We start from the raw sequence: 194238 nt of genomic DNA, 5'->3' as shown, positions 1-194238 counted from the left end.
TCAACAAGGGCTTCGACCTCATGCACGAGGGCAAGTCAATCCGATCGGTCGTCGTCTACTGAAACGCCAGGGTTGAACCCCGGCCTGCCGAGGCGAAGCGCGCTATTCGGAAAGGCCGGCAAAGGCGCTATCATGGCCCGAGTCTGGAAAGGCGAATCGGGGAACGGGCGGCGGGGTAAGCGCGTTTCTCGGATCTTCCGTAAGATCAGAGAGCTAGGGGCGGATATGGATCTGACAGTGAAGAGCCAGCAGCGCTGCTTCGAGGGGACGCAGGGCTTCTACAGCCACGAGTCGGCGCTGTGCGGCGGCACCATGAATTTCTCCGTCTACCAGCCGCCCCAATCGAGGGGCGGCAAGAAGGTGCCGCTGGTGACCTATCTTTCCGGGCTCACCTGCACCGAGGCGAACTTCACAGAGAAGGCGGGCGCGCAGCGGGTGGCCGCCGAACTGGGGGTCATGGTGCTGGCGCCGGACACCTCCCCGCGCGGCGCCGGCTATCCCGGCGAAGACGACGCCTACGACTTCGGCAGCGGCGCCGGCTTCTATCTCGACGCCACCCAGAAGCCGTGGTCGCAGCGCTACAACATGTACAGCTACATCACCAAGGAATTGCCGGCGCTGATCGCCGAGCACTTCCCCGCCGACATGGGCCACCAGGGCATCATGGGCCACTCCATGGGTGGCCACGGCGCGCTCACCATCCACCTGAAGAACCCGGGCACCTACAAGTCGGTCTCCGCCTTCGCGCCGATCGTCGCGCCCAGCCAGGTTCCCTGGGGTCAGAAGGCATTCCTCGGCTACCTCGGCAAGGACGAAGAGCTGTGGCGCCAGTACGACGCCTGCGCCCTCATCCGCCGGCAGCCGTCCGACGCGCTGCTGTTCATCGACCAGGGCGTCGAGGATCCCTTCCTCAGCGAGCAGCTGCTGCCGGACCTGCTGGTCGAGGCCTGCGAGGAAGCCGGTCAGCGGTTCGAGCTGCGCATGCAGGCCGACTACGACCACAGCTACTACTTCATCGCCAGCTTCATCGAGGATCACCTGCGCCACCACGCGAAGATCCTCTGCGGATGAGGCGCCATGGACGCAGCGGGCCCAGCGAGCGATAGCATCCGGCGCGATTCCCAGGGCGACCCCCGGAGCACTCCCGGCAAGCTGGCGCTGCGGTCGCTGGCGGCGCGCAGCGACCGCAAAGGCCTCGTCCGCCTGGGCGGGCACCTCGCCATGCTGACGGCGACCGGCTGCCTGCTGCTGTGGAGCCGCGGCACGCTGTGGGTGGTGCCGGCCCTCTTCGCTCACGGCGTCGTCCTGGTGTTCCTTTTCGCCCCGCTGCACGAGACGATCCACCGCACCGCCTTCCGCCGCCGCGCGCTGAACGATGCCGTGGCCCGCGCCGCGGGCTTCCTGCTGCTGCTGCCGGCCGATTACTTCCGGTGCTTCCACCTGGAACACCACCGCTTCACCCAGGACCGCGCGCGCGATCCGGAGCTGGCGGGCCGGCCGCTGACCAGCCGCATCGGCTACCTGCACCACGTTTCGGGACTGCCCTACTGGCGCGAGCGCATCGCCACGACCTGGCGCCATGCGCGGGGAAGCGTGACGGAGCGCTACGTTCCCGCACCGCGGCGCCCGGCCATCGTGCGCGAGGCGCGCTGGCATCTCGCCGGCTATGCGCTCGCCGCCGCCGCCAGCCTGGCGGCCGGCAGCACGCTGCTGCTCTGGCTCTGGGTGATTCCGGCGCTGGTCGGGCAGCCTTTTCTCAGGCTCTATCTGCTGGCCGAACACAGCGGCTGTCCCGAAGTGCCGGACATGCTCGCCAACAGCCGCACCACCCTCAGCAACGCCGCCGTGCGCCTGCTGTGCTGGAACATGAACCTGCACAGCGCGCACCACGCCTATCCGGCACTGCCGTTTCACGCGCTGCCGGCGGCCGACCGCCTGCTGGCGCCACAGATCGCCCTGCGCAGCCGCGGCTATGCCGCAGTGCAGCGGGTGATCTGGGCACGGCTCGGTGCAGAGAGCGCCCGCTAGCGGGCGATCATCTCCCGTTTTCTCTGTTCGAGGTCGGAGTCCGTCTCGGCCTTGGCCCGGCCCTCGGCCTGGGCCTTGCTGACGGCGGCCTTCGCGGCCTCGCGGGCATCCGGCTGGGGCGGCGCCTCTTTGCCGGAGGTTTCCTCCTCCGCCAGCAGGTCGACGTCGCCGCTGAGGCGCCCGCCCTGCTCGATGCGCAGCTCGCCGTAGCGCAGGCTGCCGCTGACCCGCCCGCCGGCGGTCACGGTCAGCAGGCCGCGTACGGTGAGGTCGCCGGTGAACACCCCGCCGATGCGCGCGGATTCGACCACCGCCTTGCCGTCGTAGACACCTCCGTCGCGCACGGCGAGTTCCGCCGCCTCCAGCGACGCCTCGACCCGGCCTTCCACCACCAGGGTGGTGCAGGACTGGATCTCGCCCTTGACGTGGATGCCCTCGCCGACGATCAGCGTGCCCTGGGAGGAGGCTTCCGCCGTTTCAGCCGGCGGCGCCTTGGCTGCCGGTTCAGGTCGGGCGAAGCCGGCGGTGCCGGCGCCGGGGCCGGGACGCGCGCCCAGGCCGGTGTCCGGGCCGCTTTCAGTGGCGGGGGCGACCGGGGAGGTACCCGGTGCGCGGCGCGATGGACTGATGAAACTCATGGTGGGCTCGTTCTCCCTCTCTGGAGGATCAAGGCTTTGGCGGAGACGCCGCCCCGATTCCTGGCGAATGGATTCTGCCGTAGCGGACGGCCGGTCCGACAGAAACTAAAGGACGAGGGAAACACGGTTGTGAGGCAAAAATTAGGCGGTTCCGCGCAATGCCGCCAGAAGCCCACACCCAGGGCCTTAGAACCAAACCCGGGACCTTAGAAACCGAGCGGCGGGTCGTTGGCGGGGCGCGGATAGCTCCAGGGTTCGGCCGTCATTTCGCTGATGCGGTCGCCCAGCATGAAGATCGCGCCGCCCATCAGCACGTCGACGCGCCGGCCGTCGCTCGACAGCGGCAGCAGCAGGCGCTGGGTCTTCCAATGCTCGCGGCCCGACACCAGCACGATCCCCTCGCGGTAGCGCGGCCCAGCCCCGCGGGCCACCTCGATGTGCTGGGCGACCGGGACCGGGGTGCCGGCATCCTTGTGGATGACGGTGATCGACTTGCCGCGCAGGGACATGCTGAAGACGTCCTCGACCAGCGTCCCCGCGAGGCGGAACACGAAATCCTCGGCGTCTCCGACGACGTCGAGCAGGAAGACGTTGGGCAGCAGTTCGGGAATATCGAGCGGATCGATGTCCAGACGCGAGGGATAGCCGCTTTCCCTGCAGCGTGAGCGCCAATAATCGTATAGACGACGCAGCTTGTTATCCGGCAGCGAAGCCGGATCGAAGGCCCGATTCACGGCCTCGCCCCCTGATATACCCCCAATTAAGAGGTAGCATACCATATGTTGTGAAAGTTGCGAGGCGATTTTGGGCAGTCGCCAGCGTCAACGGCAAACCGCCCGGCATCCGTCTCTACCGGCGGCTTAGCACGCCCCGCCGCCAGCACCAGACTGGGAGGATCGGCTGCGATCAGACTCCGCGATCAGACTGGGGGATCAGACTGCAGTGCCGAGCGCCCGCCGCGGCTCGAAGGGCACCGTGTTGCCCATCACGCGCTGGTGCGGGAACACGATGGTTACCTGCGTGCCCTGGCCCATCACGCTCTGCAGGGTCAGCGACCCTTCGTGCAGGTCCACCAGGTGGCGGGTAAGCGGCAGGCCGAGGCCGGTGCCCTCGTACTTGCGGCTCAGCGAAGAGTCGACCTGGCCGAAGGGGGCCATAGCCTTGGCGATGTCGACCTCGGCGATGCCGATGCCGGTATCCTCGACGTGCAACTCCAGGCCGCCGTTCTCGTCGGTGGTGCCGTAGACAACCACGCGGCCGCCCGGGTCCGTGAACTTCACCGCGTTGGACAGCAGGTTCAGCAGGATCTGCTTCACCGCGCGCGGGTCGGCCTTCAGGCGTGGCAGCTGGCGCGGGAAGCTGTGCTGCAGCATGACCCCCGCTTCCTCCGCGCGATCGCGCATGATGCGGAAGCAGGACTTGGTGCAGGCTTCCAGGTCGATGGCTTCTTCGTTCAGCTCGAACTTCCCGGCTTCGATCTTCGAGAGGTCGAGAATGTCGTTGATCAGACTCAGCAGGTGCGTGCCGCTGTCGTGGATGTCGATGGCGTACTCGCGGTAGCGCTGGTTGCCCATCGGCCCGAACAGCTGGTCCTTGATGATCTCCGAAAAGCCGATGATGGCGTTCAGCGGCGTGCGCAGCTCGTGGCTGACGTTGGCCAGGAAGTCGGACTTGGCGCGGCTCGCCAGCTCGGCCTCCTCCTTGGCAAGGCGCAGCTGGCGCTCGGCGCTGTAGCTGCCGGTGACATCGTCGTAGGTCGCCAGCGAGCCGCCGCCGGGCATCGGCCGGTGCACCACGCTGATCACCCGCCCGTTGGACAGGAAGTCCTGCACGGTGGTCTCTTCCAGGCTGGCGGCGGTGGCCAGGCGGCGGTGGCGCAGGGCGCGCGCCTGCTCCGACGACAGATTCTCCATGCGCGCGGTGTAGTCGAGGATCTCGGCCAGCTCGGTCCCCGGCTGCGCCATGCCGCCGGGCAAGTTGTAGAGATCGAGGAAGCGCTGGTTGCAGATGATCATGCGCTGGTTCACGTCGAACATCGCCAGGCCCTGCGCCATGTTGTCGAGGGCGGCGTCGAGCAGCACGTTCTTGTGGCGCAGTTCCTCACCGATGCTGCGCAGTTCGGATTCCCGGCGCCGCAGCTCGGTGATGTTGGTGCTGATCACCACGAAACCGCCGTTGGCGGTGCGGCGCTCGGCGACACGGAACCAGGTGCCGTCGCGCAGTTCGATCTCGAAGGGTCGGCCCGGATTGCGGAAGTGCTGCAACTGCTTGCTGATCCACAGATCGGCGCTGTCGTTGGCCTCCGGGAAGTTGCCCGAGCGCGCCGCCGCGGTGATCAGTTCCTCGAAGCGCATGCCGGGGATCAGCATGTCGCGCACGCCGGCATAGAGATCGCCGTAGCGCCGGTTGCACAGCACCAGCTTCTCGTTGGCATCGAACAGCGCAAAGCCGCCGGCCAGTGATTCGATGGACTCGCGCAGGCGCTGCTGCGCCGCCGCCGCGGCCATTTCGGAGCGGCGCTCGCGGAAGATGAAGGCGACCAGCACGACCGTCAGCGAGGCGACCACGATGACCACCAGGATGAGGGCGCCGCGGAAGCGCTCCAGGCTGCTGGCTTCCTCCTGCAGCATGGCCAGCGCGCTGGCGTTGGCCTCGCCGAACTGTTTGACGATGTCCTGACGCGCCGCCGCGATGCGCTCCGAGGCGAGGTCGAGCACCACGTCGGAATCCGGCGCCAGGCCCTGCACCCCATCCTTCAGCCACAGCTTCAAATCGGCTGCGACCGGGCGCAGGGTGCCGTGCATCGAGGCGATGCCCATCTGGTTGCTGAATGAATAAGCTTCGGTCATGTCGCGCACGCGGCGCTCGATGAGATCGATGCGGTCGACGATTGCCTGGCGGCGCTCGATGCTGGACTGGCCGCGCGCCTCGCGGATCGCCCGCTGCAGGGCGGCGAGGTCGTCGATCATGAAGACGACGTCGCGCTCCTGGCGCAGCACCTCGACGGGCAGCACCTGCTTCAACTTGGACACGCTGGCTTCGACGTAGAGGACGAGCGCCGTCGTGCCGATCAGCACCGCGGCGATGAAGGCCGCCGGCCAACGCGACAGAAGCGGACGCTTGTGGTTGTCCTTCACGCTCATCTCGTTCCACACCGCATCGCAAGACGCTGCTCATAGGCCCGGAGGACGGAGCCCGCCGGCACCGTCCTTGCGCCGTACTCCCCCCTTGCCGAACGGCACCGGGGGGTGCATAGAGCCACAGTTAATGTATCTTCACCTTCGCCCGCCGCCTCCGGGCGGAAAAATCGTCACTCTCGCCGATCGAGCCCGTACAGAGATGCGACAATTTATTATACGAATCAGTTGTTTGACCTGATCTTTTCGCTTGTGCGAAGTCTCGCGCTAACGGTTTATTAATAGGCCCGCGACGTTAACAATTGGTAAAGAGCACGAACCTCCGGCGGAGCGAAAAATGAGGCCGCCCCGCCGGATAACCAGGAGAAATCGTTGGATATCAGCAAAATTCCGGTCGGCAAGAACCCGCCCTGGGACCTTAACGCGATAGTTGAAGTGCCGCTCGGCGCGCACCCTGTGAAGTACGAGATGGACAAGGATTCCGGTGCGATCTTCGTCGACCGCTTCCTGCACACCTCCATGCAGTACCCGCTGAACTACGGCTTCGTCCCCCACACCCTGTCCAACGACGGGGACCCCGTCGACGTGCTGATCGCCAACAACATTCCGGTGATCCCGGGCGCGGTCGTTCGCGTGCGGCCGATCGGCATGCTGGTGATGGAGGACGAGGCCGGCGAGGACGAGAAGGTTCTGACGGTGCCGGTGGACAGCCTGCACCCCTACTACTCCAATGTCTCCTCGTACCGCGGACTGCCGCAGATCCTGCTCGACCAGATCGCCCACTTCTTCGCCCACTACAAGGACCTGGAAGCCGACAAGTGGGTGAAGATCAAGCGCTGGGCCGAGGCCGACGAGGCCTGCCGCATGATCGAAGCCGCGATCCGTGCTGACGCCGAAGCGGTGAAGAAGAAGAAGTGAGCTTCATAGCCTGCTGCGGAAATGCCTGCCTCCCGGCGCGGACGCATTCCGCGTGAAGGGCAAAGCTGCTAGCCTGACATACGACCTTAAGGCGCAGGAGCGAGACTGCACATGACGTTGAGGGGGCAGCGGCCGCTGCGTTTTGCCGTGGCGATGATCATCGGCCCGTCCTTGGCCGCATCTCTGATGGTTGCCCCGGCGGCGGCGACCTCTCTGGAGGAAGAGATGCTGGAGGCGGTGCGCAGCCTGCGCAGCGGCACGCTGTCGCCCGAAGCCACCGCCGAGAACTGCGTCGGGGCCATCGAGGATTCCGACAAGGAAGCCGACTATCGCGCCGTGATGGCGAGCTTCCTGGACGTGCCCCGAAGCGACGCCATTCCGGCCCTCTGCCGGGCCATCATCCGCAGTATCGTCGCCGGCACCCTTACCGAGGACAACCTGGCGCCGGTGCTGAGCGGCACGCCCAAGGACCGCGAGGCCGTGGAGGCCGGCCGCCTGCTGCGCACCGTCTACTTCGCGCATCACCTGGGCAACGCGCCGCCGCAGCGCCCGGAGGCCGGCCAATGAGGCTCTTCGCGGCGGTGGCCGCGCTGCTGGCCGTCACCCTGACGCTGTCGGCCTGCGCCACGCCGGACGGCAGCCCGCGCGAGATCAGAAGCACCCATCTGCCGACGATCCTGGAGCAGGTGCGCGGCCATCCCGAACGGCGCGAGACCGGCGAGGCCGCCTGCGAGCGCTCGCTGACCGCGAACGGCAGCGATCCCTACATCGACAGCTTTCTCGGCGGTCTCTTCGACGTCCCCGCCGAAAGGGCCGCCAGCGAATTCTGCGTCACCCTCGTAGAAGCCGTCATCGCCGGCGACCTCACCCGCACGGACATCGACGCCTTCAAAAAGCCGGCCGCGCTTCGCGGCATGGGTCCCCTGGGCACGCTGATGCGGTCCCTCCTCGCCGCCCAGGAACGCCTCTACGCCCAGCAGGCGCAGAAGCCGCCGCAGGCGCAGTCCTGCGGCTGCGGGCAGTAGGCGCGAGGGCGGCCCCGGCCAGGCACCATGTTCTGGGATCCTCTCCTCGGCGGGATCTGGGCGCCGGCCTTCACGCTGGCCATGCTGCTGCTCGCCATGGCGGCGGACCTCGTCATCGGCGACCCGCGCTGGCTCTACAGCCTCCTCCCCCATCCGGTGGTGCTGATCGGCAGGAGCATCGACCTCCTGACCCGGGCGCTGAACCGCCAGTCCCTCTCCCGCACCGCCCGCATCGGCCTGGGCGCGCTCTGCACCCTGGCGGTCGTCGCCCTGGCCGGCGGCCTCGGCGCCGCGCTGCACGCGCTGCTGTCCGGCCTGCCCTTCGGCTGGATCGCCGAGGGGCTCATCGCCAGCAGCCTGCTGGCCTTCCGCGGGCTCTACGACGCCGTGCGCGCCGTCGCCCGCGGGCTTGCCGAGAGTTTGGAGGCCGGCCGCACCGCCGTCAGCCATATCGTCGGGCGCGACCCCGCCAGCCTGGACCGCGCCGGCGTCGCCCGCGCCGCCGCCGAGTCCGCGGCCGAGAACTTCTCCGACGGCTTCGTGGCGCCGGTGTTCTGGTTCCTGCTGCTCGGCCTGCCGGGCCTCCTCGCCTACAAGGCGATCAATACCCTGGACAGCATGATCGGCCACAGGAACGCGCGCTTCGAGGCCTTCGGCAAGGTGGCCGCGCGGCTCGACGACGGCGTGAACTTCCTGCCCGCGCGTCTCGCCGGGCTGCTCATCGTGCTCGCCGCCCTGGTCCTGCCGGCGGCCTCGGCCGGCGGCGCCTGGCGCGCCATGCTGCGCGATGCGCCCCGGCATCGCTCGCCCAACGCCGGCTGGCAGGAGGCCGCGCTCGCCGGCGCTCTCGGCCTCGCGCTGGCGGGGCCGCGCCGCTACGGCGGCCAGGTGGTGGACGATCACTGGATGGGCGACGGCCGCCGCGAGGTCGGCGCCGAGGACCTCGCGCGGGTGCTCGACCTCTACCTGGCGGCCGGCGGCCTGCTGTTCGCCGCCGTGATGGCCGGGCTGCTGCTCGCCTGAGCGCTCAGGTCGCCGGCTTCCGAGGTTCTTTCAGGATCAGCGGCAGGCCGGCGGCGATGAAGACCACCGACTGCGCCGCCGCCGCCACGGCCTGGTTCAGCCGCCCGGCCTCGTCCCGGAAACGCCGCGCCAGCGCGTTGTCGGGCACGATCCCGAGGCCGACCTCGTTGGACACGAAGACCACCGGACCGGGCAGGCGCGGCAGCGCGGCGACGAGTTGCTCACAATGATTATTCACATCAAGATCGGCGAATAAAACATTGGAAAGCCAAAAAGTAAGGCAGTCCACAAGAATGACGTTGTCGGCTTGCGACTGCGCCAGCAGCGCGCCGGCGAGGTCCAGCGGTTCCTCGTGGGTGCGCCAGCGCGGGCCGCGCCGGGCGCGGTGGTGGGCAATGCGCTCGGCCATCTCGTCGTCGCCGGCGGTTGCCGTCGCGAGATAGACGCAAGGCCTCGGCCAGCTCTCCACCAGAGCCTCGGCATAGGTCGACTTGCCGGACCGGGCGCCGCCGAGGACGAGCGTGACGGGTGGTTGATTTGAAGCGGTCATGGTCTTGCAGCTAGGACTGGAATTGGCGAGAGTGCTGGCGGTCGCGGCGCCGATGCAGCCGTGTGGGCCTGTCGAGTGTGCGTTTCGCCGCGCGGCCTGTCCATAACCGCTGGCCTAGACTCGAGTCCAGGCAGTAGGTCTTTGGGCGTTGAGGAGCCCCCGGGGGGAGGCTATTGATTGCGACAAGAAGAATCAGGGCGGGCGCAGGCGGCGCCCGTCGAATTGGGGACGTTTTTATGATGCGTTTTCGCAAGCGGCGTTGCGACCAGGAGTTCAGGAATCGTCAGGCGGGCAGCGTGACAGGCCGGCCACTGCTGGCGGCGGCGCTGGCGGTGCTGCTGTTGCCCGCTGCGGCGATGGCACAGGACGGGGTCACCTTCTTTACCGGCCCGAACTTCACCGGCGCTTCCAAGACGCTGACGCTGGCGCCCGATCAGCCCTATGCGGCGCTGCCTTATGTCGGCGATGAACTGAACGACAAGATCGCCTCGCTGCGCGCCGATCCCGGCGTCGGCGTCATCCTGTTCCAGCGCCCCCACTTCGCCAGCCGCGACGACGCTTGCGGGCCCAACCTGGGCACGGCGCAGAACCCCGACGCCTGGTGGCTGGGCCTGACGGCCGACTTCGCGCCGATCACGGCGAGCGATGGGCTCTATGAGGCGGCGCAGACCGCGGACGACGATTATTCCTCGGTCATCGCCTACCGGCGCCAGTTCGGACCGCCGCCGGGCTTCCTGCTGCTGGAACGGCGCAGCTACTACAACCGCAGCTGCGACCGGTCCGAAGACCAGAGCTATTTCAACCGCCTGTTCGTGCCGGTCCCCAACCCGCCCCAGCGCGAGGCCTGCACCGACCTGACGACGCCCGCCGCGGCGCCCGGTGCCGGAGCCGATGCGCCGGCCTTCGTGCGCATCAGCGAGGCCTACGCCCTGCTGCCCGAGGCCTTCAGCCGCAGCTACCAGGGCATCGACCACCGCTTCATCCTCACGCTGTTCGACGGGCCGGGCTGCAGCGGCACCTCGATCACGCTGCCCAGCCTGGATAACGGGCGCCCCGCCGGCTACCGCCTGTCGGAATACGATTTCGACCGCAAGGTCCGCTCGGTGATGATCCGCTACCTGCGCGGCCCGCTGGATGCCTACATGCGCGAGGACGCGGCTCCGGCCGCCGCGGCCCTGGCGCCTGCCCCCGCAGCACCCGCGCCCACTGAACCCGCTGTGCAGGCGGCGCCCAGTGCCGCGGCGCAGGCGGCGCCCAGTGCCACGCCACCGTCCGAACCCAGCACGCCGCAGCAGCCGGCACCCCAGACGGCAACACGGGCCCAACCGGCCCCCGTGCCTGCCCCGACCGAGACGCCGGCCCCAGCGGCCACGCCTGCCCCGGTAGCCACGCCTGCCCCGGCGCCCACGCCGCAGCCGGCACCGCAGGCAGCGACGCCCGCGCCTGCCGCCCCCCCAGCTGCCGCAGCTGTGCCTGCCTCACCTGCGCCTGCCTCACCTGCGCCAGTCACACCTGCGCCAGTCACACCTGCGCCTGCCACGCCGGCACCGGTCAGCGGCGGCCTGCAGCCGGCGCCACCTAGCGCACCGGAACCGCAGCAGCAGGTCCTGCAGCCGGCGCCGCAGGTCCCGGTGGTACCGGTACAGCCGGTCCCGGCGCCCTCGCGGCCGGTCGGCCCGCAGCAGGAAACCTTCCGCTTCCCGGTGCACCAGGTCTACCGCCTGAACTTCTGCCTGGCCGACGAGCAGGGCTGCGGGGAGCCCGCCGCCAACGCCTGGTGCGAGACGCGCGGCTTCACCCGTGCCTCGCGCTGGACCCAGGAGGAGAACATCGGCGCCCTCTACCCGACCGTCTTCATCGGCAGCGGTTCAATCTGCGACAAGTTCCTCTGCGACGGCTTCGAGGAGATCACCTGTACCCAATAGGGGACGGCTGACCCTCGCAAGAACCCGCCATAAGAAAAGCCCCGCTCTCGCGAGCGGGGCTTTTTTGTCTTCCGGGCACGCCGCCGGGGATCAGGCGAGGGGGTCGCCGCCCTCGATCACCAGCAGGGTGAGGCTGTAGTCGCCCGGCTGGATCGGATCCCCGATTTCCATCGGGCTCCGTTCGACCGGGGTCCGGTCCACCGGATCGCTCGCCTCGGGATCCAGGCTGGCATCGTCGAGCGCGCCGCTCTGCGGCAGGGCCGTCTCCGGCGTGGCCGCCGGGGCCGGTTCGGTGCCGATCAGGCTGCCCGGTTCGAAGTCGGCCCAGGCCGGCGGCTCCATCAGCCGTTCGGCCGCCGCCAGAATGACGGAATCTTGCGGCCCGCTCGCCTGCGGCGCCGGCTCTGCCGACCGGGCGCCGGACTGCGGCGGATTACCGGCCGTCGGGGCCGGCGGCATGAACAGCGGCGTCGGCGCGCCCTCGGGCGGCGCCGGCGGCAGATCGTCGGGCGCCTTGGCGGCAGCCGGTTCCGCTACGGGATCTTCGCCGGGCGCATCAAGCGGTTCGCGGGCCACCGGCTCGAGCGGCGCGGCATCCGGAACGTTGGCCGGAACGCTGAGCGGCGCGTCCTGCGCGGCAGGGCCGGCCGTGGCCCGGGCCGTATAAGCGGCTTCCAGATTGCGCAGCACCGTGCGCTCGGAGCCCTGGCTGCCCTCGGTGTCGACGGCCAGTTCGGCGAGCACCGCGATGGCCTCGTCACGCTTGCCGTTCAGCGCCAGCGAGAGACCCAGGTTGTTGCGCGCCGAGGTGTTTAGCGGATCCTGCTCCAGCGCCTTGCGGTACAGTGCCTGGGCGGCATCGTGCGCGCCGGCCTGGTCCTGCAGGATGCCGAGGGCGTTGTAGGGCCGCGGGTCCTTCGGATCGCTGGTCATGGCGTGCTCGAACTCGATCGCGGCCAGCGCGACCTCTCCGCTCTCCATGTAGAGCTTGCCGAGGCTGTAGCGTGCCTCGTGATGGCGCGGATGACGCTCCAGCAGTGCGTTATAGGTCTGCACCGCGGCCTGCTGGCGGTTCATCGACGTCAGCAGCGCGGCGATTTTCATGAGCGTCTCCGGATCGTCCGGATCGATCTCGTGTGCCCGGGCACAGAGGCCGAGCGCCGTGACCATCTCGCCCTTCTTGGCCATGCGATCGCAATAGCTGACCAGGCGCTCCGCCCGGCTTCCGGGATCCTTGCCGAAGCCTGCCGGGGCCGAGCCTGTTGGTCCCTGCTGCTGGCCGGCGCAGCCGACGGTGAAGCCCGCCAATGCCAGAACGCCCGCGAGCCGCACAAGGCGGCCGATAGATCCTGTCATCATTCCTGATACTCCGCATCGCATTCGGGGATCGGGCCGTTCGTCTGGGCCCCCGCCTGATCGGCGGCGCGCGGTCCGCAGCGGCCGCGCATCTTCCACCACCCGCAAAGCATAGGGCGCGGAGCTTAAGGGAAGGCTAAGGCATTCAAAACATTTGACAGATGTCTTGCATTTCAAACGCCGGCAAGTTGCCGAAAATGAGAATTACTTTGTGGGAAAACTCATTTTTAATCTGTGCATGCGAACCTAGGCTGCGTGACAAGTAGTCCATCCTGGGTCCATTACGATGCTCGTACGCCTGATCCTCTTCATCTACTTCGCCCTCTGGGGCCTCACCGCCCTGATCGAGGAAGGCCCGCACCTCTCCTGAGGTTTGCCCTGAGAGTTGCCGGGACCGCCCTCGCCGCGAAGCAGCAGCGCTACCCCCTCGCCCATCCGGCCGCGGCGGCGGGTAGCCCTTCTCATCCCCGGAAGAAATTACACCGCGCGCCCGGCCTTTCTTGCTGGCGTGTCCCGGCGCATTTTAAGTAAATGCGTCCGATTATTCCGGTTAACTTGTTCGAGCCTGTGACATCGCTGTGTTCCCTGGCGAATTTGCCTGCACCCCACTTGCGCTTAACTCCACGGTAAGGATCATTACTTACCTTGGGTCTTGTGCGAAGCGGGAATGCCACCTCGGTGGTGCGATGGGAGTCTTGGACAAATGACAACGACAAACACAAAATTGGGACCAGAGCGGGGAACAGCGGCACGGCGGCAGCCGGAGGCGTCGGATGCGGCGCGTGTCGCGAAGCGGAAGGTGCTGGCGCTGCAGAGCGCGCGCATCCTCTCCTGGAAGTCCGTGCTGGTGGAGAGCCTGGGGCGCGAGTTGCATGCCCTTCACATTCAGCAGCAGGAGCGCGCCTTCATGGCGACTTCCCACGGGCTGAACTACGTGGCCCGGCAGCGCGAGACCACCGTGGTTCACTGAGGGCCGCGCCCCTGAGGGGCGACGTCCGGACCGGTGCCCCTGTGGGCCGGCTGGCCGATCCGACCCGAAGCATGAAACGAGAAAGGGCCACCCCGGCGGGCGGCCCTTTTTTCATGGCCGGCACGGGCAGTGCCGATCGGCACCGTCGCGGCCGCAGTTGTCAGGCAGCCTACTGGCAGCCGTAGGCGCTCCACATGGTGTACTTCAGTTCGTAGGCGACGCACTGGCGGATGCCGGCGGCATCGTGATCGTGCTGCTTGTAGCCGCAGGCGGTGTGGACGATCTCCTCGATGCGCCCACAGGCCTGGTGCGAGACGCCGGCATCCGTCGCGCCCGCTCCGCTGGAAGCCAGCGTCACCTCGCCAGCGCCGGAGAGCGCGGCATCCGCCGGCGCGGCGAACCAGCCGCTCGAGATTCCCACGGCCAGCGCGGCGATCGCCAGGCCGCCGGCCAGCGCCAGCGGCAAAGCACGCGGGATGGCGCGCGGCAGCGCGCGCACGCGTTCAACCCAGCCGGGGGACGCCCCGTGGCCGGCTGCGGCGGTCTCGCCCAACCTGTCGTCGATGGATACCATCGTCACTCCGCCTCGCCTCAAAACCTTGCCCATGAACTTGCGGGAACAGTCTACGAAGCGGCTGCTTAGCATTGCGTTAAGTCACGGATTTATGACGAATAATCGGGCCCGCTTCGCGCGCGCCCGACCGGTCAGGGACGTAAATCCGTCAGGTGGCGCAGGACACGGACCTCGCAGCGCCCGGTATCCTGGCCGCGCAGGGCATAGACCAGATTGGGGACCGCCAGGCGCTCCGGGTCATAGAGCCCCCAGAAGCCCCCGATCACCGCGCCGTGGACATAGCCGCCCAGGCGCACGATGAAGAGGTGCTCGCGCTGCTGGCGGAAGCGCCCTTCCCGGCACAGCCGGCTCAGCCCGCGGTCGAGGTCGAAGTCCTCGATCCGCTGGTCGTCCTCGAACAGCAGGTTGGAGGTCTGCTGCGGATTGACCGGCAGGCGCTTGACCTCCGGCACCGGCGGCATGCCGCGGACCTGCGGTTTTTGAGGGCCGACCGGCAGGGTTTCCGCCGCCCGGGCGGCGTTCTGGGCGCCCGCGAGCAGTCCGGCCCCGGCCCAGGCAAGGCCGAGACACAGGAGGCTGAGGCAAAGAGCGGCGAATCGGGCCCGGTTCATGGCCCGGAAGCTAAGCCGAAAGCCTTACCGGAGCGTCAAAGCCGGCAGCAGGGCGGGAATTCCATTCGCCTGCCTCCAGAGATCCGTTGGTCTGGAAACGGCTTTTGCCCGCTCAGCCATGCAGTCAGCGCATGACATTGCTGCATCGCAGCATTTCACTTGCAAGCCGCTCGAATCTCACTAATTTTTAACGGTGCGCTGCAACAGTGCACAGAGTTTAGGGAGGTGCTCCGCATGAAACCTCAAGAGAAGGATGTTTCGACATGCAGCACCAAAGCCAGGACCTCAGCATGGGGCCGACCGCCGGCAAGACCGGCATCCTCGTCAGCGGCACGGTGATCACCGGCGCCGAGATCGAACGTCACATCGCCGAAGGCAAGCGCATGCAGGCCGAGGCCATCGCGGCCTTCCTGACCGCCAGCTACCGCCGTATCGCCGGACTGTTCCACCGGCGCGGTGACAGCGGCGCCCGGACCGCGATGCCGCACCGCGCCTGAACGGGCCCTGCCGCCCAGTAACGCGCCCGCTTTACGGCACCAGTCGTCCAAAGACCGAACCTGCCGCCCCGGCTGCGCTGATGGAAGCGCGGCCGGGCGAGGCCCCTTCTCGGTCCGACGTCGACCCGGCGCCGGCGACCCTGCCGGAGTTTCACCCATGCTCGTCTTCCGCAAGCTGCTTGCGCACGAGACCGCGGTCCTGAAGGACCACTTGCTGCGGCTGGACGACGACGCGCGCCGCCTGCGCTTCGGCCACATCGTCGCGCCGGCGGTGATCCTCGCCTACGTCGATGCCATCCAGTGGGACCAGACCTGGATCGTCGGCGCCTTCGAGGGCAGCGTCCTGCGCGGCGTCGCCGAGCTGCGCGACTGCGGCACGCCGAACCCCTCCCCCAACAATCCGGACAGCCAAAAGACCGGCGAGCTCTCGGTGACGGTCGAGCCGGCGTATCAGAACCACGGCATCGGCACGCGCCTCTTGGAAGAAGCGCTGCTCATCGCGCGCAACCGCGGCTTCACCAGCCTCTTCCTGCTGTGCCTGCCGGAAAACGTGAAGATGCAACACGTCGCGCGCAAGTTCGCCGACCGGCTGACCTTCCAGGACGGCGACGTCGAGGTCCGCATCGTCGCCCCCCAGCCCGACCCCCTCTCCGTCTTCGCCGAGTTCTTCGGCGACGCCATCGCCCTCTGGGAAACGGCGATGGACCGGGTGAGCGCGCAGGTCAGCGGCAAGACCGACAAGACCCTGCCGAAGACGTCGTAACGCGTCTGGCGATGCCGGCGCGCTGAATTCATTTCATGTGAGGAAGTGGCGACCCCAGCGGGATTCGAACCCGCGTCGCCGCCGTGAAAGGGCGGTGTCCTAGGCCTCTAGACGATGGGGTCTTGAGAGCGGAGTGGATTTAGCCGCTCTGCCGCGGGAATGCAAGCCCATCCGGTTGAACGTCGCCGAAATGCCGCGGCAATCCGGGCCGCAACGCCTCACTCCGGCACGACTCCGCGCCGCGGCGGGCGGGGCCCTCCGAGGGCGGTCCGCTCCGCCGCCGCTTCCGGCATTTGGGCCAGCTCGGCGCCCGCTGCCACCGTGCGCCCGCCGGGCGCCCCGGGGGCTCCGGGACCTTCGGCCACCGGCACGCCGCCGATCTCCTTGATCAGCTTTTCCTGGATCGCCAGGGCGAACGACTCGTAGTCGTTGGCGGTCATCACGAAGGCGCCCTCGCCGCCGATCACGTTGGTCTTGTAGTAGTCGGCGACCGAGGTGTCCTCGTTGAGGATGGCCAGGCCGTTCACGGTGACGCCCTGCAGGATGGCCAGGTCGCGCAGGCTGTCCGGCGAGGCGCCCTGGTTGGCGCGGCCGTCGCCGGAGATGTCGATCACCTGGCGGGTGCCCGCGAAGGCGTTGCGGCTGAGTTCGGCGAGGCCGAACTCGATGGCGCCGCTGATCGCGGTGCCGCCGCCGTCGAGGAAGCGCGGTGTGTCGTCGATGGCCTCGGCGAAGGCCAGGATGCTGGCCTCGTCGGTCAGCAGCGCCCAGTCGACCGCCAGCTGCTGGCGGCGGTTGTCGGACCACTGGATCATCGAGACGGCGATGCCGCTGGTCCCGGTGGCGAGGATCGCGGCGATCACCGAGGGGTCCCGGAAGGCACCGGAGAAGCCGTGCATCTGCAGGTCGAACTCTTCGGGCGATACCGAGGAGGAGGTGTCGACCGCCAGCACCAGTTCCAGGCTGACCGGCTGCACCGGCCCCGGCACGATGGGCTCGAACTGGGCGGGCTCGAATTGCGCCCGGCCGGCCCCGGGGGCGAGCGCGGCGAGGAAGAGAAGTCCAGCGAGAACGCGCGCCGCACCGCCTCCCCGTGCCGGGCAGCGGCGGGCGCGAGGCCGGAAAGAAGCGCAGCGCACAGCCATGACCATAAGCCTAACCGTGGCGGCGGCCCCCTGTCTCTAAGAAGAGAGAGGGATAACCGGGGATTTTGTCGGGATTGTGGTGCGCAGGCGGAGGCAGGCGTCGGGATCGACCCCTTCAGGATTCCCCAATCGCACGCGACAGAGGCTCGGCCCCCGCCAAGCCCAAGGTTGTCGTCCCGGGGCTTGACCCCGGGACCCAATGCCCTCGCCGTTCAACGGTCATCGACAAAATTCTTTTCCGTCCTTGCGGCTGGCGTAGACGCATACAGAGGGCTGCTGTGCCGCGTGCTGGTGCCAATGGGCCCCGGGGTCAAGCCCCGGGGCGACAGCGGTGTGTGTGTGTATTGCCGTTGCGTGAATGCCGGCGGATCAGAATGCGGGGCCGCCGGAAACCGGGGCCGCGTCCTCGATGACGAACTGCACGCCCTCGCGGCCGTTCCAGCGGTCGACCTGCAGGCGTCCGGCGACGTGCAGCGGCAGGCCGGCGGTCTGCAGCAGCGCCGGGCCGAGATCGCTGTCGAGGGCGCGGAAGGCGATGCCTTTCAGGCTGCCGCCGCCCGAGCCCGCCGCATCGCCCAGGAAGCAGCGCACGTGGTTCTCGCCCACCACGGAGGCCTTGGAGACCTTGACCGCCGTCAGCGCAAAGCGCGGCTGCACGTTGCCGACGCCGAAGGGGCCGCAACGCTCGAGCTGTTCCAGCAGCTCCAGGGTGGCGCCGCGCGGCTTCAGGGCGCCGTCGATGCCCAGCGACGGGCGGTAGTCGATCTCCGCCAGGCGGCGCGCGAGACGCGTGTCGAGAAAGGCCGTGAGTGCCGCGAGATGCTCCTGCGCGACGGTGAGGCCGGCCGCCATGGCATGGCCGCCGCCGTTCACCAGCAGGCCCTCCTGGCGCGCGGCGATGACCGCGGCGCCGAGATCGACGCCGGGCACCGAGCGCGCCGAGCCCTTGCCGACGCCGTTCTCGAGCGCCACCACCAGGGCCGGCTTGTTGAAGCGCTCCTTCAGGCGGCTGGCGACGATGCCGATGACGCCGGCGTGCCAGCCTTCGGAAGCGGCAAACACCAGTCCTTCACCGGGTCCCGTCTCCTCCACCTGGCGGATCGCCTGGTCGAGCACCTGCACTTCGATCGCCTTGCGCTCGGCGTTGTAGGCGTCGAGCCGGACGGCGATGGCGGCCGCCTCGCCCGGGTCGTCGCAGGTCAAGAGGCGCGCGCCCAGCGGCGCCTCGCCGACGCGTCCGCCGGCGTTCACCCGCGGGCCGAGCAGGAAGCCCGCGTGGTAGGTGCCGGGCTTCTCATCCATGCGCGCGACGTCGCTCAAGGCCACCAGGCCGGCGTTGCGCCGCGCCGCCATGACCTTCAGCCCCTGCGCCACCAGGGCGCGGTTGAGCCCCGTCAGCGGCACCACGTCGCAGACGGTGCCGAGCGCCACGAGGTCGAGCCACTGCAGCAGGTCGGGCTCCGGGCGGCCCGCGCGCCGGTACCAGCCGGCATCGCGCAGCGCGCGGTTCAGCGCCACGACGAGCAGGAAGGCGACGCCGACCGCGGCGAGCTGGCCCAGGCCGGAGCTGTCGTCGAGGCGGTTGGGATTCACCACCGCGGCCGCAGCCGGCAGGCGCGGCTCGGCGGCATGGTGGTCGACGACGATGACCTCCAGGCCCGCCGCCGCCGCCGCGTCCAGCGCATCAAAGGCGGTGATGCCGCAATCGACGGTGATGACCAGGTCGACGCCGGCGGCCTTCAGGCGCTTGAGGGCCGGCGCGTTGGGGCCGTAGCCCTCCGCCAGGCGGTCGGGGATGTAGATCTGCAGCGGCACGCCGAGTGCCGCGAAGAAGCGCCCCAGCACTGCCGAAGAGGTCGCGCCGTCGACGTCGTAGTCGCCGAAGACGGCGACCTTCTCGCCCGCCTCCACCGCGCGGACCAGGCGCTGGGCAGCGCGGTCCATGTCCTGGAACACGGAGGGGTCCGGCAGGTAGGCACGCAGGGTCGGGTTGAGGAAGCGCTCTGCCTCCTCCCCATCGACGCCGCGCGCGGCCAGCACGCGGCCGACGATCTCCGGCAGGCCCAGCTGCTGCGACAGCGCGAGCGCCTGGCGGCCGTCGGCCAGGCGTTCCTCCCAGCGCTTGCCGCAGAGCGAACGTTCGACGCCCAGGAAGCAGCCGCGCCCGTTCATTGCCCCGCTAGCGATCTCTTCGCCTCACACGCCCAGAGAGTCGTACCAGGTCTTGCGCTCGAAGTTGTGGTGCGCCTCGACGTAGCGCACGGTGCCGGACTTGGAGCGCATGACCACGGAATGGGTGGTGGCGCCGCCGTGGAAGCGGCGCACGCCGCGCAGCATGGAACCGTCGGTGACGCCGGTGGCGGCGAACATGACATCGCCGCTGGCCAGCTCTTGCAGGCTGTACTTGCGGTCGTAGTCCTTGATGCCCCACTTGTCGGCCCGCTTGCGCTCGTCGTCGTTGCGGAACACCAGGCGGCCCTGGAACTGGCCGCCGATGCAGCGCAGCGCGGCGGCGGCCAGCACGCCCTCCGGCGCGCCGCCGACGCCCAGGTAGATGTCGACACCGCTGTCCTTGGCGCTGGTCGCCATGACGCCGGAGACGTCGCCGTCGCCGATCAGCATGATGCGCGCCCCGGCGGCGCGCACCTTGGCGATGATGTCGCTGTGGCGCGGGCGGTCGAGGATGCAGGCGACCAGGTCGGAGACGTCGACTTTCTTGGCCTTGGCGAGATTCTTCAGGTTCACCGCCGGCTCCTCGTCGAGGTCGACCAAGTCGTCCGGCAGGCCGCCGCCGACGGCGATCTTGCTCATGTAGGTGTCGGGCGCGTTGAGGAAGTTGCCGGCCTCGGCCATGGCGATGACCGCCAGCGCGTTCTGTCCGCCCTTGGCGGTGATGGTGGTGCCTTCCAGCGGATCCAGGGCGATGTCGATGGCCGGCCCGCCGGAGCCGACCTTCTCGCCGATGTAGAGCATCGGCGCCTCGTCGCGCTCGCCCTCGCCGATCACCACGGTGCCGTCGATCGAGAGGCCGTTGAGCGACTGGCGCATGGCGTTGACGGCGGCCTGGTCGGCGGCCTTCTCGTCGCCGCGGCCCATCAGGCGCGAGGCGGCAAGTGCGGCGGCTTCGGTGACACGCACCGTCTCCAGGGCAAGGTTGCGGTCCATGGCGCTGAGTGGCGAGCTGGCTTTCGGCATCGGGTCCTCTGGGGGCTGTCGGTTAAAGATCTACGATCCGGATCAGCCGCGGCTGTTCGACCACGGCATCCAGCTCGGCGATGCGGGCGAGCGCCCGCTGGATCTGCGCTTCCTGGGTCTCATGAGTCATGATCACCACCGGCACCGCCTCTCCCTCGCCTTCGGCGCGGCCGCGTTGGATCATCGATTCCATGGAGATCGTCTCGTCGCGCAGGGCCGCCGCCACGTCGGCGATGACACCCGGCTTGTCGAGCACCAGAAGTCGCAGATAGTAGGGACAGGCATGTTCGCCCATCGCCAGGTTGGGCAGGCGTGTCAAGCCTGAGGCCGGGATGCCGAAGACCGGCAGCACCATGCCGCGCGCGATGTCGATGAGGTCGGCCACCACGGCCGACGCCGTCGGACCGGCGCCGGCGCCGCGCCCCTCGTACATCGTGGTGTCGACGAAGTCGCCGTCGGCGACCACCGCGTTGAACACGCCCGAGACGCTGGCGATCGGCAGGTCCTTGGCGACCATGCAGGGATGCACGCGCTGCTCCACCGCGCCGTCGACCAGCTGCGCCAGGCCGAGGAGCTTGATGCGATAACCGAGCTCGTCGGCGTAGGCGACGTCGAGTGCCGAGACGTTGCGGATGCCCTCGACGTAGACGTTCTCGAAGTCGACCTCGCAGCCGAAGGCGAGCGCGGTCAGGATCGCCAGCTTGTGGGCGGTATCGATGCCGTCGACGTCGAAGCTGGGATCGGCCTCGGCGTAGCCGAGACGCTGCGCCTCGGCGAGCACCGTGTCGAAGTCCTGGCCCCCCGGTGAATTGCCGGGCGGATTACCGTGAGGATTGTCGCCGTCGCCGGCCATCTGGGTCAGGATGTAGTTGCAGGTGCCGTTGAGGATGCCGTAGACGCGGTTGATGCGGTTGCCCGCCAGGCCCTCGCGCAGGCCCTTGATGATCGGGATGCCGCCGGCCACCGCCGCCTCGTAGCCGAGGCCGCGGCCGACGCTCTCCGCGAGGCCCGCCAGCTCGGTGCCGTGGTGGGCCAGCAGCGCCTTGTTGGCGGTGACCACGTGGCGCCCGGCGCGCAGCGCGGTCTCCACCATCAGCTTGGCAGGGTCTTCCGAGCCGCCGACCAGTTCCACCACCACGTCGGCCTCGGCGTCGCGCGCTAGCGCGATGGGATCGTCGAACCATGCGAGACCGGAGAGATCGACGCCGCGGTCCTTGTTGCGGTCGCGCGCCGACACCGCCGTCACCTGCAGCGGACGCCCGGCACGCGCGGCGATCGCCGCGGCATTCGCCTGCAGCAGGCGCAGGGTGCCCGCGCCGACCGTGCCCAGCCCGGCGATGGCTATGCGAAGAGGTTTACTCAAGAAGCGATGTTCCGAACCTGTGTGCCCTGTTCGTTGATGCCCAGGGACTTGAGGAAGGCCTTGATGTTGCGCACCGCCTGACGGGTGCGGTGCTCGTTCTCGACCAGGCCGAGGCGCACGAAGCCCTCGCCGTACTCGCCGAAGCCGATGCCCGGGGCGACGGCGACCTGCGCCTTCTCCAGCAGCAGCTTGGAGAACTCCAGCGAGCCCATGTCCTTCAGCGGCGCCGGCAGCGGCGCCCAGCAGAACATCGTGGCCGGCGGGCTGGGAACGGCCCAGCCGGCGGCGTTGAGACCGGAGACCAGCACGTCGCGGCGGCGGCGGTAGCGCGCGCGCATCTCGTCGATGCAGTCCTGCGGGCCGTTGAGCGCCGCGGTGGCGGCGACCTGGATCGGTGTGAAGGCGCCGTAGTCGAGGTAGGACTTCACCCGCGCCAGGGCGGCGATGAGACCGGGATTGCCGGCGCAGAAGCCGATGCGCCAGCCGGGCATCGAATAGGTCTTGGAGAGCGAGGTGAACTCGACCGCGATCTCCTTGGCGCCGGGGATCTGCAGGATCGACGGCGGCGGCGGCCCGCCGAAGTAGACCTCGGCATAGGCGAGGTCGGAGATGATGTAGATCCCGTTCTCGCGGCAGAAATCCACGACAGTGGAATAGAAATTAAGATCAACGACTTCTGCCGTCGGGTTCGAGGGATAGTTGAGCACCAGGGCCGAGGGTTTCGGCACCGAGTGGCGCATCGCGCGCTCCAGCTGGTCCATGAAATCGAAGCCCGGCGCGACCGGGATGCTGCGGATCGCCGCGCCGGCGATGATGAAGCCGAAGGCGTGGATCGGATAGCTCGGGTTGGGCGCGAGGATGATGTCGCCCGGGCTGGTGATCGCCTGGGCGAGGTTGGCCAGGCCCTCCTTGGAGCCCAGGGTGACGATGACCTCGCGCTCCGGGTCCAGTTCCACACCGAAACGTCTGAGGTAATAGGCCGCGTGCGCCTTGCGCAGGCCCGGAATGCCGCGCGAGGTGGAGTAGCGGTGCGCCCGCGGGTCGGCCAGGGTCTCGGCGAGCTTGTCGATGACATGCTGCGGCGGCGGCTGGTCGGGGTTGCCCATGCCGAAGTCGATGATGTCCTCGCCGGCCGCCCGCGCCTTGGATTTCAAGGCGTTGACCTCGGCGAAGACATAAGGCGGCAGGCGCTTTATGCGATGGAAATCCTGAGTCATGGTCGTACAGGCGGACCTTCAAACCCGCTAGAGATGCAAACCCGCGAAAAGCCGCTGCAGGCGAGCCGGCGCCCCAAGGATGCCGGCATGATGGCGCCGGCGCGGCTCAGCGGGTTCTTGTAGCGACGGCGGGTCTAGTTTTCCAGGAAGATTTCGACCCGGCGGTTGCCCGCTTCCCCCGACGGCATGAACTCGTGATAGACCGGCTCGGCATCGCCCACCGCCTCGGTCTGCATGACTTCCAACGGCACGCCGAGGTCCACCAGGGCCGCCTGAACCACCTCGGCCCGCTCCAGCGAGGTCTCGAAATTGGCGAGCTGGTGCTCGTCGGGGGGCGCGTTCTGGGTCCGGCTGCTGGCGTGGCCGACGATCCTGAGGCTGCCGCCGCGCTGCCTGTAGAGGGCGGCGACGTCGTTCAGCACGCCGCGGTCGCGGGCATCCAGATCGGCCGCGCCGTGCCCGAAGAAGATGATCGCCGCCAACTGGCCGCCGCCGGCGCCGGTCTGCAGCGGCAGGCCGGAGACCTGGTCGCTGGTGGTCACCGAATCGCCCTCGATGATGAGGCTGGAGGCGAAGGGATCGCGCGGCGCCGCGGTTTCCAGGGGCGGCGCCTCGGTAAAGGTCGCCTGGCTGCGGTCCTCGGCCATCTCGGCCATGACCTTCTCCCGGTCTTCCGGGGCGGTGTAGGGCCGCGGCTCCTTGGGGACCTCGCCGAGGCTCGGAAACGTGTCCTTCGCCCCCTCGGCTCTCACCTGGGCGGGCTGCTCCGCCGCCGCTTCCTCGGGCGTCTTGGTCGCATCCTGCAACGCCGCGCAGCCGCCCAGCGCCAGCGCTGCGGCCGTCAGTGCCGCCAGCGGCCAGCCCCGGCGCCGCCCGGCGGCCGGCCCGCCGTTCTCCCGGGCCAGCGGTATCATCGCCTCCTGCTTGTCGATCATCGCCTCTTCTTCCTTAAGACGGGCGTTTGAATCCGTGTCTCCCTCCGGTCCGGCGCCCCGCAACGCCGCCGAAAACCGAGGTTTTCGGCGTCCCTTGCCGCCGTTACCGCTATTGAAACGGACTCACCCCCCCATTACCTTGAAAACAATTAAGCAAACTCGCGTTTCCATGCCGAGTCCCCGCAGGCCGGCGCCGGGTTGCGGCAACCAGATGCAGGATAAGGAAGCCGCTATGGCGGAGCAACAGCCCCCCGACATCAAACTGCCCGATCCCGTCGAAATCTCGAAGTCCATGGCGGCCATCGCCGAGCGCAGCCAGAAGCTGGTCGCCAACTTCCTGGCCCGGCAGGAGCCGGGCGCCACGCCCAACAACTTCGATCCGCTGAACATCGGCGCCGCCTTCATGGAGATGACCCACCGCATGATGGCCGATCCGGCCAAGCTGGTGCAGGCGCAGATGAACCTGTGGCAGGACTACATGCGGCTGTGGCAGACGACGGCCCAGCGCATGATGGGCCAGGAGCCCGACCCCATCGCGACACCGGAGAAGGGCGACCGCCGCTTCAAGCACCCGGAGTGGGACGAGAACGACCTGTTCGACTTCGTGAAGCAGTCCTACCTGCTGACCGCGCGCTGGATGCAGTCGACCGTGAAGGACGTCGAGGGTCTGGACGACAAGACCGCCCAGAAGGTCGACTTCTATACCCGCCAGTTCGTCGACGCCATGGCGCCCTCCAACTTCGTGATGACGAACCCGGAGGTGCTGCGTGCGACGCTGGAGTCAGGCGGCGAGAACCTGGTGAAGGGGCTGCACAACCTCCTCGACGACCTGGAGCGCGGCAAGGGCCGCCTCAAGATCCGGATGACCGACATCGAGGCCTTCAAGCTGGGCGAGAACATCGGGCTGACGCCGGGCAAGGTGGTCTACCAGAACGACCTCATGCAGCTGATCCAGTACGAGCCGACGACCGCCGAAGTCTTCAAGCGGCCGCTGCTGATCATTCCGCCCTGGATCAACAAGTTCTATATCCTCGACCTGCGGCCGAAAAACTCCTTCATCCGCTGGGCCGTCGAACAGGGCCACACCGTCTTCGTCATCTCCTGGGTCAATCCCAACGAAAAGCTGAAGGCGAAGTCGTTCGAGGACTACATGACCGACGGCCCGCTCACCGCGCTGGACGCCATCGAGCGGGCAACCGGTGAAGAGGATGTCAACGTCATCGGGTATTGTCTCGGCGGCACGCTGCTGGCCTGTACCCTCGCCTACATGGCGGCCCAGAAGGACGACCGGGTGAAATCGGCGACCTTCTTCACCACCATGCTGGACTTCAAGGAGTCCGGCGAGCTCGGCGTCTTCATCGACGAGGTGCAGTTGGCCGCCCTCGAAGAAAAGATGAAGGACAAGGGCTACCTGGAAGGCGCCGACATGGCGACCACCTTCAACATGCTGCGCGCCAACGATCTCATCTGGTCCTTCGTGGTGAACAACTACCTGATGGGCAAGGACCCCTTCCCCTTCGACCTGTTGTACTGGAATTCCGACTCGACGCGGATGCCGGCGGCCATGCACAGCTTCTACCTGCGCCGCATGTACCAGGAGAACAAGCTGGTCGAGCCCGGCGGCATCACCTTGAAGGGCGTGAAGATCGACCTCTCGAAGGTGAAGCAGCCGGCCTGCCTGATCTCGACCCGCGAGGACCACATCGCGCCGTGGAAGGCGACCTACTCGGCCACCCAGCTGCTGGGGGGGCCGGTGAAGTTCATCCTTGCCGGATCCGGCCACATCGCCGGCGTCGTCAATCCGCCCGAAGCACAGAAGTACGGCTACTGGACCAACGACAAGAACCCGAAGGATCCCGACGCCTGGTGCAACAGCGCCGACGAACACCAGGGCTCCTGGTGGCCGGAATGGCAGACGTGGATTGAAACCTTCAGCGACGGCAAGGTGGCGGCGCGCAAGCCGGGCGACGGCAAGCTGAAGGTCCTGGAGGACGCCCCCGGCAGCTACGTGAAGGTCCAAGCCCAGGACAGCGACGAAGCGCCGAAGAACGGCAAGGGCAAGCGCAAGGGTTAGCCAACGCCTGTCAGAACATCGGTGGCGTCGCCTCTACTGCCCGCCCCGCTCCTGGCGTGCGGTCAGGTAGTTGGTCGCCAGCTTGCGGTAATGGCCGGCCTGATATTCAAAGTCGGCCATCTCGGCATCGCGCAGCTCGCGCATGAAGCGGGCCGGGCTGCCGCCCCACAGCTGGCCGCTCAGTACCCGCTTGCCCGGGGTCACCAGCGCGCCGGCCGCCACCATGCCGCGCGATTCCACCACCGCCTTGTCCATCACCACAGCCGCCATGCCGATGAAGGCGCCGTCCTGGATGGTGCAGGCGTGCAGCATGGCCTTGTGGCCGACGACGACGTTGGCGCCGATGATCGTCGGCATGCCGCCGCCGGTCTCGCGGTAGTCGCCGGCGCGGTCGTGGTTGCCGTGCACCATGGTGCCGTCCTGCAGATTGGTCCCCGCCCCGATGCGGATTTTGTTCACGTCCCCGCGCAGCACGCAGCCGAACCAGATCGAGGCGCCGGGGCCGATCTCCACGTCACCGATCACGGCGGCCGTGTCGGCGATGTAGGCGTCGGGATGAATCTTCGGCCACAGGCCGCGGTAGGGGAGGATATGACCGCTCATGAAAAACCTTCTCGCAATGAGAGGAACCACCACGGGGGAACGCCGCGCCCGAGGCACATAGCGGGCAGCGCGGCGAAGGTCAAATCGCCTGAAACGGCGCGCGCAGTACCACGGCGCCAGCGGCGACGGCGTCGAGCGGTTAACTGGCCAGGGAATCAGCGAGATACGGCCCAACCGCACCGGCCGCGCATTTTTGATCTTGCCCCGAATAACTCTATAGTTATCCTAGCGCGAGGTACCACGCTCTCCCGGCGCCCAAGCCGCGCCCTTCCCTAGGCAGGAGTCCCCGCAGCATGTCCGACACGCCGGTCGCAACCGATCTCGTTGGGGCCGTGTGGCCCGCCAGCCATCCCGGCGAGGACCCGATGCTCTACGGGCACGTGGACCTGCAGCCCAAAGGCGCCTTCGAAGCCCGCAGCGTGCAGACCTTCCGGCTGGTCTACACCGTCGGGCGCTACGGCATCGACGACACCGGCGGGATTGCCGTGCTGTTCCGCTTCGTCGGCGACCAGGGCGACCTGCAGACCGACGATCCCACCGGCTACAACTACGTGACCGCGCAGACCAGCACCGGGGCACGCATCCGCCTGCATTACGGCGGCACATCCGGTCACCGCCCCTGGTTCAAGGCGCTGGCCGCCAAGCTGCACGGCGGTTACCTGAGGGAAGGCGACACCATCACCATTGTTTTCGGCGACACCAGCCAGGGCTCGCCGGGTATGAAGCTGCAGACCTTCTGCGAATCAGGCTTCGAGTTCAAGGTGGTGGCCGACGTCTGCGCGGTGGGCCACTATACCCCGCTGCCGGAAACGCCCTCGATCGCCATCGTGCCCGGACCGCCCGCGACTTGGCGCGCCGCCCTGCCGACGCTGCGCCGGCCTGGCGAGACTTTCCAGTTCGGCCTCAAGGCGGAGGACAAGTGGGGCAACCCCTCGCACCTCGCCGAGGGGCGTTTCCGCCTGCAAGCCAGCCTGCCCGTGGATGGCCTGCCGGAACACCTGCACTACAAGAGCGGCCAGCGGGCGGTGACGCTGGAGGGCCTCTCGGTCGCCGAACCGGGCGAGCTGAGCATCAAGGTCTACGACGGCAATGCGCTGATCGCCGAGGCTGGCCCCCTGCTGATCCGCGACGGCACGGTCTCCGGCTACTGGGGCGACCTGCACGGCCAGAGCGGCGAGTCCATCGGCATCGGTGCCTCGCGGGAATACTTCGACTTTGCCCGAAACATGTCGTTCCTCGACGTCACCAGCCACCAGGCCAACGACTTCCAGGTCAACAACGCCTTCTGGAAGCATCTCAACGCCCTCACCGCCGAGTATCACGAGGATAACCGCTTCGTCGTGTTCCCGGGCTACGAGTGGTCGGGCAATACCGCGGTCGGTGGCGATCGCAATGTCTTCTTCCGCACCGAGGGCCGCCAGATTCACCGCTCTTCGCACGCGCTGCTGCCGGATCGCTCCGACCTGGCGACCGACGCGCCGGACGCCCGGCGCCTTTTCGAGATGCTGGAGGGCGAGGACTGCTGCGTCTACGCCCACGTCGGCGGCCGCTACGCCGACATCAAGTTCGCCCACGATCCGCGTTTCGAGACAGCCATGGAGATCCATTCGGCCTGGGGCACCTTCGAGTGGCTGCTGACCGACGGCTTTCCTCTTGGCCACCGCTCCGGCGTGGTGTGCAACAGCGACGGTCACAAGGGCCGCCCGGGCGCCAGCTATCCCGGCGCCGCCAAGTTCGGCGCCTACGGCGGCCTCACCTGCTTCTACGCCGAGGAACTGACCCGCGACGGCATCTTCGATGCCTTGCGCAGGCGCCACCACTACGGCACCACCGGCTGCCGCCTGCATCTCGACGTGCGAGCCGCGCTGCCGGGCGGCGGGCGCCTCTTCGAGCGCGATCCCAACGCCTTCCCGGACGCCGGCAGCCACGACACCGGCGAGGTGATGATGGGCGACATCGTGCAGACCGCCAGCGACCATCTGGAGCTCAGCATCGAGGTCGCCGCCCATGCCCCCATCGAGCGCATCGAGATCCGCAACGGCACCGACGTGGTCGAGCTGTTCCGTCCCTACGGCAAGCAGGACCTCGGCAGCCGCGTGCGCGTGCTGTGGTCCGGCGCCGAGTACCGCGGTCGCGGCCGCCAGAGCACCTGGATCGGCAAGGCCCGTTTCGGCGGCGCGCGAGTGCGCGACATCCGCAAGATCAACGCCTGGAATCACGAGCGCCGCCTGGAACAGACGGGCACCGACATGGTCGAGTGGAACGCGTTGACCACCGGCAACTACGGCGGCTTCGACGCCTGGCTGGAGGAGGAAAACGGCGGCCGCTTCGAGCTGACCTGCAATCACGGCAGCATCCACTGCCAGTTGGACGAGATCGGCCTCGACGACATCGTCATGGAGGCCGGCGGCCTGGAGCGCAGGATCCGCGTCTTCCGGCTGCCCGACGAGAACCCGCACCGCAGCGTCACCCACAAGCTGCGGGTGCCGCTGAAGGCGAGCGGCGACAACCCGATCTGGGTCTGCGTGAATACCGAGGACGGCTTCCAGGCCTGGAGCAGCCCGATCTTCGCGTTCCGCTGACCCCGCCGTCAGCCGAGCAGTTCCAGTTCGTAGGGCGTCTCGGGGATGACGATGCGCTGATAGGACATCGGCGTGTCGCGGAAGCTGTAGCTCAGCGCCTTCATGTTGATGCCGCGGCTGCCCGGCGTCACGCCGATGACCTTGGCGATGTCCTTGGGAATCTCGATCATCGCCAGGCGGTGGATCGCCCGCAGCGTCGGCGCGTTGTAGCGCTCGTGCAGGAAGATGCGCAGGTTCTTGCCGGACAGCACCTCAAGCGGCGTGTCCAGCAAGGGACGGAAGCGCGGCCCTTCCAGGTAGACTTCGGAGTAGACGTTGAACTTCTCGTCGACCCCGATGACGCGGCAGATGCGGATGTAGCTGGGCGCGAAGCCCATGAAGTCCGACCAATCGCCCTGCTCGACAATCTCGTCGACGCTGTGGACGGTGGAAATCCAGGGCAACAGACTCTTGCCCTCGGCATCGCGAAAGCGAAAGTGCCAGATGCTGGAGCCGAGTTCCTTGGCGGCGGCGACGAAGGTACCGGCGCCGCGGCGGCGCTCCAGCAGGCCGCTGGACTGCAGCGGGCGGATCGCCGACTGCACCGTGCCGAGGCTCAGCCCCAGCACGATGCTCAGTTCCTTCTCGCCCGGCAGCTTGTCGCCGGGCCGCCAGAAACCGCGCTCGATGAGGTCGAAGAGGGCGTTCTTGAGGGTCTGCACCTTGGACTCGCCGCGCCCATCGACAGCGCTTTCCAGTTCCTGGCGCAGGATGACGATACGCGAGTCCGCCGCAAGGGCCGCCAGCTCATCGTCTGAGGCCCCCCTGTGCGAAACACCGGCATCAGCCATGGACATCCGTTTCCTCCCGCTTCATCCGCCCCCTTATGCCCTGACGCCCGGGAGGGAGCAACCGAAACGAGAATGCCCGGGCGCTATGCCCCAAAGTCCGCCTAACCCTGCAGGGAAGCGGCCAGGAACTCAACCCAACGGCCGCGCGGCAGGATCAGCTTGAAGCCAAGTTCGAAGACCAGGTAGCTGCCGAAGACGGCGCCGAAGGTGCAGGCCGCCAGCGGCAGCGGTCGGCGGATCCCCATCAGCGCGATCGAAGCACCCACGGCAAGGAGCCCGGCCAGATAGAAGCCGATGAAATAGAGACCGGCCACGTAGAGCCCCCAGATGGCAGCGAGCAGATAGAGCTTCGGCGGTTCCCTGCCCGCTCCCATCTCCAGGAACGGATCGTCCTCCCCAGCCGCGCCCGAGGCGGTGGGGATGCCGTAGGCGGCCAGCACCAGGAGCAGCACTGCCAGGAAGGCGATCAGGATGGCGGCAATTTCCGCCACGATCACATGCTCGCCATGGCCTCCGGCATGATCGGGGATGAGGACGAACCACAAGATGAAGGCGAAGAAAAGAAGCACGACGCCGGCAAGGGCGTCGCGCAGTCTTTCCGGCCGCGTGGCGATCGGCCTCATTCGGCGAGATAGGCCTTCAGTTCCTGGGCCTCTTCGGTCAACCCCGAGAGAAGCTCGAGGTATTCTTCGCCGCCGATCCACTGCGGGATGAGATCGCGCGAGCGGAGCTTCTCCCGCGCAGCCTCGTCGGCGATCGCCTCTTCCATCGCCGCGATGAGGACCTTGGTCTTCTCAGGATCGGTTCCCTTCTTCACCGCGTAGCCGTAGTACATCTGCACCAGGAACTTTGCGCCGACCTCGGAGATGCTGCGCACCCCGGACACGCCCACCTCATCCAGGTTGCCCGGGCTGAGCACGCCCAGCACGTTCAGCTTGCCTTCGCGGGTCGCGCCCAGCCAGGCGCCGGTGCCAACGCCCGTCTCCGCCGTCGCCACGTGGCCGCCGAGGATCGCCGCCGACCCCTCGGCACCGCTCTTGAAGGGCACCAGGCGGAACTTCAGATCGAACTGCTTGGACATCGCTTCGACGACCCGCGACGCCCAGAAGGCGCCGCCGTCGGCGAAGGTCACCGGGTTCTCCTTGGCGTAGGCGATCAGTTCCTCCAGGGTCTTGAAGGGCATGTCCTTGCGCCCGAAGAGCACGCGCTGCTGCACCATGATGCTGCCCAGCGGCGCGAAATCGTCGAGGCCGATCTCGCGGTCGAGCATCAGCGCGGTGACGTAGGCGCTGGAGCCGAAGTCGACCACCGTGTAGCCGTCGGCCGCCCGCTCCTGCAGGGCCTGCCAGGCGAGCACGCCGCCGGCGCCGGGCTTGTGTTCGATAAAGACCTCGACGCCGAGAATCTTCTCCAGCCGCTCGGCGAGGATGCGCGTCGACACATCGGTCATGCCGCCGGGGCCGTAACCGATGATGATGGTAATCGGCTTTTCCGGAAAGGCCGCAACGGCCGTCGTCGGGCCGGCCAGGGTCAGCAGGCCGCCGACCGCTGCCGCACAGATCGCGGCGAAAAACCCGCGAAGTCGCATGATTGCCATGATGAGAAGCGCTCCTGTCGTTTGCTTTGTGAGGTCGTTTACGGGACGGATCGCTGCCTGCCGGATTGCCCGGCCGACCTCTCCCCGTTTTACGGTGCGCGGCGGCTGTCCCCCGCTACGCCGCCGCTTCGCCCACGCCTGCTTATCGCGCAGGCGCAGGGGTGGCGTCCTAAGCCGCGTCCTCGCTACAAATTTTCTTGGTTCCCCAACGGCCGCATGTTCCGGCGGCTCTTGTTTCGAATTACACCATAGTTTTTATGTTTGTCAAGCTGAGGGATTCGCGCTACCAAAGATCGGGGGTCGCCAGGCAGGCTTCGCGGGAGATGGCATCAGAAGCGCCGAGCCGTCGATCTCGGGAACCGGCCGGCAAACAGGGACCTCTGCCATTTTTTTGTTTGAAAACAAACAAATAAGACGATCAAAAGATCGAGACCTGGCGCGGCATGGCGAAGAACGGCACCAGGGTGACGCAAAGACGGGGAAACGCCGCGTGCGGCTTCAGAGCGTGCCAGGGGACCATCTGTGCTGGATAATTTCACGTCAGCTATAGAGTTAGTTTTTACCTTCCAGAACCTGGCCTTCGCCACGCTGGGTATCATCATCGGCTTCGTCTTCGGCGCCCTGCCCGGCATCGGCGGCAACGTGGCCATCGGCCTGCTGATCCCCTTCACCTACTATCTCGATCCGGTCGTCGGCATCGTCTGCCTGCTGGCCATCGGCAAGGGCACCAGCTTCGGCGGCAGCGTGCCGGCCATCCTGCTGAACATGCCCGGCACCTCCCAGGCCAGCTTCACCGCGATCGACGGCTACCAGCTGACCCGGCAGGGCAAGTCGAAGAAGGCGTTGCACACCGCGCTCTATGCCTCGGTCATCGGCGACCTGTTCAGCGACGTGGTGCTGCTGCTGGTGGCGGCGCCGGTCGCCGCTGTGGCTTTGAAGGTCGGCCCGCCGGAATATGCCGCCATCGTGCTCTTTGCGCTGCTGATCATCGGCGCCCTGGTCGGCTCCTCGCCGATCAAGGGCATGGTGTCGACCGCCCTGGGCCTGCTGATCGGCACCGTGGGACGCGACATCTTCACCGCCGAGGCGCGCTTCACGTTCGGCATGGCCAACCTGGAAGACGGCTTCTCCATCGTGCCGATCCTGCTCGGCCTGCTGGTCTTCTCGGAGGCCTTCGTCCAGCTGCGCAAAGAATTCGCGGGGCACCAGGAAGTCCAGCTTCAGGGCCTCGATGCCTTCAAGGGCGCCGAACCTCTCACCTTCCGCGAGCTGCTGACGCTGCTGCCGACCATCCTGAGGTCCGGCGCCATCGGCACCTTCGTCGGCGCAACGCCGGGGCTCGGCGCCACGGTGGGCGCCTTTCTGTCCTACATCACCGCCAAGAAGCTCTCGCGTCCCGCCGACAACATCGGCAAGGGCGGGCTGAAGGGTATCGCCGCGGCGGAGGCGGGCAACAGCGCCGGCACCGGTGCCAACCTCATCCCGCTGGTCACCCTCGGCATTCCCGGCAACATCGAGGCGGCGCTGGTGCTCGGCGCCTTCATGATTCACGGCCTGACGCCGGGGCCCTTCCTGATGGAGCAGCAGGGCCCCCTGCTGTACGGCATCTTCATCAGCCTGATCGTTGCCAACCTGCTGCTGATGTCGATGGGCTTCGCCTTCATCCACGCGGCGCGCTACGCCCTCAGCGTCGACAAGCGCATTCTCTTTCCCATCATCCTGCTGATCGCGACCATCGGCGTCTACGCGACCACACGCCAGCTGTTCGACGTCGTCGTGATGTACGGCTTCGGCGTCATGGGCTACGGCATGCGCCGGCTCGGCTTCTCGCCCCTGCCGATGCTGATCGCCTTCCTGCTCGGCCCCCTGCTGGAGACCGGCGTGCGCCGCGCCATGATCATGTCCGACGGCAGCCCGCTGATTTTCATCGAGCGGCCGATCTCGCTCGCCTTCGTGCTGCTGGCGGTGCTGACCCTGGCCCTGCTGCTGTGGCGCGGCGTGCGGGCGAGGCGCCAGGGCGCCGCCGCTTCCGACCTGACGGCCTGACGCCAATCGACCCAAGAGAGGTAATTCCTTGACCCGCCGGCCCTTCGACTTCCTGCCGTTGCCCGCCGCCCGTTCCGCGGAGAAGCCGCGCCGCACCGGGCTCACCATGATGATCGACATGGGCCTGCCGCCGGCCCTGGTCGCCGACCACCTGCGCGTCGTCGGCCCCTTCGTCGACATCGCCAAGATCTTCGTCGGCTCGGCCCGGCTTTACGAGGAAGCGGTGTTCCGCGAGAAAGCCGCGATCTATGGCGAACACGGCGTCGACCTGTTCATCGGCGGCCAGTTCGCCGAGTATGCCTTCTATCACTCGGGCATGGCCGCGATGCCGCGCTTCTTTCAGGAGGTCGCGCGCCTGGGGGTGAAGGCGGTGGAGGTCTCGGACAACTGCGTGCCGCTCAGCGACGAGGAGCGCCGCAGCCTCATCCGCATGGGCCTCGACGCCGGGCTGGAAGTGCACGGCGAGGTCGGATCGAAGGAGACCAAGGCCGACATCAACGACCTGATCCGCCTGGCGACGCTCTGTCTGCAGGCCGGCTGCGACATGGTGCTGTTCGAGGCTGCCGAGCTGGTCGAGGCCGGCGCCGTCGACAAAGCGACGCTGGAGCGCATCGGCGATGCCCTGGCGCCGGAGCAGGTGATGATCGAACTGCCCGGCCCGTGGATCAAGGACGTCACCCTGAACGACGTCTACGAGATGATGAAGTATGTCGTCGCCACCTTCGGCCCCGACGCCAACCTGGGCAACGTCGCCTGGGACCAGGTGATGAACCTGGAGACCCTGCGCTGTGGCATCGGCATTGCCGGCCCCGGCAAAACGGCCGCGCAGTGAACGGGTTGCCCAAAGAAAAAGGCCCGCACCGAAGTGCGGGCCCCTTCCCGAAAACGTTTGCCTGAAGGCTTAGCGCTTGGAGAACTGGAAGCTCCGGCGCGCCTTGGCCCGGCCGTACTTCTTTCGCTCGACCACGCGGGAGTCGCGGGTGAGGAAGCCGCCGCGCTTGAGCACCGGACGCAGGCCCGGCTCGTAGAGGATCAGCGCCTTGGAGATGCCGTGGCGCACCGCGCCGGCCTGTCCGGAGAGGCCGCCGCCCTTCACCGTGCAGATCACGTCGAACTGGTCGCTGCGGTCGGCCACCAGGAAAGGCTGGGCCAGGATCATGCGCAGCACGGGCCGCGCGAAGTAGACCGACTGGTCCTTGCCGTTCACCGTGATCTTGCCGGAGCCCGGCTTGATCCACACGCGGGCGACGGCGTCCTTGCGCTTGCCGGTCGCGTAGGAGCGGCCCTGCGCATCGCGCTGCGGCTCCGCCGCGGCCGCCTCGGCCTCCGGCGTCATGCCCGTGGCTTCCGCCAGCTGACCCAGATCGCTCAGGGTTTGAGTCTCATCGGCCATGATTACTGGGTCCTCTTGTTCTTCGGATTCATCGCCGCGAGGTCGAGGACCTCCGGCTGCTGAGCCTCATGGGGATGCTCGGCACCGGCATAGACGCGCAGGTTCTTCATCTGCTGGCGGCCGAGGGCGTTGCGGGTGATCATGCGCTCCACCGCCTTGGTGACGACGCGCTCCGGATAGTTGCCTTCCAGGATCTGACCCGCCGTGCGCTCCTTGATGCCGCCCGGGTAGCCGGTGTGCCAGTAGAACTTCTTGTCCTCCAGCTTCTTGCCCGTCAGCTTCACCTTCTCGGCGTTGATGATGATGACGTTGTCGCCGCAGTCCATGTGCGGCGTGAAGCTCGGCTTGTGCTTGCCGCGCAGGATCTTGGCGACCTGCGAGGCGAGGCGGCCAAGGACAACACCGTCGGCATCGATCAGAATCCACTTCTTCTCGATATCCGACGGGGTGGCGGAAAAGGTTTTCATTGTGCCAACCACTTGTCGGTGAATTCGGGATGGAGCCGCCGGCAGCCTGCCCCCCAAAAGGGGCCGCGTCGGGCCGTCGCTCCGAAGGCGCGATTTCTAGGGGGACGGAGGGGAACTGTCAATCCGAAAAAGCGCCTGTTTTTCAGTAAGGTTAGCCCTGCGGTATCAAAATACCGCATCTGTAAGCCCCTCTCAAAAAAGCATTATTTTCCCGCTACTTGGGCACCCCGAGTTCAGCCCTGCGGCGGGATCGAATAGGTCGCCGTGGCGTGGGAGACCGGCTCGGCCGAGCCTTCCGACAGCACCAGGATGTCGCCCACGGCCAGGCGCTTGCCCAGCTTGATGAGGCGGCAGGTGGCCAGAAGGTCGCCGGGGTGCGGGCGCTGCAGGAAGTTGATGTTGAGGCTGGTGGTGACCGCCAGCGGCACCTCGCCGATGGCGCCCAGGAGGGCCGCGTACATGGCGAAGTCGGCCAGCGCCATCTGTGCCGGGCCGCTGAGGGTGCCGCCGGGGCGGATGTGGGCGTCGCCCGCCGGCAGGCGCACGCGTGCGCTGCCGTAGCCGATCTCCTCCGTCACGAAGCCGTAGATCTTCTGGAACGGCGCACTCTCGGCGAGCAGCCGGTTGAAGGCCTCGATGGTGATCTGCGGCGATTTATGGCTGCCATGGTCCATGACGCAAGGGCCCCTCCCAGGGGTCGAACTTTGTCCTGACGGCGTTGGCGCAACGCACTCTCAGGTTGTTTCCCTAGTATTAGGCCTTGAACCGCCCCCAATGAAAGCGCGAAAGTCGCCCTGCTCCCAAAGAACCGCTGCCGAACCAACCTGATCGAGGCTGAGACAGAGGAAGCCATGCCTTCAGAAGCCGCCCTTACCAACGACGCGCCGCTGCTGCTGCGCGAGGACGTGGCCACCGAGATGGGGGGCATCGCCCGCCTGACCCTCAACCGGCCGCGCCAGTACAACGCGCTCTCGGCCGGCCTGATGAGCGCACTGCAGGCGGAAATCGACAGCATCGCCGCCGACCCCTCGGTGCGCGCGGTGATCGTCGAGGGCGCCGGGCGCGGCTTCTGCGCCGGCCACGACCTGAAGGAGCTGCGCGCGCACAGCGGCGACCGCGACTTCTTCCAGGCCATCTTCAAGCAGTGCAGCCGCCTGATGACCTCGATCACCGCCCTGCCCCAGCCGGTCATCGCCAAGGTGCACGGCATCGCCACGGCGGCCGGCTGCCAGCTGGTCGCCACCTGCGACCTGGCCGTGGCCGACGAGGCGGCGCAGTTCGGCACCCCCGGGGTAAACATCGGCCTGTTCTGCTCGACGCCGATGGTCGCGCTGTCGCGCGCCGTGCCGCGCAAGCAGGCGATGGAAATGCTGCTGACCGGCGACATGGTCGACGCGCCGGAGGCACAGCGCCTGGGCCTCATCAACCGCGCCGTTCCCGCCGCGGCGCTGGAAGAAGAAACCCTGGCCCTGGCCCGCAAGGTCGCCGGCAAGTCGCCGCTGACCCTGAAGATCGGCAAAGAAGCCTTCTACCGGCAGGTCGAATACGGCCTGGTCGAAGCCTACGCCTACGCCGCCCAGGTGATGACCACCAACATGCTGGCGCGCGACGCCGAGGAGGGCATCGACGCCTTCATCGAAAAGCGCAAGCCGCAATGGCAGGGCCGCTAGCCGCCCGCTGACACCAAGCTTCGCAGAGAGTCGTTTCCTTGGAAGAGCAGCTGCAAGACATCTGGACCCTGGCGCAGAACGCCTGGACCCGTGAAATCCTCGGCATCGAACTCGGCCGGATCGTGATCGCCCTGGCGATCATCCTCGGCTTCCTGATCCTGCGCCAGGTCTTCACGCGCCTAGTCATCTGGCGGCTGCAGCGCTGGGCCGACCGCTCCGACACCCGCCTCGACCAGGCGACCGTGCGGGCCCTGGCACCGCCGATACGCTTCGTCCCGCTGCTCATCGGCCTCTTCGTCGCGGTAGCCTATCTCGGCATCGAAGGACGCCTGGCCACGATCGCCGACGACATCCTGCGGTCGCTGGTCGTCTTCACGCTGTTCTGGCTGCTCTACGCGGTGATCGGCCGCTTCTCTTTCCTGTTCGGCAGGCTGGAGCACCTGCTCACCGGCCCGATGGTCGACTGGCTGGTCAGGGCCCTGCGCGTCGGCGTCGTCTTCATCGGCGCCGCCATCATCCTCGAGCTCTGGGGCATCCAGGTCGGCCCGCTGCTGGCCGGCCTCGGCCTGTTCGGCGTCGCCGTCGCGCTGGGCGCCCAGGACCTGTTCAAGAACCTCATCGCGGGCATCCTGGTAATCGCCGAGAAGCGCTTCCAGCCCGGCGACTGGATCCACGTCGACGGCGTGGTAGAGGGCACGGTCGAGACCATCGGCTTCCGCTCGACCCTGGTGCGCCGCTTCGACCTCGCGCCGGTCTACGTCCCCAATGCCAAGCTCTCCGACAACTCGGTCACCAACTTCAGCGGCATGACCTACCGCCGCATCTTCTGGATGATCGGCGTCGAGTACCGCACCACGGTTGCCCAGCTGCGCGAGATCCGCGACGGCATCGAAAAGTACATCCTGGAGAACGACGACTTCGTGCCGCCCGAACGGGCCTCGACCTTCGTGCGCATCGACAAGTTCAACGACTCCTCCATCGACATCATGCTCTACTGCTTCACCAGGACGACGGCCTGGGGCGAGTGGCTGGCGATCAAGGAAAAGCTGGCCTACCACATCAAGGATACGGTCGAGGCCGCCGAAACCGGCTTCGCCTTCCCCAGCCAGTCGCTCTATGTGGAAGCCCTGCCGGACGACCGGCCGGAAACCTTCGTGCCGCCGGGGAACGGCGATCGGGACCGGGGCGAAGCGCCTTCCGACCGCGACAGCCACCCGCCGCGCCAGGGCCGCCGGGAAGCCGCCAATGTGAACGACGAAGCCGGACCCGACGCGGACGGCGAATAACGCGAGAGACGACGATGGGCAGCCCCTTCAGCTACAGCAACAGCGAGCTTCTGGCGATCCTGCGCGACACCCGCACCATCGCCATGGTCGGCGCCTCGCCCAAGTGGAACCGGCCCAGTTTCTTCGCCATGAAGTACCTGCAGGAAAAGGGCTACCGCGTCATCCCGGTGAACCCGGGTGTCGCCGGCAACGAGATCCTGGGCGAGAAGGTCTATGCTTCGCTGTCCGAGATCCCCGGCCGTTTCGAAATGGTCGACATCTTTCGCAATTCCGAGGCCGCCGGCCCGATCACCGACGAGGCCATCGCCATCGCCGAGGACAAGGGCATTAAGGTGATCTGGATGCAGCTCGGCGTCATCAACGAGGAAGCCGCCGCCCGCGCCCGCGCCGCCGGTCTCGCGGTGGTGATGGACCGCTGCCCGAAGATCGAGTTCGGCCGCCTCAATGCCGAGCTCTCGTGGGGCGGCTTCAACTCCGGCATCATCTCCGCCAAGCGCCGCAAGCTGCGCCCGACATGAGCGACGCGTCATGAGCGATAAAGAAAACAAGAAGTCCAACCGCGACTACGGCTTCGAGACCCGCATGATCCACGCCGGCAGCCAGCCGGAGCCGGTCACCGGCGCGCGCCAGACACCGATCTTCCAGAACACCTCCTACGTCTTTCACGACGCCGAGCACGCGGCCTCGCTGTTCAACCTGCAGACCTTCGGCTTCATCTATTCGCGCCTCACCAACCCGACGGTGGCGGCCCTGGAGGAGCGCCTGGCCAACCTGGAGGGCGGGCGCGGCGGCACCTGCTGCGCCTCCGGCCATGCCGCCCAGATCCTCGCCTTTTTCGCGCTGTTGGAGCCAGGCGACCGCTTCATCGCCTCGACCCGGCTCTACGGCGGCTCGATCACCCAGTTCGGCAAGACCTTCAAGAAGTTCGACTGGCAGGCCGACTTCGTCGACGTCGACGATCCCGACGCGGTGCGCCGGGCGCTGACGCCCCGGACCAAGGCGATCTTCGTCGAAAGCCTCGCCAACCCGGGCGGCGTGGTCAGCGACCTCGAAGCGCTTTCCGCCGTGGCGCGCGAAGCCGGGATCCCGCTCATCGTCGACAACACCATGGCAACGCCCTACCTCTGCCGCCCCTTCGAATGGGGCGCCGACATCGTGGTGCACTCGACCACCAAATTTCTCTCCGGCAACGGCACCTCGGTGGGCGGCGCGGTGATCGACTCAGGCCGCTTCGACTGGTCGAAGAGCGACAAGTTCCCCGGCCTGGCGGCACCGGAGCCGGCCTATCACGGCCTCAATTTCCACGAGACCTTCGGCGACATGGCCTTCACCATGCAGGCCCATGCCGTCGGCCTGCGCGACCTCGGCGCCACCATGGCGCCGATGAACGCCTTCCAGACGCTGCTCGGCACCGAGACCTTGAGCCTGCGCATGGAGCGCCACTGCGCCAACGCCAAGACCGTCGCCGAACACCTGGAAAGCCATCCCGCGGTCGCCTGGGTTTCCTGCGCCGCGCTGCCGTCCAGCCCCTATCACAAGCTGGCGCGGAAGTACCTGCCGCGAGGCGCCGGCTCGGTCTTCACCATCGGCCTGAAGGGCGGTTACGCCGCCGGCGTGAAGATGGTGGAGGGCTGCGAGCTGCTGTCGCACCTTGCCAACATCGGCGACGTGCGTTCGCTGATCCTGCACCCGGCCTCGACCACCCACCGCCAGCTGAGCGAAGAGCAGCAGGCCGCCGCCGGCGCCGGGCCGGAGGTGGTGCGCCTTTCCATCGGGCTGGAAACCGTCGACGACATCATCGCCGATCTTGACCAGGCATTGGCTGTGGCGGCGAGGAACACGTAAGGCGAGCTCGCGCCGGCGTTGCCGCCCCAAAGCCGTCGTCCCGGCACTTGATGCCGGGACCCATTGGCCTGTCCGCTCGATCCGGCGCCGATGGGGCGCTTCCAACGCCTGCGGCTGGCGGGGAAGCAAACCTCGCAGGAGATCGCCCCGTGCTGGCGCCAATGGGTTCCGGGAACAAGTCCCGGAACGACATCAGTGTATTTGCTGGCGTTTGAGATAGTAGGGCTTGGCCCCGGAACGACATCGGTGCGTGTGCAGGAGCGGTGCAGCGTGCGCACCACCCGCCCTAAACGTAGTTCGCCACTTCGACCAGGTTGCCGTCGGGATCGCGGAAGCAGATCGAGCGGATGGCGCCGTCGGCACCGGTCGCCTCGGCCGGGCCGTGCTCGATGTCGACGCCGCAGTGGCGCAGGTGCTTGATGAAGTCGTCGAGCGGCGTCACCGACACCAGGCAGAACTCCGCTGTGCCGGGAATCGGCACCGCAGGCTTGCGCTCCCGTCCGTTGGGATTGGGATTGATGTCGATCTTCTGGTGGCCGAAGCGCAGCGCGACACGCCCCTCGCCGAACTTCTCCCGTGCCATGCCCAGCACCTTTTCGTAGAAGGCGCAGGTTTCATCGATGTCGCGCACGGTCAGCGCAAAATGATCCAGGCGATCAAGCTCAACGGCATTGTTGCTCATTGCAAAAACAGTGGACCTCTTGTCATGGACTTACTCTGCCGGAACCGCCAGCTGCCCGGCGGGCCGGGCAAAGGGCAGGAAGCTGGCGACCACCGCGGCGACGGCGGCGATGGCAGCCAGGATGAAGAAGAATTCCGTGTACTCGCCGCTGCGCCCCTCGACCCAGGATGCGAGCAGGATGGCCGGATTGGCGATGGAGAAGGCGAGGACGAACTTGACCCCGAAGGCCAGGCTGCGGTGGCGTGACGGCGTATAGCGGGCGAGCAGCATGTTCTCGGCCGGCAAGGCTGCGGAGCTGAGGATCACGGTCATGATCGAGAGCGCGATCAGCGCGGCGTTTCCGGTAGTGGCGATCAGCGCCATGACCGGAACCTGCAGGACGAAGGCAGCGAGATAGATCGGCTTCAAGGGATAGCGGTCGGCCAGCCAGCCGCCGGCCAGCTGCATCAGGCCGCCGGCGGTGTAGACCAGCGCCACCAGCGCGCCGATGCCCAGCGCGCCCTCGCCCGCGATGTCACGCAGGCGCAGATCGAAGACCTTGGGCAGCGACGCCTGGGTGCCATGGAACATCAGCCCCATGACCGCCATGGTCATCAGCAGGATCGCATAAACGCGCACCATGTCGCCGCGCGACGGCGCCGGTTCCGGCGCACGGTCGACGGCGGCCTCCTCCAGCCAGCCGAGACGCAGCGCCACCACCAGCGCGATGCCCGTCACAAGGCAGACCGCGCCCGGCACGATGAAGGCTGCGCGCCACGACACCGCGTCGATGAGGACGCCCGCCACCAGGCCCGCGCTGGCGACGCCGAGGGAACCGAAAATGCCGTTCACCGCGAGCGCCATGCCGCGCGCCTTTGCGCTGCGTACCAGCCAGGCGACCCCCACCGGATGGTAGATGGCGCTGAACAGGCCGACGGCGGCGAGGCCCAGCATCAAGGCGGTGGTGGAGTTCACCAAGCCGCAGACAATGCCGGAAATGCCGAGCCCGATGAAGAAGACCGCCATCATGCCCGGCGCCGACCAGCGGTCGCCGAGCCAGCCGGCCGGCAACGCGGCCAGGCCGACGAGCAGCGAGCCCAGCGCCCACAGCTTCACCAGTTCATGATTGGGGATGTTCCAGGCGGATTCGAGCGACAGCGCGATCACGAAGTAGAATGCCGTGAAGAGGTGCATGTAGGCATGGCCTAAGCACGAGAACAACAGCGCCAGGCGCGCCGAATTGGCCTTCATGGCTTGAATCCTCACTGGCTTCCGCAAGTCCCAGTATAGGTTAACAGGAAAAGAGGCAAGATGGCGAAACGCATAGCTATCTTGAGGAAGCCAACCTCTCGGCCCGCTTACGGCCAGCTTTGCAGCAGCGCACGGCCCCTGTGGCAGCCTGGGTGGCGGCCCGGGTGGCAGCCCGGGTGGCGGGCCCGGTTAGCGGCCCGGGCGCCTGCCCTGATTTCGCCGCAAATTCATCACCCTGCCGCCCCGCGGCCGCCCCGGCCCCGCCGAAGTCCCGCGGCATCCTGCACCCTGGATGAAGAGCCGCAAACCGATGCAGGGAGTGCGACCCATGAACAGAGCTAGCGAGCCCTCCGGCGCGACACCCGAGGCCGGCCCGCCGCCGGCGGATGCCAAGAAGGCGGACCTGGACCTCGACCGTCTGGTGTGGGACCCGGAGTACCGCGACGCGATGCGTGCCGTTATGAAGGTCGGCGCATGAAGCACCGCGCATGAAGCCCGGCGCATGAAGCCCCGCGCATTAAGTCGGGCGGGTAACCCGCCCCGCCGCCGGCTCAACCGGCGGGTTCCTCGGCTGTTTCCTGGCTGATCCAGTCCAGAAAGGCCCGGCTGCCGCCGATGATCGGCAGCACCACCGCGCAGGGACAGTCGTAGCTGTGCATCGCCTCGACCGCTTGGATCAGTTCCGCCACCCGGCTTTCCGTCGTCTTCAGAATCACAACGCTCTCGGCGCCTTCGCCGATCTCGCCCTCCCAGCGAAAGATCGGGACCATCTGGGGAAACACGTTGGCGCAGGCCGCAAGGCGGGCCTCCACCATCGCACGGCCGATCTCCCTGGCCTCCTCGGCGTCCGCGGCGGTCACGTAGACCAGGCAATGGGAGATGTTAAGGGGCATCCTGGCGCCTCTCCCGAGTCGATTTCTGCGTCAAGCTATCGTAGCATGAGCCGGAAAACAGGGAGAGAGAGCATGGACCGATTGTCCCCCACGGCCCAAAAGCCCCCCGAAACCAACGCGCTCGACAGCACCAAGCGCAAAGTCCGCCCCACGGTGACGCAGCTGTCCTGGCTCAGCCGCGGCCTCGAGCAGGCCGGCGGCAAGCTACCGCTGTTCGACCACTTCGGGCAGCGTTACGACAGCCGGACCATCCAGAGCTGCATCGCCCAGGGCTGGGCGGAGCCCTGGTTCAAGAACCCGATCAAGCCGGACTGGCTGGTCTGCCGCCTCACCGCCGAGGGCCGCGCCCTCGCCGAAGCCGGCGAGGCCCTGGCCGAAGAAGGCTCGGAGGACGCGGACGGGCATCAGCAACGCGAAGCCCGCATCAGGGATCTGGTCGACGACATCTTCCGGTGAGAGCCGGGCCGCGGCCCATCCTTCGAGACGGCGCTGACGCGCCTCCTCAGGATGAGGTAGGTGTGTGAGATACTCGACCTCATCCTGAGGAGCGCCGCGCAGCGGCGCGCCTCAAAGGATGGGCCCGGTCACCAGGCCCTTTCCAGAACCAGCTACCGCCGCTGCTTGCGCCAGCGCTCGACGGTCCTGGCGACGAAGTCCTTCTGGCCGCGATCCTCCTGCCATTGGGTGGCGAAGGAAACGGTGTCGCTGTGCGGGCGTTTGGACACCGGCAGATCGTCGAAGCGGATCCGCATCGGCAGCACCACGCCCTCGCCCACCACCACGGCCTGCTGATTGCGCAGCGCGGGCAGCGAATTCAGCATGCCCTCGGCGCTTTCCGGCAACGCGCGGCGCACGAAGTCCTGGTCCTTCTGGTTACCCATGCGCAGCGCGAAGAGCGTGCTGCACTGGGACAGAATGGTTTCCGACAGTTCCGACGGGCGCTGCGAGACGAGGCCCAGGGAAAGGCCGTACTTGCGTCCCTCCTTGGCGATGCGCGCGATGACGCGGCGCGTCGGCTCGAAACTGCGGCCGGCTTCCTCGGGAATATAGCGGTGGGCCTCCTCGCAGATCAGCAGCACCGGCACCGCTTCGTCGCGCGCGCTCCACACCGCGAAGTCGAACAGCGTCCGGCACAGCAGCGACACCACGACGTCGACGATCTCCGACGGCACGCCCGAGAGGTCGAAGATGGTGAGCGGCTTGCCCTCGACGGGCACGCGGATGATGCGCGCCAGGATGTCGGGCAGGGTATCGCGCACCGAAAGGCCGGAGAACATGAAAGCATAGCGCCGGTCGGCCCGCAGGTTCTCGATGCGTGAACGCAGGCGCAGGTAAGGCTTGGCCTGCTCGGCCTTCTGCAGCTGGCCCATGGCCGCTTCGATGTTGTGCAGCAGCGCGCTCAGCGGATAGGGCACCGGCGTGTCGACGGTGACGTGGCGCCGGTCGTCCTCGTTCTCGATCGCCGCGCGCCTGGCGGTGGCGATGGCGTCCTTGAGGATGAAGGCTTCCGACGACCGGTTGTTGTCGTCGCGGCTGCACATCACCTCGACCATCTCTTCGAAGTTCAGCAGCCAGTACGGCAGCTGCAGGTTCTCCGGCGTCACCACCTCGGCAAGGCCGTCGAAGGCGCGGGTGTATTCGTTGTGCGGATCGAGCAACACGACATGGCCGAAAGGATGCGCGCCGAGGATCGCGTGCATCACCGTCGCCAGGGCACAGGACTTGCCCGAGCCGGTGGTGCCGAGGATCGCAAAGTGCTTGCCCAGCAGATCGTCGGTCACCAGGTAGGCCGGCAGGCTCTCGTCCTGATGCAGGGTGCCGATCTTCACGTTGGAGCCCTTCGGCCGCTTGTAGATCTCCTGCAACTCGGCGGCGGTGGTGGCATAGATCGCCTCGCCCAGGCCCGGGTAGTGGGAGACGCCGCGCAGCAGGTCGAAGCCGCCGCCCGGCCCGCCCTCGGGGATCAGGTATTCGCCGAAGAGGTCGATCTCGACCACCCACTGCTCGCCGAGCTCCGGCGACGGCGACGGGTTGCCGGTGGACAGCGAGCAGACGATGCCGAAGGCGACCGACTGGCTGGTCGGCATCTTCACCAGGGCGCCGATCTGGACCGCCTCGTTCAGGCGGCGCATCGAGTCCCCTTCGGGGCCGGCCGACACCAGGGAGCCGGTCACCTTGGAGCCGGTCACCGAAACGATGTGGCCGACCTTCAGGCCGTCGGCCTCCGTCTTCGGAAAGTTTACCTGCTGAACGGTTTGCATCGCTCTACCGCCTTTGCCTTTGCCGTCTTGTCCGGCCCGTCTCATCTCGCGCGGGGAAGCCCTCGAGGGCCGCCAAATCATTGCAGCCAGACGTTAAGTAATGACAAAGGAAGCGGCCTGAAGAACTTGCCTTAAACCTCGGACATTTAAGGATTTTAAACCATAGGTTCCCTAGTCTGTCCGACGCCCGCCGGTTTCGTGACGAACCCGGCCGGCCCCGCTTCGGAAAAAGGCACGGCCATGCCCCGCCCGTACACCAGCCCAGGCAAGCCCTACCGCCGGATCGCGCCGCTGCTGGCCGGCCCGGCGCTGGTCAGTTGCGCGCTGCTGCTGGGCGGCTGCGATGCCATCTACGACGACACCAAGGGCTGGGCCAACCGGCTGGAAGCCTCGATCCTGGACGCCGCCCACAAGATGGGCGAACCCGCCGCGGAGGAAGCGCCCGCGGCCGTGGCCATGCCGGCCTCGGAGACGCCGCCGGCGGTGCCGGTGGAGGCGGTGGACACCGCCACCCTGCCCGCCCCACCTCCAGCGGCCGCCGAGGCCACTGGGGCCGCCGAGGCCACTGGGGCCACTGGGGCCACTGAGGAGCCGCCGGCGCTCTCGGCGCCCGGCGTGGACACCGCTGGCGCGGCTTCCGGCGCGCCGGATGGCCTGATGGCGCAGGCCGCAAAGGACCTCAGCGCGGCGGCGCCGGCGGAGGTCGCCCAGGCGCCCGAGACCGACCCGGCAAAGAGCGCTGCCAAGATGCCGCCCAAGCCGTTGCCGAAGCCCCAGGTCGCGGCGGTAGCAGCGCCAGTTCCCGCGCCGCAGGCTGCGGATGCGGCGGCGGCCGACGCCGCCGTCGCCATGGTTCTCCATCTGTCGTCGCTGCGCAGCGAGGAGGCGGCCAAGCGCGAATGGAGCGATCTGCAGCGCAGCTTCCCGGAGCCGCTCGGCCAGATGCAGGCCGAATTCCGCCGCACGGAACTGGGCGACAAGGGCACCTACTACCGCGTGCTGGCGGGCCCGCTCCCCTCGCGCGACGCCGCGCGCCAGGTCTGCGACGATCTCAAGGCCAAGAAGGCCAAGCAGTATTGCCGCATCGTGCCGTCCCAGCCCCAGTCAGAGCCCCAGTCGCCGCCGCCGTCTTGACGACGAAGGCCTGATCCGCTTCAGCGCGGCGCCGCAAAGAGCTCGGAGCCGTCTCCCGACAGCCAGTAGACCAGCATCCCCAGCCATTCGTGCATGGCGATCCCGGCGAGGCCGAGGGAGCTGCCGATGTCGCGCGGCCACACGAGCTGCGCCGGCGCCGTGCGAAAGTCCACTGGGTAGGGCAGCACGGCCAGGTCCGCGGCCCGGAAGGCGGCGATGGCCCGCGGCAGGTGCCAGGCCGAGGTGATCAGCAGCCAGGGCCGCTCGGCCGCTCCGCCCATGGCGCCGATCATGGCGGCGGTGAGGCGCGCATTCTCCGCCGTGTTGCGGGACTGGTCCTCGAAGCGGACCCGTGCCATGTCGACGCCCTGCTGCTCGAAGAAGCGGGTGGTGATCTCCGCCTCGTTCCACCCCTGCGGCCGCAGCCGTCCGGAGAAGCCGGAGACGATCAGCGTCTTGTCCGCCTGCACCCGGTGCAGTGCGATCGCGGTGGTCAAGCGCTCGGCCGCGCCGTTGAGCACCGCCTGCCCGCGCGCCTCGGCCACCACCCCGTCGTCGGTGGCGCCGCCGAGCACGATGATCCCGCCGATCGCCGCACCGTCCACCGCCGGCTGCGGGAAGCGGTTCTCCAGGGTGCGCACCGCCAGCTCCGGCAGCGGCGTCAGCAGGATCGCGCCGCCATAGAGCAGCAGCAGCGCGAGGGCCAGCCCGGCGAGGCGACGCCACGCGAGACGCCGAAACAGCAGCCAGGCCAGCAGCAGGAAGATCAGGCTGTTCAGCGGCGTCATGAAGAACCAGACAATCTTGGATGCGAAGAAAAACACCGTAGCCATTGATAACGCCCGTTCTTATCGCCCTGAAAAGACATCCGGCCTGAGCCAGCCCGCCATGAAAAAAGCCGCCTCGGCAGGGGCCGAAGCGGCTTTCTCGATGTTTTGGTCGGAGCGGCGGGATTTGAACCCACGACCCCCACACCCCCAGTGTGGTGCGCTACCAGGCTGCGCTACGCTCCGAAAAGAAACCCGGGCCACCCTCGCAAGGACGGAGGCGCCGGTGCGGCCCTGTATAGCCGGGCTTCCAGGTGAAGGCAATGCCCGCCTCGTCCGCTGTACGCGCGCACCCATACGCCCCTCGGCGATGCGGCCGAGAGGCCTCAGGACGCGCCTTTACGGGCCGCCTTCAGCATATCGCGCAGCTCGCTCAGCTCGTCGATCACGGCCTTGATCTCCCGGGCAGCGTCTAGCGGGGCAGTATCGACCGCTGCCGCCTTGACGGGGTCGGCCTTGACGGGGGCCGCCTGCCTGGTGCCGTCTACCTCACCCTCGCCGGCGTCCTTGCCCTTGCCCTCGCGCAGCAGGCGCTGCACGCCCTTGATGGTGTAGCCATCGCTGTAGAGCAGGTCACGGATACGGCGCAGCAGGTCGATGTCTTCGGGCCGGTAGTAGCGGCGCCCGCCGCCGCGCTTCAGCGGCCTGACCTGGCTGAACTTGCCTTCCCAGAACCGAAGAACGTGCTGCGGCACGTCGAGCTCGTCACTGACTTCGCTGATCGTGCGAAAGGCAGCGGCTGATTTTCCGGCGGGTCGGCTTTCAGGCATGATGACCTGTGATCTGTCCAGCTATCCAGTTGCGTACGGCCCGGCGCGCTCGAGGCCGCGGAATGCGCGGCCTTGGGCGCCCAGGCCGGAAGGTGCTAGGCCTGCGCGTCTGCGTCTTCGGTCTCGGAACTGAGGGTCCCGTTGATGCGGTTCTTCAGCACGTGCGAAGCGCGAAACACGAGAACGCGGCGCGGCAGGATCGGCACTTCTTCGCCGGTCTTGGGGTTGCGCCCGATGCGTTCTCCTTTTTCGCGCACCGAAAAGCTGCCGAAGGACGACAGCTTCACCATTTCGCCCCGTACCAGGGCATCGGAAATCTCGTTCAAGACCGACTCGACCAATTCGGCGGATTCATTGCGCGACAAACCGACCTCCTGGTAGACGGCTTCGCTCAGGTCCGCTCTGGTTATCGTCCCACCGGTCATTCCCCCCTCCTCTTGCGTTCGACCAACAGCAGAGCTTAACGCACTGCCGATTAGCGGTCAATTATGCAGGGAATACCGGGGGATGCGACCAATTTTTGACGCAAATTCCGAAGCGTTGCCTAGAACTTGCCCCAGCACGTCAGGAGAGAACAGCGAAGCCCCTGCGAACGCAGCCGTTTCCGGTGCCCGTTCTGCCGGCGGAGCGGCGTGCAGCGGGCGGGGTACCGGCGGCCTTTACCAGCGGAGTCGTTACCGGCGGAACCGTTACCAGCGCACCAGGGCGGAGCCCCAGGTGAAGCCGCCGCCCATGGCCTCCATGAGGACGAGGTCGCCCTGCTGGATGCGGCCGTCACCGACCGCCTCGCTCAACGCCAGCGGGATCGACGCCGCCGAGGTGTTGGCGTGGCGGTCGACGGTGACCACCACCCGGTCACCCGGCAGGTTGAGGCGGCGGCCCATGGATTCGATGATGCGGATGTTGGCCTGGTGCGGCACCAGCCAGTCGACATCGCCCGGCGTCAGGCCGTTGGCGTCCAGCGCCGCGTCGATGGCCTCGGCCATGCGCACCACGGCATGGCGGTAGACCTCCTTGCCCTCCATGCGCAGGTGCCCGACGGTCTTGGTCGAGGACGGGCCGCCGTCGACGTAGAGCGCGTCGTGGTGAGTGCCGTCGGCGTAGAGGTGGGTCGAGAGGACGCCGCGCGCCTTGGCCCCGTTGGTCTTCTCCACCCCGTTGGTGGCCTGCAGCACCACCGCGCCGGCACCGTCGCCGAACAGCACGCAGGTCGAGCGGTCTTCCCAGTCGAGAATGCGCGAAAAGGTCTCGGCGCCGATCACCAGCACCGTCTTGGCCTGGCCGACGCGCACGAAGTTGTCCGCCACCGCCATGCCGTAGACGAAGCCGCTGCACACCGCCTGGACGTCGAAGGCCGCACCCTGACCAACGCCGAGGCGGGTCTGGATGCGGGTCGCTGTGGCGGGGAAGGTCTCGTCCGGAGTCGAGGTCGCGCAGATGATGAGATCGATATCGGCGGGCTTCACGCCGGCCTGCGCCATGGCCTCGCGCGCCGCCGCGCTGCCCAGGTCGGAGGTGAACTCGCCGTCGGCGGCGATGTGACGCTGGCGGATCCCGGTGCGCTGGCGAATCCACTCGTCGGTGGTGTCGATGCGCTTGGCCAGTTCGGCATTTGTGACGATCTGTGACGGCAGGTAGGCCCCACAGCCCGTGACGAGGGAACGGTACATGTTTATACGACTGCCGCCTGAGCGTTGCCTGGGTTGCGGTCCAAGAGGGAGAGATCGGAGCGAATTTTCTCGATGATACCATGGCGATGCATATCGACCGCAACGCCGATCGCATTGGCGAAGCCGAGCGCGTCGGTGCCGCCGTGGCTCTTCACCGCGATGCCGTTGAGCCCCAGGAACATCGCGCCGTTGTAGCCGCGCGGATCGACACGCTCGCGCAGTTTCTTCATCGCCGGGCGCGCCAGCATGTAGCCGAGACCGGCCAGCAGCGACGAGCGGAAGGTGTGGCGCAGGTATTCGTTGATCAGTTTTGCGGTTCCCTCGGCGGTCTTCAGCGCGACGTTGCCGGTGAAGCCGTCGGTCACGATGACGTCGGCGGTGCCCTTGGCGATGTCGTCGCCCTCGACGAAGCCGAGGAACTTGCCGGGCAGGTTGCTGGCGCGCAGGACGGCGCTGGCCTCCTGCAGCGACTCGTGGCCCTTGATCTCTTCCGAGCCAACGTTCAGCAGCGCGTAGGTCGGCTCCTTCAGGCCCAGCACCGAGCGGGCGAAGGCGTTGCCCATCACTGCGAAGTCGACCAGGTTCTCCGCGTCGCAATGCACGTTGGCGCCGAGATCGAGCATGACCGATTCACCGCGCAGGGTCGGAAAGAACGAGGCGATGGCCGGCCGGTTGATGCCCGGCAGGGTCTTCAGGACGAACTTCGCCATGGCCATGAGGGCGCCGGTATTGCCGGCCGAGACGACGCAGTCGGCCTCGCCCCTGTGCACCGCGTCGATGGCAAGGCGCATGCTCGACTGGCGCCCGCCGCGCAGAGCCACCGACGGCTTGGCATCGCTGCTCACCACGTCGTCGGTGTGGTGCAGCGTCGTGGCCTCCAGCAGCCGCTTCTTGCCGTTCAGCAGAGGCGCGATTTCACGCTCCCGCCCGACCATCAGGAAGCGGACCTCTGGAAAACGCTCCAGAGCGATGCCTGCGCCGCGCACCACCATCTTGGGGGCGGCGTCGCCGCCCATGGCATCAAGTGCGATTGTGAGCGCTTTGGCCATCTTTGCCCTCAGGACGAGCCCGCAGCTGCGGCGCGCAGGTGCCGCCGCACGCGGACAGCGACCTAGAGACTCTCGGATTCCATGACTTCCCGGCCGTCATAATGACCGCAAGCCGAGCAGACATGGTGCGGGCGCTTCAACTCGCCACAGTTCGAGCACTCATGATAGCTGTTCGGCGCCAGGGCGTCGTGCGAGCGGCGCATGTTGCGGCGCGACTTGGAGACCTTACTTTTAGGAACTGCCATGATCTTCTTCTCTCATCGTCAGGCGACAACCGCCCTCACTTGCGCCTAATTAGCCAATCCGGGGCCAAGCAGCAAGTAAAGCCGGACTAAAGTCGCGGAAACATTTTAACTACTTATCACCTTTCAGCGCCTTAAGCGCGGCGAAAGGCCCTTCCTTTTCCTCGATCTCCGGGGGCCGGTACTGCGCCGGCACCTCGGCCCCGGGAGCCCGGGGATAGGGGTTGAGCGCCACTGCCAGCTCCTGGACCACCAGTTCCCCCAGGTCGATACCCTCGTCCGGCATGATTTCCGCCGGATCCGCGGCCTCGGGGTCGAACTCCACCTCGTCGTCCGCCGCCGACCGATGGCTCTCCGGCGCCTCGAAAGACGCCTCGAAACCGCCCGTCAGGCTGTCGGGCACCGGCTCCAGCGTCACCACACAGGCCTGCCGGACATCGGCCCGCCACTGCCCGGTGACCCGGAACAGGCCGCTACCCAGGCCCTTCACGCTCGCCTCGGCGCCGAGCCGGTCGACCGCCAGGATGTCGAGGCGCCGCGCCACGGCGTCCCGTTCAGCGGGCGAAGCCTCGATGGATTCGCTCACCTTCGCCCCGCTGAGGCGATCCGGCGTCACCAACCGCGAAAACTCGTTGGGTGCCTTAACGGTTGATCCAGGCACGGCAATCCTCCGATACCGGGGCCGAAAAGCGGCGCACCATAGGGGCTGGGCGAGCGCGGGTCAATCCCCTTGCGCCACCGCTCAGCCGCCGCTCAGCCGGCCCTGGACCAGCCGCCGCCGGACCTGGCTCAACCCCGGATTTCAGCCCTTTTCCGCCCCGACCGGCACGTCTACGAAGGCCACCCGGCCCTGCCGCAGGGCGGCCCCATCCTGGGCCTCCAGCGCGGCCAGCTGGGCCAGCGCATAGGCCGCCAATCCGGCGGCATCGCCCTGGCCTGCCGGCAAGGTGCCGAAGACGTTGCGCTGCAGCACCGCGCGCAGGCCGGCATCGCCACTTACCGGCAGCTTGTCCAAGGCCTCGTCATAGGCGCCAAGCCGTCCCAGGAAACCCTCCGCCATGCGCTTCACCCGCTTGCCGACCCCGAGGTCCCCTGCCCCCATTTCCCTGAGAGAGCGGTCCATATCCTCGAAGAACGCCTCCTGCAGGGCTTCGGCAAGGTCGAGTCCCTCCGGAAAGTCCCGCTTCAGGCGGCGCAGGACCAGCACGACGTGCAGCACGATGGCCTCGAAGCGGCCGTCCACGCTGTCCGGAACGCCGAACTCGCGGTACAACGCCGGAGTCCGGGCCTGGACCAAAATCGCCTCATACAGGGGCCAGGCGTCGGCGTCGCGCGGCCGGGAGCCGAAGAAGCGCTTCCAAAACATCGGCGGATCGCAGAGTCCTTGACGGTAAAGGCAGGCGGCAAAGGCGCCCGCGGCGATTTCGGTCTTGAAATGACATCGGCCACGGGTTTAATCAAGCTATTCGGGGTCAAACGAGAGGATGAACGTGAACGCGACACACGATCGCCGGACCGGCAATCGGCTGCGAGGCCTGGGCCTTTGCCTGCTGGCCGCCTGCGCCGCCGTCGGCCTGTCAGCTTGCGGCAACAACGTTCAACTGCGCGGCAACACGCCGGATCCGGAAGATATCGCCGTCATTCAGCCGGGCGTGCAGAGCCGTCAGGACATCGTCGACCTGCTGGGCTCGCCCTCCACCGTGTCCACCTTCCAGGACCGCAAGTGGTATTACATCGGCCAGAAGACCGAGGAGATCGCCTTCATGAAGCCGTCGGTGATCGATCGCCAGGTGCTGGTCGTCACCTTCGACGAAGGCGGCCTGGTCGAGGGCACTCAGATGTACGGCTTGGATGATGCCCAGGACATCGACCCGGTGGACCGCGAGACCCCCACGGAGGGCCGCGACCTGACCCTGCTGCAGCAGCTGTTCGGCAACATCGGCCAGTTCTCCCAGCCGCTCTGATCCGCCGTCATAGCGCGCGCCAGCCGGCGCACAAAAAAAGAGGCCCTGGAAGCATTCCGCTTCCAGGGCCTTTTCCGTTGCCGCCGCCCCCTCTCCGCAGAGAGAGAGGGGGACAGCCTCGGCCGATCAGTGAGCCAGCGCCGCCAGCAGCAGCAGGGCCACGATGTTGGTGATCTTGATCATCGGGTTCACGGCCGGGCCGGCGGTGTCCTTGTAGGGATCACCCACCGTGTCGCCGGTCACCGCGGCCTTGTGGGCGTCGGAGCCCTTGCCGCCGTGGTTGCCGTCCTCGATGTACTTCTTGGCGTTGTCCCAGGCGCCGCCGCCGGCCGTCATGGAGATGGCCACGAAGATGCCGGTGACGATGACGCCGAGCAGCATGGCGCCGACCGCGCTGAGCGCCGCCGCCTGACCGCCGATCGCCAGGATCACGAAGTAGAGCACGATCGGCGAGAGCACCGGCAGCATCGAGGGGATGATCATCTCCTTGATGGCAGCCTTGGTCAGCAGGTCGACGCAGGTGCCGTACTCCGGCTTGCCGGTGCCTTCCATGATGCCCGGGATTTCCTTGAACTGCCGCCGCACCTCGATCACCACCGCGCCGGCGGCACGGCCGACCGCGGTCATGCCCATGGCGCCGAAGAGGTAGGGCAACAGGCCGCCGATGATGAGGCCGACCACCACGTAAGGACTGGCCAGCGAGAAGTTCACCGAGTCACCCGCCGCGAGCACGATGGCGCCCTCGCTGATGAACAGCTCCAGGTCCGAGGTGTAGGCGGCGAAGAGCACCAGCGCGCCGAGACCGGCCGAGGCGATGGCGTAGCCCTTGGTCACCGCCTTGGTGGTGTTGCCGACGGCGTCCAGCGCGTCGGTGGTCTTGCGCACCTCGGCTTCCAGGTCCGCCATCTCGGCAATGCCGCCGGCGTTGTCGGTCACCGGGCCGTAAGCATCCAGCGCGACGACCATGCCGGCCAGCGCCAGCATGGTGCTGACCGCAATGGCGATGCCCAGCAGACCGGCCAGCAGGAAGGTGATGATGATGCCGGCGCAGATGATGAGCGCCGGAACCGCGGTCGCCTCCATGGAGATCGCCAGGCCCTGGATGACGTTGGTGCCGTGACCCGTGACCGACGCCTTGGCGACCGAGCGCACCGGACGGTACTCGGTGCCGGTGTAGTACTCGGTGATCCAAATGATGGCACCGGTCACCACCAGGCCGACGATGCCGCAGAGGTAGAGGTCGAGGCCGGTAAAGGTGATGCCGCGGGTCGTCATCTGGGTGCCGAAGCCGATGACCCATTCGGTGACCGGCAGCAGCAGCACGGCGGAGAGCACCGCCGAGGCAATGAAGCCCTTGTAGAGAGCGCCCATGATGTTCTGCGAGGCGCCCAGCTTCACGAAGAAGGTGCCGATGATGGAAGCGATGATGCAGGCACCGCCCAGCGCCAGCGGGTAGATCACCACCGCCCGGATGGCGGGGTCGTCGACCGCGAAGATGGTGGCCAGCACCATGGTGGCGACGACGGTGACCACGTAGGTCTCGAAGAGGTCGGCGGCCATGCCGGCGCAGTCGCCGACGTTGTCGCCGACGTTGTCGGCGATCACCGCCGGGTTGCGGGGATCGTCCTCGGGGATGCCGGCCTCGACCTTGCCCACCAGGTCGGCGCCGACGTCGGCGCCCTTGGTGAAGATGCCGCCGCCCAGACGCGCGAAGATGGAGATCAGCGAGGCGCCGAAGCCGAGGGCCACCAGGGCTACCGAGATCTCACGCTCCGGGACGCCCATCTTGACCAGGACGAAGTAGTAGCCGGCGACCGCCAGCAGCGCCAGGCCCGCGACCAGCATGCCGGTGATGGCACCGGCCCGGAAGGCGATGGAGAGACCCTCGGCCAGACCCTTGCGCGAGGCCTCGGCGGTGCGCACGTTGGCGCGCACGGAAACATGCATGCCGACGTAGCCGGCGGCGCCGGAAAGCACGGCACCGATCAGGAAGCCGATGCCGTCCTTTAGCCCCAGGAATACCGCCAGCAGAACGAAGATGACGACGCCAACCATGGCGATGGTCCGGTACTGGCGGTTCAGGTAGGCATTGGCGCCCTCCTGGATCGCGCCGGCGATCTGTTGCATCCGCTCGTTGCCAGCCGGCGCGGCGAGCACGGACCGCGACGCCCAGTAGCCATAGACCAGCGCCAGTACGCCGCAGCCAAGCACCAAGTACAACACCGTATCCATATGGAGTTCCCTCAAGATTGTTAGGCCAGCCAGCCATTTCACTGGCTGTGCGCTCGATTCGCTGCTTGCCGCAGCGCCCCAGAATCGCGCGGAAAATGCCAGAAGCGGTCTGGGATAGCAACCGTTTGCGCTGCAGCGCGAGAGAGAAGCTGACGCTCTGATTAGGCGCGGCGCCGGCGGTGGAGCGCAACGGCGGCCGCGGTGGCGATGACGACCGGAATCACCGTGCCCAGGTTCACCCACTGCCAGCCCAGGGCGCTGAAGATCGCACCGGACGCCAGGGCCGTCACCGCGGTGGTGCCGAAGACCATGAACTCGTTGAAGGCCTGCACCCGCGCCTGCTCCTCGACACGGTAGGTCTCGGTCAGCAGCGAGGTGCCGCCGACGAACATGAAGTTCCAGCCGATGCCGAGCAGCACCAGGGCGGCCCAGAACTGCAGCACCTCGACGCCCGTCAGGTTGATGGCCACGCAGGCCAGGATCATCGCGCCGCCCGCCGCGATGACCCGCGGCGCCCCGAAGCGGTGGATGATATGACCGGTCACGAAAGACGGCGCGTACATGCCGACCACGTGCCACTGGATGACGAAGGCCGCCGTCTCGAAGGGGTGGGCGCAGGCAACCATGGCCAGCGGCGTCGACACCATGATGAGGTTCATGGCGCCGTAGGCGACCATGGCGCAGAGCACCGCGACGACGAGTGCCGGCTGGCGCACGATCTGCGCGAGGGGACGGCCGGCGCTGCGGGCCTTCGGAGACAGCGGCTTGGGCAGCGCAGCGAACTGGATCAGGACCAGGGTCACGAAAGCCAGAACCGCGACGCCCGCATAGCCGCCGGCGAAGAGCACCGGCGCGAACAGCTCCTTGGTCCACTTGGCCAGTTCGGGACCGAGGATCGCCGCCACCACGCCGCCGACCATGACATAGGAAATGGCGCGGCTGCGATAGGCTGCCCCAGCCACGTCGGCGGCGGCGAAGCGGTACAGCGCGACATGTGTGGCAAAGCCGCCGAGAAAGGCGCCGCCCAGGCAGAACAGCCAGAAATCAGCACCGAAGACAGCCAGGCAGGATATCGCGCCGCCGGCGATGCCCATCAGGCTGCCGACGCTGAAGCCGGCCCGGCGGCCGAAGCGGCCCATGAACAGCGAAGCCGGAATCGTCACGCAGGCGCTGGCGACGAACTGCAGGGCCAGCGGCAGCGTCCCCAGAGCGGGGGTCGGCGCCAGGGAACTGCCGACCAGGGCGGTGATGGTGATGGAAAGCGCCATGCAGCTCATGCCGAGCGCCTGGCAGACCGCCAGGATCGCCACGCTGCCCATGCCGGACCTGTCCGGCGCCGCCGCTTCGGCTGCGGCCGCTTCCCGCGCGATGCTGTCCATGCCCGCAATCTACGCGATCGCCGGCGGGATGGCAGTCTGTTTGTGCCCGTGCAAAGCAGCTATGCGCCGGAGGATTCGGCTGCGTTTCAGGGGGGCGGGCGTCAGCCGGAGCGTCAGCTCTGGGACGGCTGGCGACGCTCGACTTCGCGTATCAGGATGTCGCCGACGACGCCCTTGCCGAGCTGGCGATCGCAGACCTCCATCAGGCGCTCCTTCACCAGCGGCGACTCAAAGCCGGCGTTGCGCACCAGCCGCAGCGCGAAGAGGCTATGCAACTCGGTCAGCAGGGCGTCCCGCAACAGCGGCATGCGCTTGGTGGTGACGTCCTCGTCGTAATTGTCGTTCAGCAGCAGGGTGACCTGCATGGTGATGTGGTGGGTCACCTCGCCTTCCTGGATCAGCGAGATGACGAAGGGCGGATTGATGGCAATGAAGACGGGCTCGGGCTTGTTGATCTCGGCGATCAGCTCGCTCGTCTTCTCCGCGCCGGGGCCCATGAGGAACCACCACGCCGCCCCGCCGCCGCCCAGCAGCAGGATCAACGCGACAACGATGAGAATGACGATCCGCACGGCACCCGGTCCTAACGAGAGGGGGCGATTTCCCGTCCCTCTCTTAGGCCTTCAGGGTAAAGATGGCGTTAAGCATGCCATCGAAGGAGTAGATTTAAGCCTCTGTAAAAACGCCTAAAAATGGGTCCAGCCGGGTTTCTCCAGGGCAACCTCGGCACCGTCGGCGCCGCGCACCACGAGGCCGCGCTCCGCCCGCGCCCGGCCGATGCGGGCGATCGGCAGGCCGAGCCGGCGCGACAGCGCCGCCACGGCGTCGCGCCGGTCGGGCGGCGCGGCGAACAGCAGCTCGTAGTCGTCGCCGCCCGACAGCAACGCCTGGGGCGGCAACTGCCGGAGCGCAAGGGCCGCCCGCGCCGCCTCGCCGACCGGTACGGCGGCCAGCTCGATCTCGGCCCCGACGCCGGAGGCTTCCAGCAGGTGGCCGAGGTCGGCGGCGAGACCGTCGGAAACGTCCAGCGCGGAACGGGCGAGGCCCTCGGTCAGGAGGGCGCGGCCGGCGGCCATGCGCGGCTCGGGCAGGCGATAACGCCCGATCAGACTCGCGCGGCTGTCGGCGTCCAGGCCCTCCAGCTCGCCGCGCAGGGCGAGCAGGCCGAGCCAGGCGTCGCCGATGGTCCCGGTCACGTAGAAGTCGTCCCCGGCCGCGACCGAGCCGCGGTCGAGCACGCCCTCCCCCGCCGCCACCTTGCCGAAGGCGGTGAGGCTCAAGGTCATCGGCCCCGGCGTGCCGGTGGTGTCGCCGCCGTAGAGGCCGATACCGTAGATCGCCTGGTCGGCCGCGAGGCCGCGGCTGAATTCAGCGATCCAGTCCTCCTCGATGTCGAGCGGCCAGGCCGAGGCCAGCAGGTAGCCGAAGGGCTCGGCGCCCATCGCCGCGAGGTCGGAGAGGTTCACCCGCAGCAGTTTGCGGGCGACGAGGTCCGGCGGGCAGTCGAGGAAGTGGCGGCCCTGGATCATGGTGTCGACGGTGGCGATCAGCCGCTCGCCGGCGGCAACCGGCAGCACGGCGGCGTCGTTGTGCAGCCCGAAGGTGCCTTCGGCCTGGGCGGCGAGCGGCGCGAAGTAGCGCTCGATGAGCGCGAACTCGCCGGCGCGCTGGCGCTTGGAGGTGTCGCTGCCGGAGCCCAAGGCGGCGCCTCCCCCTTGCTCGCTAACGCAGGTTGGAGAAGTCCGCCGAGTCGCCGAATTCCTCGGCGCGCAGCACATGGGCCAGGCGGTCGAGCAGGCCGTTCACGAAGGCGGTCTCGCGGCCGTCGTAAAAGGCGTTGGCGAGGTCGACGTATTCCGAGATGACCACCCGCGCCGGCACGTCGAGGCGCTCCGACAGCTCGAAGGTGGCCGCCTGCAGCAGCACGTGCAGCAGGATCTCCAGGCGCTCGATGGTCCAGTCCTCGTCGAGCACGGCGGCCAGCATGTCGTCCAGCGTGCCGGCCTCGCGGGCGACGCCCTGGACAAGCTCGGTCAGCAGTTCCCGGTTCACCGCGCCGTGCTTCAGGCCCTCGATGCTTTCCTCGACCCGGTGCTGCAGGAACTCGCGCAGCACCGCCTCGGCGCTCTGCTCGCCGACGACGCGCTGGTACAGCGCCTGCACCGCCAGCAGGCGCGCGGCGCTGAGGCCGGAAGGCCGCCGCAGCTTACCACCAGGAGATTTTTGGCCGGGGGATTTCGGTTTGGGCGTATCGCTCACGCGTTTTGGGTCCGTTCGGCGTTTATGGGTTCAGCGGGCATGGCTTCAACGGGGAAAGAGATGGAAACGGCGCTTCACGTCCAGCATCGCCAGACAAGCCTCCGCCGCGTCCCTGCCCTTGTTCTTCTTGTCGACGGCGGCGCGCACCTGGGCCTGCGCCATGTTTTCGCAGGTCAGGATGCCGTAGCCCAGCGCCAGGGTGTGCTCGCAGGCGAGATCCTGCAGCTTGCGGGCGCTCTCGCTGCAGACATAGTCGTAGTGCGTGGTCTCGCCCCGGATGACGCAGCCGAGCGCGACGTAGCCGTCGAAGCGGCGCCGCCCGGCGAAGAAATCCATCGAGCGCACCGCCATGCGCACCACGGCGGGAATCTCGAAGACGCCGGGTACCGACACGCGCTCGTGGGTGACGCCGGCGGCGTCCAGCGCGGCCGAGGCGCCCTGGTAGAGGGTATCGGCGATGTCCTCGTAGAAGCGCGCTTCGATGACGAGGATATGCGGCGTGATGTGGTTGGCGTCGCTCATGCTTTGCCCACGGCCTCGATCGGGCGCTGACCGACGACGCGCAGGCCGTAGCCCTCCAGGCCGACGATGGTGCGCTTGGTGTTGGACAGCAGGATCATGTCGCTGACGCCGAGGTCCAGGAGGATCTGCGCGCCGACGCCGTAGTCGCGCAGCTGGCCGCCGGCCCTGGGCTCGCCGTCGAGACGCTGCTGCAGGGAGCTGGAGAGCGCATCGGCCGAGGGCTCGCGGATGACCACGACGACGCCGCGCCCGGCCTCGCCGATCATGCGCATGGCCTGCTGCAGGTCGCCGGCCTTGCCGCTGGAACTGTCCCCGAGCACGTCGTCCAGCACGTTGATGGCGTGCATGCGCACCAGCACCGGCTCGCCGCTCCCGATGTCGCCCTGCCACAGCACGACGTGCTCGGCATAGTTCAGCGTGTTCACGTAGATCGCCATTTTGAAGTCGCCGCCGTAGCGGCTGGTGAAACGACTCTCCAGGCGGCGCTCAACGAAGTGGTCGTGGCGCCGGCGGTAGGAAATGAGGTCGGCGATGGTCGCGACCTTGAGGCCATGACGCTGGGCGAAGGCGATGAGGTCGTCGCGCCGCGCCATGGTGCCGTCGTCGTTCATGATCTCGCAGATGACGCCGGAGGGGTTGAGCCCCGCCAGGCGCGCGAGATCGACCGCCGCCTCGGTATGGCCGGTGCGCACCAGCACGCCGCCGTCGCGCGCCACCAGCGGAAAGACGTGGCCCGGCGTGGTGATGTCGGCGGCACCTTTGCTGGGATCGATCGCGGTGGCGACGGTGCGCGCCCGGTCCGGCGCCGAGATGCCGGTGGTGATGCCCTCACGCGCCTCGATGGATACCGTAAAGGCGGTCTGGTGGCGCGACTCGTTCTTGCTCGCCATCAGCGGCAGGCCGAGATCCTCGATGCGCTCGCGGGTCATCGCCAGGCAGATCAGGCCGCGCCCGTAGCGCGCCATGAAGTTGATCGCATCGGGCGTCGCCATCTGCGCGGGGATGACGAGATCGCCCTCGTTCTCGCGCGACTCGTCGTCCACCAGGATGAACATCCGCCCGTTGCGCGCTTCCTCGATGATCTCCTCGATGGGAGAGACCATCTCGCTGAAGCTCAGCCGCCAGGGTTCCTCGGTCTTTGCCATTCAGGCCCTACATTTCGTCTTCTGCTGCCATGAGGCGCTGAACGTAGCGCGCCAGCATGTCGATTTCCAGGTTGACCCGGTCGCCCGGCTGCTTGCCGCCCAGCGTGGTCACCGCGGCCGTATGGGGGATGATGTTGACCTCGAAGACCCTGCCGTCCACCTCGTTGACCGTCAGGGAGACACCGTCTAGCGCCACCGACCCCTTGGAGGCAATAAACTTCGCGAGATCCGCCGGTGCCTCGATGGAAAGGCGCAGTGAGCCCTGCTCCGGCCGTCGCGCGCGGATCACGCCGACGCCGTCGACGTGGCCGGAGACCATGTGGCCGCCCAGCTCGTCGCCCAGCTTCAGGGGCCGCTCGAAGTTCACGGGCGTGCCCGGCGCCCAGTCGCCCAGGGTGGTGCGCGACAGGGTCTCGGCGGAAACGTCGGCGGCGAACCAGCCTTGGCCGGCATCCGTGCCTTTATCGACCAGGGTGAGGCAGGCCCCGGAACAGGCGATCGAGGCGCCCGCGGGGATCGCCATGGTGTCGTAGCCGGTGGCGAAGACGAAGCGGCTGTCGCCCTGCCCGGAAGCGGAGCGCTCGACCGCCTTTACGGCGCCGAGGTCGGTGATAATGCCGGTGAACATGAGGCTAGGCTTAGACGTCTAGGCTGAAGATGTCTATGCGGTCGCGTCCGAGCTGGGTCATCGCGGCCTGCAGGAATTTAGGCGCCTCATCCAGGCGATCAACCCCGAAACCGGAGACCGCAGCGACGCCGTCGCCGCCGATCACCACCGGCGCCTGAAACCAGGCCAGGCGGTCGACCAGCCCGGCCCGCAGCAGGGAGGCCGCCAGGTGGCCGCCGCCCTCGACCAGCAGGCGGGTGATTCCGCGCCCGCCCAGAAGGCTCAGCGTGGCGTCCAGGGAGACGTGGCCGTCGGCGTCGGTTTCCACCTGCACCACCTCGACGCCGGCGTCTTCATAGGCCCTCAGGCGGTCGCCAGGATTGCCGTCGTGGGTCACCAGCAGGGTCGGCACCGCCCCAGCCCGCGCCACCAGATCGTGGGTCAGCGGCAGGCGCAGGCGCCCGTCGACCACGACCCTCAAGGGGCTGCGGTCCTCCAGGCCCGGCAGCCGCACGTCGAGGCGCGGGTTGTCGAACACCGCCGTGCCGCTGCCGACCATGATGGCATCGGCGCGCGAGCGCAGCAGGTGGGCCCGGCGGCGCGCCAGCGGGCCGGTGATCCACTGGCTTTGGCCGCTGTGGGTGGCGATCTTGCCGTCCAGCGAGGTGGCGAGCTTCAACACCACCAGCGGCTGGCCCTTGATGACGCGCTTCAGAAAACCGGCGTTCAACCGCTCGGCCTGGGCCCGGCAGAGGCCGATTTCGGTGGCGATGCCGGCCTGGCGCAGGATCTCCATGCCGCGCCCGGCGACGCGGGTGTCGGGGTCCTCCAGCGCCGCAACGACGCGCGCCACCCCGGCCGCGGCCAGGGCCTCGGCGCAGGGCGGCGTTTTGCCGTGATGGGCGCAGGGCTCCAGCGTCACGTAGACGGTGGCGCCGGCGGCGGCTTTGCCGGCCTGCTTCAGCGCCTCGGTTTCCGCATGCGGGCGGCCGCCCGGCCGGGTCCAGCCGCGACCGACCACGCGGCCGTCCTTCACGATGATGCAGCCGACCGTCGGGTTGGGCGCCACGCGGCCCAACCCCCGCGCCGCCAGCGTGAGGGCCGCGCGCATGTGGTGAAGGTCAGTCGTCCCCGTCACCGAGCTTGCCGATGAACTCTTCGAAATCGCGGGCCTCCCGGAAGTTGCGGTAGACCGAGGCGAAGCGCACGTAGGCCACCTGGTCCAGGGTCGCCAGCGCGTCCATCACCAGCTCGCCGATCAGCTTGGTCGGGATCTCCGACTCGCCGGAGGATTCCAGGCGGCGCACGATGCCGTTGACCACCCGCTCGATGCGCTCCGGATCGACCTGGCGCTTCTGCAGCGCCGTGGTCATGGACCGCAGCAGCTTGTCGCGGTCGAAAGGCTCGCGCTTGCCGGTGGACTTCACCACCGTCAGCTCGCGCAGCTGCACCCGCTCGAAGGTCGTGAAGCGCGCGCCGCAGTTCGGGCACTGGCGGCGGCGCCGGATGGCCGAGTTGTCTTCGGTCGGCCGAGAATCCTTAACCTGCGTGTCCTCGTTACCGCAAAACGGACAGCGCATGGGCCCCCCTTCTTCTTATTCTTAAGCCGCCGCCTGCACCACGGCAGACAGCCCTTACGTTGAAAACCTAGACGCCCATCTCCGGGCCCAGATCCGGATAGATCGGGAAGCGGTGGCACAGCGCCTTCACCTCCGCCCGCACTTCCTGCTCGACCTTGCCGTTGGCCTCGGGGTTCTTCGCGAGGCCGTCCAGCACGCGGCCGATGAAGGCGCCAACCTGCTTGAACTCGGCGGTGCCGAAGCCGCGCGTCGTCGCCGCCGGCGTGCCGAGGCGGATGCCCGAGGTCACCGTCGGCTTTTCCGGATCGAAGGGAATGCCGTTCTTGTTGCAGGTGACGCCGGCACGGTCGAGGCTTTCCTCGGCGATGTTGCCGGTCAGCTTCTTTGGCCTGAGGTCGACCAGCATCAGATGGTTGTCGGTGCCGCCGGTGACGATGGCAAAGCCCTCGTCGACCATCGATTGCGCGAGGGTCTTGGCGTTGTCGACCACCGCCTGGGAGTAAACCTTGAACTCGGGCTTCAGGGCCTCCCCGAAGGCCGCCGCCTTGGAGGCGATGGCGTGCATCAGCGGGCCGCCCTGCAGCCCCGGGAAGGCCGCCGAGTTGATCTTCTTGCCGAGCTCCACGTCGTTCGACAGCACCATGCCGCCGCGGCCGGCGCGCAGGGTCTTGTGGGTCGTCGTGGTGACCACGTGGGCATGCGGCAGCGGGCTGGGGTGGACGCCGGCGGCGACCAGGCCGGCGAAGTGGGCCATGTCCACCATGAAGTAGGCGCCGACCTTGTCGGCGACCGCGCGGAAGCGCGCGAAGTCGATGAAACGCGGATAGGCCGAGCCGCCGGCGATGATGAGCTTGGGCTTGTGCTCCAGGGCGAGCCTCTCCAGCTCGTCGTAGTCGATGCGGCCGTCGTCCTTGCGCACGCCGTACTGCACGGCGTTGAACCACTTGCCCGAGAGGTTGGGCTTGGCGCCGTGGGTCAGGTGGCCGCCGGCCGAGAGTGCCATGCCGAGGATGGTGTCGCCCGGCTGCAGCAGCGCCAGGGCAACGCACTGGTTGGCCTGGGCGCCGGAATGCGGCTGGACGTTCACGAACTCGCAGCCGAACAGCTGCTTGGCGCGGCTGATCGCCAGCTCCTCGACCACGTCGACATACTCGCAGCCGCCGTAGTAGCGCCGGTGCGGATAGCCCTCGGCGTACTTGTTGGTGAGCACCGAGCCCTGGGCCTCCAGCACGGCCAGCGAGACCACGTTTTCCGAGGCGATCAGCTCGATCTGGTCCTGCTGGCGGCGCAGTTCGCCGCGGATGGCATCGGCGAGATCCGGGTCGGTCTCGCGCAGATGAGCGGAAAAGAAGCCGTCCTGCAGGGGGAGCGTCTTGGCGGCATTCGCACCTGTCATCGTCGCATGCAACTCCTTGAAGAAAGGGCGGTCAGCCCAGTTTCTGGACACGGCGGGCGTGGCGGTCGCCCGCAAATTCGGTATCGAGAAAGGTCTTCAGGCAGTCCAGGGCGACCACCTCGCCCACCAGACGCTGACCCAGGGCCAGCACGTTGGCGTCGTTGTGCTCGCGGCACAGGCGGGCGGAGGTCACATCGTGGCAGACCGCGGCACGCACGCCGGGCACGCGGTTGGCGGCGATGGAAATGCCGATGCCGGTGCCGCAGACGACCACGCCGCCGTCGGCCTTGCCGGAGGTCACCGCCTCGGCGACCGCCTTGCCGAAATCGGGATAGTCGACCGAGGTCGTCGCATCCTTGGTGCCGAGATCCAGCACCTCGTATCCGGAAGTACGCAACTCCTCGGCCAGCTTCGCCTTAAGGTCGAAACCAGCGTGATCGGAGCCGATTGCGATCGACTTGAATGCCATGGTCGGGGGAACGCCTGCCTGTCTCGGAAAACCGGCGGACCCTACCATATGTCGCAGAGGCATGAAAAGCCGGCACAAGGTCTCGCGGAGCCGGAATCAAGGCATTCCGTGTCGCCGCGGCGCCAGACCGGCAGTGGGAGCCGCCGGGGACACCGCTGTCAGACGAGTGTCAGGCGATCAGGCCGCCGCGCTGTCCGGCGGCGCGCTTGGCCAGCACGTATTCCAGCTTCTGGGCGGCGAGACGCTCGAGCTGCACCTGGCCGGCCGAGGGCGGGCCGACGATGCTCACCTCGGCAGACGTCAGGGTGTCGACAGCGGAGACTTTCACGTATCCGCCGACGCGCTGGAACTCGAAGATGATTTCTCTGGTCTGTGGCATGGGCCTATTGTCATTCAGCTATGGCAAACAAATCCTTAACAGCACTCCATGGCGAATTGATGACCGCCGGATGACAGCCTCGAGAGACGGCGGAAAGGGCGCAAAAGCGGGACTTTCGCCCCTCCGAGGCGCGGCTTTCGGCCCCCCGGGGATTGCGCTATACCTGGGCTGACTTCGCCAGCAAGGCTGATTTCCGAGAGAGGATCGCAAGCATGTCCCAGGCCAGCGCCGCATCCGGCCCCGCCCCCGCCCCCGCCGCCGGTTCCCCGAAGGCCCGCTTCGTGTGGGAGGACCCGCTGCTGCTGGAAGAGCAGCTAACGGAGGAGGAGCGCATGGTGCGCGACGCCGCGCGCGACTACTGCCAGGACAAGCTGATGCCGCGCATCCTGGAGGCCAACCGCCACGAAATCTTCGACCGGTCGATCATGACGGAGATGGGCGCCCTGGGTTTCCTCGGCTCGACCATCCCGGAGACCTACGGCTGCGCCGGGGTGAACCACGTCTGCTACGGCCTCATCGCCCGCGAGGTCGAGCGCGTCGACTCAGGCTACCGCTCGGCCATGTCGGTGCAGTCCAGCCTGGTCATGCACCCGATCTACAGCTACGGCAGTGAGGAGCAGCGCCAGAAGTACCTGCCGCGTCTGGCCACCGGCGAGCTCGTCGGCTGCTTCGGCCTGACCGAGCCGGACCACGGCTCCGACCCCGGCGGCATGAAGACCCGCGCCAAGAAGGTCGACGGCGGCTACCGCCTGAAAGGCGCCAAGATGTGGATCACCAACGCGCCTATCGCCGACGTCTTCATCGTCTGGGCCAAGGACGACACCGACGTCATCCGCGGCTTCATCCTGGAAAAGGGCATGGAGGGCCTCTCGGCCCCCAAGATCGAGGGCAAGTTCTCGCTGCGCGCCTCGATCACCGGCGAGATCGTCATGGCCGACGTATTCGTGCCCGAGGAGAACCTGCTGCCCAACGTCGAGGGCTTGAAGGGGCCCTTCGGCTGCCTCAACAAGGCACGCTACGGCATCTCGTGGGGCGCGCTGGGCGCCGCCGAGTTCTGCTGGCACGCCGCGCGCAGCTATACGCTGGAGAGGAAGCAGTTCGGCCGTCCGCTGGCGGCCAACCAGCTGATCCAGAAAAAGCTGGCGGACATGCAGACCGAGGTGACCCTGGGCCTGCAGGCCTGCCTGCAGCTCGGCCGCCTGCTCGACGCCGGCAAGGGCGCGCCGGAGGCGATTTCGCTGGCCAAGCGCAACTCCTGCGGCAAGGCCCTCGACATCGCCCGAAACGCCCGCGACATGCACGGCGGCAACGGTGTCGCCGACGAGTACCACGTCATCCGCCACGTCATGAACCTGGAGGCGGTGAACACCTACGAGGGCACCCACGACGTCCATGCCCTGATCCTGGGCCGCGCCCAGACCGGCATCCAGGCGTTCTTCTAGGGTCCGCGACCTGCGCAACCCGGCGCTGGGTACTGACAGGCGGCCGCTGCAGGGCCGGCCAGGGAGATGTCGACGATAAGTCCGCCGGAAGACCACCGCCTCCTGCTCTCGACGCTGCCTGCGGATCGGGCGCAGATGCGGCTGGCCCTTGCCGTGTCGCTGGGGCTGGTGATCGCTCTGGCGGCCGCCGCCCCCTTCGCGCGGCAACCTCTGGACGGCACGGCGGCTCTGCTGCCGGCCTACGCGGCGGCCGTCTTAATCAACGAGCTGATCACCGCGGCGCTGCTCTTTGCCATGTTCTCCGTGCAAGGGTCGCGCGGGCTGCGGCTCCTGGCCGCCGCCTACCTTTTCTCCGCGCTGATGGTGATTCCCTGGGGGCTCACCTTCCCCGGTGTGTTCGCCGAGATCGAGCTGCTGAACGCGAACCTGCAGACAACGGCGACCATCGCGGCGGTCCGCCGCATCGGCTTTCCCCTTCTGCTGCTGGCCTATGCCTTGCTGAGGGACCGGGATGGATCGACCTCCGATACGACCTTCACGCCGCAGCATAGAATCGCCGCAACCGTGGCCGTCGTGATCGCCGCCGTCTGCGCAATCACCCTGCTGGCGATCGTGGAGGACTCCCTGCTGCCGCAGTGGATGGCCGACGAAAGGCGCGTGGCGGCTGCCTGGCAGGTGGTGCCGCCCCTCGCCCTGGCGCTCTGTCTTGGCGCCGCCGCAGCACTGATCCGGGCGCGTCCGCTGTCGCTGCTCGACCTCTGGCTGCTGGTGGTCCTGCTCTCCGCCGTCATCGAGATCCTGCTGCTGGCCTATCTCTCCAGCGGCAACCGCTTCAGCCTCGGATGGTGGGCCGGCCGCGTCTACGGCCTCGTCTCCTCGAGCATCGTCCTCCTGGTGCTGCTATCGGAAACGATGAGCCTCTACGTGCGCCTGGCGCAGTCCCTGATGTCCGAGCGGCGCAGCAGGGAGGCGCGCCTGTCCAGCCTGGAGATGCTGTCCGCCTCCATTGCCCATGAGGTGAACCAGCCGCTGGGCAGCATGGTCACGAACGCCGATGCGGCGCTGCGCTGGCTCGACCGGCCGCAGCCCGACAATGACGAGGCACGCCAGGCGCTCGCCCGCATCGTCAAAGATGGCCATCGTGCCGGCAAGGTCATCGAGAGCGTACGCACCCTGTTCAGGAAGGATCAGCACGAACGCCAGGCCATCGACCTCAACGCGCTGGTCGAAGAGGTGGTCCGGCGCGAAGCCGGCACCATCCGGCCCGAGCGCATGACGCTGCGGCTGGATCTCGCGGCCTCCCTACCAAAGGTCACCGGCGACCGCCTGCAACTCGAACAGGTCGTCTGCAACCTGGCCGCCAACGCCATCGAGGCCATGAGCGGCCCCAGCAACCGTCAGGGCGTGCTCCACGTGGCGACGGAGCTTCTAGGACGGGCGGCCATCCAGGTGACCATCGCCGACAGCGGGCCGGGGCTGAGCGCCGACGCGCGGCGCCACATCTTCGAACCCTTCTACACCACCAAAACCCAGGGGATGGGCATGGGGCTGCCGTTCTGCCGCTCCATCATCGAAGGCCACGGCGGACGTCTTTGGATGGATGACAGCACGGCGGGCGGTGCCATTTTTCGCTTTACCGTCCCGGCCGACGAAGAGAAGCAGCGAGGCGAGCGCGACAGTGGAGAGTGATGCCGCAGTCGAAAAGGCGTTGGTCTTCGTCGTCGACGACGACCTCTCGGTGCGCGAGTCGCTTTTCAGCCTGCTGCGATCAGTCGGCCACGACGTGCAGCTCTTTGACTCGGTGCCGGCGTTTCTCGACCGCAGGGGTTCTGCAGCGGCCGATTGCCTGGTGCTCGACGTCAGGCTGCCCGGCCAGAGCGGCCTGGAGCTGCAGCGCGAGCTGACCGGCGCGGGAAGCGACCTGCCCATCGTCTTCATCACCGGCCACGGCGACGTGCCGATGTCGGTCACGGCGATGAAGGCCGGGGCCATCGAATTCCTGACCAAGCCGTTCCGCGACCAGGATCTCCTGGATGCTGTGCAGCGGGGCATCGACCTGAGCCGCCGGCGCCGCGCGGACACGGCGCATATGGACGACCTGAACCGCCGTTACGAAAGCCTGTCGCCGCGCGAGCGCGAGATCATGGTCCTGGTATGCAGCGGCATGATGAACAAGCAGATCGCCGCCGAGCTGCAGCTCAGCGAGATCACCGTCAAGGTCCACCGCGGCAAGGTGATGCGCAAGATGCAGGTGGAGTCACTGCCCGAACTGGTGCGCCTGTCCGATCGCCTGACTGCAAACGAAGGCAAAGTTTAGTCCGACTATACGCATGTATAATTGCCCTCGAACCGGGCAAGCGCTCATAACTTTACCCGCTGGGTAGCCTACGCGCGAGGAACCGCCTCACCGCGTTGGCCATGCCTTTCTTCATTGCTCTGAAGCGGGCGGGGATGATCGTGAAACATCTGATTGCCGTGGTGGACGACGATGCCTCGGCACGGGAGGCCATTGCCGGCCTGGTCAAGGCCTTCGGCTATATGGTCTGCCTCTTCGAATCGGCTGCCGCTTTTCTGCGCTCTGACCAGAGCCGCAGCAGCGCCTGCCTGATCGCCGACATGCAGATGGCGGAAATGTCCGGGCTGGAGCTCTTCCTCACCCTGGTCGCCACAGGCAACCCGATCCCCGCCATCCTGATCACAGCCTATCCCGATGAAGCGACACGGCGCCGTGCCCTGCAGGCCGGTGTCATCGCTTTCCTCGCCAAGCCGGTCGACAGCGAGACGCTGCTGGCCTGCCTCAGCAAGGCGATCGGCGCACAGCGTAACTGAGGCGTCGTGCGGCCGCCGGCCGCGAACGAAGACGTCAACCAATGCAAGGAAGGTGAGCCATGCCAAGCATCAAGACGAAAGATGGTGTTGATATCTATTTCAAGGACTGGGGCTCCGGGCAACCCATCGTGTTCCACCACGGCTGGCCTCTGAGCGCCGACGATTGGGACGCGCAGATGCTTTACTTCCTGCACAAGGGCTACCGCGTCATCGCCCATGACCGGCGCGGCCACGGCCGCTCCTCCCAGGTCGGCGAGGGACACGACATGGATCACTACGCCGCAGACATCGCGGCCGTGGTGGATCACCTGGGCCTCAAGGACGCCATCCACATCGGCCACTCGACCGGCGGCGGCGAGGCGGCGCACTACACCGCCAAGCACGGCAAGGGACGGGTTGCCAAGCTGGTGCTGATCGGTGCGGTGCCGCCGATCATGGTGAAGACGCCGGCCAACCCCGGCGGTCTGCCGATCGAAGTCTTCGACGGCTTCCGCGAGGCGCTCGCCGCCAACCGCGCGCAGTTCTACCTCGACGTCGCCTCGGGGCCCTTTTACGGCTTCAACCGCGACGGCGCCAAAATCTCCGAAGGTGCCATCCGCAACTGGTGGCGCCAGGGCATGATGGGCGGCGCCAAGGCGCACTACGACGGCATCAAGGCCTTCTCGGAAACCGATTTCACCGGGGATCTCAAGGCCATCGACGTGCCGACCCTGGTGATGCACGGCGACGACGACCAGATCGTACCGATCGCCGACTCCGCCCTGCTCTCGGTGAAACTGCTGAAGAACGGCACCCTCAAGGTCTACGAAGGCCTGCCCCACGGCCTGTGCACGACCCACCCCGACATCGTCAACCCGGATCTGCTCGCCTTCATCGAGGGCTGAGCCCCCCGCTTCGGACCGCAACAGGAGCAAGAACCATGACCAACAAGCCCGAGCTTCTCACTTCCGACAACTGCCAGCTCATCTTCATCGACCACCAGCCGCAGATGGCCTTCGGCGTGCAGTCGATCGACCGCCAGGTGCTGAAGAACAACACCGTGGCGCTGGCGAAGTCGGCCAAGGTCTTCGGCATTCCGACCACCATCACCACCGTGGAAACGACGAGTTTCTCCGGCCATACCTACCCCGAACTGCTGGGTGTCTTCCCCGATCATCCGATCCTCGAGCGGACCTCGATGAACTCCTGGGATGACCAGAAGGTGCGCGACGCCCTTGCCAAGAACGGCCAGAAGAAGGTCGTCGTCTCCGGCCTGTGGACCGAGGTCTGCAACAACACCTTCGCCTTCTCCGCCATGAGCGAAGGCGGTTACGAGATCTACATGGTGGCCGACGCCTCCGGCGGCACGAGCAAGGAGGCTCACGACTATTCCATGCAGCGCATGATCCAGGCCGGTGTGGTGCCGGTCACCTGGCAGCAGGTGCTGCTGGAGTGGCAGCGCGACTGGGCGCGGCGCGGCACCTACGACGCCGTGATGGACATCGTGCGCGAGCATTCCGGTGCCTACGGCATGGGCGTCGATTACGCCTACACCATGGTCCATGGGGCCGAGGAACGGGTGAAGCACGGCAAGCGGCTGGACCCCGTCGCCGCCGGCAAGGTTGCGGCCGAGTAGCCGCAACCCTGCAGACTCCCAGCGCATCTCGGCACCGATGACCGAGATGCGTCAGCAGCATTTTCGGCGTGCGGGAGCTTGCCCAGCCCGTGCAACTCGTCGAGATCACGTTCCGGGCGGTAGTCGACCGACCCGCTGATTGACCGTCAGCAGTCTCGGGAGAGGCCGGCGTTCATCGAAGGCTGATGCTTCATTCACCGGACGAGCCAGGAGGAACTATCATGACCGCAAGACGGACCCTGCCAACGCCTCACACCTGCCAGGAGATCTTCATCGCTCAGCGGCCTCGGACGGCCTGCGCAGGCCAGCACGGCGGCCGCCTGGACCCGGTTGCCGCCGGAAAGGCGGCCGTCGCATGAGCCATGGGAACAACAACCACCCAAACGCCTCGGGCATCGGCCGCCGGCCGGTGCTCGGCGGACTCGCCGCCGCGGCGGCGCTCGGATTGGCCGGCGCCAAGCGAGCAGGAGCGCAAAACATGACCGATCAGCCGGACCTGATTCTCCGCAACGGCAAAGTCACCACCCTCGATCCCGCGCAGCCGGGAGCCACCGCCATAGCGGTGACCGACGGACTGATCACGGCCACCGGCAGCGACCGGGAAGTCATGGCGTTGGCGGGCACGGCGACAAAGATCATCGACCTGGGCGGCCGGCGCGTCATTCCAGGGCTGAACGACAGTCACACCCACCTCATCCGCGGCGGATTGAACTACAATATGGAGCTGCGCTGGGAGAACGTCCCCTCCCTCGCCGATGCGCTCGCTCTGCTGAAGGCCCAGGCCGAGCGCACGCCGGCACCGCAGTGGGTGCGCGTGGTCGGCGGCTGGAACGAGTTCCAGTTCGCCGAACGGCGCTGGCCGACGCTGGACGAGATCAACGCGGCGGCGCCCGACACGCCGGTCTTCATCCTGCACCTCTACAGCCACGCCATGCTGAACGCCGCGGCGCTCAAGGTGCTCGGCATCGGCAAGGACACGCCGAACCCGCCCGGCGGCGTCATCGAGCGCGATGCCAGGGGCGAGCCCACGGGCCTGCTGATTGCCAAGCCCTCGGCGCTGATCCTCTATTCGACCCTGGCGCAGGGCCCCAAGCTGCCGGTCGAAGAGCAGCTCAACTCTACCCGGCACTTCATGCGCGAACTGAACCGCCTGGGCGTGACCAGCGTGATCGATGCTGGCGGCGGCGGGCAGAATTACCCGGACGACTACGACGTGATCGAACGCCTGCACGCCGACGGCCAGCTCACCCTGCGCATCGCCTACAACCTCTTCGCCCAGAAGGCGGGCGAGGAGCTATCCGACTACGAGCGCTGGGTCGCCATGACCGAGCCTGGCGCCGGCGACGCGTTCCTGCGGGTGAACGGCGCCGGCGAGAACCTCGCGTGGTCGGCCGCCGACTTCGAGAACTTCATGGAGCCACGTCCCGACCTGGCACCCTCGATGGAAGCGGAACTGGAGAAGATCGTCGAGCTGCTGGCCACCAACAAATGGCCCTTCCGCATCCACGCCACCTATGACGAGACCATCGACCGCTTCCTCACGGTCATCGAGCGGGTGAACGGCAAGACGCCGCTCGCGGCGCGCTTTACGATCGATCACGCCGAAACGGTCAGCCAGCGCAACATGGAGCGCATCGCCGCGCTGGGCGGCGGGATCGCCACGCAGCACCGCATGGCCTTCCAGGGCGAGTATTTCGTCGACCGCTACGGGGCCAGGGCCGCCGAGGCGACGCCGCCCATCGCCCGCATGCTGGAGATGGGCCTGCCGGTCGGCGCCGGCACCGATGCGACACGTGTTGCATCGTACGACCCCTGGGTCGGGCTCTACTGGATGACGACCGGCAAGACCCTGGGCGGGCTGCGCCTCGCCCCCGAGGCCAACACCTTGGACCGCGAGACCGCGCTTCGCCTCTGGACCGAGGGATCGGCCTGGTTCTCGGGCGAGGAAGGCGCGAAGGGCCGCCTTGCACCGGGACGCTACGCCGACCTCGCGGTGCTCTCGGCCGACTACTTCGCCGTGCCTGCCGCCGAGATCCGCGGCATCACCTCGGTGCTGACGATGGTCGGCGGGCGCATCGTGTACGGCACGGCGGACTTCGCCGATCTGGCGCCGCCGCTGCCACCCGCCAGCCCCGACTGGTCGCCGGTGCGCACCTTCGACAGCCCCGGTCAGCGCACAGCCGCCGTGTCAGCGCCGCCACCGCAGACGCAGCATGCACGCGCCTGCCACGACGGCTGTGCCAGCGCCTGCAGTCTGCACGGCCACGGCCACCAGATCGCCTGGGCGAGCCCGCTGCCTGTCTCCGACAAGCGTGCCTTCTGGGGCGCGCTCGGCTGTTCCTGCTTTGCCGTCTGAGCGCACCAGCGGCGGCGCCCCACCGGAAGCGGCCGCCTCGGCCTGGGCGCCGTTCCGCCATGCCGCCTTCACGGTGCTGTGGACGGCGGCGGTGTTCTCTAACGTCGGCACCTGGATGCACGACGTCGCCGCCGGCTGGCTGATGACATCGCTCGCGCCGACGCCGCTGATGGTCGCCCTGGTCCAGTCGGCGACGACGCTGCCGATGTTCCTCTTCGCGCTACCCGCCGGCACGCTGGCCGACCTCGTGGACCGGCGGCGCCTGTTGATCGGCGTCATGTCGGTGCTGGCGGTCGCGGCAGCGCTTCTCGGGCTGCTCGCGCAGCTTGAGTTGGTGACACCCTGGCTGCTGCTCGCTTTCACCTTCCTCTTCGGCACCGGCGCCGCCTTCGTCGCGCCGGCCTGGCAGGCGATCGTCCCGCAGCTGGTGCCCCGCGCGCAACTGCAGCCCGCCGTCGCGCTGAATTCCATGGGCGTCAACATCAGCCGCGCCATCGGCCCGTCGCTCGCCGGCCTCATCATCGCGGGCTTCGGGATCGCCTGGCCTTTCTTCGCCAATGCGCTCAGCTTCTTCGCCGTCATCGCGGCGCTGCTGTGGTGGCGCCCGCCGCCCGCGCGCAGAAGTCCCCTGCCGGCCGAGCGCTTCTGGACCGGCTTGCGCAGCGGCTTGCGCTTCGCCCGCGCCAGCGGCCCCTTGCGTGCGACCCTCTTGCGCGCCGTCGCCTTCTTCCTCTTTGCCAGCGCCTACTGGGCACTGCTGCCGCTGATTGTGCGCCAGGAGCTGAACGGCGGACCGGCGCTCTATGGCACAATCCTGGGTGCGGTGGGCCTCGGCGCCGTGCTGGGCGCGATAGCGATGCCTCGCGTGAAGCGCTACCTCGGTGCCGACGGCAGCGTGGCCGCCGGCACCGCCGGCACCGCGCTGGTGCTCGTCGTCTTCGCGCTGGTGGGGCTGCCCGAAGCGGCGATCGCCGCCAGCATCGTTGCCGGCGCCTCCTGGATCGCCGTGCTGTCGAGCCTGAATGTCTCGGCCCAGCTTGCGCTGCCCGACTGGGTGCGGGCGCGCGGGCTTTCCGCCTTCATCATGGTATTCTTCGGCGCCATGACCCTGGGCAGCCTGCTGTGGGGGCAGACCGCATCCTTCCTGGGAATTCCAGCGACGCTTCTGATTGCCGCAGGGGGCGCGCTCGCCGCCGCCCTCCTGGTGCGGCCCTTCCGGCTGCAGCAGGGCCAGGGCCTGGATCACACCCCCTCGTCCCACTGGCCCGCACCGGTGACGGCGCGCGACGTCGCCCCCGATCGCGGGCCCGTCATGGTGACCATCGACTACCGCATAGCCGCCCACAACCGCGGCGCATTTCTCGCCGTCATGCGGGATCTGGAAGCGGCACGGCGCCGCGACGGCGCCTTCGCCTGGAATCTTTTCGAGGACGCCGCCCTGCCCGGCCGCTTCCTGGAGTACTTCCTGGAAGAGAACTGGCTGGCGCACTTGCGCCACCACGAGCGGGTGAGCGAGGCCGACCGCGCGCTGCAGGCCCAGGTGCGCGCCTTACACCTGGGGCCGGCCGATCCTGAAATCACGCATTTCACGACGCCCGAGGCCTGACCCGGGGCCCGACCTGAAACCTGGGCCCTGGAACCTGGGACCTGAGACCTCAGCCCTGAATCGAAGCGCCCCGGCCAGTTTCCTGGCCGGGGCTCTCCGGATCGTTTGCGAGGGATGCGTGCTAAGGCGCGTCCGGGCGAACCGGACGCGAGGGGTCAATCCGTTAGGCGGCGGGGCTCAGGTTGCGCGCCATGCTGGCCGGGGTCGACCAGAACTGCTGCACACGGCGCAGCGCATGGTTGGCGGCCTCCAGACCCTCCGGCGACAGCTGGATGTCGCCCAGCTGGGTGGAGTGCTGGTCGAACAGCGCCGACAGATTGCGGTAGACGGCGACGCCCTTGTCCGCGGCGCGGACATGGAAGGACCGACGGTCGTGCGGCGAGCGCTCCTGGATCAGATAGCCGTTCTCGACCATCTTCTTCACGTTGTAGGAAACGTTGGAGCCCAGGTAGTAGCCGCGCTGGGTCAGTTCGCCGATGGAAAGCTCTTCCTCGCCGATGTTGAACAGGATCAGCGCCTGAACGTTGTTCAGATCGCGGATGCCCTGGCGATCGAGATCGGCCTTGATCACTTCAAGGCACTGGCGGTGCAGCCGCTCAATCAGCCCGATCAGTTCGAGATATTTGGACTTCACGTTACCCTCGCATGAATCTTGGTCACAAAACCAATGGCTTTAGTGCAAAGACTAACTGCAAGCCCGTTAAACTTTACTTAATGGATCGCGCTGGCAACTTCTTGTTTTTATTGATTATTTTTCTGGGCGCCGGCAAATGTCACAGCGTGAGCGGCGCCCTTCTGCCCCCTCTTGCCGTCATCCCGGCTCGCGCTCCCTGCGGTCGCTTGTCGGGGGTGACGGTCAGGGCGGCGTGCTGGAGAGGCCCGCTACTCCTTGCCTGCGATCAGCCTGATGATGGCCGAGTAGTCGAGGCCGCCATTGCCGGCATTCACAAACAGCGTGTAGAGCGCCGCCGCTTCGGCCCCCAGCGGCGTCGCCGCCCCGGCATGGTTGGCCGCCGCCTGGGCGAGCTTCAGGTCCTTGTGCATCATCGCCGCGGCGAAGCCGGGCTTGAAGCCGCGGTTGGCCGCCGAGGTCTCGACAATGCCGGCCACCGGCAGGTGGTTCAGCATTGCCCAGCAGGAGCCGGAAGCCTTGGAGCTGATGTCGAAGAACACCTTGGGGTCGAGACCCAGCTTCTCGCCCAGGCTGAAGGCCTCCGACACCGCGATCATCGAAATGCCGAGGATCATGTTGTTGCAGATCTTCGCCGCCTGGCCGTTGCCGGGGCCACCGGCGTGCACGATGTTGCGGCCCATGATCTCAAACAGCGGCTTGCCTTTGGTGAAGGCGGCGTCGGCGCCGCCGACCATGAAGGTGAGCGTGCCGCCCTCCGCCCCGGCGACGCCGCCGGAGACCGGCGCGTCGAGCATAAGTTGGCCGGCTTGCTCCGCCGCCGCATGGACTTCGCGCGAGCTCGCGACATCGATGGTCGAGCAGTCGATGAAGAGCGTACCCTTGGCGGCCTTCGCCAGCAGGCCGTCCGTGCCGAGATAGACGCCGCGCACGTGTTCGCCCGCCGGCAGCATGGTCACCACGGTCTCGGCGCCGTCCAGCACGTTCGCCGCCGCGGCCACCACTTCGATTCCGGCGGCCCGGGCCGCCTGCTGGGCGGCCTGCGCAAGGTCAAAACCAACGACCGTGTGGCCGGCTTTCGCGAGGTTTGCGGCCATCGGCAGTCCCATGTTGCCGAGGCCCAGAAATCCGATGCGCGCCATGCTTTCCTCCCTGCTTTTCACGTGTTTTTGCGTGTCGTTTCTTACGATCTCAGGCGAAGGCCAGATCGCGCTCGCCCAGCGCGCGGAAGTGGCCTTCCACCGCCTCGGCGGTGACCGCCGCAAGATCGTCCGGCGACCACTTGGGCTGATTGTCCTTGTCCACCAGCACCGCGCGGATGCCTTCGTAAAAGTCGCTGCCTGCCATGAAGGCCTGACTCATGCGGTATTCCTGGATCATCGCCTGGTCGAAGTCGAGCGCCGCACCCTTCTCCAGCTGCGCGAAGGTTACCTTCAGGCTGGTCGGCGATTGCCGTCGGATGATGCGGGCCACCTTGGCGCCCCACTCGTCGCCGGACTCGTCCAGCGCGTGCAGGATGGACTCCACCGAGCGTGCCGAGAAGCAGTGATCGATGAGCGGCTGGTGCCCGGCCAGCTCGGCCGGGCCGGGGTCGGCCCTGAATCCGTCGATCACCCGGTCGACCAGCGCCTCGGCGCCGTCCTTGCTCCAGTCGATCGACAGCAGCGCGTCGGTCAGCGCGTCCGTGCGTTCGCTCGGCACGTAGTCGGTCGCCACGCCACAGTGAATGGCGTCGGCCGCATGCAGGCGCCAGCCAGTCAGCGCCAAAAAGAGGCCGAGCCGCCCCGGCAGGCGCGGCAGGAAGTAGGTGCCGCCGACATCGGGGAAGAGCCCGATTCCGACCTCCGGCATGGCCACCAGGGTGCGGTCGCCGGCGACGCGGTGGCTGCCGTGCACGGACAGGCCGACGCCGCCGCCCATGGTGATGCCGTCGATGAGAGCGACATAGGGCTTGGCGAAGACATGGATCAGCCGGTTGATCTGGTATTCTTCGCGGAAGAAGTCCTCGGTCAGGCGGTCGCCCCGGCGCCCCGCCTCCCACACCGCGCGGACGTCGCCGCCGGCGCAGAAGGCGCGTTCGCCGGCACCGCGGATGAGCACCGCCTTGATGCGCGAGTCCTCCTGCCAGGCGGCGAGCTGCGGAGAGATCGCGCGGATCATGTCCAGGGTCAGCGCGTTCAGCGCCTTCGGCCGGTTCAGGGTGATGATCCCGACCCCATGCTTCGCCTCGAAGAGAACGTCCTCGCTATCGCTCATTGCCACTCGCTTGCTGTAGGAAAGAAACCGCGCCCTGCTATTGCGACAGCAGTTTGCGGGCGATGATCACGCGCATGATCTCGTTGGTGCCCTCGAGGATCTGATGCACCCTCAGATCGCGGAAGATGCGCTCGATGGGATATTCCCTGATATAGCCATAACCGCCGTGCAGCTGCAGCGCCTCGTTGCAGACCGCAAAGCCGGCATCGGTGGCGAAGCGCTTGGCCATGGCGCAGTACTGCGTTTTGTCCGCCGCGTTGTCGTCCAGCGCCTGCGCCGCGCGCCACACCATCAGGCGCGCGGCGTCGAGTTCGGTCGCCATGTCCGCCAGCTTGAACTGCAGCGCCTGGAAGTCGGCCAGCGGCCGCCCGAACTGCTGGCGCTGCTTCACGTGGGCCAGCGCCGCCTCCAGGCAGGCGCGCGCGCCGCCCAGGGAGCAGGCCGCGATGTTCACACGGCCGCCGTCGAGCCCCTGCATGGCGAAGCGGAAGCCGGCACCTTCGGCGCCGAGACGGTTCGCCGCCGGCACGCGGGCATCCTCGAAAATCACCGCCGCGGTCGGCTGGCTGTTCCAGCCCAGCTTCTTTTCCTTCTTGCCGAACGAGAGGCCCGGCGTGTCCTTGGGCACCAGGATGGCGGAGATCCCCTCGGCACCCGGCCCGCCGGTGCGGCACATCACCAGGTAAAGATCGCTGGCACCCCCGCCGGAGATGAAAGCCTTGGAGCCGTTGAGCACGTAGTCATCGCCGTCGCGCTCGGCGCGGGTCTTCAGCGAGGCCGCATCGGAACCGGAACCCGGCTCGGTCAGGCAATAGCTGGCGAAGTGCTCCATGCTCAGGAGCTTGGGCAGAAAAGCGGCGCGCTGGGAGTCGTTGCCGAAGCCGTCGATCATCCAGGCGACCATGTTGTGAATGGAAATGTAGGCGGCGGTCGAGGGACAGGCCGCCGCCAGTTCCTCGAAGATCACCGCCGCATCGAAGCGCGTGAGGCCGCTGCCGCCGGAGGACTCGCGCACGTAGATACCGGCCAGGCCGAGAGCCGCCGCCTTGCGCAGCGTCGCGACCGGAAACTCGGTCGCCTCGTCCCAGGCCGCGGCGTGCGGCGCGATCTCGTCGCCGGCGAATTGCCGCGCCATGTCCTGGAAGGCGCGCTGCTCGTCGTTCAGGTGAAAACTCATCAGGAGGACGCCCGCGCGAGCCGTTCTCACGACGGCCCTGGATTGGTGATCCGACAATGAGCGGCGATGATAGTTGGCCCCCCCTTCCTGTCAATCGCAGCCTAACGATCGCCACCTGCCGATCACTGCCCGACCGCCGCAGGAAGTGCCCTACTCGGTAAACCGCAGGCCGCCGAGGACCATGTTGAGCCCCTCGTCCGGCGGCCCGAGCGGCAGCAGCAATCCGTGCAGACGCTTGCGGCTGTCGGAGGTGACCGAGCGATAGCTGAGGTCGATGAACACCGGCGCCTGGGTCTCGGCGACCGCCTGGCCGGCAAGCAGCGCCTTCTGCTGCAGCGCCTGTTCCTGCGCACTGCCGTCAGACATCAGTCCGCGCACGGTCTGCCCCTGCACGTTGCGGCCGGCATGCTCGACGATGTGGCCGCCGACCAGACGGTAACGGAAATCGAGCGGATCGTGCAGCACATCGGCGAGAAACACGTGCTCCAGCAGGGCGGGAATATCGACCGGGTCGATATCCGCGCGCGCCGGATACGCCCGGCCCTGGCAGCGCCTTTGCCAATAGGCATGGAGTTCTGCCAGCACCGCGGGCCAATCTGCGACAAGTCTGCCATCCTGGCTTTTGAATTCACCGTCGTCCAACATGTAGACGGTCAGCTCTGCAAAGCAGCCATCCGATGACATGGGTTATCCATCTGGAGTATGCAGCGGGGTGAAAATTTCCCGCCATACTTGAACAATTAGGTATTTTAAAATCGTGTTAGTTGTCGACGAGATTCGTGTCGAGGTCAATATCGAATCCAGCCACCGATTGCAATTTCAAAACCTTAATCACCCTCCAGAAGATGCTTGACAAGGACCGGTCGTCGGCGCTTTCATCAGGATCTGCGCCGATTTGTTCTCAGCTTGCGGGCGCGTTAAAAATGCGGCTAAACGAGTGGTTCCGAACCGCCCGGCATGCCGTGGCGGTTTTTTTGTTTTGCGGTTTGACCCACCGAAGACGGGTCCGCGGCGATTTGAGGGGTGGCTTGCTCCGCGTCAACAAAAGCTAAGAAACCAGTCCCTGGTGGGGCCCCTCGGGAAAGCGATACTCACGAAACGCACGATCGAAAGGGTCCATGCCGTGACGAAGTCCACCAAGCCGACCACCCATCCCGAGACCCTGGCGCTGCACGCCGGCTTCCGCAGCGATCCGCACACCGGCTCGGTCGCGGTGCCGATCTACCAGACCACCTCGTACGAGTTCCACGATACCGGCCACGCGGCGAACCTCTTCGCGCTGAAGGAACTCGGCAACATCTACACGCGGATCATGAACCCGACCTGCGACGTGCTGGAGCAGCGGATCACGGCACTGGAAGGCGGTGCCGCCGCCCTGGCGGTGTCCTCCGGCCAGGCCGCCTCGGCCATGTCGATCCAGAACATCGCCGGCGCCGGCGACAACATCGTCAGTTCGACCGACCTCTACGGCGGCACCTGGAACCTCTTCGCCAACACCTTCAAGACCTTCGGCATCGAGGTGCGCTTCGTCGACCCGAGCGACCCGGAAAACTTCCGCCGCGCGACCGATGCGCGCACCAAGGCCTACTACGCCGAGACGCTGCCCAATCCGAAGCTGAAGGTCTTCCCGATCGGCGAGGTCGCGGCCATCGGCGAGGAACTGGGCGTCCCTCTCATCGTCGACAACACCGCCGCGCCGGTGCTCTGCCGCCCGCTGCAGCACGGCGCCCACATCGTGGTCTACTCGACCACCAAGTACATCGGCGGCCATGGCACCTCGATCGGCGGCATCATCGTCGACGGCGGCACCTTCGACTGGGCAAAGCACGCCGAGCGCTTCCCCGGCTTGAATCAGCCGGATCCGAGCTACCACGGCGCCGTGTGGACCGAGGCGGTGAAGCCGCTCGGGCCCATCGCCTACATCCTGAAGGCCCGGGTGACGCTGCAGCGCGACCTCGGCTACGCGCTCAGCCCGTTCAATGCCTTCCTCTTCCTGCAGGGCCTGGAGACACTGCCGCTGCGCATGCGCGAGCATTCCCGCAATGCCGCCGAGGTCGCGAAGTTCCTGCAAGGCCATCCCGACGTGACGGCGGTCATCCATCCGTCGCTGCAGGACGGCGAACCGCGGCGGCGGGCCGATGCCTACCTGGCCGGCGGCTACGGCGGGCTGGTCGGCTTCGAACTGGCCGGCGGTCTTGCGGCCGGGCGCCGCTTCATCGATGCCCTGCAGCTGTTCTATCATGTCGCCAACATCGGCGACGCACGCAGCCTGGCGATCCATCCCGCCTCCACCACGCATTCCCAGCTGTCGCCGGATGAGCAGGCGGCAACGGGGGTGACGGACGGCTACGTGCGCCTGTCGATCGGCCTGGAGCATATCGACGACATTCTCGCCGATCTCGACCAGGCGCTGACGGCGTCGCGCGCGGCCGCCGCCGCCGAATGATGGACCGGGATCAGAGGATAGCGGGGGAACTGCCGGAGCGCAGCGCCCTCGCCCTCTCCCGCCGAATTCCGATGGCCAGACAACTCGCAGAGCGCGCCGCGCTCGTCATCGTCGACTTCCAGAAGGCGATCGACGATCCCAAATGGGGCCGCCGCAACAATCCGCGGGCGGAAGCCCAGACCGCCCGGCTGCTGGCGGCCTGGCGGTCGGCGGGCTGGCCGGTGGTCCACGTGCAACACCTTTCCCGCGAGCCCGATTCGCCCTACCGCCCAGGCCAGCCCGGCTGTGACTTCAAGCCGGAACTGACCCCCGGGCCGGGCGAGATCGTGGTGCAGAAGCGTGTGCACAATGCCTTCATAGAGACCGGGCTGGAGGCCGCCCTGCGCGACCGCGGCATCGCCACCCTGGTCGTCGCCGGCGTGCTGCTGCACAACTCCGTCGACGCCACCGTGCGCATGGCCGCCGACCTGGGGTTCGATACCTGGATCGCCGGCGATGCCACCGCCAGCGTCGACATCGTCGACCTGGAGGGACGGCGCTGGCCGGCCGAGGAGGTCCACGCCCTGAGCCTCGCCCAATTGAGCGGAGAGTACGCGCAGATCACCCTCACCGAGGGGCTGCTGCAAGCGGCCCAAGACCTAGCCGGCCAGGGAGCGCGGGATGCCCAGGGTGCCCTTGTTGTCGAGGAAGGCTGCGCCTAAACTCGGCGACCTGATCGCCGGCCGGATAAACCCAGCGCTGAGCCGGGCCCCAAGGAAGCGGGACCCAAGGATGCGAGAGAGACCATGACCGATATGATCCGCAAGGGCGCTGCCCCTCTGCGCCCGGTAGAACCGCGCACGAAGGACGCGCCGTCACAGCGGCCGGAAGCCCAGAGGCCCGGCGCCCTGGGGGCCTTCCCGCAGATTCGCATGCGGCGCAACCGCAGCGCCGCCTGGGTGCGCCGCATGGTGGCGGAAAACCGTCTCGGTGCCGAGGACCTGATCTGGCCGGTCTTCGTTCACGGCGGCGTCGGCCGGCAAGCCATCGAGTCCATGCCCGGCGTCGACCGCCTGGGCCTCGACTGCCTGGTCGACAGCATCGGCATGGCGGCGGAACTGGGCATCGGCGCCATCGCGCTGTTCCCCTACACCGAACAGAGCATCAAGACGCCCGATGCGCGCGAGGCGGCGAACCCGGACAACCTCGTCTGCCGCGCCGTGCGCGAGGTGAAGCGGGCCCTGCCGGACGTGGGTGTTATCTGCGACGTGGCTCTGGATCCCTACAACAGCGACGGCCATGACGGCGTGCTGCGCGACGGCCGCATCGTCAACGACGAGTCGGTCGAACTGTTGTGCCGCCAGGCGCTGGTGCAGGCACAGGCCGGCTGCGACGTCGTGGCGCCCTCCGACATGATGGACGGGCGCATCGGCGCGGTCCGCGAATGCCTGGACAGCGCCGGCTTCGACGACGTGAAGATCATCGCCTATGCGGCGAAGTACGCGAGTTGCTTCTACGGCCCGTTCCGCGAGGCAGTCGGGTCCGGCAGCCGCCTGACCGGCGACAAGAAAACCTACCAGATGGACCCGGCCAACAGCGACGAGGCCCTGCGCGAGGTCGCCCTCGACCTGCACGAGGGCGCCGACATGGTGATGATCAAGCCGGGCATGCCCTATCTCGACATCATCCGGCGGGTGAAGGATGCCTTCGCCGTGCCGACCCTGGCCTACCAGGTGAGCGGCGAGTACGCCATGCTGAAGGCTGCCGCGCTCAACGGCTGGCTCGACAACGACCGCGCCCTGATGGAGAGCCTCTTGGCCTTCAAACGCGCCGGTGCCGACGCCGTGCTGACCTATGCCGCGGTGGAAGCGGCGAGGCTTCTGCGCGCCGACTGAGCGCAGCGACAGAGCTTGCCCCCTCTGCCGCCCTTGCGGCGCCGGCGCGAGCCCCCTAACTCTACAGATAACTACAAATAAGCGAGGAGGACTACACCATGGCGTTACAACTGGGCGATACCGCACCCGACTTCACCGCGGAGTCCACTGCCGGCAAAATTTCGCTGCACGACTACGGCAGCGGCAGCTGGGTGGTGCTGTTCTCGCACCCGAAGGATTTCACGCCGGTCTGCACGACGGAGCTGGGCGCCGTAGCGAAGCTGAAAGCGGAGTTCGACAAGCGCAACGTGAAGGTGCTCGGGCTTTCGGTCGATCCCCTCAAGGACCACAAGGCCTGGGTCGGCGATATCGAGGAGACCCAGGGCTGCGCCCTCAACTTTCCGCTGCTGGCCGACCCGGACCGCAAGGTCGCCAATCTCTACGGCATGATCCACCCCAACGCGAACGACACCCTGACCGTCCGCTCGGTCTTCGTGATCGATCCCAACAAGAAGATCCGCCTGACCCTGACCTATCCCGCGAGCACCGGCCGCAACTTCGAGGAACTGCTGCGCGTGATCGACTCTCTGCAGCTGACCGATAAGCACAAGGTCGCGACCCCGGTGAACTGGCGCCAGGGCGACGACTGCATCATCGTGCCGTCCGTCAGCAACGAGCAGGCCAAGGAGATGTTTCCCGGCGGCTGGAAAGAGCACAAGCCATACCTGCGCGTCGTGAAGCAGCCCCACTAGCCTGCTGACCCGGTTTTCGGGCACAAAAAAAGGGGCCGGCAGCCGAATGGCTGCCGGCCCCTTGCCGTTTGAAACCAGGATTATTCATCGCCCCGGCGAAAGAACGCTTCCGCCGCCCGGTCGTGCCAGGCCGCCACCGATCCCTGTCCGTGAAAGCCGACATGGCCGCCGCTTTCGGTGAGGCACAGCGTCAGCGCCGGATTGCCCGGCCAGTGGAAGCCTTCGTAAGCGGTCGCCGGGATCCAGGGATCGTCCGCGGCCTGCACCAGCAGCGTCGGCGTCTTGATAGACGGGAGAAAACGCAGGCCGGAGCATTGCCGGTAATAGTCGTCGGCACCGGCGAAACCGTTACGCGGCGCGATGACCTGCTCGTCGTAGGCGAAGACGCTGTCCGCACTGACGATGGCGGCGCGCTCAACGGCGGAGAGTTCGCGCGGCGCGGCCAGCGCCTCGGCCCGCATCTGGCTTAGCAGATAGCGGTGATAGAGCCAGTTGCGCGGCCGCATGAGGCAAAGCTGCGCGGCCTTCAGGTCGATCGGGGCCGAGACGCTGACCGCCGCCGTCACCGGGAAATCTACCCCCTCCTCCGCCAGAAAGCGCAACAGCATGTTGGCGCCCAATGAATAGCCCATGAGGTAGAGCCCGCTGGCGAAGTCGACAGCGCCGCTGTCGCGCAGTTCGAGCAAGGCGTCACGCAGGTCGCCGCTGCGCCCGGCGTGGTACTGCTCGCCGCACAGCGGGCGCGAGGGGCCGGCGCCGCGCAGATTGAGGCGGACGACGGTATAGCTGCGCGCCAGCCAGAAGGCCGCCGAAGCCCGCACATAGAGGCTGTCCTCGCTGCCGGTCAGGCCGTGCAGCAGCACCACAACGCCGCGGCCCCCCACCGCCGCCCGGTGCAGGCTGGCGACCAGGCGGTCGCCGCTGCCGTCGCGCAGGGGCAGTTCCAGGCGCTCCGCGGGCCAGGCCGCGAGATCGTGATGGGGCCGCCGCACGAAATTGCGCAGGGTTTGCAGGTCGCCGCCCAGCCAGGGAAAGCGGGGCCGGAACGACCCCGCATCAGGCAGGGCCGGCGGCGGCGCAGTGTTCATCCCGCCAGCCACGCCCGCAGCGGATCGATTTGGCCGGCGTCGAGCAGGGCCGGCGCGTGGCCGCACCCTTCAATCTCGATGACCTCGGCGCAAGGGCCGCGCCGCCGCATCTCGGCGGCCGTCTGCGGCAGCAGAAGATCCGACTCGGCGCCGCGCAGCACGAGTACCGGCCGCTCGATCAGGTCCCACAGGGGCCAGAGGTCGACATCGGCGACGTCGCCCTGACGCAGCGGTTCGGCGATGCGCGGGTCGTAGTGCAGGCGCCAGCCCGCCCCGTCGCGGCGCAGGGAGGTTTCCGTCAGGTGGCGCCACTGGGCGTCACTGAGGGCGCCGAAGCCGCGATAGGTTTTGCGGAAGTAGGCCTCGGCGGCGGCGAGGTCGGCAAAGCGCGGGTCCTTGCCGAAATAGGTAAGGATGCGCTCCAGCGCCGCCTTGGGGATGAACGGGCCGACGTCATTGATGACCAGCCGCCGCACAGGGTTGTCGGGCTGCGCCGCCAACATCATACCGATGAGCCCGCCCATCGAGGTGCCGACGATGTCGACCTGCGCGCTGCCGAGCCGCGCGATGAGGGCCGTCGTGTCGGCGAGATACTGCGGATAGCCGTAGTCCAGCGGATCACGCAGCCGGCCGCTGTCGCCGCGCCCGACCACGTCGGCGGCGATCACCCGGCGGCCGTCGGCGGCCAGCGCCGACGCGAGGCTGTCGAAGTCGCGGGCATTGCGGGCCAGGCCATGCAGGCAGAGCACCGGCACCGGGTCCCCGGCCGGCCACTCGCGGTAGGCCATGCGGTGGAAGCCGGTCCGCGAGAGGCAGACAACGCTGTCGCTGCGCGGCTTGCCCATGGCAGCCTCAAGCCGCCGCGACGGCGGGCGGCGCGTCGAAGACCTGCACGAAGGTTTCGGGATGGAAGCCGTTGAAGCGGGTCGCCAGAGCATTGGAATAGGCACCGACCTGGTCGATCTCGATCCAGTCGCCCTCGCGCACATCGTCCGGCAGCGCAAAGGTACCCGGCAACACGTCCAGGGAATCGCAGGTCGGCCCGTTGAGGGCGAACTCGGCCATCGTCTCGGAAACCGGTCCGTCGAGGCGGATGACCCGCGCCGGCAGGCGGATCGCGACGGTCGCCATTTCCGACAGGCTGCCGTAGATGCCGTCGTTGATGTAGAGGCGGTTGTCCTTGCGCAACTGGACCTGGGTCAGCAGGGAGCAGCCGTGCGCCACCAGCGCGCGCCCGGGCTCGGCAAAGACATCCACCGTCGGCTTCAGCTTCAGACTTTTGAGGCCGCGGCGGATCGCCTCCATGTAGGCCCCCAATTCGGGCACCGGCCGGTCGCCGTAAGCCGCCGGGAAGCCGCCGCCGACATCGATGCAGACCGGATCGACCCCCGCCTGGTCGATGATGCCGCCCAACAGCGCCAGGGCATTGGAATAGGCCTCCGGGCTGCGGCATTGGGAGCCGACGTGGAACGCCAGGCCCACCGCGCAGCCCCGCGCAGCGGCGGCCCGCATCAGCTCCGCGGCGTCGTCCGGTGCGGCCCCGAACTTGGCCGCCAGGTGATAGAGCGTATCGTCGGCGGGCGGTGTGTTCACCCGCACGATGATGGTATTGCCCTGCGTTCCCGCTTCTTCCGCTACCTTGTCCAGTTCGTCCCTGTGGTCGACGACGAAGTGACGCACGCCATAAACCTTGTAGGCCGACTTGATGACCGCCCGCGCTTTCACCGGGTGCATGAAGTAGGTGTGGGCATCCTCGAAGCCGTCGGTGATCTGCGCGATCTCCGGCAAGGAGGCGGTGTCGAAATGGCGGATGCCCCCCTTGTAGAGGGCGGAGAGCACCAGGGGGTGCGGATTGCACTTCACGGCGTAGAGCACCGTGCCGGGAAACTGGCTGATGAAGCGCCGGGCGCTCGCCGCCAGGACGTCGGGGCGCATGCAGTAGACGGGATAGCTCGGCCGCAGCGCCTCGGCCACCGCCGTCACGTCGGAAAATTTTCCCTTGTCGATCGCCACTGCGAGAAACCTATGCCTGTAAGCGATGGCGCCGGGACAACCCGGCCGCCCCCATCTATAGGAAGCTACGGCTGCCGGGACAAGGGTAAGCTTTGCGAGCCGCCTCGGTGCTAGCCGATGCTGAGCAGCCGCCGCCGCGCGCCCGATGCGTCGCGCTGGTTGCGCAGCAGGCCCCGCATTTCCTGTCCCAGCGCGATGTGGCCGTCCTTCATGTAGGCCTCGTGGTTGCCTTCGATTTCGTCCACCACGTAGCGGTAGTTGACCATCAGACCGCAGGACTGGGCCATGCCGTTGGCCGAGGCGTCGCCCAGCCAGTTGAGCCGTTCCAGGCGGGCACCGTTGCGCAGGTGGAACCGCGCCACGGAGTCCAGCGGCTGGCCGTCGCTGCGCTTGGAGACGAGATAGCGGGCGGCCAACGCCTTGAGCGGGCGCCGTAAGGCTGAGGCCACCGCCGCGTCCTTGGCCCAGCCGCCTTTGCTCAACAGTTCGCCCACCATCTGCTTCAGGCCACGTTCCCGGGTCAGGGCCGGCAGTTCGGCGAGGTCGTCCGGCTGGAAGGCTGCCGCCAGCTCCTCCTCCGCCAGGCCGTCCAGCCAGCGACGGTAGCCGGGAATCGGCGACAGGGTGGCGAAGATCTTCAGCTTGGGGAATTCGCGCGACAGCGACTGCACCGCGCGCTTGATGAGGAAATCGCCAAAGGAGATCTGCTTCAATCCTTTTTGCGTGTTCGAGATCGAATAGAAGATCGCCGCGTCGGCCTGGTGGGGATCCATCTTCGGTGCCTTCTCGTCGAGCAGCGCCTGGATCGAACCCGCCATACCCTGCACCAGGGCGACCTCGACAAAAGCCAGCGGCTCCTCGGGCATCCGCGGATGGAACAGCGCATAGCAGCGACGATCCGAATCCAGGCGGTTGCGCAGGTCCTGCCAGGAGGTGATCTGGTGCACGGCCTCGTAGGCGACCAGCTTCTCCAGCAGCGAGGCCGGCGAATCCCAGTCGATCTCGCGCAGGTCGAGGAAACCGGTGTCGAACCACGACAGCAGAAGCTCGCGCAGATCGTTGTCGAGCCCCTGAAGATAAGGGTCGTCGCTGCGCAGGGCGAGCAGATCGGCGCGCAGGTCCACCAGGAACTTCACACCTTCGGGCAAGGCATTGAACTGGGTCAACAGCCGCAGCCGGGGGGGCTGCAGAGCGCGGCGCAGCCGGCCCTCGGCCAGCATCCGCCCGGCATCATCCGTCGCCGCCCGATAGCCGTCGATTGCATCGTCCACCGCGTCGGCCGGGACCGCGAACTCCCGCGCCAGCACGGTCAGGAAGCGGCCGCGCCCCTCCGCGTCCTGCTCGAGATAAATGCGCCCGAGAGCGGCCGCCCGCATGCGCGCCGAAACCTCTCCGCCGCGCGCCTCCAGGCAGTCCTGCATGAGCCGCTTCAGGGACTCCGGCTGGGTCGAGGCCGGCGCCTTGGCGAGACCGACGGTGCGCGCCGCGGACTGGGCGATGTCGCGCCAGGCGGAGGCGAGGTTCGATAGCGTACGCACGACCAGAGTTTCCTGCGGCACCTCGGACATCGGACTTCCTTTCTAAATCCCCGAGCCTAGATTCCTTGGCCCAACATGGCATTCGGCAACCACGTGGCGATGGACGGAAAGATGCACAAGAGGATGATGGCGACCACCATGGCCAGCATGTACGGCAGGGCGCCCTTGAGAATCGTCTGCAGCTTCACGTCCGGGACGATGCCGTTGATGACATAGAGATTTAGGCCCACCGGTGGGGTGATCAAGCCGATCTCCATGTTGATGGTAAAGATCACCGCGAACCAGTAGGGATCGAAACCCGCGGACGTCACGATTGGCAGCAGGATCGGCGCCGTCATGAGGATCACCGCGACCGGCGGCAGGAAGAAGCCGCAGACCAGCAGGAACACGTTGATCATCGCCATCAGCACCCAGCGGTTCACATCGAGCCCGGCTATCCACTCGGCGATCGACTGGGTGACGAAGAGGCTGGAGAGCATGTAGCTGAACAATGCGGAGGAGCCGATGATCATCAGGATCATCACCGACTCGCGCATGGAATCGCCAAGAATGTCCCAGATCCTGAGCGGCGACCAGTTCCGCATGAAAAGGCCGTAGATCACCACCACCAGCAGGATGCAGAACAGCGCGCCGACGCCGGCCGCTTCCGAGGGCGTCGCCACGCCGCCATAGAGGACGTAAAGCACGCCCGCGATGATGAGAAAGAACGGCAGCACCCGCGGCAGCACCACCAGCTTGTCGCGCAGGCTGTAGCTCAAGTCGCCCAGCTTGAAGCGGTAGCCGCCGCGCCAGGCCGCATAGAGCGACCACGCCATGAAAAGGCAGGTCAGCATGAAGCCGGGCACCAGGCCGGCGATGAACAGGCGGCCGATCGAGGTCTCGGTGGAGATGCCGTAGACGATCATGGTGACCGAGGGCGGGATCAGAATGCCGAGGGTGCCGCCGGCGGCGATGGCGCCGGTCGCCAGGCCGTCCGGATAGCCGCGCTTGCGCATTTCCGGGATGCCCATCTTGCCGATGGCCGCGCAGGTCGCCGGCGAGGAGCCAGAAAGCGCAGCAAAGATCGAGCAGGCACCGATGTTGGAGATGATCAGTCCGCCGGGCACCTTGTAGAGCCAGCGCTCCAGCGCCTCGTAGAGGTCCTTGCCGGCCGGCGAGGATGCCACGGCGGCGCCCATGAGGACGAACATCGGGATCGAGACCAGGGTGAAGTCCGCCAAGCCGCCGAAGAATGTGTCGGCGACGATCCCCAGGCTACCCCAACCGTCGATGACGACGAGAAAGGCGAGCGCCACGATGCCCAGGCCGAAAGCGATGGGAATGCCGGTAGAAAGAACGACGATGGTGATGACGCCGATCGCGGCGCCCAGCTCGAGCGGGCTCACGGCCGCGCCTCCGGGTCGAGCCCGAAGGGCATTGCGCGTCCTGTGGCCAGGCACAACAGGTCGGCAAGGTACTGCAGGCAGAGCAGCCCGATGCCGATGGGGATCGGGGCATAGGCGATCCACAGCGGCAGGGCCCAGATGGAACTGGTTTTCCAGCCGCCCTGCCAGGCATCGAGCCACAGCTCGGCGCCGCTGTAGGTCAGCGCCGCGCAGAAGACCAGGGCAGTCAGCGAGGCCACGAAGGCGAGAACGAGACGCCCGCGGTGCGGAAGATAGAGCGGCAGCAGGTCGACGTTCACGTGGCCGCGCTGCAGCAGGACGTAAGGGCTGCCGATGAGCGTGGCGCCGACCAAGCTGTAAACGGCGAACTCGGTCTGCCAGACCGTCGATTCATTCAGCAGGTAGCGCATCACCACCATCTGACAGACGACCAGCACCGCGGCCGCCAGGGTCAGCGCGGAGAGAATGCCGCAGAGCTGGGACAGACGGCGCACGCCAGTGATGAAAAGGTCCAAGGGGGCCTCGCCCATCGTAGAAGGTTCAGAGCCCGGCCAACGCCGGACACGCAGAGACTGAAAGCGGTGGGGGCGCCGGCGACTTGCGGCACCGGCGCCCCCAAATTGCGAGCGGCGCGCGTCAGTCGACGGCCAACGCCTTCTCGATCAGTTCCTTGCCGCCGGGAACCTCCTCGGAGAAGATCTTGTAAGACGTATTCTGCGCGATGGCACGCCAGGCCGCCGCATCCTCGGCGGACATCTTCACAACCTCGACGCCGGCGTTCTTGAAGACGTCGACCATCTTGGTGTCGAGGCCCTTGGCCTGCTCAACCATGTAATCCTCGGCCTTCTTGCCGGCGGCCATCAGAGCCTTCTGCTGTTCCTCGCTGAGCTTGTCCCAGCTGCTCTTCGACATCAGGATCGGCTCGTACATGAACCACAGGGCATGGTCGCCCGGCTCGGTCAGACAGGTTACCTGCTCATACAGACGATAGGACACGAAGCTGCCGGAGCTGGTGTTGGCGGCATCGAGCACACCGGTCTGCATGGCGGTGTAGATTTCCGACGACGGCATGGAGGCGATGGAGGCGCCGGCACCAACCAGCATCTGCTCGAAGGCCGGTCCGGCCGCGCGGGTCACCTGCCCCGTCATGCTGTCGGGGCCCAGGATGCAGTTCTTGGTCGAGGCGAAGCCACCCGCCAGCCAGGCGTCGGCCAGCACGACCACCCCCGCATCGTTGATGATCTGCTTGATGTCGGCCATGAACGGCGAGCTGTTGAGCCGCAGCGCGTGGTCGTGGTTCTTCACCAGGCCCGGCATCAGCGTGGCGCTGAACTGCGGATGGCGACCGCTGGCGTAGTCCAGCGGGAAGGCGGAGATATCCAGCTGCCCCTTCACCATGGCGTTCCACTGCTCGCTCGGCTTGAACAGCGAAGCGCCTGGATAGACCTGGATATCCAGGCCGACGTTCGCCGCCGCGGCTTCGCGCGCGATGATCTGAACCATCTCGTCACGGGCGTCGCCCTTGCCGCCCGGCCACTGGTGCGACGCCTTGAGCTTCATGTCGGCGGCGACGGCCGAGCCGGCCATGGCGAGCGCCACGACCATCGCGGTCGTGGAAACGAGGGCACGCGCCGTCTTTGATTTCGCCGTCTTTGATTCTACTGGGGTCTTGGACATTACTCTGTTCCTCCCGGTTGCTTATTGCCCGGCAAAACGTCCGCACCGCGCGTCGCCTGCCTGTTGTTCTGCATCGAAGAGTAACCCCACCCCCAAGGCCTGTCCAGTGTTGTATACAAAGATTGATGAAGTGCATGCTTGCTGGATTCTTTTGCATGCGCCTATACTCCCCGCATGGCATCCAAACCGGCACCTCTGGCCCAAGACCTGCGCGACCGCCTGGAGGAGGAGATCCTCTCGGGCCAGCGGCCGCCGGGCTCGCGTCTGGACGAAAGCAAGCTGGCGCAGCATTTCGGCGTGTCGCGTACACCGGTGCGCGAGGCGTTGCGGGAACTGGCCGCCGCCGACCTGGTGGTGCTGCGGCCGCGCCAGGGAGCGGTGGTCGCCACGGTGACGGTCACGCAGCTGCTGCACATGTTCGAGGTGATGGCCGAGCTGGAATCGTTCTGCGCCCGGCTGGCGGCGCGGCGGATGTCCGAGGCGGAGCGCCACCACCTGGCTCAGGTCCACGCCGCCTGCCGGCACTTCGCCGAAAAGAGCGAGGCCCACGCCTACTACGACGCCAACCGGCGCTTCCACGAGGTGATCTACGCGGGATCCCACAACACCTATCTGGAAGAAACCACCCGCAACATGCGCAACCGCCTGTCACCCTACCGCCGCTTCCAGCTGCACCATCCCGGGCGTACGATGAAGTCGTGGAAGGAACACCAGGCGGTGGTCGATGCCATCGTCAGCGGCGACGGCGAAGCGGCCGCGGCAGCCATGTCGCACCATGTCACCATCCAGGGCGACGTCTTCACCGACCTGATCTCCGCCCTGCCCGAGTCCTACGTCCACGCGATGACCGCCTAGCAGCCCGAGGCCGCGGCGGCGGATAGACACCATGACCAACCTTTACGACCTGCTGAAACAGAATTTCCCGGCCGACCGCGGCCAGACCGTACTGGAAACCCCGGACGGTCTCACCATGAGCTATGCCGACCTGGAGAGCGGCTCCGGGCGCATTGCGCGGCTGCTGACGGACAAGGGTGTCGGGCCGGGCGACCGCGTCGCCGCGCAGATCGAGAAGTCGCCGCAGGCGATCCTGCTCTACCTCGCGGTGCTGCGCTGCGGCGGCGTTTATCTGCCGCTCAATACCGCCTACAAGGGCGGCGAGGTCGCCTATTTCCTGGAAGACGCCGAGCCGCGCGTGCTGGTCTGCGACCCGGCCGGCGAAGCCGCCCTGCAGGAGATCGCCGGCAAGGCCGGCGTTGGCACGGTGCTGACTCTGGGCGAGGACGGCCAAGGCAGTCTGATCGACCTCAGCCAACGCCTCGATCCCGAGGCCGCCGTGGTGTCCCGGGACGACGACGACCTGGCGGCGATCCTCTATACCAGCGGGACCACCGGTCGCTCCAAGGGCGCCATGCTGAGCCACAAGAACCTCGGTGCCAACACCCTCACCCTGCGCGACACCTGGGGCTTCACCGCCGACGACGTGCTGATCCACGCGCTACCGGTGTTCCACACCCACGGACTTTTCGTCGCCACCCACTGCGTGCTGCTGAGCGGCAGCCGCATGCTGTTCCTCAACCGCTTCGACGCCGATACCGTGCTGGACCTGATGCCGCGCGCGACGGCGATGATGGGGGTGCCCACCTTCTACACCCGTCTGCTGGCGAGCCCGCGGCTGACCAGGGACGCCTGCGCCCACATGCGGCTCTTCGTCTCCGGCTCGGCCCCGCTGCTGCCTGAGACCTTCAAGGAGTTCGAGTCCCGCACCGGCCATCGCATCCTCGAGCGCTACGGCATGACCGAGACGACGATGAACACCTCCAACCCGCTGGACGGCGAGCGCATCGGCGGCACCGTCGGCTTTCCGCTGCCGGGCGTGGAGATCCGTATCGCCGACGACGACGGCAGGCCCCTGCCCCAGGGCGAGGTCGGCGTGCTGGAGGTCAAGGGACCCAACGTCTTCCGCGGCTACTGGCGCCAGCCCGAGAAGACCGCAGCGGAGTTCCGCCAGGACGGCTTCTTCATCACCGGCGACGTGGCGATGATCGACGATCGCGGCTACATCCATATCGTCGGACGCGCCAAGGACCTCATTATCTCCGGCGGCTTCAATGTGTACCCGAAGGAGGTCGAGCTCTGCATCGACCAGATCGATGGCGTCCAGGAATCGGCGGTGATCGGCGTGCCGCACCCGGACTTCGGCGAAGCCGTGGTCGCCGTGGTCAAGCGCCAGGGCGGCGGGCCGGAAGTGAGCGCCGATGCGATCCAGTCGACCGCTAAAGCGGCGCTCGCCAACTTCAAGGTGCCGAAGAAGGTATTCTTCGTGGACGACCTGCCGCGCAACACCATGGGCAAGGTTCAGAAGAACCTGCTGCGCGACCGCTTCAAGGACAGCTTCAGCTCGGCGGCCTAGGAGATCAGGCGGCGGAGCCTTGTGCCGCCGCGCCGGCGAGGCAGGCCTTCACCTCGGTAGCACTGAGGGTTTCGCGCTCTTCGAGGCGCTGCACCAAGCGTTTCATGCCGGCTTCGTTGGCAGCGATGACTTCCTTGGCACGCGCCTCCGCCTCACGCAGCAGGTTGGAGACCGCGGCATCGACATCGTGCGCCGTTGTCTCGCTGAAGCGGCGTGGCTGGGCGATCTCGCGCCCCAGGAAGGGATGGTCTTCGCTCTGGCGCAGATCGACGGGGCCGATCTCCTCCGACATGCCCCAGCGCGCGACCATGGCACGCGCCGTCTGCGTCGCCTGCTTGATGTCGTCGTCGGCGCCCGAGCTGACGTTGCCGAGCAGAACTTTCTCTGCCGTGCGGCCTCCCAGCATCACCGCCAGGCGGTCCTTAAGATAGTCCTCGGGCAGGGTATGGCGCTCCTCTTCCGGCAGCATGTGGGTGCCGCCCAGGGCGCGTCCGCGTGGGATGATGGTCACCTTGTAGACCGGGTCGGCCGTCGGCAGAAAGTGCGCGACGACGGTGTGGCCGGCCTCATGCACCGCCAGGCGATGCTTCTCGTCGGGGCGGATCGCCAGACTGCGCACCGTGCCCATCATCACCTTGTCACGCATTTCATCGAAGTCACGCATCTCGATCGTGGGCCTGTCGGACCGGGCGGCGGCCATCGCCGCCTCGTTCACCAGGTTCTTCAGGTCCGCACCGGAGAAACCCGGCGTGGCGCTGGCCAGGGTGGCGAGGTTCACGTCGCCCGCCAGCGGCATTTTCTTGGTATGCACCTTGAGGATCGCCTCGCGGGCCTCGCGGTCCGGCAGTTCCAGGGTCACATGGCGGTCGAAGCGCCCGGGGCGCAGCAGAGCGGGATCCAGCACATCTGGACGGTTGGTCGCCGCCAGGACGATCACCGCCTCGTGCCCCGAGAAGCCGTCCATTTCCGCCAGGATCTGGTTCAGCGTCTGTTCGCGCTCGTCGTTGCCGCCGCCCATGCCGGTACCGCGCACGCGACCGACAGCGTCGAGCTCGTCGATGAAAATGATGCTGGGCGCGCGCTTCTTGGCTTCCTCGAACATTTTGCGCACACGCGAAGCGCCGACGCCGACGAACATCTCGATGAACTCGGATGCCGAGGTGTGATAGAAGTTCACGTTGGCCTCGCCCGCCAAGGCGCGGGCCAGCAAGGTCTTGCCGGTGCCCGGCGGACCCATCAGCAGCACGCCGCGGGGCGGCTCCGCCCCGAGACGCTGATAGCGCTCCGGATCACGCAGGAAATCGACCAACTCGGCGACCTCGCGCTTGGCGCTCTCCTGCCCAGCGACATCGGCGAAGGTGATCCGCTTCTTGCGCTTGACCTCGCGCTGCGCCGACCCGGCGAGAAACTCGGAAGGATCACGTCCGCCGAAACGGCCCGTGATGTTGCTCTGCATGCGGTTCCAGAACCAGAAGTAGATACCGAGGAAGACCAGCCAGGGCAGCAAGCTGAGCATCCAGTTGCCGCCATCCTCTGCGGAGGCTTCCACCGTCAGCACCGCTCCGCTGGACTCGATCAGCGGCATGAGCTCGGCATCGGTCAGTCCCGGCAGGGTGACCTTGATGCGCTGCAGGTCTGCCGCCGTGCCGCCACCCTCGGGCTTCGCCAGCGCCGTCACCTCGTGCCCGGCCAGGCGGATGTCAGTGACGCGGCGGTCGCGCAGCAGCTGCTTGAATTCGCTGTAGGCCACCTCGGATGCCCGCGGCTCCGGCGTCGTGCCCTCCCGCATGCTGTACAGGAAGGCGAAGAGCACCAGGCCGACCAGCAGAAGGGGCCACCACTTCGACAGTTCTTTCACCAGGCGCCTCCGGCCATAAAAAGCCACCATCCCGAGCGGAAATCCATAGTAGCGAATACCAAGCCCCAAGCGGGATGGGAATGATGCAGCTCAAACCGACGGCGCAGGAATGCCGGTCAGTCGGCGCGGCTGGCCAGGTTGTGGGAGCGCCAGGACTGCGCCTCGATGAACACCCTCTTGACCGCCGAATCGGCCTGCTTAATGCGCATTTCGAGTTCCGAGATCGCTGCCTCGACATCGTTGGCGGAGAGGTTCGGGTGGAAATCGATGCTGATCGTCACCAGCAGGTCCTGGGGCCCCTGATGCAGGGTCAGCAGCTCGTTGATGCGAAAGACGGCCTTGTGGCTCTGGACGATCCCCTTCAGCTGGTTGGCCAGCCAGGGGTCCGCCCCCTCGCCGATCAGCAAGCCCTTGGTCTCGTAGGCCAGCAGGATCGCCGCCAGCGCCAGGATGCCGCCGATGACCATCGAGGCGACGCCGTCCAGTTCCGGCATATCCAACTGCTGGCCGAGGAAGATGCCGAGGAAGGCCACCATCAGGCCCAGCATCGCCGCCGTATCCTCCAGCAGCACGGTGAAGATCGAGGGATCCTTGCTGACCTGGATGGCGCGGAGATAGCCATGGCTGCCCTTGGTGCGCTTGAACTCGCGGAAGGCGACCCACCAGGCGCCCGCCTCGAACACCATAGCGACGCCGAGGACGATATAGTTCACATAGGCGTCGGAGACCGGATGCGGGTCGCCGAGCTTGTGAACCCCCTCGTAGAAGGACACGCCAGAACCCACCGCGAAGATCAGGATGGCGACCACAAAGGCCCAGAAATAGATCTCGCGGCCGTAGCCGAAGGGATGCCGGTCGTCCGCCGGGCGCGCCGCCCGTTTGAGGCCGTACAGCAGCAGCGCCTGATTGCCCGTGTCCACCGCCGAATGGATGCCCTCGGAGAACATGGCTGAACTGCCGGTGAAGGCCGCTGCCGCGAACTTTGTGACCGCGATCATGGAGTTGCCGGCGAGCGCCGCGATGATCACCCTCTTCGATCCGTGTCCGGCCATGCCGTTCCTTCCGTGATTTCCGCCCCGGACTTCGCGCCGAAGCAGCCCGTCGGGCCGCTGTGACAGCAGGCCGCGGGTTCCAGAGCCACTATATCGTCCCCATATCCGGGGAGGAAACCTGCAGTGAAATGATCTATCAAGGATTTCACAGGCATTCTCAGACCGTTGACCACGGGACGCCCCCTGAGAAAGGCCACAAGCTTCCGGGCGGGCAAAGGCGGTATAAGGGAAAGCATGAGAGCGATTCGGCGCGCACTACTGATTGTCCTGGGCGGACTGTTGGTCCTGGTCCTGATTGTCGCCGGCGGCGGATACCTCTGGCTGCGCGGTTCGCTGCCGCAGACTGAGGGCGAGGTACGCATCGCGGCCCTGGAAGCGCCGGTCACGGTGCGCCGCAACAGCGACGGCGTCGTCCGCATCCAGGCGGCCAATGAAAGCGACCTCTATCGCGCCCTCGGCTTCGTCCACGCCCAGGAGCGTCTGTGGCAGATGGATTTCATGCGCCGCACCGCTTCCGGGCGGCTGTCGGAGGTCATGGGCGAGTCGACCCTCGGGCTGGACCGCTTCTTCCGCACCCTCGGATTCCGCCAGCTCGCAGAGGCGAACATCGCCACCCTGTCGGAGCCGACCAAGATGGCGCTGCAGGCCTATGCCGACGGCGTCAATGCCTTCCTGGCCACCCGCTCCGGCCCGCTGCCGCTGGAGTTTCAGATCCTGCGCTACGAGCCCGAACCCTGGAGCCCGACCGACTCGCTGCTGTGGGGTCGCGTCATGGCGCTGCGCCTGTCAGAGAACTGGCGCGACGAGTTGAGCCGAACACGCCTCGCGGGGCGTTTCAGCGCCGAGCAGATCGCCGAGTTGTGGCCGGCCTATCCCGAGGACGCCCCCATCACCATCGCCGGGCTGGACAGCCTCATCGACCAGTCCGTCGCGACCCAGCTCGCCAACCTGCTGCCGCCGTCGCTGCAGCCGACGGGTGCTTCCAACGCCTGGATCGTCGGCGGCAAGCGCACGGTGAGCGGCAGCCCGATCCTCGCCAACGATCCGCACCTGCCCCTCGACGCCCCCGGCACGTGGTTCCTCGCCCGCCTGGAAGCGCCGGGCATCACCCTGGCCGGGGCGACCTCGCCGGGCGTGCCTTTCATCCTGCTCGGCCACAACCAGACCGTCGCCTGGGGTCTCACCACGACCCACAGCGATACGCAGGATTTCTTCATCGAACGCATCTCGCCGGACGATCCAAACCAGTATGAGACGCCGGAGGGCAGCGAGCCCTTCAAGGTGCGCGACGAGTTCATCCGCCTGAGCGGCGGCGAGTCGGTGCGCCTGATCGTGCGGGAGACGCGCCACGGACCCGTGATGAGCGACGTGATCCCGGAAGGCTCGAAAGACAACAACGCCGTCCTCGCCCTTGCCTGGCCCGCCCTACGCGCCGACGACGCCACCGCTGACGCGCTCTACCAGATGAACCATGCGAACAGCTGGGGGGCGTTCCGCGAAGCGCTGCGACAGTTCCATTCGCCGCAGCAGAACATTCTCTTCGCCGACACCGCAGGGAACATCGGCTTCATGGCGCCGGCGCGTGTGCCGGTGCGCCGCACCGGCAACGGCCAACACCCGGTGCCGGGATGGAGCGGCGAGTTCGACTGGATCGGCTTCGTGCCCTTCGAGGAACTGCCCAGCACCAGCAACCCGCGCAGCGACCTCATCATCAACGCCAACAATCGCATCGTGCCGGAGAAGTTTCCCCACCTGATCGCCGTCGACTGGCCGCCACCCTACCGCGCCGAGCGGATCGAATCCGTTCTGGCGGGCACCGAGGGCAACCACCGCGTGACCGATTCCCTGATCCTGCAGCAGGACATCGTCGCCACGGCCGTGGAGCGCATCCTGCCCCGCCTGCTCGCCGTCACGCCGAACGAAGAGCGCTCGCGCGAAGCCGTCAGCCGTCTGCGCGGCTGGGACCGGCAGATGCACCGCAACGCGCCCGAACCGCTGATTCTGCAGGCCTGGATCTGGGCGCTCGGCCAGACCATCTTGGCCGATGAATTGGGACCCAACTATCTCGAGTTCCTGGACGGCGGTATCTACACCGTCGAGCGGCTGATCGACAACGGCAGCAAGTGGTGCGACGACACCACCACCGATGAGACCGAGGACTGCGATACCCAGATCGTCCGTGCGCTGGATGTTGCGCTCGACCATCTGACGGAGCGCTTCGGCAGCGACATGTCCGCCTGGCGCTGGGGCAAGGCGCACGTCGCGCGGTTCAGCCATCCGCTGCTCAGCCGCCTGCCCGTTCTGCGTGAACTCTTCACCTACAGCGTCGAGGCCGATGGCGGCAACGACACCGTCAACCGCGCCTCGCCCCGGCTCGGCGGCAGTCCGGAGACGCTCTTCGAGGACGTCCATGGCGCCGGCTTCCGCGCCGTCTACGACCTGGAAGAACTCGACCGTTCGCGCTTCATGATCGCCACCGGCCAGTCGGGCAATCCTCTTTCCCCCCTCTACGGCAACATGGCGCTGCGCTGGCGCGACGGCCAGTCGGTGTCGCTGGCTCCCGGATCCTGGACGCTGGCAGAACAGCTAAGCTTGCTGCCGTCCCAAAAATAGCCAAGCATTGTGACCGCCGGCGCCGTAACGGATGCCGCACCCCGGGGAGACGGCCTTGACGACCACCATCGACGACATTCGCGCGGCAGCGGAGCGCCTGCAAGGGCAGGTGATCCGCACCCCCCTGATCCCTGCCGCCCGCATGTCGGAGGTCCTGGGCTGCGATCTCTACCTGAAGCTGGAGAACCTGCAGCGCACTGGCTCCTTCAAGGATCGTGGCTCTTATTTCCGGCTGTCCAACCTGACGGCGGACGAAGCCAAGCGCGGCGTCATCGCCATGTCTGCCGGCAATCACGCCCAGGGCGTCGCCTACCACGCGCAGCGCCTCGGCATCCCGGCGACCATCGTCATGCCGGAGTTCGCCCCCTTCTCGAAAGTCGAGCGCACGAGGTCCTTCGGTGCCCGCGTGGTTCTGACCGGCGACACCCTGGACGCCTCGGCCCAGGCCGCCCGGCAGATCGCCGAAGAGGAAAAGCTGACTTTCGTGCATCCCTATGATGATCCGGACGTCATCGCCGGCCAGGGCACCATCGGCTTGGAGATCATGGAGGATCTGCCCGATGTCGACACCCTGGTCGTGCCGATCGGCGGCGGCGGCCTGATTTCCGGCATCGCCACCGCCGCCAAGCACGCCAACCCGGCAATCCGGATGATCGGAGTCGAGACCGAGCTCTATCCCTCCATGGCCAACGCCCTCCAGGGCCGCAGCGAACTGCCCGGCGGCAGCAGCCTGGCCGACGGCATCGCCGTGAAGAACCCCGGGAAGTTGACCAAGGAGATCATCGGCCGCCTCGTCGAGGACATCGCCATCGTCCCCGAGACCATGATCGAGATCGCCATCCACCGGCTTGTCGAGGAACAGAAAATCGTGGCCGAGGGTGCCGGCGCCGCCGGGGTCGCCGCGATCATCAACGATCCGCAGCGCTTTGCCGGTCGCAAGGTTGCCACGGTGGTCTGCGGCGGCAACATCGACGTGCGCCTGCTGTCCGGCGTGCTCGCGCGCGGGCTGGTGCGCGACGGGCGCATGGTACGGCTGCGGATCGGCATCGTCGACCAACCCGGCATCCTGGCCAAGATCGCCGAGATCATCGGCCGCAGCAGCGCCAACATTATCGAGGTGTACCACCAGCGGATGTTCTATGACGTGCCGGCCAAGCGGGCCGACGTCGATGTCGTGCTGGAAACCCGCAATGCCGACCACGTGAAGGAGATCGTCGCGGTGCTCGAAAAGAGCGGTTTCCCCACGCGGGTGCTGTCGGCGCATTCCGCCGTCGGGTCGTGACATGGCCCGCGAAACGGGGCAAGCGTTCCATCCAAAGATTGCACTGGCGGCCCCTATCCCTTAGGGGATAAGCAGAAGAAGTCGCTGCGTATGCACGGAGGAGCACCCCATGGGTCCGACCGGCGCCGTCTTTCACAACGTTCTGGATCGCATCGGCAACACGCCGATGCTGGAGGTCAGCCGCCTCGACACCGGGCCGTGCCGTCTGTTCCTGAAACTTGAGAGCGAAAATCCGGGCGGCTCCATCAAGGACCGCATCGGCAAGTCGATGATCGAAGCGGCTGAGCGGGAGGGCCGGCTGAAGCCCGGCGGGCGGCTGATCGAAGCGACCGCCGGCAATACCGGTCTCGGTCTCGCGCTGGTGGCGGCCCAGAAGGGCTATCGCCTGTCCCTGGTGGTCCCCGACAAGATGGCCAAGGAGAAGATCTTCCACCTGCGCGCCCTCGGCGCCGAGGTCATCCTCACCCGCTCCGACGTCGGCAAGGGCCACCCGGAATACTACCAGGACATCGCCCAGCGCCTCGCCGATGAAACCGGCGCCATCTTCATCAACCAGTTCGGAAATCCGGCCAATCCCCTGGCCCACGAGACGACGACAGGCCCGGAAATCTGGGAGCAGATGGAGCACGATATCGACGCCGTGATCTGCGGCGTCGGCTCCGGCGGCACCATCGCCGGTCTCGCCCGCTACTTCGCCAAGGTCTCCGATAAGACCGAAATGGTGCTGGCAGATCCCGCTGGCTCGATCCTCGCCGAGTACGTCGAGACCGGACACCTCAGCAAGGACGTCGGCAGCTGGATCGTCGAGGGCATCGGCGAGGATTTCCTGCCCGACATCGCCGACCTTTCCAGGGTACGCAAGGCATATGTCATCTCCGACAAGGAAGCGCTGCTGACGGCGCGGGAACTGCTGTTGCGCGAGGGCGTTCTTGCCGGCTCGTCCTCCGGCACCCTGATTGCCGCCGCTTTGCGTTATTGCCGCGAGCAGAGCGAACCCAAGCGGGTCGTGACCCTGGTGTGCGACAGCGGCAACAAGTACCTCTCGAAAATGTTCAATGACTACTGGATGATCGACCAGGGCTTCATCGAACGGGAACGCAAAGGCGATCTGCGCGACCTCATCAGCCGGCGCCACGACGAGCATGGTACCGTCACCGTAGGCGCGGACGACAACCTGCTGATCGCCTACGGCCGCATGAAGCTCTACGACATCTCGCAGCTGCCGGTGCTGGACAAGAGCGGGAAGGTCGCAGGGATCATCGACGAGAGCGACATCCTGCTGAAGGTGTTCAAGGATGACGCGCACTTCAAGGATGCCGTCTCCAGCGCCATGACCGCCAGGTTGGAAACCATCGCGCCGGACGAGCCGATCGACGCCCTGCTGCCGATCTTCGCCAAGGATCACGTTGCCATCGTCTTCGACGGCGATACCTTCCTGGGTCTCATCACCCGCATCGACCTGCTCAATCATCTCCGCCGAAGGATGCGATAGACGCCATGCCCGATACCCCGCGGCCGCGCAACCGGCCCGCCTTCGCCACCCGCGCGATCCATGCCGGCCAGTCCCCCGACCCGACGACCGGCGCCATCATGCCGCCGATCTACACCACCTCGACCTACGTTCAGGAGAGCCCCGGCGTTCACAAAGGCTATGAGTACAGCCGCACGCAGAACCCGACCCGCATGGCCTACGAACGCTGTATCGCCGACTTGGAGAGCGGTGAGCGCGGCTATGCCTTCGCGTCGGGCCTGGCCGCCATTGCGACGCTGCTCGACTGTCTCGACAGCGGCAGCCACGTCATCGCCATGGATGATCTTTATGGCGGCTCCTATCGCCTGTTCGAGGGCGTGCGGCGGCGCTCGGCCGGCCTCGACTTCTCCTTCGTCGATATGTCGGACGTCAGGAAGCTGGAGGCGGCGATCCGACCCGACACCAAGCTGATCTGGGTGGAGACGCCGACCAACCCGCTGTTGAAACTGGTCGATCTGGAGGCGGTCGCTGCCCTCGCCCGCAAGCGCGGCATCCTCTGCGCCTGCGACAACACCTTCGCCACACCCTGGGTACAGCGGCCGCTGGAACTGGGCTTCGACGTGGTGATGCACTCGGCCACCAAGTACCTCAACGGTCACTCCGACATGGTGGGCGGCATCCTTGTCGTCGGCCCCAACAAGGACCTGGCCGACCGTCTGGCTTTCCTCCATAACGCCGTCGGCTCGATCCAGGGCCCCTTCGACAGCTTTCTCGCCCTCAGGGGGCTGAAGACTCTGGCCCTGCGGATGGAGCGCCACTGCAGCAATGCCCAGGCCGTCGCGGCCTACCTGGAGGGCCACCGCAAGATAGAACGGGTGATCTACCCGGGCTTGGCGAGCCACCCCCAGTTTGCCCTCGGGGAGCAGCAGATGGATGCCCCCGGCGGCATGGTCACCGCCTTCCTGAAAGGCGGCCTGGACAACGCCCGGCGGTTTCTGGAGCGGGTCGAGATTTTCGCCCTGGCCGAAAGCCTGGGCGGCGTCGAGAGCCTGATCGAGCATCCGGCCATCATGACCCATGCCTCGATCCCCGCGGAAAAGCGTGCTGCGCTTGGGATCAGCGACGGGCTGGTGCGGCTGTCAGTGGGCGTTGAAGGCGAAGACGACCTCATCGCCGACCTGGAGAACGCCCTGGCCTAGGCCCCTCGGGATCGCCCGCTAGACCCCCGGTCCAATGGTGCGATAGCCGCTCTGGAAGTAGACCAGCGGCGAACCCTCCTCTACCGTCTGCAGCCGCTCGACCCGGCCGACGATGATGAGGTGGTCGCCGCCCTCGTAGAGGCTCTCGCGCCGGCACAGCAGGTTTGCCAGACAGCCCCGCAGGACCGGCACCTCGCCGGGCCAAAGGTCGTAGGCCACCCCATCCCACTTGTCGGCCGCCGCCATGGAGAAGCGCACGGAGAGGCCGTGCTGCTCCTCTCGCAGGACATTGACGGCAAAGCGCTCCGCCATGCTGAGGCAGTCGACGCTGAGCGCGTCCTTGTCCAGACAGAACAGGATCAAGGGCGGGTCGAGCGACACCGAAGAGAAGGAGTTGACCGTGATCCCGCGATTGGTCCCGGCGTCATCCCGGGCAGTCACCACGGTCACACCGGTCGCGAAATTGCCGAGGGCGCGTCGGAAGGTAACGGAATCGAAGGTCATTTGGCTCCAGGTTGCGTCGGGGCGGCTGCTGTGTCTCGGGCTGGCGGGGCGGATCTTAATGCCAGCCAGCGCTCAAAAGCCACTACAAACCAGTTATTTCCGCCCCCTACAGGGTGCAACTAAACCACTTCTTAACTTAAATCGGCCACCTTCAAACGCCGCCTCCCGCAGGCGGCATTCTCAACAGCGACCATCTCGCGGATTGGGGCTCCATGGGGCTTATTGTAGGCATATTGATCGTTATCGGCTGTACCCTCGGCGGGTACATGGCGATGGGCGGCAAGCTCGGCGTTCTCTGGCAGCCCTTTGAGGTCGTCATCATCGTTGGCGCGGCCATCGGCGCCTTCGTGATCGCGAACACCGGCTCCGTCGTCAAAGCGACCGGCAGCGCCATCGGCAAAACTTTCAAAGGCTCCGCCTACAAGAAAGAGAATTATGTCGAGCTGATCTGCCTGCTCTACCAGATCCTCAAGGTCGCCAAGACGAAGGGCAACCTGGGGCTTGAGCAGCATATCGAGAATCCCCAGGATTCGGCCCTCTTTGCGCAATTTCCCGGCGTCATGGCCAATGAAACGGCAATGACCTTCATGTGCGACTACCTGCGCATGCTGACCCTCGGCTCCGAGGACCCCCATGAAATGGAGTCCCTCATGGACGAGGAGATCGAGGTCGTCCATCACGAGCATTCCGAGGTCGCCCACGCGCTGCAGACCATGGCCGACGGCATGCCGGCGCTGGGCATCGTTGCCGCGGTGCTCGGCGTCATCAAGACCATGGGCTCGATCACCGAACCGCCGGAGATCCTCGGCAAGCTGATCGGCGGCGCCCTGGTCGGCACCTTCCTCGGCGTATGGGTGTCCTACGGCTTCCTCGCCCCGATCGCCGGCAAGGCACAGGCGGTGTACAATCTGGAGATCAAGTATCTCCAGTGCATCAAGGCCGCTCTGCTCGCCCATATGCACGGGTCTCCTCCGGCAGTCTCTGTCGAATTCGCGCGCAAAGCGCTGCACTCCCACGACCGCCCGACCTTCTACGAGATTGAAGATGCCGTCGGCGCCTTGCCGCCCCCGGCATAAGGGGCCGACCTCATGGCAGCAGCTAATGACGGCGAAGCGACGATCGTCATCATCAAGAAAGTCAAGAAAGTCGCCGGCGGGCACCACGGCGGCGCCTGGAAGGTTGCCTACGCCGATTTCGTGACCGCAATGATGGCGTTTTTCCTGCTGCTCTGGCTGCTGAACGCCACCACCGAGGAACAGCGTAAGGGCATTGCCGAGTATTTCTCGCCGGTCTCTAGCTTCAACCCGGAGAGCGTCTCAGAAAGCGCCAGCGGCTCGGACGGCGTCATGGGGGGGCGCAGCATGATCACCGACGGCGCCCTGGTGAACGACACCTCGCCGGTCGGCATCACCGTGTCACTGCCGGGCGCCAAGGACGATACCGAGGAACAGGCCGAGGAGCCGGCCGACGACACCCAGTCCGGCCAGCGCCTTGCCAAGGCCGATGAAGATCCAAACCAGGCAGTCGACCGCGCGGAAGTCGACCGCCTGGCGCGCGAGCTGGAAGAGGAGCGCTTTGCCGAGGCTGAGGCGGAACTGCGCCAAGCCATCGAATCCGTCCCCGATCTCAGCGACTTCGCGAAGAACCTTGTTATCGACCAGACGCCGGAAGGCCTGCGCATCCAGATCATCGACCAGGAAGGCAAGTCGATGTTTCCGTCGGGTTCAGCGCAGATGTACCCGCATACCCAGCGGCTGCTCGCCCTGGTCGCGGACGCCATCAAGAATCTCGACAATCCGGTCGCCATCAAGGGGCATACGGACTCGACCCCGTACACCAGCACCAAGGACTATTCCAACTGGGAGCTGTCAACGGACCGCGCCAACTCCAGCCGCCGCGCCCTGCTCGCCGCCGGGCTGCCCGCATCGCGGGTCGCCTCGGTCGTCGGCCGCGCCGACCAGGAGCATTTCGTGCCCTCAGAACCGAATTCGCCGCGCAATCGCCGCATTTCCGTTGTCCTTCTGCGCCAGGCCCCGGAAGGCGAAGTCCCCCGCTACCAGTCCGACAACTGAGCCAGACGCCCCGTGCCGGCCCTTGCGCCCGGCGTCGCAGGCAGCCTAGGCTAGAGGCATGTTCTCGGACGACATGGCCGCTTCGCGGAGGGCGTCGTGGTGGCATGGCGAACCTCCGCTGCCTTCTTCCGCACCACAGCTGTACAGCGGCATCGCGGTCCGCCGGTGCCTCGCCTATCTGATCGACGTTATTATCATCGCCGCCCTGGGCCTCTGCCTCGGCTTCGCCCTCTCGATCGTCGGCGTTCTAAGCTTCGGGCTGTTGAGCCCGCTTGCCGTAATCGTCATGGCGCTCTGGCCCCTGCTCTACCACAGCTTCTTCATCGCCACCCGCGGCGCCACGCCCGGTATGGGTTGCTTTGGACTGGCACTGCGGGACTGGAGCGGCAAGCGGGTGGAACCCGTACAGGCCGTCCTCGTTGTGCTGCTGTTCTACGTCTCCGTCAGCTTGACGGCCTGGCTCGTGCTTCTCCTGGTCCTGTTCAACGACCGCGGGCGCGCCCTGCACGACATCCTGGCGAACACTCTTATGGTGCGGCGGATCGGCTAGCCAATACATGTAATAAAGCAAACAGTTAGGGAGCCTCCAGGCACCTGTGCATTGAATACTGGCCAGGCACCCTCAATCCTTGCCATAATTCCTTTGAGTAAGGTTTACCCAACGAAAACAATAAACTTGGACGCTGGGGATAGCAAAAAACAGGGAGCGTTTCATTTGGCTAGCATGGCCCAGACCATATCGGGGCCCCTTTCCGCTTACGATCCGGATGGCTTTTTCTGCGAGATGCTGGGCGGCAACGGGGACGCGGCCGACCATACCCGTGCCATTCGCGAACGGCTGAACCGCCTCGACCTCGAAGATCTGCGCGGAAGGGCCCGGGACGCGGAACTGGAGCTCTACAGCTTCGGCATCACCTTCACGGTCTACACCCAGAAGGATGTGATCGACCGTATCCTGCCGTTCGACGTTATCCCGCGCGTCATCTCGAAGGACGCCTGGAGCACCATTGAGCGCGGCGTCACACAGCGCGTCACGGCCCTCAATCTCTTCCTCTGGGATATCTACCACGATCAAAAAGTCCTGAAAGACGGGATCATTCCCCGCGACCTTGTGGTCGGCAACAAGAACTACTGCCCCCAGATGGAGGGCGTCGATGTGCCCTTCGGGACATACGTGCACATCAACGGCACCGATCTGGTGCGGGGTGACGATGGCCAGTTCGTCGTCCTGGAAGACAACGCCCGCTGCCCTTCCGGCGTCTCCTATGTGGTCGAGAACCGGCACCTGATGCAGCGCAGCTTCCCGGACCTCATGAGCAATATCGGCATTCGGCCGGTCTCCAACTACGGACAGCGGCTGCACGAAGCGCTGTGTGATACGGCGCCGGCCGGCGTAATGGACCCCCAGGTCGTGCTGCTCTCTCCTGGAACGTATAACTCGGCCTATTTCGAGCACATCTTCCTCGCGCGCGAGATGGGGGTGCCGCTGGTTGAGGGGAGCGACCTGGCGGTCGAAAACGACAAGGTCTACATGAAGACCATCAACGGCCTCGACCCGGTCCATGTGATCTACCGCCGCGTCGGCGACGACTTCCTGGACCCCGAAGCCTTCAATCCACAAAGCGTACTCGGTGCTGCAGGCCTGATGCGGGCCTATGCCAAGGGGAACGTGTCTCTCGCCAATGCGGTCGGCACGGGCGTTGCCGACGACAAGGCGGTCTATGCCTATATGCCGCGCATCATCAAGTACTACCTGGACGAAGAGACGATCCTGCCGAATGTGGATACCCATATCTGCCGGGAGAAAGAAGGCTTGGCCTTTACCCTGGACAACCTCGACAAGCTGGTCGTGAAGCCCGTCGGCGAAGCCGGCGGCTATGGCATCACCATCGGCCCACGGGCGAGCGCGCGCGAGCTGGAAAAATGCCGGGCCGATCTGCTGGCCGATCCGGCCAACTACATCGCCCAGCCGATGGTGAATCTCTCCGTATGCCCGACACTGACGGATGACGGCATCAAGGCCCGCCATGTCGATCTGCGTCCCTTCGCGGTGACCGGCAAGAGCACCTGGGTGCTGCCCGGCGGGCTCTCCCGTGTCGCCCTCACCAAGGGATCGATTATCGTCAACTCCTCCCAAGGCGGAGGTTCGAAGGATACCTGGGTCCTTGCGTAGACTGCTTTCCCGCTATGCCGAGTCGATCTATTGGATGGCGCGCTACGTCGAGCGAGCCGAGAACCTGGCGCGCATCCTGGACGTGAACGAAACCTTCAGCCGCGACAGCCGCGGCTGGCAGAACTGGCGCTCCATCCTTCAGATCAACCGCGACGAAGAACGCTTTTTCGCCGAACATGAAGAAGCCGACGCCGAGAACGTCATCTACTTTTATACGCTGGACCAGCGCAACCCCACATCGATCATCTCGGCCGTCAATCAGGCGCGCAGCAACGCGCGCACCCTGCGCCCGCTGATCTCGACCGAGATGTGGATCCAGCTCAACATGCTCTCGAACAAGCTGAAGAGCATGCCGCGCGAAGAACTGAGTGAGCCGCGTCTTACCCGCTTCTGCACCCAGGTCAAGGAAGCGTGCCAGACGCACACCGGCATCACGGAAGGCACCTTCTATCGGGACGAGAGCTGGTTCTTCTATCAGATCGGCCGGGCCATTGAACGCGCCGATCAGACGACTCGAATGCTCGACGTCAAGTATCATCTCCTGCTTCCCAAGGATGAGGCCGTAGGCTCACCACTCGACGTCAGCCACTGGAACGCGGTGCTGCGCTCGGCGGCCGGCTACCATGCTTTCCGACGCGTGCAGCCGAGCGGAATGGAGCCGGGCGATGTCGCAGGCTTCCTGTTGTTCCACAGCCGCTTTCCGCGCTCGGTGCGCGCCTGCGTCCACGACATTTCCAACCGGCTGTCGCAGCTGCGTTCCTCCTACAGACTGATCGGCGGGACAAAGGCCCTAGAGGAGTTGGACGAACTGCGCAGCGTTCTCGACGACATCACCGTCGATCAGGTGATCAACAAGGGGATGCACGAGTTCATCGACTGGATCCAGATAAAGCTGATTCGCATCCATGGAGAACTGGGCGCTGCCTACTTCGGCTACTCATCCCTGACCGATGTCGCCGAGAGCGCCGAGTAATCTCCTTCCGCCCTTGCCGGCCCCTCGCGGCAGCCGGCCAAGGCGTCAACCTAAGGACTGGACGCCGACGGCCGGGCCGCGCAGATTATTGGCATGAGGGCAGAGCGACCCACCGACCGGATTTTGGCCACGGAGGCCCAGGCAATTGGGCCACTGCAGAACTACTATGTCCTGGAGCCCAACCTCTGCCCCTATCTGCCGGGAAGGACGGAGCGCAAGCTGCTGACCGAGATCGGCGGCGCCGACGCGCAGGAGCGATACGACCTCCTCACCCTGGCAGGCTTTCGCCGCAGCCATCGTTTTGCCTACCGCCCGGCCTGCGCCAATTGCAGCGCCTGCATTCCCGTGCGTGTCGTCGTCGGCCGCTTCGCGCCGGGCCGGTCGCTGCGCCGCATCCAACGCGTCAATGCCGACCTCTCAGTGCGGATGATGCCGGCCCGCGCAACGGCCGAACAGTTCTCCCTCTTCCGCCGCTACATCGGATCCCGCCACGGCGACGGCGAAATGGCGGGGATGGCCGAGCCGGAATATCGCGGCATGGTAGAGGCCAGCGACATCGACACCCGCCTCGCCGAGTTCCGCGATCCCGGCGGAAAACTGCTGGCTGTCTGCCTGCTAGACTGGCTGGCGGACGGGCCCTCCGCCGTTTACAGCTTCTTCGACCCGCAAGAACCCCGCAGATCGCTCGGAACCTACGTGGTGCTGTGGCTCATCGAGGCGGCCCAGCAAGCCGCCGCCAGCCATGTCTATCTCGGATATTGGATCGCCGGCAGCCGGAAGATGGCCTACAAGACCCGTTTTCAACCGCTCGAAGCGCTGGGAGAAGGTGGATGGTTCGATCTGCAGAACTTGTAGCCGCCATCCTTTTCACCGCTGGAAAGGAGCAGCCCGATTGATCGCCTCAGTTGCACGGCCGGCCAGTGGCGCCTATTCTCGCTTCACATCTTTTGGGTTGCTGAAATAGATCTCGAGTCGGGCCGCCAGTCAGGCACCCGAAATAAATAATCGTTGTCTCGTTCACTTCGGGGAGGAATGGAATGAAACGTCGTCAATTTATGAAGCGGGCAGCAACTGCCGCAGCGGCCACCACCGTTGCCGCCTCAAGCTTTCCGGCTCCCGCCATTTCGCAGGGGTTGATGAAATGGCGGATGCAAACGACTTGGCCCAAGAACTTTCCCGGTCTCGGAACCGGGGCCAACAAACTGGCCGAATACATCGGGGCGGCATCCGGCGGCAAACTGACCGTCGAGGTCTACGGCGGCGGTGAGATCGTTCCACCCTTCGAAACCATGGACGCCGTCGCCAGCGGCACCATCGAAATGGGCCACGGCGCGCCCTACTACTGGAAGGGCAAGCTTGCCGCCACCCAGTACATCGCCGCTATGCCCTTCGGCCTTAACGCCCAGGAGCAGAACGCTTGGCTGCAGTTCGGCGGCGGCCAAGAGATCTCGGACAAAGTCTACAAGGAGCTCGGCTGCAAATTCTTCGCGTCCGGCAACACCGGCGTACAGGCCGGCGGCTGGTTCAACAAGGAGATCAACTCCCTGGAGGACTACAAGGGCCTGAAGATGCGCATTCCCGGCCTGGGCGGCGAGGTGGTCAAGGCCGCCGGCGGCAATGTCGTGAACCTGCCGGGCGGCGAAATTCCGCCGGCGCTGCAGTCCGGGGCCATTGACGCCACGGAATGGGTCGGTCCCTACAACGACCTCGCCTTCGGCCTCTACAAGAGCGCAAAGTTCTACTACTACCCAGGCTGGCATGAACCGGCGACCCTGCTCGACAACTTCATCAACCTCAATGCCTGGGAAAAACTGAGCGACGATCTGAAAGCTGTCGTTGCCGCGGCCAACGGCTACACGAACGGCTACGTCCTCAATGAGTTCGTGGCCAAGAATAACGGTGCTCTGAACACCCTGGTCAGTGAGCATGGCGTTATCTTGAAGAAGTTCCCCGACGAGGTGCTGAATGCCCTCGGGACACTCTCGGGAACGGTCATGGGTGACCTCGCCGCGGCAGATTCGCTCAGCCGCGAAGTCATGGATTCCATCGTCGCCTTCCGCAAACAGGCGATCGCCTATGCCAAGGTCTCCGAGCAAGCGTTCTACAATGCCCGCGGCCTGCCCTTCAAATGGGTTGAGTAGACTCAACCGGACAATATGCCGGCCCGAGCTGCAGGCACAAAAAAAAGAGGCCGGCGGGGATAACCCCGCCGGCCTTTTTCATTGTCACTAATGGAATGCCTCGCCGATTGGGACAGCAGGGCAGCTATCTGAAAAGCACTTCCGGCAGATAGGTCGCCAGACCGGGGAACGCCGCGATCAGAATCAGGCCGACAACCTGAATGATCACGAAGGGGATGATGCCCCGGTAAATATCCATCGTCGTCACCGAGGGTGGCGCGACACCGCGGAGATAAAACAGCGCGAAGCCGAAGGGCGGCGTCAGAAATGACGTCTGCAGATTGACGGCGATCATCACGCCGAGCCAGATGGGATCCAGCCCCATGGCCAGCAGCACCGGCCCGACGATTGGCACCACAACGAAGACGATCTCGATGAAGTCGAGGAAGAACCCCATGACGAACATCAGGGCCATCACCACCAGCATGGCGCCGAAGGCACCGCCCGGCATCGACTTCAGGACGTCCTCGACGATCTCATCGCCACCGAGGCCGCGGAACACGAGGGAGAAGACCGAGGCGCCGAGCAGGATGACGAAGACCATCGCCGAGATCTTCACCGTCGCCTGCATGACCTCCGTCAGGATACCACTGCGGTAGACGCGTCCGATGGAAACGGCAACGCCAAAGAGCATCGCCAGGATGCAGAGTCCCGCTACCACGGCGGCCACCATGTCTTGTAACGGCACCTGGTCGCGTTGCATGCGCAGGTCGAAGGTGGTGACCAGAGGAACCAGCGCGACCATACAGCCTGCCGCGACATAAACCGGCCAAGCCTGCCGCTCGTCGTTGACGACGGCCCGGCCCGCCAGCAGGAGCGCGCCGATGCAACCGATCGCCGCCGCCTCGGTCGGGGTCGCAACACCGAAGAGAATCGATCCCAAAACAAGAATGATGAGGGTCGCCGGCGGCACCAGGACCCGCAGCGCGCGCAGGCCAAGGGCCTCCGTGTCCCCGGCGGCCCGCTCGACGGGAGGACAGCTCTTGGGGCTTAGCCAGCCGGTGAGGAGGATCCACAACATGTAAAGGCCAACCAGCATCATTCCCGGCAGAAAGGCGCCGGCGAAGAGATCGATGACCGAGACCGGATCCGGGGCGAAGTTCCCCAATGCCAGCTGTGCTTCAGTATTCGCGCCCTGCAGGATGTCGCCCAACAGAACCAACACGATCGAAGGCGGTATTATTTGCCCCAGCGTGCCTGCGGCGCAGATCGTCCCGCAGGCGATCTTCGGGTCGTAGCCGGCTTTGAGCATCGACGGGAGCGACAGCAGACCCATGGTCACCACCGTGGCACCGACGATTCCCGTCGATGCCGCCAGCAGCATGCCGACAAAGATCACGGAGAGACCAAGGCCGCCGCGCAGCCTGCCGAACATGAAACCCATGGTGTCGAGCAGTGCCTCGGCGATCTTCGATCGCTCCAGCATGACCCCCATGAAAACGAACAAGGGAACGGCGACCAGCAGCTCATTGACCATGACGCCGAAATAGCGGGACGCCAAACCACCCAGGAGCCTCATATCGAAGATGCCCAGGCCCAGCCCGAGGAAGGCGAAGGCCAGGGCAACGCCGCCAAGCGTAAAAGCCACCGGAAATCCCAGCAGCAGGACCGCGCAGGCGGTCGCGAACATGACGAGGGAGAGAACCTCCCCGAGCAGAGCCGGATCCATCGCCTAAATCGGTCCCGTTTCTTCTTCTTCCGGCTGAAACTCCGGGTGACCCGTCAGGACCAGAACGCTCCGCGCGGCCAGCGAGAGCCCCTGAAGGCCAATCAGCAAACAGAACAGCAGGATGATGCTTTTCAGCAGGAACAGCGCAGGAAGGCCGCCGGCTTCTCGCGACTCCTCGAGCCTGAGCCAGGAATCCAGGACATAGTCATAGCTGACGAAGATGACGACACCGACGATGGGCAGCAACAGCAGCAGGGAGCCCAGCAGATCGATGATCGCCTTATAGCGGGCCGTGTTGGGCCGGTAGAAGATGTCCACCCTGACATGCGCGTTGTGCAGCAGAGTGTATCCGGCGCCGACCATGAAGACGATGCCGTGAAGCCAGACGTAGGATTCCTGCAGCCAGACCCAGCCGATGGCATAAACGTATCGCAGGATGACCACCGCGAAGGTGATCAGCACCATCAGCAGCGTCAGCCAGGCGACCCCGCGTCCGATCCGCTCATTCATGCGGTCGACCAAGTTTACGAAGGCGACGAGCCCGTTCACGTCGAAGTCAAATCCCCAATGCAGAGATCCATCACGTCAGCAGCCGCTCCCGCGGTCACGCGCCGATCGAAAGCCGGAAACTTCTAACGTTCCCTCAGAAGTAGTGGTCTTACCGACCCCCACCTGTCCTCTTGCCTGGATACGCCGGCTGTCGGCCGGCCTCCGGCGGTTCCTGTTCAAAGCTTATTGGTTCTCGTTGTTGTCGGGGCTTATAGGCTGCGGCGAGACAGACGACAATGCAGAAATCCCCCAAATCAACCGAATTTGTTGGACCGCGGGAAACCATTCGGGGGCAAACGGCCTGCCTGCGCCCGCTTGCCGAGCCAGTCCCTGAGTTCGGTTTCGATCCGCGTCCGACCGGCGCCAGCAGCCCAGCTCAATCCTTCCTTCCGGTTGAAAGTCTTGGCATCCGACAAACCGCCATCCTTGTACTTCTGCAGAATGACCCCCCTACCACGGGTCATTTCCGGCATCTCATCGATCGAGAAAAGCAACAGCTTCCGGTTGTCGCCGATGACCGCCACATGGTCGCCCTCGACCGGGCGGCAAACGGCCGCTTCGACGCCTTCACCCGGATTCAGCACCTGCTTGCCGTTCTTTGTCTGGGCGATGACTTCGTCCTCCGGCACCACGAAGCCACGGCCCTCCGATGACGCCACCAGCAGTTTCCGGCCAGGCTCGTGCACGAAGACCGATACGATATCCTGGTCATTCGGCAGCCCCATCATGAGCCGCAGCGGCTCGCCGAAGCCGCGCCCCCCCGGCAGCTTGTCCACCCCAAGGGTGTAGAAGCGCCCATTGGTGGCGAAGACTAGAAGTTTGTCGGTGGTCTGAGCGTGAACAACGAAACGCTCCCGATCACCCTCCTTGTACTTGGCGTCGGAAACGTCTTCCTGGTGCCCCTTCAGCGTCCGCACCCATCCCTTTGCGGAGCAGAGCACCGTCACCGGCTCCCGCTCGACGACGGCCTCCAGCGGAATGACCACTTCGGAAGGCGGCGCGCCGACCTCGGTCCGCCGTTTGCCGAGGGGCGTCTTCGCCCCGAAGCGGGCCTTGATATCCTTCACTTGGTCGCCGATCGCGGCCCAGCGCTTGTCCTCGCTCTTCATGAGGCCCTTGAGCTCCTTCTGCTCCTTTGACAAGGCAGAGTGCTCTTCCCGGATGGTGATCTCCTCCAAGCGGCGCAGGGCGCGCAGGCGCATGTTGAGGATCGCCTCGGCCTGGACGTCGCTCAGCTTCCAGCGCTTCATCATCGTTGCCTTGGGATCATCCTCTTCGCGGATGATCCGAATGACCTCGTCGATGTTGAGGTAGGCGATCAGGTAGCCGTCCAGTACCTCCAGACGATGCGCGATCTTGTCCAGCCGGTGCTGCGTCTGCCGCTTCAGGACCTCGTGACGGTGGTCCAGAAAAGCCCGCAGCACTTCGCGCAGGTTCATCACCCGCGGCGTGTTGTCGGCGGCAAGCACGTTCATGTTGAGGCCGAAGCGCGTCTCCAGGTCGGTCTGCCGGAACAGTGATTCCATCAGGACTTCGGGATCGACATTGCGGCTTTTCGGCTCCAGGACCAATCGCACCTCATCGGTCGACTCGTCCCGAACATCACCCAGCATCGCCAGCTTCTTTGCCAGCAGCAGTTCGGCGATCTTCTCGATCAGGCGTGACTTCTGGACCTGGAAGGGGATTTCGGTGACGACGATCTGGAAGCCACCGCCTTTGACCTTCTCCACTTCCCAGCGCGCCCGCAGACGGAAGGATCCCTTGCCCGCCCTGTAGGCTTCGACAATGTTCTCCCGTGATTCCACCAGCACGCCGCCGGTCGGAAAGTCGGGGCCAGGCATCAGGTCGACAAGCTTGTCGACCGTCGCGTTGGGCGCTTTGATGACATGCAGCAGTGCGTCGCAGATTTCACTCACGTTGTGCGGCGGAATCGAAGTCGCCATGCCGACCGCGATGCCCTGCGAGCCATTCGCCAGCAGGTTGGGGAAACCACCCGGTAGCACAACGGGTTCCTCCGCCTCGCCGTCGTAGGTCGGGCGGAAGTCTACGGTATCTTCGTCGATGCCATCCAACAGCGCAGCCGCAACCTCCGTAAGGCGCGCTTCGGTGTAACGCATCGCCGCCGCGTTATCGCCGTCGATGTTGCCAAAGTTGCCTTGACCGTCGATCAGCGGGAAGCGCAGCGAAAAGTCCTGGGCAAGCCGGACGAGGGCGTCGTAAATGGACTGGTCGCCATGCGGGTGGAACTTACCAATGACGTCACCGACGACGCGGGCGGATTTCTTGAAGCCTGTGTTGGGATCGAGCCGGAGCTGGCGCATGGCAAAGAGCAGCCGCCGATGCACCGGCTTCAGGCCATCGCGCACATCCGGCAGGGAGCGCGCCATGATGGTCGACAGCGCATAGGAAAGGTAGCGCTCCGATAGGGCATCGGAGAGCTTTACGTCACGGATTTCACCGGCTGGCAATGCGGCCATGGAAACGATCACGACTCCAGAAAAGACTACCAGATATAGTAGTCATCATCCCCGGATTGGCAACAGATCGCCAAGGAAATCCGCCGTTTTTCAGAAGCGGTCGACCCGGTAGGGGGTCATGTCGATGCCCGGATCCCGTCCGGCGAAGAGATCGTTTACCAGGGCGCCGGTCCGCGCGCCCAGGCTGAGCCCGATATGACCATGGCCGAAAGCGAAAATTGCGTTGCGGTGGTGCGGTGCGCGGCTGATGACCGGAACAGAGTCCGGCATGGACGGGCGATAGCCCATCCAGCGGCTCTCGTCGCGCCGGTCCAGGCCTGGGAACCACCGGCTGGCGTTGCGGTAGAGCACCTCGGCGCGCTGCCAGTTCGGCGCTGCCTCCAGGCCGCCCAGTTCGACCGTGCCGGCAAGCCGCAAGCCCGTCTCGAGCGGCGTACACACGAAGCCGCGCTCGGTCGAGTAGACGGGCAGCCGCAGCTCGACGCCCGGGCTCGGCAGCGTCAGGTGATATCCACGCTCGGTATCCAGCGGCGGCTTGCTTCCCAGCATGGCCGTCAGGGCCTTGGACCATGCACCGGCCGCGATCACAACGCCGCTGCAGGCAATGACGCCTGCGTCTGTCACCACCGCGGTCACCCGCCCCTCGGCCTGCTCGAAGCCAATGACGGCCTGCCGGCCGATCTCGCCGCCGAGGCGGACGAAGGTGGCCGCAAGCTCCTGGACGAAGCGGAAGTTGTTCACCGTCTGCGCGACGTCCGGGTAGAACACACCACGGCGGAAGATCGGTGCCAGGCTCGGCTCCAGCTGGCGGAGTTCCTCTGCCTCCAGCACCTCCAGTTTCACCCCCCGCCGCCGCTGCAATTCCAGCTTCGGCTGATAGCTCTGAAAGCCGGCTTCCGTCTCGTAGACCGAGACCCAGCCGCTGCGCCGGATCATGTCCCGGATCCCTGCTGCCTCGAGAAGGGGATCGTAGGCGGCCATGGCCCCGCGCAGAAGCTGCCGTAGAGCGATGGAGATCTCCTCCACCCGCTCCGGCGAACTGGCCCGCACGAAGTGCAGCAGCCAGGGCGCGATCCTTGGCAGGTAAGACCAGCGGATCGCCAGCGGGCTCAAGGGATCGGCCAGCATGCCCGGCACTTTGCGCGCGATCCCCGGTGTCTGCACCGGCACCACCGCCTCTTCGGTGACGATCGAGCCATTGCCGAAAGACGTCCCCTCCCCCGGCCCGCCCTTGTCGACCAGAAGAACGCGGTGCCCCTCACGCAGCAGGTAGAGGGCGCAGCAAACACCAACTATGCCTGCCCCGATCACGACAACAGGATTCTTCTCGTTCGTCGACATCTCTGGAATCTGGGAATAAGGGTGACGGAATCTTAAGTGATCGAGGTGGTCTCTGGCGCCCCCCCGGACCGGTCAAAGCGCTGCGCCAAGCGCTGCCTTGCGGACGGCAGCGGCTTATCATGAGGATGGAAGAGATGGCGCTCAAGGAAAAAGCCGGTTAGCTCCAGCCCCTCGCCGACGGCGGAGCGGCCGCCTTCTCCCCGTCCAACCAGAAAGCCCGGCAAGGGGAGCAGCTTCTCCTTGTAGGGTATGCCGGCCGAAAGAGAAACAGCCCGTCCGGACCGCGGGCTGACGTAGGCGAGCTGATCGTTGTCGCCGCCAGCCGCGCAAGCGGTGAGGTCCAGGCCGAAGCCTAGCTCCGCCAGGAAAGCGAGCTCCCACCGCACATAGACCTCTGCCCAATGCTCTCCTTCCAGCGCCTCCAACAGCACCAGCAGGCCCTCGAAGCAGGCGGGATGCGGCTCACGCTCCGGCATAGCCCCTTCGCACACGGCAGCCGCCGCGCTCAACGCCGCGAGGCGGTCTGAGTCATCCAGTACGCGGGCGGCATAGGAGCACTCCAGTTCGCATTCCAGCGTGCCGAGGTGCTCGGGCAGCCGTCCGCTCCAGGACGCGACCACCCGATTGCCGGCTTGGTAGACGCCACGCTGGCGGGCACCCTGTCCCCCGCGAACCAGCCCCGCATGGCGGCCGTGCTGGCGGGTCAAAAGCTGGACGATGGTCGCCGCCTCTCCGTGCGGGCGGACTGAGAGGACGACCGCTTCGTCATCCCACTTCATCGCAGGAACGGACTTGCGGCGAAATATCTAGGCATCGAACTCCAGGCCCAGATTGCGGTAGCGCTCGGGATCGTCGATCCAATTCTCCCGCACCTTCACAAAAAGAAACAGGTGCACCGGCTGGCCGAATGCCTCTTCCATCTCCTTCTGCGCCGCTTGCCGCACGAGCCGGATGGTTCTGCCCCCCTTGCCCAGGCACATCGCCTTGTGCTGCTCACGCCCTACGTAAACGGTCTGTTCGATCCGCACCGATCCGTCCTTGAAGTCTTCCCAGCTTTCCGTCTCGACCGTCAGCGCGTAGGGAAGTTCCTGGTGCAGGTTGAGAAACAGCTTCTCGCGGGTAATCTCGGCGGCAAGCATGCGGAGGGAACTGTCCGAGAGCTGATCCTCGGGGAACATCCAAGGTCCCTTCGGCATGCGCGATGCCAGGTACCCGATGAGGTCCTCGACGCCATCGCCGCTCAAGGCGGAGATCATGAACACCTTGGAGAACGTGCCCATGGCGGAAAGCTCCGCCGCCAACTCCAGCAGGCGTTCGCGCTTGACCAAGTCGACCTTATTGAGAACCAGCACCACTTCGCATCGCGCCCTTGCCAGTCCCTCGATTACCTGGCGGCTATCGTCCGAGAGTCGCCTGCGGCTCGCATCGTGGATCATCAGGGTCACGTCGGCGTCCTCGACCCCCGCCCAGGCGGCCTGGACCATGGCCCGCTCGAGACGGCGTTTCGCCGTAAAGATCCCAGGTGTATCGATGAAAACGATTTGGCTGTCACCGCGAACGGTGATCCCCCGTATCCGGGTGCGCGTCGTTTGCACCTTATGGGTGACGATAGAAACTTTGGCCCCGACCAGTTGGTTGACCAAGGTGGATTTGCCGGCGTTGGGGGCGCCGACGACGGCGACGAAGCCGCAGGTCTGGTCGGTCGCGGGCTCTGTCACCGCTTCTGTTCCTTCGCCAGCGCCAGCAGCTGTCCTGCGGCATCCTGCTCCGCCGTGCGTTTCGAGCGTCCTTGACCGGACCGCGGCGGCAGCCCCTCCACCTCGACCCTGATCGTGAAGACCGGGTCATGGGGGGGACCTCGGCGATCGATCTCGCTGTAACGCGGCAATGGCAGGCTCCGCGCCTGCGCCCACTCTTGAAGCTCGGTCTTGGGATCGGATGGCGGCTCACGGTCCTCCTCGATCCTCGCTGTCCAGGCTGCGTCGATAAACTGCTTGGCAGCGGGCAAGCCGCCATCCAGATAGAGCGCAGCGATGACGGCTTCGCAGACGTCCGACAGCAGACCCGGGTTCGTGCGTCCCTGCTGCTCGTCATCGCCCATGGCAAGGCGCATGAAGCTGCCTAGGTCGAGTTCTTCAGCCACCGACGCGAGGCTTTCCTTGGCAACAAGCTTGGCCAAGCGGCGCGCGAGGAGCCCTTCGGCCTCTTGCGGGAAACGCACGAAGAGCATTTCTGCAACGACCAGGCCGAGCACTCGGTCGCCGAGAAACTCCAGGCGCTCGTAGTCACCGCCCCGATAATCACGGTCCGCCGAAACGGAAGGGTGCGTTAGAGCGCGCTCGAGCAATGCCGATTTGGCGAAGCAATGACCCAGACGCTCTTGGAGCTGCAGCAGCGCCCTGTTCCAACCACCCGGATCGGCCCCGGCAGCGGCGCGTGGCTTATTCGATGGCATCGCCAATCCGCCCAAAGCGGATCGCACTCGGCCAGGTCCAGAACTTCCACCACGGGCTGGAGCCGTCGTGCGAGAAGAACAGGATGTCGGCACGGCCGACGAGGTTCTCGAAGGGCACGTAGCCGACGTCGGCGCGACTATCGAGGCTGTTATCCCGGTTATCGCCCATGGCAAAGAAATGGCCTGCCGGCACCAGCTCGGGGCCCCAGTTGTCGAGCGGCTTGCTGTCGTTGACCTCGCGGATCAAATGCCGCCGACCGTTGGGGAGCGTTTCATAATACAACAACCCGCCGGGCGTGTCGTAGCCAAGTGCGGCAACCTCCGAAGCCGAAAGCAGTTCGCGCTTCGCCGCGACATCGTTGATGTAGAGAATGCCGTCACGGACCTCGATCTTGTCTCCAGGCAAACCGACGATCCGTTTGATGTAGTCGGTCTTGTTGTCGCGCGGATAGGCGAATACGGCCACATCGCCTGCCTCAGGTTCGCTAAACAGGATCCGGCCGGAGAACAACGGCAGCCCGAAAGGCAGCGAGTGACGGCTGTAACCGTAAGAAAGCTTGGAAACGAACAGGTAGTCACCGACCAACAGCGTGGGTTCCATGGAACTCGACGGAATGTTGAAGGGCTCGTAGGCGAAGGTCCGTACACCGACCGCGATCAGAACGGCGATGACGATGGTCCGCAGGGTCTCCAGCCAGGCGCTGCCGCCCTGCTCGCTTTCCTTCACAGCACTCTCCTGCGCCTTGTCTTCCGGCTCGACATCCGGCCTGTTTTCAAACATCAGCTTGTCCATTGTTCGATACCAACCGGGCCGCAACCGCCCGACCTGGCACTCACCAGCCCTACCCGGAGGATCTAGCCATCGTCAGGTAGAGCCGAAATGATGACAATAACTTGAGCAAGGGGATAGTCGTCCGTGATGGTGACGTCAATCTGGGCCTTCATACCCGCTGGGGTCATCTCCGCCAAGCGTTCTGCTGCTCCCCGGGTCAGGGCCATGGTCGGCTTGCCGCTGGGGAGGTTGACCACTCCCAGGTCCTGCCAGTGTACCCCGCGCCGCGGCACACCGGTTCCCAGCGCTTTCGCACAGGCCTCCTTGGCTGCGAACCGCTTGGCATAGCTTGCGGCCCGCTGCGCCCGCCGGTCGGACTTCTGGCGCTCTATCGCCGTGAATACCCGCTCGGTGAAGCGGTCGCCGAACCGTTCCAGCGTTTTCTCGATGCGCCTGATGTCAATCAGATCGCTGCCCAGCCCCAGAATCACGACAGCAACTCCGCCAATCGATCGGGCATCAGGCGCTGCGCGTGTCGGCGCGTGCCTTGTTCATCAGCGCCCTCATCCTGCGGATGGCACTGTCGAGGCCGCTGAAAATAGCTTCTCCGATGAGAAAATGGCCGATGTTCAGCTCGGCGATGGTCGGAATGACCGCCACGGCCCCGACCGTATCGAATGTCAGGCCGTGCCCCGCGTGGCACTCCAGGCCGAGCGCGTCAGCCACAGCCGCCGCTTTCTGAATACGCTCCAGGCAATTCCTTGTCCGCGCGCTGTCCGGGTCTTCCAAATAAGCGTCGCAGAATGCTCCCGTATGCAGCTCGACCACCGGCGCTCCCAGCTTGGCGGCCGCTTCCAGTTGCACGGGGTCCGGCTCTATGAACAGTGAGACCCGGGCTCCGGCTTCCGTCAGGCTGCTGACGTAATACCGCAAATGATTCTGCCCACCCGCCGCGTCCAGGCCGCCCTCGGTTGTACGTTCTTCCCGGCGTTCGGGGACGATACAGGCCGCATGCGGACGGTGGCGCAGCGCAATCGACAACATCTCTTCGGTGGCCGCCATCTCCAGGTTGAGCGGCAGGTCGATTTCGTTGGTCAGCCTGGCGATGTCGTCATCGGAGATATGCCGGCGATCCTCGCGCAGATGGGCGGTGATGCCGTCGGCCCCGGCTGCTGCGGCTAGACGAGCCGCCTTGACCGGGTCGGGATGGCCCCCACCGCGAGCGTTGCGGATCGTGGCAACATGGTCGATGTTCACGCCGAGGCGCAGATAGTCGGTCATCGCTGGCTTTCGACCTTTCTCGTTTCGACTTGCGGCGCCATCGTCGCAGGCATCTGGTGGCTGCTCGCCCGCCGCCCGCGAGACAACCGCTTGCGCAGGCGGCGTTTCCTGGCCCTCTGGTACCCGGTCACGGTCCTCTGGAGGGGCCAGAAGAACACGAACCACGCCGCTGCAGCCGTGGGGATGCTGCCGACGATCATCGGCAGCAGCACCTCCAAGGGGTTCTCGAAGATATGGTGAAATGAAAGGTCTTCGGGCAGGCCTGTCAAGCCATGCTCGACCCCGAGGACCCAGCGGCCCAGCGAATAGGTCCACAGCCAGATCAACGGGAAAGTCCAGGGGTTCCCCACCACCGTCCCGATTGCAGCGGCAATGACATTGCCTCTGACCAGCAGAGCAAGGCCTGCCGCCAGGACGAAATGCAGACCGATGAAAGGGGTGAAGGATACCGCCGCGCCGCTGGCGAAGCCTGCCGCTATCCGGTAAGGCGTCCCGGGCAGCCGGCGCAGGCGGTGAGCTACATAGGCACCGGAACGCCGCCACCCGCTGCGCGGCCACAAGAAGCCGCCGGCGCGCTGGTGAAAAGGCAGTGGATTGCGACGCTTGAACATTCTCGCAGGCTACCAAGGAAAGGTGGCTGCAGCCTTAGCCGCGGGCCCGTTCGACCGACGTGATGACCGGCATAGCGCGCAGGGCGGCTATGATGTTCGATAAGTGTTTCACACTGGTTACCTCTACATCGATCAGCATCTCAAAGAAGTCTACCGAACGATTGGTAATCTTTAGGTTACTGATATTGCCGTGGTTCTTGCCGATGATCGTCGAAAGGCTCCCGAGACTTCCCGGCTCATTCGCGACCACCACATGCAGCCGGCCGATCCGCTGCTCAAGCCCCTCATCGACATCCCACGACAAATCGACCCATCGTTCCGGCGTTGCCTGGAAGCTCTCCAGCGTATCGCAATCGATTGTGTGAACGGTCACTCCCTTGCCGGTGGTGACGATGCCGACGATCCGGTCACCCGGCAGGGGGTGGCAGCAGTGAGCGTAGTGGACGGCCATGCCTGGGATGAGTCCCTTGATGGGGACCGAGGTTTCCTGTCCCCTCCCCTGGCGCGCCCGCGCCCGGGCAATCGGGACGATCTTCTGGACCTTGGCGTCGTCCTTGGCACCCGGAAAGACCGCGGTGACGATCTCGCGGCCGGTAAAATTGCCCTGACCGACTGCGGCGCAGAGATCTCCCACACTGTCGCACTTGAACCGCTTCAGCACCGACTCAAGACCCTTGTCGGTCATCTCGTAGCCTTCCTGGCGGAAGGACTTCTGCAATATCTGCCGGCCGAGTTCCATATACTGTTCGCGCTGCTTCAAGCGCACGAAGCGGCGGACCCGGGCCTTGGCCTTGCCGCTGACGACGAACTGTTCCCAATCGGGCGATGGCGTTTGGGCTTTCGACGTTATGATCTCGACCTGATCACCGTTTTGGATCGGCGCGCGCAGTTGCACCATCCGTCCGTTGACCTTGGCACCAACGCAGGTATCGCCGACCTCAGAGTGCACGGCGTAGGCGAAATCCACTGGGGTGGCACCGCTCGGCAAAGCGATCACCGCCCCCTTCGGGGTGAAGCAGAATACCTGGTCCTGGAACATCTCCAGCTTGGTGTGCTCCAGGAACTCCTCAGGATTGTCGGCGTGCTCCAGGATGTCCAACAACTCGCGCATCCAGCGATACTGCCGACCTTCCACCTGGGCGTGGTCCTGCTTGTACTGCCAGTGCGCCGCCACGCCGTACTCGGCGATTTCGTGCATGTCGTGCGTCCGGATCTGCACTTCGATGCGGTGGCGTTCCGGTCCGATGATGGTCGTGTGGAGGGACCGATAGCCATTCGGCTTCGGCGTCGATATGTAGTCCTTGAAGCGCCCGGGCACCACGGGATAACGGCTGTGTAGCAGGCCGAGCGCGTGGTAGCAGTCCCCCAGCGACGCAACGACCACGCGGAAAGCCATGATGTCGGAAAGCTGCTCGAAGGTGACATTCTTGCGCTGCATCTTGCGCCACACGGAATAGGGCGTCTTCATGCGCCCGGAAACGGTGGCTTTGATTCCTTCTTCACCCAGCCGGTGCCGCAGTTCGCCAATAATGCGTTCTGAAAGATCCTGTCCCTGGCCACGCAGGAACTCCAAGCGGGCGAGGACGGAATCCCGGCCGTCCTTGTTGAGCTCGGCAAAGGCGAGGTCTTCAAGCTGGTCCTTGAAACCGTGCATGCCGATGCGCTCAGCGAGCGGCGCGTAGATGTCCATCGTCTCGCGGGCGATCCGGCGGCGCTTCTCCGGTGAGGCGATGAAATGCAGGGTCTGCATGTTATGCAGACGATCCGCCAGCTTCACCAGCAACACCCGGATGTCCTCGGACATCGCGACCAGAAGCTTGCGAAAGTTCTCCGCGTGCTTCGTTTCCTCCGACTGCAGTTCCAGCCGGCCCAGCTTGGTGACACCGTCGACCAGGCGCGCAATGTCCTTGCCGAACATCGCTTCGACGTCTTCCAGGCTTGAGTCGGTATCCTCGACCACGTCGTGCAGCAACGCGGTAATGATCGAAGAATCATCGAGCTTGAGATCGGTCAGGATCCCGGCGACTTCGATTGGATGTGAAAAATACGGATCGCCAGAGGCGCGTTTTTGCGCGCCATGCGCTTTCATGGCGAACACATAGGCACGGTTGAGCGCATCCTCATCCGCGCCCGGGTCGTAGGATTTGACCCGTTCGACCAGTTCAAACTGCCGGATCATGGTGCGCCCGACTATCGGCTCCCGCCAGTACCGAAATTACAACAATTCTAATCATACGCGCCCGGGCACGACGCGCCAAGTACATGTTTTCCGGTACGAAATCCGGACTCTGCTGGGAGAGCCCGTCGAGATCTGCCGGGTCAGTCGGTCTCGTCGGCTTCCTGCAGATCGTCTTCGTCATCCTCGTCGTCGTCGGGGGCCGGCAAGGCTTCTTCCTGTGCGAGCGCCTGGTCGGCGGCCGCCGGCATCACCGGCGTATCGAACTCGACGATGTCTTCCTCGGGCTCGTCCTGCTCGTTCTGCTTCTGCAGGCTCTGAACCAGTTCGTTGCCAAGGGCGTCGAGACTGACGGTCTCATCGGCAATCTCACGCAAAGCGACGACCGGGTTCTTGTCGTTGTCACGATCCACCGTCAGCTGCGCCCCGGAGGAAATGTCACGCGCCCGCTGAGCGGCCATCAACACCAGCTCGAAGCGGTTGGGGACCTTGAGAACGCAATCTTCGACGGTTACGCGTGCCATGGCACAAATTCTCCACAAATACGAGTGGCCAGCTCACGCAAGGGGCCGGCGGCGGTGGAATATATGGGCGGCCTCTCGGCTTCGCAACCCCCAAAGGGCTCGCCGCCCCGCAGACTAGCCAATCCGCTCAACGACCTGCCCCGGCGGCAGTTCCGCCAGCATTTCCGAGGCGGTGCGACCCGTTACCGGATGCCGCCATTGAGGCGCCAGTTCGGCGAGCGGTAGTAGGACGAAGGCCCGCTCGGCGATCCGTGGATGGGGTACCACCAGCCCGCTCGGTTCCTCTAAGACATGGTCCTTATAGGCGAGGAGATCCAGGTCAAGCGTGCGGCTCTCGTTCCGCCGCGCTCGAATACGACCGTATTCATTCTCGACGGCGTGCAGGTTTTGCAGAAGGGCTTCCGGCGAGCGCTCGGTCGAAACCGAAATCACGCCGTTGACGAACCACGGCTGATCCGACACCGGGACCGGGGCACTCCGATACCAGGCCGATCGGCGGACAACAGTAATTCCTTTGTTTTCTAATGAACTAATTGCATTTTCTAAGAGTGATTCTGAGGATTTGAATTGACCAGTCGCCAGATTTGACCCGAGACCGACAAGAATCATGTTTCCCCCACCATCGCCTCAAAGGATAATGTCAATCTTGCGAAGGCCGCTCAAAGGGATAGAACCGGTCGCTTGGAACAGAGATCGACAGTTTGTGCCAAATTGCCTTTAGGTCGTGCATTTCCGCAAAAGAGTTTATCGGTAATTCCAAAAATCTGATTGGGCTGGCGGCGCCTTATGAATGCCGCTTTGTCGAAGGAATAGACATGAAATTCTACGGTCAGGAACGGGTCGCGCTGTTCATTGACGGCGCAAATCTCTATGCGGCGGCCCGCTCATTGGGTTTTGATATCGATTACAAGCGCTTACTGGAGGTTTTTTCCAGCCGGTGCAATTTGGTACGCGCGCTCTATTACACCGCCCTGGTTGAAGATCAGGAATACTCGCCGATCCGCCCCCTGGTCGACTGGCTCGATTACAACGGCTACACCATGGTCACAAAGCCGACCAAGGAATTCACCGACGCAACCGGACGACGGAAGGTGAAAGGCAACATGGACATCGAACTCGCGGTCGATGTCATGGAGATGGTCGAGCACCTCGACCACATTGTCCTGTTCTCCGGCGACGGTGATTTCCGGCGCCTGGTGGAAGCGATCCAGCGTCGCGGGCGGCGCACAACCGTAGTGTCGACCTTGCGCTCGCAGCCACCGATGGTCGCCGACGAACTGCGCCGGCAGGCCGACATCTTCGTCGATCTGGCGGATTTGCAGTCCCTCATCGCCCGCCAGTTGCCTGCAGACAGGGCTCGCAGCGGGGAACGTCTGCGCCAGGATGGCTACAATGAGGACAACTACATCGACGACGATGAGTACTACGAGGACGAGGCCGTCTAGGCAATCGGCCTGATGATGCCTGTAGAGCCGCCGCCAGACTGCGCCCTCTGCCCGCGCTTGGTCGCCTTTCGGGAGGCCAACCGCGTGGCCTACCCTTCATTTCACAATGCCCCGGTACGCGCCTTCGGCCCAGCGGATGCCCGCCTGCTGGTCGTCGGGCTGGCGCCGGGCCTGAAGGGCGCTAACCAGACAGGCCGTCCCTTCACCGGCGACTACGCCGGTGACCTGCTGTATCAGACCTTCAAGAAGTTCGGATTTGCCGAGGGCACCTACGGTCGACACGCCCGCGATGGCCTGCGTCTGGTCGACTGCCGGGTCACCAATGCCGTGCGCTGCGTCCCTCCGGAAAACAAACCGATCGGCGCGGAAGCCAAGAACTGCCGCCCCTTCCTGGCCCAGGAAATCGCCACCATGAAGGGGCTGGAGGTAATCCTCTGCCTGGGCGGCCTGTCGCACGGTGCGGTTCTGACCACCCTCGGCGCACGCAAAAGCGCCTATCCCTTCAAGCACGGCGCCCTGCACCAGATCGACGGCCTGGTAGTCGCGGACAGCTATCACTGCTCCCGCTACAACACCAACACGGGCCGGCTGACCGAAGCGATGTTCGAGAACGTCTTCAGGCAGATCCGAGGGGTCCTAGCCGCGCTCCCGCAGGATACGTGACTTGCGGCGCTCCCAGTCGCGCGACTTGATGTCTTCTCGCTTATCCGCCTTCCGCTTGCCGCGAGCGAGCCCCACCTCGAGTTTCGCGATGCCCCGCGCGTTGAAGTAGATAGCCAGCGGAATCAGCGTATAGCCGTCGCGGCGCACTTGGCCCACCAATTTGGCCAGTTCGCGTCGGTGCACGAGCAGTTTCCGCAGGCGGCGCGGGTCGTGATTGTTGTGCGTCGCGGCCTGGTACTCGGGGATGTGAGCGCCCTGCAGGTACAGTTCGCCCCTCCTCTCGGTGACATAGGCTTCTCCGATCGAGGCCCGCCCTCCCCGCAGGGATTTGACCTCGCTGCCGGTCAGCACCAGCCCCGCCTCCAAGCGAGCCTCGATCTGGTAATCGTGGCGCGCCCGCCGGTTCTGGGCCGCGATTTGTTTCGCGCCCGCCGTCATTGTCGTGTCAACCCGATGGCTTAGTTGAGAAGGCCCGCGTGCACCATGGCCGACCGCACCTTTTCCTGCGTCGCCGGCTGGGTCCGGACCAGCGGCAGCCTGACCTCGTCATCACAATGGCCGAGCAGCTTGGCCGCATACTTGACCGGGCTCGGATTGGACTCGATGAACAGCGCCTGGTGCAGGGGCATCAGCCGGTCATTCAATTCAGTGACCCGGTTGAGATCGCGGCGCTTCCAGGCAGCGTGCAGTTCGGCACAGAGCCTCGGCGCGACATTCGAAGTGACCGAGATGCAGCCATGGCCGCCCTGGGCCAGGAAGGGAACGACGGTGGCATCCTCGCCGGTCAGCTGGGCAAAGCCCCCGTTGATGGCCGCGCGGGTTCGCGCCGGCCGCACCAGATCCGCCGTGGCGTCCTTCACCCCGACGATATTGGGAAGCTCCGCCAAGCGCGCCATGGTCTCCACCGACATGTCGACGATGCAACGGCCCGGGATGTTGTAGATGATGATCGGAATATCGACGGCATCGTGAATGGCCCGGTAATGCTGGTAGAGGCCTTCCTGGGTCGGCTTGTTATAATAGGGTGTCACGATCAGGGCCGCATCGGCGCCGGCCTTCTTGGCGTGCCCGGTCAGCATGATCGCCTCTGCCGTCGAATTCGACCCCGTCCCCGCGATTACCGGCACCCGGCCTTTGGCCGCCTCGATGCACAGCGCCGTCACGCGCATGTCTTCCTCGTGCGTCAACGTCGGCGATTCGCCCGTTGTCCCACAGGAAACCAGCGCGCTCGTCCCCTCTTCGATTTGCCAATCCACAAAGCGCTGAAAGGCTTCCTCATCCAGGCGCCCATCACGAAATGGTGTGATCAGCGCGGTGATGGAGCCCGAGAACATAGGGCCGGACATATTCGAAATCCCTGAATTCGGTATGCTTTCCGCAGCCTACGGTAGGCCCGGTGACCGGCGACCATAGCTCCTGCTTAGATCAGGGGCAAGCAGACGAAGCCGCCGGTCCCCCTTGCGGGCAACCGGTCCGTCACATTACCCTCGGCCCACCTATCGCAGGCGGACGGAGACTGCTGTGACCCTACACGCTGGCAAGCGCGTTTCGGTCGTTTTCTTTGTGTTTTTTGTCGTCCTGACCGCCGCTGCGCCGATGTCGGCGGGGCGGGCGGCGACGGCTGCCCTCTCAGAGGATGAACGCAGGCTCTACACCTCGGTCCTGACCTTGCTGGAGGGTGGGCAGTACGACCGCGGGCTTGCCCTCGCCGCACAGGGGTCGCATCCCTTGGCCGCCAAGATTGTCAACTGGATGGATCTAGGTCGGCGCGATTCTTCCAGAAACTTCAAAGAGATAGCCTCCTTCGCCCAAGCCAACCCAGACTGGCCCGGCCTCTTCGCCCTTTATCGGAACGCGGAATTGTCGATGCCGGCCAGCCTTTCGCCCCAGGAGGTGCTGTCTTGGTTCGGCGACAGGCCACCGATTACCGGCAAAGGGGCGCTGCGGCACCTGGCCGCCCTATGGGACAGCGGGCAGCATGAGCAGGCCCGAGCAGCCGCGCGCCGCTACTGGATCACGATCGATTTTGATGATCCTGAAGAATCGGCCTTTCACAGTCTGTTCAAGTCGCTGCTCACCCCTGAGGTAGAGACCGAGCGGCTCGACCGCTTGCTGTGGGACCAGCGAACCTCAGCCGCGCGCCGGCAGATTCAGCGGGTGCCCTCCGGTCCGGCCGCCGTCGCGAGGGCTCGGCTTGCCTTGATCGATAACCGCCCGGGGGTCGACGCCCTCATCGATCGTGTGCCCTCTTCTCTCAGGAACGATCCCGGCCTGCTCTATGATCGCGCGATCTGGCGCCAGAAGCGGGGCCGGCTCGAAGGCGTGGTGGAGTTGATCGAGGCCCTGCCGGACGATGTCCCGCAGGCCGCGGCTTGGTGGCGTCTGCGCAACTGGGTCACGTGGCGCGCCCTCGACCGCAACGACTTCGCCCTCGCCTATCGGATGAGCGCCGGACACGGCAATGCGGAAGGTATCCCACTTGCCGATGGCGAATGGCAGGCCGGATGGATGGCGCTTCGCTACCTCAATCGACCGGAGATCGCCTATCAGCATTTCACCCGTCTGCATGATGGCGTGACGTCTGAAATCAGCAAGTCCCGTGGCGCGTTCTGGGCGGGAGAAGCCGCCGGCGAGATGGGCCGCCTGGAAGACGCCCGGCGCTGGTATACAACCGCAGCGGTCTACTCGGCGACCTTCTATGGGCAGCTTGCATCCCAGCGCATGGGGACCGGGCGTTCGGGCGCCCAGTCGGCTTTACTCCTGATTCCGGCAGCCAAACGCGACGCCTTCGAGGCACTGGAGACCGTGCAGGCGGTCCGCTTGCTGGGCCAGCTCGACCAACGCCGGCTGCTGGAGCTGTTCCTCGCCAGGCTGCGTCAGGACGCCCAGGACCTCGACGACTTTCGGCTGATCATCGATCTGGCCAACGAGCAAGGTCGCCATGACCTTGCCTTGCGCGCCGCCAAGACCGCGCGGCGGGACGGCCACGATCTCGAGCCCTTGCTCTATCCACGCCGGTCCCTGCCGACGGGCCCTGCTCCCGAGCCTGCGCTCGTTCTGGCCGTCATGCGCCAGGAAAGCGAGTTCTATCCTCTGGCCCGCAGCCCCGTCGGTGCACTGGGATTGATGCAGCTGATGCCCGCCACAGCCCGCCATTCCGCTCAAAAGATCGGCCTGCCTTTCAGCCACGAGCGGCTGACCAGCGATCCGGATTACAACGTCCGCCTGGGCCAAGCCTACCTGAAAGAGCTCCTGGAGCAGTTCGATGGTTCTTACATCCTCGCTCTTGCTGCCTACAATGCCGGCCCCACACGGATAACATCCTGGATTGGTCTGTTCGGCGACCCCCGTGACCCTTCAGTCGATCCGATCAACTGGATCGAACGCATCCCCTTCAGCGAGACACGGAACTACGTGCAGCGTATCCTCGAGAGCCTTGTCGTCTACCGCGATCACCAACCCGACGATGAGCCCCGGTGGGCGCTGCAGATTCCTCCTGTGGGATCCTAAGGCGATTTCAGCCCTCCCGGCATGGAAGCAAAGAAGGAAACGTCGACTATGGCGAGCGGCTGTCTTTCTGAATTCGAGAGCGTAAAGGCTTGCGTTTTTGACGCTTATGGAACTCTCTTCGATGTTCACTCAGCCGTTCGCCGCGGCGGTGAATCTCTTGGCGACAAGGCTGCTGCCGTTTCCGAACTCTGGCGCCAAAAGCAGCTTGAGTACACCTGGCTGCGGAGCCTCATGGACGCGCATGCAGATTTCTGGCAGGTCACGTCGGATGGATTGGACTTCGCCCTCGCCGCATCGGGCGTGTCCGATCCGGCGCTCCACGACAAGCTCATGGGCTTGTACCTGTCTCTCGAAGCCTATGATGAGGTTGCAGCCACCCTGGCGGCTCTCAGAGAAGCGGGATTGGTTACGGCAATTCTGTCCAACGGCAGCCCCCGCATGCTCAAAGCGGCCGTCCAATCCGCGGGGATCGGGGATCTGCTCGACGCGAACCTCTCTGTCGAGGATGTCGGGATATACAAGCCTGACGCCCGGGTCTACCAGTTCGCCGTCGACCGCCTGGCCGTGCGCAAGGAGGACATCTGCTTCCTGTCCAGCAACTGTTGGGACGCCAAGGGCGCGTCACATTTCGGCTTCAAAGTCGCCTGGATAAACCGCTTCAAACGAGAGGAAGACCGCATGCCCGGCGCATTCGTGACCACGATCCAACGCCTGGATCAGTTGCCGCCGCTTCTCGGCATCGGCGCTTGAAACAGAATGCCCATCGTCGCGCAACATCTTGACGTATCAACCTTGGCAGCAGGCCGCTCATGACACAGACGCTTCAGACTGAAGACAACGTTCAGTCCCCCTCGTTACCGACCTTCGATGATGTTCGAGGCGCTGCGAAGCGCATAGAAGGCCTCGCCGTCAAAACGCCGCTGCTGGAGTCGCCCGCACTTAACGAGCACGTCAACGGCCGGGTTCTCCTGAAGGCCGAGACGCTGCAGCGCACAGGCTCATTCAAGTTCCGCGGCGCCTACAACAAAATCAGCCAGATCCCCGAGGCGGACCGTCCCGGCGGGGTGGTCGCGTACTCTTCCGGCAATCACGCCCAGGGCGTCGCCGCGGCGGCCGCCCTGCTCGGATTGCCGGCGGTAATCGTCATGCCGTCGGATGCCCCGGCCATCAAGGTCGAGAATACCCGCGGGTACGGTGCCGAGGTCGTTTTCTACGACCGCTTTACGGAGGCCCGCGAGGTGATCGGCAGCGCAATCGCCAAAGAACGCGGCGCCACCCTGGTGCCGCCTTACGATGACCCCCGGGTCATCGCCGGACAGGGCACCTGCGGCCTTGAGATTGTCGAGCAGACCAAGGAGAAAGGCCTCGCGCTCGATGCCCTCCTGGTGTGCTGCGGCGGCGGCGGCCTGACGGCCGGCTGCGCCCTCGCCCTTGAAGCCTTGTCGCCGCAGTCCCGCCTCTACACCGTGGAGCCCGCGGGCTACGACGACACCAAGCTCTCGCTGGATGCCGGACATCCGGTCCCTCATCCCAAGGCGCCTCAGTCGATCTGCGATGCCCTGCTGTCGCCGCAGCCGGGCGATCTGACCTTCGAAGTGAACCGCTCGCGCGTCAGCGCCGGCCTGGCCGTCACCGACAAGGAGGTGAAAGCCGCCATGCGCTATGCATTTCGGACGCTGAAATTGGTCGTCGAGCCCGGCGGCGCCGTTTGCCTTGCCGCCATTCTGGCAGGCAAAGTCGATGCCGCCGGCCGGGTAATCGCTCTTACCCTATCCGGCGGCAACGTGGATGCCGAGCTTTACCGGACAGTCCTCGCGGAGAAGGACTGAGCCGGCATTCGGTCAGCTGGCAAGCGGCTTGGTGGCTGCCGCGGTGCCGGCGCTCCCCGTCGAACTGCTCGACGTGGAAGACGAACTGGCGGCAGAGACCGACGAGGTGCGGCCGACACCTTCAAGGCGCTTGATGTTGCCTTCGATAAAGGCACCGGCCTCGATCGCCAGGCTGTCGTGAATGATATCGCCGATGACCCGAGCCGTCTTCGCCATCACCACGGACTTTGCCTTCACGGCGCCGTCGACGGTGCCGCAAACGCGAACGCTCTCGCAGCTGATGTGCCCCTTCACATGGGCCCCTTCGCCGATGGTCAGGGTCGCGCTGTCGATATCGCCTTCGACGTGACCGTCGACCTGGATGTCGCCGTCGCTTTTCAGGTTGCCGGTAATACGCAGATCCGCGCTGATGATGGAAGGAACACCGCTTTGCGCCGCGCCGCGCTTTGACTCCGAAGAAGTCGACGAAGTCAGCGGCTCAGAACTATTCGAGCTGTCTTTAGTCTTTGAAAACATGCTTACCTGCCGTGAGGAACTTCTGGGGGTTTAACGGAACGCCCTTGTAGCGCACTTCGTAATGTAGATGCGGACCGGTACTTCGGCCGGATGAACCGACTTGTCCGATCTTCTCGCGATTAGCTACCGTCTGTCCACTTTTGACAAGAATCTTTTTAAGGTGCGCATAGCGCGTACGGATACCGTGGCCGTGATCGATTTCCACCATGCGTCCGAAGGGCCCGCTCCATCCCGCGTAGATCACTTTGCCGGGGGCCGTGGCATAGACGGTCGATCCCATGGCTGCACGAAAATCGAGGCCGCGGTGCTGAGCCTTGCGGCCGTTGAGCGGATCTGTTCTCGGCCCAAAGCCGCTGCTCAACTGAAACTGCTCAAGCGGCACGCTCAGCGGCAACGTCCGCATCACCCGCTGCAAGGCAGACCAGCGGCTGAGCCGTAGATCAAGCAGGGAGAGCGCAATTTCAAGCTCGGCATCACCATCGAAATCGCCGGTGTAGTCGCCTGCCACGAAGGGGCCGCCCTGGGAAGCACCGCCGTCTCCAATCGACGCCAGCAACTCGTCCAGCTTCAGACCGGTCATCGCCACGGTGCGCTCGATGGTGTCGACGCTCATCTCGGTACGTTCACGCAACCGCTGCACGATGTTATGCTGGGCCTGCCGCATGTCGACCATGCGCTGGCGCAACTCGGCCACTTCCAAGCGGAGGTTTTCGCGGTCGCCTTCCAGACCGTCGCCGCGGTGAATGGCGTTGCCGAGGGAGTCCTGTAGACCGGCGATCTGGCGCTGCAGCCCGTCACGCCGCTTCTCCCCCTCCGCCAATTGGCCTCCGAGGGTGGCAATCTCGCCTTTCAAGTCGCCCTGAACCGATTGCGCCACGGCCAATTGTTCGCGCGAGTTATCGATCTCCAGGCGCAGGTCGGTTACTGTGGTTTCCAGTTGCCGCTTTTCCTCCGACACCTGGGACAGCGCGTCCTCAAGCTGCTGCAGCCGCTCGCCCAGCATCTCGCGCGCCTGCGCCACCCTGTCTTTTTCGGCTTCCGTCTCGGACAGTGTCGCGCGCATGGCCTCGACCTGGGACCGGAGTTCCAGGTTGCGGCCGACAATATCGTGAAGATCGTTCTCGAAGCGCCGCAGCTTGTCCCGCAGGCCGCCGCTGGCAACCGCGACCCTGTCCTCTTCGACCTTGCTGACTTTCAGGCGCTGTTCGATCGCAGCGATATCGGCTTCGGCTTCGGCACCGTTCTCCAGCATGGACAGCAAGAATGCCTGATTGCTTTCCAGATTCTGCGTGATCTGGGCGAACTGGTCATGATACTCCGAGACTTCGCTCAGCAGATCGAAGTAGGCAAGCTTGTGTTCTTCGATTTCCTGGTTCTTGCCGGCGATCACCAGTTCCTGAACGACAAAGGAGCCGGTCATTACCAAGGTCCAGCCGAGCAAGGCGACGACGCCCAGGGCGACGGCCTTTTGCGTGCGGACAGGCAGGCGGACGACCGTCACGCGGTCATGCGCGCGCAAGATCATCTCGCGCGGCACAAACGCCCGATCCAGAAGGTCAGCGACTCTGGCCTTCACGCCTTTCCACATGTCGTGGCACGCCCTCCGTATCGCACGGGCAAGACGGCAGGGCCGGAAATTCCCGACCTCAATCCAATGCTCGTGCTTTCAGCGCTTCCGCGGGTTCTATGCCGAAGCGACAGCGGATAGCGCTGGTCGGTGCCTTAGTGAGTTCCCAAAAGAACCGCTCCCCAAGCAGGGAGGGTCTCCCCAATCGAAACTACTTCCTCAAGCCACCGCTAACGTATCCGCACCCTAATATTGAAGCAAGTATGAAGGCCGATTACTAAGACATCATGAACTGGGAGGAAAACGGCTGTGTCATCAATAGGTAACAGACTTAACCCGGCATTAAGACAGGAGGCCTTTTCGCCGCGGCTCGTCTAAGCCATTGCGGTCCAGCCGAGCGGCCTGGCCCGGTCAGGACGCCGGCGCGCCTGGGTTTACCGGCGGGCCGGGTACCGCCAGCGACCTGGGCGACTACTCTATTGGAATTCTTGAGAGAAAATGGCGGACAGGGAGGGATTCGAACCCTCGAGACGAGTTACCCCGTCTAACGGCTTAGCAAGCCGCCGCCTTCAGCCACTCGGCCACCTGTCCTCACCCGGAAACGGGCTGATTTCCTAACGTCTAGCAAGGGCCCGACGCAAGCCCAAACTGCAAGATATCCAAGAAATCGACGGCCGGCAGCAAAATCGGCCGCCCGCGGGTCAGCTGCACAACCCCTTGGTAACGTACAGGCAGATGGCGTCGACCAGGCCCGACCTGATCTCGGGGGTGATGTCTTTCCACAGGTCCGAGAGCTGTGCGGCGAGGTCGCGCTCGACCTGAGCTCGGCCAAGCTGGCCCTCGAAGGCCCGGAGCCCGCCGGCATTGTAGGTGATGATGTTTCCATCCGGCGTGGCAAAGGTGATGGTCGCGTCCTCCGCCTCCTTGCCGGACAGCCATTCCGCCACCACCGGCGGGGCGCCGTCCTTGCCCGGATAGATGATCCGGCCGGCGGTGATGCCGGCGTAGTTCGGCGGTGACCAGTTGAAGGGGCTGTAGCTGGCCTCGGCGCCCTCCTCCCGGCTCTCCATGTCCAGGCTCTGCTGTCCGGTCGGGCCGAAGGTGCTGCAGCCGGCCAGCAGCAGGCCGGCCGCGGCAAAGAGGATCGATCGAGAGATTGCGGTTTTGCCCAAGGCGCCTACTCCGCTTTTTGTTTGTTGGGGACGAGCCACACCAGACCCGCCGTCAGCAGAGTGCCGATGGCACCGACGATTTCGGGGTCCAGGGTGGTGAGGGCGGCGATGATGGTGGTGGCAGCCGTACCGATAGCGGCCGCCGCCGCTTTGTCGTAAGCGGTGAAATCTCTTGGCCATGGCGAAGAGATTGGCCGTAGCCTGGTCGCGGTGAGTCAGGATGAAAGCGCGCAGGCCCTCCCCGTGCGTCACCTTCCAATAGAAGCGCGCGCCGACGTAGGTGGAGACACCGGGCTGCCGCGCCTTCAGGATCAGCGCCCGCACCATGCCGCAGGCGGCACGCTGCGCCTCCAGGCGCGCGTGGATGTGCCGCTGCACGACGTTGAGGACCAGCGGCTGCAGCTTTCCGGCCTTGCTGCGGATCTGCAGGCAGCGCGCGGCATAGTGCGGCAGGTCATCCTTCAGTTTCTGGCGGATCGCGCGCTCTCGTGCCGACGGTAGGGCGCCGCTCACTTCAGGGCCTCGAGGGCGTCCTCATGGCTGAGGGTCAGCGCACCGCCGTGCTCGACGGTCTGCAGGCGCGGATGGATAAAGGGCGCCGCTTTCTCCGCCGCCCACTTGCGCTCGGCAGGGCTGGCTTCCGGGTCGCGCAGCACCTGCAGCATGTAGTCCAGCGGCGACAGCGGCGGTGTGGCCTTGCTGGCATTGCGGGCGGTTCCAGTCCGCTTGGCGGCGGCCTTCGGCGGCGGCGCAGCATGGTCCGCCGCCGCGGTGCTGCGCTTCGGCATCGCGTCGGATCCTGTCTTTAGGAATGGGAGGTAGGGGGAGAACGCTTCGGTCGCCGCCTGATCGCCGGCCCCCAAGGACCGCAACGGCAATTTCCGGACGTTAGAATGACAAGATGCCGAAACTGTGCGGCCTGTGCAAGGAAAAAATTACGAAATACGCAATTTTCTTCGACCCCCCGATCAGGGGCCCTCGACGTACTGGCTCCGCCGCGGCCGCAGCACCGCGACTTCCTCGATCTCCATCGCGCTGAAAATGAAATCCAGGAACAATGGCGTGTAGGCGTAGGAGGCGCGCACCACGACGACGCCCTCGCCCGGCCCGCCGAGGCCTTGCGCCACGGTAACGGCGTTGGGAACGGTGCCGCCGTTCTTGCTCTTGGTCCAATCGACCTCCGGCACGCCGGAGTTTGCATTGTAACGGATGCCGACGATGCCGACCTTGACCGCGCTGGCCGGATAAGGCTCGAAGATCAGCTCGGCCGCTCGCAGGTAGTCGTTCAGCTGCGCATTGTCGACCTCGCGGCGCTGGCTTACCAGGTCGGCCGTCGTCTGCGCGGCAGCCACCACTTTCCTGTCGATGCTCAGCAGGTTCGTCACCTCGATCACGCCGATCAGCAACAGCAGCAGAATCGGCAGCACGAAGGCGAAGTCCACCACCGCCGTGCCACGGTCGTCGCGCATCAGGTTTCGGGTGAGCTTCAGCATCAGTTGACGTCGTATGGTTCGTTTTGAAAAGCAACCGTCGACACGATCAGGTGACCACCGAGGCCCACCGGCATCAGGTTGCTGATCAGCGGCGTCATGAACTCCCAGCGGTAGAGCGAACGCACGACGGTTACCGCGCCGCTTTCGCCTGGTGTGAAGCCGTTGTTCACGATCTCCCCGTCTTCGTCGATCTCGATCGGCATGGAAACCTCTCCGAAGCTGGAGAAGGTCTTCACGTTGAACTTCACCTCGGAACAATCGATCACGTTGAAGAGGGAATCGCAGAGCCGGTTCTGAAACGTGGTTATGGGATCGCCGGACTCCTGGACCTGGCCGGTGCGGATCTGTCGCGCTGCCTCCACAGTCGCACCCTCGATGACGCTGCTGGTGAAGAACATCACCGAAACCTCGAGGGTGCCCACAATGAGCAGCACGAAAAGCGGCGTCACCAATGCGAACTCGATCAGCACGTTGCCGTTCTGGTCGCGCGCCAAAGGCATGCCGGCAAGCTGGCTCAGCGCCTTCAGCGGCACCTGCGCGCACCGCCGCAGAGCGGCGCCAGCCGCCTTGGAGGCAGCTGAGCACGACGAAGGCGGCAGGACGGCGCGGCCCACCCGGTTGATGACGGCTCTGAAGAACATCGCATTCCTCTCGGCGGAGGCTTGCCCGCGCCGCGTGGCGCCAACAAGTCCTGATCCTCACGCATGCCGATTCGACGCCTTTCCGTTTAACAAAGGCTTAAGCGCAGAAGCGGCGGACCGGAAACCCGGCGGCCCCAGCCAGCCTTTTCGCCGGGATCGGACTGACGGCATTTGGCCTAATTTCTTTTCTGTTTCCTTGTCAGTGGCTTATCGGATTATTCTTGTTCCTTGAAGCCGCCGGAAACGCACGGCCTTCGACACAATTCCGAAGCGAATTCCGGGCTGGCGCTCCCTGACCGGCGGGCCGCAGGGGTCTTGTCTCCTTTCGCCGGGCGCGCATATGGATAAGGTGAGGCAATACGCAGGCAGCGGGCGGAAGCAAAGTGGAAGTCATATGAGAACGGCCAAGTTCCAGATTGGACAGATCGTGCGCCACCGCTTCTTTCCTTTCCGCGGCGTGATCTTCGACGTCGACCCCACCTTTTCCAACACCGAGGAATGGTGGGAGGCGATCCCGGAAGCGATTCGGCCCAGCAAGGATCAGCCGTTCTACCACCTCCTGGCGGAGAACGAAGAGACGGCTTACGTCGCCTACGTTTCGGAACAGAACCTGGTCGTCGACGAAAGCGGCGCAGCTGTCGGGCATCCCCAGGTGGACGATTTCTTCGATGGCATCGAAGACGGCCGCTACCTTCCCAAGCAGCATCACGCCAACTGATCGGCTATCAGGCAAGTGACCGGCAGAAAGCACTCTCGGCCCTGAGCCGGCTGCATATCCTGGCAATGCCGCGGTCGCGCACGTCGTATACGGTCCGCCGGCCGCAGCCCAGCCGTCGCCGCAGGCTCGCCACTTTCACGCCGCAGGCAAGTCCGAAGAGGACCGCGACATCGCGCTTGGGATTGCTGCCGGCGGCATGGCGCAGCCACGCGAGGACGGTGTCCAGCCGGTCGATGGCCTCACCGCTGGCAGGGCCTGGACGGATCGGGGCCGCGTCGGCGGCAGCCTGCTCGGCGGCACTGCGCAGATAATCCGGCCAGTGCGCCCGCGATGCCGCGGTAAGCCAACCCCGTTCGCGGTTGGGAAGTCGCTGCAAGGTATCGCCCGCTTCCAGCAACAGCTCCCAGACGGCGTCCCGCAGGCCCGGGGTGCCGTTGCCGGCCTCGCGCGCCAGCGCAAGCCCCTGCGCGATGGTGGCGTCGATCTGCTTGGTTGGCTGATTGTTTGGCGCGGCGCTTTTTCCCTGAAGTTCAAGCATCCGTCCGCCTCCCGATCCCTCCCAGGTGCAGCCGCGACCGCTGCGGTTTAGCGCCGCGCGCGGCAGCCGCAGCCGGCTGGGGTCGGTTGCGGGCCAAGGCCACCGGCCGTTGCAGCGGACAGCCCCAGGCCCTCAGAGCGCGGGCGAGATCCTTTTCATTCCAGATCGCCCGGGCCCTGTGCCCCGCAGCACGCAGCTGCCGCGCCAGGGCGGCGTCCCGCGCGGAGAACACCTCCGCCGCGACGCTGCGCGGCCCGCCGTCCCACCACCGGTCGGCAGGCGCGCGGACAAACAGAAAATGACAGTGCCCGCGCGGCGAAATGATCAGGATGTCGCCGGCCCCGGCCTCACCGGCGGAGGTCGGATTGCCCTCTCCACCTGCGAGCGGTTGGCTGATCCAGCCCGCCGGCAGAACCTCCGCGAGGACGGCCAGGACCTGTTGCTTTAAAGCCTCGGCGGTGGTCCGCCGCCCTGCCGGCCGATGCTGCGTCGCCTGCTCCATGGATTGCCTTTCTGCGTCTAGTGGTTGGCGGTGGTTTCGCCGTCGCGCCGCGCGCCCGTTCCGGAAACGCGAACGCCCACGACACTCACAACCTTATGGACTTGAGAGTTGCATATTTCGCAATAGACATCAAATGGCAAATTTCGCAATCTACCCTCATGCAAAAACACTGGTTCCAGGATCGCCTCCGCCATCTCGGCAAGACCCAGCGGGGGCTCGCCAAGCACATGGGGCTCGACCCCTCCCGCATCACCGAGATCTTGAACCGCAGCCGCGGCATCAAGATCGAAGAGGCGGTCGAGATGGCCGACTACCTCGAGACGTCGCTGGACGATCTTGTCGGCAAGCTGGGGACCGCCGTCGCTCCGGCCGTGCGCGCCTCCAGCCTGGTGGTCGGCTATGTCGGCGCCGGCGAGACCGTGTTCTCGATCGATGATCATGCAAAGGGCTCAGGGCTTTACAAAATCGATGCGCCGCAAGGCGAAGGCGGCGGAGTCTGCGTGGTGGTGCGGGGCAACTCCATGGCGCCGCGGTTCAAGGATGGAGAGCACCTGGGCTATTCGCGCGACGAGGGACTGGACCTCGCCAAGTGCTATGGCCGCGAATGCGTCGTGCAGACCAAGGACGGCCGCCAGTTGGTGAAGATCGTCGAACCTGGGAACCGGCCGAACGAGGTCACGCTCGTGTCGGTCAACGCAGCGACCCCCATCGAGCAAAACGTTCCCATCGACTGGGTGGCGCCCGTAACCTGGGTCAAGCTGCGCCCCCGCGGATGAGCCGGTTTATTGCTTTTTCCGTTATTTCTCTCGCCGGGGCCACCTTGTGACCGGGCAAAACGGCTAATCTCAAGGACGATTAAAAAGCGAGAAACATATTTCTGATTGCAAAGAGTTGCGTTTTACGCAATTCTCTCCATCTGAATTCGCCAGACGGAGCAACGACATCGACAATGCCTCCATCCGACCCTTCCAAATCTGTCCCTGAGAACCGCAAGGCTGCGGGGAAGTTCAGCGGTGACCCTCAGATTTCGCAGCAATCGGATTTCCTGAAGAGCGTCTTTGCCGAGATCACCGGTCGCCGCCCGCCCCGCCGGGCAGCCCTTCCCGCCGACGGAAGTCGTTTGAACACGGACTAAGATTACAGGACGCGCTTGCCTTCCTCAGGCCCGGCGGCTACTTCAGAGTGGGCATCGGATGCGCAAAAGCACCACGCATGCCGCTGCCTCGAAGCTGCGAGCAGGGTGTAGGTACCATTGATTTCGGACGCGGATACCCCTTCCAACACGTTCCACGCCAACGAAACCCCGTCGCCGGGCGCTCAGCGGTCCGCCACCAGTGACGACCCTCGCGAAGCGCAACCGCTACCGAGCGCAGCGCCCGACACCCACGCCCTCTTCCTCGACGTCGACGGAACCCTGCTGACCATTGCGTCGCATCCCGACGCCGTGAAAGTTTCCGATGACCTGCTGCGCCTCCTTGAACACCTCAATGAGCGGGTCGGCGGCGCCATTGCCCTCATCAGCGGCCGCGCCATTGCCAACCTCGACAGTCTTTTCGATCCCCTGCGTCTGCCCTGCGCGGGCATTCACGGCCTGGAGCGTCGTGACGCCGATGCCGTGCTGCACCGCTCCGATGCCGCATCTCTGCTGGCTCCCCTGCGCCCGGTCCTCGCCGACTTCGTCCACGCGCGCCAGGGCCTGCTGCTGGAGGACAAGCAGCAATCCCTGGCCGTGCACTTCCGCAATGCGCCCGACCGCGAGGAGGAGGCGGAAGCCTTTCTCCGCCGGCTGATCGCGCCTGAGGCGAAAAACCTGGAACTCAAACGAGGCAAAATGGTTCTCGAAGTGAAGCCGGCTGGTGCCAACAAAGGCACCGCCATCACCGCTTTCATGGAGGAGCGGCCGTTCGCTGGCCGCAGGCCGGTCTTCATTGGAGACGACGTCACCGACGAGGATGGCTTTGACGTCGTCAATGGCTTGGGAGGCCTTTCGATCCGTGTTGGCCACGGCGATCACACTGCAGCGCCCTACCACTTGGCGGACGAAGCGGCCGTTCATGCTTGGCTGCGCGGCTGGCTGGACGGCGGCCGGCAGAAGAAAACACCATGAGTTCCCTGGATCTCGCCGTCATCGGCAACTGTGCTTTCGGTGCGCTTATCGACGCAAAGGCGAGCATTGTGTGGTCTTGCATGCCCCGCTTCGACAGTGACCCGGTTTTCTGCAGCCTGCTGAATGGCGATGCCCCTCCGGAGCGCGGCATCTACCAGGTCGAGTTGCAGGACTTCCGCCGGTCCGAGCAGTCCTATCGGCGGAACTCCGCCGTGGTGACCACGCGGCTCTACGATTCCAGCGACGGCGTCGTCGAGATCACCGACTTCGCCCCGCGCTTCAAGCACTTCGGCCGCATCTTCCGGCCGCCGACGATCGTGCGCCACCTGCGGCCGGTGTCGGGCAGCCCGCGCATCCGCCTGCGCATCCGGCCGGCCTACGGCTACGGCAGCGGCACGCCGCAGACGACCCGCGGCAGCAACCACATTCGCTACGTGACCCCGCACATGATCCTGCGCCTGACGACCGATGCGCCGATCACCTACGTGCAGGAAGAGGTGCCATTCATTCTCGACCGGCCGATCTCGCTCATTCTCGGCCCCGACGAGAGCCTGACCGCGCCGGTCGACGAAACAAGCCGGGAGTTCTTTCGCAAGACGGACGAATATTGGCAGGAGTGGACGCGCTACCTCGCCCTCCCGTTCGAATGGCAGGAAGCGGTGATCCGCGCCTCGATCACCCTGAAGCTCTGCAGCTACGAGGAAACCGGGGCGATCATCGCCGCCATGACGACGTCGGTCCCCGAGGCGCCGGATTCCGGGCGCAACTGGGACTATCGCTACTGCTGGCTGCGCGATGCCTACTTCGTCGTACATGCGCTCAACCGCCTGGGCGCCACCAAGACGATGGAGGACTACCTCACCTATATTTCCAATATCGTTTCTTCCAATACCGATGCCATTTCCGGCAACGGCAATCTCCAGCCGGTCTTCGGCGTTTCGCTGGAAAGCCGACTGGACGAGACGACCTGCCCCTCGCTGCCAGGCTATCGCAACATGGGACCGGTCCGCCTCGGCAACGGCGCCTACACCCAGGTCCAGAACGACGGCTACGGCAGCGTGATCCTGGCTTCGACGCAAAGTTTCTTCGACTCCCGCCTGGCGCATCCCGGCGACGTGAGCTTCTTCGAAAAGCTCGAGGCTTTGGGCCACAAGGCCATCCGTCTGTGGGATCAGCCCGATGCCGGCCTCTGGGAGCTGCGCACCCGCCAGCAGGTCCACACCTATTCCGCCGTCATGTGCTGGGCCGCCTGCGACCGCCTCGCGAAGATCGCCGCACGGCTGGCGATGACGGAGCGCAGCGCCTTTTGGGCCGACGCGGCAATGCGCATTCGAGAAGGGATTCTCGAGCGTGCCTGGAACCGCGAGCTCAACAGCCTGGTCTCCGCCTTCGAGGGGGAAGACATGGATGCGAGCCTGCTGTGCCTGCAGGAGGTCGGCTTCCTGCCGGCCGACGATCCGCGCTTCCTCGGCACCCTCGAGCAGGTCGAAAAGAAGCTGAAGAATGGCGGCTTCCTGCACCGCTACGCCAAGCCGGATGACTTCGGCGCTCCCGAAGTCGCCTTCAACGTCTGCACTTTCTGGTATATTGATGCCCTGGCGGCCGCGGGCCGCACCGAGGAAGCCCGCGAACTCTTCGAAGCCATGCTTGCCGCGCGCAATCCGCTTGGCCTGCTGTCCGAGGACATGGCCACCGACACCCGGGAGCTCTGGGGAAACTTCCCGCAGACCTACTCCATGGTGGGCCTCATCAATTCGGCAATGAAGTTATCCAAGACCTGGGAGGAAGCCTATTGAGCCGACTGGTCGTCGTTTCCAATCGCGTCGCCGCGGTCAAGCAGTCGCGCCCGGGGTCCGAAGGTGGACTCGCGGTCGCCGTGCGCGCGGCCCTGCGCGAGCGCGGCGGCATCTGGTTCGGCTGGAGCGGCAAGGTTTTGGACAGCGACTATGGCCAGCCAACCCTCACCGAGGCCGGCAAGATCACCTATGCCACGGTGGACCTGACCCAGCGCGACTACGACGAATACTACGTCGGCTTCTCCAACTCGACGCTCTGGCCGCTGTTCCACTATCGACTCGATCTGGCGGAGTTCGCCCAGCGCACCTGGGGCGGCTACCAGCGGGTCAACGCCCTCTTCGCCCACCGCCTGCAGCCGCTGCTGCGGGACAGCGACACGGTGTGGATTCACGACTACCACTTCATGCTGCTGGCCGAGAACCTGCGCAGCGCCAACTGCCGCCAGAAGATCGGCTTCTTCCTTCACATTCCCTGGCCGGCGCTGGAAGTCCTTCTGGCGCTGCCGATGCACCGCCAGATCGTGAAGGCGCTCTGCGCCTTCGACCTCCTCGGCTTCCAAACCGAGGACGATCTGTTCTGCTTCCATGACTACATTCGGCGCGAGGCCGGCGGCGAGGTCGGCGCGGACGGGATCGTAAAGGCCTTCGGCCGCAGCCTGCGCGCGCAGGCTTTCCCGATCGGCGTCGACACCGAGGTCTTTGCCAAGATGGCCGCAGAGAGCGAAGGCAGCAAACAGGTGACCCGCCTGGACGAGAGCCTGGGCAAGCGCGATCTCATCATCGGCGTCGACCGTCTCGATTACTCCAAGGGGCTGATCAAGCGCGTCGAGGCCTTCGAGCATCTGCTGACCGCCTATCCCGACAACCGGGGCAAGGTGGTCTTCCTGCAGATCAATCCGCCGTCCCGTTCCGACGTCGCCGACTATGTCGACATTCGCCGCGAGTTGGAGGCCACGGCAGGGCACGTGAACGGCACCTTCGCGGAATATGACTGGGTGCCGATCCGCTATCTGAACAAGAGCTTCAGCCGGCGCGTGCTGGCGGGGTTCTTCCGCGCCGCCCGCGTCGGGCTGGTCACGCCGCTGCGCGACGGCATGAATCTCGTGGCCAAGGAGTTCGTCGCCGCGCAGTCGGCGAAGGATCCGGGCGTGCTGGTGCTGTCGCGCTTCGCTGGCGCGGCCCGCGAGTTGGACGGCGCGCTGATCGTCAATCCCTACGACGTCGAAGGGGTGGCCGAGCGCCTGCAGGAGGCACTCAACATGCCGTTGGCGGCCCGCCAGGAGCGCTGGCATTCGATGTACAAGGCCATCGCCGTGAATGACGTGACCGCCTGGCGCGAGGCCTTCCTAACGGCTCTCCAGCAAGCCACGCCACCGCGATGAGCGCCGGGTCCGGCAGAGTCACGGCCCTGTTGGCCGATGTCGGCGGCACCAACGCACGCTTTGCCCTTCTGCAGGACGGCAAGGGTGGCGAAGCCATCCATCTTCCCGTGGCCGAGTACCCGACGGCCTACGACGCCGTCGCCGCGGCGATGGAGCGGCTCGGCTGCCTGCAGGCACCCCAGGCCGCGGTGCTTGCCTTTGCGGGCCCGGTCGATGACGCCCGCGCCGTGATGACCAATGCCGGGTGGGACACCACCATCGGCGAATTGCGCCAGCGCTTCGGTTTCAGCCACATCCGCCTGCTCAACGACTACGCCGCGTTGGCCCTCGCGCTGCCGCACTTCGCCGAAGCCGACCGGCTGATCGTCGGCCCGGCCCGTCCGGCCGCGCAGGGCGCCCTGGCCGTCCTGGGCCCGGGCTCCGGGCTGGGCGTCGCCGCGCTCGTCCAGGCCGAGCCTCACGGAATTCCCCTGGTCAGCGAAGGCGGCCATGCCACCATGCCGGCCGCCGACGCCCTGGAGGCCGAGCTCATCGCCGCGCTGCGCGAGGACTTCGGCCACGTCTCCGCCGAGCGTCTGCTCTCCGGACCCGGCCTGGTCAACATCTACCGGGGCCTCGCCCGCGTGCAAGGCCAATCCGCTTCCGTCCTCACCGCGGCGGAGATCACCGATCGCGGGCTGGACGGCAGCGACGGCCTCTGCCGCCTCGCCTTGGAGCGCTTCTGCCTCTTCCTCGGGACCTTCGCGGGCAACGTCGCTCTCGGCTATGGCGCCCAGGGTGGCGTCTTCCTGGCCGGCGGCATCCTGCCGCGCTTCCCGGACTTCCTCGCCGCATCGGGCTTCCGCGACCGCTTCCAGGATAAGGGGCGCTTCCACGACTACCTGGAGGCCATCCCGACCTGGCTCATCGTGCGCCCCGATGCCGCCTTCGTCGGCCTTGCCGCCGCCGCCCGCCAGTTTGCCTGACGTGGACTTCGTGAGCACAAGAAGCGGATAGCTCTCAGGGGCCATCCGGCTATGCTGGCCCGCCTTGTCCGTCGGACCCTTTCTCCTATGGCTTCCATGCAGATGAAACCAGGCGACTGGCTCCAGATCTTCCTGCTGGCGCTGGTCTGGGGCCTGTCCTTCTTCCTCACCGAGATCTGCCTGCGTGACCTCCATCCGGCCAGCGTCGCCGCTGGGCGCGTGACGACCGCCGCGCTGACCCTGCTGGGCATCGCCCTGCTGGCCGGGCACCGTCTGCCGGCACTGAAGGACTGGGCGCCGCTCGCCCTCATGGGCCTCATCAACAATGCCTTGCCGTTCTCCCTCATCATGTGGGGGCAGACCCGCATCGACGGCGGCCTCGCCTCGATCCTCAACGCAACCACCCCGCTGTTCACCTTCGTGCTGGCCCACTTCCTGACGAAAGACGAGCGCATGACCCGGCGCGGTGCGGCCGGGATCGCCATCGGCTTCCTCGGGGCCCTGGTTCTCGTCGGCCCCGGTGCCCTCGCCGGCCTGGGGGGCCAGTCCTGGGGCCAGTTTGCCGTGATGGGGGCCGCCATCTGCTACGCCTGCGCCGGCATCTACGGCCGGCGCCTGCGTCACTTGTCGCCGCTGGTCGCTGCCGCTGGCATGACCACCGCGGCGGCCCTTGTCATGCTCCCGCTGGCCGCGCTGCTCGACCGGCCCTGGACCGCCCGTCCCGACACGGCGACCTGGACGGCCCTGCTGACCCTCGGCCTCGTCAGCACGGCCTTTGCCTACATCTTGTATTTCCGCATCCTCGCCAGCGCCGGGGCGACCAACGTGCTGCTGGTCACATTTCTAGTGCCGATCACAGCATTGCTGCTCGGCACTCTCATACTGGATGAAGACATCACGCTCACCGCACTGTCCGGCATGGCGATGATCTTCGCCGGTCTGGCGGTGATCGACGGCCGGCTGCTACGGCGCCTTTCCACGGTCCGCAAAGCGCCAGTTCCGAGACCCGCCGCGGGCGGCCCGGACACCCCCGGCCACTAAGACGAATAATTCACAGCGAAGTGCCGCCGGCTTTACGTCCCCTTAACCGGTTAACTTCAAAGATGCTCCCAGAGGGCTAATCAATTCAGCAAGGGGAACACCATGAGCCTGTCTCGCGCATCTGTCGAAACGCTTATCGACCTGGTCGAAATCAAACTGAGCTGCGTCGAGGTCTACGACCGCGACGACTCCCGTGAACTGGCCAATCTGCAGCGCTGCAAAGAGGAACTGATGGACCTCGTCGGCATCACCCACAAGGCACCGGCCGAGCTGATCGCCCTGCCGAAGGGCCGCCGCCGCGGACGCCGTCCCGCTACCTGCTAGTCCGCGAAACGAGACGACGGTTCCCGGCTGGTCCCCGGAGCACCGTCGGCTTGGGGCGGACGGCCGTCAGCTCGGAACAGCCATTCCCTTCGCCACCGCCGGACGTGCCGCAATTGCATCGTACCAGCGCTTGACGGCCGGGAACTCTTCCAAGGCGACACCCTGCCATTCATGGCGGGCGACCCAGGGAAAGATGGCGATGTCGGCGATGCCGTAGTCGCCGGCGACGTAGTCTACTTCCTCCAGGCGCTTGTCCAGCACGCCGTACAGCCGTCGCGTCTCGTTGCTGTAGCGGTCGATCGCATAGGGAATCTGCTCCTTGGCAAAGCGCCGGAAGTGGTGTGCCTGCCCCGCCATCGGCCCGAAGCCGCCCATCTGCCACATCAGCCACTGCAATGCCGTAGAGCGCGCCCGCGCGTCCTGCGGCAGCAGCTTGCCTGTCTTCTCCGCCAGATAGATCAGGATCGCGCCGCTCTCGAACAGCGCGATCGGCTTGCCGTCCGGCCCCTGCGGATCGACGAGGGCCGGAATCTTGTTGTTCGGGCTGATCTTCAGGTACTCCGGGTCGAACTGCTCGTCCTTGGTGATGTTGATCGGATGCACCGAATAGGCCAGGCCCAGCTCCTCCAAGGCGATGGAAATCTTGCGGCCGTTCGGCGTGCTCCAGGTATAGAGTTCAATGGTCACGGAACCGGTTCTCCCTTGATCGATCTGCCCAAAAAATCGTGCCCCCTACCCGCAGGAGCCAAAGTCCGCGGCACCATATCGCGCGGTCTAGCGGTCTGCCACATCTCCTGAGGTGTCGCCCGCCGCCGGTGCTGTCGAACGGCGGTAGGCGGCCCAGTACGCCAGGGCAACGCCGCCGGCGCCGCCGATGATGTTGCCCAGCGTCACCGGCACCAGGTTCGCCAGCAGACCGCCGATGCCGCCTTGCGCGCCGTTCAGAAGACCCACGGGAATCAGATACATGTTGGCGATCGAGTGCTCGTAGCCGAGCGCTACGAAGGCCGTGATCGGCCAGAGGATCGCCAGGATCTTGCCGGCGACGCTGTGTGCGGCGAAGGTGAGCCAGACCGCCAGGCAAACCAGGGCGTTGCACAGGATGCCGCGCGCCAGCGCCTCGAGCGGCGGCAGCGCCATCTTGGCCTCGGCGATGCACACCGCAAGTTCGCCCTGCGGCCCGGCCAGCGTTCCGGAGAGGTCGACCAGCACCGCCATGCCCACCGCGCCGACAAGGTTGCCGGCATACACCACGGCCCAGGCGCGCAGCAGAGCGCCGCTGCCGATGCGGCGGTCGACCCAGGCCATCACCATGAGGGCATTCCCGGTGAACAGTTCCGCGCCGCCCACCACCACCAGAATGAGACCCAGCGAGAAAGCAGCGCCGCCCAGCAGGCGGGAGGGGCCGAAGCCGGCGTCGGCCCCGGTCATCACCACCGTATAGAAAGCCGCACCGAAGGCGATGAAAGCACCTGCGAGAATGCTGAGCGCCACCATCTGCACGAGGCCCAGCTGGGTCTTGCCGACCCCGGCCTCCTCGATGCGCTGGGCGATCTCCGCCGGCTTGTACGCGTCGATCCCCGTCGGATTGGGCGGCTTCTGCGGCATGGCGGAACCTGTCTTCGGTTGGCTTGACCAGGGGGCGTCCGCCACACGAGCGGCACCGCGGACCAACCTTGTGCCAAGCCGCCGCGCCGCAAGTCAATCTTCGCGGAGAGCCCCGAGCCCCGTCGGGCGAGGCCCGCGGCGCCGACTCAGCGTCTGGCGTACTGCCCGGCGCCGAACAGGATATCGCGCGCCTTGTCGTCGAAACCTTCGCTGCGCAGGTCCTCAAGCACTTTGACGCCGCGTTCCACCGCCGGCCGCGCAGCGATCTCCTCGAACCAGCGCTTATAGTTCGGTAGCGCGTCACGGTCGACGCCCTGGTTCTCCGGACGGCGCATCCACGGCCAGGCCGCAATATCGGCTATGGAGTAGTTGTCGCCGGCGAGGAACCGCGTCTCGCCGAGGCGCTTGTCGAGCACGCCGTAGAGGCGGTTGGCTTCGTTGGTGTAGCGATTGTAGGCGTACTCGATGCGCTCGGGCGCATAGTTGCGGAAGTGGTGCGCCTGGCCGAGCATCGGGCCGAGGCCGCCCATCTGCCACATAAGCCACTGCAGGGTCGTATAGCGCTCGCGCGGCTCGTTCGACAGCAGCTTGCCGTGCTTTTCAGCCAGGTAGATCAGGATGGCGCCGCTTTCGAAGAGGGAGATCGGTTTGCCGTCCGGCCCCTCGGGATCGACGATGGCCGGCATTTTGTTGTTGGGACTGATCTTCAGGAATTCCGGCTTGAACTGGTCGCCGGCCCCGATGTTGATCGGATGCACGTTGTAAGCGAGGCCCAGTTCCTCCAGCATGATATGCACCTTGTGACCGTTCGGCGTGGCCCAGGAATAGAGTTCGATGGTCATGGATGTTCATCTCCCACGGAAATTCTGCGGCGGCCCCAGGCCGTCCTACCCACGATAGAAATGCGCGCCGGGTCGGGCGTTTACAAGTCCGTGAAGCGATCTTGCAGATCAAGCCCGTGTGACCTACCTGCGCCACTATCCTGTGATCGATAAAAAAGTGAGGAAGACCCGATGAGCAGTCAAACCGCCAGTACTCTGAACTCGGATTTCTCACGGCCGGCAGCGATGGAGACCGCCGCCATGGAATGGCAGGCGAGCCCCAGCCCCACGGTATGGCGCAAGCGCCTCGATCTGGTCGACGGAGAGTTCAGCCGCGTCACCTCGGTGGTGCGCTACGACGCCAACTCGGCGTTCCATGAGCACGGTCACCCACAGGGCGAGGAGATTCTGGTGCTCGACGGCGTGTTCTCCGACGAGCACGGCGACTATCCCGCCGGCACCTTCCTGCTCAACCCGCAGGGTTTCCGACACGCGCCCTTCTCGAAAGAGGGCTGCATCATTTTCGTGAAACTCTGCCAGTACATCGGCGAAGACCGCGCGCACGTCGTCATCGACACGGCGCACGGCGACTGGCAGGCCACGGCGCCCGGCGTCGAGATCCTGCCGCTCTACCGGGACGACCACTATCCCGAGGACATTTGCATGCTGCGGCTGGCCGCCGGGATCCCGCTGCCGGCGGCTGCGGTGGACGCCAACGCCGCCCCCAAGGGACTGGAGATCTTCGTCGTATCGGGAGCGTTGGAAGAGGACGGCAAGCGTCACGGCCGTGGCGCCTGGCTGCGCGAGCCGCGCGGCACCGAGCGCCGCTTTACCGCAACGGCCGACACCACGCTGTACCTGAAGCGCAATCACCTGGCGTCCTAGCCCCGCGGCTTCTTTGTTTGGATATTGCTTAAAAATTAAGACAAAATCCAATAAATCTAAATATAAAGTAGAATCAATACTTTTTGCCATCGATAAATATTTGGTTCATCATACAGCCGTCGATGAATTGATCGCAGGCGATATGGCGATGACTGTCGCGACCGCTGCCTTTGACGGTAAAGTGCTTTCCCTCTCAGACGCCCTGCCCGGTTCGCCCAGCGACCAGGTGGTCGCGTTCTGGGCCAGCCAGCGGCCGGAAATGGCGGCCGGTCTCGGGGACGCTTTCACTCGCGGCAGCTTGAGCCCGAGCGAACAGGCGGTCGCCATCGCGGTCTTTGAGCGTCTGGCGAAGGACACCGAGGTCGACGTGCGTCGCGCGCTGGCCGAACATGTGAAGTCCAGCCCCATGCTGCCGCGCGACATCGCCCTCCGCCTGGCCGCCGACATCGAGGTGGTGGCGCTTCCGATCCTGCAGACTTCGCCCGTGCTGACCGACGCCGATCTCGTTGCGATCATCGCGGCCGGCAATCCTGCAAAGAGCCGCACCATTGCCGGTCGCGCCGTCCTCAGCGAAACGGTCTCCGGTGCCCTGGTCGACACCGGCGACAGGTCTGTTGTCGAAATCCTGCTGGCCAACGACGGCGCCGATATATCCTGCACCTCATATCGCAGCGTGCTGGCCGCCTTCGCGCAGGACTCTACGATCCAGGAGCTTTTGATCGAACGGCCTAGCCTGCCCTTCGCCGTGAAGGAACTGCTCGTCACCCTCGTCTCCAAAGCACTCCAGGCGCGCATTGTCGAGCGCCATGGCTTGCCGGTCAGGCTGGTGGAGCAGCTCAGCCGTCAGGGCCACGAGCGCAACCTGCTGCAGACCCTGGCGGGCCTGCGAAGCGGACAGGAGATCGAGGCTGCTGTCGCGCGGCTCGCCAGGAAGAACGCCCTCTCCCCGACGCTTCTGCTGCGCCTCCTCTCGGCCGGCCTGCTCGAGCAATTCGGCGCCGCAATCGGTTCGCTGGCAAGCGTTCCTGCGGCGCGCGCCCAGAATGCACTGCGCAAAGCCGGCACGCCGGCGCTGCTGAAACTCTACGAACGTGCCAAGTTGCCGGCGCACCTGGAACCGGCCTTCCAGGCGGTGCTGGAAGTGATCCTCGAGCGCCGGCGATCCGGCCACAACGGGACCGATCCGGAAGTCGAGCAGCGTCTGGTCAACGACCTCGTCTGCGCCTATCGAAAGCTCAGCCCGGGGAGCCTCGAGAGCGTGATCTGTCAACTCGGCCAGATCACCGCCGACAATCCCGACGCGCTGCGGCTCTAACCAGTACCGGCCGGACCCCTTGCGCGGCAGGTCGTTGACAGGCCGCGTCCCGCCGTGCCCTCACTCGCCTTCATTACCTGGCCCATGCACCGGCCGACGATCTTCGCGTCGCCGCCCTTTAAGTAGATAAAATTTTAGACAATTCCTTTTCAATATTTATTGAATATTGAAATAAAATAGAATCAATGATTATTGACTGTTTATACGATTTTTGATTAGATTTTCTCCAATCATCTGGCAGTGCCAGCAAATAGATGATGGAGAGCCTCATGAATACCTTGAGCGTCGCTGGGCAATTCGTGGAAACCACCGTGCTGGACGAACTGGCAAACGGTCTTGCGATGACGCAGCGTCCGGCTCTCGCCGCCCGCCTCGGCTCGGCCTTCGTGGGAGACCGGCTCAGCGAGCGCGAACGGCAGGTCGCCATCGCGATCTTCCGCTGCCTGGCGGGCGACACCGAGATCGAGGTGCGCCGCATGCTCGCCGAGCAGATCAAGTCCTCCCCCCTGCTGCCGCACAGCCTGGCCCTGAAGCTGGCGCAGGACGTCGAGGCCGTGGCCCTGCCGATCCTTGAGAACTCCTTCGTGCTCACCGACGAAGACCTGCTGTCGATCATCGGCAGCGGCAACGTCGTCAAGCAGCGCGCGATCGCCCGGCGCGATCTGCTGAGCGAGGCGGTCTCCGACGCCCTGGTCGGCACCAGGCGCAAAGATGTCGTCGAACTGCTGCTCGCCAACGAGGGGGCCGACATTGCCGAAGACTCTTACGCGAAGCTGCTGGACACTTTCGCCGACGATCCGGAGATCCAGGAACTGCTGGTGGATCGGCCGATGCTGCCCTTCGATATCCGCTATCGGCTGGTGCTGCTGGTCTCGGGTGACCTGCAGGCGCGCCTCATCGAGGAGCACGCCTTCCCCTCGACGCTGGCCGACCAGTTGATCCGGCACGGCCATGAGAGGGCGCTGGCCCATTCGCTCTTGGCGGAGACCGATCCGCAGGGGATCGACGTCGCGGCGCTTCGCCTTCACAAGAACGGCGAGCTGACCGCGACCCTGCTGCTGCGTACCCTCTGGCTCGGTCAGTTGCAGTTCTTCGGCGCCGCCATGGCCGCCCTGGCGCGGACACCGAGTGCCAAGGCACGGGAAAACCTGCGGCGGAACGGTTCGGCCGCCTTGCGGGAGCTCTACGCGAAATCCGGCTTGCCGGCCCAGCTCCAGAAGGCCTTTCAGGTCATTCTGGAGACCGTCCTAGAAGCCCGGCGTTCCGAAACGGCCCCGACGCAGGAAGCGCAGGACCGGCGGATCGTTCAGGAACTCGTGCAGTCCTATCGCCGGGTCAGTCCGGAGGCCCCGGACAACGTAATCTTCCAGCTCGGCCGGCTGGGCAGCGAAGGCTGAGGTTCGGCAAGGTTGTACCGGACGGGCCTTAGCCCGCGGCTCAACCGAGCTTCTTGCGCAGCACCTCGTTGACCAGGCCGGGGTTGGCCTTGCCCTGGGTCGCCTTCATCACCTGCCCGACGAACCAGCCGAGGATCTTCTCGTTGCCGCCCTTGAACTGTTCGACCTGGCCGGGGTTGCCGGCGATGATCTCGTCGACCAGTCCCTCGATGGCCGAGGAGTCGCTGATCTGCTTCAGGCCCTTGGCCTCGACGATGGCGCCGGCCTCCTGGCCGCTCTCCCACATCTCCTCGAAGACCTCCTTGGCGATGCGGCCTGAGATGGTGCCGTCGGCGATGAGGTCCAGCAGACCGCCCAGCTTCTTCGCGTCGACCGGGGCCGTGTGCAGATCGGCGCCGCTGCGGTTCAGCGCGGCGAAGTAGTCGCCGATCAACCAGTTGGCCGCCAGCTTGGGATCGCGGCCCTTGGCCACCGTCTCAAAGAACGCCGCGGTGTCGCGGTCGGCGACCAGCACGCCGGCGTCATAGATCGGTAGGCCGAAGTCCTTCACGAAACGTGCCTTCTTCTCATCCGGCAGTTCCGGCAGGCTGACCTTGATGGTCTCCACCCAGGCGGTATCGAGCTCCAGCGGCAGCAGGTCGGGATCCGGGAAGTAGCGGTAGTCGTGCGCCTCTTCCTTGGAGCGCATCGAGCGCGACTTGCCGGTCATGCCGTCGAACAGGCGCGTCTCCTGCACGATGGTGCCGCCCTCCTCCAGCACCGCGATCTGGCGTTTCGCCTCCGCCTCGATGGCCTGCTGCACGAAGCGGATGGAATTCACGTTCTTGGTTTCCGTGCGCGTGCCCAGCGGCTCGCCCGGGCGGCGCACCGACAGGTTCACGTCGGCGCGCATCGAACCCTCGTCCATGTTGCCGTCGCAGGTGCCGAGGTAGCGCAGGATGGTGCGCAGCTTGCGCAGGTAGGCGCCCGCCTCCTCCGCCGAGCGCATGTCCGGCTTGGAGACGATCTCCATCAGCGCCACGCCCGACCGGTTGAGGTCGATGTAGGACTGCGTGGGATGCTGATCGTGGATCGACTTGCCCGCATCCTGCTCCAGGTGCAGACGTTCGATGCCGACCTCGCGGGTGTCACCGTTCTCCAGGTCCAGGATGATGGTGCCCTCGCCGACGATCGGATGCAGGTACTGGGAGATCTGATAGCCCTGCGGCAGGTCGGCGTAGAAGTAGTTCTTCCGCTCGAAGACCGAGGTCAGGTTGATCTTCGCCTTCAATCCGAGGCCGGTGCGCACCGCCTGCTCAACCACGTACTTGTTCAGCACGGGGAGCATGCCCGGCATGGCGGCGTCGACCAGCGAGACCTGGCTGTTGGGCTCGGCGCCGAATTCCGTCGAGGCCCCCGAGAACAGCTTCGATTCGGAGATCACCTGGGCATGGACCTCCAGCCCGATGACCATCTCCCACTCGCCCGTCTTGCCTTTGATCAGTGACATCTCTTTCACTCCACCCGCTTACACCGCCAGGAAAGCGGGCGTGGCTTTGAAGCCCGCCGCCTCTTCCAGCACACCGGCCGCCCGAATCAGCGTTTCCTCGTCGAAGGCCTTGCCGAGCAATTGCAGGCCCAGCGGCAATCCGTCCGTCGAAAGGCCCGCCGGGATCGAGATGCCCGGCAGACCGGCCAGCGAGGCCGGCACGGTGAACACGTCGAGCAGATACATGGCGATGGGATCGTCCATCTTCTCGCCCATGCTGAACGCGGCCGAGGGCGCCGTCGGCGTTAGGATGACGTCGACCTTCTCGTAGGCCTTGGCGAAGTCGCCGGCGATCAGGCTGCGCACCTTGCGTGCCTTGTTGTAGTAGGCGTCGTAGTAGCCGGCCGACAGCACATAGGTGCCGATCAGGATGCGCCGCTGCACCTCGGCGCCGAAGCCCCTGCCGCGGGTCGCCTCGTACATCGCGTCCAGCGTCTTACCTTCCTCGCGCAGGCCGTAGCGCACACCGTCGTAGCGCGCGAGATTGGAAGACGCTTCCGCCGGCGCGATGATGTAGTAGGTCGGCAGGGCGTAGCGCGTGTGCGGCAGCGAGATCTCGACGACCTCGGCACCGGCCTCTTCCAGCCACTTGATGCCCTTCAGCCACAGCTGGTCGATCTCTTCGGACATGCCCTCGACCCGGTACTCCTTCGGAATGCCGACCTTCATGCCCTTGATGTTGCCGGTCAGCGCCTTTTCGTAGTCCGGCACCGGCACGTTCACCGAGGTCGAGTCCTTGGGATCGTAACCCGCCATGGCGCGCAGCATGATCGCGGAGTCACGCACCGTGCGGGTCATCGGCCCGGCCTGATCCAGCGACGAGGCGAAGGCGACGATGCCCCAGCGCGAGCAGCGCCCGTAGGTCGGCTTCAGGCCGACGATGCCGCAGAAGGCCGCCGGCTGGCGGATCGAGCCGCCGGTATCGGTACCGGTGGCGCCCAGCGCGCAGCGCGCCGCCACGGCGGCCGCCGAACCGCCGGAGGAGCCGCCGGGCACCAGCGGCCGGTTGTCGCCGCTGCGCCGCCAGGGGCTCTCCACGCCGCCGTAGTGGCTGGTCATGTTGGAGGAGCCCATGGCGAACTCGTCCAGGTTGGTCTTGCCCAGCAGCACCGCGCCGGCATTCCACATGTTCTCGCTCACCGTCGACTCGTAGGGCGGGTGGAAGCCGTCCAGGATGTGGGAAGCCGCGGTGGTCAGCACGCCCTCGGTGCAGAACAGGTCCTTCATGCCGATGGGCAAACCTTCCAGCACCCCCGCTTCGCCCGCCTTGCGGCGCTTGTCGGAAGCCTCCGCCATCTGCAGCGCCTTTTCCGGCGTCTCGGTGATGAAGGCGTTCAAGGAGCGCGCGGCTTCCATCGCACCGATGTGCGCCTCGGTCAGCTCCTTGGAGGAGGTCTCGCCCTTGGCCAGCAGATCGCGTGCCTCGGCGATGGTGAGGTCAGTCAGCGCGCTCATCACTCGACCACCTTCGGTACGGCATAGAAGCCATGGGCCGCTTCCGGCGCATTGGCTGTCACCTTGTCGGGATAGCCGCCGTCGGTCACCTTGTCGTCGCGCAGCGGCAGCTGCATGGAGACCACCGAGGTCATCGGCTCGACACCGTCGGTATCCAACTCGGACAGTTGCTCGATCCAGCCCAGGATGTTCGACAGTTCCTTGGCCAGAGCCTCTTCGTGGCTCTCATCGACGCGAACACGCGCCAGTCTCGCGATCTTCGCGACAGTTTCCTTGTCGACCGACATCGGCCCCAACCTCGTTTCCGGAAAAGCTCCGCCCCGCCGGCCTGCCTGGGGTTCCCAGGACATGCGCCGGCACGGGCGTGGGAGCGGTCAAAATCCGCCGGAACCTACCACCCACCCCCTGGCCCCGCAAGATTGGCCAGCCTTGCCGCCGCCTTGTCGCCTCGGCGGCGGCTGCCTATAAGGGGTTGTTTCCCCTCCCACCCCGAAAGGCCCCCGGGCGATGGACCTCGCCGTCACAGATCTGCCAGCCCGGCTGCGCCCGGGCCAGCGCCTGCTCGGCCTCGACCCCGGCAGCAAGACCATCGGCGTCGCCATCTCCGATTCCGCGCTCAAGGTCGCCTCGCCGCTGGAAACCATTAAGCGCGCCAAGTTCGCCCAGGATGCCGAGCAGCTTGTGCGGATCTGCGCCGGCTACAAGATCGGCGGCCTGGTCATCGGCCTGCCGGTGAACATGGACGGCAGCGAGGGCCCGCGCTGCCAGTCGGTGCGCGCCCTTGCCCGCAACCTGCGGGAAAAGGCGGGCTTCGAGATGCCCATGGCATTCTGGGACGAGCGCCTTTCGACCGCCGCCGTCGAGCGCTTCCTGGTCGACGAGGCCGACATGACCCGCAAGCGCCGCGGCGAGGTGGTCGACAAGATGGCCGCCGCCTATATCCTGCAGGGCGCCCTCGACGCCATCGCCCGCCAGGGCACCCGCTGACCCATGCAGGCGCTCGCCACCGCCGTCCTGCCGGTCTTCCTGCTGATCCTGCTCGGTTACGTCATCCGCCGGCGCGGCTGGATCGCCGGGAGCTTCTGGGAGCCCGCCGAGCGCCTCACCTATCTCTTCCTGCTGCCGGCCCTGCTGGCGACCTCGCTGGCCGGGGCCGACTTCTCGGCGCTGCCCGCCGCGCGCATGGCCGGTGCGGTGGTGCTGGCCATCGCCGTCATGAGCGCCCTCCTGGTCGGCTTCCGCTTGGTCACCGGCCGCAACGGCCCCGCCGTCACCGCGGTGCTGCAGACCTCGATCCGCCCCAACACCTATATCGGCCTCTCGATCCCCTTCGCCCTCTACGGCGAGGCGGGCCTCACCATCGCCGCGCTGGCCGTCGCCGCGGTGGTGCCGACGGTGAACGTCATCTGCATCGCCGCGCTGCTGCGCTTCGGCGAGCCTTCCCCCCTGTTGGGCAAGAGCGCGGCGGCGGCGTCCGGCCCGGGCTTCACCAAGGCGCTGCTCAGCAACCCGCTGATCCTCGCCTGCCTCGTCGGGCTCGCGTTGAATCTCAGCGGCATCGGCTTGCCGCCGGTCGCCCGCGAGACCCTCACCATCCTCGCCCGCGCCGCCCTGCCGATGGCCCTGCTGGCCGTCGGCGCCGGGCTCGACTTCGGCGCCGCGCGGACCAGCGGCGGCTGGGTCGCCGCCGCGGTCGTGCTCAAGCTGGCCGTGCTGCCGCTGCTGACGGCAGCCTTCTGCATCCTGCTCGGCGTGCACGGACTGCCGTTTGCCGTCGCCGTCATCTTCAACGCGCTGCCCGCCGCCACCTCGTCTTACATTCTGGCCCGCCAGATGGGCGGCGCGCCCGGGCTGGTCGCCAATATCCTCACCGTGCAGACGCTGGTCGCCGCCCTCACCCTGCCGTTGCTGGTCCTCTTCATCGTCTGAGCCGCAGGCCAGCGTTGCGCCCGCGGCACTTGACCGCCTGCGAATAGGTCGGCAAAACCCATCGCAGTAGCCGCCGCTTAGGATTTCCCTTCATGACCGCTCCGCTCACCGGGCTGCGGGTCTTCGACCTGACGCGCATCCTCGCCGGCCCGTCCTGCACCCAGCTGCTGGGCGATCTGGGCGCCGAAGTCATCAAGATCGAGCGCCCTGGCCAGGGCGACGACACGCGCAAGTGGGGCCCGCCCTTCGTGCAGAACGCCGAGGGCGAGGACAGCTCGGAGAGCGCCTATTACCTCTCCGCCAACCGCAACAAGCGCTCGCTCAGCATCGACATCTCCAAGCCTGAGGGCCAGAAGCTGGCCCGCGAGCTGATCGGCTTCTGCGACATTCTGGTGGAGAACTACAAGGTCGGGAACCTCGCCCGCTACGGCCTCTCCTACGACGACCTGAAGGGCGCCAATCCCGGCCTCATCTACTGCTCGATCACCGGTTTCGGCCAAACCGGGCCCTATGCCAAGCGTGCCGGCTACGACTACCTGGCCCAGGGCATGGGCGGCATCATGAGCCTGACCGGCGAGCCGGAGGGCGAGCCGGTGAAGGTCGGCGTCGGCATCGCCGACCTCATGTGCGGCATGTATGCCGTCAGCGCGATCCTGGCCGCCCTGCACTACCGCGGCATGACCGGCATCGGCCAGCACATCGACCTCGGCCTGCTGGACACCCAGGTGGCCTGGCTGACCTACGAGGGCCTCAACTACCTGACCTCCGGCCAGGTGCCCAAGCGCCAGGGCAGCGAGCATCCCAACATCGTGCCCTACAAGGTGATGCCCTGCGCCGACGGCTACTTCATCCTGGCGGTCGGCAACGACGGCCAGTTCGCCCGCTTCTGCCAGTTCGCCGGCTGCCCGGAGCTGGCCGAGGACGAGCGCTTCAAGACCAACGCCAACCGGGTGCGAAACCGCGTGGCGCTCTACGAGATCCTGCCGGAGATCACCCGCCAGATGACCCAGAAGCACTGGGTCGATGGCCTCGCCGACCTCGCGGTGCCCGCCGGCCCGGTAAACACCATCGACCAGGTCTTCGCCGACCCCCAGGTGCTGGCGCGCGACATGAAGGTTTCCATGCCCTACCGCGGCGCCCGCGACGGCACGGTCGATCTCATCGGCAACCCGATCAAGTTCTCCGAGACTCCGGTGGAATACCGATTCGCGCCGCCGCGCGCGGGCCAGGACAGCGATGCCATCCTGGAAGAGCTGCTCGACATCGGGCCCGAGGAACGTGCCCGGCTGCGGGGAAAAGGCGTCATCTAGCCGGTTTTCCCCATCCCTTTTCCCACCGCCCGCCGGGCCGGCGCGACTGCCGCTTGCCCCCCCGCGGGCGGGGTGTCATAAGACGGCTTTAATGACTTCAGCGCACGGCACGTCGGCCTACGAAGGCTACCGACACCGTCACCTCCTCGGGATCGAGGGGCTGACGGCCACGGAAATTCTCTTTCTCCTCGACCTCTCCGACGGCTACGTCGCGGTGAACCGCAGCGAGGATAAGAAGAAGGACCTCCTCGACGGTCGCACCGTCATCAACCTTTTCTTCGAGAGTTCAACGCGTACCAGAACGTCCTTCGAGCTTGCTGCGAAGCGGCTCGGCGCCGATGTGATCAACATGTCGGTGGCCTGGTCGTCGATCAAGAAGGGCGAGACCCTGATCGACACCGCGATGACGCTGAATGCCATGCACCCGGACGTGCTGGTCGTGCGCCATCCGGACTCCGGCGCGGTTCAACTGCTCTCAGAGAAGATGAACTGCGCCGTCATCAACGGCGGCGACGGCAGCCACGAGCACCCGACCCAGGCGCTGCTCGACGCCCTCACCATCCGCCGCCGCCTCGGCACCATCGAGGGCCTGCAGATCGCCATCTGCGGCGACATCGCCCACAGCCGCGTCGCGCGCTCCAACATCCACCTGCTGACCACCCTGGGCGCGCGCGTGCGGCTCATCGCGCCCCCCACCCTGATGCCCAGCAGCATCGAGCGCATGGGCGTCGAGACCTTCACCGACATGCGCAAGGGCCTGGCGGGCTGCGACATCGTCATGATGCTGCGCCTGCAGACCGAGCGCATGCAGGGCAGCTACGTGCCATCGACGCGCGAGTACTTCCACTTCTTCGGGCTCGACCACGAAAAGCTGCAGGCGGCCAAGCCCAATGCCCTCATCATGCACCCGGGGCCGATGAACCGCGGCGTCGAGATCGACAGCGCGCTGGCCGACGACATCCACCGCTCGGTGATCCGCGAGCAGGTCGAAATGGGCGTCGCCGTGCGCATGGCCTGCCTGGAGACCCTCAACCACAATCTCCACCTGGCGCGCAGCCAGCAGGAACAGGCCGCCCAGTGACGCAGAATCCTTTGCCCAAGCACCGTACCGCCTATGTGAACGCCCGCCTGCTGGACCCGGCGAGCGGCCTGGACGCCCCCGGCGCGCTGCTTGCCGAGGACGGCCGGATCACCGACCTCGGCCCGGACCTCTTCAAGGACGGCGTGCCCGAGGGCCTGCAGAAGGTCGACTGCGCCGGCGCCTGCCTGGCGCCCGGCCTGGTCGACATGCGCGTGCAGATCCGCGAGCCGGGCGAGGAGCACAAGGAGACCATGGACAGCGCGGGCCGCGCGGCGGCGGCCGGCGGCGTCACCTCCATGGTCGGCCTGCCCAATACCGACCCGGTGATCGACGACGTCGCCGGCGTCGAGTTCATCGCCCGGCGCGCCCGCGAGGTGAAGGGCGTGAAGGTCTATACCTACGCCGCCCTGACGCGGAACCTGGAAGGCCGCGAGATCACCGAGATGGGCCTCTTGGCCAAGAATGGCGCCGTCGCCTTCACCGACGGCCTGAAGGCGGTCGAGAATGCCCAGGTCATGCGCCGCGCGCTGGCCTACGCCAAGACCTTCGGCCTGCTCATCGTGCAGCATCCGGAAGAGCCGAGCCTTGCCGGCGGTGCCATGAACGGCGGCGAGCTGTCGACCCGCCTCGGCCTCGCCGGCATCCCCAAGCTCGCCGAGGTGATGATGATCGAGCGCGACCTGCGCCTCGTCGAGATGACCGGCGGGCGCTACCACGCCGCGCACATCTCGACGGCGGAAAGCGTCGAGGCGATCCGCCGCGCCAAGGCGCGCGGCCTCGACGTCACCTGCGACACCGCCCCGCACTACTTCGCCCTCAACGAGATCGCGGTCGGCGACTACCGCACCTTCGCCAAGGTCTCGCCGCCGTTGCGCAGCGAGGACGATCGCCAGGCGATCCTGGAAGGCGTGGCCGACGGCACCATCGACGCCATCGCGAGCGATCACAGCCCGCACGACGTCGAATCCAAGCGCCTGCCCTTCGCCATCGCCGAGCCCGGCATCGTCGGCCTGGAGACCCTGCTGCCGCTGTCGCTGCAGGTCTATCATGGCGGCAAGGCGGGGCTGCTCGACCTGCTGGCCCGCCTGACGGTAAAGCCTGCCGAGATCCTGGGTCTGAAAGCCGGACGCCTCGCCAAGGGCGCGCCGGCCGACCTCCTGATCTTCCACCTGGACCGCGGCTGGAAGATCCAGCCGGAGAACTTCGCCAGCAAGTCCAAGAACACGCCCTTCGAAGGCCTGCCGGTGCAGGGCCGCGTGCAGCGCACCGTGGTCGACGGCCGCGCCCTCTACCAGGCGGCCTGAGGCAGCCATGCCCGATCCGATCTCCTGGGAGTTTGCCTGGCCGTACCTCGCGGCGGCGCTGGCCGGCGGCTATCTGCTGGGCTCGATCCCCTTCGGCCTGCTGCTCACCCGCATGGCCGGCCTCGGCGACGTCCGCCAGATCGGCTCCGGCAACATCGGCGCCACCAATGTGCTGCGCACTGGCCGCAAGGGGCTCGCCGCCGCCACCCTGCTGCTCGACGGCGGCAAGGGCGCCGCGGCCGTGCTCATCGCCAAGATGTGGGGACCGGACATGGCTCTGGTGGCCGCCTTCGGTTCGGTTGTCGGCCACCTCTTCCCGGTCTGGCTCGGCTTCAAGGGCGGCAAGGGCGTCGCCACCACCCTCGGCGTGCTGCTCGCCCTCTCGCTGCCGCTCGGTGCCGCCTGCTGCGCCCTCTGGCTCCTGGTCGCCGGCGTGTTCCGCTACTCCTCGCTCGCCGCGCTGCTTTCCATCGCCGCCGCCCCGGTGCTCAGCTGGTTCCTGCTCGGCGACCTGCAGATGGTCCAGCTCACGGCGGTCCTCGCCGCCCTGGTCTGGCTGCGCCACCACGAGAACATCCGCCGCCTGCTGAAAGGCGAAGAATCCAAGATCGGCCGGAAAAAGGTCTGATTTCCGCCATCTGCCACGCCTCCAATCGCCGGAGCCCGCGTGAAGCCCTTGACCCAGGGGACGCGGCCTGATGATTGTAAGGCGATGACGGACGTTGATATTAAACCTCTGAGCGAAGAACGGCGCCTCGACTGGCTGCGGCTCATCCGCTCGGAGAACGTGGGGCCCGTGGTCTTCCGCCAGTTGTTGGAGCGCTACGGGAACCCGGCCGCGGCGCTGGAGGCCCTGCCGGACCTCGCCCGCCGGGCCGGCGCCAAGCGCCGGATTCGTATCTGCCCGCCCGAGGAGGCCGAAGCCGAGGCCAAGGCCGCCCGCAAGGCCGGCGCCTGTCTGGTCGCCCTCTGCGAGCCCGGCTACCCGGCCCTGCTGCGCAGTCTGGAGGACGCGCCGCCGGTGCTGACCCTGCTCGGCGAGGCAGAGACCTTCGCGCCGCCCTGCATCGGCATCGTCGGCGCCCGCAATGCGTCGGCCAACGGCCGGCGGCTCGCCGAGCGCATCGCGGCCGACCTCGTCACCGCTGGCTTTGCCGTCGCCTCGGGCATGGCGCGCGGCATCGACACCGCCGCACACCGCGGCGCCCTGCCGGGCGCGACCATCGCGGTGCTGGCCGGCGGCTGTGACATTATCTACCCGCCGGAGAACGAAGCACTGCACGCGGAGATCCGCGCCAAGGGGGCTGTCCTCTCGGAGATGCCGCTCGGCACCGTGCCGCAGGCACGCCACTTCCCGCGCCGGAACCGGCTGATTTCCGGGCTTTCCCTCGGCGTCGTCGTGGTCGAGGCGGCCAAGCGCTCCGGCTCGCTGATCACCGCCCGCTTCGCGGGCGAACAGGGTCGCGAGGTTTTCGCGGTGCCCGGCTCGCCGCTCGACCCGCGCGCCGGCGGCTGCAACCAGTTGATCCGCGAAGGCGCCGTGCTGATCGAGTCGGCGGCCGATGTGATCGAGGCCCTGGCACCGCTGCACCCGCACGGCCAAGCCGTTCCGCCGGCGCCCCGCAGCCTCGCCCAACCCGGCGCCGCAGCCATCCCGCCGGCGCCGGAACCCGGCAACGCGGAGCGCGCGATCATTGAAGAACTGCTGGGCGCGGACCCCATTGCGGTTGATGAGGTGGTGCGCCTCAGCACCCTTCCCATCGCCGTCGTGCACGGGGTTTTGCTGGAGCTCGAACTGGCCGGAAAGGTCGAACGTCATCCGGGCAACCGATTTGCGCGGCTTTACAAAGCACCCGCCGACCCTTTATGACGACGGGCCTTATCGACCGGCAACCGCCCCCGGCCACCCACGCATGACAGATCAGGGGTTTAGCGCCGCCGCCGGGTGCCGTTAGGAACTTGGTAACGAACTCAAGCGAAATATCCGCCCTTCATGAACGTCGTCGTCGTTGAATCGCCTGCCAAGGCGAAAACCATCAACAAGTACCTGGGCAAGGACTATCACGTTCTCGCCAGCTACGGGCACGTGCGCGACCTGCCCGCCAAGGACGGCTCGGTCCGTCCCGACGAAGACTTCTCCATGAGCTGGCTGGTCGACGAGCGCGGCGAGAAGCGCCTCAGCGAGATCGCCGCGGCGGTGAAGAACAGCAAGCACCTCTACCTCGCGACCGACCCGGATCGCGAAGGCGAGGCGATCTCCTGGCACATCGTCGACGAACTGAAGCGCCGCAAGGTGCTGGACGGCGTCGACGTCGAGCGCGTGGTCTTCAACGAAATCACCAAGAAGGCGATCGTCGAAGCTTTCCAGCATCCGCGCCGGCTCAACCAGGAACTGATCGACGCCTACATGGCGCGCCGCGCGCTCGACTATCTCGTCGGCTTCACGCTGTCGCCGGTGCTGTGGCGCAAGCTGCCCGGCAGCCGCTCGGCCGGCCGCGTGCAGTCGGTCGCGCTGCGCCTCGTCTGCGAGCGCGAGGCGGAGATCGAAGTCTTCAGGCCGCGCGAATACTGGTCGATCGAGGTCAATCTGGAAAACCCGGAAGGCGCGCCCTTCACGGCCCGCCTGACGCACCTCGACGGCACAAAGCTGGATAAGTTCGATCTGGCGGACGAAGCTTCTGCCAGGGCCGCGGCGCACAAGATCGAGGCCGCCGCGCGCCTCGCGGTGGCGCAGGTCGAGCGCAAGCAGACCAAGCGCAACCCCTACCCGCCCTTCACCACCTCGACGCTGCAGCAGGAAGCCTCGCGCAAACTCGGCTTCGGCGCGACGCGCACCATGCGGGTGGCGCAGAAGCTCTACGAAGGCATCGACATCGGCGGCGAGACCGTCGGCCTCATCACCTACATGCGTACCGACGGCGTCACCCTGGCGCAGGAAGCGCTCGACAGCGCCCGCGCCCTGATCGGCGGCGATTACGGCGACGCCTACCTGCCGGACGCGCCGCGCCAGTACAAGTCGAAGCAGAAGAACGCGCAGGAAGCCCACGAGGCGATTCGCCCGACTGACGTGTTCCGCCGGCCCAAGGACATGCGCGGCCATCTCGACGACGACGGCCGCAAGCTCTACGAACTGATCTGGAACCGCACCGTCGCCTGCCAAATGGCCAGCGCCGAACTGGACCAGGTCGCCGTGGACATCGACGTCGACGGCAAGGTCGCCCGCCTGCGCGCGACCGGCTCGATCGTCACCTTCGAAGGCTTCCTGAAGCTCTACCAGGAAGACAAGGACGACAGCGTCGATGCCAAGAGCGCCGAGGACGACGACAGCACCCGCGACCGGCGCCTGCCGAAGCTGAACGAAGGCGACACCGTCAAGCGCGGTGAGGTTCTGCCGGAGCAGCACTTCACCCAACCGCCGCCGCGCTACAGCGAGGCGAGCCTGGTGAAGAAGATGGAAGAGCTCGGCATCGGCCGCCCTTCCACCTATGCCTCCATCCTGCAGGTGCTGCAGGACCGCAACTACGTGCGCATCGACCGCCGCCGCTTCGTGCCGGAGGATCGCGGCCGCCTGGTCGTCGCCTTCCTCGCCAGCTTCTTCGAGCGCTACGTACAGTACAACTTCACCGCGGAGATGGAGGAGAGGCTCGACGACATCTCCGGCGGCCGCGTCGACTGGCGCCGCGTGCTGCGCGACTTCTGGGAGGCCTTCAGCACCTCCGTCGACGGCGCCAAGGATCTCTCGATCACCGAAGTGATCGACGCGCTCGACCGCGACCTCGGCCCGCACTTCTTCCCGGTCGATCCGAACAACCCGGGCAAAGACCCGCGCGCCTGCCCGGCCTGCGGCGAAGGCCGCCTCGGTCTGCGCCTCGGGCGCAACGGCGGATTCATCGGCTGCTCCAACTATCCCGAGTGCCGCTTCACCCGCCCGCTCGCGGTGCCGGGCGAAGAGGACGACATCGGCGTCGACCTGACCAATCCAAAGGTGCTGGGCCAGGACCCGGAGAGCGGCAAGGACGTCACCCTGCGCAAGGGACCCTTCGGCATCTATCTGCAGCTCGGCGAGGCCGAGGGCGACGAAAAGCCCAAGCGTGCCTCCCTGCCGAAGAACCTGGCCCCTGCGGAGATCGACCTGCAGACCGGCCTTGCCCTGCTTGCGCTGCCGCGCGAAGTCGGCATGCACCCGGAGGACGGCAAACCGCTGACCGCCGGCATCGGCCGTTTCGGCCCCTACGTGAAGCACGGCTCGACCTACCGCTCGCTGACCGAGGGCGACGATGTCCTCACCATCGGCCTCAACCGGGCCGTGGCCCTGATCGCCGAGGCGCCCCAGCGTGGCGCCGGCGGCGGGCGGCAGCTCGGCGCGCATCCCGAAGACGGCAAGGTGGTCAGCCAGGGCAAGGGCCGCTTCGGCCCCTACGTAAAGCATGGCAAGCTCTACGCCACGATCCCGGCGGACATCGATCCCGAGAGCGTGACCCTGGAGCAGGCGCTGGAGTTGCTGAAGGTCCAGGCGGAGAAGAAGGCGGCCAAGGGCGGCGGCGCCAAGAAGGCCCCCGCCAAGAAAGCGGCCAAGAAGACCGCCAAGAAGAAAGCGCCGGCCAAGAAAGCCGCGGCGAAAAAATCTGGCACCAAGAAAACCGCCGCCAAGAAAGCGCCCAAAAAGAGCGCGGCGAAGAAGAAGTCCGCCGACGAACCGGCGGCTGACTGACCTTGGCCGGCAAGACGGACTCCGGCAGAAAGGACCCGGGCAGAAAGGACAAGGCCGCGTCGGCGCCCTTTCCCAGCAAGGAACAGGTCCTCGCTTTCATCAATGAGAGCGCCGAGCCCGTTGGCAAGCGCGAGATCGCACGCGCCTTCCGCATCAAGGGCAGCAACGACCGCATCCGCCTGAAGGCATTGCTGAAAGAGCTGAAGCAGGACGGGTTGCTGGAGAAACAGCCGTCGCGGCGCCTCTCCGGTCCTGGGCGCCTGCCCAATGTGCTGGTGGTCGAAGTCAGCGAGATGGACGAGGACGGCGAACTGCTCGCCCGTCCGACCGTGTGGGACGACGACAAGGGCGCACCGCCGCGCATCTATGTGGCGCCCGACAACCGCAGCCGCGCCGTGCTGGCGATGGGCGAGCGCGCGCTGGTGCGCCTGCAGCTCGCCGACGACGGCACCTACGAAGCGCACGTCATTCGCAAGCTCGACCGCCCGACGCAGCGGGTGCTCGGCGTCTACGAACTGGGCGATCAGGGCGGCCGCCTGCGCCCCACCGACAAGCGGGCCAAGAAGGACTTCATCCTGCGCGCGGCCGAGGCCGGCGGCGCGGCGCCGGGCGAACTCGTGCTGGCGGAGCTCCTGCCGCAGCGCGGCCGGCGCGACAGCCTGGGTCTGCGGAGCGTGCGCGTGCTGGAGCGGCTCGGCCGCGGCGACGATCCGCGCTCGCTCAGCCTCATCACGCTGCACGAGCACGGCCTCATCAGCGAGTTTCCGCAAAAGGCCGTCGCCGAGGCCGAGGCCGCGACGGCGGCGCCGCTCGGCCGGCGCCAGGACCTGCGCGACATTCCGCTGGTCACCATCGACGGTGCCGACGCGCGCGACTTCGACGATGCCGTTTATGCCGAAGCCGACGACGACCCCAAGAATCCCGGCGGCTGGCACCTGCTGGTCGCCATCGCCGATGTCGCCCACTACGTCACGCCCGACAGTGCGCTCGACCGCTCCGCCTACGCGCGCGGCAACTCGACCTACTTCCCGGACCGGGTGCTGCCGATGCTGCCGACGGCGCTGTCCAACGGCTGGTGCTCGCTGAACCCCAACGAGGACCGCCCCTGCATGGCGGTGCACCTGTGGATCGACGCCGAGGGCAACGCGCTGAAGCACAAGTTCGTGCGCGGCCTCATGCGCTCGGCCGCCCGCCTCACCTACGAGGAGGTCCAGGCCGCCCGTGACGGGCAGCCGGCCGTCGACGGCGGCGCAGGCGACAACGGTGCGGTGCTGTCCGCCGTGCTGCCCAGCCTCTACGGCGCCTTCGAGGCACTGCTGAAGGAGCGTCACGCGCGCGGTACCCTGGAACTCGACCTGCCGGAGCGCAAGATCCGCCTCGCCGAGGACGGCAGCGTCGCCGCCATCGAGACCCGCGTGCGGCTCGACAGCCACCGCCTCATCGAGGAGTTCATGATCGCCGCCAACGTCGCGGCGGCCAAGGAGCTGGAGCGTCTGCGCCAGCCCTGCATGTACCGCATCCACGACAAGCCCGACCCGCTGCGCCTGGCGGGTCTTGCCGAAGTGCTGCGCGACCTCGGCCTGCGCTTCAACGCCTCCCAGGTGGTGCGCCCCAGCGCCCTGACCCAGCTGCTCACCAAGGTGGCGGGCAAGCCGGAAGCGCCGCTGGTCAACGACCTCATCCTGCGGGCGCAGAGCCAGGCGGTCTACAGCCCCGACAACATCGGCCACTTCGGCCTGGCGCTGACCCACTATGCCCACTTCACCTCGCCGATCCGGCGCTACGCCGACCTGCTGGTCCACCGCGCGCTGATCGGCGGTCTGAAGCTGGGCGATGACGGCCTGCCGCCGGGCAGTGAGGCCCTGTTCGAGGAGATGGGCGGCCACATCAGCGCCACCGAGCGCAGCTCGGCCGCCGCCGAGCGCGACGCCGTCGACCGCTTCACCGCCGCCTTCCTGCAGGAGCGTATCGGCGCCCGCTTCTGGGGCCGCGTCAACGGCGTCACCCGTTTTGGCCTGTTCCTCACCCTGGACGACAGCGGCGCCAGCGGCCTCATCCCGATCAGCACCCTGCCGCGCGACTTCTACCACCACGTCGAAGCCCGCCATTCCCTGGAGGGCGAGCGCTGGGGGCGCGTCTACCGCCTGGGCGACCGCCTTCAGGTGCGCCTGGTGGAGGCTGAACCGATGACCGGCGGCCTGATTCTCGCGCTCGACGAACCCGAGGATGGCGAAGCCGGCCCAGGAGATCAGGACGCCGAGGCCCCCCTGCCCGGCCGGCCCGCGGGAAGGAAGCGGTCCCGAAAAAAGCCACAAAAGCGGACTAAAACCGACGGAACAGGGAAAAAGAAAGCAAAATCAAAAGGATCGACCCGTGCCTCGCGCAAAGCGGAGCGCTCTGCCAAGGGCGGCGGCACGGCCGCCAAGGGCGCCGATCCGCGCAAGCGATAGGCCCGGCCCGCACGCGCGTAAAACCGCAAATTGTTACTCGTGTGTTAACGAATCTTTGACCCTGGCAGGTGCTTACTGGACTCCTAGACTTGGCCAAATGGCTTTTAACGAATGAAATTGCACTTTGCGCATAGTTAACGACTTCGTTTATTGTTGTTTTCGCAGGGAGCGCCAGGGGTTGCACGGATTGCACAAGTTGCGCGGGTTCATCAGCCGACATCGGTTGCCGGTCTTCGATATGCACGGCCTGCTGCGCCGCGCCGGACCGCTTTGCCTCGCTTTCCTCATGGTGGCCTGCGCCTCGCAGGACAGCAGCGCCCCGCTGGGCTACGACGAGGCCCGCGCCGAGCGGCTGTTTACCGCCAGCTATCAGGACGTCAGCGACATCTACATCGAGGAGGTCTCGGTCTCCGACCTCGCGATCGCCGGCATGGGCAGCCTGGCCAGCATCGACCCGGCAATCGACGTGGAGGCGGACGGCACCCGCCTGCGGGTCAGCGTGGACGGCCGGCCGATGGCCAGCTATCCGCTGCCTGCCAGCAACGACGCCCAGGCCTGGGGCGCCCTGACGGCGGCGGTCATTTCCGCCTCGCGCTATCATTCCAGCGACCTGGAGAACGCCGATCCGGAGCGCCTCTACGAAGCGGTCTTCGATGGCCTGCTGACCCAGCTCGACAGCTTTTCCCGCTACGCCGGCCGCGACGCGGCGCGCGAGAACCGCGCCAGCCGTGACGGCTTCGGCGGCATCGGCGTGCGCATCCGCCTCATCGAGGAAGGCGTCCTCGTCCTCTCGGTGATGGAGGACACGCCGGCGGAAACCGCGGGCATTCTCGAGGATGACGTGATCGTCGCCATCGACGGCAGCAGCGTCGAAGGCCTCGACCAGCTCGACGTGGTGAACCGGCTACGCGGCCGCACGGGCTCCGAGGTGATGCTCTCGATCGAGCGTGCCTCGGAAATGGCGCCGCTGACGCTGGCCGTGATGCGCAGTCATATCGTGCCGCAGACGGTCAGCTACCACCGCGACGGCAACCTCGCCTACATTCGCCTGAGCGGGTTCAACAAAAGCACGGTCGACGGCCTGCGCCAGAAGATCCGCCAGGCGCAGAACGAGATCGGCGGCGACCTGCGCGGCTACATCCTGGACCTGCGCGGCAATCCCGGCGGCCTGCTGGAGCAGGCCTACTGGGTCTCCGACGTCTTCGTGACGCGCGGCCGCATCGTCTCGACCCATGGCCGCCACAACGACAGCCACCAGTACTTTCCGGCCAAGAGCGATGACCTGACCGACAACGCCCCGATTGTGGTGCTGATCGACGGCGGCTCCGCCTCGGCCGCCGAGATCGTCGCCGCCGCCCTGCAGGACTCCGGCCGTGCGGTTCTGGTCGGCAGCGGCTCCTACGGCAAGGGTACGGTGCAGACGGTGCTGAACCTGCCCAACAACGGCGAGTTCATCCTCACCTGGGCCCGCTTCCACGCTCCCTCCGGCTACGCCCTGCACCGCCGCGGCGTGCTGCCGGACATCTGCACCACCGGCGATGTGGCGACCTCGGCCGACGTGATGAACATGATCCAGACCGGCGTCCTGCCGATCGCCGCGGACCTGCGCCGTCTCGACATCGACACCAACGACGATGCCGCGGTGGAGGCCCTGCGCACCCACTGCCCGGCCCGCGAGGACGAGGCGGAGATCGACATGCAGGTCGCCCGCCAGCTGCTGGCGGAGCCGGGGCTCTACGCCCGTGCCCTGCACGCCCAGCCCGATACCGCGGCGACCCAGCTCGCTCCGGCCGCGGGCTCGGGGTCCTGAGTCATATAGGATTTAATTCCTTCGAGAGAAATGAGGCCTAAGCCTCTCCCCCAGCAGCATTTCCTTGACACCCGGCCAGGGCACAGTATTTTCCCGGCAACCTCGACGAGTTCAGGCAAAGGACAGCGGACATGGCCAAGCCAGCCACGCAATTGATCAAGATGGTGAGCACCGCGGACACGGGCTATTTCTACGTGGCCAAGAAAAACCCGCGCACCATGACCGAAAAGCTGGAGATGCGTAAGTACGATCCGGTCGCGCGCAAGCACGTGACCTTCAAGGAATCGAAGATGAAGTAAGCGGGGGTCCCGCCTGCTCCACGCATCCTGCTTGATGCATCCAAGCGGCCGCCCCCGGGCGGCCGTTTTGCTTTTGGGAGCCGGCTAGTCGCCGGCGGCGGAGTGGCCGGTGGAGCGCTGTCCGCGCCTGTCGAGCTCGGCCGAGCGCACGCAGTTGCGGCCGTTGCCCTTGGCCCGGTAGAGCGCATCGTCGGCGCGCCCAATCAGCGCCTCGGTGGTTTCCGTCGGATCGCGCGTGGTGGCGACGCCGACCGAGATGGTGACCGCCAGCATGCCGGCATCGCCGGAGATGCTGAAGAGTTGGTCGCCGACCAGGCCGCGCACGCGTTCGGCAACGCTGACGGCTACCTCGATGTCCGCATCGGGCATCACGATGACGAACTCCTCGCCGCCGTAACGCGACAGCAGATCGATGTCACGCACGCCGCGCGAGACGCGCTTGGCCAGTTCGACCAGGACCTCGTCACCGCTATTGTGGCCGTAGGTATCGTTGATGCTCTTGAAATTGTCGATGTCGAACATCAGCACCGACACCGGCTTCACCGTCTCCGCGATCTCCATGATCTTGCGGTCCAGGTGGGCGTTCATGTAGCGCCTGTTGTACACACCGGTCAGGGTGTCGGTGTAGGCCAGCGCCACCGACTTCTGCAGCATGTCGCGCAGCTTGTCGTGGTAACGGCGCCGGCGAATCTGGGTCCGCGTGCGTGCGCGCAGTTCGTTGCGGTCGATCGGCTTGATGAGATAGTCGGTAACGCCGATCTCCAGCCCCTTGGGCAGCCGCGGCAGGTCTTCCTCGTCCAGCAGCAGCAGGATCGGCACGTGGCGTGTCTCGTCGTGCGAGCGGAACTGCGAGCACAGGCGCAGGCCGTCCTCCTGCCCCAGGTGCAGGCTGACGATCAGCAGGTCGAAGGCCTCGCCCTGCGCCGTGTCCAGCGCCTCGCGGCACGACTTCACGTGAAAGGTCTCGTGGCCGTCTTCCGCCAGGTAGCTCTTGACCTTGCCAGCCAGGGTCTCGCTGGGATCGGCCAGCAGGACCCGCGCATCGCCCATGGCCTCGGCCATTTCCAGGTCGGTTTCGGCCAGCACGGTGCCGTTGCCGCTCGCCGCCTGGCGCACGCGCAGTTCGTCCATCATCTGCTTCAGGCGCGCCAGCGAGCGCACGCGGGCGAACAGCGCGATGTCGTTGACCGGCTTGGTCAGGAAGTCGTCGGCGCCCGCCTCCAGACCGCGCACGCGGTCGGCCACGTCGCTCAGCGCCGTCACCATGACCAGGGGGATATGGCAGGTCTCGGCGTCGGCCTTCAGCCGGCGACACAGTTCGAAGCCATCCATGCCGGGCATCATCACGTCGCTGAGGATGAGGTCCGGCGCTTCGCTGTGCGCCAGTTCGATGGCCGAGGGGCCGTCGGACGCGGTGACCACGTCGAAGTACTCGGCGGTCAGCTTGACCTCGAGCAATTTGACATTCGCGGGAATGTCATCGACGACCAGGATCCGCGCGGTCATAGGTGCAAACTTTCCGCCGCGCCTAGCTGAGGAACCGCTCGACGGTCTCCAGGAAATTGGTCACGGAAATCGGCTTGGCGATGTACGCCTCGCAGCCGCCCTCGCGGATCTTCTCTTCGTCGCCCTTCATGGCGAAGGCCGTGACGGCAACCACCGGGATCGACTTCAGATTGTCGTCTTCCTTGATCCACTTGGTGACCTCCAGGCCGGAGACTTCCGGCAGCTGGATGTCCATCAGGATCAGGTCCGGATGATGCTCGCGAGCCAGACGCAGCGCTTCCATACCGTCCTTCGTCTGGAGGATATTGTAGCCGTGCGCTTCAAGCAGATCGTGGAAGAGCTTCATGTTCAGCTCGTTGTCCTCCACAATCAGGACGGTCTTCGCCATTCCAGCCTCTTTGACGGTATTCATTCCATTCATCATGTCGCTTGCCCTGACCTTTGGACTCGTGATGTGAGGGCACTGTCCTCCGAGAAAAGACGGCACCGCCAACTTCTGGGTGCCGGGAGGCCTGGGACCGCAGTGCCATGGCAGCGCCATGCTTGCGGAAGACCTTTGACCGGCATCCCTTCATTGATAAGGCGATAAAGTTAATTTTCGGTAAGCTTTGATAACGAACCTCCGCCTGAAGTGCCGCTTTTTGGCGTTAATAAGACAGGAGAATCATGCAGATCGGCGTCGACCTCGGGGGCACTAAGATAGAAGCAGCCGCCCTCGCGCCCGATGGCAGCCTGCTCACCCGCCGGCGTCGGGCGACCCCGCGCGAGGACTACGGCGCCACCATAGGCGCGATTGTCGCCTTGGTTCAACAAGTTGAGGCGGAGACCGGCCGCTCCGGCAGCGTCGGCGTCGGCATCCCGGGCGCCCTGTCGGCAACCACTGGTTTTATCAAGAATTCCAGCTCTACCTGGCTTCTGGGCCGGCCGCTCGATCGCGACCTCGCCGCCGCCCTCGGCCGGCCGGTGCGTCTGATGAACGACGCCAACTGCCTGGCGATTTCGGAAGCCGCGGACGGCGCAGCCGCCGGCATGGAGGTCGTCTTCGGGGTCATCCTGGGCACCGGCGTCGGCGGCGGCCTGGTCGTCGGCGGCCGGGCGTTGATCGGCCGCAATGCCATCGCCGGCGAGTGGAGCCACAATCCCCTCCCCTGGCCCGGCGAGGCGGAGCGCCCCGGGGCGGCCTGCTACTGCGGCAAGCACGGCTGCATCGAGACGTTCCTCTCCGGTCCCAACCTGGCGCGCGATTACCGCGAGGCCGGTGGCGATGCGATCGACGCGCCGGCCTTGGTCGCCCGCGCCGAGGCCGGCGAGCCCGCCGCGCTCGCCGCGCTGGCGCGCTACGAGGACCGCCTGGCGCGCGCGCTGGCCGGCGTCATCAACATCGTCGATCCCGACGCCGTCGTGCTGGGCGGCGGCATCTCCAACGTCGACCGCCTGTACCGCAACCTGCCGGCCCTGCTGCCCCGCTATGTGTTCTCGGACCATGTCTCGACCCCGGTGCTGAAAGCGCGCCACGGCGATTCCAGTGGTGTCTTCGGCGCCGCCCGGCTGTGGCGGCCGGAGGAACTGGACGCCGCCCTCGCCAAGGCGGGATGAGCCATGCCCGGCCTGTGCCGCGACTGCCTGGAGACTTTCACTGAGCCCAAGGAAGGCGGGGCGCGGTCACCGCGCTGTCCCCTCTGCCAGAGCCCGCGCATGCTCTGGCACCCGGACCTGCACCGGCTGTCGTTGGCGCACATCGACTGCGACGCCTTCTATGCCAGCGTCGAGAAGCGCGACCGGCCGGAACTGCGCGACAAGCCGGTCATCGTCGGCGGCGGCCAGCGCGGCGTAGTCTCCGCCGCCTGCTACGTGGCGCGCATGTACGGCGTCCACTCGGCGATGCCCATGTTCAAGGCGCTGAAAGCCTGCCCCGACGCCGTGGTCATCCGCCCCGACATGGCCAAGTACAGCGAGGTCGGCCGCGCCATCCGCGAGCGCATGCTGGCCCTGACACCCCTGGTCGAACCGCTTTCCATCGACGAGGCCTTCCTGGATCTCTCGGGCACCGAGGCGCTGCACCACGGCTGGCCGGCGCGCAGCCTCGCGCGCCTGGTGAAAGGAATCGAGGACGAGATGGGCCTCACCGCCTCGGTCGGTCTCAGCTATTGCAAGTTCTTCGCCAAGGTCGCCTCGGACCTGGATAAGCCGCGCGGCTTCGCGGTGCTCGGCTTCGACGCGGCCGCCAGCTTCCTCGCCGACAGGCCCGTCGGCATCATCTGGGGCGTCGGCAAGGCGTTGCGCGCGACCCTCGCCAAGGACGGCATCACCCTGGTGCGCCACCTGCTGCCGCGTTCGGAAACCGAACTGGTGGCGCGTTACGGCAGCATCGGCCACCGCCTCTATCACTTCGCGCGCGGCGAGGACGAGCGCCGCGTCATGCCCGACTCGCCGGCCAAGAGCATCTCGGCGGAGACCACCTTCAACCAGGACATCGCCACCGCGCCGCAGCTGCTCGATGAGCTGTGGCCGCTCTGCGAAAAGGTCGCGCGCCGCCTGAAGCGCGCCGGCCTGGCCGGCCGTTCGGTACAGCTAAAATTGAAGACCGCCGACTTCCGCCTGGTCTCGCGCTCGCGCCGCCTGGGCGACGCCACTCAGCTGGCCGAGGAGCTCTACCGCACCGCCCTGCCGCTGGTGCGCCAGGAGGCTGACGGGCGCGCCTTCCGCCTCATCGGTATCGGCGCCGCCGATCTGGTGTCCGCTGCCGAGGCGGATCTGCCCGACCTGCTCGATCCGGGACGTGAAAAACGAGCCAAGGTGGAGCGGGCGATCGACCAGGTCCGCGCCAAGCTGGGCGACCAGTCGATCGGCAAGGGGCGCGCCCTGCCCAAGGCAACGCCCAGGAAGAGTGATCCGAAGAAGAACGAGCAGAGAAGCTAGAACCTGCCGCCACAGTCCGGCGCCGGCAGCGGCGAAAGCTCGAGAAGCTCGGAGGTCAGCACGAAGTCGCCGTAGTCGAGGCTCATCTCATCGACTACGCCGTTGGCGAAGAGACGCAGGCCCTGCTCCTGCTCCGGCTCCACCGAGGCGGCTTCGGCGCCGTAGAACGCGAGGTTCACCCGCCAGGACGGCACGTCGCGCAGCAACGGGTTGGGCAGCGGCGGCGGCGCGCCCGGCGGCAGACGACGCGACAGCGCGGCCGAGACGCCGAACAGGCCTTCGTCGCCGGAGCCGTCAAATACCAGGGCCCAGGTGGACGTCGCATCACTGACTGCGTTTTCCAGCACGTAAAGGGTGTGGCGCGTGGGAAACAGTGTGCCCGCCGGCAAGGCGACCTCGCGCCGTTCGGGATCGTGGAAGACGGCGGTGCCGCTGCCGTCGGGTCCCAGTTCGGCGTCGCCGCGCACGTCTTGGCTCTCGCCGGCATCGTCGAAGCGGCGGATGAAAAAGCGGTAGCGCCCACCGTCCTTCGACTCCCACGAAGACAGGCTCCACCCGAAGCTGACCGTCAGGCCCTCCTCGTAAAGCAGCGCGATGCGGAAGCGCTGGTTCACCGCCCAGCCGTCGCAGACGTCGGACCACTCGAATTCGAAACGTCCCGCGGCCTCGACCACGGAACTGGACGCGCTGAGATTTCCAAGCGACAAGGCATAGACCGCCTTGTGCGGCAGCAGCGGCTCTGCCGCCGGCGTCGCGGTGGCAGAGGGTGCCCCGACGGACACGCAGACCAGCGTGAGCAACAACTTTGCCGTAATGCGTCGCATAGAATTCCCCCCAATCGGCCCACATTTTACCGCAGGCGACCTCAAGACCTAAGCCTCAAGTGGTTGAAATTCGGCTAAAAAAGCAAATCCGCATTGGGGGTGGCACGAGAGGCAGCAGGGCCGTGGCGGCAAAATCTGCCGCCTGCGCGGCAGGACTCGCCGGAGAGAGTCTGGGGACGCGCTGCTAAGTTATTGAAATCACGAGCGCCCCCTGTGGCCTGATCATTGCATTTGAATCGGGTGTGAGCCGCCAAATGCAGGAACGACCACCATGATTCCGAGCATGCTCGAAGACGTGAAGATCGAGAGCCTGATCCGTCAGGACAATCTCCCGCAGCTGTGCTCTGCGGCCGACCGCCTGCGCCATGCGGCCAAGGATAACCCGCGGGGTCTCGATGCGGCCGCTCTCCAGTTGCTCGACGAGTTACTCACCGCCGCCGCCGAAGCCGATCAGACCCTGGCACTGCAGCGCGCCCGCATCCGCTATCTGGAATCGCTGTCCATCACCGACGAGATGACCGGCTTGCTGAACCGCCGCGGCTTCGAGACGGAGCTGTCGCGCGCCCTCGCCCGTGCCCGCCGGATGAACGAGACCGGCATGCTCATCATGTGCGACCTCAATCACTTCAAGGCCATCAACGACACCTACGGACACCCCGCCGGCGACGCCATATTGCGTGCCGTCGGCAAGCTGCTGAAGCGCAACACGCGTGAGAGCGACTACGTCGCCCGCGTCGGCGGTGACGAGTTCGCCGTCGTCATGACCCATACCTCGCTGGCGCAGAGCGAGCACCTCGCCGACAAGCTCTCGACCCTGATCAACAGCCTGACGGTGCCGTGGCAGGACGGTCACCTGCCGGTTTCCGCCGGCTTCGGCATGGCGGCCTACAACCGGCTGAGCCAAGCCGAGACGCTGCTCTTCCTGGCCGACCAGAACCTCTACCGCAACAAGTCGCCGCGCCTCGTGGAGGCAGCTGCCCCCAAGGCGGTCTGAAGCGGACCGCGCGACCGATCACACCGGCTGCGCCCCGCGCCCGGCTGGTGTAGGATCGCAGCGCCATGCAGTTGCCCCGCGCCATCCGGCTCGACCAATCCGACCAGCACGTCTTCGAACGGCCCTGCGAGCCGGGAGAATGGGCCGTCCCCGGCGGCTTTGCGTATTGGGAGGTTGACCCCGCGAGTCTGGAAGGCAAGGCGCAGCTCGCCTTCCGCAGCGGATGGCTCGGTCTCACGTCCTTCGGACATACCACGCTGGTGGAGATCGCCGAGATCGACGAGGCCGCGTTCTTCGCGGCGGTGGAACGCCTCGCCCGCCATATCGAGGCGACTTATGGCGCGCCCAACTTCGGCCATGCCCTGGCGGCGGCGCGTCAGGAGATCGACGACGCCGCGGCGCTCTGCGAACACAAGCTGGGCACCCTGCTCGCCGTCGAGCGCGCACCGAGCGACGAAGGCTTCGTCGAACGCTTCCGCGTCATCGAGCCGGCGCGCGCCGCCGACCATGCCAAGATCTGGCAGGTCGTGCCCGACGACGACGGCTGAGAACGATCACGCGCTGCGCACCTGCTTCAGGAAATCCAGGACCTGGATCTTCAGGCCGTTGGCTTGCTCGGCCAGGGTGGTCGAAGACCCCAGCATGTGGTCGGCCGCGCTGCTGGTTTCGGTGATCGCCTCGTGGACCCCGGCGATATCGCTGCCGGCCTGCTGCGCGCCGGCCGCCGCTTCCTGCACGTTGCGGGAAATTTCCTGCGTCGCCGAGGACTGCTGCTCCACAGCGGCGGCGATGGCGGTGCCGATGCTGTCGATCTCGGAGATGGTGGTGGTGATGTCCTTGATGGCCGTCACCGCATCGCGCGTCGCCGTCTGAATGCCCCGGATCTGTTCGGCGATGTCTTCGGTCGCCTTGGCGGTCTGCGTCGCCAGGCCCTTCACCTCGCTGGCCACCACCGCAAAGCCCTTGCCCGCCTCGCCGGCGCGCGCCGCCTCGATGGTGGCGTTCAATGCCAGCAGGTTGGTCTGCTCGGCGATCTCGGTGATCAGCTGGACCACCTCGCCGATCTTCTGCGCCGCCGCCGAGAGACCCTCGACCTGGGCGTTAGTCTTCTCGCCCTTCTCCACCGCACCGGACGCGATGGTCGACGACTGGTTGACCTGGCGCCCGATCTCCTGGATCGACGAGGCAAGCTCCTCGGCCGCGCTGGCCACGGTCTGCACGTTGGTTGCGGCGCGCTCGGCCGCCGAGCCCGCGGAATCGGCCTTGGTGCCGGCGCCGCGCGCCGTGTCGGTCAGACTCATGGAGGACGTCTGCACGTCCTTCGACGCGCTGGTGACGGACTCCACCACGCCCATGACGCTCGCCTCGAAGTCGTCGGCCAGCTCGATCATGGCCTCGCGGCGCTCTTTCGCCGCGGTCTCGCGCTCTTCCGCGAGCTTGGCGTTCGCCCGCTCGACCTCGGCCAGGCCGTCACGGAACACACTAAGGGTCTTGGCCATCTCGGTGATCTCGTCGCTGCCGGTCACCGCGACCTGGGTATCGAGCTTGCCGTCGGCCACGGCGCGCATGGAGATCGCGACCGCCGTCAGGCGCCGCACGAGGTTGCGCCCGACGTAGAGCCAGGCGATCAGGCCGGCGAAGGCGAAGCTCGCGCCGGCGATGGCGATCAGCCAGAACTTGCCGGTGGCGATGGCCGCATGCGACGAGTCGGTGCCGGCGTTCAGATCATCGCCCGCCACCTTCACCAGGCGGTCGACTTCCGCCGCCAGTTCGACCGAAGACGTGCGGCTCTGCTCCAGCAGGTCGTGCGCGCCCGAGGCCGCCGCCAACTCGGCCTCCCGCAGTTCGAAGACATTGCCCGCCTCGGCGCCATGGGCTAGCAGCCGCTGGATCTGGGTATCGAGGCTTTCCTTCATGCTGTTGTCGGGAATCTGGCCGAAGCTCTCCAGCAGGCTGGCACGCGCCGCATCGAAGCGGTCCCGCAGGGGCTGCAGCGCGGCGACGTCGGCCGCCTGGGCCGCATCCCGGAGAATGCTCTGTAGCAGATTGGCCTGGGCCTCCGTGCTCAGCACCGCCAGCAGGCCGGCGACGCCGGTCTGAAACAGGTCGGTGACGGCACTGCCGCCGGCGTCAGCCGCCTCATCCGCGGCGACCGCCAGCATGAAGGAAACGTCGTCGGCCATCGGATTGGTCAGCCCCAGAATCTCGTTGTGGGCGACCGCCATCTCCTCGGTCTTCGCGTCACGCTCGGCGCGCAGCTGCAGCATCTCGGTCACGGCGGCGTTGAGCTGCTGCAGGGTGTCGGTCGTCTGCCGCGTCAGCTTGGCGACCGCCTCGACCTGCTTGGAATCGCCGAAATGCTTGCCCAGCGCGCTCAGCGTGCCGCCGAGCGAGGAGATCTTCAGAAACAGCCCGCCGTTCAGTTTGCGCCGCTCTTCGTCGTCCTCGGCGGCGACCAGGGCGGGGGCCTCGGCGGAGAGCGCGGAGCTGGCGGCCGCCAGCCGCAGCGCCTCGGTCATCGCCGGCACGTTGCGGTCGGTCACCCGCTCCAGCACGGTGCCGACGTTGGTGAAGGAGAGCCAGGCGACGCCGCTGGCGGCGAGGGTCAGGAAAGCGACCCCCCAGAAGGCACCCAGCAGGCGCACGCCGATACCGAAGCGATGCGACAGCAGCCGCGCCGGCTTCTGCCTGGGCTGCCCTTTGTCCCTGCGCAGCCGCTTGGGCCACCACTTCTTTACACCGCGCGGCGAATCCTGCGTCGCTTCACTCATGAGCTGTTCCCCCAAGAACTCTGGCGGCAGCCGCCGCCTTATCCCAAACCGCAAAGAGGAGACGGACCGCTTTCTTCGCGGTTCTCATTCCTCCCGGCATCTCTGTCCCGGCAAAAGGCCGTAGGCGAGCAATAGTGAAGGGATATTAACCATGGCTTAATTTCATACCGGGCGCGCAGTTCGCCCCGGCGGCGAGTTGCCGCCCCTCGGAATTCCGCCGGTTTCAGGCGCCCCCGGGAACAAGGCAGCAATTCCATCCACTTACGAGCGAGAATCCCTCGCCCTTAAATTATTTTCTGCTTAATGTTTTCAGCTAAGGATTGCAGTCGCGCCGGCAAGAAAAAAATCTCGGAAAGGAACCGGAATGCGAAGACCGGCGAAGCTTTACTAGGCCCGCGGCTGCTGCTGGGTGATGCAGTGGATGCCGCCGCCGCCGGCGAGGATGGGCAGCGCCGGCACCTGCGTGACCCTGCGCTCCGGAAAAGCCTTGGAGACGATGTCGTAGGCCAGGGCATCGTTGGCATCGTCGAAGGACGGCATGACGATGCCGCCGTTGGCGATGTAGTAGTTCACGTAGGACAGCGCCAGGCGCTGGCCGTCCAGGTGGCGGGCCTCGCGCGGCAGCGGCAGCTCGATGACCTCGAGCGCCCGGCCTTTGGCGTCGCGCGCCTGCTTCAGGCGCGCCAGGTTGTCGCCCAGGATCGCGTGGTTGGGGTCGGCCGGATCGTCACAGGTAACGGCCATGACGACACCGGGCCGGACAAAGCAGGCGATGTTGTCGACGTGGCCGTCGGTGTCGTCCTTGTCCAGCCCCTGGCCCAGCCAGACGAAAGCCGATACGCCGAGATAGCGCCGCAGCAGATCCTCGATGGCCGCGCGGTCGAGAGCGGCATTGCGGTTGGGGTTCAGCAGACACTCCTCGCTGGTCAGCAGAGTCCCTTCCCCATCGACATGGATGGAGCCGCCTTCCAGCACCAGCGGCGGCGCGTAGCGCGGCACCGCCAGCTGCTCCAGCACCCGCCCGGCGATCCGCGCGTCCTCGTCGAAGGGATGGAACTTCTCGCCCCAGGCATTGAAGCGCCAGTCGACGCCCCCGAGCCCGCCCTTGCCGTCGACGACGAACGTCGGCCCGCTGTCGCGCATCCAGGAATCGTTCAGCGGCAGCGCCTGAGTGGCGACCGTGGTGCCGCAGCGCGCGGCGGCCTCCGCCACCTCGGCCGCGTTGGCCAGCATGGTGACCGGCTCGAAAGCCGAGATCGCCCGGGCCACGGCCGCATAGGCACCGCGCGCCGCGTCGAGCCCGTCGCCCCACAAGCTCTCACGGCAGGGCCAGGCCATCCAGCAGCGCTCGTGCGGCGCCCACTCGGCCGGCATGAAGAAGCCGTCATCGGCAGGAACGCGCTCAGCCATGGATCCCCCTTCGCGTCCGCCCGCGCTATTCCGGCGCCAGGTCGAGCTTGATGTGAAGCTCGCGCAGCTGACGCTCGCTGACCGGCGCCGGGGCCTGCATCATCAGGTCCTCGGCCTTCTGGTTCATCGGGAAGGCGACCACCTCGCGGATGTTCGGCTCGTCAGCCAGCAGCATGACGATGCGGTCGATGCCCGGGGCGGAGCCGCCGTGCGGCGGCGCGCCGAACTTCAGCGCCGAGATCATGCCGGTGAACTGCTTGTCGACCTGCTCCTGGCCGTAGCCGGCGATGGCGAAGGCCTTGTACATGACCTCCGGCAGGTGGTTCCGGATCGCGCCGGACGACAGCTCGACGCCGTTGCAGACGATGTCGTACTGAAAAGCCAGGATATCCAGCGGGTCCTTGGTCTCCAGCGCCTCCAGACCGCCCTGCGGCATGGAGAAGGGATTGTGGCTGAACTCGACCTTGCCGTCGTCGTCCAGTTCGAACATCGGGAAGTCGACGATCCAGCAGAAGCGGAAAGCGTTCTTCTCCAGCAGATCGAGCTCGCCGCCGAGGCGGTTGCGCACCTGGCCGGCGAGCTTTGCCGCCGGCAGTGCCTTGTCGCAGGAAAAGAACACCGCGTCGCCGTCCTTCAGGCCGGCGGTCTGCTTGATCTGCTGCAGGCGCTGCTCATCCAGGTTCTTGGCAATCGGGCCCTTGGCCGCACCGTCCTCGCCGTAGATGATGTAGCCGAGGCCGGCGGCGCCCTCACCCCGGGCCCAGTCGTTCAGCTTGTCGAAGAAGCTGCGCGGCCGGGCGGCAGCGCCCGGCGCGGGGATGGCGCGCACCACCGACCCCGCCTCCACTTGCTTGGCGAAGATGCCGAAGCCGGAGCCGCGGAAGGCCTCGCTGACGTCGACGATCTCGATCGGGTTGCGCAGGTCCGGCTTGTCGGAGCCGTACTTCAGCATGGCATCGCGGTAGGCGATGCGCGGGAACGGCGCCGGCGTCACCGTGCGGCCGTTGGCGAAAGCCTCGAACACGCCGTGCAGCACCGGCTCGATGGCATTGAAAACATCGTCCTGCGTCACGAAGCTCATCTCGAAGTCGAGCTGGTAGAACTCGCCCGGCGAGCGGTCGGCGCGGCTGTCCTCGTCGCGAAAGCAGGGCGCGATCTGGAAGTAGCGATCGAAGCCGGCGATCATCAGCAGCTGCTTGAACATCTGCGGCGCCTGCGGCAGCGCGTAGAACTTGCCGGGATGGATGCGGCTCGGCACCAGATAGTCGCGCGCGCCCTCCGGGCTGCTGGCGGTCAGGATCGGCGTCTGGAACTCCTGGAAGCCCTGCGCCACCATGCCCTCGCGGATCGCCTGGATCACCTTGCCGCGCAGGCGGATGCGGGCCTGCATTTTCTCGCGGCGCAGGTCCAGGTAGCGGTAGCGCAGGCGCGTCTCCTCGCCGGCATCCTCGTCGGCGTTGACCTGCAGCGGCAGCACGGCGGCACGCGACTGCACCGCAACCTCCTCCACCTGCAGCTCGATCTCGCCGGTCGCCATGATCGGATTCACGGTCTCCGCGGTGCGCTTCACCACCGGCCCGGTCAGCGTGATCACGCTCTCCACCCGGGCATTCTCCAGCTGGGCGAACAGCGGGCTGGAGACGTCGATGACGCACTGGGTGATCCCATAGGTATCGCGCAGGTCGATGAACAGCAGCTGCCCGTGGTCGCGCTTGCGGTGGATCCAGCCGGACAGCCGGACCCGCTCGCCGGCATGGGAGGGACGCAGTTCGCCACAGGTGTGGGTACGGTAGGGATGCATGGGAAGCACTTCCGGGAAAAATGTCTGCAGGGGCGTGGAAAACAGCGCGCAAGAGGCCGGGAATCGGGGCTTTTGTCAAGCCTGGAGGCGGGCCGGCCGAAGCCTCGCCCGGGTTTCCAAGGCCCGCCCGGGCGGGCCCTTCCGGCCGCCTTCCCCTGGCCGCTGCAGGCCTTGCAGAGGCGCTTTCGCGGCTGCGCAATAGCGTGTATACCGGCGCCATGAACCTGATTGCCGATAGCGCGGAACTCAAGGCTTTCTGCGCACGCCTCGCCGGGGCGGACTTCATCACCGTCGATACCGAATTCCTGCGGGATTCCACCTATTGGCCCAAGCTCTGCCTGCTGCAGCTGGCCGGGCCGGGGGAGGACGACGTCGCGGCGGTCGACCCGCTGGCCGAAGGTCTGGACATGGCGCCGGTCTTCGAGCTCTTCAACGACCCCGGAATCGTCAAGGTGCTGCATTCGGCACGCCAGGACATGGAAATCTTCTTCCACATTTCCGGCGGCTTGCCGGCGCCGATTTTCGACACCCAGGTGGCGGCGATGGTCTGCGGCTTCGGTGAGTCGGTCGGCTACGACACCTTGGTGCGCAAGCTGACCGGCGCCCAGATCGACAAGTCCTCGCGCTTCACCGACTGGTCGCGCCGGCCGCTGGCCCAGCGCCAGTTCACCTATGCCCTGGCCGATGTGACCCACCTGCGCAAGGTCTACCAGAAGCTCGCCAGACGCCTTGAGAAGAGCGGCCGCGCCTCCTGGCTGGACGAGGAGATGGCGATCCTCACCTCGCCGGAGACCTACCGCCTGGAGCCGGACGAGGCCTGGAAGCGCCTCAAGACCCGCTCCAACGACCGCCGCTACCTGGCCGTGCTGCGGGCCCTCGCCACCTGGCGTGAGGTCGAGGCGCAGCAGCGCGACGTACCGCGCGGCCGCGTACTGCGCGACGAGCAGCTGTTCGACATTGCCGCGCACCGCCCGACCAGCGAGGAGGAACTCGCCCGCTCCCGCGGCATCAACCGCGACCTCGCCCGCGGCCGCATCGGCAAAGCCATCCTGGAGGCCATCGCCGGCGCCCTGGCGCTGCCGGACAGCGACCTGCCACCGGCGCCGCCGAAGCAGCAAACTCTCAACGGTATCGGGCCGTTGATGGACCTTCTTAAGGTGATGCTGAAGCTGCGCTGCGAGGAGCATGACGTCGCCCAGAAGCTCATCGCCAGCTCCGCCGACCTGGAGCAGATCGCCATGAGCGACGAGGCCGACGTGATGGCGCTGCGCGGCTGGCGCTACGACATCTTCGGGCGCGATGCCCTGGCCCTGAAGCACGGGACGGTGGCGCTCAGCGCCTCCGGCAGCAAGGTCCGCGTGGTGCCGGTCAACGGTGGGAAAACCGCCTGATGCCGTCCGGCCGGGGGAACGCTTTCGCCTTCCTCGGCCTGCTCACCGGGGTCGTCTGGGCGCTGGCTGGCATTCCCGCTCTCGCTCAGGCGAACGATCCGCTTCCGGCGGCCCCGCCCGGCGGCGGCTTCGGCCTCCCGGTGGACTGCGCCATGGGCAGCGTCTGCAGCATCCAGAACTACATCGACCATGATCCGGGGCCGGGCTGGCTGGACCACACCTGTGGGTCGCTCAGCTACGACGGCCACCGCGGCATCGACTTCCGCGTGCCGACCCAGATCGACATGCGGCGCGGCGTGGCGGTGATCGCCGCCGCCGACGGCGAGGTGGTGATCGCCAAGGACGGCCAGCCGGACCTTCTGATGGCGGACACCGGGCCGGGCAAGACCCGCGAGGAGCGCAACGGCAACTGGGTCGCTATCCGCCACGGCGACGGCTGGGTGACCACTTACGCCCACCTGAGGCAGGGGAGCGTGGCGGTGAGTCAAGGCCAGCGGGTGGCGCGCGGCCAAAAGCTCGGCCTTATCGGCCTCTCGGGCAACAGCGACTTCCCGCACGTCCATTTCGCCGTCACGCACGAGCACAGGCTGCTCGACCCCTTCACCGGCCAGGAGCCGGCGGCGGCCTGTGGCGGCGCGGAACAGAGCCTGTGGTCGCCCGCCGCCCAGGCTCAACTCGCCTATCGCTCCGGGGGCCTGCTTTCCGCCGGCCTGCTCGACCGCCAAGCGGAAAGCGAAGAGATCTACGCCGGCATCGAGCCGCCGGCGTCCTTGTCCAAGGAGTCTCCGGTACTGGTCTTCTGGGCCAGCCTCTGGGGTCTGCGTGAAGGCGACCGGCTGAGCCTCACGGTCATTGCACCGAACGACGTGATCGTGGTCACCCACGCCGAATCCCTGGACAGGCACAGCGCCCAGTCGTCGCACTCGGTCAGCCGCAAGCGTCCGGAGCAGGGTTGGCCCGTGGGCCGCTACCGCGGCATCCTGCGGGTCGAGCGGGAGATGGTCGATACCAGTGTGACCGTCGTCGAGGCACAGCGCGAGATCGAGGTCCGCTAAAGGACGATGCGGGTTTCCTGAAAGCCGCCCGCCTGCGCCAGCGCCTTGAAGCGGCGCTGCACCGCATCGCCGTCCGGCACCGAGCCGTCGGTCGGCAACCGCAGCACCAGGGTCTTGCCGTCGATGCTGAGGCCGCTGTGGTCGAGCACCCAGCGCGTCGCCCCGGACACCCGGTAAGCCAGCCGCAGCGCGGCGCCCAGCAAGACCGCCCGGGTCTTGCTGCGATCGCTCAGCAAGGGCGTCGCCTGCGAGGTCACCTTCGCGTTGGGGGACTCGCCGTAGCGCAGGAAGACAGTGTAGGCAATGAAGGCGCGGCCGGGGTGGTCTATGCCCACCAGAGGATACTGCAGAATCCGCTGCAGAGCCTCGACGCCACGAAAATCCGGATGCTCCCGCCATGTGAGGTCGGACAGGTGGCAGGCGGCCAGCCGGAGGCGCCGCTCCTCCGCGGTCTCGTCGGGAAACAGCGCGTCGCACCAGGTCATCAGGGCCTCCCCCAGGCCACCGAACCGACTCTCCCGCTCGGCGACCTCTTCCGCCGCCGACAGCAGGGGATCCTGGCGCTTGGCTTCGGCGGAGAGTTGCTGGAAAAGGTAGCCTTCACGCAGGCCGTAGGTCGAGAAGGTCACCCGCTCGCACTGCATCTTGCGCAGCAGGCGGCTCAAGACCAGGGCGCCCATCGGCAGCGTCTCGCGCCGCCGGCGCGACACCTGCTGATAGCCGGACAGCGAGGACTTGCCGAGCCGGCTGACGCCGCGTGCCAGGGCGATGGCCTCGTCGCGCGGAATGGTATGGCCATGGATGGCATGCAGGGGATAGCGGTGCTGTTCGATGTGCAGCCGCGCCAAGTTCCGCCAGGTGCCGCCGACCGGGTAGAAGGCCCGTCCCTTACCGCTGTTCAGCCAATCCACCTTGCCCAGCGCCTTGTCGATCAGCCGGCGCGCCTTTTGGCGGTCGTCTCCGCAGCTTTCCATGAGGCGCAACGGCCCCAGCGCCGTTGTGGTCGAGTGCCCCACCTTGCCGTTGGTCACCTCGACCAGCTCCAGGCTGCCGCCGCCCATATCCCCCATGATGCCGTCGGCAGTCGGGTTGCCGGCGATCACGCCCAGGGCGGAGAACTGTGCCTCCTCCTCGCCCGTCAGCACCCGGATGGGATGGCCGCACTGCTGCTCGACGGTGGCGCGGAAAGCCTGTCCGTCGCTGGCGTCGCGCACGGCAGCGGTGGCGATCATGTCGATGCGGCCGACCCCCATGGCGCGCGCCAGCGATGTGAAGCGCACCAGGTTCGGCACCGCCAGGGCGACGCCCTCCGGGCTCAGCCGGCCGCTGGACTGCAGGCCGCGGCCGAGGCCGCAGAGCACCTTTTCGTTGAATACCGTGGCCGGGGCGCGCTTGACGCCGTCGAAGACCACCAGGCGAATGGAGTTGGACCCGATATCGACCACGGCGACGCGCTCATCTCTGGCGCTGCCCTTGGACGGGGACGCGACCGCTGCCGGCTGCCGGGCTGCCATGCTCACGTCAGGATTTTTTCAGGACCAGCCTCGGCGCTTTCTTCGCCTTCTTCAGGGCGGAGCCGCGGCCGGACAGGCTGGGATTCGTCATGAAGTAGGTGTGCGCGCTGAACGACTTTGCCGTGGAGCGCACGCGCCGGAAGGTCCCCTCGGGCTCGAGAATCCAGCTCTGCGCTTCATCGTTGAGATTGGCGATCATGATCTGGTCGAGGACCTGCTGGTGAACCGTTGCGTTCTCGATGGGAACCAGGGTCTCGATGCGGCGGTCCAGATTGCGGGGCATCCAGTCCGCCGAGGAAATGAAGACCTTGGCGTCCCGGGACGGTAGCGGCTTGCCGTTGCCGAAGCAAACGATTCGGCTGTGCTCCAGGAAGCGCCCGACGATGCTCTTTACCCGGATGTTGTCGGACAGGCCCGGCACCCCCGGCCGCAAGCAGCAGATGCCGCGGATCACCAGGTCTATGGCAACGCCGGCCTGCGAGGCCCGGTAGAGGGCGTCGATGATTTCAGGGTCGACCACGGAGTTCAGCTTGGCCCAGATGCTGGCCGGCTGGCCGGCCTTTGCGTGAGCGATCTCGCCCTCGATGAGCGTGAGCAGCTTCTGGCGCAGGGTGAGCGGGGCGAAGGCGATCTTTTCCATCGCCTTGGGCGTCGCGTAGCCGGTCATGTAGTTGAACAACCGCGTGGCGTCGCGCGCCAGTACCGGGTCGCAGGAGAAGAAGGAAACGTCGGTATAGATCCGCGCCGTGACCGGATGGTAGTTGCCGGTACCGAAGTGGACGTAGGTGCGGATCGCCTCGCCCTCGCGGCGGGCCACCAGCGAAATCTTGGCGTGGGTCTTCAGCTCCAGGAAGCCGTAGATCACCTGCACGCCGGCGCGCTCCAGATTGCGCGCCCAGCGGATGTTGCGTTCCTCGTCGAAGCGCGCCTTCAACTCAACCAGCGCGGTCACCGACTTGCCGGCCTCCGCCGCTTCGCCCAGCGCCTTCACGATCGGCGAGTCCTCGGAGGTGCGGTAAAGCGTCTGCTTGATGGCGACGACGGCGGGGTCGTTCGCCGCCTGGCGCAGGAACTGCACGACCACGTCGAAGCTCTCGTAGGGATGGTGGACGACGAAGTCCTTGGCGCGGATCGCCGCAAAGCTGTCGCCCCCCAGATCGCGGATGCGTTCCGGAAAGCGCGGATTGTAAGGCGCAAACACCAGATCCGGGCGATCGTCGACGATCAGTTCGTTGGTATCCGAAAGTCCCAGCATGCCGTCCAGCGAGAACACGTTCTCCGCGTCGACCTGCAGCTCGCGCACCACGAACTCAAGCAGCGCTGACGGCATGTCGGCATCGACCGTCAGGCGGATCACCGACCCGCGCCGCCGGCGCTTCAAGGCGCTCTCGAACACGCGCACCAGGTCTTCGGCCTCTTCCTCCACTTCCAGGTCGCTGTCGCGCAGCACACGGAAAAAGCCGCTCGCCTGCACCTCGAAGCCGGGGAACATCTCGTCGAAATAGAGCCGCAGCATCTCCTCAAGTCGGATGAAGCGCGCCGCATCGCCCGGCAGCTTGATGAAGCGCTGCACCATGGCCGGGATCGGGATCAGGGCGTTGATCTGCCCCTTGTCGTCGCCGCGCAGCAGCTCGACGACGATCGACAAGCCGCGGTTGGGAATGAAGGGAAAAGGGTGCGCCGGGTCGATGGCGATGGGCGTCAGCACGGGATAGAGCTGCGCCGTGAAGTACTCGTCGAGGAACCTGCGCTCGCGCGTCGTCAGTTCATGGGCGCTGACCACCGCCAGGCCGGCCCCGCGCAGCTCGCCGATCAGGTCCAGCCACTTTTCCTGCTGCCAGCGCATCAGCTTGGCGACCCGCTCGTTGATCGCCGTGAGCTGCTGGGCGGGGGTCAAGCCTTCCGGCGAGGGCGTCTTCACCCCGGCGCGCACCTGCCCGCGCAGGCCGGCGACGCGGACCATGAAGAACTCATCCAGGTTGCTGGCGGAGATGGACAGGAAGCGCAGCCGTTCCAGCAGCGGATGGTTGACGTTGTAAGCCTCCTCCAGGACCCGCTCGTTGAAGCCGAGCCAGGAGATCTCCCGGTTGATGAAGCGCTCTGGCGAATTCAAGTCGATCGCGGCGACTTGGGCGCCGACCGGCAGGTCGGATTCCTGCCCCAGCGGCTCTACTTCCAGCGCGACGATCTCACTCTCTTCCAACGCGAACTCTCCCGGGCACGGCGAATCGAACAGGACGGGGGCTGCCCCACTCCCATTCATAACACGGTCATCTATACCAAATTATTGCAGAATATGGACCCGCGCGGGCCGAGCGGCAAGATCGGCGCCCCGCCCGGGGCTCCCTAAGCCCAAAAGCATAGAAAAGTTGATATACGTCAAAGCCGCCCTCCGGGCGCTCGGCTAAACGGAGAGCGGCCCGTGGGTGATCCCTACCCAGCCCCATGAGCCGGGGCCCCCTGCCCGGTCCTCGTGGCCGGCGGGGGGCCCTTATTGCGTCACGGGGCCTTGCCGACCTGCCCGAACGACCCCCTCGGACGGCCAGCGTTCTAGGAGACGATCTGCCAGCTGCCATCCGGCTGCCGGCAGGCCACGCCGTAGCCTTGCTCCATGCGGTTGCCGACCGTGATGTCGTGCTGGAACTCCCGGCAATAGCGCCCGCCATCGTCGATGCCGTCGCGGGTCGCGGTGACGCTGCCGGAGGCACCGCTGTCGTTCCAACGGATCGTCTCGCCCAGTGGCGCCGAGACCGCACGGTTCTGCGCCCAGCCGTAGTTGTCCCGCTGGCTGTCGTTCAGCAGATCGACGATCTGCAGGGCGAGAATCGCATAGAGCAGGTCGTTGTCGCCGCGGCGCTTGTGAACATAGACCTTCTTGTGATGGTGGTGGCGCGGCAGCGGCCGGTAGTGATAGTAGCGCACTACGGGATAGGCGTAGACCGGCCCCGCGGCCCGGTGTCCATGGTATCCGTGCTGCCACGCGACAGCCGGCCGGCCATAGCCGCCGCGCTTCTCCTCATGCCTGTCACGGTGCCTGTGATGCTTGCCGTGCCCGTTCCCCTGGCTCTGGCCGTGGCCATAGCGGTACTCGTCGGCAACAGCAGGATTTGCAGCGGGGACCGCAGTCGCGATCAGCGCGGCGCAAAGCGCCGATATAAGACGCACCGACATCTCTCTGTTCCTTCCATAGCGGCTTGCTTCGCCGGGTTATGGCCCAATCTATGGTTGGTTCTACGCAAAGGGGCGCCGAAGACATCCCCGGCGCCCCAAAATTGCCTCATTGCGCAATCGGCTGGCTAGAGCGTGCCCGGAAAGGCACCGCCGTCGAGCAGCAGGTTCTGCCCGGTGATGAAACCGGCGTGTACCCCGCAGAGAAAGGCGCAGGCTTCGCCGAACTCGACCGGATCGCCGAAGCGTCCCGCGGGATTGCCGGCGGCGCGCTCCTTGGTCACCTCCTCCAGGCTGCGGCCCGACTTGTCGGCAGCGGCCTGCAGGGTCTGGCGCAGCCGGTCGGTGTCGAATGGCCCCGGCAGCAGGTTGTTGATGGTCACGTTGTTGATGACCGTCTTGCGCGCCAGACCGGCGACGAAACCGGTCAGCCCCGCGCGCGCGCCGTTGGAAAGACCGAGGATATCGATCGGCGCCTTCACCGCACCGGAAGTGATGTTCACGATGCGCCCGAAGCGCCGGGACATCATGCCGTCGACCGTCGCCTTCATCAGTTCGATCGGCGTCAGCATGTTGGCGTCCAGCGCCTTGATCCAGGCATCGCGATCCCAGTTGCGGAAGTCGCCCGGCGGCGGCCCGCCGGCGTTGTTCACTAGGATGTCCGGGTGCGGACAGGCTTCCAGGGCCAGCGCGCGGCCTTCCGGCCTGGTGATGTCGGTGGCCACGGCGTTCACGTGAACGCCCGTCGCCTTGCGGATTTCCTCGGCGGTCTTCTCCAGCGGCTCCGGCGTGCGTGCGACAATGGTGACGTCGACGCCTTCCTGTGCCAAAGACATCGCGCAGGCTCGCCCGAGGCCCTTGCTCGCCGCGCAGACCAGCGCCTTGCGTCCGCGAATTCCGAGATCCATTCCTACTCACTCCTCTGCTTTATTCTTGCCCTTGATTGCCGTCTGTCCCGGCGGCCTCGATCTCCTGCAGCGCCGCGCGCGCCATCGGCACGGTGATTTGCCGGCGCTTCGCCGTCAGCGCCGCGCGGTCGAGGGCGCTCACCGCGCGCCGTGCCGCGGCGAAGGAGCGCTCGATGCGCAGCACCAGGAAGCGCACGACCTCCATGCCGGCGTCGAGCTGGCGGTCGGCGAAGAGCTTCACCAGAACGGCCTCGACGAGGCTTTCATCGGGCTCGCCGAGGGCGACCGCCTGGGTGCCGGAAAGCCGCGAGCGCAGGTCGGCCAGCGGACAGTCCCAGCGCGCCGGAGCCTCGCGGTCGCACAGCAGCAGAAAGCCGCCGCGCTCGCGCATCATGTTGTAGAGATGCAGCAGGCGCCGCGCGACTTCCGGCTCCCCCGCCAGGCAGCCGGCGACGTCCTCCACCACGCAGGCCGTGGCGTTGCCCAGATAGGCCGGCGGCTCAGCGCTGCGCAGCTGCGCTGCGTCGATGGCGACGGCGCCGGAAGCCTGGCGCCACACCTGGCAGAGATGCGTCTTGCCGCTGCCGGGCGGCCCGTAGAGGGCAAGCGCGTGCGCCGGCCAGTCGGGCCAGCGGTCGATCCATGCGACCGCCACAGCATTGCTCGGCGCGACGAGGAAGTCCTCGCGCGCGAGCGCCGGGCGGTGGTCGAGTTCGAGAGGCAGCTGCGCCGGTGCGGTCACGGCATACGGTCCGCGTCGGAGAGCGGCGCCTTCGAGGCAGGTTCCTCCTTACCGGTGTAATACGCGCTGCGCCGGTACTGGCCCAGCGCAAAGCGCACGCCGACGCCGACGATGGCCGCCACCGGCACCGCCAGTAGCACGCCAACGAAGCCGAACAACGCACCACCGGCCAGCAGGGCGAACATCACCCAGACCGGGTGCAGCCCGACCCTTTCGCCCACCAGCTTGGGCGTCAGCACGTTGCCCTCGATCGCCTGGCCGATGAAGAACACCCCGGCAACGATGGCAACGGAGAGGTAGCTGTCGAACTGCGCCAGTGCGAGGCCAACCGAGAGCACCAGGCCGACCATCGAGCCGACATAGGGAATGAACGAGAGGAAGCCGGCGATGAGGCCGACGACGAGGCCGAATTCGAGCCCGGCGAGCGTCAGGCCGATGGCATAGAACACCGCCAGCACGATGCAGACCGTGCCCTGTCCGCGCAGAAAGCCCGCCAGGGTCTCGTCGACCTCGTGGGCGAGGTGGCGGATCGTCGGCTGGTGCCGGCGCGGCAGCCAGTCGTCGGCCTTGGCGACCATGCGGTCCCAGTCGCGCAGCAGGTAGAAGGCGACCACCGGCGTGATCACCAGCAGGGCGATGAAGTTGAAGAAGGCGACACCACCCGAGATGATGCCTCCCAGCACATCGGTCGCCCAGGTGAACAGCTTGTCCGCCGAGCCGCCGAGCGCCGACTTCAACCGCTGCTGCGTGTTGGAATCGAGGCGGTCCTGCGCCATCGCCATCAGTTTCGACAGCTCCCGCTGCACGGCGTCGAGATAGTCGGGGGCACGTTCGATGAAGGTGGCGATTTGGTTGACCACCGCCGGGATCACCAGCAGAAGCACCAGCACGCACAGCAGGATGAAGCAGATCGTGACGACGGTGGTGGCCCAGGTGCGCGAGAGCTTCCAGCTCTCCAGACGGTCGCACACCGGGTCGAGCAGATAGGCGACGGCCATGCCCGCGACGAAGGGCAGCAGGACGCCGCGCAGCAGGTAGACGCAGGCCAGCGTGACCGCCAGCAGGATCAGCCAGAAACGCAGCTGACTGGCAATCGCCACATGCGCCCGCGACCGGCCGGCCTGCGGCTCCGCCTCATTGGCCCCGGGCGTCGCAGGATCGGCGTCGTTCATTGCGGCAGGGCTGCCGGAGTCTCGGGGGACGTCTCGGCGGGAGCCGCGCCGGGGTCCCCGGCCGGCGCCGGCTGGGACGTCCGGCGGTCAGCCAGCGACAGCTCCCAGTTGCTGTCGGGCCGCAGGGACAGGAAAAGGTCGCGTTGCGCCAACGCGCGGCTGAGGCGCTGCTCGTCACCGACGAAGGTGATCTCCAGCTGCGCTTCCTTGCGCGACAGCGTGGTCAGTCCGGTCTGCTGGATCGCCGCGACGCCATCCAGGCGCTTGCGCACGGTCAGCCAGTCGTCGAGGCCGCTCAGCGGCACGTAGACCAGGATCGAGCGCTGGTTGCCGAACTGCAGCACGTACTGCTGCTTCCAGGCCTCCTGCACGGCATCGTCGATGCGGTCGGCGGCGCGCTTGAGGAAACCGTCGTAGGGCTCGCCGGTCACCTGCACCAGCTTGTCGCGCAGGGTGACGCTGGCCGCCCCCTCGTGATAGCGCCGGGTCACCACCTGCAGCACCGCCGAACCGTCCTGCGGATCGCCGGCAAGGCTCGCTGCGGTGACCAGTACGTCGTCGGCGCCATAGCGCTCGGCGATCGCCTTCAGGCTCTCGCGGTCGCCGCTCAAGGCGCGCGGCGCGTCGATGGCGGCAAGGTCGTCGAGATCGCCGATCGGCACGATCAGCGGCACCAGGCCGTCATCACCGGG

The 194238-nt window shown here is 66.4% G+C and carries 183 protein-coding genes, 3 tRNA genes and 1 riboswitch (1 of these 187 running past the window's edge); of the genes, 80 read left to right on the top strand and 106 right to left on the bottom strand.

The window, feature by feature from the left end; translation table 11 throughout:
- Positions 1-225: 225 nt before the first annotated feature.
- Together fghA and WDC82_RS14990 are read left to right on the top strand one after the other, a co-directional pair.
- The gene (fghA, locus tag WDC82_RS14995) at positions 226-1071 is read left to right on the top strand and encodes an S-formylglutathione hydrolase (protein WP_340118143.1); all 846 of its coding nucleotides are present in this window, start codon (positions 226-228) and stop codon (positions 1069-1071) included.
- 6 nt (positions 1072-1077) lie between these two features.
- Positions 1078-2028, top strand: coding sequence for a fatty acid desaturase (locus tag WDC82_RS14990; RefSeq protein ID WP_340118142.1), 951 nt, complete (start codon positions 1078-1080; stop codon positions 2026-2028).
- Here the strand turns inward: WDC82_RS14990 and WDC82_RS14985 are convergent.
- From WDC82_RS14985 to WDC82_RS14975, 3 genes are all read right to left on the bottom strand, one after another.
- The gene (locus WDC82_RS14985) at positions 2025-2666 is read right to left on the bottom strand and encodes a polymer-forming cytoskeletal protein (RefSeq protein WP_340118141.1); all 642 of its coding nucleotides are present in this window, start codon (positions 2664-2666) and stop codon (positions 2025-2027) included. The genes WDC82_RS14990 and WDC82_RS14985 overlap by 4 nt on opposite strands.
- A gap of 206 nt (positions 2667-2872) precedes the next feature.
- Positions 2873-3400 (bottom strand): PAS domain-containing protein, encoded by a 528-nt coding sequence (locus WDC82_RS14980; protein ID WP_340118140.1) that lies wholly within the window; start codon positions 3398-3400, stop codon positions 2873-2875.
- Positions 3401-3598: 198 nt separating this feature from the next.
- Entirely contained in the window at positions 3599-5809 is a 2211-nt protein-coding gene (locus WDC82_RS14975; protein ID WP_340118139.1) for a PAS-domain containing protein, read from the bottom strand.
- A gap of 366 nt (positions 5810-6175) precedes the next feature.
- On the opposite strand from WDC82_RS14975, the gene ppa reads away from it, so the two are divergent.
- The 4 genes from ppa (at position 6176) to cbiB (ending at position 8769) form a co-directional block, all read left to right on the top strand.
- The gene (gene ppa, locus WDC82_RS14970; protein WP_340118138.1) at positions 6176-6721 is read left to right on the top strand and encodes an inorganic diphosphatase; all 546 of its coding nucleotides are present in this window, start codon (positions 6176-6178) and stop codon (positions 6719-6721) included.
- Between the two features lie 111 nt (positions 6722-6832).
- Positions 6833-7288 (top strand): hypothetical protein, encoded by a 456-nt coding sequence (locus tag WDC82_RS14965; protein ID WP_340118137.1) that lies wholly within the window; start codon positions 6833-6835, stop codon positions 7286-7288.
- Positions 7285-7746: a hypothetical protein gene (locus tag WDC82_RS14960; RefSeq protein ID WP_340118136.1), complete on the top strand. Its 462-nt coding sequence runs from the start codon at positions 7285-7287 to the stop codon at positions 7744-7746. Before WDC82_RS14965 ends, WDC82_RS14960 begins: the two co-directional genes overlap by 4 nt.
- A 27-nt stretch (positions 7747-7773) precedes the next feature.
- Positions 7774-8769 (top strand): adenosylcobinamide-phosphate synthase CbiB, encoded by a 996-nt coding sequence (cbiB, locus tag WDC82_RS14955; protein ID WP_340118135.1) that lies wholly within the window; start codon positions 7774-7776, stop codon positions 8767-8769.
- Positions 8770-8773: 4 nt separating this feature from the next.
- Here cbiB and cobU read toward each other — a convergent pair whose 3' ends face one another.
- The gene (cobU, locus tag WDC82_RS14950; protein ID WP_340118134.1) at positions 8774-9319 is read right to left on the bottom strand and encodes a bifunctional adenosylcobinamide kinase/adenosylcobinamide-phosphate guanylyltransferase; all 546 of its coding nucleotides are present in this window, start codon (positions 9317-9319) and stop codon (positions 8774-8776) included.
- A 296-nt stretch (positions 9320-9615) separates the two neighbouring features.
- Between cobU and WDC82_RS14945 the strand changes: the two genes are divergently transcribed.
- Positions 9616-11244, top strand: coding sequence for a hypothetical protein (locus WDC82_RS14945; RefSeq protein WP_340118133.1), 1629 nt, complete (start codon positions 9616-9618; stop codon positions 11242-11244).
- A 90-nt stretch (positions 11245-11334) separates the two neighbouring features.
- On the opposite strand, the gene WDC82_RS14940 is transcribed toward WDC82_RS14945, so the two are convergent.
- Positions 11335-12603 carry a tetratricopeptide repeat protein gene (locus WDC82_RS14940; RefSeq protein ID WP_340118132.1) on the bottom strand — a complete coding sequence of 423 codons (1269 nt, stop codon included), beginning with the start codon at positions 12601-12603 and terminating at the stop codon, positions 11335-11337.
- Between the two features lie 700 nt (positions 12604-13303).
- Here WDC82_RS14940 and WDC82_RS14935 point away from each other — a divergent pair.
- Entirely contained in the window at positions 13304-13570 is a 267-nt protein-coding gene (locus WDC82_RS14935; RefSeq protein WP_340118131.1) for a hypothetical protein, read from the top strand.
- A 169-nt stretch (positions 13571-13739) separates the two neighbouring features.
- On the opposite strand, the gene WDC82_RS14930 is transcribed toward WDC82_RS14935, so the two are convergent.
- Both WDC82_RS14930 and WDC82_RS14925 read right to left on the bottom strand, forming a co-directional pair.
- On the bottom strand, positions 13740-14150 hold the full coding sequence (locus WDC82_RS14930; protein WP_340118130.1) for a hypothetical protein: 411 nt from the start codon (positions 14148-14150) through the stop codon (positions 13740-13742).
- Positions 14151-14275: 125 nt separating this feature from the next.
- Positions 14276-14755: a hypothetical protein gene (locus tag WDC82_RS14925; RefSeq protein WP_340118129.1), complete on the bottom strand. Its 480-nt coding sequence runs from the start codon at positions 14753-14755 to the stop codon at positions 14276-14278.
- A 263-nt stretch (positions 14756-15018) separates the two neighbouring features.
- On the opposite strand from WDC82_RS14925, the gene WDC82_RS14920 reads away from it, so the two are divergent.
- Complete coding sequence (locus WDC82_RS14920; RefSeq protein WP_340118128.1) at positions 15019-15252, top strand: RSP_7527 family protein; 234 nt, start codon at positions 15019-15021, stop codon at positions 15250-15252.
- A 157-nt stretch (positions 15253-15409) separates the two neighbouring features.
- Entirely contained in the window at positions 15410-16015 is a 606-nt protein-coding gene (locus tag WDC82_RS14915; protein ID WP_340118127.1) for a GNAT family N-acetyltransferase, read from the top strand.
- A 46-nt stretch (positions 16016-16061) separates the two neighbouring features.
- Here the strand turns inward: WDC82_RS14915 and WDC82_RS14910 are convergent.
- The 7 genes from WDC82_RS14910 to WDC82_RS14880 form a co-directional block, all read right to left on the bottom strand.
- Positions 16062-16137, bottom strand: a tRNA-Glu gene (locus tag WDC82_RS14910).
- A gap of 96 nt (positions 16138-16233) precedes the next feature.
- On the bottom strand, positions 16234-17160 hold the full coding sequence (locus tag WDC82_RS14905) for a DUF1194 domain-containing protein (RefSeq protein ID WP_340118126.1): 927 nt from the start codon (positions 17158-17160) through the stop codon (positions 16234-16236).
- A gap of 369 nt (positions 17161-17529) precedes the next feature.
- Positions 17530-19332: a single-stranded-DNA-specific exonuclease RecJ gene (gene recJ / locus WDC82_RS14900; protein ID WP_340118125.1), complete on the bottom strand. Its 1803-nt coding sequence runs from the start codon at positions 19330-19332 to the stop codon at positions 17530-17532.
- A 24-nt stretch (positions 19333-19356) separates the two neighbouring features.
- Entirely contained in the window at positions 19357-20325 is a 969-nt protein-coding gene (gene glpX / locus WDC82_RS14895; RefSeq protein ID WP_340118157.1) for a class II fructose-bisphosphatase, read from the bottom strand.
- Positions 20326-20377: 52 nt separating this feature from the next.
- Positions 20378-21718 carry a homoserine dehydrogenase gene (locus WDC82_RS14890; RefSeq protein ID WP_340118124.1) on the bottom strand — a complete coding sequence of 447 codons (1341 nt, stop codon included), beginning with the start codon at positions 21716-21718 and terminating at the stop codon, positions 20378-20380.
- Positions 21715-22935 carry an LL-diaminopimelate aminotransferase gene (locus tag WDC82_RS14885; RefSeq protein WP_340118123.1) on the bottom strand — a complete coding sequence of 407 codons (1221 nt, stop codon included), beginning with the start codon at positions 22933-22935 and terminating at the stop codon, positions 21715-21717. Before WDC82_RS14885 ends, WDC82_RS14890 begins: the two co-directional genes overlap by 4 nt.
- Before the next feature lie 134 nt (positions 22936-23069).
- Positions 23070-23870: an OmpA family protein gene (locus WDC82_RS14880; protein ID WP_340118122.1), complete on the bottom strand. Its 801-nt coding sequence runs from the start codon at positions 23868-23870 to the stop codon at positions 23070-23072.
- 232 nt (positions 23871-24102) lie between these two features.
- Between WDC82_RS14880 and WDC82_RS14875 the strand changes: the two genes are divergently transcribed.
- A complete protein-coding gene (locus WDC82_RS14875) occupies positions 24103-25944 on the top strand; it encodes a class I poly(R)-hydroxyalkanoic acid synthase (protein ID WP_340118121.1) in 1842 nt (613 codons plus the stop codon).
- 33 nt (positions 25945-25977) lie between these two features.
- On the opposite strand, the gene WDC82_RS14870 is transcribed toward WDC82_RS14875, so the two are convergent.
- Positions 25978-26547, bottom strand: a complete 570-nt coding sequence (locus WDC82_RS14870; protein ID WP_340118120.1) for a gamma carbonic anhydrase family protein — start codon at positions 26545-26547, stop codon at positions 25978-25980.
- Between the two features lie 293 nt (positions 26548-26840).
- Between WDC82_RS14870 and WDC82_RS14865 the strand changes: the two genes are divergently transcribed.
- The gene (locus WDC82_RS14865) at positions 26841-29129 is read left to right on the top strand and encodes a DUF3604 domain-containing protein (RefSeq protein ID WP_340118119.1); all 2289 of its coding nucleotides are present in this window, start codon (positions 26841-26843) and stop codon (positions 29127-29129) included.
- An 8-nt stretch (positions 29130-29137) separates the two neighbouring features.
- On the opposite strand, the gene WDC82_RS14860 is transcribed toward WDC82_RS14865, so the two are convergent.
- The 3 genes from WDC82_RS14860 to WDC82_RS14850 all read right to left on the bottom strand — a co-directional run bounded on the left by WDC82_RS14860 (position 29138) and on the right by WDC82_RS14850 (position 31556).
- Positions 29138-29959 (bottom strand): GntR family transcriptional regulator, encoded by an 822-nt coding sequence (locus tag WDC82_RS14860; protein ID WP_340118118.1) that lies wholly within the window; start codon positions 29957-29959, stop codon positions 29138-29140.
- Between the two features lie 101 nt (positions 29960-30060).
- Positions 30061-30582 carry a tripartite tricarboxylate transporter TctB family protein gene (locus WDC82_RS14855; RefSeq protein ID WP_340118117.1) on the bottom strand — a complete coding sequence of 174 codons (522 nt, stop codon included), beginning with the start codon at positions 30580-30582 and terminating at the stop codon, positions 30061-30063.
- A complete protein-coding gene (locus WDC82_RS14850) occupies positions 30579-31556 on the bottom strand; it encodes a tripartite tricarboxylate transporter substrate binding protein (protein WP_340118116.1) in 978 nt (325 codons plus the stop codon). The genes WDC82_RS14855 and WDC82_RS14850 overlap by 4 nt, the downstream gene beginning before the upstream one ends.
- A gap of 522 nt (positions 31557-32078) precedes the next feature.
- On the opposite strand from WDC82_RS14850, the gene WDC82_RS14845 reads away from it, so the two are divergent.
- Together WDC82_RS14845 and WDC82_RS14840 are read left to right on the top strand one after the other, a co-directional pair.
- Positions 32079-33602: a tripartite tricarboxylate transporter permease gene (locus WDC82_RS14845; RefSeq protein WP_340118115.1), complete on the top strand. Its 1524-nt coding sequence runs from the start codon at positions 32079-32081 to the stop codon at positions 33600-33602.
- A gap of 28 nt (positions 33603-33630) precedes the next feature.
- Positions 33631-34434 carry a phosphosulfolactate synthase gene (locus tag WDC82_RS14840; RefSeq protein WP_340118114.1) on the top strand — a complete coding sequence of 268 codons (804 nt, stop codon included), beginning with the start codon at positions 33631-33633 and terminating at the stop codon, positions 34432-34434.
- 69 nt (positions 34435-34503) lie between these two features.
- Here WDC82_RS14840 and rpsI read toward each other — a convergent pair whose 3' ends face one another.
- The 3 genes from rpsI to WDC82_RS14825 form a co-directional block, all read right to left on the bottom strand.
- Positions 34504-34995: a 30S ribosomal protein S9 gene (rpsI, locus tag WDC82_RS14835; protein WP_340118113.1), complete on the bottom strand. Its 492-nt coding sequence runs from the start codon at positions 34993-34995 to the stop codon at positions 34504-34506.
- A 2-nt stretch (positions 34996-34997) separates the two neighbouring features.
- Positions 34998-35462 (bottom strand): 50S ribosomal protein L13, encoded by a 465-nt coding sequence (gene rplM, locus WDC82_RS14830; RefSeq protein WP_340118112.1) that lies wholly within the window; start codon positions 35460-35462, stop codon positions 34998-35000.
- A 233-nt stretch (positions 35463-35695) separates the two neighbouring features.
- Positions 35696-36136 (bottom strand): PaaI family thioesterase, encoded by a 441-nt coding sequence (locus WDC82_RS14825; RefSeq protein ID WP_340118111.1) that lies wholly within the window; start codon positions 36134-36136, stop codon positions 35696-35698.
- Positions 36137-36313: 177 nt separating this feature from the next.
- Here WDC82_RS14825 and WDC82_RS14820 point away from each other — a divergent pair, with 177 nt between their 5' ends.
- Genes WDC82_RS14820 through WDC82_RS14805 form a run of 4 tightly spaced genes read left to right on the top strand, consistent with a single transcriptional unit; the run spans position 36314 to position 40263 of the window.
- Positions 36314-37132 (top strand): enoyl-CoA hydratase, encoded by an 819-nt coding sequence (locus WDC82_RS14820; protein ID WP_340118110.1) that lies wholly within the window; start codon positions 36314-36316, stop codon positions 37130-37132.
- A 38-nt stretch (positions 37133-37170) separates the two neighbouring features.
- Entirely contained in the window at positions 37171-38418 is a 1248-nt protein-coding gene (locus WDC82_RS14815) for a mechanosensitive ion channel family protein (RefSeq protein ID WP_340118109.1), read from the top strand.
- Between the two features lie 14 nt (positions 38419-38432).
- Positions 38433-38936, top strand: a complete 504-nt coding sequence (locus WDC82_RS14810) for a CoA-binding protein (RefSeq protein WP_340118108.1) — start codon at positions 38433-38435, stop codon at positions 38934-38936.
- A 10-nt stretch (positions 38937-38946) separates the two neighbouring features.
- Positions 38947-40263: an O-acetylhomoserine aminocarboxypropyltransferase gene (locus WDC82_RS14805; RefSeq protein WP_340118107.1), complete on the top strand. Its 1317-nt coding sequence runs from the start codon at positions 38947-38949 to the stop codon at positions 40261-40263.
- Between the two features lie 286 nt (positions 40264-40549).
- Here the strand turns inward: WDC82_RS14805 and WDC82_RS14800 are convergent, their stop codons facing one another.
- Both WDC82_RS14800 and WDC82_RS14795 read right to left on the bottom strand, forming a co-directional pair.
- Complete coding sequence (locus tag WDC82_RS14800; protein WP_340118106.1) at positions 40550-40945, bottom strand: VOC family protein; 396 nt, start codon at positions 40943-40945, stop codon at positions 40550-40552.
- Between the two features lie 30 nt (positions 40946-40975).
- Positions 40976-42175, bottom strand: coding sequence for an MFS transporter (locus tag WDC82_RS14795; RefSeq protein ID WP_340118105.1), 1200 nt, complete (start codon positions 42173-42175; stop codon positions 40976-40978).
- A 328-nt stretch (positions 42176-42503) separates the two neighbouring features.
- Between WDC82_RS14795 and WDC82_RS14790 the strand changes: the two genes are divergently transcribed.
- Positions 42504-42653 carry a hypothetical protein gene (locus tag WDC82_RS14790; protein ID WP_340118104.1) on the top strand — a complete coding sequence of 50 codons (150 nt, stop codon included), beginning with the start codon at positions 42504-42506 and terminating at the stop codon, positions 42651-42653.
- Positions 42654-42726: 73 nt separating this feature from the next.
- Here WDC82_RS14790 and cutA read toward each other — a convergent pair whose 3' ends face one another.
- Complete coding sequence (gene cutA / locus WDC82_RS14785) at positions 42727-43068, bottom strand: divalent-cation tolerance protein CutA (protein ID WP_340118103.1); 342 nt, start codon at positions 43066-43068, stop codon at positions 42727-42729.
- Between the two features lie 72 nt (positions 43069-43140).
- Between cutA and WDC82_RS14780 the strand changes: the two genes are divergently transcribed.
- Positions 43141-43524, top strand: a complete 384-nt coding sequence (locus WDC82_RS14780) for a hypothetical protein (RefSeq protein ID WP_340118102.1) — start codon at positions 43141-43143, stop codon at positions 43522-43524.
- 152 nt (positions 43525-43676) lie between these two features.
- Here the strand turns inward: WDC82_RS14780 and WDC82_RS14775 are convergent, their stop codons facing one another.
- Complete coding sequence (locus WDC82_RS14775) at positions 43677-45329, bottom strand: helicase HerA domain-containing protein (protein ID WP_340118101.1); 1653 nt, start codon at positions 45327-45329, stop codon at positions 43677-43679.
- A gap of 240 nt (positions 45330-45569) precedes the next feature.
- Here WDC82_RS14775 and WDC82_RS14770 point away from each other — a divergent pair, with 240 nt between their 5' ends.
- Complete coding sequence (locus tag WDC82_RS14770) at positions 45570-46463, top strand: SPOR domain-containing protein (RefSeq protein WP_340118100.1); 894 nt, start codon at positions 45570-45572, stop codon at positions 46461-46463.
- A 20-nt stretch (positions 46464-46483) separates the two neighbouring features.
- On the opposite strand, the gene WDC82_RS14765 is transcribed toward WDC82_RS14770, so the two are convergent.
- From WDC82_RS14765 to WDC82_RS14725, 9 genes are all read right to left on the bottom strand, one after another.
- Entirely contained in the window at positions 46484-47296 is an 813-nt protein-coding gene (locus WDC82_RS14765) for a YdcF family protein (protein WP_340118099.1), read from the bottom strand.
- Positions 47297-47399: 103 nt separating this feature from the next.
- Positions 47400-47476 (bottom strand) — tRNA-Pro (locus WDC82_RS14760).
- A gap of 140 nt (positions 47477-47616) precedes the next feature.
- Positions 47617-48060 (bottom strand): MerR family transcriptional regulator, encoded by a 444-nt coding sequence (locus WDC82_RS14755; protein WP_340118098.1) that lies wholly within the window; start codon positions 48058-48060, stop codon positions 47617-47619.
- Positions 48061-48155: 95 nt separating this feature from the next.
- The gene (locus WDC82_RS14750) at positions 48156-48485 is read right to left on the bottom strand and encodes an integration host factor subunit alpha (protein ID WP_340118097.1); all 330 of its coding nucleotides are present in this window, start codon (positions 48483-48485) and stop codon (positions 48156-48158) included.
- Positions 48486-48749: 264 nt separating this feature from the next.
- Positions 48750-49730 carry a beta-ketoacyl-ACP synthase III gene (locus WDC82_RS14745; RefSeq protein WP_340118096.1) on the bottom strand — a complete coding sequence of 327 codons (981 nt, stop codon included), beginning with the start codon at positions 49728-49730 and terminating at the stop codon, positions 48750-48752.
- 2 nt (positions 49731-49732) lie between these two features.
- Positions 49733-50779 carry a phosphate acyltransferase PlsX gene (gene plsX / locus WDC82_RS14740; RefSeq protein WP_340118095.1) on the bottom strand — a complete coding sequence of 349 codons (1047 nt, stop codon included), beginning with the start codon at positions 50777-50779 and terminating at the stop codon, positions 49733-49735.
- 62 nt (positions 50780-50841) lie between these two features.
- Positions 50842-51024, bottom strand: coding sequence for a 50S ribosomal protein L32 (rpmF, locus tag WDC82_RS14735; RefSeq protein WP_340118094.1), 183 nt, complete (start codon positions 51022-51024; stop codon positions 50842-50844).
- A gap of 109 nt (positions 51025-51133) precedes the next feature.
- Positions 51134-51682 carry a DUF177 domain-containing protein gene (locus WDC82_RS14730; protein WP_340118093.1) on the bottom strand — a complete coding sequence of 183 codons (549 nt, stop codon included), beginning with the start codon at positions 51680-51682 and terminating at the stop codon, positions 51134-51136.
- A gap of 141 nt (positions 51683-51823) precedes the next feature.
- The gene (locus WDC82_RS14725; protein ID WP_340118092.1) at positions 51824-52387 is read right to left on the bottom strand and encodes a ubiquinol-cytochrome C chaperone family protein; all 564 of its coding nucleotides are present in this window, start codon (positions 52385-52387) and stop codon (positions 51824-51826) included.
- A 124-nt stretch (positions 52388-52511) separates the two neighbouring features.
- Between WDC82_RS14725 and WDC82_RS14720 the strand changes: the two genes are divergently transcribed.
- Positions 52512-52985, top strand: a complete 474-nt coding sequence (locus tag WDC82_RS14720; protein WP_340118091.1) for an outer membrane protein assembly factor BamE — start codon at positions 52512-52514, stop codon at positions 52983-52985.
- Between the two features lie 126 nt (positions 52986-53111).
- Here the strand turns inward: WDC82_RS14720 and WDC82_RS14715 are convergent, their stop codons facing one another.
- The 13 genes from WDC82_RS14715 to WDC82_RS14655 form a co-directional block, all read right to left on the bottom strand.
- The gene (locus WDC82_RS14715; protein WP_340118090.1) at positions 53112-55217 is read right to left on the bottom strand and encodes a sodium-translocating pyrophosphatase; all 2106 of its coding nucleotides are present in this window, start codon (positions 55215-55217) and stop codon (positions 53112-53114) included.
- Positions 55218-55378: 161 nt separating this feature from the next.
- Positions 55379-56596 (bottom strand): MFS transporter, encoded by a 1218-nt coding sequence (locus WDC82_RS14710; protein WP_340118089.1) that lies wholly within the window; start codon positions 56594-56596, stop codon positions 55379-55381.
- A 113-nt stretch (positions 56597-56709) separates the two neighbouring features.
- Positions 56710-57168 (bottom strand): flagellar basal body-associated FliL family protein, encoded by a 459-nt coding sequence (gene fliL / locus WDC82_RS14705; RefSeq protein WP_340118088.1) that lies wholly within the window; start codon positions 57166-57168, stop codon positions 56710-56712.
- A 114-nt stretch (positions 57169-57282) separates the two neighbouring features.
- On the bottom strand, positions 57283-58296 hold the full coding sequence (gene thiL / locus WDC82_RS14700; protein ID WP_340118087.1) for a thiamine-phosphate kinase: 1014 nt from the start codon (positions 58294-58296) through the stop codon (positions 57283-57285).
- A gap of 22 nt (positions 58297-58318) precedes the next feature.
- Positions 58319-58855 (bottom strand): transcription antitermination factor NusB, encoded by a 537-nt coding sequence (gene nusB, locus WDC82_RS14695; protein WP_340118086.1) that lies wholly within the window; start codon positions 58853-58855, stop codon positions 58319-58321.
- A gap of 45 nt (positions 58856-58900) precedes the next feature.
- The gene (ribH, locus tag WDC82_RS14690) at positions 58901-59377 is read right to left on the bottom strand and encodes a 6,7-dimethyl-8-ribityllumazine synthase (protein ID WP_340118085.1); all 477 of its coding nucleotides are present in this window, start codon (positions 59375-59377) and stop codon (positions 58901-58903) included.
- Positions 59374-60522 carry a 3,4-dihydroxy-2-butanone-4-phosphate synthase gene (gene ribB, locus WDC82_RS14685; protein ID WP_340118084.1) on the bottom strand — a complete coding sequence of 383 codons (1149 nt, stop codon included), beginning with the start codon at positions 60520-60522 and terminating at the stop codon, positions 59374-59376. Before ribB ends, ribH begins: the two co-directional genes overlap by 4 nt.
- A 7-nt stretch (positions 60523-60529) precedes the next feature.
- Positions 60530-61150 carry a riboflavin synthase gene (locus tag WDC82_RS14680; RefSeq protein WP_340118083.1) on the bottom strand — a complete coding sequence of 207 codons (621 nt, stop codon included), beginning with the start codon at positions 61148-61150 and terminating at the stop codon, positions 60530-60532.
- A gap of 10 nt (positions 61151-61160) precedes the next feature.
- Complete coding sequence (gene ribD / locus WDC82_RS14675) at positions 61161-62240, bottom strand: bifunctional diaminohydroxyphosphoribosylaminopyrimidine deaminase/5-amino-6-(5-phosphoribosylamino)uracil reductase RibD (protein ID WP_370661555.1); 1080 nt, start codon at positions 62238-62240, stop codon at positions 61161-61163.
- A gap of 10 nt (positions 62241-62250) precedes the next feature.
- Positions 62251-62709, bottom strand: a complete 459-nt coding sequence (gene nrdR, locus WDC82_RS14670; RefSeq protein WP_193371227.1) for a transcriptional regulator NrdR — start codon at positions 62707-62709, stop codon at positions 62251-62253.
- Between the two features lie 67 nt (positions 62710-62776).
- On the bottom strand, positions 62777-64105 hold the full coding sequence (glyA, locus tag WDC82_RS14665; protein ID WP_340118081.1) for a serine hydroxymethyltransferase: 1329 nt from the start codon (positions 64103-64105) through the stop codon (positions 62777-62779).
- Positions 64106-64136: 31 nt separating this feature from the next.
- Positions 64137-64574, bottom strand: coding sequence for a ribose 5-phosphate isomerase B (gene rpiB / locus WDC82_RS14660; RefSeq protein ID WP_340118080.1), 438 nt, complete (start codon positions 64572-64574; stop codon positions 64137-64139).
- Positions 64575-64743: 169 nt separating this feature from the next.
- Positions 64744-64953 carry a hypothetical protein gene (locus WDC82_RS14655; RefSeq protein WP_340118079.1) on the bottom strand — a complete coding sequence of 70 codons (210 nt, stop codon included), beginning with the start codon at positions 64951-64953 and terminating at the stop codon, positions 64744-64746.
- A gap of 212 nt (positions 64954-65165) precedes the next feature.
- Here WDC82_RS14655 and WDC82_RS14650 point away from each other — a divergent pair, with 212 nt between their 5' ends.
- The 8 genes from WDC82_RS14650 to WDC82_RS14615 all read left to right on the top strand — a co-directional run bounded on the left by WDC82_RS14650 (position 65166) and on the right by WDC82_RS14615 (position 74801).
- Positions 65166-66395, top strand: coding sequence for an acyl-CoA dehydrogenase (locus WDC82_RS14650; protein ID WP_340118078.1), 1230 nt, complete (start codon positions 65166-65168; stop codon positions 66393-66395).
- Positions 66396-66461: 66 nt separating this feature from the next.
- Positions 66462-68084, top strand: coding sequence for an MASE4 domain-containing protein (locus WDC82_RS14645; RefSeq protein ID WP_340118077.1), 1623 nt, complete (start codon positions 66462-66464; stop codon positions 68082-68084).
- The gene (locus WDC82_RS14640; protein WP_340118076.1) at positions 68074-68712 is read left to right on the top strand and encodes a response regulator; all 639 of its coding nucleotides are present in this window, start codon (positions 68074-68076) and stop codon (positions 68710-68712) included. The genes WDC82_RS14645 and WDC82_RS14640 overlap by 11 nt, the downstream gene beginning before the upstream one ends.
- 134 nt (positions 68713-68846) lie before the next feature.
- A complete protein-coding gene (locus WDC82_RS14635; protein ID WP_340118075.1) occupies positions 68847-69224 on the top strand; it encodes a response regulator in 378 nt (125 codons plus the stop codon).
- Positions 69225-69283: 59 nt separating this feature from the next.
- Positions 69284-70108: an alpha/beta hydrolase gene (locus WDC82_RS14630; protein ID WP_340118074.1), complete on the top strand. Its 825-nt coding sequence runs from the start codon at positions 69284-69286 to the stop codon at positions 70106-70108.
- 35 nt (positions 70109-70143) lie between these two features.
- Entirely contained in the window at positions 70144-70839 is a 696-nt protein-coding gene (locus tag WDC82_RS14625; protein ID WP_340118073.1) for a hydrolase, read from the top strand.
- Between the two features lie 355 nt (positions 70840-71194).
- Complete coding sequence (locus WDC82_RS14620; protein ID WP_340118072.1) at positions 71195-73195, top strand: amidohydrolase; 2001 nt, start codon at positions 71195-71197, stop codon at positions 73193-73195.
- Positions 73185-74801 carry an MFS transporter gene (locus WDC82_RS14615; RefSeq protein WP_340118071.1) on the top strand — a complete coding sequence of 539 codons (1617 nt, stop codon included), beginning with the start codon at positions 73185-73187 and terminating at the stop codon, positions 74799-74801. Before WDC82_RS14620 ends, WDC82_RS14615 begins: the two co-directional genes overlap by 11 nt.
- A 163-nt stretch (positions 74802-74964) precedes the next feature.
- Here WDC82_RS14615 and WDC82_RS14610 read toward each other — a convergent pair whose 3' ends face one another.
- The 5 genes from WDC82_RS14610 to WDC82_RS14590 form a co-directional block, all read right to left on the bottom strand.
- A complete protein-coding gene (locus WDC82_RS14610) occupies positions 74965-75435 on the bottom strand; it encodes a MarR family transcriptional regulator (RefSeq protein ID WP_340118070.1) in 471 nt (156 codons plus the stop codon).
- Between the two features lie 248 nt (positions 75436-75683).
- Positions 75684-76622 (bottom strand): 3-hydroxyisobutyrate dehydrogenase, encoded by a 939-nt coding sequence (gene mmsB / locus WDC82_RS14605; RefSeq protein WP_340118156.1) that lies wholly within the window; start codon positions 76620-76622, stop codon positions 75684-75686.
- Position 76623: 1 nt separating this feature from the next.
- The gene (locus WDC82_RS14600; RefSeq protein WP_340118069.1) at positions 76624-77688 is read right to left on the bottom strand and encodes an enoyl-CoA hydratase/isomerase family protein; all 1065 of its coding nucleotides are present in this window, start codon (positions 77686-77688) and stop codon (positions 76624-76626) included.
- Positions 77689-77725: 37 nt separating this feature from the next.
- Positions 77726-78865, bottom strand: coding sequence for an isobutyryl-CoA dehydrogenase (locus WDC82_RS14595; RefSeq protein ID WP_340118068.1), 1140 nt, complete (start codon positions 78863-78865; stop codon positions 77726-77728).
- Between the two features lie 150 nt (positions 78866-79015).
- Entirely contained in the window at positions 79016-79510 is a 495-nt protein-coding gene (locus WDC82_RS14590) for a PAS domain-containing protein (protein ID WP_340118067.1), read from the bottom strand.
- Positions 79511-79742: 232 nt separating this feature from the next.
- Positions 79743-79818, top strand: a riboswitch (SAM riboswitch).
- A gap of 170 nt (positions 79819-79988) precedes the next feature.
- On the opposite strand from WDC82_RS14590, the gene WDC82_RS14585 reads away from it, so the two are divergent.
- The 4 genes from WDC82_RS14585 to WDC82_RS14570 all read left to right on the top strand — a co-directional run bounded on the left by WDC82_RS14585 (position 79989) and on the right by WDC82_RS14570 (position 83916).
- A complete protein-coding gene (locus WDC82_RS14585) occupies positions 79989-81311 on the top strand; it encodes a PLP-dependent transferase (RefSeq protein ID WP_340118066.1) in 1323 nt (440 codons plus the stop codon).
- 71 nt (positions 81312-81382) lie between these two features.
- Positions 81383-82012, top strand: coding sequence for a cysteine hydrolase family protein (locus WDC82_RS14580; protein WP_340118065.1), 630 nt, complete (start codon positions 81383-81385; stop codon positions 82010-82012).
- Between the two features lie 84 nt (positions 82013-82096).
- Complete coding sequence (hemB, locus tag WDC82_RS14575) at positions 82097-83185, top strand: porphobilinogen synthase (protein ID WP_340118064.1); 1089 nt, start codon at positions 82097-82099, stop codon at positions 83183-83185.
- A gap of 98 nt (positions 83186-83283) precedes the next feature.
- Complete coding sequence (locus WDC82_RS14570) at positions 83284-83916, top strand: peroxiredoxin (RefSeq protein WP_340118063.1); 633 nt, start codon at positions 83284-83286, stop codon at positions 83914-83916.
- An 80-nt stretch (positions 83917-83996) separates the two neighbouring features.
- Here the strand turns inward: WDC82_RS14570 and WDC82_RS14565 are convergent, their stop codons facing one another.
- From WDC82_RS14565 to dctP, 7 genes are all read right to left on the bottom strand, one after another.
- The gene (locus WDC82_RS14565) at positions 83997-85004 is read right to left on the bottom strand and encodes an alpha/beta fold hydrolase (protein WP_340118062.1); all 1008 of its coding nucleotides are present in this window, start codon (positions 85002-85004) and stop codon (positions 83997-83999) included.
- Entirely contained in the window at positions 85001-85849 is an 849-nt protein-coding gene (locus WDC82_RS14560) for an alpha/beta hydrolase (RefSeq protein ID WP_340118061.1), read from the bottom strand. The genes WDC82_RS14565 and WDC82_RS14560 overlap by 4 nt, the downstream gene beginning before the upstream one ends.
- Positions 85850-85856: 7 nt before the next feature.
- Complete coding sequence (locus tag WDC82_RS14555) at positions 85857-87017, bottom strand: type III PLP-dependent enzyme (protein WP_340118060.1); 1161 nt, start codon at positions 87015-87017, stop codon at positions 85857-85859.
- A gap of 110 nt (positions 87018-87127) precedes the next feature.
- Entirely contained in the window at positions 87128-88585 is a 1458-nt protein-coding gene (locus WDC82_RS14550; protein ID WP_340118059.1) for a malonyl-CoA decarboxylase, read from the bottom strand.
- Between the two features lie 26 nt (positions 88586-88611).
- Positions 88612-89940 (bottom strand): TRAP transporter large permease, encoded by a 1329-nt coding sequence (locus WDC82_RS14545; protein ID WP_340118058.1) that lies wholly within the window; start codon positions 89938-89940, stop codon positions 88612-88614.
- A complete protein-coding gene (locus tag WDC82_RS14540) occupies positions 89937-90455 on the bottom strand; it encodes a TRAP transporter small permease (protein WP_340118057.1) in 519 nt (172 codons plus the stop codon). The genes WDC82_RS14545 and WDC82_RS14540 overlap by 4 nt, the downstream gene beginning before the upstream one ends.
- A 121-nt stretch (positions 90456-90576) precedes the next feature.
- The gene (gene dctP / locus WDC82_RS14535; protein WP_340118056.1) at positions 90577-91617 is read right to left on the bottom strand and encodes a TRAP transporter substrate-binding protein DctP; all 1041 of its coding nucleotides are present in this window, start codon (positions 91615-91617) and stop codon (positions 90577-90579) included.
- Between the two features lie 174 nt (positions 91618-91791).
- On the opposite strand from dctP, the gene WDC82_RS14530 reads away from it, so the two are divergent.
- On the top strand, positions 91792-92472 hold the full coding sequence (locus tag WDC82_RS14530) for a GntR family transcriptional regulator (RefSeq protein ID WP_340118055.1): 681 nt from the start codon (positions 91792-91794) through the stop codon (positions 92470-92472).
- A 31-nt stretch (positions 92473-92503) separates the two neighbouring features.
- Entirely contained in the window at positions 92504-94027 is a 1524-nt protein-coding gene (locus tag WDC82_RS14525; protein ID WP_340118054.1) for a malonyl-CoA synthase, read from the top strand.
- Between the two features lie 4 nt (positions 94028-94031).
- On the opposite strand, the gene ftsH is transcribed toward WDC82_RS14525, so the two are convergent.
- Entirely contained in the window at positions 94032-95885 is a 1854-nt protein-coding gene (gene ftsH / locus WDC82_RS14520; RefSeq protein ID WP_340118053.1) for an ATP-dependent zinc metalloprotease FtsH, read from the bottom strand.
- Positions 95886-96001: 116 nt separating this feature from the next.
- Complete coding sequence (locus WDC82_RS14515; protein ID WP_340118052.1) at positions 96002-96937, bottom strand: cation diffusion facilitator family transporter; 936 nt, start codon at positions 96935-96937, stop codon at positions 96002-96004.
- Between the two features lie 234 nt (positions 96938-97171).
- Between WDC82_RS14515 and WDC82_RS14510 the strand changes: the two genes are divergently transcribed.
- The 4 genes from WDC82_RS14510 to WDC82_RS14495 all read left to right on the top strand — a co-directional run bounded on the left by WDC82_RS14510 (position 97172) and on the right by WDC82_RS14495 (position 103502).
- A complete protein-coding gene (locus tag WDC82_RS14510) occupies positions 97172-99550 on the top strand; it encodes a penicillin acylase family protein (protein ID WP_340118051.1) in 2379 nt (792 codons plus the stop codon).
- A gap of 55 nt (positions 99551-99605) precedes the next feature.
- Positions 99606-100832 carry a threonine ammonia-lyase gene (locus WDC82_RS14505; protein WP_340118050.1) on the top strand — a complete coding sequence of 409 codons (1227 nt, stop codon included), beginning with the start codon at positions 99606-99608 and terminating at the stop codon, positions 100830-100832.
- A gap of 109 nt (positions 100833-100941) precedes the next feature.
- The gene (locus WDC82_RS14500) at positions 100942-102324 is read left to right on the top strand and encodes a pyridoxal-phosphate dependent enzyme (protein ID WP_340118049.1); all 1383 of its coding nucleotides are present in this window, start codon (positions 100942-100944) and stop codon (positions 102322-102324) included.
- Between the two features lie 5 nt (positions 102325-102329).
- Positions 102330-103502: a PLP-dependent aspartate aminotransferase family protein gene (locus tag WDC82_RS14495; protein ID WP_340118048.1), complete on the top strand. Its 1173-nt coding sequence runs from the start codon at positions 102330-102332 to the stop codon at positions 103500-103502.
- Between the two features lie 18 nt (positions 103503-103520).
- Here the strand turns inward: WDC82_RS14495 and WDC82_RS14490 are convergent, their stop codons facing one another.
- On the bottom strand, positions 103521-104006 hold the full coding sequence (locus tag WDC82_RS14490) for a flavin reductase family protein (RefSeq protein WP_340118047.1): 486 nt from the start codon (positions 104004-104006) through the stop codon (positions 103521-103523).
- A gap of 212 nt (positions 104007-104218) precedes the next feature.
- Between WDC82_RS14490 and motA the strand changes: the two genes are divergently transcribed.
- From motA to WDC82_RS14455, 7 genes are all read left to right on the top strand, one after another.
- Positions 104219-105082, top strand: coding sequence for a flagellar motor stator protein MotA (motA, locus tag WDC82_RS14485; RefSeq protein WP_340118046.1), 864 nt, complete (start codon positions 104219-104221; stop codon positions 105080-105082).
- 12 nt (positions 105083-105094) lie between these two features.
- Entirely contained in the window at positions 105095-106078 is a 984-nt protein-coding gene (gene motB / locus WDC82_RS14480) for a flagellar motor protein MotB (RefSeq protein WP_340118045.1), read from the top strand.
- A gap of 58 nt (positions 106079-106136) precedes the next feature.
- On the top strand, positions 106137-106628 hold the full coding sequence (locus WDC82_RS14475; protein WP_340118044.1) for an RDD family protein: 492 nt from the start codon (positions 106137-106139) through the stop codon (positions 106626-106628).
- Between the two features lie 174 nt (positions 106629-106802).
- Positions 106803-108251: a circularly permuted type 2 ATP-grasp protein gene (locus tag WDC82_RS14470; protein ID WP_340118155.1), complete on the top strand. Its 1449-nt coding sequence runs from the start codon at positions 106803-106805 to the stop codon at positions 108249-108251.
- Complete coding sequence (locus WDC82_RS14465; RefSeq protein ID WP_340118043.1) at positions 108244-109224, top strand: alpha-E domain-containing protein; 981 nt, start codon at positions 108244-108246, stop codon at positions 109222-109224. The genes WDC82_RS14470 and WDC82_RS14465 overlap by 8 nt, the downstream gene beginning before the upstream one ends.
- A gap of 123 nt (positions 109225-109347) precedes the next feature.
- Positions 109348-110079, top strand: coding sequence for an arginyltransferase (locus WDC82_RS14460; protein ID WP_340118042.1), 732 nt, complete (start codon positions 109348-109350; stop codon positions 110077-110079).
- A gap of 293 nt (positions 110080-110372) precedes the next feature.
- Entirely contained in the window at positions 110373-111365 is a 993-nt protein-coding gene (locus WDC82_RS14455) for a TRAP transporter substrate-binding protein (protein WP_340118041.1), read from the top strand.
- A gap of 124 nt (positions 111366-111489) precedes the next feature.
- Here WDC82_RS14455 and WDC82_RS14450 read toward each other — a convergent pair whose 3' ends face one another.
- The 14 genes from WDC82_RS14450 to folK all read right to left on the bottom strand — a co-directional run bounded on the left by WDC82_RS14450 (position 111490) and on the right by folK (position 125868).
- Positions 111490-113034 carry a TRAP transporter large permease subunit gene (locus tag WDC82_RS14450; RefSeq protein ID WP_340118040.1) on the bottom strand — a complete coding sequence of 515 codons (1545 nt, stop codon included), beginning with the start codon at positions 113032-113034 and terminating at the stop codon, positions 111490-111492.
- A gap of 42 nt (positions 113035-113076) precedes the next feature.
- Positions 113077-113622 carry a TRAP transporter small permease subunit gene (locus tag WDC82_RS14445; RefSeq protein ID WP_340118039.1) on the bottom strand — a complete coding sequence of 182 codons (546 nt, stop codon included), beginning with the start codon at positions 113620-113622 and terminating at the stop codon, positions 113077-113079.
- A gap of 254 nt (positions 113623-113876) precedes the next feature.
- Entirely contained in the window at positions 113877-116099 is a 2223-nt protein-coding gene (parC, locus tag WDC82_RS14440; protein ID WP_340118038.1) for a DNA topoisomerase IV subunit A, read from the bottom strand.
- A gap of 90 nt (positions 116100-116189) precedes the next feature.
- Positions 116190-117440: an FAD-dependent oxidoreductase gene (locus WDC82_RS14435; protein WP_340118037.1), complete on the bottom strand. Its 1251-nt coding sequence runs from the start codon at positions 117438-117440 to the stop codon at positions 116190-116192.
- A gap of 32 nt (positions 117441-117472) precedes the next feature.
- Complete coding sequence (gene recO, locus WDC82_RS14430) at positions 117473-118219, bottom strand: DNA repair protein RecO (protein ID WP_340118036.1); 747 nt, start codon at positions 118217-118219, stop codon at positions 117473-117475.
- 27 nt (positions 118220-118246) lie between these two features.
- Entirely contained in the window at positions 118247-119158 is a 912-nt protein-coding gene (gene era / locus WDC82_RS14425) for a GTPase Era (protein WP_340118035.1), read from the bottom strand.
- Positions 119155-119895, bottom strand: a complete 741-nt coding sequence (gene rnc, locus WDC82_RS14420) for a ribonuclease III (RefSeq protein ID WP_340118034.1) — start codon at positions 119893-119895, stop codon at positions 119155-119157. The genes era and rnc overlap by 4 nt, the downstream gene beginning before the upstream one ends.
- A complete protein-coding gene (gene lepB, locus WDC82_RS14415; RefSeq protein ID WP_340118033.1) occupies positions 119882-120688 on the bottom strand; it encodes a signal peptidase I in 807 nt (268 codons plus the stop codon). The genes rnc and lepB overlap by 14 nt, the downstream gene beginning before the upstream one ends.
- Positions 120689-120750: 62 nt before the next feature.
- Positions 120751-121158 (bottom strand): holo-ACP synthase, encoded by a 408-nt coding sequence (acpS, locus tag WDC82_RS14410; protein WP_340118032.1) that lies wholly within the window; start codon positions 121156-121158, stop codon positions 120751-120753.
- Positions 121159-121186: 28 nt separating this feature from the next.
- On the bottom strand, positions 121187-121948 hold the full coding sequence (locus WDC82_RS14405; RefSeq protein WP_340118031.1) for a pyridoxine 5'-phosphate synthase: 762 nt from the start codon (positions 121946-121948) through the stop codon (positions 121187-121189).
- Positions 121945-122559: a DUF2062 domain-containing protein gene (locus WDC82_RS14400; protein WP_340118030.1), complete on the bottom strand. Its 615-nt coding sequence runs from the start codon at positions 122557-122559 to the stop codon at positions 121945-121947. Before WDC82_RS14400 ends, WDC82_RS14405 begins: the two co-directional genes overlap by 4 nt.
- Positions 122560-122593: 34 nt before the next feature.
- Positions 122594-124738 (bottom strand): bifunctional (p)ppGpp synthetase/guanosine-3',5'-bis(diphosphate) 3'-pyrophosphohydrolase, encoded by a 2145-nt coding sequence (locus tag WDC82_RS14395; RefSeq protein ID WP_340118029.1) that lies wholly within the window; start codon positions 124736-124738, stop codon positions 122594-122596.
- A 140-nt stretch (positions 124739-124878) separates the two neighbouring features.
- Complete coding sequence (gene rpoZ / locus WDC82_RS14390) at positions 124879-125259, bottom strand: DNA-directed RNA polymerase subunit omega (protein WP_370661552.1); 381 nt, start codon at positions 125257-125259, stop codon at positions 124879-124881.
- 114 nt (positions 125260-125373) lie between these two features.
- Positions 125374-125868 carry a 2-amino-4-hydroxy-6-hydroxymethyldihydropteridine diphosphokinase gene (folK, locus tag WDC82_RS14385; RefSeq protein ID WP_340118028.1) on the bottom strand — a complete coding sequence of 165 codons (495 nt, stop codon included), beginning with the start codon at positions 125866-125868 and terminating at the stop codon, positions 125374-125376.
- Between the two features lie 206 nt (positions 125869-126074).
- On the opposite strand from folK, the gene WDC82_RS14380 reads away from it, so the two are divergent.
- Entirely contained in the window at positions 126075-126704 is a 630-nt protein-coding gene (locus WDC82_RS14380; protein WP_340118027.1) for an NYN domain-containing protein, read from the top strand.
- A gap of 15 nt (positions 126705-126719) precedes the next feature.
- A complete protein-coding gene (locus WDC82_RS14375; protein WP_340118154.1) occupies positions 126720-127367 on the top strand; it encodes a uracil-DNA glycosylase in 648 nt (215 codons plus the stop codon).
- On the opposite strand, the gene smpB is transcribed toward WDC82_RS14375, so the two are convergent.
- Both smpB and dapA read right to left on the bottom strand, forming a co-directional pair.
- Positions 127341-127805, bottom strand: coding sequence for an SsrA-binding protein SmpB (smpB, locus tag WDC82_RS14370; protein ID WP_340118026.1), 465 nt, complete (start codon positions 127803-127805; stop codon positions 127341-127343). The two genes, WDC82_RS14375 and smpB, sit on opposite strands and share 27 nt — an antisense overlap.
- A gap of 20 nt (positions 127806-127825) precedes the next feature.
- The gene (gene dapA, locus WDC82_RS14365) at positions 127826-128701 is read right to left on the bottom strand and encodes a 4-hydroxy-tetrahydrodipicolinate synthase (protein WP_340118025.1); all 876 of its coding nucleotides are present in this window, start codon (positions 128699-128701) and stop codon (positions 127826-127828) included.
- Between the two features lie 187 nt (positions 128702-128888).
- On the opposite strand from dapA, the gene WDC82_RS14360 reads away from it, so the two are divergent.
- From WDC82_RS14360 to WDC82_RS14350, 3 genes are read left to right on the top strand one after another with little or no spacing between them, the layout of a single operon-like run.
- Positions 128889-130877 carry a lytic transglycosylase domain-containing protein gene (locus tag WDC82_RS14360; RefSeq protein ID WP_340118024.1) on the top strand — a complete coding sequence of 663 codons (1989 nt, stop codon included), beginning with the start codon at positions 128889-128891 and terminating at the stop codon, positions 130875-130877.
- Between the two features lie 21 nt (positions 130878-130898).
- Positions 130899-131627 (top strand): haloacid dehalogenase type II, encoded by a 729-nt coding sequence (locus WDC82_RS14355; protein WP_340118023.1) that lies wholly within the window; start codon positions 130899-130901, stop codon positions 131625-131627.
- Between the two features lie 59 nt (positions 131628-131686).
- Positions 131687-132706 carry a threonine/serine dehydratase gene (locus WDC82_RS14350; RefSeq protein ID WP_340118022.1) on the top strand — a complete coding sequence of 340 codons (1020 nt, stop codon included), beginning with the start codon at positions 131687-131689 and terminating at the stop codon, positions 132704-132706.
- A 12-nt stretch (positions 132707-132718) separates the two neighbouring features.
- Here the strand turns inward: WDC82_RS14350 and WDC82_RS14345 are convergent, their stop codons facing one another.
- The 7 genes from WDC82_RS14345 to WDC82_RS14315 form a co-directional block, all read right to left on the bottom strand.
- On the bottom strand, positions 132719-133222 hold the full coding sequence (locus tag WDC82_RS14345; protein WP_340118021.1) for a polymer-forming cytoskeletal protein: 504 nt from the start codon (positions 133220-133222) through the stop codon (positions 132719-132721).
- Positions 133206-134810, bottom strand: coding sequence for a peptidoglycan DD-metalloendopeptidase family protein (locus WDC82_RS14340; RefSeq protein ID WP_340118020.1), 1605 nt, complete (start codon positions 134808-134810; stop codon positions 133206-133208). The genes WDC82_RS14345 and WDC82_RS14340 overlap by 17 nt, the downstream gene beginning before the upstream one ends.
- Positions 134811-135288: 478 nt before the next feature.
- A tRNA-Ser gene (locus tag WDC82_RS14335) sits at positions 135289-135380 on the bottom strand.
- Positions 135381-135490: 110 nt separating this feature from the next.
- Positions 135491-136474, bottom strand: coding sequence for a hypothetical protein (locus WDC82_RS14330; RefSeq protein WP_340118019.1), 984 nt, complete (start codon positions 136472-136474; stop codon positions 135491-135493).
- A complete protein-coding gene (locus tag WDC82_RS14325; protein WP_340118018.1) occupies positions 136471-136749 on the bottom strand; it encodes a hypothetical protein in 279 nt (92 codons plus the stop codon). The genes WDC82_RS14330 and WDC82_RS14325 overlap by 4 nt, the downstream gene beginning before the upstream one ends.
- A gap of 180 nt (positions 136750-136929) precedes the next feature.
- Positions 136930-137454 (bottom strand): TadE/TadG family type IV pilus assembly protein, encoded by a 525-nt coding sequence (locus WDC82_RS14320; RefSeq protein WP_340118017.1) that lies wholly within the window; start codon positions 137452-137454, stop codon positions 136930-136932.
- A complete protein-coding gene (locus WDC82_RS14315; RefSeq protein ID WP_340118016.1) occupies positions 137454-138095 on the bottom strand; it encodes a TadE/TadG family type IV pilus assembly protein in 642 nt (213 codons plus the stop codon). The genes WDC82_RS14320 and WDC82_RS14315 overlap by 1 nt, the downstream gene beginning before the upstream one ends.
- Positions 138096-138489: 394 nt before the next feature.
- Here WDC82_RS14315 and hspQ point away from each other — a divergent pair, with 394 nt between their 5' ends.
- On the top strand, positions 138490-138813 hold the full coding sequence (hspQ, locus tag WDC82_RS14310) for a heat shock protein HspQ (RefSeq protein ID WP_340118015.1): 324 nt from the start codon (positions 138490-138492) through the stop codon (positions 138811-138813).
- Between the two features lie 7 nt (positions 138814-138820).
- On the opposite strand, the gene WDC82_RS14305 is transcribed toward hspQ, so the two are convergent.
- Both WDC82_RS14305 and WDC82_RS14300 read right to left on the bottom strand, forming a co-directional pair.
- The gene (locus WDC82_RS14305) at positions 138821-139351 is read right to left on the bottom strand and encodes a DUF6362 family protein (protein WP_340118014.1); all 531 of its coding nucleotides are present in this window, start codon (positions 139349-139351) and stop codon (positions 138821-138823) included.
- Entirely contained in the window at positions 139344-139853 is a 510-nt protein-coding gene (locus WDC82_RS14300) for a hypothetical protein (protein WP_340118013.1), read from the bottom strand. Before WDC82_RS14300 ends, WDC82_RS14305 begins: the two co-directional genes overlap by 8 nt.
- A 158-nt stretch (positions 139854-140011) precedes the next feature.
- On the opposite strand from WDC82_RS14300, the gene WDC82_RS14295 reads away from it, so the two are divergent.
- The 7 genes from WDC82_RS14295 (at position 140012) to WDC82_RS14265 (ending at position 147468) form a co-directional block, all read left to right on the top strand.
- On the top strand, positions 140012-140629 hold the full coding sequence (locus tag WDC82_RS14295) for a helix-turn-helix domain-containing protein (protein WP_340118012.1): 618 nt from the start codon (positions 140012-140014) through the stop codon (positions 140627-140629).
- A 476-nt stretch (positions 140630-141105) separates the two neighbouring features.
- On the top strand, positions 141106-141960 hold the full coding sequence (otsB, locus tag WDC82_RS14290; RefSeq protein ID WP_340118011.1) for a trehalose-phosphatase: 855 nt from the start codon (positions 141106-141108) through the stop codon (positions 141958-141960).
- On the top strand, positions 141957-143756 hold the full coding sequence (locus WDC82_RS14285) for a glycoside hydrolase family 15 protein (protein WP_340118010.1): 1800 nt from the start codon (positions 141957-141959) through the stop codon (positions 143754-143756). The genes otsB and WDC82_RS14285 overlap by 4 nt, the downstream gene beginning before the upstream one ends.
- The gene (gene otsA, locus WDC82_RS14280) at positions 143753-145138 is read left to right on the top strand and encodes an alpha,alpha-trehalose-phosphate synthase (UDP-forming) (RefSeq protein WP_340118009.1); all 1386 of its coding nucleotides are present in this window, start codon (positions 143753-143755) and stop codon (positions 145136-145138) included. The genes WDC82_RS14285 and otsA overlap by 4 nt, the downstream gene beginning before the upstream one ends.
- Entirely contained in the window at positions 145135-146103 is a 969-nt protein-coding gene (gene glk / locus WDC82_RS14275) for a glucokinase (protein ID WP_340118008.1), read from the top strand. The genes otsA and glk overlap by 4 nt, the downstream gene beginning before the upstream one ends.
- Positions 146104-146190: 87 nt before the next feature.
- Positions 146191-147144, top strand: a complete 954-nt coding sequence (locus tag WDC82_RS14270) for a DMT family transporter (RefSeq protein WP_340118007.1) — start codon at positions 146191-146193, stop codon at positions 147142-147144.
- A 102-nt stretch (positions 147145-147246) separates the two neighbouring features.
- Positions 147247-147468: a hypothetical protein gene (locus WDC82_RS14265; protein ID WP_340118006.1), complete on the top strand. Its 222-nt coding sequence runs from the start codon at positions 147247-147249 to the stop codon at positions 147466-147468.
- 66 nt (positions 147469-147534) lie between these two features.
- Here WDC82_RS14265 and WDC82_RS14260 read toward each other — a convergent pair whose 3' ends face one another.
- The 3 genes from WDC82_RS14260 to WDC82_RS14250 form a co-directional block, all read right to left on the bottom strand.
- A complete protein-coding gene (locus tag WDC82_RS14260) occupies positions 147535-148155 on the bottom strand; it encodes a glutathione S-transferase N-terminal domain-containing protein (RefSeq protein WP_340118005.1) in 621 nt (206 codons plus the stop codon).
- A gap of 87 nt (positions 148156-148242) precedes the next feature.
- A complete protein-coding gene (locus WDC82_RS14255; RefSeq protein WP_340118004.1) occupies positions 148243-149076 on the bottom strand; it encodes a formate/nitrite transporter family protein in 834 nt (277 codons plus the stop codon).
- Positions 149077-149222: 146 nt separating this feature from the next.
- Positions 149223-149918, bottom strand: a complete 696-nt coding sequence (locus WDC82_RS14250; protein WP_340118003.1) for a glutathione S-transferase N-terminal domain-containing protein — start codon at positions 149916-149918, stop codon at positions 149223-149225.
- Between the two features lie 171 nt (positions 149919-150089).
- On the opposite strand from WDC82_RS14250, the gene WDC82_RS14245 reads away from it, so the two are divergent.
- From WDC82_RS14245 to WDC82_RS14235, 3 genes are all read left to right on the top strand, one after another.
- Positions 150090-150782 (top strand): cupin domain-containing protein, encoded by a 693-nt coding sequence (locus WDC82_RS14245; RefSeq protein ID WP_340118002.1) that lies wholly within the window; start codon positions 150090-150092, stop codon positions 150780-150782.
- Between the two features lie 13 nt (positions 150783-150795).
- The gene (locus WDC82_RS14240) at positions 150796-152097 is read left to right on the top strand and encodes a DUF2336 domain-containing protein (protein WP_340118001.1); all 1302 of its coding nucleotides are present in this window, start codon (positions 150796-150798) and stop codon (positions 152095-152097) included.
- Positions 152098-152366: 269 nt separating this feature from the next.
- A complete protein-coding gene (locus WDC82_RS14235) occupies positions 152367-153494 on the top strand; it encodes a DUF2336 domain-containing protein (RefSeq protein ID WP_340118000.1) in 1128 nt (375 codons plus the stop codon).
- Between the two features lie 40 nt (positions 153495-153534).
- On the opposite strand, the gene gatB is transcribed toward WDC82_RS14235, so the two are convergent.
- The 3 genes from gatB to gatC are packed head-to-tail and all read right to left on the bottom strand — an operon-like array spanning position 153535 to position 156764.
- Entirely contained in the window at positions 153535-154983 is a 1449-nt protein-coding gene (gatB, locus tag WDC82_RS14230; RefSeq protein ID WP_340117999.1) for an Asp-tRNA(Asn)/Glu-tRNA(Gln) amidotransferase subunit GatB, read from the bottom strand.
- 18 nt (positions 154984-155001) lie between these two features.
- Complete coding sequence (gene gatA / locus WDC82_RS14225; RefSeq protein WP_340117998.1) at positions 155002-156477, bottom strand: Asp-tRNA(Asn)/Glu-tRNA(Gln) amidotransferase subunit GatA; 1476 nt, start codon at positions 156475-156477, stop codon at positions 155002-155004.
- Positions 156477-156764, bottom strand: a complete 288-nt coding sequence (gatC, locus tag WDC82_RS14220; RefSeq protein ID WP_340117997.1) for an Asp-tRNA(Asn)/Glu-tRNA(Gln) amidotransferase subunit GatC — start codon at positions 156762-156764, stop codon at positions 156477-156479. The genes gatA and gatC overlap by 1 nt, the downstream gene beginning before the upstream one ends.
- A gap of 220 nt (positions 156765-156984) precedes the next feature.
- Between gatC and ruvX the strand changes: the two genes are divergently transcribed.
- From ruvX to rpmG, 11 genes are all read left to right on the top strand, one after another.
- Positions 156985-157464, top strand: coding sequence for a Holliday junction resolvase RuvX (gene ruvX, locus WDC82_RS14215; RefSeq protein WP_340117996.1), 480 nt, complete (start codon positions 156985-156987; stop codon positions 157462-157464).
- 3 nt (positions 157465-157467) lie between these two features.
- A complete protein-coding gene (locus tag WDC82_RS14210) occupies positions 157468-158406 on the top strand; it encodes an AEC family transporter (RefSeq protein ID WP_340117995.1) in 939 nt (312 codons plus the stop codon).
- A 92-nt stretch (positions 158407-158498) separates the two neighbouring features.
- The gene (locus tag WDC82_RS14205; protein ID WP_340117994.1) at positions 158499-159716 is read left to right on the top strand and encodes a CaiB/BaiF CoA-transferase family protein; all 1218 of its coding nucleotides are present in this window, start codon (positions 158499-158501) and stop codon (positions 159714-159716) included.
- A 91-nt stretch (positions 159717-159807) separates the two neighbouring features.
- Positions 159808-160797 (top strand): aspartate carbamoyltransferase catalytic subunit, encoded by a 990-nt coding sequence (locus WDC82_RS14200; RefSeq protein WP_340117993.1) that lies wholly within the window; start codon positions 159808-159810, stop codon positions 160795-160797.
- On the top strand, positions 160794-162101 hold the full coding sequence (gene pyrC / locus WDC82_RS14195) for a dihydroorotase (protein ID WP_340117992.1): 1308 nt from the start codon (positions 160794-160796) through the stop codon (positions 162099-162101). Before WDC82_RS14200 ends, pyrC begins: the two co-directional genes overlap by 4 nt.
- A 7-nt stretch (positions 162102-162108) precedes the next feature.
- Complete coding sequence (gene plsY, locus WDC82_RS14190; RefSeq protein ID WP_340117991.1) at positions 162109-162729, top strand: glycerol-3-phosphate 1-O-acyltransferase PlsY; 621 nt, start codon at positions 162109-162111, stop codon at positions 162727-162729.
- 84 nt (positions 162730-162813) lie between these two features.
- On the top strand, positions 162814-163971 hold the full coding sequence (gene dprA, locus WDC82_RS14185; RefSeq protein WP_340117990.1) for a DNA-processing protein DprA: 1158 nt from the start codon (positions 162814-162816) through the stop codon (positions 163969-163971).
- Between the two features lie 123 nt (positions 163972-164094).
- Entirely contained in the window at positions 164095-166812 is a 2718-nt protein-coding gene (gene topA, locus WDC82_RS14180; protein WP_340117989.1) for a type I DNA topoisomerase, read from the top strand.
- A gap of 2 nt (positions 166813-166814) precedes the next feature.
- The gene (gene rnr / locus WDC82_RS14175) at positions 166815-169262 is read left to right on the top strand and encodes a ribonuclease R (RefSeq protein WP_340117988.1); all 2448 of its coding nucleotides are present in this window, start codon (positions 166815-166817) and stop codon (positions 169260-169262) included.
- A gap of 223 nt (positions 169263-169485) precedes the next feature.
- Positions 169486-171072: a S41 family peptidase gene (locus WDC82_RS14170; RefSeq protein ID WP_340117987.1), complete on the top strand. Its 1587-nt coding sequence runs from the start codon at positions 169486-169488 to the stop codon at positions 171070-171072.
- A 131-nt stretch (positions 171073-171203) separates the two neighbouring features.
- Positions 171204-171371, top strand: coding sequence for a 50S ribosomal protein L33 (rpmG, locus tag WDC82_RS14165; RefSeq protein ID WP_340117986.1), 168 nt, complete (start codon positions 171204-171206; stop codon positions 171369-171371).
- An 84-nt stretch (positions 171372-171455) separates the two neighbouring features.
- Here the strand turns inward: rpmG and WDC82_RS14160 are convergent, their stop codons facing one another.
- Positions 171456-172877, bottom strand: a complete 1422-nt coding sequence (locus WDC82_RS14160; RefSeq protein ID WP_340117985.1) for a PleD family two-component system response regulator — start codon at positions 172875-172877, stop codon at positions 171456-171458.
- Between the two features lie 22 nt (positions 172878-172899).
- On the bottom strand, positions 172900-173265 hold the full coding sequence (locus WDC82_RS14155; RefSeq protein WP_193370874.1) for a response regulator: 366 nt from the start codon (positions 173263-173265) through the stop codon (positions 172900-172902).
- 278 nt (positions 173266-173543) lie between these two features.
- Here WDC82_RS14155 and WDC82_RS14150 point away from each other — a divergent pair, with 278 nt between their 5' ends.
- Positions 173544-174473 (top strand): ROK family protein, encoded by a 930-nt coding sequence (locus WDC82_RS14150; RefSeq protein ID WP_340117984.1) that lies wholly within the window; start codon positions 173544-173546, stop codon positions 174471-174473.
- Positions 174474-174476: 3 nt separating this feature from the next.
- Positions 174477-175796: a DNA polymerase IV gene (locus WDC82_RS14145; protein ID WP_340117983.1), complete on the top strand. Its 1320-nt coding sequence runs from the start codon at positions 174477-174479 to the stop codon at positions 175794-175796.
- On the opposite strand, the gene WDC82_RS14140 is transcribed toward WDC82_RS14145, so the two are convergent.
- Positions 175793-176620 carry an EipB family protein gene (locus WDC82_RS14140; protein WP_340117982.1) on the bottom strand — a complete coding sequence of 276 codons (828 nt, stop codon included), beginning with the start codon at positions 176618-176620 and terminating at the stop codon, positions 175793-175795. The two genes, WDC82_RS14145 and WDC82_RS14140, sit on opposite strands and share 4 nt — an antisense overlap.
- A gap of 271 nt (positions 176621-176891) precedes the next feature.
- On the opposite strand from WDC82_RS14140, the gene WDC82_RS14135 reads away from it, so the two are divergent.
- On the top strand, positions 176892-177614 hold the full coding sequence (locus tag WDC82_RS14135) for a GGDEF domain-containing protein (RefSeq protein ID WP_340117981.1): 723 nt from the start codon (positions 176892-176894) through the stop codon (positions 177612-177614).
- 65 nt (positions 177615-177679) lie between these two features.
- Positions 177680-178162 (top strand): DUF6505 family protein, encoded by a 483-nt coding sequence (locus WDC82_RS14130; RefSeq protein WP_340117980.1) that lies wholly within the window; start codon positions 177680-177682, stop codon positions 178160-178162.
- 6 nt (positions 178163-178168) lie between these two features.
- Here the strand turns inward: WDC82_RS14130 and WDC82_RS14125 are convergent, their stop codons facing one another.
- From WDC82_RS14125 to aspS, 3 genes are all read right to left on the bottom strand, one after another.
- Positions 178169-180385, bottom strand: coding sequence for a methyl-accepting chemotaxis protein (locus tag WDC82_RS14125; protein ID WP_340117979.1), 2217 nt, complete (start codon positions 180383-180385; stop codon positions 178169-178171).
- A 387-nt stretch (positions 180386-180772) separates the two neighbouring features.
- Positions 180773-181795 carry an agmatine deiminase family protein gene (locus WDC82_RS14120; RefSeq protein WP_340117978.1) on the bottom strand — a complete coding sequence of 341 codons (1023 nt, stop codon included), beginning with the start codon at positions 181793-181795 and terminating at the stop codon, positions 180773-180775.
- Between the two features lie 25 nt (positions 181796-181820).
- The gene (gene aspS, locus WDC82_RS14115) at positions 181821-183596 is read right to left on the bottom strand and encodes an aspartate--tRNA ligase (protein ID WP_340117977.1); all 1776 of its coding nucleotides are present in this window, start codon (positions 183594-183596) and stop codon (positions 181821-181823) included.
- Positions 183597-183814: 218 nt separating this feature from the next.
- Between aspS and rnd the strand changes: the two genes are divergently transcribed.
- Together rnd and WDC82_RS14105 are read left to right on the top strand one after the other, a co-directional pair.
- Positions 183815-184987, top strand: coding sequence for a ribonuclease D (gene rnd / locus WDC82_RS14110; protein WP_340117976.1), 1173 nt, complete (start codon positions 183815-183817; stop codon positions 184985-184987).
- Entirely contained in the window at positions 184987-186042 is a 1056-nt protein-coding gene (locus WDC82_RS14105; protein WP_340117975.1) for a M23 family metallopeptidase, read from the top strand. Before rnd ends, WDC82_RS14105 begins: the two co-directional genes overlap by 1 nt.
- Here the strand turns inward: WDC82_RS14105 and ppx are convergent.
- From ppx to WDC82_RS14070, 7 genes are all read right to left on the bottom strand, one after another.
- Positions 186039-187556, bottom strand: a complete 1518-nt coding sequence (gene ppx, locus WDC82_RS14100; protein WP_340118153.1) for an exopolyphosphatase — start codon at positions 187554-187556, stop codon at positions 186039-186041. The genes WDC82_RS14105 and ppx overlap by 4 nt on opposite strands.
- Before the next feature lie 7 nt (positions 187557-187563).
- Positions 187564-189735, bottom strand: a complete 2172-nt coding sequence (locus WDC82_RS14095; protein WP_370661554.1) for an RNA degradosome polyphosphate kinase — start codon at positions 189733-189735, stop codon at positions 187564-187566.
- A 371-nt stretch (positions 189736-190106) separates the two neighbouring features.
- Positions 190107-190727: a hypothetical protein gene (locus tag WDC82_RS14090; RefSeq protein ID WP_340117974.1), complete on the bottom strand. Its 621-nt coding sequence runs from the start codon at positions 190725-190727 to the stop codon at positions 190107-190109.
- A gap of 125 nt (positions 190728-190852) precedes the next feature.
- Positions 190853-191632: an SDR family oxidoreductase gene (locus WDC82_RS14085; RefSeq protein WP_340117973.1), complete on the bottom strand. Its 780-nt coding sequence runs from the start codon at positions 191630-191632 to the stop codon at positions 190853-190855.
- A gap of 19 nt (positions 191633-191651) precedes the next feature.
- Positions 191652-192374 carry a DnaA ATPase domain-containing protein gene (locus tag WDC82_RS14080; protein WP_340117972.1) on the bottom strand — a complete coding sequence of 241 codons (723 nt, stop codon included), beginning with the start codon at positions 192372-192374 and terminating at the stop codon, positions 191652-191654.
- Positions 192371-193546: an AI-2E family transporter gene (locus WDC82_RS14075; RefSeq protein WP_340117971.1), complete on the bottom strand. Its 1176-nt coding sequence runs from the start codon at positions 193544-193546 to the stop codon at positions 192371-192373. Before WDC82_RS14075 ends, WDC82_RS14080 begins: the two co-directional genes overlap by 4 nt.
- A protein-coding gene (locus WDC82_RS14070; RefSeq protein WP_340117970.1) for a DUF2066 domain-containing protein crosses the window boundary here: on the bottom strand, positions 193543-194238 show its 3' portion. 510 nt of this gene lie beyond the right edge of the window; 696 of the gene's 1206 nt are visible here — the last part of the coding sequence; its start codon lies off the right edge, out of view — the gene reads right to left on this strand; the stop codon is at positions 193543-193545. Before WDC82_RS14070 ends, WDC82_RS14075 begins: the two co-directional genes overlap by 4 nt.

The sequence above is a fragment of the Pelagibius sp. 7325 genome (assembly GCF_037652055.1).
Taxonomy (GTDB): domain Bacteria; phylum Pseudomonadota; class Alphaproteobacteria; order Kiloniellales; family Kiloniellaceae; genus Pelagibius.
The sequence above is the reverse complement of the archived record's forward strand: the minus strand, read 5'-3'. Positions and strand labels throughout refer to the sequence as shown.

Bases quoted from the DNA above. Each gene is read 5' to 3' on its own strand.
- WDC82_RS14600 (WP_340118069.1), bottom strand. From the start codon at position 77,688: ATGAGCGATAGCGAGGACGTTCTCTTCGAGGCGAAGCATGGGGTCGGG.
- WDC82_RS14855 (WP_340118117.1), bottom strand. From the start codon at position 30,582: ATGAGGCCGATCGCCACGCGGCCGGAAAGACTGCGCGACGCCCTTGCC.
- WDC82_RS14920 (WP_340118128.1), top strand. From the start codon at position 15,019: ATGCAGCACCAAAGCCAGGACCTCAGCATGGGGCCGACCGCCGGCAAG.
- WDC82_RS14635 (WP_340118075.1), top strand. From the start codon at position 68,847: ATGATCGTGAAACATCTGATTGCCGTGGTGGACGACGATGCCTCGGCA.
- WDC82_RS14250 (WP_340118003.1), bottom strand. From the start codon at position 149,918: ATGACCATCGAACTCTATTCCTGGGCCACGCCGAACGGTCACAAGGTG.
- WDC82_RS14655 (WP_340118079.1), bottom strand. From the start codon at position 64,953: ATGCCACAGACCAGAGAAATCATCTTCGAGTTCCAGCGCGTCGGCGGA.
- WDC82_RS14120 (WP_340117978.1), bottom strand. From the start codon at position 181,795: ATGGCTGAGCGCGTTCCTGCCGATGACGGCTTCTTCATGCCGGCCGAG.
- WDC82_RS14560 (WP_340118061.1), bottom strand. From the start codon at position 85,849: ATGGGCAAGCCGCGCAGCGACAGCGTTGTCTGCCTCTCGCGGACCGGC.
- WDC82_RS14210 (WP_340117995.1), top strand. From the start codon at position 157,468: ATGCAGGCGCTCGCCACCGCCGTCCTGCCGGTCTTCCTGCTGATCCTG.
- rpoZ (WP_370661552.1), bottom strand. From the start codon at position 125,259: ATGGCACGCGTAACCGTCGAAGATTGCGTTCTCAAGGTCCCCAACCGC.
- WDC82_RS14965 (WP_340118137.1), top strand. From the start codon at position 6,833: ATGACGTTGAGGGGGCAGCGGCCGCTGCGTTTTGCCGTGGCGATGATC.
- WDC82_RS14105 (WP_340117975.1), top strand. From the start codon at position 184,987: ATGCCGTCCGGCCGGGGGAACGCTTTCGCCTTCCTCGGCCTGCTCACC.
- WDC82_RS14820 (WP_340118110.1), top strand. From the start codon at position 36,314: ATGCCTTCAGAAGCCGCCCTTACCAACGACGCGCCGCTGCTGCTGCGC.
- WDC82_RS14805 (WP_340118107.1), top strand. From the start codon at position 38,947: ATGAGCGATAAAGAAAACAAGAAGTCCAACCGCGACTACGGCTTCGAG.
- lepB (WP_340118033.1), bottom strand. From the start codon at position 120,688: ATGGACAAGCTGATGTTTGAAAACAGGCCGGATGTCGAGCCGGAAGAC.
- WDC82_RS14550 (WP_340118059.1), bottom strand. From the start codon at position 88,585: ATGTCCGAGGTGCCGCAGGAAACTCTGGTCGTGCGTACGCTATCGAAC.
- WDC82_RS14885 (WP_340118123.1), bottom strand. From the start codon at position 22,935: ATGACTCAGGATTTCCATCGCATAAAGCGCCTGCCGCCTTATGTCTTC.
- cbiB (WP_340118135.1), top strand. From the start codon at position 7,774: ATGTTCTGGGATCCTCTCCTCGGCGGGATCTGGGCGCCGGCCTTCACG.
- WDC82_RS14500 (WP_340118049.1), top strand. From the start codon at position 100,942: ATGGGTCCGACCGGCGCCGTCTTTCACAACGTTCTGGATCGCATCGGC.
- WDC82_RS14590 (WP_340118067.1), bottom strand. From the start codon at position 79,510: ATGTTGGACGACGGTGAATTCAAAAGCCAGGATGGCAGACTTGTCGCA.
- WDC82_RS14565 (WP_340118062.1), bottom strand. From the start codon at position 85,004: ATGAACACTGCGCCGCCGCCGGCCCTGCCTGATGCGGGGTCGTTCCGG.
- folK (WP_340118028.1), bottom strand. From the start codon at position 125,868: ATGATTCTTGTCGGTCTCGGGTCAAATCTGGCGACTGGTCAATTCAAA.
- WDC82_RS14395 (WP_340118029.1), bottom strand. From the start codon at position 124,738: ATGATCCGGCAGTTTGAACTGGTCGAACGGGTCAAATCCTACGACCCG.
- WDC82_RS14340 (WP_340118020.1), bottom strand. From the start codon at position 134,810: ATGTGGAAAGGCGTGAAGGCCAGAGTCGCTGACCTTCTGGATCGGGCG.
- WDC82_RS14200 (WP_340117993.1), top strand. From the start codon at position 159,808: ATGACTTCAGCGCACGGCACGTCGGCCTACGAAGGCTACCGACACCGT.
- WDC82_RS14325 (WP_340118018.1), bottom strand. From the start codon at position 136,749: ATGCCGAAGCGCAGCACCGCGGCGGCGGACCATGCTGCGCCGCCGCCG.
- WDC82_RS14770 (WP_340118100.1), top strand. From the start codon at position 45,570: ATGCCCCGCCCGTACACCAGCCCAGGCAAGCCCTACCGCCGGATCGCG.
- WDC82_RS14525 (WP_340118054.1), top strand. From the start codon at position 92,504: ATGACCAACCTTTACGACCTGCTGAAACAGAATTTCCCGGCCGACCGC.
- WDC82_RS14300 (WP_340118013.1), bottom strand. From the start codon at position 139,853: ATGGAGCAGGCGACGCAGCATCGGCCGGCAGGGCGGCGGACCACCGCC.
- WDC82_RS14285 (WP_340118010.1), top strand. From the start codon at position 141,957: ATGAGTTCCCTGGATCTCGCCGTCATCGGCAACTGTGCTTTCGGTGCG.
- recO (WP_340118036.1), bottom strand. From the start codon at position 118,219: ATGAAGTGGGATGACGAAGCGGTCGTCCTCTCAGTCCGCCCGCACGGA.
- WDC82_RS14265 (WP_340118006.1), top strand. From the start codon at position 147,247: ATGAGCCTGTCTCGCGCATCTGTCGAAACGCTTATCGACCTGGTCGAA.
- WDC82_RS14925 (WP_340118129.1), bottom strand. From the start codon at position 14,755: ATGAACCGGGCCCGATTCGCCGCTCTTTGCCTCAGCCTCCTGTGTCTC.
- motA (WP_340118046.1), top strand. From the start codon at position 104,219: ATGGGGCTTATTGTAGGCATATTGATCGTTATCGGCTGTACCCTCGGC.
- WDC82_RS14470 (WP_340118155.1), top strand. From the start codon at position 106,803: ATGGCCCAGACCATATCGGGGCCCCTTTCCGCTTACGATCCGGATGGC.
- rnc (WP_340118034.1), bottom strand. From the start codon at position 119,895: ATGCCATCGAATAAGCCACGCGCCGCTGCCGGGGCCGATCCGGGTGGT.
- WDC82_RS14715 (WP_340118090.1), bottom strand. From the start codon at position 55,217: ATGGATACGGTGTTGTACTTGGTGCTTGGCTGCGGCGTACTGGCGCTG.
- WDC82_RS14405 (WP_340118031.1), bottom strand. From the start codon at position 121,948: ATGACCGACTATCTGCGCCTCGGCGTGAACATCGACCATGTTGCCACG.
- rpmG (WP_340117986.1), top strand. From the start codon at position 171,204: ATGGCCAAGCCAGCCACGCAATTGATCAAGATGGTGAGCACCGCGGAC.
- fghA (WP_340118143.1), top strand. From the start codon at position 226: ATGGATCTGACAGTGAAGAGCCAGCAGCGCTGCTTCGAGGGGACGCAG.
- smpB (WP_340118026.1), bottom strand. From the start codon at position 127,805: ATGACGGCGGGCGCGAAACAAATCGCGGCCCAGAACCGGCGGGCGCGC.
- WDC82_RS14475 (WP_340118044.1), top strand. From the start codon at position 106,137: ATGTTCTCGGACGACATGGCCGCTTCGCGGAGGGCGTCGTGGTGGCAT.
- WDC82_RS14145 (WP_340117983.1), top strand. From the start codon at position 174,477: ATGCCCGGCCTGTGCCGCGACTGCCTGGAGACTTTCACTGAGCCCAAG.
- ruvX (WP_340117996.1), top strand. From the start codon at position 156,985: ATGGACCTCGCCGTCACAGATCTGCCAGCCCGGCTGCGCCCGGGCCAG.
- WDC82_RS14625 (WP_340118073.1), top strand. From the start codon at position 70,144: ATGACCAACAAGCCCGAGCTTCTCACTTCCGACAACTGCCAGCTCATC.
- WDC82_RS14235 (WP_340118000.1), top strand. From the start codon at position 152,367: ATGAATACCTTGAGCGTCGCTGGGCAATTCGTGGAAACCACCGTGCTG.
- glyA (WP_340118081.1), bottom strand. From the start codon at position 64,105: ATGACAGGTGCGAATGCCGCCAAGACGCTCCCCCTGCAGGACGGCTTC.
- ribD (WP_370661555.1), bottom strand. From the start codon at position 62,240: ATGCGCGCGGCCCTCACGCTGGCGGCGCGGGGGTTGGGCCGCGTGGCG.
- WDC82_RS14620 (WP_340118072.1), top strand. From the start codon at position 71,195: ATGAGCCATGGGAACAACAACCACCCAAACGCCTCGGGCATCGGCCGC.
- WDC82_RS14800 (WP_340118106.1), bottom strand. From the start codon at position 40,945: ATGAGCAACAATGCCGTTGAGCTTGATCGCCTGGATCATTTTGCGCTG.
- WDC82_RS14345 (WP_340118021.1), bottom strand. From the start codon at position 133,222: ATGTTTTCAAAGACTAAAGACAGCTCGAATAGTTCTGAGCCGCTGACT.
- WDC82_RS14825 (WP_340118111.1), bottom strand. From the start codon at position 36,136: ATGGACCATGGCAGCCATAAATCGCCGCAGATCACCATCGAGGCCTTC.
- ribB (WP_340118084.1), bottom strand. From the start codon at position 60,522: ATGGCAAAGACCGAGGAACCCTGGCGGCTGAGCTTCAGCGAGATGGTC.
- WDC82_RS14580 (WP_340118065.1), top strand. From the start codon at position 81,383: ATGGCCAGACAACTCGCAGAGCGCGCCGCGCTCGTCATCGTCGACTTC.
- hemB (WP_340118064.1), top strand. From the start codon at position 82,097: ATGACCGATATGATCCGCAAGGGCGCTGCCCCTCTGCGCCCGGTAGAA.
- WDC82_RS14870 (WP_340118120.1), bottom strand. From the start codon at position 26,547: ATGAGCGGTCATATCCTCCCCTACCGCGGCCTGTGGCCGAAGATTCAT.
- WDC82_RS14790 (WP_340118104.1), top strand. From the start codon at position 42,504: ATGAACAGAGCTAGCGAGCCCTCCGGCGCGACACCCGAGGCCGGCCCG.
- WDC82_RS14765 (WP_340118099.1), bottom strand. From the start codon at position 47,296: ATGGCTACGGTGTTTTTCTTCGCATCCAAGATTGTCTGGTTCTTCATG.
- WDC82_RS14075 (WP_340117971.1), bottom strand. From the start codon at position 193,546: ATGAACGACGCCGATCCTGCGACGCCCGGGGCCAATGAGGCGGAGCCG.
- WDC82_RS14515 (WP_340118052.1), bottom strand. From the start codon at position 96,937: ATGGCCGGACACGGATCGAAGAGGGTGATCATCGCGGCGCTCGCCGGC.
- WDC82_RS14795 (WP_340118105.1), bottom strand. From the start codon at position 42,175: ATGAAGGCCAATTCGGCGCGCCTGGCGCTGTTGTTCTCGTGCTTAGGC.
- motB (WP_340118045.1), top strand. From the start codon at position 105,095: ATGGCAGCAGCTAATGACGGCGAAGCGACGATCGTCATCATCAAGAAA.
- WDC82_RS14990 (WP_340118142.1), top strand. From the start codon at position 1,078: ATGGACGCAGCGGGCCCAGCGAGCGATAGCATCCGGCGCGATTCCCAG.
- WDC82_RS14205 (WP_340117994.1), top strand. From the start codon at position 158,499: ATGACCGCTCCGCTCACCGGGCTGCGGGTCTTCGACCTGACGCGCATC.
- gatA (WP_340117998.1), bottom strand. From the start codon at position 156,477: ATGAGCGCGCTGACTGACCTCACCATCGCCGAGGCACGCGATCTGCTG.
- glpX (WP_340118157.1), bottom strand. From the start codon at position 20,325: ATGGACCGCAACCTTGCCCTGGAGACGGTGCGTGTCACCGAAGCCGCC.
- WDC82_RS14155 (WP_193370874.1), bottom strand. From the start codon at position 173,265: ATGGCGAAGACCGTCCTGATTGTGGAGGACAACGAGCTGAACATGAAG.
- WDC82_RS14090 (WP_340117974.1), bottom strand. From the start codon at position 190,727: ATGTCGGTGCGTCTTATATCGGCGCTTTGCGCCGCGCTGATCGCGACT.
- WDC82_RS14850 (WP_340118116.1), bottom strand. From the start codon at position 31,556: ATGGCAATCATGCGACTTCGCGGGTTTTTCGCCGCGATCTGTGCGGCA.
- WDC82_RS14745 (WP_340118096.1), bottom strand. From the start codon at position 49,730: ATGTACCGTTCCCTCGTCACGGGCTGTGGGGCCTACCTGCCGTCACAG.
- glk (WP_340118008.1), top strand. From the start codon at position 145,135: ATGAGCGCCGGGTCCGGCAGAGTCACGGCCCTGTTGGCCGATGTCGGC.
- nrdR (WP_193371227.1), bottom strand. From the start codon at position 62,709: ATGCGCTGTCCGTTTTGCGGTAACGAGGACACGCAGGTTAAGGATTCT.
- plsY (WP_340117991.1), top strand. From the start codon at position 162,109: ATGCCCGATCCGATCTCCTGGGAGTTTGCCTGGCCGTACCTCGCGGCG.
- WDC82_RS14985 (WP_340118141.1), bottom strand. From the start codon at position 2,666: ATGAGTTTCATCAGTCCATCGCGCCGCGCACCGGGTACCTCCCCGGTC.
- rpsI (WP_340118113.1), bottom strand. From the start codon at position 34,995: ATGGCCGATGAGACTCAAACCCTGAGCGATCTGGGTCAGCTGGCGGAA.
- WDC82_RS14355 (WP_340118023.1), top strand. From the start codon at position 130,899: ATGGAAGCAAAGAAGGAAACGTCGACTATGGCGAGCGGCTGTCTTTCT.
- parC (WP_340118038.1), bottom strand. From the start codon at position 116,099: ATGGCCGCATTGCCAGCCGGTGAAATCCGTGACGTAAAGCTCTCCGAT.
- WDC82_RS14125 (WP_340117979.1), bottom strand. From the start codon at position 180,385: ATGAGTGAAGCGACGCAGGATTCGCCGCGCGGTGTAAAGAAGTGGTGG.
- WDC82_RS14380 (WP_340118027.1), top strand. From the start codon at position 126,075: ATGAAATTCTACGGTCAGGAACGGGTCGCGCTGTTCATTGACGGCGCA.
- WDC82_RS14975 (WP_340118139.1), bottom strand. From the start codon at position 5,809: ATGAGCGTGAAGGACAACCACAAGCGTCCGCTTCTGTCGCGTTGGCCG.
- WDC82_RS14860 (WP_340118118.1), bottom strand. From the start codon at position 29,959: ATGGCTGATGCCGGTGTTTCGCACAGGGGGGCCTCAGACGATGAGCTG.
- rpmF (WP_340118094.1), bottom strand. From the start codon at position 51,024: ATGGCAGTTCCTAAAAGTAAGGTCTCCAAGTCGCGCCGCAACATGCGC.
- WDC82_RS14595 (WP_340118068.1), bottom strand. From the start codon at position 78,865: ATGAGTTTTCACCTGAACGACGAGCAGCGCGCCTTCCAGGACATGGCG.
- hspQ (WP_340118015.1), top strand. From the start codon at position 138,490: ATGAGAACGGCCAAGTTCCAGATTGGACAGATCGTGCGCCACCGCTTC.
- WDC82_RS14935 (WP_340118131.1), top strand. From the start codon at position 13,304: ATGACAACGACAAACACAAAATTGGGACCAGAGCGGGGAACAGCGGCA.
- dapA (WP_340118025.1), bottom strand. From the start codon at position 128,701: ATGTTCTCGGGCTCCATCACCGCGCTGATCACACCATTTCGTGATGGG.
- WDC82_RS14630 (WP_340118074.1), top strand. From the start codon at position 69,284: ATGCCAAGCATCAAGACGAAAGATGGTGTTGATATCTATTTCAAGGAC.
- WDC82_RS14710 (WP_340118089.1), bottom strand. From the start codon at position 56,596: ATGGACAGCATCGCGCGGGAAGCGGCCGCAGCCGAAGCGGCGGCGCCG.
- WDC82_RS14775 (WP_340118101.1), bottom strand. From the start codon at position 45,329: ATGCAAACCGTTCAGCAGGTAAACTTTCCGAAGACGGAGGCCGACGGC.
- cutA (WP_340118103.1), bottom strand. From the start codon at position 43,068: ATGCCCCTTAACATCTCCCATTGCCTGGTCTACGTGACCGCCGCGGAC.
- WDC82_RS14530 (WP_340118055.1), top strand. From the start codon at position 91,792: ATGGCATCCAAACCGGCACCTCTGGCCCAAGACCTGCGCGACCGCCTG.
- WDC82_RS14130 (WP_340117980.1), top strand. From the start codon at position 177,680: ATGCAGTTGCCCCGCGCCATCCGGCTCGACCAATCCGACCAGCACGTC.
- WDC82_RS14455 (WP_340118041.1), top strand. From the start codon at position 110,373: ATGCAAACGACTTGGCCCAAGAACTTTCCCGGTCTCGGAACCGGGGCC.
- ppx (WP_340118153.1), bottom strand. From the start codon at position 187,556: ATGGCAGCCCGGCAGCCGGCAGCGGTCGCGTCCCCGTCCAAGGGCAGC.
- WDC82_RS14810 (WP_340118108.1), top strand. From the start codon at position 38,433: ATGGGCAGCCCCTTCAGCTACAGCAACAGCGAGCTTCTGGCGATCCTG.
- WDC82_RS14875 (WP_340118121.1), top strand. From the start codon at position 24,103: ATGGCGGAGCAACAGCCCCCCGACATCAAACTGCCCGATCCCGTCGAA.
- WDC82_RS14305 (WP_340118014.1), bottom strand. From the start codon at position 139,351: ATGCTTGAACTTCAGGGAAAAAGCGCCGCGCCAAACAATCAGCCAACC.
- WDC82_RS14085 (WP_340117973.1), bottom strand. From the start codon at position 191,632: ATGGATCTCGGAATTCGCGGACGCAAGGCGCTGGTCTGCGCGGCGAGC.
- WDC82_RS14245 (WP_340118002.1), top strand. From the start codon at position 150,090: ATGAGCAGTCAAACCGCCAGTACTCTGAACTCGGATTTCTCACGGCCG.
- WDC82_RS14270 (WP_340118007.1), top strand. From the start codon at position 146,191: ATGGCTTCCATGCAGATGAAACCAGGCGACTGGCTCCAGATCTTCCTG.
- WDC82_RS14135 (WP_340117981.1), top strand. From the start codon at position 176,892: ATGATTCCGAGCATGCTCGAAGACGTGAAGATCGAGAGCCTGATCCGT.
- WDC82_RS14295 (WP_340118012.1), top strand. From the start codon at position 140,012: ATGCAAAAACACTGGTTCCAGGATCGCCTCCGCCATCTCGGCAAGACC.
- WDC82_RS14320 (WP_340118017.1), bottom strand. From the start codon at position 137,454: ATGCTGAAGCTCACCCGAAACCTGATGCGCGACGACCGTGGCACGGCG.
- WDC82_RS14780 (WP_340118102.1), top strand. From the start codon at position 43,141: ATGGACCGATTGTCCCCCACGGCCCAAAAGCCCCCCGAAACCAACGCG.
- dprA (WP_340117990.1), top strand. From the start codon at position 162,814: ATGACGGACGTTGATATTAAACCTCTGAGCGAAGAACGGCGCCTCGAC.
- WDC82_RS14865 (WP_340118119.1), top strand. From the start codon at position 26,841: ATGTCCGACACGCCGGTCGCAACCGATCTCGTTGGGGCCGTGTGGCCC.
- WDC82_RS14435 (WP_340118037.1), bottom strand. From the start codon at position 117,440: ATGTCGACGAACGAGAAGAATCCTGTTGTCGTGATCGGGGCAGGCATA.
- dctP (WP_340118056.1), bottom strand. From the start codon at position 91,617: ATGTCCAAGACCCCAGTAGAATCAAAGACGGCGAAATCAAAGACGGCG.
- rnd (WP_340117976.1), top strand. From the start codon at position 183,815: ATGAACCTGATTGCCGATAGCGCGGAACTCAAGGCTTTCTGCGCACGC.
- WDC82_RS14510 (WP_340118051.1), top strand. From the start codon at position 97,172: ATGAGAGCGATTCGGCGCGCACTACTGATTGTCCTGGGCGGACTGTTG.
- recJ (WP_340118125.1), bottom strand. From the start codon at position 19,332: ATGAACGGGCGCGGCTGCTTCCTGGGCGTCGAACGTTCGCTCTGCGGC.
- WDC82_RS14645 (WP_340118077.1), top strand. From the start codon at position 66,462: ATGTCGACGATAAGTCCGCCGGAAGACCACCGCCTCCTGCTCTCGACG.
- gatB (WP_340117999.1), bottom strand. From the start codon at position 154,983: ATGTCACTGATCAAAGGCAAGACGGGCGAGTGGGAGATGGTCATCGGG.
- WDC82_RS14160 (WP_340117985.1), bottom strand. From the start codon at position 172,877: ATGACCGCGCGGATCCTGGTCGTCGATGACATTCCCGCGAATGTCAAA.
- plsX (WP_340118095.1), bottom strand. From the start codon at position 50,779: ATGGCCAAAGCGCTCACAATCGCACTTGATGCCATGGGCGGCGACGCC.
- WDC82_RS14905 (WP_340118126.1), bottom strand. From the start codon at position 17,160: ATGGCTGTGCGCTGCGCTTCTTTCCGGCCTCGCGCCCGCCGCTGCCCG.
- WDC82_RS14755 (WP_340118098.1), bottom strand. From the start codon at position 48,060: ATGCCTGAAAGCCGACCCGCCGGAAAATCAGCCGCTGCCTTTCGCACG.
- WDC82_RS14350 (WP_340118022.1), top strand. From the start codon at position 131,687: ATGACACAGACGCTTCAGACTGAAGACAACGTTCAGTCCCCCTCGTTA.
- WDC82_RS14495 (WP_340118048.1), top strand. From the start codon at position 102,330: ATGCCCGATACCCCGCGGCCGCGCAACCGGCCCGCCTTCGCCACCCGC.
- WDC82_RS14375 (WP_340118154.1), top strand. From the start codon at position 126,720: ATGCCTGTAGAGCCGCCGCCAGACTGCGCCCTCTGCCCGCGCTTGGTC.
- WDC82_RS14650 (WP_340118078.1), top strand. From the start codon at position 65,166: ATGTCCCAGGCCAGCGCCGCATCCGGCCCCGCCCCCGCCCCCGCCGCC.
- WDC82_RS14140 (WP_340117982.1), bottom strand. From the start codon at position 176,620: ATGCGACGCATTACGGCAAAGTTGTTGCTCACGCTGGTCTGCGTGTCC.
- gatC (WP_340117997.1), bottom strand. From the start codon at position 156,764: ATGTCGGTCGACAAGGAAACTGTCGCGAAGATCGCGAGACTGGCGCGT.
- aspS (WP_340117977.1), bottom strand. From the start codon at position 183,596: ATGCATCCCTACCGTACCCACACCTGTGGCGAACTGCGTCCCTCCCAT.
- WDC82_RS14680 (WP_340118083.1), bottom strand. From the start codon at position 61,150: ATGTTCACCGGCATTATCACCGACCTCGGCGCCGTAAAGGCGGTCGAG.
- topA (WP_340117989.1), top strand. From the start codon at position 164,095: ATGAACGTCGTCGTCGTTGAATCGCCTGCCAAGGCGAAAACCATCAAC.
- WDC82_RS14255 (WP_340118004.1), bottom strand. From the start codon at position 149,076: ATGCCGCAGAAGCCGCCCAATCCGACGGGGATCGACGCGTACAAGCCG.
- rpiB (WP_340118080.1), bottom strand. From the start codon at position 64,574: ATGGCATTCAAGTCGATCGCAATCGGCTCCGATCACGCTGGTTTCGAC.
- WDC82_RS14725 (WP_340118092.1), bottom strand. From the start codon at position 52,387: ATGTTTTGGAAGCGCTTCTTCGGCTCCCGGCCGCGCGACGCCGACGCC.
- WDC82_RS14450 (WP_340118040.1), bottom strand. From the start codon at position 113,034: ATGTTCGCGACCGCCTGCGCGGTCCTGCTGCTGGGATTTCCGGTGGCT.
- WDC82_RS14915 (WP_340118127.1), top strand. From the start codon at position 15,410: ATGCTCGTCTTCCGCAAGCTGCTTGCGCACGAGACCGCGGTCCTGAAG.
- ribH (WP_340118085.1), bottom strand. From the start codon at position 59,377: ATGAGCGACGCCAACCACATCACGCCGCATATCCTCGTCATCGAAGCG.
- WDC82_RS14940 (WP_340118132.1), bottom strand. From the start codon at position 12,603: ATGATGACAGGATCTATCGGCCGCCTTGTGCGGCTCGCGGGCGTTCTG.
- WDC82_RS14400 (WP_340118030.1), bottom strand. From the start codon at position 122,559: ATGTTCAAGCGTCGCAATCCACTGCCTTTTCACCAGCGCGCCGGCGGC.
- WDC82_RS14960 (WP_340118136.1), top strand. From the start codon at position 7,285: ATGAGGCTCTTCGCGGCGGTGGCCGCGCTGCTGGCCGTCACCCTGACG.
- rplM (WP_340118112.1), bottom strand. From the start codon at position 35,462: ATGAAAACCTTTTCCGCCACCCCGTCGGATATCGAGAAGAAGTGGATT.
- cobU (WP_340118134.1), bottom strand. From the start codon at position 9,319: ATGACCGCTTCAAATCAACCACCCGTCACGCTCGTCCTCGGCGGCGCC.
- WDC82_RS14490 (WP_340118047.1), bottom strand. From the start codon at position 104,006: ATGACCTTCGATTCCGTTACCTTCCGACGCGCCCTCGGCAATTTCGCG.
- WDC82_RS14315 (WP_340118016.1), bottom strand. From the start codon at position 138,095: ATGTTCTTCAGAGCCGTCATCAACCGGGTGGGCCGCGCCGTCCTGCCG.
- WDC82_RS14150 (WP_340117984.1), top strand. From the start codon at position 173,544: ATGCAGATCGGCGTCGACCTCGGGGGCACTAAGATAGAAGCAGCCGCC.
- WDC82_RS14880 (WP_340118122.1), bottom strand. From the start codon at position 23,870: ATGATCGACAAGCAGGAGGCGATGATACCGCTGGCCCGGGAGAACGGC.
- WDC82_RS14570 (WP_340118063.1), top strand. From the start codon at position 83,284: ATGGCGTTACAACTGGGCGATACCGCACCCGACTTCACCGCGGAGTCC.
- WDC82_RS14750 (WP_340118097.1), bottom strand. From the start codon at position 48,485: ATGACCGGTGGGACGATAACCAGAGCGGACCTGAGCGAAGCCGTCTAC.